We start from the raw sequence: 228,423 nt of genomic DNA on the forward strand, positions 1-228,423 counted from the left end.
GCCTCCGGTGCATCCTCCTGCACCAGGTGGCCGGCATTGGCGATGGGGTGAAACTGCGACCCGGCAATCATCTGATGCAACGCCCGCCCGCGCTCAATGGGAATCCACTGATCGTCTTCTCCCCAAAGAATCTGCACCGGGCAGCGAACCGTCGGGTACAGCGTTTCGACCTCGCGGGTATAACGCTCATCCATCTGCGCGATCTGCCGATAGAACGCCGTTTGCCCCGAATCACCCAGCCAGGGCTGCACGTAAGGCGCCAGCTCCTGATCGGAAATCTCGCGCTTGATCGCGCCACGAATATAGGTCGGCACAATCGCCCGTTGAATGTAATCAGGCAGCCCGCTGAACGCCGCTTCATGCTGACGCACATGCTGCACGAACGGCGAGCCCCAGGGCGACAGCGCCACCGGGTCGATCAGTGTCAGGCTGCGGTAATCCTTGCCATTGAGCAGGTGTGCACGCAACGCCGTGGCACCGCCGAAATCGTGGGCCACCACGTCTGGTCGTTCCAGGCCCCAGTGCTCCAGCAATTGCGCCAACAGTTGGTTTTGCACGCCCAGCGACACATCGCCGTCCGGCTGTGCGGATTGCCCGTAACCCAGCAAATCGAAGTAGTACACCCGGTGCGTGGTGATGAAGTGCGGGGCAATCCGGCGCCACACATAAGAGGAGAAGGGCGTGCCATGCACAAACACTAGCGGCGGGCCGTCACCCCGTACGGCGTAGCGGACGGAGTGCCCGTTGAAACGATAGGTTTGAGCCAGCGGCCAGTCAGTCATGGGGGTGTCCTTTTGGCGTGTGCGAGGCCAAAAGCATAGGCATAAAAAAACAGCCATTGAAGGCTGTTTTTCATATCACTGACGAAACGCATTCTCCCTGTGGGAGCTGGCTTGTGAGGGAGCGGGCTTGCCCCGGGCGGCGATCCGACGATGCAGACGGCCCGGTTTAACGTCGAACCGAGTTGATGCCATCGCAGGCAAGCCAGCTCCCACAGGGATTTCTGTTGTGCCTGGGATTGGTTTACTCGCCGCGATAGATGCAACCGCTGGTGCAGGTCTCGTGGATGCGGATTGCGCTGAGTTCCGGCAACAACGGCTTCAACTCATTCCAGATCCACTTGGCCAGCACTTCGCTGGTCGGGTTTTCCAGGCCGGGAATGTCGTTCAGGTAGTTGTGGTCCAGGCGCTCGTAGAGCGGCTTGAAGATCTCTTTGATTTCCGAGAAATCGCGGATCCAGCCGGTGTGCGGATCAAGGTCGCCACTCAGGTGAATCGCCACTTTGAACGAGTGACCGTGCAGGCGGCCGCACTTGTGGCCGTCCGGTACGTGGGGCAGGCGATGGGCGGATTCGAAGGTAAACTCTTTGAATATTTCCACAGGGATGTTCAGCTCTTTCAGGTGGCGATCGCCGCGGCGATATGGGCAGGTGGCGAGTTTACCAGAGCTCCGGGCAAAACACTGACTAAAGGGTCAGCAAGCGCTCGCCGAGGCGACCGTTGGCGGTCAGTTCGAGGAACTCATCGCCCAGGCGACGGCTTTCATCCATCGTCGTGCGCCAGTACTTCTGCCGGCTCGGGGCATCCCCCATGAAGCGCTTGAAGTCGTTGCGGTCCGGCAGTTTGCCGTAGGGCAGGCGTGCCAGGTATTCCTTCGACGGGGCCAGCAGCAGAACATCCTGCAAGCGCTCAGGGCAGGCGCGGCGCCATGGCAGCGTCTTGTCGAACCAGCCGGGGATCACCCTGTCGGTGAAGTGCGGATACAGCACGATGTCGTTGCCGCTGTAGGGCAGGTCAAGGTGATAGTCCAGCAGACCGCCATCGCGGAACGTCCCCGCGCCAGCCCCCGGCAAGTCGCGCACGCCTTGCATGACCATCGGGATCGAGCCCGAAGCGAGCAGGGCCTGGCGCAGGTTGCCGGCATCCAGTGAGATGAAGCGCGACGGGAAGTCATTCAGCGCGTTGACCGGTGGTGCCAGGCGCGGGTCGTGGATGATCAGCCGCTCAAAATGCCGTGACAGCCGCGCACGACCACGCAGGTTGTCGGCGATCACCGACGACAGGCCCAGCCCCAGTCGGCCACGATGATCGTCTGCCAACAGACCGTGGCTTTTGACCACCATGATGTTCAGGCGGTAGTGGGTGTTATCCAGAATCGAGGCATCGCGGCCGTCGAGCAAGTCATCGAGCATGCGCCGGGAGCTCTGGCTGATCTGCGCCATGGTCACGCCCTTGGCGAAGTTCTGCCCGGTGTACAGATGGCCGAGGCGGCGGAGGCCTTCGGCGGCATCCGGCAGGCAGGCGCTGGCGAACCGCCAGGAACCCACCGAGGCGCCGATCAGCGAACGCTCCCGGGGCGCCGCCGGCAGCCATTCGCCAAACAGCGCCAGGTCCAGACCCTGAATCCCCAGCGCTTTCGGGCCACCGGCGGCACCCGGCAACGTGCCCACATCGGCGGCGCTCAAGCCGTTGGCACGGATGCGCGCCAGAGCACGCGGGCCGGCCTTGAGGGTCAGGGAAGGGAACTTGATGTGGATAGCAGTCATACCGGTCTCGATGGCTGGCGAGCGGGGATTATAAGTGAGTTCTGTAGGTACACGAATCCAATGTGGGAGCGAGCCTGCTCGCGATAGCGGACTGACTGTCACGCAGATAGTGAATGTGCCACCGTCATCGCGAGCAGGCTCGCTCCCACAGGTTTTGCGTTTGTCTGCGATGGCGCATGAGATCGTCAATGATGGCAATTCAGTTTCAGTTAAGTTCGAATCGCTAAGGTCGCTCCGTAGGCAACACATAAGAAAATACGGAGCCACCCCATGAAAATCCTGACTGCCCTGTTCTCCGCATCCCTCATCAGCCTGACTGCCAGCACCGCTCATGCCCGCGACCTGGGCCCCGACGAAGCCCTGAGACTGCGCGACGCTGGTACCATTGTGTCTTTCGAGCAGCTCAACGCCACCGTTCTGGCCAAACACCCCGGCTCGACCGTCACCGGAACCGAGCTCGAAGCAGAGTACGGCAAGTACAAATATCAGGTGGAACTACGCGACCCACAGGGCATTGAGTGGGACCTGGAGTTGGATGCGGTCAGCGGGCAGGTCCTCAAGGATCATCAGGATACGTAATGAAGGTGTTTTTTTTGAATCGGCGCGCCAGCAGTCGCATGGTGCTGGTGCTTCTGGTTTTTTGCTCGGTGGCTGCGGCCCGCGACCTGGATCAGGACGCAGCCCTGCGCCTGCGCCAACAGGGCGTGATCCTGCCGCTGGAGCAGCTCTTGCAGCAAGCGCTGGACCGCTATCCCGGGGCCAAGTTGCTGGAAGCCGAGCTTGAAGAAAAACACGACGTCTATGTTTATGAAGTCGAGCTGCTGACCACCGAAGGTGTGGTGCACGAACTGGACTTCGACGCCACCACCGGCGATTTATTGAAAGACAAGGAAGATTGACCGATGCGTTTGCTCCTGGTGGAAGACCACGTGCCGCTGGCCGATGAATTAATGGCCGGCCTTAACCGGCAGGGTTACGCCGTGGACTGGCTGGCCGACGGTCGCGATGCGGTGTACCAGGGCAGCAGTGAGCCTTATGACCTGATCATCCTTGATCTCGGCCTGCCGGGTTTGCCGGGGCTCGAGGTGCTGGCGCAGTGGCGGGCCGATGGCCTCGCGACGCCGGTGCTGATCCTGACGGCGCGCGGTTCCTGGGCCGAACGGATCGAAGGCCTCAAGGCCGGCGCCGACGATTACCTGAGCAAACCCTTCCACCCGGAAGAACTGCACCTGCGCATCCAGGCGTTGTTGCGCCGCTCCCACGGCCAGGTCAATCAACCGACGCTCAAGGCTGCCGGGCTGCATCTGGATGAAGGTCGTCAGTGCGTGACCCGCGATGGCGCCGACATCCAGCTCACCGCCGCGGAATTCCGCCTGCTGCGCTATTTCATGCTGCATCCCGAACAGATCCTTTCCAAAAGCCATCTCGCCGAACACCTCTACGACGGTGAAACCGAGCGCGACTCCAACGTGCTTGAAGTCCACGTCAACCATCTGCGACGCAAGCTCGGCCGCAGCGTGATCGAAACCCGTCGCGGCCAGGGTTACCTGTTCGGCGGGCAAGCCCAGTGAAGTCGATCCAGCGCCGTTTGAGTCTGGGCCTGATCAGCGTGATGGTGATCGTCGGCCTGGTGCTGGCGCAAACCAGCCTGTGGCTGTTCGAAATCGGTTTGCAGCGCTACCTCGAAGCCGGGTTGCGCAACGACAGCGAAAATCTGTTGGTGGCGCTGGTACGTGGCCCGCAGGGGTTGCAGCTGGATGAGCGGCATCTGTCGCCGGCCTATCAGCGACCGTTTTCCGGGCACTACTTTCGTATCGACTTTGCCGACAGCCATTGGCGCTCCCGCTCGCTATGGGATCAGGACCTGCCGCGGCTCGAACACCCGGGCCTGAACAGCAACCTGCAACTAGGGCCGGAAGGGCAACAATTGCTGGTGCTGCGCTCGGACTACCGGCGGCTGGGGCAGGCGATTTCTATCAGCGTCGCCCAGGACTACACCCCAGTGCGCGAGAGTTTCTGTCGCATGCAGCAGCTCGGTCTGGGGTTGGGGCTGGCGGGGTTGTTGCTGATTTTGCTGTTGCAACGGATCACCGTGCACCGTGCCTTGCGCCCGCTGGAAAAGGCCCGCGAGCAAATCGCCCAGTTGCAGCAGGGCCAGCGCTCGCAACTCGACGAAGCCGTGCCGGTGGAGCTGGAGCCGCTGGTGGCGCAGATCAACCATTTGCTGGCTCACACCGAAGACAGCCTCAAGCGCTCGCGCAATGCGTTGGGTAACTTGGGTCATGCGTTGAAAACACCGTTGGCGGTGTTGTTGAGCCTGGCTTCAAATGAAAAACTCGATGCTCACCCCGAACTGCGCAAAGTCATGCAGGCGCAACTGGAACAGGTCCAGCAACGACTCAATCGCGAACTCAACCGCGCCCGATTATCCGGCGATGCGTTGCCGGGGGCGCTGTTTGATTGCGATGCCGAGCTGCCGGGGTTGCTGGCCACGTTGAACATGATTCACGGCGAACACCTCGACCTGAGCTACCGCGCACCGACCGGTTTGCAACTGCCGTGGGATCGCGAAGATCTGCTGGAGTTGCTGGGCAACCTGCTGGACAACGCCTGCAAATGGGCGGATGCGGAGGTTCGGTTAAGCGTGGTTGAAACGGCTGAAGGTTTTCAGTTGAGCGTGGAAGACGATGGGCCGGGGATTCCCGAAGATCAGCGCGATCAGGTGTTCAGCCGCGGTACACGGCTCGATGAGCAGACCGATGGGCATGGGCTGGGATTGGGCATCGTGCGCGACATCGTCGACACATGGGGCGGTGTGTTGAGGCTGGAGGACAGCGAGTGGGGCGGGTTGAAAGTGATGATCGAACTGCCCAAACGCTGACATCTGTCTGAAAGCCCGTGCTTAACCTGTGGGAGCGGGCTTGCCCGCGAAGACGGCAGCACAGTCGACATCGATGCCGCCTGACACAACGCCATCGCGGGCAAGCCCACTCTCACAGTGGTTTTGTGTTGACTGCAAATGCTGCGGCCAACTGCTAACCCTGTGCACGCGTTCTTTCTGAAACACAGCAACCACGACTGCTACGCAGGCTTCGCCAACTGCTTCAAAGGGTGGTGTGCGCTTTGACAAGGGGGTGATGCTGCGGCAAAGTGCGCGCCCTCTAATAAGACCCTCTCTTTAATCCGCTGGCGGCGCTTATGCGCACTGCCGGCCGGACTCTTTCCGCTTGCCTTGAGGTAACGATGATTAATGCAGTAATTGCCGCGGTCGGCATCATGCTGATACTCAGCCTGTCCCGCGTGCATGTAGTGATTGCGCTGATTGTGGGCGCGCTGGTCGGTGGCTTGACCGGTGGTCTGGGGATCGATGCGACACTCAAAGCCTTCAACAGCGGCCTCGGCGGCGGGGCGACGGTGGCGTTGTCCTACGCCTTGCTCGGCGCGTTCGCCGTGGCCATCGCCAAGTCCGGCCTGGCCCATGCCCTGGCGGACAAAGCCCTGGCCCTGGTCGATCGCCAGCACGCCAACGGCGGCGGCCATGTCAAATGGCTGCTGATCGGCCTGCTATGGGTGGTGGCCATCGCCTCGCAAAACATTTTGCCGATTCATATCGCCTTTATCCCGTTGCTGGTGCCGCCTCTTTTATATGTGCTGACCAAACTGCAACTGGACCGCCGGTTAATCGCCTGCGTCATTACCTTCGGTCTGATCACCCCATACATGTTCCTGCCCGTGGGCTTCGGCAACATCTTCCTCAATGAAATCCTGCTGGCCAACGTCGCCCGTAGCGGCGTGGACATCAGCGGCATCAACGTCACCCATGCCATGGGCATTCCGGCGCTGGGCATGGTGTTTGGCCTCGCGGCAGCGTTCATCAGCTACCGTAAGAAGCGTGTCTACGACCTGGAAAAGATCGAGCAGGTCGAACAGGTCGCGGTGCAGTACAACCCCTTGAGCCTGATGGTCGCCGGCCTGGCGATTGCTGCCGCGTTCATTATTCAGATGCTGCTGGATTCGATGATTATCGGGGCACTGGCGGGCTTCCTGATCTTTTCGGCGTCGGGCATCGTCAAGTGGCGTGAAACCGATGACCTGTTCACCGAAGGCATGAAAATGATGGCGATGATCGGTTTCATCATGATCGCCGCGTCCGGGTTTGCCGAAGTGATGAAAGCCACCGGTCATGTGCAGACGCTGGTGGAATCCTCGGCCTCGTGGATCGACCACAGCAAAGGCATCGGTGCGCTGTTGATGTTGCTGGTGGGACTGTTGGTGACCATGGGCATCGGCTCGTCGTTTTCCACGGTACCGATTCTGGCGACGATTTTCGTGCCGTTGTGCGTGCAACTGGGCTTCAGCCCGATCGCCATCGTGTGCATCGTCGGCACGGCCGGCGCGTTGGGCGATGCTGGTTCACCGGCGTCGGACTCGACCCTGGGCCCGACCTCGGGTCTGAACATCGACGGCCAGCATCACCATATCTGGGACACCGTGGTCCCGACCTTCCTGCACTACAACCTGCCATTGCTGGCGTTCGGTTGGGTGGCCGCGATGGTTCTGTAACCATATTTACCCTGTGGGAGCGTGGCTTGCCCGCGATGAACGATTACGCGGTGTGCCTGATAAACCGCGGCGCCTGAATCGCGGGCAAGCCACGCTCCCACAAGGACCTTGTTCAACTTTTGATCTGGCCTGCCGTTATAGCCTTTAACCACGCCAACAAAATCAAAAGAGTGAACGTCATGCGCATGAGCCTGAAGGCCAAAGTCCTGTCCCTTGCCGTCCTCCCGGTGTTGCTCTTTGCGCTGGTCATCAGCCTGACCACGCTGTTCATCCTGCAGGAACAGGCCCGCAAGGAAGTCGAGGAAACCCGTCAGCGTCTGCTCAGCGACGCCAAAGCGACCCTGCAAAGCTACGTTGCCGTGGCCATGACCACGATCAAACCGCTCTACGACGCGGCCGCCCCCGGCGATGATGCGGCGCGGGCGCAGGTGATCAAGTTGCTGTCGAGCATCACCTACGGCAAGGACGGCTACTTCTTCGGCTACGACTCCAACACTGTGCGCCTGTTCAAGGCCAACAGCCCCGAAGGCGTGGGCCAGAGCTTCAAGGACAACCGCGACCCGAACGGCGTTTACGTCAACCGCGACCTGGTGAAAGTCGCCAAGGACGGGACCCACTACCTGCAATACAGCTCGCCACTGCCCGGTAACACCCAAGTGCAGGTGCCCAAGCTCGGCTACACCGAATACCTGCCGAAGTGGGACATGGCGTTCGGCACCTCGGTCAACCTCGACGGCATCGAAGCGCAAGTGGCGCTGGTCGAGATCAAGGTCCAGGAACGCATGCAAGGCGTGGTGCTGAGCATTGTCGGGGTTGCCGTGGTGGTGCTGCTGGTGATCGCCGCAGTCGGGATGCTGCTGGCCAATACCATTTTGCGTCCGCTGAACCTGATGAAAGCCAACCTCGACGACATCGCGGCGGGCGAGGGCGACCTGACCCGGCGCCTGACCATCACCAGTCAGGATGAACTCGGCGAACTGGCCGGCTCGTTCAACCGTTTCGTCGACAAGATCCACGGCCTGGTACGGCAGATTACTGAAATGACCTCGCAACTGACCGGTCTGGTGAATCAGGTCTCCGATCAGGCCCAACGCTCGGATCAGGCCATGGAGCGCCAGCGTCACGAGACCGATCAGGTGGCCACGGCGATCAACCAAATGTCGGCGGCGGCCCAGGAAGTGGCCAAGAGCGCGCAAAACGCCGCGGTCGCTGCCCAACAGACCGACGAAGAAGGCCAGGCCGCCAAGCGCGTGGTGGCCGGCAGCATCGTGAAGATTCATGCGTTGGTGACCGATATTCGCAGCAGCGGTGCGTCCCTCGATAGCTTGCAAAAAGACGTGTCGTCAATTGTCAGCGTCCTCGGGGTGATCCGTTCGATTGCCGAGCAGACCAACCTGCTGGCGCTCAACGCCGCGATTGAAGCGGCCCGCGCCGGTGAGGCCGGGCGTGGTTTTGCGGTGGTCGCCGACGAAGTGCGGGCGCTGGCCAGTCGTACGCAAATCAGCACTCAGGAAATCCAGGGCATGATCGACCGCTTGCAGGCCGGCACCCAATCGGCGGTCGAGTCCATGCGCCGCTCCAGCGAGGCCGGCGACGGCACCTCGGCCCAGGCCAACGAAGCCGGGGCGTCGCTGGACGCCATGGCCCAACTGATCGGCACCATCAACTCGATGAACGCGCAGATCGCCAGCGCCGCCGAAGAGCAAACTGCCGTGGCTGAAGAGATCAACCGCAGCGTGCACCAGATCGCCGTGGCGGTAGACAGCGTCGCCGACGAAACCCAGCGTGGCGCGCAAACCTCACGCAGCCTGGCCGATCTCGGTCAGCGCCTGGGGCAACTGGTCGGGCAATTCCGTATTTGATGGATGTTGCTTGTGGTGGGGGGCGTGGTTAGGGGGCTAATGTGGCGAGGGGGCTTGCCCCGTTGGGTTGCGAAGCGACCCTGGAACCAGTCTCCGCGACTCTTCAGATAGAACTCATGTACCGGTTTTACGACTGCTGCGCAGCCGAACGGGGCGATGCGGCGTTCCGACAAGCCCCCTCGCCACAGGGCGGTATTCGTCCATAAGTGGCAACATCGCGACTACCCTCAATAGTAAGCGAACACCGTCCAGGCATCTGTTTGAACCAGTTTCTGCAACGGGCGGTCATTTGCTTCAGGTGCCGCGCACCCGCGGTACCCGGACGACCATAACCATGGAGTCAGACTCATGAACGACGGTACCTGCGACTGCCCGAAATGCTCCTGCAAACTGGGTGAACACCCCATCGTGCGTCACGGTAAGCACTATTGCTGTGAAGGCTGCGCCAAACATCATGAACACGGCGAAGAATGCTCCACCAAAGGCTGCAAGTGTGCCAAGCACTGACTGTTTCAGGCAAAAAAGTGGAGCCTCAGCGGCTCCACTTTCAGTTTGAATAGTGACCCTCCCTTTCAAAGCTCATTTCGCCGGTCGCCAGGTCACGTTCTCGACGCCGAATTTCTCCGCCAGCGGTTTACTGGTCTTTTGCACCCGCTCACGGCCAAAACGCGGGATCCGGCCGACTCCGGCGTCGCAACTTGCCCAGTGCCAAGCCTCTGCATTGTCCATTTTGTCCAGGCGAATAATGAAAGACTTGGGCTTGCCGTGAAGGGTGTATTCAATGACGAAAAGTTTTGCATTGTTCATAAAGCCTGTATTCCTCCCTGTTGTAATAGAAGGATCGCAAGGCGCGCGAAAAATTCCGTCGGATTGTCAGTCGGTTACAGTGACTGGCGACATGCCACACGCCTCGTTACCATGGAGTTTTTCCGCCCCCCCAATGATCCTAGCTTATGGCCAAGGCCGCACCGCCTGATTTGAGCGATACCGACGTGCCCGTGCAACCGCTGGCACGTACTTACCCGCGTGGGTTGTATATCGAGCCTCATGAGCACGTCTGGGGCCAGTTGCTGTACGCGATGAGCGGCGTGATGTGGGTCGAGACACCCCATGAAGCGCTGGTGGTGCCGCCGCAACGGGCGGTCTGGCTGCCGCCGGGTGTGCCGCACGGGATTCGCGTGGTCTCTGACTTGCAGATGCGCAACATCTACCTGCGACCGTCATTGGCGGCGACGCTGGACGACAGTGTGCAAGTGATTGAAGTCGGCGGCTTGCTGCGCGAACTGATCGTCGGGCTGGTGGAACAAGGCGACGACGGTGCCCCGGATTATTACGACGCGCTGGTCGGCCTGGCCTTGCTGGAACTCAAGCGCGCCCGGCGTTCATTGCTGAAAATCCCGTTGCCGGACGATTCCGACCGGCGGCTGATGAACTTGTGTCAGGCGGTCATGGCGTCACCGTCGCTGGACATCTCCTTTGAGCAACACGCCGAAAATGCCGGTGCCAGCGTGCGTACCCTGGCGCGGCTGTTCAAGGACGGTTTGGGCATGGGTTTCGCCGAGTGGCGGCGGCAGGTGCAACTGGCGACTGCGGCGGCTGAATTGATTCAGGGCGTTCCGGTCAGCGCGATTGCCCGGGAACTGGGTTATTCGCCGAGCAGTTTCAGTGACATGTTCCGTCGGGAACTGGGCGTCGCGCCCTCGCAGTTTTGCGCGAGCCCGCGTGGGGGCTCAGGCGCGTAAAAACGTTTTGGCCGACATTCAGAAGTACTTGGCCGACGTCCGTGGCGACCTCTCTCTAGACTCTGCGCATACCCCCTTATGCCACGGAGTCTGTCATGAACTACGTTATCTCATTGGGTATCGGTCTGGGCGTCGGCCTGCTCTATGGCGCGCTGGATTTTCGTTCCCCCGCACCACCGGCCATCGCGCTGGTGGGCCTGCTGGGCATGCTCGCCGGTGAGCAGTTGTGGCCCTTGGGCCGGCAACTGGTGGCGGGCTGGATCTCCTGAAACCTCTTGTCCATTTGGTGAAAATGCCCATGAAAGCACTGCAATTCGACAAAACCGGCGACCTCTCGGCCCTGCGCTACGTTGAGGTGCCCACCCCCGTTCCCGGCACCGACGAAGTGCTGGTCCAGATCAAGGCGGCGGGCCTCAATCCCAGTGATGTGAAAAACGTACTGGGGCGCTTTCCCTACACCACGTTGCCACGGATCCCAGGCCGTGATTTCGCCGGCATCGTCGTCGAAGGCCCACAGACGCTGATCGGCCAGGAAGTCTGGGGCACCGGCCGGGAGCTGGGCTTCTTTGCCGACGGTTCCCACGCGCAATTCGTCAAACTGCCGGCCAATGGCGTGGCCTTGAAGCCGACACACTTGAGTTTTGCCCAGGCTGCCAGCCTTGGTGTGCCGTACACCACGGCGTGGGATGCGCTGGAACGCAGCCTTGTGACGGCCGGCACGCGATTGTTGGTCATCGGCGGTGGGGCGGTGGGCAGCGCGGCGTTGGCGCTGGCAAAAGTCCGGGGCGCCCAAGTGCTGGCGGCGGCGCGGCGGCCGGAGCAGGTCAAGGATTTGCAGGCTCAGGGTTATCAGACGCTGCAACTGGATAAACCTGAGGACTTGGGCGCACAGGTCGGCGCCGTGTATGCCGGCGGTGCCGACGTGATCTTCGACACCACCGGTTTCTGGCTACCGGCCTCGGTCCCGGCGTTGGCCGCGTTCGGCCGCATCGCCATCATCGCCGCGCCGGCGGATGGGCATGTGCAATTGCCGGCCCTGGCGCTGTATCGCAAGGGCGGTTCGGTGGTGGGGATCAATTCGTTGTTGTACGGGGTTCAGGCGTGTGCCGCGATGCTCGAACAGTTCGGCACGTTTTTCGATCAGGGCCTGTTGCCGTTGCCGGAAGGGTTAGTTGAATCGCCGTTGGCCGAGGGGGTGGAACGGTATGCCGAGGTGAATCAGGGCAGCGGCGACAAGGTGATTTTGTTGCCGTAAACAGTCGACATTCAGGTTGAATGTTCAGGCCCTATCGCGAGCCTGCTCGCGATGACGGCCTGAAGCCGAACTCAGGCTTCGGGAACACCTTTCTCCCAAGCCGACCAATTCTGCAAAATCTCCTGCACCAACGGATTCCCCGTGCGGTACAGGTTCTCCAGTGCTGGCACAAAGCCGCCCTGATCGGCGTATTTGAGCAGGTTATCCACCTCGCTCTGGCCCGGCGCCGGTCGGTCGAAATCGGAACCGGCGCGCACCACCGCCAAACGCCGGACATCCACCAGACCTTCGCGACTGGCCCGCAGCAGTGCCTCGTAGGTGGAGTTGTCTTCCTGTTGAGTGGTGCAGTAGACCCCTTCGTTGTTGGTCAGCAGTTTGGTCCAGACTTCCGCCCGCTCACTCAAGCGCGTCCCGGAAAACCAGGTATTACCCGCCAGCGTGTCGCACTGGGTCACCACCGGCGGCTGATTGGCCGGGGCCGACGGATACTTCAAGCGCCACGCCGCCGATTCCTTGCTTTCGCTCAGTTCGACGTTGTGGCTCAGGGCGAAGGCCTTGGCCTGCAGCTTTGGATTGAGTTCGAAGACTTCGGTCTTGTAATCCAGCGGCGGTTTTTCGTTCGGGCCCTTGGTATTGATGCCCAGGTAACCGGTCGGCCAGTCTTTCGGCGCGTCCCGGGAGTCCAGTTCCCACTGGGTGCCGAACTCCACCAGGTAGTGCGCCCACGCGGTGGTGCCGATGGTGCCGTGTTTCGGGCTGATGCCGGCAATCCCGGCAATCAGGAAGTAACTTTTGCGTAAGTCGAATTTCGGCGACAGCGCCAGGGCCAGGGTCGAGGCCGCCGCATTGGTCTGGCCCATGCCGGTGACCATCAGGCACACCTGTTGGGTGTTGCAGCGAATGTTCGGGTACTCGGCGGACAGCCCCGGTACGCGCACCTCTTGCTTGAGTTCCAGGCGATCGATCCAGTTCTGCGCCTCGGGAGCGAACATGGTGATCAGCATCACTTTCGGCTGGATCGGTGCTTCTACCGCCCAGGCAGAGGAAGAGAGCAGGGTGCTTACCGCAAAACCGACAGACAGGGAAAGACGCGTCATTGCTTTCATAAAATCTCCTGATTCAAATGAGCCTTAAAACTGATAGCCGACACCGGCGTAGTAACCCCAGCCGTTGGAACGGGCGCGGAAATCACCATCGCCGAAATTCAACTCGCTGCCGTCCTCCCAGTTGCCGCCGTTGTGGAAGTAACGGCCGACCAGGGTGAAACGCAAATGGGTGAAGGCGTAGAGCAACACGTTGGTGGCCACGGTGGCATTGGCGGTGCGGGCCGGGTTGTCCTTGTGCAGGTCGGAGCCGAAGTCGAAGTTGGTGAAACCGATGTAGGTCAACGAAGCACCGTTACTGAAACTGCTGATGGGCACGATGTATTTGAGCTGGGCGCGGTAGCCGTCCCACGAATACTCGTTGCTGGCGCCGTAGTTTTCCCACTGATAACGACCGTAGAAGTTGGCCGACAGGTTGACCCGCGAATGGGTGTCGATGTCGGTGCCGAGGCCGCTGTACAGCGTGTTGGCACGGTTGGCACTGTTGCTGCCGTGGTCGTAGATCCAGTCGAACGCCACGTACCATTCCTTGAACGGCCCGACGGCCAGGCTGCGGCCGGCCAGGTAGTCGATGGAAATCCGCGGTTCGTGCTCCATGAACACCGGAGAGCCGTGGTCCCACACGCCTTTGTCATGGCTGTTGCCGATGTCGAAGATCTTTGGAATGTCGATGTAGCCGTACAACTCGAACGGCCCCTTGCGGCCGAAGTACTCGTATTCCAGGTAGATATCGTCGGCCGGTTGCGGGCCGAAACTGATGTCCTTGCTGCCGATGACGGTCAGGTCCTGATTGAACCAGTCCGACAGATACGCGCCTTTTTTCGGCGGGTTGGCTTCAGGGCTGAGGGCTTCGCCCTGGGCGGATTCTTCTACGGTGGCCGGTTGGGCCAAAACGTGGCTGCTGAGTAGTCCTGTAACGCTGGCCAGCAGCAGGGAAACAGCAAAAGTACGTGAGCAATTCACGCGATTGGCGGTGCGATGCATTAAAAGTCCCTTTTCGTGCGGATCGAAGGCCCGGTGGTGCGGGCTTGCGCGGTTAAGTGGTGAACAGGCCGGTATCGGCGACTCGCAAACGTTTGCACAACCTATACCAATTTTCTCAAAGCGCTGAAAAGCCGGAGGAATTGGCGGATTTGCTGTAATTTGCTGTCCTTTCGGTCAAGGGGAGCAGAAGGAGTGGTATTCAGGGGAAGAGGGCTCGGGAGGGGATATGCACCAAAGTGGTGTCGACTGTCAGATCAGTAACTCGATCTGTGGCAATAGATCTTTTGTGGCGAGGGGGCTTGCCCCCGTTCGGCTGCGCAGCAGTCGTAAACCATTCAACACGGTCCTGCGGACAAACCGCATTGTCTGGTTTTGGGGCCGCTGCGCAGCCCAACGGGGGCAAGCCCCCTCGCCACAGGGTTGCTGTAGAATCCTGGGCATTGACTTCACAAGGTGCATTCCATGAGCGAGCCGATTCGTCTGACCCAGTACAGCCACGGCGCAGGTTGTGGCTGCAAGATTTCACCCCAGGTGCTGGAGGTGATTCTGGCCGGTAGCGGCGCGCAAAACCTGGACCCGAAACTCTGGGTCGGCAATGCCTCGCGCGATGACGCGGCGGTGTATGCCATCGATGAAGAGCGCGGCGTGGTGTCGACCACCGACTTCTTTATGCCGATCGTCGACGACCCGTTCGATTTCGGCCGGATCGCCGCTACCAACGCCATCAGTGACATTTACGCCATGGGCGGCGATCCGCTGATGGCGATTGCGATCCTCGGCTGGCCGGTCAATGTGCTGGCACCGGAGATCGCCCGGGAGGTGATTCGCGGCGGGCGTTCGGTCTGCGATGAAGCGGGAATTCCCTTGGCTGGCGGCCATTCCATCGACGCGCCGGAGCCGATCTTCGGCCTGGCCGTGACCGGGCTGGTGGAAAAACGCCATATGAAGCGCAACGACACCGCCACCGCCGGCTGCCTGCTCTATCTCACCAAACCCTTGGGCATCGGCATCCTCACCACCGCCGAGAAGAAGGGCAAGTTGCGCAATGCCGACATTGGCCTGGCCCGCGACTGGATGTGCACCCTGAACAAACCCGGCAGCCGTTTCGGCAAGCTCGACGGCGTGACCGCAATGACCGACGTCACCGGTTTCGGCCTGCTCGGGCATCTGGTGGAAATGGCCGATGGCAGCAACGTGACCGCCCGCATTGGCTATGACCGTGTGCCACGCCTGCCGGGCGTCGAGTATTACCTTGACCAGGGCTGCGTGCCTGGCGGCACGCTGCGCAATTTCGACAGCTACGCCAGCAAGGTCGGCCGGCTCCAGGAGTTGCATAAACGTGTGCTCTGCGACCCGCAGACCAGTGGTGGCCTGCTGATTGCAGTCACCCCTGAAGGCAACGCACAGTTCCTCAACGTTGCCGCCGAGCTTGGCCTGAACCTTGAGCCGATCGGCGAACTGGTTGAGCGACAGACCCACGCGGTTGAGGTGGTTTGATGTCCAGAGACTTCACCGATTACCGCGACATCTTCCTCAATGACCGGCCGATGATGGATGTCCGCGCGCCGGTCGAATTCCTCAAGGGCTCATTCCCCGGCGTGGTCAACCTGCCGCTGATGAATGACCACGAGCGGCAACGCGTCGGCACATGCTACAAGCAACACGGCCAGCAAGCGGCGATCACGCTGGGGCATCAGTTGGTGGCCGGCCAGACCAAGGCCGAGCGCATCCAGGCTTGGGCTGATTTTGCCCGGGCGCATCCGGATAGCTATTTGTATTGTTTTCGCGGCGGGCTGCGTTCGCAGATCACCCAGCAGTGGCTCAAGGACGAAGCAGGCATCGACTATCCGCGGGTCGGTGGCGGCTACAAGGCCATGCGCACCTTCCTGTTCGACACCATCGACCAGGCCGTTGCCCAGTGTGATTTCGTCTTGCTGGGCGGCATGACCGGCACCGGCAAGACCGAAGTGCTCACGCAATTGAGCAATGCGCTGGACCTTGAAGGGCACGCCCATCATCGCGGCTCCAGCTTCGGCAAACGCGCCACCGGCCAACCTTCCAACATCGACTTTGAAAACCGCCTGGCCGTGGATGTACTGAAAAAACGCGCCAACGGTATCGAGCAGTTTGTGCTCGAAGACGAGAGCCGCGCGATTGGCAGTTGCGCGCTGCCGTTGCCGCTGTATCAGGGCATGCAGCAGTTTCCGATGGTCTGGCTGGAAGACCGCCTGGAAGGGCGCGTCGAGCGGATCCTGCGCGATTACGTGGTGGATTTGTGCGCCGAGTTCACCGAGGTGTATGGCGATGAAGGCTTCACGCTGTTTTCCGAGCGGATGTTGGCGAGCCTGAATAATGTCCAGAAACGCCTGGGCGGCGAGCGCCATCGGCGGATGTTGGCCTTGATGGAAGACGCGCTGGCGGAACAGGCCAACAGCGGCGCGGTGGACTTGCACCGGGGCTGGATCGAAGGCTTGCTGCGCGAGTATTACGACCCGATGTATGTGTTTCAGCGGGAGAAGAAGGGGGCGCGGATCGAGTTTGTCGGGGATCGGGGGGCGGTTCTCGAATATTTGCGGGAGCGGGGTAAGTAGCGGAGGTGATGTTGTTTTTGCTGGCCTCATCGCGAGCGGTGCCCGACAGCTTACGTCGGACAAGTCTCTGGACCGTTATTCAGCCCTTGCTTGTAGCTGCGGCTCTGCAGGCTGGCCTTGCCGTTGTGCCAGGTCAGGGTGAGCACGTACAGCGAGTCGTAGTCGCTGGACGCCCAGTCATCGGTGATGCGCTGTTCTGAGCCGACGGCTTCCCCGGCGACCTTGTTGATCAGCTCGGGCAGGTAGCCATGGGACCAGGCGGTATAGATGATTGAGTTGTGATATTTGTCGCGAAGCAGTTCATCGGCCAGGTCACTGGTGTCGTTGGCCGCAAACTCGATGTTCACCGGCAAGCCGAGCTTGATCGCGCTGGGGTTGATGGTCATCAGGGGGCGAATGTAACTGTAGGAGTTATCCAGCTCGCCTTCCTCGACATTGCGCGTCGGGTTGGCGGCAAACACGTAATTGGCCTTGCCGAATTTTTCCGGCAGCAAGGTGGCCAGGTCGATGGCGCGGTTCAGTCCCTGACAATTGAGTTGACCCAGGCCGCCGGCCGGTTTTTCCGCGTGGCGCAAAAATACCAGTGTCTGTGTACCGTCCGCCGGTTGGGCGCGGCTTTCACTGGACTCCAGCGACAAAAACAACGCGCCGGCCGCCAACAGCGCAGGCAGGAAGATATAAGCACGATGCTTGAAGCGATTGGTGAGTTTCAAAGGATTCATCATCGAATTGGTGATCTTCAGCGCATTCGGTTAAGGAACCTTGACACCGCAAGTTCCGAGCATAGGGTGTTTCCATGTCGTTGACCCGGTCCATTTCTAACAGGGCAATGCTCAGAGTCCACTGAAGCCCTTTTGGTTCGATCCGAGCTTCGATCCGAGCAAGGTGCCTGGCACTTTAGCGGCAACCTTGAACGGATTGGGGGAAAGGTTATTGACAGGATGTTTCGGATTTATGGACACAGTACACATCGTATCCCCGTCCCCCTTATGATCTTCACTCTGATTTTCTCGTGGAAGCTCCCGATGACCGATTTGTCTGCATTCCCCATCACTCGAAAATGGCCGGCCCAGTACCCGGAGTGGATCCAGCTCTATTCCTTGCCCACGCCCAATGGCGTCAAGGTTTCGATCATGCTCGAAGAGATCGGGCTGCCCTACGAGCCGCATCGTGTGGGCTTCGACACCCAAGATCAGCTGTCCCCTGAGTTTCTGTCGCTGAACCCCAATAACAAGATCCCGGCGATCATCGACCCCCACGGTCCGGACGATCAACCGCTGGCGCTGTTCGAGTCCGGGGCGATTCTGATTTACCTCGCCGACAAGAGCGGGCAACTGCTGGCCCAGGATTCGGCGGCGCGTTACGAGACCCTTCAGTGGCTGATGTTTCAGATGGGCGGTATCGGGCCGATGTTCGGTCAGCTCGGTTTCTTCAACAAATTCGCCGGCAAGGACTACGAAGACAAGCGTCCCCGTGATCGTTACGTCGACGAAAGCAAGCGCTTGCTCAAGGTTCTTGATGACCGCTTGCAAGGGCGCGACTGGATCATGGGCGAGCGCTACACTATCGCCGATATCGCGACCTTTCCTTGGGTGCGCAACCTGATCGGCTTCTACGAGGCCGGTGATCTGGTCGGCATCCAGAATTTCCCTAACGTCACTCGCGTGCTGGAGCGTTTCCTCGCAAGGCCGGCGGTGATTCGTGGGCTGGAAATCCCCAAGCAATCCCTTTGAATCCCTCATCACCAAGGCAGGCAATGAGCTCATTCGATTTCAAGCAAGTAGATGTCTTCAGCCACGTCGTGCTCAAGGGCAACGCGCTGGCGGTGGTGTTCGGCGCAGACAAGCTCAGCGATGAACGCATGGCGGCGTTCGCGAACTGGACCAACCTCAGCGAAACCACTTTCGTGCTCGAACCTCGAGACCCCCGGGCCGACTATCGGGTGCGCATCTTCACCACTCTGCAAGAGTTGCCGTTCGCCGGTCATCCGACGCTGGGCACCTGCCATGCCTGGCTCGAGGCCGGTGGGGTGCCCAAAGGCGAGGAGATCATTCAGGAGTGCGGTGCCGGGTTGGTGCGAGTGCGTCGGCAGGGGGCGGAGCTGGCGTTTCTCGCGCCACCGTTGCTCAAGTCCGGCCCGGTGGACGCCGAGCTGGTCGAGCGCGTACGGCGGGGCCTCGGATTGGCGCCGGGCGCGATTGTGCGCGCGCAATGGGTCGACAACGGTGCCGGTTGGCTGGCGGTGATGGTCGAGGACCGCCAGCAGGTGCTGGATTTGCGACCGGATCATGCACAGATGCTCGGCCTCGCCGTCGGTGTCATCGCGCCGTGGCATCCCGAGCGCGATGGTGCTGACGCGCAGTTCGAAGTGCGTGCATTCATCTCCGGCGACGGCATGCCAGAAGACCCGGCCACCGGCAGCCTGAACGCCGGGATCGCGCAATGGTTGCTCAGCGAAGGGCTGGCCACGGCGTCTTATGTCGTCAGCCAGGGCCTGAGCATGGGCCGCGCCGGGCGGATTCGGGTGGAGCAGGTGGGGGATGAGATTTGGGTGGGTGGCTCGGTGGTGACCTGCATCAGTGGCACCCTGACGATCTAACCTGTAGGGACTGTATTCGATGCGGGCGATTGTTGCCGCCGCGGTAATGCTGTCTTGAGCGATCGAGGTTTGTGTCCTGCACCTTGCAGGACATAAGCTTCACTCCCTACGACTTTTGTCTCATTCGCCGTTTTTCAAGGAAGGCCCATGTCCAGTCAGTTCCCCGAAGCACGTCCACGCCGTTTGCGCCGCAATGCGAGCCTGCGCAGCCTGTTCCAGGAAACCGAATTCACCTTGAACGATCTGGTGCTGCCGATTTTCGTCGAGGAAGAGATCGATGAGTTCGTGCCGATCAAAAGCATGCCCGGGGTGATGCGTATTCCCGAGTCAAAACTGGCCGGTGAGATCGAGCGGTATGCCCGGGCCGGGATCAAGTCGGTGATGACCTTTGGCGTGTCTCATCATCTGGACAGCAGCGGCAGCGACACCTGGAACGACAACGGCCTGGTGTCGCGCATGTCGCGCATTGCCAAAGACGCCGTGCCGGAAATGATCGTGATGTCCGACACTTGTTTTTGTGAGTACACCGACCACGGCCATTGCGGCGTGTTGCACCAGCACGAAGTCGACAACGACCAGACCCTGATCAACCTCGGCAAGCAAGCCGTGGCCGCCGCTCGGGCCGGTGCCGATGTGATCGCGCCGTCGGCAGCCATGGACGGGCAGGTCCAGGCCATTCGCCGGGCGCTCGATGCCGCGGGGTTCAGCCAGACCGCGATCATGGCCTATTCGACCAAGTTTGCCTCGGCGCTCTATGGCCCGTTCCGCGAAGCCGGCGGCAGTGCACTCAAGGGCGACCGCAAAAGCTATCAGATGAACCCGATGAACCGCCGCGAAGCGGTGCGTGAATCGTTGCTGGATGAACAGGAAGGTGCCGATGCGCTGATGGTCAAGCCGGCCGGCGCGTACCTGGACATCATCCGCGACATCCGTGAAGCCTCGCGCCTGCCGTTGTCGGCGTATCAGGTGAGCGGCGAATACGCGATGATCAAATTCGCCGCCCAGGCCGGGGCGATCGATGAAGATCGTGTCGTGCGTGAGAGCCTTGGGGCGATCAAGCGGGCAGGGGCGGATTTGATCTTCACTTACTTCGCGATGGACCTGGCCCTGGCCGGGATCTAAAGATCATCCCATAACCCCTGTGGGAGCGGGCTTGCCCGCTCCCACATTTGATCTTCGCTGGCGGTTCAGCTGATGAAAGGCCGTATCCCATGATCGCGGAAATACCGCTCGATCACCTTCGGATCGGCGCTGTAGTCGGCGATTGCCACATAGGTATCCGGGCGCAGCAGGTAAAACCCGTTGCGCGCCAGCCCCACGGTTTCAAACACCGGTCGCCAGTCGAACACCTGCAACGGCAGGTGATGCGCGTTGCACCAGGCGATCATCTCGTCGCTGGTGTCGCCGTACACATGCACTTGCCAGGTCAGGTATTTCAACGATTCGAAATTGTCCCCTTCACCGTCGTGGGCCCAGGGCAAGCGATCACCGCCGTGAACATGGCCGGCAACGCCCTCACTCAACGGCATGCCGCGATAGTTGAGGGTGGTCTGTGACACCGTGCGAAACATGAACTCACGGACGGCCTCGAACGAGATCATTTTCGGGATCAAAAAGGGTGCCACGCGCATGCGCACCACGTCGGCAATTGGCCCATCGGCCGTGACGAAATTGAACACTCGGTCAGTGGTCGCCACCAGGCGCTGGGCAAAGGCGATGCGTTCGGTTTCATAACTGTCGAGCAGTTTGGCCGTAGCGCTGCCGCTTAACACCGCCGCGAGTTTCCAGGCCAGATTGATCGCATCACCGATCCCGGTGTTCATGCCCTGGCCACCCGCCGGGCTGTGGACATGGGCGGCGTCACCCAACAGAAGCGCGCGTCCGGTACGAAAGTGATCCGCTACCCGGTGATGCACGCGGTAGGTTGAGAACCAGTTCACCTGATCGATCTGCACCTTTAAATGCTCGATGGCCCGTCTGCTGACGTCTGCGAACTGGAGGGTTTCGGCGCGGTCGGCCCGCTCGTCGCGAACTGTGCCGATCAGCCGGGCGCGACCGTCGCTGGACAAAGGAAAAATGGCGAGAAAGTCGGCTTCGTCGAGGTCCACATGCAGTTCCCCGTTGAACGTCGGGCCGCGGGCCTGCACATCCGCCACGTAGAAAATCTGCTGGTAGGTGCCCCCCGGAAAATCGGTGTCCAGGGTCTTGCGTACAATCGAGCGGGCGCCGTCGCAGCCTGCGAGGTAACAGGCCTGACAGGTTTCCTGCTGGCCATCGGGCAAGCGCAGCTGGGCGCTGATGCCGTCGCCGGCCTCTTCGAAGCTTTGCAGTTCGGTGTTGCGCTCCACCGTAACTCCGAAGGTCTCCAGGCGTTCGATCAGCAGTTGTTCGTGCTCGTCTTGCGGATAGATTTCCAGAAATGCATAGGGCGTCAAACCCTCGCCGATGGTGCTCAACGGCAGGCGTGCGACCGGTTCGCCCTTGACCCAGAAATTCGCCGCGGCCACTTTATGGCCGTTTTGCACCACGGCGTCGCTGAGGTCGAGCTGGCGATACAGCTCCAGCGTTCTGGCCTGTACCGCCAACGCGCGCGAGGTGGTGCCGGGGGCCGAAGTCTTGTCGATAATCCGCACCCTGATCCCCAGTTTGCTCAGCCATAGCGCCAAGACCAGCCCGGTCGGGCCGGCACCGATGATCAGCACGTCGCTACGGTTCATGAGCCTGTCCTCCTCGGTCTGTGGATCAAGTATGGTTCAACCGAAGTGCACGCGCGGGCCGACTGCTCAACGGAAAAGCGCCGACGTTATAGTGCCGTAGCGCTACGGCGAACGAGCTGCTACGGAACAGGGAGAGGGCGGCATAGTCATAGCCTGCGCCATGCCATTGGTCGTATGGTTAACCCGGCTCAACGGATTTGATGGAGCACCATGCAAGCCAATCGATTGATCATGACGGTGGCCGCGTTGTCGATACTGGCCGGTTGCGGCACTCAGCGCACTCAGGAGCCGCCGGTCCGCAAGCCTGCCGAGGTCAAGGCCGAGATCGTGCGCCTGCTGCCGACCAAGACAGTCGACCCTCAGGGCTGGGCCACGGACATCTACGCGGCGTTTGCCGCGCAAAAGATTTCGCCAACCACGCAAAACCTGTGTTCGGTAGTCGCGGTCACTGAACAGGAATCGACGTTTCAGGCCGATCCGCCGGTGCCGGGCCTGGGCAAGATCGCCCGAGACGAAATCGACCGCCGCGCCGCCAAGGCTCACATCCCCAGCCTGTTGGTCAGCGGTGCCTTGCAGGTGCGTTCACCTAACGGCAAAAGCTACAGCGACCGGCTGAATGCCGCGCGCAGCGAGAAAGAGCTCAGCGCGATTTTCGATGACTTCATCGGCATGGTGCCCATGGGCCGGAACTTGTTCGGCGGTTTCAATCCGGTGCACACCGCCGGGCCGATGCAGGTCAGCATCGACTTTGCCGAGCAGCATCTGCGCGATTATCCTTACCCGGTGACCGGCTCGATTCGCCGCGAAGTGTTCACCCGTCGTGGCGGTATGTACTTCGGCATTGCCCACTTGCTCGGTTATCCGGTGAGCTATGAGCAGCCGCTGTATCGCTTCGCCGATTTCAACGCCGGTTGGTACGCCAGCCGCAATGCGGCGTTTCAGAATGCGGTCAGTCGTGCCACTGGTATCCCGCTGGCGCTGGATGGCGATCTGGTGCGCTACGACTCGATCATGCCCGGTACTACGGAATTGGCGGTGCGCACCCTCGGCAAGCAGTTGAACATGCGCAACCCGACCATTCGGGATCAACTGGAGGAGGGTAAAGGTCTTCAGTTCGAGGACACCACGCTCTATCAGCGCATCTTCGCTCTGGCCGAACAGGCCGAAGGCCGGCCATTACCCCGGGCGGTGTTGCCGGGGATCGTGCTGCAAAGCCCGAAAATTACCCGAAAACTCACCACGGCGTGGTTTGCCAAGCGAGTCGATGAGCGTTATCTGCGTTGCATGAAGCGCGCGGGGACGTAACGCACAAACCCGACTGGGGTGGCTAATACCGGTAAGTTAAGACGCAGAACCTGTGGCAGCGAGCCTGCTCGCGATGACGGCGGTATATTCAGCATCAATGTTGGCTGATCCGCCGCTATCCGAGCAGGCTCGCTCCCACAGGGGCGACGGTATTCAAGTCCTTGACTGACTGGTGCTGATCAGGCATTCGAGCACAATCTTCGGCAGCTGCTACAAAGAGAGAGTCGCAGAGGAGATTTAGTCATGTATCAGCTCTATGGGCATCAGAATTCGGGTGCGGCTGCCATCGAAGCCGCGCTGGAACTGTGCGAGGTTCCTTATCGCTTCATCGACGTTTCATCGTCCCCGGAGGCGGTGCAGGCGTTGGAGAAGCTCAACCCGCTCAAGCAGGTTCCCACTCTGCAAATGCCCGATGGCGGTGTGCTCACCGAGAGTGCGGCCATCCTGATTCATCTGGGCCTCACGTTCCCGGAGTCGAACCTGCTGCCGGAAAACCCGCTCAAGCGCGATCAGGTGATTCATGGCCTGGTGTACATCGTCAGCAATTGCTACGCCGCCATCGGCGTCATCGATTACCCGGAGCGTTGGCTGGACAAGGCGGACGAATCGTCTCGGCAAAACCTTATGGCCGGTGCCCGCCGACGCCTGCACTGGCATTGGGAGGTGTTTGCCGATCAGTTCGCCGGCAAGTTGTACCTGGACGACGGGAAGCCGGGCGCGCTGGATATTCTGGCGGCGGTGGTGACACGCTGGGCCGGTACGCGGGAGCACTTGCGTGTTGCGCGGCCGGGGTTCTTCGCCTGGCTCGAACGCTTCGACCGGCACCCTGCATTGGCGCCGGTCTTCTCACGGCATTGGCCATAGGAACACATCAATCCAATGCGGGAGCGGGCCTTTGTGGGAGCTGGCTTGCCTGCGATGGCATCAACTCGGTTCGACGCTAAACCGAGCCGTCTGCATCGCGGGCAAGCCCGGCTCCCACAGAGAGCATTGTGGTATGTCGGAATCACTCGCCGCGAATGTACTGCTCCAGCTGCCGAATCAGTTCAGCCTGTTCGGCAATGGCTTCCTTGACCAGGTCGCCGATCGACAACAAACCCAGCAGCTCGCCGTTTTCCACTACCGGCAAGTGCCGCAGGCGTTTGTCGGACATGATGCCCATACAGGTTTCGACGGTTTGATGGGTGTCCACGGTGATCACCGGCGACACCATGATGTCGCTGACCGGGGTGCCAACGGAGGAGCGCCCCTTGAGCACCAGTTTGCGCGCATAGTCCCGTTCGCTGATGATGCCGACGACTCTTCCCTCTTTCACGACCGGTAACGCGCCGACGTTTTTTGCGGCCATCACCATCAGCGCTTCCAGCACCATTTGATGAGGCGCAATGGTGTGGACTGCCTGATTCTGTTGGGCCTTTAACTTGAGCAGTTGGGCGACGGTTTTCATGACGGCTTCTCGGGTGTTGTCGTTGTTCTTGAAGAATCGTAGAGACAGGCTCACAGAGCAAGGCAGAAAGCGGCAGATACCGCGCAAAAAGCGTCATTCAGCGATTTTTCTTTGTAAAAGCCCGCCCCCTATGTCGGTAAGTAAAGAAATTTGAACGACGAAAGTCCTGTGGGAGCGTGCGGTGCGGCGATCCGACTTGCCCGCGAAGAATGCACTGCGGTTGTTCAGGTATTACGCGTCATCGTTCTTCGCGGGCAAGCCACGCTCCCACAGGTTCTGTGTCTTTACTTACCGGCATTAGGGAAAGCCCCCTCGCCACACCGGCGATCACGCGTAGAATTACCCCCTGAATCAAATCGTTGAGGTTGAAGTGGTGGATTTACAGCAGGGCTTCGTCCTGACCCGGCATTGGCGCGATACCCCGGCCGGCACCGAAGTCGAGTTCTGGCTGGCGACCGATGCCGGTCCCCGGCGCATCCGCCTGCCGCATCAACCGTCGGTCGCGTTCATTCCACAGGCCATGCGCGAGCATGCCGAAACGGTGTTGCGCGGCGAAAAGAACGTCGAGCTTCGACCGTTGGCCCTTCAAGATTTCGAGCACCGCCCGGTGCTCGGCCTGTATTGCCAGCAGCACGGCCAGTTGATGCGCCTGGACACCGCCCTGCGCAAATCAGGCGTCGAGGTGTTCGAAGCCGACATCCGTCCGCCGGAACGCTACATGATGGAGCGGTTCATCACCGCGCCGGTTTTGTTCGGCGGCACACCCGGTGCCGACGGCCTGCTGCTCGACGCGCAAATGAAACCCGCCCCCGGTTACCGACCGACACTCAGGCTGGTCTCGCTGGACATCGAAACCACCGCGCAGGGCGAGTTGTATTCCATCGCCCTGGAAGGCTGCGGCGAGCGTCAGGTGTACATGCTCGGGTCGCCCAATGGCGATGACAGCGGGGTGGATTTCCAGCTCGAATACTGCGACTCACGAACCCTGCTGCTGAAAAAACTCAACGAATGGTTCTCCCGGCACGATCCCGACGCGATCATCGGCTGGAATGTCGTGCAGTTCGATCTGCGGGTACTGCACGAACATGCTCGTCGCCTGGCGGTGCCGCTGAAACTGGGGCGTGGCGGTGAAGAAATGCAGTGGCGCGAGCACGGCAACGGCAAGCATTACTTTGCTTCGGCTGCCGGCCGGTTGATCATCGACGGCATCGAGGCGCTGCGTTCGGCGACCTGGAGCTTCCCCTCGTTCAGCCTGGAAAACGTCGCGCAAACCCTGTTGGGCGAGGGCAAGTCGATCGACAACCCGTACCAGCGCATGGACGAAATCAACCGCATGTTCGCCGAGGACAAGCCGGCCCTGGCCAAGTACAACCTCAAGGACTGCGAACTGGTGACGCGGATCTTCGCCAAGACCGAGTTGTTGACCTTCCTGCTCGAACGCGCCAGCGTCACCGGTTTACCGGCGGACCGCAGCGGCGGTTCGGTGGCGGCCTTCACCCATTTGTATATGCCGTTGATGCACCGTCAGGGCTTCGTCGCGCCGAACCTGGGCGGCAAACCGCCGCAGGCCAGCCCCGGCGGTTTTGTCATGGACTCGCAACCGGGGTTGTATGAATCGGTGCTGGTGCTCGACTACAAAAGCCTCTATCCGTCGATCATCCGCACTTTCCTGATCGACCCGGTGGGTTTGATCGAAGGGCTCAAGCACCCCGACGACAGCGAGTCGGTGCCGGGATTTCGCGGTGCCCGTTTCTCACGAACCCGGCATTGCCTGCCGACCATCGTCGCCCGGGTCGCCGAAGGCCGCGAAACCGCCAAGCGTGAACACAATGCGCCGCTGTCCCAGGCGCTGAAGATCATCATGAATGCGTTCTATGGTGTACTCGGCTCCAGCGGTTGCCGCTTCTTCGATACACGGCTGGCTTCGTCCATCACCTTGCGTGGGCACGAGATCATGCTGCGCACCCGCCAACTGATCGAAGCTCAGGGCCACGCGGTGATCTACGGTGATACCGACTCGACCTTCGTCTGGCTGCGCCGCCCTCATGGTCAGGCCGAAGCGGCGCAAATCGGCCACGCGCTGGTGGACCACGTCAACCAGTGGTGGCGCGAGCATGTGAAACAGGAATATGGGCTGGAAAGTGCCCTGGAGTTGCAGTTCGAAACCCACTACAAACGCTTTCTGATGCCGACCATTCGCGGCGCCGAGGAGGGCAGCAAGAAGCGCTATGCCGGGTTGGTCACCCGCGCCGACGGCACCGACGAGATGGTCTACAAAGGCCTGGAAACCGTGCGCACCGACTGGTCGCCGTTGGCCCGGCAGTTCCAGCAGGAACTGTACCTGCGCATTTTCAACCGCAAGCCCTATCAGGATTACGTGCGTGACTATGTGCGCAAGACCCTGGCCGGTGAGTTCGATGAGCGCCTGATTTACCGCAAACGCTTGCGTCGGCCCCTCGATGACTATCAACGCAACGTGCCGCCCCACGTGCGGGCCGCGCGGATCGCCGATGACTACAACGACCAACAGGGGCGCCCACGGCAGTATCACAACGGCGGCTGGATCAGCTACGTGATCACTGTCGCCGGCCCCGAGCCGCTGGAAATCCGCAGCGCGCCCATCGACTACGACCATTACGTCACCCGGCAACTGCAACCGGTGGCAGATGCGATCCTGCCGTTCGTGGATGACGATTTCTCAACGCTGATTGGGGGGCAGCTGGGCCTGTTTTGAGTCCAGCAGCGACAGCGTCCAGTCGTCCGGTATGCCGTGAAAATATTGATCCAGCGCCTGATGGAACAGGCTGCCTTTTGGCGAAACCTGGGCGAACAGTGTCATCGATGAGTGAAATTTGAGGTTGTCGGGGTGGCCGAAAATCCTGGTGATCGAGCTTTGAGGGACGTCCAGAACCAGTTGCGTGCACATGCGCAAGCGTGGACCCAGCAACGGATGCTCCAGGTACGCCGTGGCTTCTTCACTGGAGCGAATGGCAAAGTAGCGGGACATTTCGCTGTCACCCAATCCGGCAAACTGCGGAAAGATAAACCACATCCAGTGCCGGCGTTTCTGGCCGGCGCGCAGTTCTTCCTGAACCCACTCGAACACAGGATCCTGCGCCTGGACGAAGCGTGGCAAATTGAAAGCGTCGAGCTGATCGGTACTTCTCATGCCGATGCCCTCTGATAGAACCGCGATGGCTCAGACCATGGCCAACCGCTGCTTGCGTTGTGGCGCGCGAAACGCTTGGTCCAGCGCCTCCAGATCCCCAGCATCCAGACGCAATTGCGCCGCTTGTGCGTTGAGCCGCACATGCTCGGGGTGGACCGCTTTGGGGATGGCGATCACACCGTTCTGACGCAGGATCCATGCCAGCGCTACCTGCGCAGGTGTCGCCTCGTGACGGGCGGCAACCTGTTTGAGCAGCGGATTAGCCAGCATGTGCCCGCCCTGGCCGATCGGACAGTAGGCCATCACCGGCATCTTTTGCTGTTGGCTCCAGGGCAGCAGATCGAATTCGATGCCGCGCTCTTCCAGGTTATACAGCACCTGATTGGTGGCGCAGGCCGGTGAGGCCAGTTCATCCAGGTCGTCCAGGTCGAAGTTGGACACGCCCCAACGGCCGATCTTGCCGTCTTCACGCAGGCGTTCGAAGGCTTCGACGGTTTCCTCGAGGGGATACTCGCCGCGCCAGTGCAACAGGTAGAGATCGATGTAATCGGTATTCAGCCGTCGCAGGCTGCGTTCGCAGGCCTGGGGGATACCTCTGCGGCTGGCATTGTGGGGGTAGACCTTACTGACCAGAAAAACCTGGTCACGCAGGCCGGTGATGGCTTCACCCACCACCTCTTCGGCGCCCCCTTCTGCGTACATTTCAGCGGTGTCGATCAGGGTCATGCCCAACTCGATGCCCAGGCGCAGCGCTGCAACTTCCTTGGTGTGTCGGGAGCGCTCCTCCCCCATGTGCCAGGTTCCTTGGCCGATGACCGGCACAGGGCTGCCGGCCAGCTCAAGAGTGCGCATGAATCCTCCTTCCGAAGCCCGCTCGATACTACAGTGGGCAGCAAAATAACACGGTGGTTCCGTCGCCATCATGAAAGATCGCAGCCTGCCGGGGCGGGGTGTATCCACGATATCGGAGCTACCGCAGGCCGCGATCTCTTGACCTTACCGGACGGAAAACCTGAACACCGTGGTCTGGGCATAGGTCTTGCCCGGATCCAGCCGGGTGGACGGGAAGGCCGGCTGGTTCGGCGAGTCCGGATAATGCTGGGTCTCCAGAGTAAAGGCACCCCAGTGCGGGTAAATCTTGCCGGCCTTGCCCTTGACCGTGCCGTCGAGGAAGTTGCTGGTGTAGAACTGTACGCCAGGTTCGGTGGTGTAGAGCTGCAAGCGGCGGCCGGATTGAGGATCGCTGACGTCGGCGGCGAGTTTGCCCAGGTCGCCCTTGGCATCCAGCACCCAGTTGAAATCAAAACCGCCTTGTTTCGGCTCGGCGAATTTTAACTGTGGGTGATCGGCCTTGATGTGTTGACCAATGGCGGTCGGTTGAGTGAAGTCCATGGGCGTGCCGGCGACCGGGGCCAGTTCACCGGTGGGGATCAGTTTGCCGGTGACCGGTGTGTAACGGGCGGCGTGCAAGGTCGCCAGCTGCTTCAGCACATCGCCGTTACCCGCGCCGGCCAGGTTGAAATAGCTGTGATTGGTCAGGTTCAGCACGGTGGATTTATCGGTGCTGGCCTTGTAGTCGATGCGCAGCTCATTGTTCTCGGTGAGGCTGTAGGTGACCTCGGTTTTCAGGTTGCCAGGGAAACCCATTTCGCCATCTGACGACAGGTACGTCAGCGTCACGCCCACTGAATCCTTGCCCTTGCTCGGTTCGGCTTTCCACACCCGCTTGTCGAAACCTTGAGCCCCGCCGTGCAGCGAATTGCTGCCGTCGTTGAGCGGCACCTGAAAGCGCTGGCCATCCAGTTCGAAGGCACCGTTGGCCAGACGATTGCCAAAGCGCCCGATGGTCGCGCCGAAGAACGCCGTGCCGCTTTGATAACCCTGCACGTCGTCGAAACCGAGCACCACATCGTCGAGCTTGCCGTTTTTGTCCGGCACTTTCAGTGATTGAAGAATCCCGCCGTAGGTAATGACCGTGGCTTGCAGGCCATGGCTGTTGCGCAAAATGTATTGCTCGACGGGAGTGCCGTCATTGGTTTTGCCGAAGGCTTTTTGTTCGCTGGACAAGCCGGTGGCGTGAGCGGGGAGGGTGGCGATCATCAGGGACAGTCCGAGGCCGGAGAGCAGGTGTCGGGATTGAAGCATGGTTGACCTTCCTTTTTGTTGTTTTTAAGAAGTAGTCATACTAATGATCGTGTTTTAGCGCGATCAAGGAAGGATTTATAGCTTATGCCTCGAGCATTGCAATTAAAAAGTATGACTAGTGTGATGTCGCTTTCGCGGTAACCAGCGCTTACGGACCACCGGCACTGCACTTTTTCAGCTTTCACGGTTCTATCCTTGGCCAGCCTGCGGCGATCCCCACCGCCGGCCCATGCCCAAGTTCAAGAACCCATGGCTCGAGTTTTACCCCGTTTTACCCTGCACATTCGCCGTCATTGCTTGCTGCTGATCAGCCTGTCGACGCTCTTCGCCAGTGGGTGCAGCCATCAGCCGGGCAACGATGTCATCAGCCAGTTTCGCAATGGCAAACCTCAGGAATTCCTCCAGACCAGCGTCGACCGCATGGCGACCCTGACCATGCGCGATAACCTGGAAAGCCTCTACCTGCTGATGAACAAGCTCTACCTGCGCAACCCGCAGGAGCTGAAAAAATCCGGCTTCCTCGATGTCGGCACAGCAGAAAAACAAGTGCGCATGGCCATCGAACAGCAAGAGCCGCTGCCCACCCTCGGCGGCAAAAAAGACCTCGCCGCGCTGAGCTTCGCCATGAGTCCGGAATTTCTCGGCGACCGGGTCGGCGCGTTCATCTATGCCATCGGCAGCATGCTGGTGACGGCGCATGGCAACCGGCTGGAGTTCTACATGACGGACGATCTCAACCCGACCTTCGTCAGCAATGCCGCGCGCAACATCGAGAAAGCCACCTGGATCTTGAGCCAGCGGCAAAACAAGCAGGGCGAGCCCTTACTGTTCTCCAACGAAATCTCGGAGGAGGGCAGCAACCTGAGTTTTGCCGTGGAGTTCGGCAAGATCGTCGCGCGGCTGGACCTGCTGACCCAGATGCTCGACGAGCGGTACCGGCGGATCGGCCTCAACTACGCCCAGAGTTTGCTGTTTTTGAACTTTTTGCCGGTGCAGTAATTCGAGGCGTGAACCCAATCCCTGTGAGAGTGAGCTTTTGTGGGAGCTGGCTTGAGGGCGGATCGCTGTTCCAAATCGGTGAATTGGCATAACGATAGACCGCATCGATATATGTGGTTATAAGAAAAATCGCTATGCTGCTGACCGGTTTGTTTCCTGCGAATTTCTGGGCGTATTAATGGATTTCGGTAGTTTCGGGTTGGTCGTGGCAGGTCTGGTGGTCGGCTTTATCGTCGGCATGACCGGGGTTGGGGGCGGTTCGTTGATGACGCCGATCCTGCTGTGGTTCGGCGTTAATCCGGCCACGGCGGTGGGCACGGACTTGCTGTACGCGGCCATTACCAAATCCAGTGGTGTGCTGGTTCATCGCAAGAACAAGAACATCGACTGGGCGATTACCGGTTGGCTGACCCTCGGCAGTGTGCCGGCGGTGGCGCTGACACTGTGGTTTTTGAGCCGCTTGCAGACCTCACCCGAAGCGATGAACGCCGTCATCAAACAGGCGCTGGGCTTCGTATTGTTCGCCACGGCATTGGCGATCTTCTTCAAGAAGCGCTTGCTCGATTTCGCCCACAAACGGGCGGGCGGCCACTACAACCCCAGCGGCTCCCGGTTAAATGCACTGACCGTGATCACTGGTCTGGTCCTGGGCACCATGGTGGCCCTGACTTCCATCGGCGCCGGCGCTCTGGGCACCGTTGCGCTGTTCATCCTGTATCCGCTGCTGCCCACTCGTCGTCTGGTCGGCACCGAAATCGCTCACGCGGTGCCCCTGACCCTGGTCGCTGGCCTGGGCCACGCGAGCATGGGCAACATGGACTGGCATGTGTTGGGCTTCCTGCTGGTCGGTTCGTTGCCGGGGATCTACCTGGGCAGCCATCTGACCGGGCGTATCTCCGACGAACTGCTGCGTCCGTGCCTGGCCACCATGCTGGTGCTGATCGGCTACAAACTGGCGTTCTGATCCGATACCGCTTCCCGAGTAAAAATCTCCAGCAAGTGCCCGTCCGGGTCATCGAAATACACCCGCCGGCCATCGGCGTAATCATTGATCTCGTTCGGCCGCTGCTTGCCAGGATCGGCCCACCACGGCTGTTTGAGCGCCTGCAGGCGAGCGAAGGCCGCATCGAAGTCGTCGTCGCCAATCAAGAACGCATAGTGCTGGGACGCGATGGGCGGGTCGTTGTTGTAGAAATCCAGCGACACCCCGTTATCGAATTTGACGACCAGCATCGGCCCGAACGGCTCGGGATCGGGCAGGTCAAGCAGATCAGTCAGGTAGCGTGCCGAAACCTGTTTGTCACGGCACCAGACGATGGTGTGGTTCAACTGAGCGCTCATGGCGAAACCCTCACGGTGAATCAGCTATGAGATTAGCTCAGGCTGTTGCGCAATGACCGCCCTGACCTAAGCTTGGGCAAGGCGGAACACAATCGCGGTGCATCGCCCACAACGATCACCGCGATGCGCAATCATTAGAGCGTGGATATCAAAAGGAGATGCGCATGCTCATCAGGTCTTTGACCCTGGCTACTCTGCTGGCTTTCGTCGGTCCTTCATTCGCCGCCGATGACGATTCCCCTCTGGTTAAAGACGTGGGCCGGGCTCGCCCCCTGATTGTCATTGCACCCAGCACCGTTGACCCCGTCTGGGTGAACCTGAAAAAGTCACTGGAGGATCCTGCCAACAAGCCGGGCGTCGCCCAGCGCAACATCAAGGTGTATAGCGTGCTGAACATGTTCGGTCAGCTCGATGGCAAGGATCTGGGCCAGCAAGACACCATGGCGTTGATCCGCTCGCTGAACCTCGGTGCCGGGGCTTTGCCCAAAGTCATTCTGTTGGGCAAGGACGGCGAGAAGAAACTCGAGAGTTCAGGAGTTGAGTCGAAATCGGTCGATCTGAAGAAAATCTTTGACACCATCGACCAACTACCAGCCGCTGAGAAAGAAGCGACGGTACCTACCCCCGCGCCGGTGGCTGAAGTTGCACCGGTCAAAGGCACAAAAGGCAAACCGGCGAAGCCCGCAAAACCCGCCAAACCCCCTGAGATGCCGGATGATTGACTGAACTTTTGTGGTGAGGAAGGGGGCCCCCGTTGGCCCGCGGAGCAGGCCTCAAATTCCCGGTAAACGATGGGCGACCTCAACAGGTCGCCCATTTTGTTTGCCTCATGTATCCGTAGCAGCTGCCGAGCTCGCGAGCTCGGCAGCTGCTACGGGGCGTCACCCTCGGCTATCTGGTCAGCGCACTCAGAATCTCGTGGGCGATTTTGACTCGCTCCGGGTTCGGGTAGTTTTTGTTGGCCAGGATCACGATGCCGATGTCCTTGGCCGGGATAAAGGCGACGTAGGCACCAAAGCCGCCGGTTGAGCCGGTTTTGTTGATCAGCACATCGTCGCGTTGAGGTTGCGCCGGGGTCAGCCACTGAACTTCATGGGCCTCGAACGCCGTCTGCGACGAGTTGCCGGCCAGCAAAGCATCGAGCGTCACCGGGTAGTTGTAGAACTCCCATCCCAACCCTTGAGTCATCTCACCCACTCGGTAATAACCGGTGTGAGTGGTGGCGATGGCTTGCTGCAAAGGCTTTTCCAGCGCAGCGGGATTCATGTTCGCCTCAACATAGCGAAGCAGGTCTGCGGCGCTGGTTTTCACGCCATACGCTTCGGAATCCAGCGCACCCGGCCCGACCCGCACAGGTTTGTCGTCCTTGCTGTAACCCTGGGCGTAAAGCGCCATTTGATCTTGCGGCACCTTGAGGTAGCTGTGTTTCAGGCCGAGTTTCGGCAGCACGGTTTTTTCCATCAGCTCGTCGAACGGCGCCCCCATGCTCTGGGCCGCCAGATAGCCAAACAGCCCGAGGCTGGGATTTGAATACAGACGATGAGTGCCGGCGGCGTAGGTGGGTTTCCATTGCTTGAAATAGCCGAGCATTTTGTCCTGATGGTCTGCCTCGCTGGGGAATTGCAGGGGCAGGCCGCCGGCGGTGTAGGTGCCGAGTTGCAGCACGCTGATGCTGTCGAAGGCGCTGCCGCGCAGGGCCGGCAGAATCTGACTGGCGCTGTCCGACAGGGACAGTTTGCCGCTCGCCTGGGCATAGGCGGCGAGGGTGGCGGTGAAGGTTTTGCTCACCGAACCGATCTCGAACAGGGTGTTTTCGGTGACGGCTTTGCCGTTCTCTTTCGACGCCACGCCGTAGTTAAAGTAATGCGGCTGGCCGTTGACGGTGATCGCGACCGCGACACCGGGGATCTGCTGTTGCTGCATCACCGGTTCGACGGCGGCCTTCACGATGGTTTCGATGCGCTCGTCGGCGAAGCTGTGGCTGGCACCGAGGAGAAGTGCGAAGGCACTGTTGGATATGAGTTTCTTCTGATTTTTTTTAGGCATGATTGAGGTGCTGTCCATGATTGTTCGTGGTGTTAACCGCTACACTCCGAGCGGTTTTTCAAGCCGGTCCCTATTGGGCGAGCTCAATCTAGGCAGTTTGGCGAAGACCGGCAAACGACGATATTTCGGATGAGCCATTAGAAAATTTTTGGAGTTGGCATGATTCGACCTCATCTGCCGCTGAATGCGCTGCGTGCTTTCGAAGCTTCGGCGCGCCATTTGAGCTTCACCCGGGCGGCGGTGGAGTTATGTGTCACCCAGGCGGCGGTGAGTCATCAGGTCAAAAGCCTTGAAGCCCAGCTTAACGTGACCTTGTTCAAACGCCTGCCGCGCGGCCTGATGCTGACCAGCGAAGGTGAAACTCTGCTGCCGGTGTTGCGCGAGTGCTTTGACCGGATCGCCGAAACCTTGGGGCGTTTCGAGGGCGGGCATTTTCGTGAGGTGCTGACGGTGGGCGCCGTGGGGACTTTCGCGGTCGGTTGGCTGTTGCCACGATTGGCGGACTTTCAGAAGAAACATCCGTTCATAGATTTGCGCCTGTCGACCAACAACAACCGGGTGGACGTGGCAGCCGAAGGCCTGGATTACGCCATTCGCTTTGGCGCGGGGGCGTGGCACGGGATTGAAGCGGTGCGGTTGATCGAGGCGCCGCTGTCGGTGCTCTGCGTGCCAGAGATCGCCCGGCAATTGCATACGCCAGCCGATTTGTTGCAGCAAACGCTGTTGCGCTCCTATCGCACGGACGAGTGGCCTGAGTGGTTTCAGGCGGCCTGTCTTTCGGCCCATGCCGTGCTGCCCCGGAGTATCGTCTTCGACTCGTCGCTGGCGATGATGGAAGCGGCGTTGCAAGGTGCAGGCGTTGCCTTGGCGCCACCGTTGATGTTCTCCCGGCAACTGGCGGCGGACGCGATCCGGCAACCGTTCGCCATAGAGATCACCACCGGCAGCTACTGGCTGACCCGCCTGCAGTCGCGTCCTGAAACCTCAGCGATGGCGGCGTTCAAGGACTGGTTGCTGCACGCTTCGCTTTAATACAAAACCCTGTGGGAGCGGGCTTGTGTGGCGAGGGGGCTTGCCCCCGTTGGAGTGCGCAGCACTCCCAATGCCATCACCGGGTTTTGTCTGAAAGAACCGATTAGCCACTTTTGCGACTGCTTCGCAGTCGAACGGGGGCAAGCCCCCTCGCCACACAGGCTCTCCACAGGCTTGCGGTGCTTTCAGAAGCCTAGCGCACCAGGCACGGCCGCTTGTTATCGAACGTCCACCCCGGAATCAGAAACTGCATCGCCACGCTGTCATCCCGCGCGCCCAATCCCATGCCTTTGTACAGCTCATGGGCCTTGGCCAGTTGGTCCACATCCAGCTCAACCCCCAGGCCAGGTTTCTTCGGCACCTGCACGCAACCGTCGACGATTTGCAGCGGCGCCTTGGTCAGGCGCTGGCCGTCCTGCCAGATCCAGTGGGTGTCGATGGCGGTAATTTCGCCGGGTGCGGCGGCCGCGACGTGGGTGAACATGGCCAGGGAAATATCGAAGTGGTTGTTGGAATGCGAGCCCCAGGTCAGGCCCCATTCGTGGCACATCTGCGCCACCCGCACCGAACCCTGCATGGTCCAGAAGTGCGGGTCGGCCAACGGAATGTCCACCGACTGCAACTGGATCGCGTGGCCCATTTCCCGCCAGTCGGTGGCGATCATGTTGGTCGCGGTTTTCAGGCCCGTGGCCCGACGAAACTCCGCCATGACTTCACGGCCCGAGTAACCGTTTTCCGCTCCACACGGGTCTTCGGCGTAAGCCAGAACATGGTGCTGATCCCGGCACAGGCGGATCGCCTCCTTGAGCGACCAGGCGCCATTCGGGTCGAGGGTGATGCGTGCATGAGGGAAGCGCTCGGCGAGGGCGGTGACCGCTTCGATTTCCTCGTCGCCGCTCAACACGCCGCCCTTGAGTTTGAAGTCCTTGAAGCCATAGCGGGCGTGGGCGGCTTCTGCCAGGCGCACCACGGCGTCGGCGCTCATGGCTTTTTCGTGACGCACGCGGAACCAGTCATTGTCGGCGTCCGGTTCACCGCGATACGCCAGATCGGTTTCGTTGCGATCACCGACGTAAAACAGGTAGCCGAGCATCTTCACTTCGTCGCGCTGCTGGCCTTTGCCGAGCAACGCGGCGACCGGCACGTCCAAGTGCTGACCGAGCAAGTCGAGCAGGGCGGCTTCCAGGCCGGTGACCGCGTGAATGGTGATGCGCAGGTCGAACGTCTGCAAACCGCGACCGCCGGCATCGCGATCGGCGAAAGTCTGGCGCACCTGATTGAGAATCTTCTGGTAGGTGCCGATCGGGCTACCGACCACCAGTGAACGCGCGTCTTCCAGAGTCTGGCGAATGCGCTCGCCGCCGGGTACTTCGCCGACACCGGTGTGACCGGCGTTGTCCTTGAGGATTACGATGTTGCGGGTGAAAAACGGGCCGTGGGCGCCGCTCAGATTGAGCAGCATGCCATCGTGGCCGGCCACCGGCACTACTTGCATGCTGGTGATGATCGGGGCTTTTGCGGCTTCTTGTGGGTTCATGCTCTTGTCCTTTAAAACCAATGTTCAGGCGTGATTTGGCGCGGGTTTGCCCAGTGCAACGGCCGGTGCGGGTTTCGGTTTATTGCGTGCGGCGAAGACGATGATCGCGGCGATGATCGAGGTGGCGGCCAGACCGTACAGTCCACCCTGAATCGAGCCGGTGTGCTCTTCCAGCAAGCCGAAGGTGGTCGGCGCCACGAAGCCGCCGAGGTTGCCCACCGAGTTGATCAGCGCGATCACGCCGGCGGCGATCCGCGCATCCAGGTAGGCCTGGGGAATCGGCCAGAACAGCGACGAGGCGGACTTGAAGCCCAATGCGGCGAAGCAAATGGCGACGAAGGCGAAGATCGGCCCGCCGGTGGTGGACATGAACATCCCCGCCGCAGCGATCAGCAGGGCCGCGGCGACCCAGGCTTGCTGGTGTTTCCACTTGGCCGACAGCGAAGCGAAGGCGTACATGCCGACGATCGACAGCAACCATGGAATCGAGTTGAACAAGCCGACCTGAATGTCGCTCAGCTCGCCCATTTTCTTGATGATGCTCGGCAGCCAGAAGGTTGCGGCATAGATGGACAATTGAATGAAGAAGTAGATCAGGCAGAACAGGATGATCTGGCGGTCCTTAAGCAGCGTGCCCAGCGACGGTTTGATCGGTGTCGCGGCTTCGCGGGCCAGTTGTTCGTCATCAATGGTTTTGACCAGCGCGTCCTGTTCAGCAAGAGTCAGCCATTTGGCGTCGTGGGGTTTGGAGTCCAGCCAGAACCAGACGAACACGCACAGCCCGACCGAGAACAGGCCTTCAATGAAGTACATCCACTGCCAGCCGTGCATGCCCAGACCGTTGATTTGCAGCAGCAGCCCGGACAGCGGGCCGGAGATCAGCGACGCAATCGCCGAGCCGCTGAGGAAGATCGCAATCGCTTTGCCACGCTCCACGCCGGGCAGCCAGCGGGTGAAGTAATAGATCACCCCGGGAAAGAACCCGGCTTCCGCCACACCGAGCAGAAACCGCAGGATGTAGAAGTGGGTTTCGTTCTGGATGAACGCCATGCAGGCGGCCACCAAGCCCCAGGTCAGCATGATGCGGGTCAGCCAGATTCGTGCGCCGACTTTTTGCAGGAGGATGTTGGAGGGGACTTCGAACAGCGCGTAACCGATGAAGAACAGGCCGGCACCGAGGCCGTAGGCGGCAGCGCCAATCCCTAGGTCATGTTCCATGTGGGCGCGGACGAAGCCGATGTTCACACGGTCGATGTAGTTGACGATGAACATGATCACGAACAGCGGCAGGACGTGGCGTTTCACTTTCGAGATGGCGGACTTCAGGACTGAATCGGCGCCATCGCTCATCCCGGGTATGGATGTATTCACTTGTTTTTCTCCCACTCGTTATTGTTATGCGGGGTGTGGCTGGGTGTTGTGTTGTTGATAGACATCATACAACTTGATTTTTTGATTCGACAAGCGCCGCAGTCCAATAAAATGGCTATTTATTTGCAGGTTGCTATGCTTTTTCTAGTCGGGTGTGGAGGTGTGATAGCGCTTCAGGGGTCGAGTTGTTGAGTGTTGTCATACAAGTTTGCTGCTATTTTCTGAAGATTCCAGTCGATCCCGGTGCTAGGATCCGGATAGCCCCGCTTTACGGATAATCACCATGCAAGAAGACATCGACGCACCTGCCCGCAAGCGCTCCCACAACCTGGCCCATGACCTGGTGGCCAAGCTGACCCAGAGCATTCTGCTCGGCCAGATGCTGCCGGGGGAAAAGCTGCCGTCGGAGAACTCGATTGTTCAGGAGCATGGGGTCAGCCGCACGGTGGTGCGCGAGGCGATTTCGAAATTGCAGGCTTCAGGGCTGGTGGAAACCCGTCACGGCATCGGCACCTTTGTCATCGAGCGTGCGCCGGAGCAGGGGTTGCGGCTGAATGTCGATACCGCGCTGGGGGTGCGCAGTATTCTGGAGTTGCGCATGGGTCTGGAAACCCAGGCCGCCGCGCTGGCAGCGGTGCGTCGCACCGATCAGCACTTGGCGCAGATGCGTGAAGCGCTGGACGACTATCAAAGCTTGCTGGCCAACAACGACAGCTGCGTCGAGGCCGATAAACGCTTCCATCTGCTGATCGCCGAAGCTACCGGAAACGTGTGCTTCACCGAGATCATGCAGCACTTGGGCAATGCGATGATACCCCGCACCCGCGTCAATGCCGCCGAGCGCGGGTCAACGGATTTGAGCAAGCTGGGGCAACTCGCCAACCTCGAACACGAGGCGATTCTCAACGCCATCAGGCGCCAGGATCCGGATGCGGCGCGGGCGGCGATGTGGTTGCACCTGACCAACAGCCGCGACCGCTTTTCGGCGGGAGGCAGTTGATTTGTCAGTGACCTGTGGGAGCGGGCTCGATGATTTTTAGCTCACGGCAACATCGCGCATCAGCAATCCATAACGCAAATCCACCGCGTCCGGTATTGGCAAATACACTGTGTGCCCGTCCCCGGGTGCCACTTCAATCGCCTCGCCTCTGACGTTCTGCAGTTGATGCAGGTCGAAGTGGAAGTTGCCCTTGGGCGTCATCAGTTCTATGTGATCGCCCAGGCCAAAACGATTCTTCACCCGTACCTCGGCCAGCCGGTCACGGCGTTCGCCGGTCAACTCCCCAACGAACTGTTGGCGCTCTGAAACCGAGCTGCCGTTCTGGTAGTTCTGGTATTCGTCATGCACGTGCCGGCGCAGAAAACCCTCGGTGTAGCCGCGCTGAGCGAGGGACTCCAGGTCAGTCATCAAGCTGCGATCGAACACTCGGCCAGCTACCGCATCATCGATCGCGCGGCGGTAAACCTGGGTGGTGCGCGCGCAATAGAAATGCGATTTGGTCCGGCCTTCGATCTTCAGTGAGTGCACGCCCATCTGCGTCAGGCGCTCGACGTGCTGGACGGCGCGCAGGTCCTTGGCGTTCATGATGTAGGTGCCGTGCTCATCCTCGAAGGCCGGCATCAGTTCGCCGGGACGATTGGCCTCTTGCAACAGGAACACCTGATCGGTCGGCGTGCCGATGCCCAGGGTCGGTTCTGGCCCGAATTGCTGCACGATCTCGCCGAGTTGATTTTCGCTGGCCGGTGTCGCCGCGTATTTCCAGCGACAGGCATTGGTGCAGCTGCCCTGATTGGCGTCACGCTTGTTCATGTAACCCGACAACAGGCAGCGCCCGGAATAGGCCATGCACAACGCGCCGTGCACAAACACTTCCAGCTCCATCGCCGGGACGTGCTGGCGGATTTCGGCGATTTCTTCCAGCGACAGTTCGCGGGACAGGATGATCCGGCTCAAGCCCTGTTGCTGCCAGAACTCGACGCTGGCCCAGTTCACCGTATTGGCTTGCACCGACAGGTGGATCGGCATCTGCGGGAAGTGCCGACGCACCAGCATGATCAGGCCGGGATCGGACATGATCAGCGCGTCCGGCGCCATGCCGATCACCGGCTCCAGATCCTTGAGAAACGTTTTCAGCTTGGCGTTGTGCGGGGCGATGTTTACCACGACATAGAAGCGCTTGCCCTGAGCCTGGGCCTCGCTGATGCCAAGCGCGAGGTTGGCGTGATCGAATTCGTTGTTGCGCACTCGCAGGCTGTAGCGCGGCTGGCCGGCGTACACCGCGTCGGCGCCATAGGCGAAGGCATAACGCATGTTTTTCAGGGTGCCGGCAGGGGCGAGCAGTTCCGGGGGAATGAGTGGCATGGCGCAGGTCATGGCAGTGTCGATCGCAAAAGCCGGCAAGGGTAAGCGGCTTGCCCACGGAGGTTATTGATCTGGATCTATGCTTGAGCAATAAACAGATGGCACTCGCGCGAACCGTGGCGGACTAAACATAAGGACGCGAATTTACGCCCCCCTGTGCAATGGCATGGACCGGACATGAACGAAACGAAGCTCCAGAACACTTCGCTGATGGTCTTGCTGGCCGTGGTGACCGTTGCCTTCGTCTGGATTCTGCTGCCGTTCTATGGCGCGGTGTTCTGGGCGGCCATCCTCGGCATTCTGTTTGCGCCCTTGCAACGTCGGTTGCAACTGAAGTTCGGCTGGCAACGCAACCTGACGGCACTGTGCACGCTAAGTATCTGTCTGGTGATCGCGATCCTGCCAGTGACCATTGTCGGTGCCTTTCTGGTTCAAGAAGGCGCGTCGATATACAAAAGCATCGAAAGCGGCGAATTGGACATCACCGGTCATGTGGTGCAGTTCAAACACAGCTTGCCCCCGTACTTCCAGCATCTGCTCGATCGTTTCGGCATGGGCGAGTTGAGTGGTCTACGGGAGAAAATCATCAAGAGTGCGATGCAGGGCGGCCAGTTTTTTGCTACTCAGGCTTACAGTTTTGGCCAAGGCACTTTCGAATTCGTGGTGAGCTTTTTCATCATGCTCTATCTGTTGTTCTTCTTTCTGCGCGACGGGGCCGAACTGGCGCGCAAAATACGCGCCGCCATACCGCTGGAGGACAACCAGAAACGCCGTTTGCAACTCAAGTTCAATCACGTGGTGCGAGCGACGGTAAAAGGCAACTTGCTGGTAGCGATCACGCAAGGCGCATTGGGCGGTTTGATTTTCTGGTTTCTGGATATCCCGAGCGTATTGCTTTGGGCGGTGCTGATGGCGTTTCTGTCACTGTTGCCAGCGGTGGGGGCGGGAATTGTCTGGGCACCGGTGGCCGTGTATTTTCTGCTCAGCGGCGCGATCTGGCAGGGCACGGTACTCGCGTTGTTCGGGGTGTTCGTGATCGGGTTGGTGGACAATGTGCTGCGACCGATCCTGGTGGGTAAGGACACGAAGATTCCGGACTATTTGATTCTCATCTCAACCCTCGGCGGCCTGGCGATTTTCGGGCTCAATGGCTTTGTCATCGGGCCTTTGATCGCAGCGTTGTTCATGTCGAGCTGGGCAATCTTCATCGAAACCAAGCCGCATGTTCAGCTGCCTTAAGCGCTGAGCTGGCCTGAACCGATACGTTGCGACAGGGCCTGGGCGTCGGGAAGCGAGGTGAGCGGACCGCTGATCGGTTCGCCGTCCTGCACCAGATACCAGCAGGCGAGCAATCCCAGCGCTCTGAGCGGTGCGGGAACGGCGCTGCCGATAACGGACATAATCTGAACCTGAGCCATAAGTACCTCCATCAATCTATGGGGCTACCTTACGGATCGGGCACTTGAACGGACAATCAACACTTTCGATAGTCGTCATTGACGCCAGTGAGTGTTGGCGGTCAGTCCACGACTTGATCGAGCATATGCACGACTTCCTGCTCATTGAGCAGGCCTTTGCGCACCAGGGTTTGCGCCAGCAGCGAGAGAAACTTGGCGCTGCGATGGCCTTCCAGGTGCTTGAGTTCGGTCAGTGCGTTGTACACCTTGCTGGAAGTGCACAAGCCGACAATGCGGTGCGGGTTTTGTGTGGGCATGAGGTCGTCCTTGTTTTTATCAACCTGTTGTTTATGGACAGATCCAAGCTTGCGGACCGGACATGACATAAATATGACCAACTTTACCGGCAGGGACTGTCCCGACAGCGACCTTGGCGAGATTTATTCAGACCTCGCCCGATCTGTGGTCACAAAAAAGGCCCCGCTGTTGAGGCGGGGCCTGATGAGTCTGTTACCAACGGTCGCCACGGTAGTAACCATGGGGAGGGCCGTAGTAGCCGTGCGGTGGGCCATACCCGCGTGGCGGACCGTAATAGATCGGTGCCGGGCGGTAGTACATCGGTTGTTGCACGTACACCGGAGCGGGTTGGTAGTAGACCGGCGGCGGTTGCTGCACATACACCGGCTGTGGCTGAACGTAAACCGGTTGCTGCTCCACATACACCGGCCGGTCGCGGCCGATAATTGCCGAGCCGATGATTGCCGAGCCGACGATCGCACCAAACACAGCCGGACCTTCCCAGCCACGACCACCTGCTTCTGCCTGCCCTGCGATAGCGAGAGCACCAATCAGCAAGGCTACTGTGGGGATTTTACGGATCATGATAAGTCCTCGGTTCTTCGACCCGGCGCTTGCGTCTGCAATAGACACAAGTTGTTGCGGGGATACTTCTAAGACAGCGATTTTTTGAAAATCAGCACAGCCGTTGGGTAAATTTTGTGTAAGGTCTGTACCGGTTTCTTTACGGTGCTGTCTGGTACAGACATACCCTTATGATTGACCACAATCGGGTGGAGTTGTTATTTCCGTCCATCTGAAAGTGCTAATGAAGGAGATTCGGATGCAGATGAACCCCAACAAAGACACCCAGTTGTGCATGTCACTCTCGGGGCGGCCTGGCAATTTCGGCCTGCGGTTTCACAATCATCTGTACGAACAACTGGGGCTGAATTTTTACTACAAAGCCTTCAGCAGCCAGGACCTGACGGGGGCTGTCAGCGGTATTCGTGCGTTGGGCATCCGGGGTTGTGGCGTATCGATGCCGTTCAAGGAAGCCTGCATCGCGCTAGTCGATGAGCTGGATGCATCGGCTGAGGCTATTCAATCGATCAACACTATCGTCAACACCAACGGCCACCTCAAGGCCTACAACACTGATTACATCGCCATCGCCCAGTTGCTCGAAACCCACCAAGTGCCCAAGGATTCGACTTTTGCCCTGCGCGGCAGTGGTGGCATGGCCAAGGCCGTGGCCAGTGCTTTGCGCGATGGCGGCTACAAAAACGGCCTGATTGTGGCCCGCAACGAACGTGCCGGGCATGCCCTGGCCGAATCGCTGGGTTACCAATGGCAGGCGGAACTGGGCGTTCAACGCCCGCAGATGCTGATCAATGTCACGCCGATCGGCATGACCGGTGGTCCGGAAGCCGATCAACTGGCGTTCGCCCCTGAAGCCATCGCTGCCGCCGAAACTGTCTTCGATGTGGTGGCAATCCCCTCGGAAACACCGCTGATCGTGCGCGCTCGTGCCGAAGGCAAGCGGGTGATCACCGGGCTGGAAGTGATTGCCATCCAGGCGCTGGAACAGTTTGTGTTGTACACCGGCATGCGACCGACCGATGAGCAGTTCCAGAAAGCCGTGGCGTTTGCCCGGGGCTGAATTCCGACTGTTGGTTGGACCTGTGGCGAGAGAGCTTGCTCCCGTTCGGCTGCGAAGCAGTCGCAAGGCCGGCAAACTCGGTGTGCTGACTGCTTTGGGGCCGCTTCGCGACCCAACGGGAGCAAGCTCCCTCGCCACAGGGAGCTCGGCACATCGGGAAGGGTTATTCGAGGCGCGCCAGGCGCTCTTCCAGCGCCGCAATCCGCGCTTCAAGCTCTTCGATTCGCTCAACCGATACACCGCCACCGACGCCACGTTCCACCGGGTTGTGCCGGGCAGCGAGGATCGCTTCGATGTCCGCCGGATCGCCCAGCGCATGCATGTAACGGTCTTCGCGCTGGCCGGCCTGGCGCGGAATCAACAGTGCCAGGCCTCTGGCAATCAGGCGCTCCAGTTGATGCACCACTTGTTCGGCATCTTCGAAGTCATGCATGCGGCCGCTGCGGGTCAGCAGTTCGTTGACCGTCTGCGGACCGCGCAAGAACAGCAACCCCGTCAGAATCACCTGCGCCGGCACCAGTTCCAGCGCCTTGTCGACCCGATGTTCCCAGCGGTCGGCACGGCTGCCCATCACCAGTCGGGTGAACCCGCGACCTTCAAGGGCGCGCAGGCTCTGGCCGACCTGGCCCTGGGTGAGGTTCATCACCGGCTCGCGGCTGGTTTTCTGGTTGCAGGCAATCACCAGGGCATTGAGGGTCAGCGGATAGGTTTCCGGGCTGGTGGCCTGTTTCTCGATCAACGAGCCCAGAATGCGGATTTCCGTGCTGTTGAGCCGCGGTTCGTCGAAGGTCGTCTCTTGTTCAGTGCTCATCGCGCTTTTCCCTAGGCAGTCGAGCCGCCTAGCCTAATCCTTGCTGGATAAAAGACAAGTCGCAGGGCACGCCAGCATGGCTATAATCGCTGCACGTTTTTTACTCCTGTCACCACACGAGACTGCCATGACTATTTCTCTGTACGCCGCTTCCGTTCCGGTTTTCCAGCAAATGCTCAACGCCTTGAGCAACAACCTGAGCAAGGCCGAAGCCCACGCCACCGCGAAAAACATCGACCCGAACGCGTTCCTGCAGGCCCGTCTGTACCCGGACATGTTCCCGTTGGTGCGTCAGGTGCAGATCGCCGTTGATTTCGCCAAAGGCGTTTCGGCGCGTCTGGCTGAAGTCGAACTGCCGAAATACGACGACACCGAAACCACCTTTGCTGAACTGCAAGCGTTGATCGCCAAGGTCCTGGCCTTCATTGGCGAGATCAAGCCGGAGCAGATCAACGGCAAGGAAGGTATCGAGATCGTGACCCGTCCAGGCACCCCTAAAGAGAAGCGCTTCACTGGCCAGGCTTACCTGCTGAGCTACGGTCTGCCGCAGTTCTTCTTCCACGTCACCACTGCTTATGCGCTGCTGCGTCACAACGGTGTGGAAGTGGGCAAACGCGATTACATGGGCGCGTTCTAAACCCCCCAGGTACAAAAAAGCCCGCCAAGGTGTAAGCCTTGGCGGGCTTTTTCGTTTTCGTCGGTGCGTTTTACGCCAAACGCTGCGCCTTCAACTCTTCACCCTGGCACGCCGCCGCGGTGAACAGCACGTCGGTGGAGGAGTTCAGCGCGGTTTCCGCCGAGTCCTGCAATACACCGATAATGAAGCCGACCGCCACTACCTGCATGGCGATTTCGCTCGGGATGCCGAACAGGCTGCACGCCAGCGGAATCAGCAGTAACGAACCGCCAGCCACGCCCGAGGCGCCACAGGCACAGATCGCCGCGACGATGCTGAGCAGAATGGCCGTCGGAATATCCACGGCGATGCCCAGGGTATGCACGGCGGCCAGGGTCAGCACGGTGATGGTGATCGCGGCACCGGCCATGTTGATGGTCGCGCCGAGGGGAATCGACACCGAATAGGTGTCTTCGTGCAGGCCCAGGCGTTTGCTCAATTCCAGGTTGACCGGAATGTTCGCCGCCGAGCTGCGGGTGAAGAAGGCGGTGATGCCGCTCTCGCGCAAGCAGGTGAGCACCAGCGGATACGGGTTGCGGCGCAGCTTCCAGAACACGATGACCGGGTTCATCACCAACGCCACGAACAGCATGCAGCCCAGCAGCACCGCCAGCAGGTGCATGTAACCGATCAAGGCGCCGAAACCGGAAGTGGCCAGGGTCGAAGCCACCAGGCCGAAGATCCCCAGCGGCGCAAAACGAATCACCAGGCGCACGATCACGGTCACGCCATTGGACAGGTCGCCCAGCACTTCGCGCGTCGTCTCGCCAGCATGGCGGATCGCAATGCCCATGCCGATCGCCCACGCCAGAATGCCGATGAAGTTGGCGTTCATCAGCGCGCTGATCGGGTTATCAACCACGCTGAGCAGCAGGCTTTGCAGCACTTCGCTGATGCCGCCCGGCGCGGTGACCGCAACGTCCTGGGTCGACAGCACCAGGCTCGACGGAAACAACGTACTGGCGATCACTGCCACCACGGCCGCGGCGAAAGTGCCCAGCAGGTACAGAAACAGGATTGGCCGGATATGGGTTTCCTGGCCGTGCTTGTGGTTGGCAATCGAGGCCATGACCAGCACGAAGACCAGAATCGGCGCGACAGCCTTGAGCGCCGACACGAATACTTTGCCAATGAAAGCGGTGGATTTGGCCACCTCAGGCGCGAACAGGGCCAGGGCAATCCCGGCGATCAGGCCGATGATGATTTGCGTGACCAGGCTACTGCGTTTGAGGCGTTGCAAGAGAGAAGGGGATGAAGCGGTCATAACGGTATCTCTGATTTTATTAGGGTGCAGGGTTCCTTGGCTCATGCAGCAAAAAGCCGGGCAGGCCACATAGAGGGAACCGAAGAAGGTCGCCACATCAATGCCAATGGATAGCCGATGAGCAAGGTGTCAGTCTCGCGGGTCGCGGACTTTATCACAGCGTAGCCGCGATCCTTCAGACGTGTGACGATCTGCCACCCGATTGTTCAACGAGATTTGCAGGTTCGTGCAACCTCGTTTGGAAACACTCTGTTAAGCTTCGCCATCCTCATTTTCTAGTTCTGCCAGTGGGCCTTCGGGCTGTCGCTGGTGTCGTCGTTTTCCTGGAGTTCTGCATGCTGTTGCCCATTCTTCTGTTGTCCGCCGCCGGTTTCACGGTGCTGACCACGGAATTCATCATCGTCGGCCTGTTGCCGGCAATCGCCCGTGACCTGCACGTCAGCATCCCTCAGGCGGGATTGCTGGTGACCCTGTTCGCGTTCACCGTGGCCGCGTTCGGGCCGTTCTTGACGGCGTACTTCGCAAGGTTTGAGCGGCGCAAGTTGTTCATTAGCGTGCTGATCATGTTCGGCCTGGCCAACACGCTGGCAGCGCTGGCGCCGAACATTTGGGTGATGGCCATTGCCCGGTTGATTCCGGCGCTGGGGTTGCCGGTGTTCTGGGCGTTGGCCAGTGAAACCGCGGTGGACATCGTCGGACCGGACTATGCCGGGCGGGCGATTGCCAAGATCGGTTTCGGCATCGTCTGCGCCACGGTGTTCGGCATTCCGGTCGGCACGCTGATTTCCGACGCATTCGGCTGGCGCAGTGCTTTCGGCATTCTGGCGGTGATCGCGTTTGCCAAGGCGCTGCTGTTGTTTATCTACCTGCCGAAAACCAGTCTGCACCAGCATCAGGTGAGCTTCCGTTCACAGTTCAAGATCCTGCGCAGCCCACTGATGCTGGGGCACGTACTGCTGTCGATTCTGGTGTTCAGCGGCATGTTCACCGCCTACACCTACCTGGCCGACATTCTTGAGCGCCTCGCCGGTTTCAACGGCACCGTGGTCGGCTGGTGCCTGATGGGCTTCGGTGCGGTCGGGCTGATCGGCAACTCGCTGGGCGGCCGCGCGGTGGATCGTCACCCGCTGATTGCTTCTGTGACGTTTTGCGCGTTCATGATTGCCGGCATGGTGACGCTGGTGCCGAACATTCATTCGCCGCTGGGGCTGGCGGCGGCGATGGGGATTTGGGGCGTAACCCAGGCGGCGTTGTTCCTGGTCAGTCATGTGCGTTTGATGAAGGCTGCGCCTGAAGCGCCGGCCTTTGCTGCGTCGCTGAACATTGCCGGGGCCAACCTTGGGATCGGCCTGGGCGCGATGGTCGGCGGCCGGGTGATCGACAGTGTGGGCCTGGGCGGACTGGGTTTCGCCGCCGCCGGTTTTATCCTGATTTCGATTCTCCTGGCCATGGCGCTGATGACTTTCAAACCCCGAGAAATCTGCGCCTGAGGCTTCACGTTTCGGTGAACAGCTCGCGTCGGGCACCTTCGGTAATGGCGACAATGCCGGGGTGCTTGACCTTGCGTTCCACCGAGATGGCGTAGAACGACTCGCGCACCGCGTCGGTCTGGCCGATCAACTCCACGCCGCATTGGCGTTTCACCTCGTCGGCGATCACGCTCGGGCCGATGAAAATCCCGCTGCCGGATTGGCCGAAGGCCTGCATCAGGGCGCTGTCGTCGAACTCACCGACGATTCTCGGCTGAATTTGCTGTTCGGCAAACCAGCGTTGCAAGCGACTGCGCACCACGGTTTCCGGCCCGGGAATCAACAGCGGGGCGCCGTGCAGGCTGCGGGGGAAATCCTGGCCGTATCGCGCCGTCAGTTCGGCAGTGGCAAAGAAGCTGATGCCGCATTCGCCGAGCTTCTGGCTGTAGCCCTTGATGTCCAGATGCGAGGGCATCGGGCTGTCAGAAATCACCAGATCGAGGCGTTGAATCGCCAGGTCGGCGAGCAAGCGCTCCAGTTTGTCTTCGCGGCAGGTGATACGTAGCGGCTCGCTCAGCTCCATGGTCGGCGCGATCAGGCGATAAACGATGGATTTGGGCACTACATCGGCGACGCCTACCCGAAACAGTATCTGTTGCTCATTGGGCTGCGCTCGCAGCATCAATTCCAGCTCGCCCCCGAGCTGAAACATCTGCTCGGCGTAGGGCAGGGTCTGACGCCCGGCTTCGGTGAGTTCCAGTTGCCGGCCGACCCGGCGAAACAATTCGATGCCATAGGTTTGTTCGAGCAAGGAAATCTGCCCGCTGATGGTCTGTGGCGTCAAGTTCAACTGCTCGCAGGCGCGCACGATGCTGCCGGTCTTGGCCACCACCCAGAAATAATGCAGCTGTCGATAATTCAGCATTCGTGTTCCCCGTAGCGTGTATTTTGCTATGGATTCGTAAAAACCGAAGTATAACCGCTGAAAATACGAATTTTCCTGAAGTATTTGCCTCTTTAGACTGCCTCGCTATCGACGGATCGCCTTTTGGGTTCTGTCTGTTCTATCGAGGAAAGCATCATGAAACTTAAAACCACCGCGCTGCTGATCACGTCTTTACTGGTGTTGGCCGGTTGCGACCAGGCCGAGAAAAGTGCTCAGCAATTGATGGGCAAGGCCGCTGAAAGCGCCAAGCAGGCGATTGACGATACCCACAAAGCGGCCGAACAAGCGTTGAGCGAGGCCGCGAGTGGCCTGATCAGCAAGAAAGAGCAACCGGTCAAAGAGGCGGGCAAAACCGACTCTTCGTCCCAGGAAATCTAAACCGTCTGCAACGAGTCAGGACTGACCCATGGAATACCTTTTAGAACTTGCTGCAAGCCCCGCCGCCTGGGTCGCCCTGGCTACGTTGGTGGTGATGGAAATCGTGCTCGGCATCGATAACCTGATCTTCATCTCGATCCTGACCAATAAGCTGCCCGAACAGCATCGCCAGAAGGCGCGGCGCATCGGTATCGGCATGGCGTTGATCCTGCGTCTGGCGCTGTTGAGCACCATCGCGTTCATCGTCCAGTTGACTGAGCCCGTGATCGATATTTTCGGTCACGCGTTCTCCTGGAAGGACATGATCCTGATCGCCGGCGGCCTGTTCCTGTTGTGGAAGGCGACCACCGAGATTCATCACAGCATGGACCCATCGCCGGAAGATCCGACGTCGGCCACCTCGACCGTGACCCTGGGCTTTGCCGCCGCAATCGGTCAGATCCTGATGCTGGACATGGTGTTCTCCATCGACAGCATCATTACCGCTGTCGGCATGACCGAGCATTTGCCGATCATGATCATCGCGGTGGTGGTGTCGGTCCTGGTGATGTTGCTGGCTGCTGACCCGCTGGCCAAATTCATCAACGACAACCCGACGGTGGTGATGCTGGCGCTGGGCTTCCTGATCATGATCGGCATGACGCTGATCGCCGAAGGTTTCGGCGCTCACGTACCGAAAGGCTACGTCTACGCGGCCATGGCGTTCTCGGCGACGATCGAAGGCTTGAACATGTTGTCGCGGCGGGCCAAACAGAGGCGCGTAGCCGCAGAAGCTTAACCGTCGATAAACGAAACGGCCGCCTGAACTCGCAACAGTCCAGGCGGCCAATGAACCGCTTTTCTACATGTCCAGTCAGTGCGCGGTGGCGGGGTGTATAGCCGGTTTATCGGTGTTTGCCACGGGCGCCGATTGAACCGGGTGGTGATGGTGCCGGCGGGTAATGCGCAAAACGCCCCACAACATGGCGGCGGCCACCGCCAGCCAGCCGGAAATCAACATCATAAGGGTCATTGCCAGGCTCATCAGTGCCTCCTCTTTGCCCTGCAGCGGGCGCACACTCTTCCTTGGTAAATGACAGTCTAGCCGCTGCTGTGTTTCAGGCTATTGACCAAAGGTCGCCAGTCATCAACCTGTTCGCTCTATCGAATGCAAACAACTGCCGGTTAAGGCTATACCGCTGTCGCGTGGCATCCTATGATCGACGGCCAAGCCGGCTGCGTGATCGCCTGGCGTCTGAACAGAGAGTGATGATGGTGCGGGTATTTTCTCGAATTCGATCTTTGGCACTGATCGTTGGCTGCGTTGCCGGCCTGGCTGGCTGTGCGGGGAGTGTGGCGCCTGAGATCAAGCGTCTGCCGGAGCGTGTTGAACTCAGCGGTACGTTCTACCGCGGGCAAAGTTATCAAAGCGGGCCTCAAGTGCTGGCAAGCCTGTTGTCCCAACAGGGCATCGTGATAACCCCGGGGCTGCTCGAAAAGCCCCTGCATTTGCCGGGTGCCGAAGACCGGTTGCAGCAGAACATGCAAGACCTTGCCCGCGAGTACGGAATGGTGGTCTATCCCCTCGACAGTCAATTGCCGGCACTGCTGACCCAGGTCGCGGCCGGTTATCCGGTGATGGTGCGCTTTACCGAAGGCTCGGCATTCTGGGCGGGACCGCGATACGCGATTCTTGCCGGTTATAACCGGCAAAAGCAGACCGTGTTGCTGCGCACCGGGATGGATCGTCGGTTGCTGATGGGGTTCGGCGCTTTTGAGTCGGCGCTCGAGAATGCTGGCGGTTGGGCCGTTTTGATCCAGAAGCCGGATCAGATTCCGGCCAACGTCGATCAGCAGCGCTGGCTGAAAGCGGCGAACGATCTTGCCCAGTCAGGTCAGGAGCAAGCGGCAGCCAAGGCGAAGAAGGCGCTGACCGCGCAGTAGTTTCCGTTTGTCATCTGCCGGGCACTACTCGGCGTTGTTCGCCTCTGATGTAAAGGGCCCGGGTTTCTCGCCGGGCCGTGACCAGGAGGCGTCCATGGCTCAATCCAATACCCCCGTCGGCCCACACTCGTCCGAGCATTCGTCCGATCATGAGTTGGGGTTCGACCCCGATTCTCCGGACGTTGCCGATCCTCAGGTCGACCCCATCGGACCTGCCAGGGCACCCAAAGATATAAAACCGGGTGAAGAGGGTAAGAAGACACCGGCAAAGCCTTACGACCCGCTCGGTAATCTGAAACCCAAGTCTTAGTCAGAGGTGCATATGTCTACCGATTCGAGCTTCGACGACAAACATTCGGACCCTCCCGAAAGCGTTCCAACAACCCCCGAGGCGGACCTGGACCCGGTGATGGATCCGGACAGCCCCCTAAGGGATCCCTTGGCCAGGCCGACGGTGGTGCCGACGAAGCATCCACAGGGCTGGCGAGACCCGAGTGCCGGAGATGGCATTCCGGATGACGATCAGATGCCGTTGCCCAATGATTGAGCCAGACGAAAAAAGCCCCGACTATTCGGGGCTTTTCGTTTGCAGATATTCCAATCTTATTTTGATGCTTCAATCACACCGCTCTGGCGATGTTTGAGGTTCTTGTCGGACTTGTATTGCAGGGCGACGGACGGCACGTTGGTGCTCTTGCCGGTCTCGACCCAGCTGCGAATACGGGTCGCATCGGCGAAGTGCGTGTACTTGCCGAACGCATCGAGAATCACCAGCGCAACCGGGCGGTTGCTCATACTGGTCACCAGCACCAGGCAGTGACCGGCCTGGTTGGTAAATCCGGTTTTCGTCAACTTGATGTCCCAGTTCGGCTTGTTGATCAAGTGGTCGGTATTGTGGAACCCCAGGCTGTAGTTGGGTTTACGGAACGTAACGGTTTTTTCCTTGGTGGTGCTCAGCTCGGTCAAGAGTGGGGATTTGTGCGCGGCGATCAGCAATTTGCTCAGGTCGCGGGCGGTGGACACGTTGCGTGGCGAGAGGCCCGTCGGCTCGACGAAGTGGGTGCTGGTCATGCCCAGGGCCTTGGCTTTGGCGTTCATGGCGGCAATGAACGCGACATAACCGCCGGGATAATGATGGGCCAATGTCGCGGCGGCACGGTTTTCCGACGACATCAAGGCAATCAGCAGCATCTCGCGGCGCGATAACTCGCTATTGAGTTTGACTCGGGAAAACACACCTTTCATTTCCGGCGTGTCGTTGATGTTGACGGCAATGTATTCGTCCATGTTCTGCCGGGCTTCTACGATCACCAGACCGGTCATCAGTTTGCTGACGGACGCGATGGGTACGACGACGTCAGGATTGCTGGCATAAATGACCTTGTTGGTCTGCAGATCCATCAGCAAAGCGCTGCCGGAAGCGATTTTCAGTTGTGCAGTGTCTCGCGGCGCCGCAGTGGTTTCAGCAGCGTTGACCGTTGGCGTGATGAAAGTCCCTGTAACTGCAAAAATTAGGCTCAGGATGGAAAGACGGATTTTCACGCTGGCAGACTCATAAAGGGTGGATATGCCGTTCTGTAACGGGCTGTTTCTTAAAAACGACGCATTTTAGGAGTATGTGCCAGGAAAGCCATAGGCGCCTGTAAGACAGGGGGTAAAAGTGAAGAATATTTAATGCTGTAACTCTTTCTTTACTATTTTGCTTTGCAGTTGTCCGACCTCTGTGATCGAGCTGTTTGCTACAGGCAAAAAGAACCCCGCGATGGGCGGGGTTCTTTTGGGTTCAGCATGGTGAGAGTGAACTCAGCAGTGCAGCGTTTCGGCGGCGTACAGCGTGTTTTCCAGCAGGCAGGCGCGGGTCATCGGACCGACGCCGCCCGGTACCGGGGTGATCCAGCCGGCGCGGGCCAGGGCGGATTCGTAAGTCACGTCGCCGACCAGTTTGCCGTCTTCCTGACGGTTGATGCCGACGTCGATCACGATCGCGCCTTTCTTGATCCACTCACCTTTGACCAGGCCCGGCTTGCCGGCGGCAACCACTATCAGATCGGCGCGGCCGACGTGGCTGGCCAGATCCTTGGTGAAGCGGTGGGTGACAGTCACGGTGCAACCGGCCAACAGCAGTTCCATCGCCATCGGACGACCAACAATGTTGGAAGCCCCGACAATGACCGCGTCCATGCCGTAAAGATTGGCACCAGTGCTTTCCAGCAGCGTCATGATGCCCTTGGGCGTGCACGGACGCAGCAGCGGAATGCGCTGGGCCAGGCGGCCGACGTTATAAGGGTGGAAGCCGTCGACGTCCTTGTCGGGACGAATACGCTCCAGTAATTTGGAGGCGTCCAGGTGGGCAGGTAGAGGCAGTTGGAGCAGAACGCCGTCGATTGCCGGGTCGTCGTTCAGGCGATCGATCAGATCGGTCAGCGCTGCTTGAGTGGTGTCGGCAGGCAGGTCATAGGCTTGGGAAAGGAAGCCGACCTCTTCACAGTCTTTACGCTTGTGCGAGACATAAACCTGAGAGGCAGGATCGCTGCCGACCAGGATCACCGCGAGGCCGGGCGTGCGCAGGCCTTGCTGGCGACGCTCGGCGACTCGTTGGGCGATCTGCTGGCGCAGGCTGGCGGCGATCGATTTGCCGTCGATTAGTTGTGCAGTCATTGCGCGTGATTAACCATCGAGAGGGGAAAAAAAGAGAGCGCATTCTCGCATGTCATGAGGTGAGGGCAAAGGCGCTTGGTCTGCAAATTCCCCTAACTCCTTTAATTAAATGAATTTTTTTTAAAAAGGATTTGACGACCTCCGGGGGGCTCTATACTATTCGTCGCACTTGTCGGGCACAGCCTAGCACTGGTTAAGAAGGTCGAGCGGAGTTACGGTTCTGCAAGACTGAAAAGCACTTAGTTTGTAGTCCTTCAAGGGTACAGATTAACAAGGCGCCCGTAGCTCAGCTGGATAGAGCATCCGCCTTCTAAGCGGATGGTCGCAGGTTCGAGTCCTGCCGGGTGCGCCATTAGGCAGCATTGGCACAAGTAGCGCGATATGGTGGGCGTAGCTCAGTTGGTAGAGCACGGGATTGTGACTCCCGTTGTCGTGGGTTCGATCCCCATCGTCCACCCCATATTTCGAAAGGCGCCAGATTAACAGTCTGGCGCCTTTGCTTTAACAGCTTCAACCCGCGGATGTGGTGGAATTGGTAGACACACTGGATTTAGGTTCCAGCGCCGCGAGGCGTAAGAGTTCGAGTCTCTTCATCCGCACCAAATAAAGCTTCACTCATGCCGGTTGGCTTGATTGAGGTTCAACAAAGAAGTTGTTTGGCTTCTTTGTCACGCAATATGGTGGGCGTAGCTCAGTTGGTAGAGCACGGGATTGTGACTCCCGTTGTCGTGGGTTCGATCCCCATCGTCCACCCCATATTTCGAAAGGCGCCAGATTTAACAGTCTGGCGCCTTTTTTGTTTCAGTGGTTTGAGTGTCGGCGGCTGCCGGTTGTGGGCCGCAGGGGCAGGTCGCTTCGTCGTATTTATGTTTCTCGATGATGCTCGATTTGCCCGCCGATCCCTTCGTGGGGTTGGCTGTCAGGGATGGATTGCCGATTCCTTCTATATATAGGAAGGTGAGTGCAGGGCCCTGGCTTGATTGGCTGTATTTGCTAACAGGGCGAGGCACAACCGTTTGTCCCCGCCTATAAATTGCCTGCTGTTTTTTTACCCGTTTTCAGTAGGGTGACTTCTTGAGTTTGACCCACTAGAATGCATGCCCTTGATTCTGGGGTCGGAAACGGCCGGCTAACGTCTGTGCAACGAGGAATATCCATGCAAGTTTCTGTTGAAAATACTTCTGCTCTTGAGCGCCGCATGAGCATCACCGTGCCGGCGGAGCGCATCGAGACTCAGGTCAACAAGCGTCTGCAGCAGACTGCCCAAAAGGCCAAGATCGCAGGCTTCCGTCCAGGCAAAGTGCCAATGAGCGTGATCCGTCAGCGTTTCGGTGCTGATGCGCGTCAAGAAGCCGTGGGCGACGTCATTCAGTCCTCCTTCTATGAAGCAGTGGTTGAGCAGAAGCTGAACCCGGCTGGTTCGCCTTCGATCGAACCTAAATCCCTGGAAGCGGGCAAGGACCTGGAATACGTAGCTGTATTCGAAGTGTTTCCTGAGTTCACCGTTGCCGGTTTCGAAGGCATCACTGTCGAGCGCCTGAGCGCCGAAGTGGCTGACGCCGATCTGGACAAGATGCTGGAAGTCCTGCGCAAGCAGAACACCCGTTTTGAAGTGGCCGATCGCGCTGCCCAGAACGAAGACCAGCTGAACATCGACTTCGTCGGCAAGGTCGACGGTGAAGTGTTCGCAGGCGGCTCCGCCAAAGGTACTCAGCTGGTGCTGGGTTCCGGCCGCATGATCCCTGGTTTCGAAGACGGTCTGGTTGGTGCTAAAGCCGGCGAAGAGCGCGTTCTGAACCTGACCTTCCCAGAGGACTATCAGAACCTCGACCTGGCAGGCAAAACTGCTGAGTTCACCGTGACCGTGAACACCGTTTCCGAGCCTAAACTGCCAGAGCTGACCGAAGAGTTCTTCGCTCAATTCGGCATCAAGGAAACCGGTCTGGAAGGCTTCCGCACCGAAGTTCGCAAGAACATGGAGCGTGAGCTGCGTCAGGCGATCAAATCCAAGGTCAAGAATCAGGTAATGGACGGTCTGCTGGCCACCAACCCGATCGAAGTGCCTAAGGCTCTGTTGTCCAACGAAGTAGACCGTCTGCGCGTGCAGGCTGTTCAGCAATTCGGTGGCAACATCAAGCCTGACCAACTGCCGGCCGAGCTGTTCGAAGAACAAGCCAAGCGCCGCGTCGTGCTGGGTCTGATCGTGGCTGAAGTGGTCAAGCAATTCGACCTCAAGCCTGACGAAGCCCGCGTTCGCGAGATGATTCAGGAAATGGCTTCGGCCTACCAAGAGCCTGAGCAGGTTGTGTCCTGGTACTACAAGAACGACCAGCAACTGAACGAAGTCCGTTCGGTTGTGCTGGAAGAGCAAGTTGTGGATACTGTTCTGCAGAAAGCTAGCGTGACCGACAAATCGGTCTCTTACGAAGAAGCGGTCAAGCCGGTAGAAGCTCCAAAAGCCGACTGATTGGTTTTGCGGTAAGAAGTACACACCATAAGCCAGCCTTCGTGCTGGCTTATGCGTATTCAAGACATAACTATTTGGGAGTGACTGCGAGACATGTCCCGCAATTCTTATTATCAGAGCTCTGACATCCAGGCCGCAGGCGGTCTGGTCCCGATGGTTATCGAGCAGTCCGCCCGTGGCGAACGTGCCTATGACATCTACTCGCGCCTGTTGAAGGAGCGAGTGATCTTCCTGGTAGGTCCGGTAGAAGACTACATGGCCAACCTGGTTGCGGCGCAACTGCTGTTCCTTGAAGCGGAAAACCCGGACAAGGACATCCATCTTTACATCAACTCACCAGGCGGTTCGGTGACTGCGGGCATGTCGATCTACGACACCATGCAGTTCATCAAGCCAGACGTTTCCACCACCTGCATCGGTCAGGCCTGCAGCATGGGTGCCTTCCTGCTCGCCGGTGGTGCTGCCGGCAAGCGTTTCTGCCTGCCGAACTCGCGCATGATGATTCACCAGCCGTTGGGCGGCTTCCAGGGTCAGGCGTCGGATATCGACATCCATGCCAAGGAAATCCTCCACATTCGTTCGCGTCTGAACCAGCTGTTGGCTCATCACACCGGTCAGAGCCTCGAAACCATCGAGCGCGATACCGAGCGCGACAACTTCATGAGCGCTGAGCGTGCGGCTGAATATGGCCTGATCGACTCCGTGATCGACAAGCGTAAAATGCCCGCCTAAGCAGCCCAAATGTAGGTGGTCGGGGTAACTGACCGCCTGCGGGCTTGAAAAAGCCTGCAATTGCCTTCATCTTGTGTTGCAAGCCTATCGGATTTGGATCGATCGAATGACTGACACCCGCAACGGCGAGGACAACGGCAAACTGCTCTATTGCTCCTTCTGTGGCAAAAGCCAGCATGAAGTACGCAAATTGATTGCCGGCCCCTCGGTCTTTATCTGCGACGAGTGCGTCGACCTGTGCAATGACATCATCCGTGAGGAGGTGCAGGAAGCCCAGGCCGAAAGCAGCGCGCATAAATTGCCTTCGCCTAAAGAAATCAGCGGCATCCTTGATCAGTACGTGATTGGTCAGGAACGTGCGAAAAAGGTTCTGGCCGTAGCGGTGTACAACCACTACAAGCGTCTGAACCAGCGCGACAAAAAGAATGACGACGTCGAACTCGGCAAAAGCAACATCTTGCTGATCGGCCCGACAGGCTCGGGTAAAACCCTGCTTGCCGAAACTCTGGCCCGCTTGCTGAACGTTCCGTTCACCATCGCCGACGCAACCACCCTCACCGAGGCGGGTTATGTGGGTGAAGATGTCGAGAACATCATTCAGAAGCTGCTGCAGAAGTGCGATTACGACGTAGAAAAGGCCCAGATGGGCATTGTCTACATCGATGAGATCGACAAGATCTCGCGCAAGTCTGACAACCCGTCGATCACCCGGGACGTTTCCGGTGAGGGCGTGCAGCAGGCCCTGCTCAAGTTGATCGAAGGCACGGTCGCTTCCGTTCCGCCTCAAGGTGGTCGCAAGCATCCGCAGCAGGAATTCCTTCAGGTCGACACCCGTAACATCCTGTTCATCTGCGGTGGTGCGTTCTCCGGTCTGGAAAAGGTTATTCAAAACCGTTCCACCCGTGGCGGCATCGGTTTCAACGCAGAAGTGCGCAGCAAGGAAGAAGGCAAGAAAGTCGGTGAATCCCTGCGTGAAGTCGAACCTGACGATTTGGTCAAGTTTGGTCTGATCCCGGAATTTGTCGGTCGTCTGCCGGTACTTGCCACGCTGGACGAGCTTGATGAGGCTGCGCTGATGCAGATTCTCACCGAGCCGAAAAATGCTCTGACCAAGCAATATGCCAAGCTGTTCGAGATGGAAGGCGTGGACCTGGAATTCCGGGCTGACGCGCTGAAATCGGTCGCCAAACGTGCTCTGGAACGCAAAACCGGTGCCCGTGGCCTGCGCTCGATTCTCGAAGGTGTATTGCTCGACACTATGTATGAAATCCCCTCGCAGTCCGAGGTGAGTAAAGTAGTGATCGACGAAAGCGTTATAGAAGGCAAGTCCAAGCCGCTGTATCTCTATGAGAACAGTGAGCCGACTGCCAAGGCAGCGCCAGACGCTTAAGCGTCACACCGCTGGAATAAAGAAGGGGCCTTCGGGCCCCTTTGCTATTGTGGGAGACGGGGCCGCTAACCTGATTTTCTGGATGCGCCGGGATAAGCGCGGGCGCTACCGTAAGCTCTGATTTTTTAAGTGATTCTTTTATCCGCTTGTTTTTTTTGAAAACAGCCCCCATCTTGGTTTCAAGCTTACTTCCATCTGTTTACGGCCTTATGGCCGCCGTAGAGGCGAAATCATGAAGACGACCATCGAATTGCCTCTCCTGCCATTGCGTGATGTCGTGGTTTATCCGCACATGGTTATCCCGCTGTTCGTGGGGCGCGAGAAATCCATCGAAGCTCTCGAGGCAGCGATGACGGGTGACAAGCAGATCCTTCTGCTGGCTCAGCGGAATCCTGCTGATGACGATCCCGGTGAAGAAGCACTTTATCGCGTAGGCACCATTGCTACCGTTCTGCAGCTGCTCAAGCTGCCTGACGGCACCGTCAAGGTTCTTGTCGAAGGCGAGCAGCGGGGCGCCGTGGAGCGCTTCAGCGAAGTCGACGGCCACTGCCGTGCCGAAGTCTCGCTGATCGACGAAACCGAAGCGCCTGAGCGCGAATCGGAAGTGTTTGTCCGCAGCCTGCTGGCTCAGTTCGAACAATATGTGCAGCTGGGCAAGAAAGTCCCCGCTGAAGTCCTGTCGTCGCTCAATAGCATCGACGAGCCGGGCCGCCTAGTCGACACCATGGCCGCACACATGGCCCTGAAGATCGAGCAGAAGCAGGAAATTCTCGAAATCATCGATTTGTCGGCCCGGGTCGAGCACGTTCTGGCGTTGCTGGATGCCGAGATCGATCTGCTGCAAGTCGAAAAACGCATTCGCGGCCGCGTTAAAAAGCAAATGGAGCGCAGCCAGCGCGAGTACTACCTGAATGAGCAGATGAAGGCCATTCAGAAAGAGCTGGGTGACAGCGACGAAGGCCACAACGAAATCGAGGAGCTGAAAAAGCGTATCGATGCCGCCGGTCTGCCGAAAGATGCGTTGGCCAAGGCTCAGGCCGAACTGAACAAGCTGAAACAAATGTCGCCAATGTCCGCGGAAGCGACCGTGGTGCGTTCGTACATCGACTGGCTGGTTCAAGTGCCATGGAAAGCCCAGAGCAAAGTGCGCCTGGACCTGGCTCGTGCCGAAGACATTCTCGACGCCGACCACTACGGTCTGGAAGAAGTCAAAGAGCGGATCCTCGAATACCTCGCCGTGCAGAAGCGCGTGAAGAAGATTCGTGGTCCGGTGCTGTGCCTGGTCGGTCCTCCAGGGGTGGGTAAAACCTCTCTGGCGGAGTCGATTGCGCATGCCACCAACCGCAAGTTCGTCCGCATGGCCCTCGGTGGTGTGCGTGATGAGGCGGAAATTCGTGGTCATCGCCGGACATACATCGGTTCGATGCCAGGAAGATTGATTCAAAAGATGACAAAGGTGGGCGTCCGCAACCCGCTGTTCCTGCTCGATGAAATCGACAAAATGGGCAGCGACATGCGTGGCGATCCGGCGTCGGCGTTGCTGGAAGTGCTCGACCCCGAGCAAAACCACAACTTCAACGATCACTATCTGGAAGTCGACTACGACCTGTCCGATGTGATGTTCCTGTGCACCTCCAACTCGATGAATATTCCGCCGGCGCTGCTGGACCGGATGGAAGTGATTCGTCTGCCGGGTTACACCGAAGACGAGAAGATCAACATCGCCGTCAAATACCTTTCGCCCAAGCAGATTGCTGCCAACGGTCTGAAGAAAGGCGAGCTGGAATTCGACGCTGAAGCGATCCGCGACATCATTCGCTACTACACCCGCGAAGCCGGTGTGCGTGGGCTGGAGCGCCAGATTGCCAAGGTTTGCCGCAAGGCGGTCAAAGAGCATGCTCTGGAAAAACGCTTCTCGGTGAAGGTGACTGCCGAGATGCTGGAACACTTCCTGGGCGTGCGTAAATTCCGTTACGGCCTGGCTGAGCAGCAGGATCAGATCGGTCAGGTCACCGGCCTGGCGTGGACCCAGGTGGGCGGCGAATTGCTGACCATCGAAGCCGCAGTCGTGCCGGGTAAAGGTCAATTGATCAAGACAGGTTCTCTGGGTGACGTGATGGTCGAATCGATCACCGCAGCCCTGACCGTTGTCCGCAGCCGTGCGAAGAGTCTGGGGATTCCCCTGGACTTCCACGAGAAGCGCGACACGCATATCCACATGCCTGAAGGGGCGACCCCGAAAGACGGCCCTAGCGCCGGTGTAGGCATGTGCACGGCCCTGGTGTCGGCATTGACTGGCATTCCTGTAAGAGCGGACGTCGCCATGACCGGCGAAATCACCTTGCGTGGTCAGGTGCTGGCGATCGGTGGCTTGAAGGAAAAACTGCTGGCTGCTCACCGTGGCGGAATCAAGACGGTGATCATTCCTGAAGAGAACGTACGCGATCTGAAGGAAATTCCTGACAACATCAAGCAAGATCTGCAGATTAAACCAGTTAAATGGATTGACGAGGTCCTGCAAATTGCGCTGCAATACGCGCCGGAACCCTTACCGGATGTGGTTCCGGAGATCGTTGCAAAGGATGACAAACGCGAGTCTGACTCTAAGGAAAGAATTAGCACGCATTAGTACGCATTTGCCTGGGGGGCTTTCTTGACAGTTTTTTAGAGCCCTTGTTATAAAGCGGCTCTTAAGTGTCTGTAGGCCATTCAGCACTCGTTTTTTTGCTTTCACCAAAAAACTTAGAATCAAACTCAAATAGATATAAGGGGACTTAGAGTGAACAAGTCGGAACTGATTGATGCTATCGCTGCATCCGCTGATATCCCGAAAGCTGCTGCTGGCCGTGCGCTGGACGCTGTAATCGAATCCGTCACTGGCGCTCTCAAGGCTGGTGATTCTGTTGTTCTGGTTGGTTTCGGTACTTTCTCCGTGACCGATCGTCCAGCTCGCATCGGTCGTAACCCACAGACCGGCAAGACGCTGGAAATCGCAGCAGCCAAAAAGCCAGGTTTCAAAGCCGGTAAAGCACTGAAAGAAGCTGTCAACTAAGTTCGATTCAGTTTTTTGCCTATCCGGGTCGGGGTCATTCCTGACTTGGCAGCGGAGCGGTAGTTCAGTCGGTTAGAATACCGGCCTGTCACGCCGGGGGTCGCGGGTTCGAGTCCCGTCCGCTCCGCCAGTTACGAGAAGGCGCATCCTCGGATGCGCCTTTCTTCTATCCGGATTCTACCCACGCTCCACGGTTGCCTAATTTTGAAGTTCAACCGTTTCTGGGGGACGCATGCTGCAGAATATCAGGGACAATTCACAAGGCTGGATTGCCAAGACCATTATCGGAGTCATCGTTGCACTGATGGCTTTGACCGGTTTCGACGCCATTTTTCGGGCGACGACGCACAAGAATGAAGCGGCAAAGGTCAACGGCGAAGAAATCAGCCAGAACGAGCTGAGCCAGGCGGTCGATATGCAACGCCGTCAGCTCATGCAACAGCTGGGCAAGGATTTCGATGCTTCCTTGCTCGACGAAAAGATGCTGCGCGAATCGGCCCTCAAAGGCCTGATCGATCGCAAACTGCTGCTGCAAGGCGCAGAAAAATCGAAATTCGCTTTCTCCGAAGCCGCTTTGGATCAAGTGATCCTGCAAACGCCTGAATTCCAGGTGAACGGCAAGTTCAGCACCGAGCGCTTCGACCAGGTGATCCGTCAACTGGGCTACAGCCGTCTGCAATTCCGTCAGATGCTGGCTCAGGAAATGCTGATCGGTCAGCTGCGCGCTGGCCTGGCCGGTAGTGGCTTTGTCACCGATGCGCAGGTTCTGGCCTTCGCCCGTCTGGAAAAACAGACACGCGATTTCGCCACTGTGAACGTCAAGGCAGACCCGGCGGCAGTAAAACTGACCGACGATGAGGTCAAGTCCTACTACGACGAACACGCCAAGGAGTTCATGACGCCGGATCAGGTGGTCATCGATTACCTTGAATTGAAGAAGGCATCCTTCTTCGATCAAGTCAGCGTCAAGGACGAAGACTTGCAAGCGGCGTATCAGAAAGAAACCGCGAACCTGTCCGAGCAACGCCGGGCTGCGCACATTCTGATCGAAGTGAACGACAAGGTGACCGAGGCGCAAGCCAAGGCCAAAATCGAAGAAGTGCAGGCGCGTCTGGCCAAAGGCGAGAGTTTCGAGACCCTGGCCAAGGAGTTCTCCCAGGATCCAGGTTCGGCGAACAACGGCGGTGACCTCGGTTATGCAGGTCCGGGCGTCTACGATCCAGCGTTTGAAAAAGCCCTGTATTCGTTGGCCAAGGATCAGGTCTCGGAGCCGGTTCGCACTGACTTCGGTTTCCACCTGATCAAGCTGTTGGGTGTCCAAGCCCCTGAAGTGCCGACGTTCGCCAGCCTGAAAGACAAGCTGACCCGCGAACTGAAAACCCAGCAGGTCGAACAGCGTTTCGTCGAAGCGACCAAGCAGTTGGAAGACTCCTCGTTCGAGTCCTCTGATCTGGCCCAGCCGGCACAAGACCTGAAGCTGACCGTTCACACATCCGCGCCATTCGGCCGTGAAGGTGGCGAAGGCGTTACGGCCAATCGTGCCGTGGTGACCGCTGCATTCAGTCCTGAAGTGCTGGATGAGGGTGCCAACAGCACCGCCATCGAGTTGGACCCGGAAACCGTGATCGTGCTGCGCGCCAAGGAGCACCGCAAGCCTGAGCAACTGCCGCTGGAAAGCGTGGCTGCCAGCATCCGTGTGCAATTGACCAAGGAGCACGCCAGCGCTGCCGCCAAGACCAAGGCCGATCAACTGATCGCCAGCCTGCGCGATGGCAAGACTGCACTGGACAAGGCGATCGATGGTCAGAGCTGGAAAGTCACCGCCACCGCGACTCGAGCTCAGGAAGGGGTCGACCCAACTGTGCTGCAAGCGCTGTTCCGCATGCCCAAGCCAGCCTCCAAAGACAAGCCGACCTTCAGCAGCGTGACCCTGGCCGATGGTAGCCTGGTGATTGTGCGTCTGAACGGCGTGAATGAAGGCGCTGCACCGACTGACGAAGAGAAGGCTCAATACCGTCGCTTCCTCGCTTCGCGCATTGGCCAGCAAGACTTCGCGGCCTACCGCAAACTGCTGGAGCGCGACGCTGAGATCAAGCGTTTCTGATGCTTGACTGAGTTTGCGCGACACAAAGGACCCCAGCCGAAAGGCTGGGGTTTTTTGTGGGTGAAACGAAAAGATCGCAACCCAGCGGCAGCGCCTACGGGGGATCACGTTTAGCTATAGGAGCTGTCGCCGGCTGCGATCTTTTTGATTTTTGCTCCGGTGGGACTTTCTCCCGAGATGATGGTCAATGAAACTGTAGCCGTTTTAGACAATCGTTACTCCGCTAAGCATCGATCTGTTGCACAATACGCCCCGAACCGTTTTCCTCAGGATGTTCAATGTTTAAATCAATTCCCATGCGTGTTGTCGGGCTAGCCTTGGTGCTGGCCGCCGCTGCCGGTTGTTCGTCGAAGAAAGCCGCCGTCTATGAGCATGAGAACTTCGACGACTCCGGGACGTTTTCGCGCAGCTACCCGGTGACCGATGCACAAACCTGCGAAGCCGCCCGTCGGGCCTTGCTCAGCCAGGGGTACATCATCACCAGTAGCGATCCGAAACTGGTCAGTGGACACAAGAGTTTCCAGCAGACCGGCGAAACCCATATGGAGATCAGCTTCAGCGTGGTCTGCGCCGATGACGGCAGCGAGGGGCATCATGCGACCATGTTCGCCAACGCCCTGCAGGACCGCTATGCGCTGAAAAAGACCAACAACTCCGCCAGCCTCGGCGTCGGCGTGTTGGGCTCGGTATCGATGCCGATCGGCTCGTCTGATGACTCGATGGTCAAGGTCGCCAGTGAAACCGTGTCTTCGGCCAAGTTCTATGAGCGCTTCTTTACCTTGGTCGAACTGTTCCTGCCGCCGGAAGCGAAGAAGGCCGCGCACATCATCGAAAAGCCGAAGACCGAACTTGGGGTGCCTGAAGCCAAGGCTGCACCGGTCCAGTCGGCGCCGACTCCGGCCCCAGCGGCAGAACCTGTGCCTGCGCCGGCAGCTGCACCGGCTCCTGCCGAAACTGCTCCAGCCACTTCGGAGCCTGTTGTGCCGCCTGCTGAAACGGCGCCGATTACCCCGACCAAGAGCACCGAGCCGACGTCGTCCACGGAAACGGTCACTCCAGTAGCGGACTCGAGCACGCTGCCGCCGCCGACCGAGCCGATTTCGGCGATGCCTGTCTCCGGCCAGTAATGGGCTTGCTTGTTATGGGGGCGGGTCAGACGATACCGCTCCCGTAACGTCTTTCAAGACTGATCCACATCAAGTCGGGCTGTATTCCCACAGCCCGTATCGAAAAATCCAGTGATAAATTCCTGACCACCTGCTACGTTTTATTCAGTAGCGACGTAGTGTCGTGTCCGCGTCATTTTTCTTTCATGCGGGCACTTTATGCTCAAGGCGTTGGTCATTTATTCAAGCGATTCTTTCAACAAACGATGGGGGTTTAATAATGGACGATTATCAAGAAGAACTGCTCGAATATCAGGCGTTTGAACTGGACCCGCTGGAGCCGGCCGAAGACGCTACCGAGCTTTAAGGCGACAACGCGGCGGGGAAACTAATTGAGAACGCCCCCTTACGCGGATTGGCGATGACTGCGGCGAAACTCGCCGGGCGTCTGGCCGTTCCAGCGTTTGAAAGCCCGCTGAAAGGCTTCGGCTGAGGCAAACCCCAGCAGGTAGGCGATTTCGCCGAACGCCAGTTCAGTGTCGCGGATGTAGGTCATGGCCAAGTCGCGGCGCGTGTCGTTGAGAATGGCACGATATTGCGTGCCTTCCTCGGCGAGTTTGCGGCGCAAGGTCCAGGTTGGCAGCTTCAGGCGTGCCGCCACTTCTTCCAGGTCGGGTTCCCGACCACCATTGAGCAACGGGCCCAGCAACTGAGTGATGCGTTCACGCAGGCTGCGGGTGCGTGTCAGTTGTTCCAGTTCCCGTTCACACAGTTGCAGCAGGTGCCGCCAGGTGCTCGGGCAGTGCTCTGGGTTGCGCTGGGCGAGGCTGTCCAGGCTCAGGCGCAGTTGATTCTGTTCGGCGCCAAACTGGATTGGACAGTCGCCGAGTGCGGCGTAGGCATCACGGTAATCCGGCGCTTCAAATTCGATTTCGATTCGTTCGGCGCGCAGCGGGGCGGGGCTCAGGCTGGACAATTGCTGCAACCAGCCAGCGATGATCGAATCCACCACGAAGCGGTTGTAGGCATTGTAGGGGCTGATCGAATAGAACCGCAGCCAGGCGCCTTGAGCGTCTTCGTGAAAGCTCGACTGGCCGCGATAGTTGGAGCCGTACAGCGCTTCGAAACGAATCAGGCAGCGCGCCGCTTCGCGCACCGTGGGTGCCTGGGCGGCGGTGACACCGGCCAGGCCAGCCTGGCTCAGGCGACTGAGCTGGCCCATGCGCAAACCCAGCGCCGGGTCGTCGGTCAGTTGAATGGCGCTGTGGCCCAGGCGCATGTAGCGCGGGATCGACAGGCGGGCGCCGGCTTCGGCCAGTCGCGCGGTGTCGAGGCCGTACTGTTCGAGCAGCGGTTGTGGGTCCAGGCCATGGCTGCGCACGGTGTCGGCCAGGCTATGGACGAAGCCCACCGACAGATCCCCGAGGCGCATCGGCTGCGGTTTCATCGCTTACAACCAGAGGTTCAGCAATTGCGCGCCGCGGGCATCGCCGTCGGTGAAATGCTGCCCGTTGCTGCTGAGGAAGCTTTGACCGGCGCTGCCCTTGTCCCAGAATTGACCACGCAGGAACACGCTCACGCCGGCGATGGTCTGGCTGCTCGGTGGTTGGGTGATCAGCGTCAGCCGCTGCCAGGCCTCGCCCTCGCTGAGCTCACCGGCCTTGAGGCTGACAGAACTCGGTGTGGGCAGGCCTTTATAACCGCGCCACGGTTGATCCCAGGACCCACGCCCGCCGACGAACGCCGGGACCGCCACCAGTTGTGCACCTTGGTCGTCGAGTTTGCGGTAGTTGTCGGGGTACCAGCTGTCGCTGCCGATCAGCACGCCGAGGCGTCCGGCCGGGGTGTCAACGACGTTGACCGGACGATCGGCATTGCCTTGGCGCGTGCCGCGTCCAGCGAACGTCGGGTGCAGTTGTCGTTGGGGCTGGCCGATCGGCAGGCCGTCGTGACCGAACACCACGCTGCTGTTGTACAGCGCCCCGTGGCCGATGTGCAGGGTGCCGTCGCTGACGCTCGGCTCGGGCAGCACGATGGAACCGGCCACCAGGGTCACGTGGAACTCTTTTGCCAGCCCACCGAACAGCGCCTGGTAATCCTTGGCCATACGCTTGGCTTTCATCCGCAAGTGCGCGTCGTCGAGACGGCTGTTGCCCTCGGCACTGATCAGGGCGCGGATGAACTGCAACGGGTTACTCACCGCCAGCCAGTTCATGGCCTCCTTGAGGGTGCTGGCCTGGTACAGCTCGTCTTTCTCGCCGCTGACCATCAGCCAGGTGCCGACATGTTCGGGCAGCACAACAATGGTTTTTTCATTCAGCAGACCCTGGTCCTGGGCCTTCTGCAAATAGGCCGCGAGCTTGCGGTGCAGGCGCTCAGGGCTTTGATAGTCGGTGGGGAACAGCTCGGGCTGAATGCCCAGCAGATTGCCATGATCGGCGGGCGTGCCCTGATCGACCGCGAGATTGATGCGCAGGTCCGACAGGTAATGACCCACCGGACGGTCCGCGGCCCACATCGCGTAGGTCGTCAGAACGGCGATCAACGCCATGGAGAGGGTCAGGTACAGAAGTTTGCGCATGGAAAGCAGTCAACGGCCGTGTGCAGGGTTCGCGACTAGGGTAGGGCCCATGCCTGCGCTTGCCAAGGGGCGCTGCGCATTTGGATCAATAAGTTGTCAGTTACGGTCATTGAGTGACAGCGGTGCGACTCTTAGTCTGTCGAACATGACTGACGGGGCCGAAGAGCTCCTGCAATTTTTCCGTGATCGCTCGTTGTGGAGTTACCGATGGCCGCCGCTCATTACCCGCACTTGTTGGCCCCGCTGGATCTGGGTTTTACCACATTGCGCAACCGCACTCTGATGGGCTCGATGCACACCGGTCTTGAGGAAAAGCCCGGCGGTTTCGAGCGCATGGCCGCGTACTTCGCCGAACGTGCCCGTGGCGGGGTAGGCCTGATGGTCACCGGCGGTATCGGCCCGAACGAAGAGGGCGGGGTTTACTCCGGCGCCGCCAAGCTGACCACCGAGGAAGAAGCGCTCAAACACCGGATCGTCACCCGCGCGGTGCACGAGGCGGGCGGCAAGATCTGCATGCAGATCCTGCATGCCGGGCGTTATGCCTACAGCCCCAAGCAGGTGGCGCCGAGCGCGATCCAGGCGCCGATCAACCCGTTCAAGCCTAAAGAGTTGGACGAGGAAGGCATCGAGAAGCAGATCAGCGATTTCGTTACCTGCTCGACCCTGGCGCAAACAGCTGAGTACGACGGCGTCGAGATCATGGGTTCCGAAGGTTATTTCATTAACCAGTTCCTCGCGGCCCACACCAACCATCGCACTGACCGCTGGGGCGGCGCCTACGAAAACCGCATGCGCCTGCCAGTGGAAATTGTCCGTCGGGTACGCGAAGCGGTTGGCCCGAACTTCATCATCATCTTCCGCCTGTCGATGCTCGACCTGGTGGAAGGCGGCAGCAGCTGGGAAGAAATCGTGCAGTTGGCCAAGGCTATCGAGCAGGCGGGCGCGACCATCATCAACACCGGTATCGGCTGGCACGAAGCGCGGATTCCGACCATCGCCACCAAAGTGCCGCGTGCGGCGTTCAGCAAAGTCACGGCGAAACTGCGTGGCTCGGTGAGCATTCCGCTGATCACTACCAACCGTATCAACACCCCGGAAGTCGCCGAGCAGATCTTGGCCGAAGGCGATGCCGACATGGTGTCCATGGCGCGGCCGTTCCTCGCCGACCCGGACTTCGTCAACAAGGCGGCGGCCGGCCGTGCCGATGAAATCAATACCTGCATCGGTTGCAACCAGGCTTGCCTGGATCACACGTTCGGCGGCAAGTTGACCAGTTGCCTGGTGAACCCGCGGGCCTGCCATGAAACCGAACTCAATTACCTGCCGGTGCAGCAGATCAAGAAAATCGCCGTGGTTGGCGCCGGTCCTGCGGGGCTGTCCGCCGCCACCGTGGCCGCCGAACGTGGTCACCAGGTGACGCTGTTCGATTCGGCCAGCGAAATTGGCGGCCAGTTCAACATCGCCAAGCGCGTACCGGGCAAGGAAGAGTTCTTCGAAACCCTGCGCTACTTCAACCGCAAGTTGCAGACCAGCAACGTCGAGCTGTGCCTGAACACCCGTGTGGGCGTGGCGCAGCTGGTCGAGGGCGGTTACGACGAAATCATCCTGGCCACCGGCATCGCGCCACGGGTGCCGGCGATTCCGGGCGTCGAGCACGCCAAGGTGCTGAGTTACCTGGATGTGATCCTCGAGCGCAAACCGGTGGGCAAACGCGTCGCGGTGATCGGTGCCGGTGGTATTGGCTTCGATGTATCGGAATTCCTCGTGCACCAAGGCGTGGCCACCAGTCAGGACCGCGAAGCGTTCTGGAAGGAGTGGGGCATCGATACGCACCTTGAAGCGCGTGGCGGTGTCGCGGGCATCAAGGCTGCGCCGCATGCGCCGGCCCGCGAAGTGTTCCTGCTGCAACGCAAGACCTCCAAGGTCGGTGATGGCCTGGGCAAGACCACTGGCTGGATTCACCGCACCGGGCTGAAGAACAAACAGGTGCAGATGCTTAACAGCGTCGAGTACCTGAAGATCGACGACGAAGGCCTGCACATCCGCATCGGCGAAAGCGGCGAACCGCAGGTGCTGCCGGTGGACAACATCGTGATCTGCGCCGGGCAGGATCCGTTGCGCGAGTTGCACGATGGTCTGGTCGCGGCCGGGCAGAACGTGCACTTGATCGGCGGCGCGGACGTGGCGGCGGAGCTGGATGCCAAGCGTGCGATCAACCAGGGTTCGCGGTTGGCGGCTGAGTTGTAATCAACACAAAATCTGTGGCGAGGGAGCTTGCTTCCGCTGGAGGCCGAAGGACTCCCTCAATCAACGATGGTGTGGTGTCAGGTTAATCAACGTCGCTGATTCTGTGGCTGCTGTGCAGCCAAGCGGGAGCAAGCTCCCTCGCCACGAGTCTGCTGTTAACATACCGGCTCTTTACCCAGAGCCGGCATCAATGCTTTTTCCTCTCAACGACTGGCTCCCTCAAGCCCCCCTCGAACCCTTTCACCTCGACTGGCTCGCCACCGCTGGCGTCGACGTCGCCATCCTGCGTCTGGACCAGATCGACCCGCTGATCAGCGGTAACAAGTGGTTCAAACTCAGCGAACACCTGAAAGCCGCCGACCAGAACGTCGCCCAAGGCATCATCAGCCTGGGCGGTGCTCACTCCAACCATCTCCACGCATTGGCCGCTGCAGGCAAGCGCTTTGGTTTCACCACGGTCGGTTTACTGCGCGGGCATCCGCAAGACACCCCGACAGTAAAGGACTTGCAGGCGTTCGGCATGCAGTTGCACTGGTTGGGTTATGGCGGTTATCGAACGCGGCACCAACCGGGTTTCTGGCAGCCATGGCAGGAGCAGTATCCCGAGCTGCAACCGGTGCCCGAAGGTGGTGGCGGCTTGCGTGGAGCAAAGGGCTGTATGCAGTTGGTGGCACAGGCCCGCGAGCAATTGAGTGGTCTGGGCTGGAGCAACTACGACGGCTGGTGGCTGGCCTGCGGAACGGGCACGACCCTGGCCGGTCTGGTGCTGGCCGAGGCGGGTGAACACCCGGTGTATGGCGCGCTGGCGGTGCCCGACGATCATGGCGTGGCGCAGCAGGTCGAATCGATTGTTCGCGAGGCTGGTTTGCAGGACCCGGTTTATGAACTGTTTGATGCCAGCCGTGGCGGTTTTGCCAAAGTCGATTCGCTGTTACTCGAGTTCATCGAGCAGACCGAACAGGCCAGCGGCATTCTTTTCGAACCGCTGTACACCGGCAAAGCGCTATTGACGCTCAAGCAACACGTCGAAGCCGGGAAATTTGCCCCAGGCACGCGCCTGATCTTTATCCACACCGGCGGCTTGCAGGGCCGCCGGGGTTTCAATTCACGGCGAGGGGGCCAAGAAAGTTGAGCGACGAAAATCCTGTGGGAGCGAGCACCACTCGCTCCTACAGGTTTTGCGTCTTGATTTAGTCGCCGCTCAACCGCGCTTGGGCATCATCCGCAGCAGGGTGTTATCGCGCACCACATAGTGGTGATAAAGCCCGGCCACGGCATGCAACCCGATCAGCCAATAGCCGATGGTCGCGCCGAGCTCATGCCAGCCCTGGAACTGCTTGGCCAGTGTTTTGTTTTCTTCGATCAGCAACGGCAGGTCAACGCCATAGAACATCACCTTATGCCCCTCGGCACTAGTAGTCAGCCAGCCCAGAATCGGTGTGGTGATCATGAAAATATACAGCGCCCAGTGCATCAGCTTGGCCACCGTGGTTTGCCAGTGAGGCGAGGCGGGGAAGATCTGTGGCGCCGGCCCCAGGCTGCGGGCGAACAACCGTAGCCAGACCAGCACAAAAACCGTCAGCCCGAGCATGAAGTGCGCTTCCTTGATCAGCGTTCGGCCGCCACTGCCTTTGGGAAAGATCCCGCGCAATTCGATACAGGCGTAAACCGCTATTAACAGAACCAGCATTAACCAGTGCAGCGCGATCGATACGGTGCTGTAACGTGATTCGGAATTCTTCCAGGGCATACGGTGTTCCTCACAAATCTGGTCTGAAGTTACCGTTCTTGTTCGACGGTGTGTAGTCACTGTAATCCTATTTGGCCTATTTTGCCTGAGTTGAATCAAGCTTTTGGTGGCAATTTTTAGTAGTGCTGGACTTGAAACGTTGCAGAGAATACATCCCTAGGGTACGAAGCAAGAGCATCTGGAAAATATTGGCGTTGTGTTGTTTTTAATGTTTGTTGTGGCTGTGTATTTGTCATGTTAAGTATAAGGTTGGGTTTTGCGGATTTTTCAAACTTCGTTATTGTCGGGCTGTCGAGTTCATCAGGGTGATGAGCTAATAATACTTTGTGTCAGTTATATGATGCAGGGGAAGTGAAAAGGAATGACCTGTGAGTTCTAATGTTTTTACCTATAATAAAGACCGTTATGGTGCTGTTAAAAAAATGATGGCCAAGCCGCCGATCGTTAAACCGAAGCCGGCAGTAAAGCCACCGGCAACCAAACCCAAGCCACCGACGACAGCACCTGTCAAACCCCCGATTCCCGCGAAACCACCTGTGCCTGTAAAACCTCCGGTCAAGCCCGTAGGGATTAAACCTCCAGTCAAACCGGCCTTGCCCGCAGGCAAGCCGCCAATCAAACCCACCAAGCCTGTTGCCGGTGTGAGGCCGCCGATGCCGTGGCCGAGCCTTAACCTGAATGTTGATCCGGTCGCCCTATTTAATCTGCTGAACTCCATTGGACGTGTCGAGAATGGTGATGGATCGATTTCATTGCCGGATGGAACGCTGATCAGCGCAGACCAGACTATCGTCAAGCGCCCGGACGGAATTCTCCAGCACGTTGACGGCAGGGTAGAGCATCCCGACGGTCGCATTGTTTGGCCGGATGGCACCGTAGAGTTTCCTGATGGCCGTCTCGTCTGGAGCGATGGCACCGAACAGTACCCCGATGGCAGCGTTAAGTATGCAGATGGTTCGGTTTTTGATGCGCAAGGCAATCAGATTAATCAGTAATCGAGCGCGGTAAGGAGAGCGTTTGCAGGAGTCGATAGTTATTAGATTGAATTCTGTAGTGCTCTAATGGGCGTTTGTAAATAGCAAACGCCGTCATCTTGTTGTCAAGACTACGACGCTTTGTCAATAAGTTCTGACTTACGACGTTTGTGGCATTTCTGCGTTGGCCAGGCGCTTGTTGATGTCGGCGATCATTTCGGGCAAGTCGGTGATGGTATCGATCATGTAGTGCGGCCGCGAGCCTTCGAACATGGCGTGAATGCGTTTGCGTTCGCAGGCCAGGTTATCGCTGCTCAGCGCACGATAACCTTCGTAGTCCAGCCCCAGCGCGTTGCCGGAGCAGATCAACGCCACGGTCCACATGCCGGCGCGGCGACCTTCGAGAATGCCCGGCACGGCATCGTCGATCTTCACGCAAGCCGCGACGTCATCGATGCCCAGCGCAATGACGTTGACCAGGGCCTGAGCGGGCCATGGGCGGCCGTTGGGCACTTCGTCGGTGGCGACCACGTGATCGGCGATGTAGCCATGGGTGGCGGCCAGTTCCACCACTTTATCCATGACTTGTTTCGGGTAGCCGAAGCAGGAGCCGATCTTGATCCCTTGTTGGCGCAGGTTGGCGATGGTGTCCAGGGCCCCGGGAATCAGCGCTGAGTGTTCGACGATTTTTTCGATCTGCAGTGGCATGAAGCGTTCGTAGATCGCCGTGACGTCATCGTCGGTCGGCGTGCGACCGAACACCTGTCGATAACACTCGGCGACTTGCGGCTGATCGCATAGGGTGCGGATGTGGTCCCACTTGCCCATGCCCATCGGCCCGCGGGCTTCTTCGACGAAAATCTGCGTTGGGGCGAAGGAGCCGAAATCGACCACGGTGCCGGCCCAGTCGAGGATGGCGGCTTGCAGCTGGGTTGGGTTGCTGTAGTTCATGACGTCAATCCTGTAAAAATTGGCAATCGTTGAATGGCTTTTTGTGGGAGCGGGCTTGCCCGCGATGAGGCCTTGTCAGTCGACATCAATGGTGAATGTCAGACCGCTATCGCGGGCAAGCCTCGCTCCCACAGGTTTTGCGTCGTACGCAAGATATGTGGACAGCATAAATCCCTGTGGGAGCGGGCTTGCCCGCGATGGGGCCCGGTAAAGTCACGGCATGAGGTCCGAGCGGTTGATCAGCCAATCGAGCAGCAGACGGGTATCGCGGCGTGGCTCGGGAGCGGGTCGGGAAGGCTGGAGGTGGCCCATGCCAGCACACAACACCGGCCGGTCCGGGTCGCTGTCGAGAAAACTGACCAACACTTCGGTGCCGGCCATGGGCAGCCTCGACGGATCGATCCGGCCGTCCGGTGCTGCGAGGGCGACCGGTAGCCAGAGCCCAACGGACTCATCCGCCTCAAACGCCGGTTTCGGCCACAAGCAGACCTGTATTCGGCCTTGCTCATCGAGCGCCGCCGGCTGCCCGACGGGGCCCAGTACCCGGGCGGTCTGATAGCCCGGGATGCTCGGCCTGGCCTGTTTGAGCGCCGGCCTGAACACCGTCGACCAGGGAATGGCGCTGAACTGATTGCTGTAGCGCCGGGCAATGCCATTGCCGGGCTTGTTGTCGACGAGAATTGACGGCTGTTGCCCCTGGTGCTGGATGTCGGTGAGTAACCACTGATCGTTGAAACTCGAGAGCGGGTGCTGCGCCACTTGTACGATTCGTCCACTGCGTAGCTCACTCTGGGTGCTTTGGCCGTGGATCTGCCGATGCTGGCAACGCAGGCGTTCCAGCAAGCGGCGGCCGAGCTGCTCGCGATGAAGCTGTTCGGGCGCGGGCCTTGCCGTAATCGGGCCTGTTCTGGTGAGCGGGTGGTTGGCCGCGCCGTCGCCAATCACGTGCGCACCGCGGTTTCTGGCATCCCATTGTGCCGGGGCGGGGGCCGGGTCATGGCGCTGGAACAGTTCGCTGATCACCGGTAACAGCGGGTCGTTGAATGCGTCGGCATGGAACGGCATCAGCAGCGGTTCCTGCGGGAAACTCAGGCTGTCATCGGCCAGGACCAGCACGTGCCCGTCGTGCTGATGTTCGAAGTGGAAGTGGATGCCTTCTTCTTCACACAGCCGCTGCATGAAGGCCAGATCGCTCTCATCGTACTGAATGCAAAAGGGCCGCAGTGGGTAGTGCCCGCTGGCCAGGTCAAAGCGATAGCTGTGCTCGGGCAGCTGATGCTCCTCCAGCAACTGACGCACGATCGCCGGCACGCTGAGACGATGAAATACCCGACGCGAGCTGTGCAGATGAAGTCGTTGAAGATGGGGCGCCAGCACCAGCGAGTAGCCGACCCGATACGGGCCACGATGTTCGCGGCTGACGCTGTGGATCACGCCGTGAATGCCCTGATCAGCCGACAGCTGCAGGAACGCCGGTTGTTGCAGCAGCCGGTCCAGGTTCATCGCCGGTGCGAGGCCGATCACCTCGATGTCGAATCGATAGGGCTGGTTGAGGCCTTCGCGGCCATTGAACTGCAACACCTGCAAACTCAGACCGCTGTCGAGGAGTGTCAAGGTGTAGGGACTTTCCTTGTCGTTGTGCATCGAACGCGCTTCTGCCTTGGAGAACGGGCGCAGAGGGTACGAAACCACAGCCCTTAAGCGTCACCGCAAATCGACTTTTCAGAATCGCCCTACAAACACTGGCGAAGATGTCGACCCGTCGTGGGCTGAAGATGTTGGAATTTTTGGTCGATTGGCATCTTTAGGCCGTATAAACTTGCGCTACGCGTCGGCCAATAGATGTCTCGGCGCCACAGATCAAGAGAGTGAGTAATGGGCGCACAGTGGAAGGTTAAACACAAAGAAGCGGCAGCCAACGCCAAGGGCAAGATCTTCGGCAAACTGGTGAAGGAAATCACCATTGCTGCGCGCAACGGTGCCGATACCGCCACCAACGCACACCTGCGTCTGGTGGTCGAACAGGCGAAAAAAGCCTCGATGCCTCGCGAAACCCTGGAACGCGCGATCAAGAAAGGCTCCGGCCAGCTCGGCGAAACCGTGCAATACCATCGCGTGACGTATGAAGGGTTTGCACCGCATCAGGTGCCGCTGATCGTTGAATGCGTGACTGACAACATCAACCGCACCGTCGCTGAAATCCGCGTCGCATTCCGCAAGGGCCAGTTGGGCGCTTCCGGTTCGGTGGCCTGGGACTTCAACCACGTCGGCATGATCGAGGCGTCCCCGGACAGCCCTGACGCCGATCCGGAAATGGCCGCGATCGAAGCCGGCGCCCAGGATTTCGAGCCGGGCGAAGACGGCGCGACGCTGTTCCTGACCGACCCTGCGGACCTGGACGCGGTACAGAAAGCGCTGCCGGAGCAGGGCTTCACTGTGTTGTCGGCCAAGTTGGGTTACCAACCGAAGAACCCGGTGAGCGGCTTGAGCGACGAGCAGATGGCAGAAGTCGAAGCGTTCCTTGAAGGCCTCGATAACCACGATGACGTGCAGGACATGTTTGTCGGGTTGGCGGGTTAAGCGGTTCTGCAGTTTGTGATTTGACTTGTGGCGAGGGAGCTTGCTTGTGGCGAGGGGGCTTGCCCCCGTTGGGTTGCGAAGCGACCCCAAAAGCTACGGCTGCTGCGCAACCGAGCGGGGCGATGCGGCGTTCCGACAAGCCCCCTCGCCACAGGTTCTATATTTGCCGCTAGTTGAACGCGGCCAACTCCCGCACCACCTCACTGAACCCCGGCCGCGCCAGCACATCCGGCTGACAGCAGCGCTGCTGCAACGTCCCTAGCCGCGCACGATCTTCAGCGCTCAACCCCGAGTCGATCCGCTCCAGCAATTCGCCCAGCAAAATCCCGAACGCCCGCACCTCGATCCGTTGCAGCGCGCGGCTTTCAAGGTTATCCGAGGTGGCATGGAAAGATGCCGCGCCAAAATCCCCCAACAGACAATCGCCATGCTCGTTCCACAGAATGTTGTGGCCATAGAGGTCGCCGTGGGTGATGCCTTGGCGGTGCAGGTGTTCGGCCACCGAGGCGATGCCACTGGCGATGCGCATTGCCACGTCGGCGCTGAATCGGGTGTCGTCGGCGTAGACGTCGCGGGAGCAGGACGCCAGGCTCGGCAGGCTGGCCAGGTTGCGGTAGCTCGGGTCGATCAGCTGCATCACCAGCCCGGCTTGCGCCTGTGGGTGCCCGACAATCCGCCCTTCGACCCGGATCAGGTTAGGGTGGATGCCGGCGGTGATGCAGGCGTTCATTTCGTGCAACGGCGAGCCATCGCTGGTCATTTCGCCTTTGTAGAGTTTTACCGCGACCTGTTTTGTCTGCGCCCACAATGCCTGATGAATGACCCCCGACGCACCTTCGCCCAGTTTCTTCTCCAGGCTCAGCTCGGACCAGGGAATGCTCGCGGTGGCTTCAAGTGCCGCCGCATCGGCTTCGGTTTCCAGTGGGTTACCGGCATACGCCAGCCAGGTCAGGCCCGGCAGGGTCAACAGCCACTCGGGAAGCTCGGTGAGCTGATTGGCGGCGATGCGGATCAGCTCAAGTCGATGGCAGTGGCTCAGGCTCTCGGGCAAATGCTGTAACCGGTTGCCGGCGAGCATGAGTTTTTGCAGGTGCGGGCGCTCGCCCAGTTCGGTCGGCAGATCCGTGATGCGGTTGTCGGTCAGGATCAGCCAGCGCAACAGCGGCGGCAGGGCGGCGGCCGGCACGTGTTCGATGGCGTTGGCCTTGAAACCGATCATCGTCAGCGCTGCGCACTGGCCGAGGCAGGCGGGCAGTTCGGTGAACTGATTGTCCGAGCAGAACAGCACGCGCAAACGGGTCAGGCGGTGCAGATCGTCCGGCAGGCTGCGTAAGGCGTTGCCGCTGAGGTTGAGCACTTCCAGCGAGTCCGCCAGGTCGAAGATTTCCCGGGGGAATTCGGTCAGGCCGCAGACCAGGTCCAGGCGGGTGATGCCCGACAGTTGGCCGGCGCGCAGTTGTGCAAGGGTATGCATGGGCAGGTTCGCTATTGATCTGAAGGAGGGCGTGGGGGCCTGGAAATGGGCGACATGATAGCGGGAAAAGTGTGGTGGCTGTCAGGCCGCTATCGCGAGCAGCACCACAAACCCTTTGCTCAAGCCGGATCCCTGACCTCCACCAGCTGCCCCAACCGACTGCGCGTACGCGCCAGGTCGATGGCATCGCCACCCAGACTTTCGCGCAATGACTGATGGCCGAGCAGAATCAGGTGCTTGTCCTGGTCGTACAAGACGTCGATCAGATTGATGAAACGCTGCTGGGCGGCGATTGAACAGTCGGCGAGGCTGGGCAGTTTGTCGATGATCCAGCGGTCGAAACGCCGGCACAGTTCCAGGTAGTCCATGACGGCGGTGGGGTGTTCGCACAGGTCGGCGAAGGTGAAACCGATGGTTCGCCCTTCGCAGTATCGGGCTTGAAGGTGCCGTGTCCCGACGGGCAGTCGAATGGCCGGTGCGTCGTGTTTGAGCAGGTGCAGCGCCTGACGCTGGGCCACCGTGGCCGGCCAGACGTACTGGCCCTGGGTGAACAGCTGCTGCGCGTGGGTTCGTGCCTGGCTGCGGTAATCGTGGGGGCCGCCGACTTCCATCACCTGCATGCGCGTGTTGATCAGGTCGATCACCGGTTTGAACCGTGCATGGTAGAGCGGGTTGGGCAGTAAACCTTCTGGCGGATAATTGGAGGTCACCAGTAACAGGATCCCCCGGCGGAACAGCGCCTTGAACAGACGCGTGATGAGCATCGCGTCACCGATGTCATGCACGTGGAATTCATCGAAACACAGTACGCGGCAGTTTTTCAGCCGTTCGTCGAGGGTAGTCGCCAGCGGGTCGGGCTGATCGCGATGGCTGAACATGCCCTGGTGCAATTGCGCAAAAAATTCATGGAAGTGCAGGCGCTGTTTTTCCGCGACGGGGATGGCCTGGAAAAAACCGTCGAGCAACCAGCTCTTGCCGCGCCCGACCGCACCATGGAGGTAAAGCCCAGGGAGTGGCGCCGATGACCCCGGCAGCGCCGACGCATGCTGCGCCATGCAGTCGATCACGCGTAGTTGGCTGTGGCTTAGGGTGTAGCCCTGAACATGGGCCCTGTGGCGGAAGTAGTCGTGGATCACTTGACCTTGCGCGCTGCCACTGGTCGGTGCCGCAAATACCTTGCCGAAAAAACGGCGCAGCGTGGGCCAGCGTGGTGTGAGTCGCGCACGGTTGGGTGGTCGAACGGCCACTGTAATGTCCCCCGTAGTCTTCAGGCCGGCTCCCCCTGAGCCGCGGCGGTGTAGTGTAACCAAATGGGTAATTTTCCCTCTACTGCTGCCGACGAAGCTTTTGTGGCGAGAGGGCTTAGCCAAGGCGCAGAACTTGTGGGAGCGTGGCTTGCCCGCGAAGAACGATAACGCGTAATACCTGAAAACCGCGGTGCATTCTTCGCGGGCAAGCCACGCTCCCACAGGGTTTTCGTCGCTCATCACATGGGTTTTTGATCTTCGAGGTTAGCGCTCGATACTGCGATTCCACCGGTCATTCCACGCCGGGCGCTGTTCGTTGACCTGATCCCAATCGATGGCAATCGCCGTTTCCAGATAGTGTTTCATTGCCTCCACCTGACCGTGGGTCTTGTCGGTGGTTGGCGTATTCGGGTTCGACGGAATCTGATCGCCATCTTCAAGCGCGGCGGCCTGTGCTTCGGGCGTCAGCAAGAAGGCCGCGAGTTTCTGCGCCAGTTCCGGTTGGGTGTTGTTGGCGATGGCGCATTCGGCCACGTTGAGCACCACCGGGCCTTCCTTCGGCTGCGCATACTCCACCGGCATGCCCTTGAGTTTCAGCGCGGTGACTTGGGTCGGGGTCAACGGGAACAGCGCCGCTTCGTCGGTCTGGAGCATTTCGGAGATTTTCGCCGAGCTCGGAATGTACTCCAGCACGTTGCGCCCCACGGTGTTGGGCCAGGCCTTGAACCCCGGTTCGACGTTGGTTTCGCTGCCGCCCTGAATCCGGTTGAACATCAGGAATCCGTGCAGGCCGAAGGTCGAGGAGGCCATCGACTGGAACACCAGTTTGTCCTTGAAACGCGGGTCGGCCATGTCCATCCAGGAGGTCGGCGCATTCCAGCCTTTTTCCTTGAACAGCCGCGTGTTGTACGCCAATCCGGTAACGCCGAGGCTGACCGCCACCGCTTGATCCTTGATGCGGCCCTTGGCCGGAATCTGTGCCAGGGTCGGGTTGTCTTCGAGTTTGTCGCACAAGCCCATGGCAATGGCGCGGTACATGATGCCGTCGTCGAGGAACATCACGTGCAATTGCGGGTTGCCTTTGCTGGCCTGGACCTTGGCCAGAATATCGGCGGAAGTTCCCGGCACGATCACCACTTTGACGTTATTGGCTTTCTCGAAAGCCGGTAGCACCTTGTCGGCGTAGAGCCGCTCCATGGTCCCGCCGTTCATGCCCAGGTAAAGCGTCGGTTCGGCCTGGGCCTGGGTGACCGTGAGCAGGGCGCTCATGCAGGACAAACCGAGCAGTGCAGTGCGTTTGAGGTTATTCATTGGCGCGACCTTCCTCTATCAAGCTACGGAGATGGAGTGAAACCGGGTGATGGAAAACGCATCCAGCGGCGTCTTTGACGCACCGCTACAGATGATCTCGGTGAGCGCCTGGCCCACCGCAGGCCCGATCTGAAAGCCCGCGCCGGCAAAGCCGAACGCGTGCAACAGACCGGGTTGCGTGCTGCTGTGGCCGATCACCGGTTGACGATCGGGCAAATAACCTTCGGTGCCGCTCCAGGTGCGAATCGCCTGGGCGCCTTGAAGAAACGGGTAGAGCTCGACGGCCTGGCGCAGGATCTCGATCACCGCGCTCTGGCCGGGACGGGCGCGGGCACCATCAAGGGCAAAGCCCTGGCCGCCCCCCAACACACAATTGCCCCGCGCGACTTGACGGGCATAGATGCCGCCGCCTTCGACACCGGTGCTGGCATTCATCACCAGCGGCAAGGGCTCGGTGACCAGCATCGCCGGGTGCCCGGCATGCATCGGCACCGCTTCGCCGAATTGCGCGGCAAGGCTGCCGGCCCAGGCGCCGGCGCAGTTGAGCAGCCAGGGCGCGTGCAGTTCGAGGCCGGTTTGAGTGCTGACGCGAAAGCGCTGACCATCGTGCTCCACCGCCGTCACCGCGCATTGCTCATGCACCTGCGCGCCATGCCGACGTGCTGCTTGGGCAAACGCCGGAGACACCAGGCGCGGGTTGGCGTGGCCATCGTCCGGGCACAGCGAAGCACCGACCGCGACGTCTCCGACCCACGGAAAACGTGCGCGCAATTCACTGCGGTCGAACAGTTGCAAATCGAGGCCGAAGCCCTGGCTGCTCGCAGCGTAATCCTGCAACGCTCGTAGATCGTTGAGGCTGCGGGCCAGTTTCAGATGACCGCTGCGCCGGTACTCGCCGTCGATGCCGATCAACTGCGGCAGTTGTCCCCAGATCTCATGAGCCCGTTGCGACAACGGCAATTGCGACAATGGCCGACCCTGGCGACGCACGCCGCCATAGTTCACGCCACTGGAATGCGAACCGCAAAAATCCCGTTCCAGCAGCGCCACGCGTCGGCCGGCCTTGCTCAGAAACAGGGCGGTGGAAGCCCCGACAATGCCACCGCCAATGATGACTGCCTCGACTTCGATCATGGCTCGACCTCCAGACCGAACGGCAAGGGTTTGATCGGCGCCTGAGCTCGCAAACGGCCGATGTCGGACACCGAGCGCTGGCTTTCGCAGGCAATGATTTCCGCCGCGGCGGCCCCGCACATGCGGCCCTGACAGCGACCCATGCCGACCCGGCAATGGGCCTTGACCCGGTTGATCTCCCAGTGACCTTCGCGCACCACCTGGCGGATGTCGCCGGCGCGTACTTCTTCGCAGCGGCAGATCATCAGGTCATCCGCAGCATTGGCGGCCCAGTTTTCGGGGAAGGCAAAGGCACGCTCCAGGCCCTGGCGGAATCTGCCGATATCTTTCAGCGATTGTTCCAGCTGGGTGGCACGTTGCGGCGGGATCAGGTAACCGCTGTCTTCGAGCAAGGCGAGGGCTGCCCGTTCGCCGGCCATTTCCGCCGCGTCGGCGCCCATGATGCCGGCGCCGTCACCGGCCAGGTAGACCTCGGCGACACTGCTGCGCCCGGCACTGTCGCGCTGTGGCAGCCAGGCGCGGTTGAGCGGATTCCAGCTGAATTCGCAGCCCAGCAGGTCGGCGAGTTGGGTTTCGCTGCGCAGGCCATGGGCGAAGGCCACGGCGTCGCAGTCGAGTCGATGTTGGCCTTTTGCGTTGCACCAGTTCAGCGATTGCACGCGCTGTTGGCCATCGATGCGTGACAGGCTGGCGCCCTGATGCACCGGGATGCCGTGGGCGGTCAGCCAGGCGCGGTAATAGAGGCCTTTGGCGAGGGTAGCCGGTTGCGACAACAGGCCGGGCAGGGCGCGTGCCTGAGCACTGAACGGCGAGCTGTCGAGTACCGCGACCACATTGGCACCGGTCTTGGCGTATTGATAGGCCACCAAGTACAGCAACGGCCCGCTGCCGGCGAACACCACACGTTCACCAATGGCACAGCCCTGAAACTTCAAGGCGATCTGCGCCGCGCCGAGGCTGTACACCCCCGGCAACGTCCAGCCCGGCACCGGCAGAATCCGGTCGGTGGCACCCGTGGCGACAATCACTCGGGAGAATGCCACGCGGGCAGCGTGCCCCTCGTGCAAGGTGTCGAGCGCATTGGCTTCGGCGTTCCACACCAGCGTGTCGGGGCGGTAATCGAGTTGTTCGCGCAGTGCGTCGACGGTTTGATGCAGCGCGTTGGCCTTGGGGGCTTCGAAGCCATACAACTTGACGGGCGAGCGCTTGAAATTCATCGGTTGCCGCCGATAAATCTGCCCGCCAGCGCGTGCGGCTTCGTCCAGCAGAACCGGGCGCACGCCATGCGCCACCAGCGTCTGTGCCGCACGAATCCCGGCAGGGCCGGCGCCGATGATCACCACCGAATTCATACCCGAACTCCTGTGGGAGCGGGCTTGCCCGCGATGACGGCGGCACATCCAACGTCGGTGGTGGCTGACAGTCCGCTATCGCGGGCAAGCCCGCTCCCACAGAGGATTGGGTTTCTGCAGGGAAAGTGGGTGTTCATACCGATCGCCCCGGCTCGCGGCTGATGTGCTGTCCGGCTTCAAGCAGTGTTGAACAGGCTCGCACCCGGCGGCCATCGCCCAGGCGTACCCAGCAGTCCTGGCAGGCGCCCATCAGGCAGAAACCGGCGCGGGGTTCGGCGCTGAAGTCGCTGCCGCGCAGGTGTTCACTGTTGGTCAGCACGGCGGTCAGCAGGGTGTCGCCGAGCAAGCCACTGGCGGGCACGCCGTCGAGGGTAAAATCCAGGGCCGGGCGGTCGCCTTCGGCCAGTCGTTTCAGCAGCGCCATGGCGTCCTCATTGTTTACCCACCAGAACCCGATCCAGGCCATAGACCTGATCGAGCAGAATCATCGTCAGCGCAGTCAGCGCGATGACCAGGGCCGACACCGCCGCCATCATCGGATCGATGGATTCGGTGGCGTACACGTACATGCGCACCGGCAAGGTTTGCGTGGCCGGTGAAGTGACGAAAATCGACAACGTGACCTCATCGAAACTGTTGATGAACGCCAGCAGCCAGCCACCGGCGACCCCCGGCAAAATCATTGGCAAGGTGATTTGCCGGAACAGTGTGAAGCGCCCGGCGCCCAGGGATTGCGCGGCATGTTCGGCGCTGCGGTCCAGGCCAATGGCCGAAGCCAACACCAGTCGCAGCACGTACGGCGTGATCACCAGCACATGCGCGAAGATCAGCCAGGCGAAGCTGCCGTTGACACCCATCAGCGCAAACAAGCGCAGCAACGCCACCCCCAGCACCAGGTGCGGAATGATGATCGGCGACAGGAACAGGGCATTGAAAAAGTCCCGTCCGGGGAACTCGAAACGGGTGATCGCCAGCGCCGCCGGCACCGCAATCAGCGTCGCCAGGCTGGCTGCGCTGAACGCCAGAATCAGGCTGTTGTAGAACGCATCGACAAAATCTGCGCGTTCGAACACGGCGCGGAACCAGCGCAGGGAAAACTCCGTGGTCGGCAGGCTCAGGGTGTTTTCCGGGGTGAAGGCGACAAGGCACACCACCACCAGCGGCGCGAGCATGAACAGCACCACCAGGGCATGGAACAGCAGGGCGAAAGGACCGTTTCTGGACATGACGAATTATCCCAATGACTTCTTGTAGCGGCCTTCGATCATCCGGTTCCACGACAGCATGATCAGCAGGTTGAGCAACAGCAGCGCGACGGCGATGGCCGCGCCCATCGGCCAGTTGAGCTCCGACAGGTACTGGTCGTAGATCAGCGTGGCGACCATCTTCAGCCGGCGCCCGCCCAGCAGTCCGGGAATGGCGAAGGAACTGGCGGCGAGGCCGAACACGATCAAGGTGCCGGAGAGCACGCCGGGCATGACCTGCGGCAACACCACTTTGCGTATCACCGTGAAATGGCTGGCGCCCAGCGACAGCGCAGCCTGCTCGGCGGCCGGGTCGAGTTTTTGCAGCGAGGTCCAGACCGGAATGATCATGAACGGCAGCATCACGTGAACCAGCGCGATCACCACTGCGAACGGTGTGTAGAGCAGCTTCATTGGCGAGCCGCCGAACGCTTGCAAAGTCTGGTTGACCAGCCCGTCGGCGCCCAGTAACAGGCTCCAGCCGAACGCCCGCACCACAACCGAAATCAGCAGCGGCGTGAGGATCAGAATCAGGAAAATCGAACGCCACGGTGCGCCCATGCGGCTGAGGATGTAGGCCTCGGGCACGCCGATCAGCACGCAGAGCAGGGTGGTCAGGGCGCTGATCCACATCGTGCGTAAAAAGATTTCGTAGAAGTACGAATCGCCCAGCAGGCTGCTGTAGTGGTCGAAGGTGTAGGCGTCGCTGTTGATCCCCGAGCTGTAGTCGAAGACGTTCAACGACAGCACCAGCGTCAGCAGCAGCGGGATCGCCAACAGGCCGACGTACAACGCCAGGGCCGGTGCCGACAACACATACCCTTGGTGTCCCTGGCGGATGGCGGCGAGCGTATTCATGCCGACACCTCGTCGACACTCAATACCCGCAGCAGCGCTGCGTCCCAGTCGAGCCCGACCGCCGTGCCTTCGGCCAATGGCGCCGAGCCGTCGTTGCGACGCACCACGCAGAGTTCGCCCAGGGTCGTCGATACGCCGTACAACCATTGGCTGCCGAGGAAGAAGCGGCTGGCGATTTTGCCTTGCAGACGGCCATGGCCTTGTTCCCGCAGATCGATTTTTTCCGGGCGCAGGCTTAACGTCAGTTCGCCGTTGCCGGCGTTGCACACCTGAACCACACCGGCGCCGTCTCGCTCACCGGGCAGCAGATTGGCTTTGCCGACGAACCCGGAAATGAACTCGGTGCGCGGGTGCTCGTAGAGGGTGTAGGGCGCGTCGATCTGGGTGATGCGCCCGGCCTGCATCACCACCACTCGATCACTGATCGACAGCGCTTCGGATTGGTCGTGGGTGACCATCAGCGTGGTGATCCCGACTTCGCGCTGGATGCGGCGGATTTCGAACTGCATCTCTTCGCGCAAGTTGGCGTCGAGGTTGGACAGCGGTTCGTCGAGCAGCAACACCGGCGGCTCGATCACCAACGCCCGGGCCAGTGCAACACGCTGGCGCTGGCCGCCGGAAAGCTCTCGCGGGTAACGCTCGGCGTGCTGGTGCAGGCGAACCAGTTTCAGCACCCGGTCCACCCGTTGCTGCAACTCACCGTTGGGCACTTTGCGCATGCGCAGGCCGAAGGCGACGTTGTCTTGCACGGTCATGTGCGGGAACAGCGCGTAACTCTGGAACACCACGCCCAGACCACGGCTGGCGGGTTTGGCGTGGGTGATGTCGCGACCGTCCAGCACAATGCGTCCGCTGCTGACTTCGACGAAGCCGGCGATCATTTGCAGGGTGGTGGTTTTGCCGCAGCCGGAGGGGCCGAGCAGTGAGACGAACTCGCCTTTTTCCACCGACAGGTTGGTGGCGACGACTGCGTCGATCTCGCCATATCGTTTGCCGAGGTTTTCAAGCTGCACAAAAGCCATGACTGCGCTCCACCTGAGATTGTTATGCGTCGCCAACGGCGCGCTTTTTTATATGGGCAGATACGAAAGGATGTTGCGGGGGGTGTTGGCGCTCGACGTGTGTCGGCTGCCGTTGTTGTTCGAATCGCCCCTGTATGGACGCAGAGTAGGACGAAGAATAGGATGGGCTCAATAACCTATTTCACTGGATAGATGACTATTTTCAGTTTTATTCAGTGAGTAAATTTATTGATGGGAAATCACATGTCAGATTCCACTGATCGGAATGAAAACAAAAATGAAGTGGGTGTCGGTGCGGTCTCAAGACTGTTTGCGGTGCTGCGCAGCCTGGGTGACACCATCGAGGGTGGGGAGCGGGTGACGCAACTGGCGCAACGCATCGGTTTGTCGCAACCGACCACCCATCGCTTGCTGCGCAGCCTGATGGACGAGGGCATGGTCGAGCAGGACGCGCGTAGCAAACGCTATCGCCTGAGCCTGGAGTTTTTTGCCTTGGCGGCCCGCGCCGGCAATACCAACAACCTGCGCGAACTGGCGCGGCCGGCATTGCTGCGGTTATCGGCATCGTTGGGCGATTCGCTGTTTTTACTGGCGCGCAGTGGCTTTGATGCGATCTGTCTGGACCGTAGTGAAGGGCCGTTTCCGATCCGCACATTTACCGGTGACATCGGCGGGCGGGTGGCGCTCGGCGTGGGGCAGGGCAGTTTGGCGATTCTGGCTTTTCTGCCGCAAGAGGAGCGTGACACGGTGATTCACTACAACTTGCCGCGGCTCAAGGATTTCCATCTGTATGACGAGGTGTTCCTGCGCTCGGAAGTCGAGAATGTGCGCGCGCTCGGGTACGCCGGGCGCAACACCGGCGTGTTGCAAGGCATGGCCGGCGTGGCCGTGCCGATCCTCGACCGCGAAGGCCGGGCGGTGGCGGCGCTGAGTGTGGCCACAATCAGTGATCGTCTGGGGCCGGATCGTTTGCCGACGGTGGTCGAAATGCTCAAGCGTGAAGCCGCGCTGATCGGGCCGCGGATCAACCCGTTCGATCCGCTGCTGCGCCGGCCTTCGCAGGTGTTCGGGCAGGGTTGACCACAATCTCCAAATAATCGCTGATCCCTGTGGGAGCGGGCTTGCCCGCGATAGCATTGGATCAGCCACCATTAATGTTGGATGTGCAACCGCAATCGCGGGCAAGCCCGCTCCCACAGGGGTTGTGGTGATTAAAACTGCGCGGTCTGCTTGAGCATCTGCGCCGCCGGCGTGTCACTTGGGCTGACCATCGCGTAGTTGTACCCGGCCCCCGACCAATACTCGGCCTGCAACTCGCCATCACTGCGGCTCCCCCGGGGCAGGAGGAAGTTTTTCGGCCCGGGTGGACGGATGTAGAAGCTGACTTTGTGGCCGCCCTGATCTTCGTAAATCACCATCGCCGCCGGCCCTTGCTCGGTACTGAGCAAACGGCCGCTGACCGGTTTGTAGCCCGCTCCCGCCAAGTTCGGCAAACGATGGGCCTGGCTGAAATAGCGGTCGAGCCAGCCCTGCATATCGCCGTCATCGCTGACTTTGTAATCCGCCGGCAGAATGCCCTGCTGGGCAATCAGCCGGTAGGCCTGCATCGCATCGGTCATCGGCAGTGGGGCGCTGGCCAGGGTCATTTCCCGTGCCTGCCAACCGCCCAATCCGCCAACGCTGACCGTCATCAGCAGCACCGCGGCACTGGCCAGATGACGACGGGACTTTCGTTTGAGGCGCTGGCGAATCATTGCCGGGTCGAGTTCCGGGTTGGCCGGTTGCTGCAAGGCGCCGCTCAGGGCTGCGCGCAATTGTTGGGCGTCTTGCTGCCAGGCGCGTACTTGCGCGGCCACTTCGGCATTGCCGGCCAGATAAGTTTCCACTTGATGTCGGTCGGCATCGCTGAGTTGGTGATCGACGTAGGCGTGCAGGTCACGCTCGTTGGGAGGCAGGCTGATCATTTGAGTCTCCGCAGCGAAGGGCGGGTGATTTCGCCGTCGCTGAGCTGGCGCAAGGCCTGGCGCGCGCGGGACAGGCGTGACATTACGGTGCCGATGGGGACGTCGAGAATCTCGGCGACCTCCTTGTAACTCAAGCCTTCCACCGATACCCAGAGCAGCAGCGCGCGCTGTTCGGTGTTGAGTTGATCGAAGGCTTGCAGGGTCGACTGGGCGATCACTGTGCGTTCTACCGAAGGCTGCACATCGTCGCGCCCGGTAAAGAATTCGAGCATCCGCGCATACCGCCGGGAGCGGCGGTGGGCGTCGAGAAACTGCCGATAAAGAATCGAAAACAGCCAGGCCCGCAAGTCGCCCTCGGGACGTTTGCCACCCCAATTCGACAGCGCTCGTTCAAGGCAGGCCTGCACCAGATCGTCGGCGCTGCTGGAATTACGCGTCAGCGATACGGCGAAGCGCCGCAGCCTGGGAATGATGTCCCTGAGTTGTTCGTCGATATCGTTCATGAAATGTTGACTAGTCACTACGCTGTGGTGAGTGTCCAGGAAGACGCACGGCACTTGAGGTTATTCCACGGCTGAAAAAATAAATATCGGGCGATGGAATAAACCCGGGTGGGGTTCGTCTGCCTGATTCTTCTCACTTGTGGCCGATGGCCCTGGAGTCATTCATGGTAGATCGCTCATTACCGCCAACGGGGCCTGGCCGGCCACCGCTGAGTGCCGCGAGCCTGACGTTGCGCCTGACCGGCATTGCCGTGGTGGTCGCCGCGCTGGCCGGGGCTTTTGCCTACGTTAACGGCACCCTTGACCCACAGCGTCTGACGCCGAAAGCGTTGATCAATGTGCTGGAAACAAATAACGGCGTGCACCCGGGGTTTCGTCGTAACCACGCCAAAGGGGTGTGCGTGATCGGGCATTTCGAAAGCAGCGGCCAGGCGCGCGAGTATTCCAGTGCCCAAGTGTTCAGCGAAGCGCGGACCCCGGTGGTCGGGCGTTTCGCACTGCCTGCCGGCAACCCTTACGCGCCGGACAACAGCGTGCCGATCCGCAGCCTGGCCTTGCGTTTTACCCAGGCCAACGGGCAGCAGTGGCGTACCGGGATGAACAGCATGCCGGTGTTCCCGGTGGGCACGCCGGAGGCGTTCTATCAGTTGCAACAAGCGCAGTCGCCGGACCCGGCCACCGGCAAACCGAATCCTGCGGCGGTGCCGGCGTTCTTCGGTTCTCACCCCGAAGCCGCGCCGTTTCTGGCGTGGATCAAGACTGCCAAACCTTCTGCCAGTTATGCGACCGAGACGTATAACAGCGTCAATGCGTTTTACCTGGTGAACGCGGCCGGGCAACGGCAGGCGGTGCGCTGGAGCATGGCGCCGGTTGCTCAGGACGCGGCGGGCGCGACGGCACCGCAGGGCGCTGACTTTCTGGAGCAGGATCTGGTTCAGCGTTTGTCCGCCGGACCGCTGCGTTGGCAATTGAACATCACCCTGGCGAACCCCGGGGACCCGGTCAACGACGCGAGCAAGACTTGGCCCGACGACCGAAAAGTGCTGAACGCCGGTACTCTGGTGCTCGAAAGCACCCAGCCACAACTCAATGGCGAGTGCCGTGACATCAACTACGACCCACTGGTATTGCCCAGCGGTATCGAAGGCTCCGACGACCCGCTGCTCGCCGCTCGTTCAGCGGGCTATGCCAGTTCTTACCTGCGTCGCACCAGCGAAGTGAAACAGTTGCCCAACGCCAAACAGGAGGCTCAACAATGAGCGCTCAACCGAGTCATTTCGTTCCCCTGGCGCGACTGCTGCACTGGTTGATGGCGCTGATGGTCATCGCCATGCTGTTTATTGGAGCGGGCATGGTGGCCTCGGTGTCTGAGCGCCACGAGTGGCTGATCCATTTGCACAAACCCTTGGGCATCGCGATTCTGCTGCTGGTGGTCGTGCGTCTGGCCGTGCGTTTTTCGACCCGGCAACCACCTCTGCCGGCGGACCTGCCGGGTTGGCAGGTGCTGGCGGCCAAGGCCTCGCATGTCTTGTTGTACGCCTTGATGCTGATTTTGCCGCTGCTGGGCTGGGCGATGATTTCGGCGGCGGGCGATCCGGTGATGCTCAGCAGTTCGTTGCAGTTGCCGTCGATCCTGCCGGCCAATGCGCAAGTGTTTGCGTTGCTGCGCAAGGCACATAGGTATCTGGCGTATCTACTGTTCCTCACCGTGCTGCTGCACCTGGCGGCGGCGCTGTTTCACGGTTGGGTGCGCCGCGATGAGGTGCTGGACAGCATGTTGCGGGGCGGGGACCGTGGGTGAGTTGGGGGACTGCCGATGACTGTGGCGAGGGGGCTTGCCCCCGTTGGGCTGCAACGCAGCCCCAAATGCGGTTGGTCAGGCAGATAGCATTTAATCAGTTTACGGCTGCTGCGCAGCCGGACGGGGGCAAGCCCCCTCGCCACAGGATGCGCTCGGGGCTGGGGCCAACGTCAGCCACCAATAGATCAACGCCACGGCGTTGATGCCTGCACCCATCCAGCACACCGCGATCCAGCCGCCCCAGGCATACATCGCCGTCGAACCGATCGAGCCCAAGGCGCTGCCGATCGAATAGAACAACATGTAGCCGGCGGTGAGTCGGCTTTGCGCTTCGGGGCGCACGCTGTAGATCATGCTCTGACTGGTGACATGAACGGCTTGCAGCCCCAAGTCCAGCGTAATGACCCCCAGTAACAACGCCCACAGCGACGATTGAGTGAGGGCGATGGGCAGCCATGAGGCGAGCATCAGCAACAACGACAGTCCGCTGGTCCATTGACCCAGGCCACGATCGGCCAGATGCCCGGCGCGAGCAGCGGCCAGTGCGCCGGCGGCCCCGGCCAGCCCGAACAGTCCGATTTCGGTGTGGGACAGTGAAAGCGGTGGGGCACTCAGCGGTAATACCAGAGGGGTCCACAGCACCATGGCGCTGGCGAACGTCAGCAGGGCAAGGATGGCCCGTTGACGCAACACCGGTTCTTCCTTGAACAACGTGAAGACTGAGCCGATCAACGCGCCGTAAGCGCTATCCGGTCGCGCGTCTTCGTGCCTGGGCAGCACACGAAACAACAGCAACGCCATCACCAGGGTCAACCCGGCGGACAGCAGATAAATCGAACGCCAACCAGCCAGGTCGGCCATGCCGCCGGCCACCGTTCGTGCCAACAGAATGCCGACGACGATGCCGCTGGTGATCACCCCCACCACACGTCCACGTTGCGCCGGGATGGCCAGGGTCGCGGCGTAGGCCACCAGGACTTGCGTCACCACCGCCAGCAACCCGGTCAGCGCCATGCCGAGCAGCAACCAAGAGCTGTTCGGTGCTAACGCGATCATCAACAAGGCCAGTGCCGACAGCAGGGTTTGCAGGACGATCAATCGGCGACGGTTGAGCAGATCCCCCAGAGGGACCAGCAACAACAGGCCCACGCCATAGCCGATCTGGGTGAGGGTGACGACGATGCCGATGGTTGCCGGGTTCATGGCGAAGGCCTCGGCCATGGCATCGAGCAGCGGTTGTGCGTAATACACATTGCCGACGGCCAAGCCGCAGGCCACGGCAAATAGCAACACCACGGCGCCGCTTAACGGGTGATCAGGTTTCATCACAGGCTTCCTTGTGTGGTTTCAAAATAAAACCAGTTGTACGGTAGAGAATCTGGTTTTATATTGCAACCACATTGGTTGTCGGCGGACGCGGTCATGGTTAAACGTACAAGCATGGAAGGCGCCGAGTGCCCGGTCGCCCGTTCACTGGACGCGATAGGGGATTGGTGGTCGCTATTGATCGTGCGCGATGCGTTCGATGGTCTGCGGCGATTTGGTGAGTTCCAGCGCAATCTGGGCATGGCCAAGAACATTCTCTCGGCGCGCCTGCGCACATTGGTGGCCCACGGGATTTTCGATCTGGTGCCGGCCTCCGATGGCAGTGCGTATCAGGAGTACGTGCTGACGGAGAAGGGCAAGGGGCTGTTCCCATTGATCATTGGGTTGCGGCAGTGGGGCGAGGCGTTTTTCTATGAGGCAGGGGAGGCGCATTCGCAGGTTGTCGATCGTGAGAACGGTCGACCGGTGCGGCCGCTGGAATTGCGCGCCGAGGATGGGCGGTTGTTGGGGCCCCAGGATTGTGTGCGGATCCCGGCTTGGTAAAACATCAAAAAATCGCAGCCTTGCAGGAGCCGCAAAGGCTGCGATCTTTTGATCCAAGGGCAGTCAGCGCAAGGTATCGACCATATCCGCAATGGTCGTCAGCACATCCTTGCCCAACTGCTTCGAACGCTTGCCAGACCAGCCAGTCAGCGCATTCGGCGCGTCATCGTTGTCCTTGAAGGGCATTTCCAGGGTCAGGGACAGGCAGTCGAACTTCTGACCGACACTGTTACAGGCCAGGGTCATGTTGGCTTTACCGGGCTCGTCGCGGGTATAGCCGTGTTTGGTCTGGAAGTCTTTGGTCAGGTGCTTCAGATGGCTGCGGAAGTGCTCTTCGAGTTTTTCGATCCGCGGTGTATAGCCGGGGTTGCCCTCACAGCCGGCGGTGAACACGTAGGGGATTTCTTCATCGCCATGGATGTCGAGGAACAGGTCGACGCCATACTTTTCCATCTGTTGCTGAACGAACAGCACTTCCGGGCTGATTTCCTGGCTGGCGCTCTGCCAGGCACGGTTAAGGTCCTGGCCCATGGCGTTGGTGCGCAAATGACCGTGGAAGGCGCCGTCCGGGTTCATGTTGGGCACCAGGTACAGGTCGGCGCTGGCCAGGAGCTTTTTCAGTAGCGGATCGTCGTGTTTTTCCAGGCGTTCGATCACGCCTTCCATGAACCATTCGGCCATGTGTTCGCCAGGGTGTTGCTGGGCGATGATCCAGACCTTGCGCTGACCTTCGGCGCCGGTCCCTTTGCGCAATAACTGGATGTCGCGACCTTCAACGCTCTTGCCGGTGGCCAGCAGTTCGGTGCCAGCCTTGGTCAGTGCCTGTTCGATCAGCCAGTCGTGACGGCCACGGCTGTAGGGTTCGAAATAGGCGAACCAGGCATGGGTGGCAGTGGCTTCAAGGCTGAAACGCAGACAGTCGCCTTCGAAGATGGTCGGTACCCGGAACCAGTTGACGTGGTCGTAGGAGGCCAGCGCCTGATAACCATCCCAGGCCTTGTTGTATGAGGATTTGCTGGCGTTATTCAGGCGAAACCAATGCTCCTGGCCCACGTGCAGGCCGCTGGCCTTGAAGTGGAACCACTGGAAATGCTGGCTGCGGGTGTCTGGCCTTATGGCCAGCAACGCTTGCAGAGGATTGCTGATGTCCAGCACGTCAATGTTGCCGCTGTCGAAGTTTGCGCTGATGTCGAAAGAAGATTTAGCCCCGGCCATAATCAATTCCTGAATATGATTTTTATGGCTGCTACTTTACACGCAAGGGGAGGAGAAGCCGGGGGGAAATTACGGGGGTGAAAAAGGGGGGCGTCCTCCTTGACGCCGATGCAGCTTAGAGACTGCCTGATTGATTCTCAAGTGCTATTTTCGTTAGTTTGGCCCAATGCCGCCGGGCTTCTCTTCCTCACAAATATTCTATTGATATCGCCGGCGCCAATCGAATTTGTAACACCCATAGACTTCATTAGACTGAAGCCGAAGCCAGGCTGACTGGCAAAAAAAAGACCCGGCAAAAAGCCGGGTCAAAAACCGTGATTAGCCTGATGAGGAGATAGTCCAGGAGTCCGACCTAAGGTCTCTTGTTCTATCAACTGACCTCTCGATCAGTTGATGCAATAATAATCATTATCATTTACGAGTCAATTGTTTTTACCTGCTCGCTTGGAAATTTTTCCTGTCCTCCTCCAGTGCGCTCTCGCCTCAATTGCTCTGATTGCCCTCCAGGGCGCGGTCGACCATCGCCTTGGCCATGTCGATCATGTGCACGGTCGAATACGCCAGATCCCGGCTTGCGCCCTGCAGCTGGTTGGCTGACTCATGCGCGGTGGCGGTGGCACACCGCAGCAGATCCGAAGCATGAACCAGCGCTTCTTCGCTGCTGATGCTACGGTTCACAGCAAAGAAACGTTCTTCGCTGGCCTCTTCTGACACAGCTGGTTTCAAGTAATAGTCCAGTGCCCGCTGCGCCGCGGCAGAGCCTTTTGGCGAGGTGAGGCTGGTGTCGATTTGCATATCGGGCAAGGTATTGCTGGGGATGGTCATGTCGATGGCGAGCTCCGTGAAAGATTCAAATCCGTGAGCCCAGCTTAGTACGTACTGTATTTGTGTCTTTAATTTTAATACTACAATTTGTGTTTTGATGGTCGGAGTACCCCACGTATCGTGCCGCACATGGATAAATGGATTGAATTGGTCAAGGCCAAAATGAGTGAACTCAAAGTCACTCAAGAAATACTCGCCGAGCGCATCGGGATGTCCCAGGGGGGCGTCGGCCACTGGCTCAATAAACGTCGTCAGCCCGGCATCGGAGAGATGAATCGTGTCTTGCGGGCGCTCGGCATGGACTATCTGGAAGTGGCGATGGTCATCAGGGAGCCGCTGCCCTCAGAGGATGAGGAGGTTTCTCTGATGCAAAAGTACAACCCGTACTTTCGCTATCCGGTCAGTGACTGGCGGGAAACCGGGGAGGTGTGCGACGGAGAACTATCGACCTACGGCGCGTCATCGGCTGTCAGCAAACCGCGCTTCGAACTGTCCGATTACCATGCGCAGGGCGCGGCATTCTGGCTGGTGGTGGTCGGCGATGCGATGACGGCACCTTCGGGTGTGAGCATTGCCGAGGGCATGCTGATTCTGGTCGACCCGGCTATCGTGCCGGAGCCTGGCAAACTGGTGATCGCCCAATGGCCCGGTAGCGCCGAAGCGGTCTTTCGCAAACTGATCGAAGAGGGCGGGCAGCGTTATCTGGTCCCGCTCAATCCGACTTATCCGAAAGCTCTTTACACCGAGGAATGCCGAATCATCGGCGTGGTGGTTCAGGCAACTGCCAGATTCTAATCAGATCGGTCCTCACAACGCGTAGGACCGATCTTCATTTCACGCTTGTTCCAACTCCACCAACGCACTGCCTTCGCTGACCATCTCGCCTTCCTGGCAATACAGTGCCTTGATCACGCCGGCGTGGGGGGCGCGAATGCTGTGCTCCATTTTCATCGCTTCCAGCACCACCAGTTGCGCCCCGGCGTCGACTGTTTGCCCGGCCTCCACCAGCACCCGCACGATGCTGCCGTTCATGGGCGCGGTGAGCCCGCCCTGATGGCTGTGACTGGCTTCGACGGCGCCGATCGGGTCGTACGACTCGATGCGGCGCAGCTCGCCGTCCCATTGCAAATACAGCGCATCGCCACGGCGGATGGCCCGGTGCTGGCGGCGCAAGCCGTTGTGTTCGGTCAGCAGGTATTCACCTTGAAGCCGTGCGGTATGCGCGTCGACATCGCCCAGGGTCAGCGCCCGGTCTTGCCCTTCGCAACTCAAATGCAGGGTGATTTCCGTCGGCAACCCGGCACGGAAACCGTTGTTGAAGGCCCAAGGCGAACTCGGGTCATCGTCACGCAAAACAGACGGCTGACTTTGCGCAAACGCCTGGGCCGCCGCTTGCCAGAACTCATCACTGAGCGGCGAAGGTGCTGGCAGCAGTTGATCCTGATAACGCGGAATGAACCCGGTATCCAGTTCGGCGGCGGCAAACGCTGGGTGGCCGATGATCCGGTGCAGGAAGTTGATGTTGGTCTTCAGCCCGCCAATAGCAAACTCATCGAGCATGCTCAGCAACCGCAACCGCGCCTGTTCACGGTCTTCACCCCAGGCAATCAATTTGCCGAGCATGGGGTCGTAGAACGGCGAAATCTCGTCGCCTTCTTCGACGCCGCTGTCCACGCGACGCCCCGGCCCTTCGGCGGATTCGCGGTACAACGCCAGACGCCCGGTGGCCGGTAGAAAGTCGTTGCCCGGGTCTTCGGCATACAACCGCACTTCAATCGCATGGCCGATCAGCGGCACCTGGTCTTGAGTCATTGGCAGCGCTTCACCGCGGGCCACGCGAATCTGCCACGCGACCAGATCGAGGCCGGTAATGGCTTCGGTCACCGGGTGTTCGACTTGCAGGCGCGTGTTCATCTCCATGAAGAAAAACTCGCCGCGCGCATCCAGCAAAAACTCCACGGTACCGGCGCCGACATAGCCGATCGCTTGAGCCGAACGCACGGCGGCTTCGCCCATGGCCCGACGCAATTCCGGGCTCAGGCCTGGAGCAGGCGCCTCTTCGACGACTTTCTGGTGTCGACGCTGAATCGAGCAATCACGTTCATTGAGGTACAGACAGTTGCCATGCTGGTCGGCGAACACCTGGATTTCCACATGGCGGGGCTTGAGCAGGTACTTTTCCACCAACATCCGCGAGTCGCCGAAAGAGGATTGCGCCTCCCGTTGCGCCGAGGCCAGGGCTTCGGCCAGTTGGCTGACGTCCTCGACCACTTTCATGCCTTTACCGCCGCCGCCCGCCGTGGCCTTGAGCAACACCGGATAACCAATGCGTTCGCAGGCATCGCGGAAGGTATCGAGGTCTTGGGCTTCGCCGTGATAGCCGGGCACCAGCGGCACACCGGCGGTTTCCATCAAGGTTTTGGCCGCGGACTTGCTGCCCATGGCATCAATGGCCGAGGCGGGCGGGCCGAGGAAAATCAGGCCGGCCGCTTCGATTGCACGAGCGAACCCGGCGTTTTCCGAGAGAAAACCATAACCGGGATGAATCGCCTGAGCGCCGCTGGCTTTCGCAGCGGCGATCAGTTTGTCGATTTGCAGATAGCTGTCGGCGGCTTTACTGCCGCCCAGGTCGACGCGGATATCCGCTTCGCGGCTATGCCGGGCGTCACGGTCGGTGGCGCTGTGCACGGCCACAGTGGTCAGGCCGAGGGCTTTGGCGGTGCGCATCACCCGGCAAGCGATTTCGCCACGGTTGGCCACCAGCAGGGTGGTGAGGACGGGGGCGCTCATCAACGCGGCTCCTTGAGGATGGTTTCGGCTTGCCAGGTGGGCGAACGTTTTTGCAGGAAGGCGCGCAGGCCTTCCTGGCCTTCGGGGCTGACGCGGATTCGGGCGATGGCGTTCTCGGTGTAGCGCCGCAGCGCCGGAGTCAGCGCGCCGTTACCGACTTCGCGCAGCAGATCCTTACTGGCGCGCATGGCTGCCGGGCTGTTGAGCAGTAGATTGTCGATCCACTGATCGACTTTCTGCTCCAGCTCAGCCGTCGGATAGCTTTCCGACAACAGGCCGATTTCCCGCGCCCGTTGCCCGCCGAAACGCTCGGCGGTCAAGGCATAACGCCGCGCCGCACGCTCGCCAATGGCTTGCACCACGAACGGGCTGATCACTGCCGGTGCCAGACCAATGCGCACTTCCGACAGGCAGAACTGCGCGTCGTCGGCGCCAATCGCCATGTCGCAGCAACTGATCAGACCCAGCGCGCCGCCGAACGCCGCGCCCTGCACCACGGCCAGCGTCGGGACTTTCAATTTGGCGAGGTTGTACATCAACTCCGCCAGTTCCCGGGCGTCATCGAGGTTGGTGTGGTAATCGAGTTCGGCCGATTGCTGCATCCAGGCCAGATCGGCACCGGCGCTGAAATGCTTGCCGCGTCCACGGATCAGCAGAAAACGCAGGCTGGCATCGCTCGAGACTTTGTCCAGTGCGAGGATCAGTTCGCGGATCATTTCGGCGTTGAAGGCGTTGTTCTTTTCTTCTCGGCTGAGCCACAGGGTGGCGAAACCACGGGTGTCAGTCTGCAGCTCGAGGGTGTTGAAGTCGCTCATGGTTTTCTCCAGATCACATCCGGAACACGCCGAAGCGGCTCGGTTCGATAGGTGCGTTCAGCGACGCCGATAAGGCCAGGGCCAACACGTCGCGGGTCTGCGCCGGGTCGATGACACCGTCATCCCACAGCCGGGCGCTGGAGTAGTAGGGGTGACCCTGTTCTTCGTACTGATCGAGGATCGGTTGCTTGATCTCAGCCTCCTGCTCGGCGCTGAAACGATGCCCGCTGCGCTCGGTTTGCTCACGCTTGACCTGCACCAGCACGCCCGCCGCCTGTTCGGCGCCCATCACGCCGATCCGCGCGTTCGGCCACATCCACAGGAAGCGTGGATCATAAGCCCGCCCGCACATGCCGTAGTTACCGGCACCGAAACTGCCGCCGATGATCACGGTGAATTTCGGCACCTTGGCGCAGGCCACCGCAGTCACCAATTTCGCGCCGTGCTTGGCGATGCCGCCGGCCTCGTATTTCTGGCCGACCATGAAACCGGTGATGTTTTGCAGGAACAGCAATGGAATGCCGCGCTGGCAGGCCAGTTCGATGAAGTGCGCGCCTTTCTGCGCGGCCTCGGCGAAGAGGATGCCGTTGTTGGCGAGGATCGCGATCGGGTAGCCATGCAAGTGGGCAAAGCCGCACACCAATGTCGTCCCGAACAGTGCCTTGAACTCATCGAACACTGAGCCGTCCACCAGTCGCGCAATCACTTCACGCACGTCGAACGGTTGCTTGGCGTCGGCCGAGACCACGCCGTACAACTCGTCGCTGCTGTACAGCGGCGCGATCGGTGTGCGTTGTTGCAGTTCGCCGAGCTTGCGCCAGTTGAGGTTGGCGATACTGCGTCGGGCCAATGCCAGGGCATGTTCATCGCTTTCGGCGTAGTGGTCGGCGACCCCGGAAATCTTGCAGTGCACATCGGCCCCTCCAAGGTCTTCGGCGCTGACCACTTCACCGGTCGCGGCTTTCACCAGTGGCGGGCCGGCGAGGAAAATCGTTGCCTGCTGACGGACCATGATCGCTTCATCGGCCATCGCTGGCACGTAAGCGCCACCGGCGGTGCACGAGCCCATGACCACCGCAATCTGCGGAATGCCCATGGCGCTCATGTTGGCCTGGTTGAAGAAAATCCGCCCGAAGTGTTCGCGGTCTGGGAACACTTCGTCCTGACGCGGCAAGTTGGCGCCGCCGGAGTCCACCAGATAGATGCAGGGCAGGCGATTCTGCTGGGCGATGGTTTGCGCACGCAGGTGTTTTTTCACGGTCAGCGGGTAATACGAGCCGCCTTTCACGGTGGCATCGTTGGCGACGATCATGCATTCGACGCCTTCCACCCGGCCGATCCCGGCAATCACACCAGCGGCGGGAACGTCTTCGCCATAGACCGCATAGGCCGCCAGTTGGCTGATTTCGAGAAACGGCGAACCCGGATCGAGCAGGCGATTGATCCGCTCACGGGGCAGCAATTTGCCCCGCGAAGTGTGACGTTCTTGCGCCTTCGGGCCACCACCTTGCTGCACTTGCGCGAGCAGGGTGTGCAGGGCGTCGACCTGTTTGAGCATCGCCGCGCTGTTGGCGGCGAACTCTGCCGAACGGGGGTTGAGCTGGGTATGCAGGATAGCCATGGACAGCTCCGTTTAGCGGGTTTCGTTGAACAGTTCGCGACCGATCAGCATGCGACGGATCTCACTGGTGCCGGCGCCGATTTCATACAGCTTGGCGTCACGCAGCAAGCGACCGGCCGGGAATTCGTTGATGTAGCCGTTGCCGCCAAGAATCTGGATCGCGTCGAGGGCCATTTGCGTGGCGCGTTCGGCGCTGTAGAGGATCACCCCGGCGGCGTCCTTGCGGGTGGTTTCGCCGCGTTCGCAGGCTTGCGCTACCGCATAGAGGTAGGCGCGGCTGGCGTTGAGTTGGGTGTACATGTCGGCGACCTTGCCCTGGATCAACTGGAATTCGCCGATGCTCTGGCCGAACTGTTTGCGGTCGTGGATGTACGGCACGATCAGGTCCATGCACGCTTGCATGATCCCGGTCGGGCCGCCCGAAAGCACCACGCGCTCGTAGTCGAGGCCGCTCATCAGCACTTTCACGCCGCCGTTTAGCACGCCGAGGATGTTTTCTTCCGGCACTTCGACGTCATCGAAAAACAGCTCGCAGGTGTTCGAACCGCGCATGCCGAGCTTGTCGAACTTGTTGCTGCGGCTGAAGCCTTTCCAGTCACGTTCGACGATGAACGCGGTGATGCCGTGCGGGCCTTTTTCCAGGTCGGTCTTGGCGTAGATCACGTAGGTGTTGGCGTCCGGGCCGTTGGTGATCCAGGTTTTGCTGCCGTTGAGGACGTAGTGGTCACCGCGCTTATCGGCGCGCAGCTTCATCGAGACCACGTCGGAACCGGCGTTCGGCTCGCTCATGGCCAGCGCGCCGATGTGCTCGCCGCTGATCAGTTTCGGCAGGTATTTGCTTTTCTGTTCATGAGTGCCGTTGCGGTTGATCTGGTTGACGCAGAGGTTGGAGTGCGCACCGTAGGACAGGGCGACCGACGCCGAACCACGGCTGATTTCTTCCATGGCGACCACGTGCGCCAGATAACCCAGGCCGGCGCCGCCGTACTCTTCCGGCACGGTGATGCCCAGCAGGCCCATGTCGCCGAATTTGCGCCACAGGTCGGCCGGGAACAGGTTGTCGATGTCGATCTGAGCGGCGCGCGGGGCGATCTCTTTGGCGACGAAGGACTGAACCTGATCGCGCAGCATGTCGATGGTTTCACCGAGGGCAAAGTTCAGGGATGGGTAGCTCATGGGGCACCTTTTGGCTTTTTTGTAGGGTGGGGAGGGCAGTGGTTCGGCTCTCACCTTTACGTTAACGTAAGCCTGTGACGAATGGCTGTCAATCACCCTTTACGTTAACGTCAACTTGAGCGAGAGTAGAGCCAGTTCTGAAAGACTGTGGCGAGGGGGCTTGCCCCCGTTCGAGTGCGCAGCGCTCGCAGATCTTGGGTCCGCTGCTCGGCCCAACGGGGGCAAGCCCCCTCGCCACACAAGCCGGCTCCTACAGGTCGCCGGTACAGCCCAAAGACAATAGGGGTCGTCATGGATCAACCCAGTGCAAGCCCGCAGCGCAGCTATACCCGTGGTTCCCAGGACAAAGCCTTGCTGGCGATGACCATCTACCCGAACGGGGAGGCGCTGGTCGTGCGCCATCAACAGCTGCGCTACACCTGGCAGCAGTTGTCAGCGGTCGTTGAGCTGCGCGCCAGAGCATTCCTGGCGCTGGGTTTGCAAACCGGTGATCGGCTCGGCATCTGGGCTCCGAACTGTGCCCAGTGGTGCATCAGTCAGTTCGCCAGCGCGAAAATCGGCGTGATCCTGGTCAACATCAATCCGGCTTATCGCAGTTCCGAACTCGAATACGTGTTGAAGCAATCTGGCTGCCAATGGCTGGTCTGCGCCGGGGCCTTCAAGACTTCCGACTATCACGGGATGCTGCAAGGGTTGGTGCCGGAATTGGCGGAACAATCCATCGGCCGCTTGCAGAGCGAACGCCTGCCGGAACTGCGTGGGGTCATCAGCCTGGATGCGCAGCCACCCTCGGGTTTCCTGCCGTGGTCGCAACTGGCCGATCTGGCGGCCAGCGTATCAGTCGAGCAATTGCATGCGCGCCAGGACAGCCTGCATTTCGATCAGGCGGTGAACATTCAATACACCTCCGGCACCACGGGTTTCCCCAAGGGCGCGACCCTCAGCCACTACAACATTCTCAATAACGGTTACATGGTCGGTGAAAGCCTTGGGCTGACCGCCCGTGATCGGCTGGTGATTCCGGTGCCGCTGTATCACTGCTTCGGCATGGTCATGGGCAACCTCGGCTGTGTTACCCACGGCAGCACCATGATTTACCCCAACGATGCTTTCGATCCGCTGCTGACCCTGACCACCGTCGCCGAAGAAAAAGCCACCGCGCTTTATGGCGTGCCGACCATGTTCATCGCCATGCTCGATCAGCCCAAGCGCGCCGAATTTGATTTGTCGAGCCTGCGCACCGGGATCATGGCCGGGGCGACGTGTCCGATCGAGGTGATGCGTCGGGTTATCAACGAAATGCACATGAGCGAAGTGCAGATTGCCTACGGCATGACGGAAACCAGCCCCGTGTCTTTGCAGACGGGTCCGTCAGACGATCTGGAATTACGCGTCACCACCGTTGGTCGGACCCAGCCGCAGCTGGAAAGCAAGATCATCGACGAGGCGGGCAATCTGCTGCCACGCGGCACCATTGGCGAGTTGTGCACTCGGGGTTACAGCGTGATGCTCGACTACTGGAACAACCCGCAAGGCACCGCTGAGGCCATCGATCAGGCGGGCTGGATGCACACCGGCGACCTGGCGAGCATGAACGACGAAGGCTACGTGTGCATCGCCGGGCGTAACAAGGACATGATCATCCGCGGCGGTGAGAATATTTACCCAAGGGAACTGGAAGAGTTCTTCTTCACCCACCCGGCAGTTGCCGATGTGCAGGTGATCGGCATTCCTTGCTCTCGATACGGCGAAGAGATTGTTGCCTGGATCAAATTCCACCCCGGCCACAGCGCTACCGAGCAGGAGCTGCAAGCCTGGTGCAAGGAGCGCATTGCGCACTTCAAGACGCCGCGTTACTTCAAATTCGTCGAGGAGTTTCCGATGACCGTGACTGGCAAGATCCAGAAGTTTCGGATGCGTGAGATCAGCATCGAGGAGCTGCGAGGTAACCAGGCCTGACCACAATTTCCTGTGGGAGCGAGCCTGCTCGCGATGACGGCAGCACATCCAATAGAGATGTCGACTGATCCACCGCTATCGCAAGCAGGCTCGCTCCCACAAAGGGCGCAGTGGAAAAGGGGAAACGCAGAAAGCACAAAGGGGAGCCGAAGCTCCCCTTTAATTTTGTCGTACGTGCTCTTTTTTTATTATTGAGGGGCGGTCTGTTGTTGTTTTTGGCAACCGTGGCCCTTTATCGCTGTTTTTGTCGATCCCCATCCGGGATCAAGAGCAAACGTATTTTTTTGAGCGCTGATCTACTTTTTCGCCAAGCGATCCAACCAGTTCGGGAGCTACCTGAGGGTAGTTTTATTGTTCTCTGCCCGGTTGCGGGTTACTCCGAAAAGCACCCTGAAAAGCACACCTTCTCCAAAAAAATCTGTTAGCTGCGTCTCTGCCGTGTTGTTCTTGTTATGTCAGAGTCGTTACGTCTTATTTTTATTGGTTTGCAGCTTTTTATTCTTGTTATGCCATAGAGATAGCAGAAGCCGTGCCAACTTTAGAAAGTCCTTTAAAATCAATGATTTGATTTTTTGTGAGATTTTTCATCCGTGTCAAACCTGACAATTTGTTTCCGTGTTACTCGTTTCCGCCCCACGTGCCAGAGCACGCGGTAACACCCGGACACATCCACACTGTCACTGTGCGCTGCGGGCCTTGGCCACGCGAGAACCGGTAGGGCGCCCCAGCACCGCGCAAATCTGCTGGCCGGCGCGAATCAACGCGTCCAGGTCGATGCCGGTCTCGATACCCAGGCCGTTTAGCAGGTAAACCACGTCTTCGGTCGCGACGTTACCGCTGGCACCCTTGGCGTACGGGCAGCCGCCAAGGCCGGCGATGGAGCTGTCGAACACCGCAATGCCTTCCAGCAGGCTGGCATAGATATTGGCCATGGCCTGGCCATAGGTGTCGTGGAAGTGCCCGGCCAGTTTTTCCCGCGGCACGTCGGCCGAAACCACTTCGAACATCTTGCGGGTCGCGCCGGCGGTGCCGGTGCCGATGGTGTCTCCCAGCGACACTTCGTAGCAGCCCATGGCATAGAGCTCGCGAGCGACCCGGGCAACTTGCGCAGGCTTGACATCACCCTCGTAAGGGCAGCCAAGCACACAGGACACGTAACCGCGCACGCTGACGCCGTATTGTTTGGCCGCGTCCATGATCGGCACGAAGCGCTCCAGACTTTCGTTGATCGAGCAATTGATATTGCGCTGGGAAAACGCTTCGGACGCTGCGGCGAACACGGCGACTTCCTTGACCCCGGCGGCGATAGCGTCTTCAAAGCCCCGCAGGTTGGGGGCGAGGGCGCCATAGGTCACCCCCGGCTTGCGCTGGATCTGCGCGAAGACCTCGGCGGAACCGGCCATTTGCGGCACCCATTTGGGGGAGACGAAACTGCCGACTTCTATATAGCCGAGGCCAGCGGCGGTGAGCGTATCGACCAATTGCACCTTGTCCGCAACGCTGATGGGTTGGGCTTCGTTTTGCAGACCGTCGCGGGGGCCGACTTCGACCAGGCGTACGTGGGTGGGGAGGGACATGGGAATTGACCTGTGCTGATTGTCTGAATGCTGAGAGAGCCCTGTAGGAGTTGTGTAGATCTACTGGACTGATTCCTGGCTCTTGATCGTTTGCTCCAGCGCTTGGGTGCAGCGCTCTTCGGCCGTGTCGAGTTCCAGTTTCATCTGTTCGATGTCCAGCAATTGCTGTTCGAGTTGTTCCCGACGCTCGGCAATTTTCGCCAGCATGCTGTGCAGTTGCTTGGTGTTACCGCTGGAGGGGTCATAGAGCTCGATCAGTTCGCGGCATTCGGCCAGGGAAAAACCAATGCGCTTGCCCCGCAGGATCAGCTTCAGGCTGACCTTGTCACGGGGCGAATAAATGCGTTCCTGGCCGCGACGCTCGGGGCTGAGCAGGCCTTGCTCTTCATAGAAGCGAATGGCCCGGGTAGTGATGTCGAGCTCGCGGGCGAGGTCGGAAATGCTATAGGTCTGGCTGCTCATGGAAGCGCTCGAAAAAGGTCATGGCGCTAAGCTAATGGCAGGTTTACGTTTACGTCAAGGGGGCGGGGATGTTCAGTGTCATCACCGGCCTCTTCGAGGGCGAGCCCGCTCCCACAGGGATCACGCTATACCTGTGGGAGCGGGCTTGCCCGCGAAGAACGATAACGCGGTCAAACGGCCCTATACCTTATCCAGCTTCTTCTCATGCGCCGTAACCTGCTGGCACAACTCGATCATTTGTTCGCGCATCCAGCGGTTGGCCGGGTCCTGGTCGGTGCTTTCGTGCCAGTAAAGGTGGGTTTCCACCGGCGGAACATCGTTGACCGGCAGGTTCACCGAGTACAAATCATGGCGACGAGCGAAGCGTTCCGGCACGGTCATGACCATGTCGGTCTGCTGCAATACTTGGGACGCCATCAGGTAATGCTGGGAGCGCAGGGCGATCTTGCGTTGGATGCCCATTTTGCCCAGGGCCAGGTCGACATAGCCTAGGCCGCTGCGTCGGCTGGAAATATGGATGTGGGTCAGGGACAGGTAATCGTCGAGGGTGAATTTCTCTTTGCCCGCCAGCGGATGGCCCTTGCGCATGGCGCACACATAACGGTCCTCCATCAACTTGACGTGGCGCACCTGCGGGTCGGTGTTGAGCGGCGCATCCACCGCGAAATCGAGACGCCCGGCGGCCAGCTCCTTGGTGGTTTCGCGGCGTTTGGACAGGAAACTTTCAATGATCACCGTCGGCGCCAGGCGGCGCAGGCGTTGGAACAGCGGCGGCAGGATCACTGCTTCGGTGAGGTCGGTCATGCTGATGCGGTAGGTCTTGACCGCCTGCAACGGGTTGAAAATGCGGCTTTCCTGCACCGACACCCGCAGCAGGGAGAGGGCATTACGCACGGGGCCGATGATGTTCTGCGCCATCGGCGTCGGCACCATGCCTTGGGCGGTGCGCACGAAAAGCGGGTCGTTGAAGGTCTCGCGCAGGCGGGCCAGGGCGTTCGATACCGCCGGTTGAGTAATGCCGACAATCTGCCCGGCGCGGGTCAGGTTGGCTTCGGTGTAGATCGCGTCGAAGACGATGAAAAGGTTGAGATCGACCTTGCTCAGATTCATGCGCTGCACTCTTGTTTTTAGGGGCGTCTTGATCGGACCCGAGGGCCTTGGCAATCAGCCGATCATATATCGGTGATGAATGTTAATACACGCCGAGAATAGGCTAGGTAAATTTTCGTAGCTGTTCTAGCATCGATTGCATGACCTAAACAACCTCTTCCCAAGAAGGTAATTGCTCATGGATTTCGCTTATTCGCCCAAGGTCCAGGAACTGCGTGAGCGCGTGACTGCGTTCATGGACACCTACGTTTATCCCGCCGAAGCGGTGTTCGAGCGCCAGGTTGCCGAAGGCGACCGCTGGCAGCCGACCGCTATCATGGAAGAGCTCAAACTCAAGGCCAAGACTGAAGGTCTGTGGAATTTGTTTCTGCCTGAGTCTGAACTCGGTGCCGGCCTGACCAACCTCGAATACGCGCCATTGGCGGAAATCATGGGTCGTTCGTTGCTGGGCCCCGAGCCGTTCAACTGCTCGGCGCCGGACACCGGCAACATGGAAGTGCTAGTGCGTTACGCCAACGAAGAGCAGAAGCAGCGCTGGCTCGAACCGCTGTTGCGCGGTGAGATCCGCTCGGCGTTCGCCATGACCGAACCGGATGTGGCTTCATCCGACGCCACCAACATGGCCGCCCGCGCTGTGCGTGATGGCGATGAATGGGTGATCAATGGCAAGAAATGGTGGACTTCAGGGGCTTGCGATCCGCGCTGCAAGATCCTGATCTTCATGGGCCTGAGCAACCCGGATGCACCGCGTCATGCGCAGCACTCGATGATTCTGGTGCCGGTGGATACCCCTGGCGTGAAGATTGTGCGTCCGCTGCCGGTGTTCGGTTACGACGACGCGCCCCATGGTCACGCCGAAGTGCTGTTCGAAAACGTCCGGGTGCCGTACGAAAACGTCCTGTTGGGCGAAGGGCGCGGCTTCGAAATTGCCCAAGGTCGCCTCGGCCCGGGCCGGATTCACCACTGCATGCGTTCGATCGGCATGGCTGAACGTGCGCTGGAGCTGATGTGCAAACGGGCGGTCAACCGCACCGCGTTCGGCAAACCGCTGGCGCGTCTGGGCGGCAACATCGACAAAATCGCCGACTCGCGGATGGAGATCGACATGGCGCGACTGCTGACGTTGAAAGCGGCGTACATGATGGACACCGTTGGCAACAAAGTGGCAAAGAGCGAGATCGCGCAGATCAAAGTCGTCGCGCCGAACGTGGCGTTGCGGGTGATCGACCGGGCGATCCAGATCCATGGCGGGGCAGGGGTTTCCAATGACTTCCCGCTGGCCTACATGTATGCCATGCAACGCACCCTGCGCCTGGCTGACGGCCCGGACGAAGTGCACCGCGCGGCAATCGGCAAGTTCGAGATTGGCAAGTATGTGCCGAAAGAGATGATGCGCGGCGGGCACTGACAGACACCGCGTTATCGTTCATCGCGGGCTTGCCCGCGATGGCGTCGGCCCATTCAACACAGCGGCATCAGGTTTAATACACCCAAACCTCAACCCGCCGATTCTTGATCCGCCCTTCATCCCCGCTGTTGGTCGCCACCGGCATCTCGGCGCCGAAACCGCGAATCTCGCGAAACACCACGCCGCTTTTCACCAGTTCTCGCCGCACTGCCATGGCCCGCAGTTTTGACAGCAGATCGGCCCGTGCCGGATCGCCTTTGGCATCGCCAAACCCCACCAGTGTCACCTGCCGATTGGTTTTGTCGTGCTGCTTTATATAGTCGAGCACCCGCGACAGGTCCTGTCGGGCCTTGTTGTCCAGCGTCGCGCTGCCTTCTTCGAAGCGGAAATTCACCGTCAACCGCTGGGCATGCCGGCTGAGTGCCTGATACCCCTCGGGCATCAGCGCATTCGGTGTGACCGCCATGGCCTGAACGGTCTGCGCGATAAAACCGTTAGTCGCGACAATCGCCTGGCCTTTGCTGCTTTGGGCGAACCTGATCAAGGCCTTGGCCCAGGGATTTTTCCCGTTTGGCGGCAGGTAGAAGAACAGCCGACGGGACAGCGGGTAATCTTCCGTCGCGATCAGGCTATTGAGCGGCAGCATGGCCTGGGAGTCGCCATCGACAATAGCCACGGCCTTGGCCTGGCGGACATAAGGCAAACCGATGAAGCCGATGGCTTGCGGGTCCAGACTGACCGCGTCGGACAGTTGCTCGCTGGATTCGAAGCGTTTCGCGTTGCCGCTCAGCATTTTCCCACGGGGGCTGAGGACCAGTTCCTTGAATGTGTCGTAGGTGCCCGATTGGTCATCTCGCGTGTAGAGATGAATCGTCCCACCGCTGCCGCCGAGTTCTTCCCAGGTTTTCGCTTCGCCACTGAAGATTTGCGCCAGTTGCTTGGTGTTGAGCTGCTGCAGCGGATTGTGCGGATGAAGGATGATGGCCAACCCGTCGATGGCGATGACTTGCTCGGCAACCGGGCTTTTCAGATTGCCCAGCGGTTCGAGATCCAGCCGTTCGCTGTCCTTGATCGGCCGTGACGAGGCCGCGAGATCGGCGGAGGCGATTTTCAGGGCTTTGAACCCGGTGCTGGAGCCGTGGGCCGCGACCTCTACCTCGACTCGGCGGCCCTGAGCAGTTTCGCCGACGATGCGTTGTTCGTTGGCCTTGTCCGGGGCTTCGCGGTGCACCTTGAGCAGGCCCTGCTCATGCATCAACCCCTCGACCAACGCCGGCCCCAATGCCGCGCCAATGGTGTTGGAACCCTGGATGCGCAGCACCGGGCCGCGTTCGGGCGTCGGCAAGTCGCCGGCCGACACCGTCAACGGCAGCACGGCGCCGAGCAGCAACAGGAACAACACGCGCAGCGTCATGCCGGCACCTTATAAGGTAAAGAAAGTGCCGGGAGAATAAGTCAGTAAGGTTTCTGAACGATGACAGTGATTGTTCCCACGCTCTGCGTGGGAATGATCAGCATATGTAGAGTTTTGAAACTAGCTCAACTCAAGCCAGATCGGCGCATGATCGGAAGGCTTTTCCATCCCGCGCAGTTCGTAATCCACGCCCGCGTCCCTGACCCGCGGCAACAACCCCTGGGATGCCATGATCAGGTCAATCCGCAGCCCGCGCTTGGGCTCATCTTCAAAACCGCGGCTGCGGTAGTCGAACCAGCTGAAACGGTCGGCAACGTCCGGATTCAGGTGGCGGAAACTGTCCACCAGGCCCCAGTTTTTCAGGCGGGCCATCCATTCGCGTTCTTCGGGCAGGAAGCTGCATTTGCCGGTTTTCAGCCAACGTTTCATGTTGTCCGGGCCGATGCCGATGTCGCAGTCTTCCGGGGAAATGTTCACATCGCCCATCACCACAATCGGCTGGTCGTTGCTGAACTGGCTTTCCAGCAACTGCTGCAAATCGCTGTAGAAACGTTCCTTGGCCGGGAACTTGGTGGGATGATCGCGGCTTTCGCCCTGCGGGAAATAGCCGTTCATGATCGTGACCGGCACGCCATTGGCATCGGCGAACGTGCCCCAGATGAAGCGCCGCTGAGCGTCTTCTTCGTCAGTGGCGAAACCTTTGTGCAGCGCAATCGGCTCCTGACGCGACAGCAGGGCCACGCCGTAGTGACTCTTTTGCCCGTGGAAGTACACGTGATAACCCAGCGCCTGCAGCTCGGCCAGGGGGAACTGGTCGTCATGAACCTTGGTTTCCTGCAACCCGATCACGTCCGGTTGATGCTTTTCGATCAGCGCCGCCAGCTGATGCGGGCGAGCGCGCAGCCCGTTGATGTTGAAGGAGACGATCTTCATGGTCGGCAGTCCTGGCAAAAGTGCGATGCTAGCTGACATGTAGGAATGGGGCCAGCTTGGGGTGAGGGGATTCGTTGTGTCCTGTCAGAGATGTGTTGGCAGATCCGGCCTCTTCACGGGCAAGCCCGCTCCCACAGTATCCGCGGTGTACACAAAATCTGTGAACGCCACGGATACTGTGGGAGCTTGGCTTGCCCGCGAAGGCGTCAGCCCAGTCGATGAAGATGCTGGCTTGGTCTATACCTGTCTGGGGAACTGTGAAGCCACCCGAAGGTTCGTACCAAACAAGAGCGCAGCCATCTGAGCCGTGCCCAGGGAGATCCGCCGTTATGCCCGAAACCTCGACCGCCATCGCCGATATCCACATGCTCGACAGCGGCTATTCCCGCGAAGCACGCTCCCTGTTGTACCAGGCGTACCGGCACGAGCCGACGTTCGGCTACCTGTTCGAAGCCGAACGCCCCGGTTATGAACAGCGGGTTCGGGCGACGGTGCGCGAACTGGTCAAACAACATTTTCTGCAGGATTTGCCGGCCATCGGCCTGCTGGTGAATGACCGCTTGATCGGCATCGCCCTGATTGCGCCGCCGCAACGTCGCTTGGGCATCACCGAAAGCTGGGCCTGGCGCCTGCGGATGGTGCTCAGCACCGGGTTTCGTTGCACCCGACGCTACCTCGATTACCACGCCGCCGTGATGGCGTGCGTGCCGTCCGACTCGGTGCATGTGCTGCCGTTGCTGGGTGTTCACCCGCAATTCCAGGGCAAGCACTTTGGCGAACAATTGCTGCAAGCGGTGCACAACTGGTGTGCGGTCGATGAGCACTCCCAGGGCGTGATCCTCGACACCGGGAATCCTCGCTATCTGGAGTTCTATAAACGCCAGGGTTACGAGGAAATCGGCGAGGTGGCCGTAGGACCGATTCGTGAGCACGTGTTTTTCCACGCCAACCCGCAGGTGTTACAAACAGCAACAGCGTAATTGTCGAACTTTTTGGGACAAGTCCGGCTCTATCGCGCTCCCAGGCTCGTGATAGCATCCGCGCTATGAAGTTTTCCGGAAGATTTACCAGTGGCGTGCTGATGCTGATCTCCAGCTGCGCGGCGCTGGCGCAAAGTGAATTGGATGTGCGGATCAAACCGTCCAACGATGAACTGAAGGCCAATATAGAGGGCTATATCGGTAGCCTCGGCGATCGCGATGAAGAAGCCTTGCTGCGCTTCAGTCGCGGCGCCGAAGAGCAGGCGCGCAAGGCTGCCCAGGCCTTGGGTTATTATCAGCCGCAAATCGACAGTGACGTGAAGGGCGGCAAGACGCCGCGCCTGGTGCTGAACATCGATCCCGGCGAGCCGATCCATCTGCGCAACGTCACGGTGCGTGTCGACGGTCCTGCCGCCTCGCTCAAATCCTTTCGTGTGCCCAAAAGCGACCTGCTCAAGCCTGGCGCGGTGCTGAATCATGGTCATTATGAAGACGCCAAGCGGATGATCCAGAACCAGGCCTCGCGCTTCGGTTTTTTCAGTGGGCGCTTCACTCGTCAGACGTTGTTGGTAGACCCGCGTGCGGGCGTCGCCGACATCGAATTGATCTACGACAGCGGCCCGCGCTATGCGCTGGGCAAAGTCAGTTTTGAAGGTGATACACCGTTCGACGAAGACCTGCTGCAACGCATGGTGCCGTTCAAGGCCGGCACGCCCTATGACTCCGAACTGATCGCCGAACTCAATCAGGCGCTGCAATCGAGCGGTTATTTCGAAGGCGTGCGCGTCGACGCAGCGCCAACTGCCTCCAAGGACGACGTGATCCCGGTGGCGGTCAAACTCGACACCCGCAAGCCTCGGACCATGGGCTTGGGTCTGGGGTTTTCCACCGACGTCGGCCCGCGAATCAAGGCCAACTGGACCCGGCACTGGGTCAACCCGCAAGGCGACAGCTATGGCTGGGAAGCGGAACTGTCGGCACCGCGGCAAAACGTCGGGGTGTTTTACGACATTCCCCTGGACCCGCCGCTGACCGACAAACTGCGCTGGGCCGCCGGCTATCAATATGAAGAAATCGCTGGCACCGACTCCCTGAGCAAACTGCTGACCCTCGGCCCCGAATGGCACAGCAAGTTGCCCAGCGGCTGGCAGCGGGTGGTATCGCTCAAGTGGCAACGCGAGGAGTACACGCTCGGCGACGACTCGGGGCTCAGTACCTTACTGATGCCCGGCGTGAGCTATTCGTACCTGAAAAGCGACAACCGCATCGATCCGCACAATGGCTATCGCCTGCAATTCGAAACCAAGGTCGCCAAGGAAGGATTGGGTTCGGACACCAACCTGGTCTATGGCACGGCGTTGGTCAAAGGCCTGACCACGGTCTTCGACAAACACCGCTTCCTCGGTCGGGTGCAGGTTGGCGGCAGCGCCACCAACGGTTACAAATCGGTGCCGCCGTCTCTGCGCTTCTTCGCCGGTGGCGATCAGAGCGTCCGTGGTTACGACTACCAGAGCCTGTCCCCGGAGAACTCCGATGGCGACCGTATCGGTGGCCGTTACATGGTGGCCGGCAGCGTTGAGTATCAATACTCCATCGCCGAAAAGTGGCGGGTCGCAACCTTCATCGACCAGGGCAACTCCTTCAACACCCTCGAACTGCCGAACCTCAAGACGGGCGTCGGTATTGGCGTACGCTGGGTTTCGCCGGTGGGACCGATTCGCCTCGACCTGGCCCATGCGCTGGACGACGACGGCGGCATTCGACTGCACTTTTCCATGGGGCCTGAGCTGTGAAGCGTGGTTTGAAAATAACGCTGCTGGCGATTCCGGCGCTGCTTTTGCTGCTGGTGCTGGCCTTGACCACCGTGCTGGGCACGGCGACGGGCAGCCGCTGGGCGCTCGGGTTTGTGCCGGGTTTGACCGTAGAAAATTTCCAGGGCCGTTTGGGAGGGCAGTGGAGCGCCGACCATCTGCTGTGGCAACAGGACAGCAGCCGGGTTGAGCTGAACCAAGCGATTTTCGCCTGGTCGCCGCTGTGCCTGATGCGCATGACGCTGTGCATCGAGCAATTGCAGGCCGAGCAGGTCAGCCTGCAATTCCCACCGGGGTCAGAAGAGCAAAGCAGCGGGCCGATCAGCCTCCCTGACTTGAAATTGCCGCTGGCCATCGAGTTGGGTGACGTCAGGGTCGGCCGCCTGCTGTTCAACGGCAGCGAAGAACTCAAAGGCCTGCAACTGGCGGCGCACTGGACCGAACAGGGTTTGCAGATCGACTCGGTGCACTTGCAGCGTGATGAACTGAGCCTGAACCTGTCCGGCCTGTTGCAGCCGAGCGGCAACTGGCCTCTGACCGCCGAAGGCAAACTGACCTTGCCGGCACCCGGCACCGAACCCTGGGTCCTGGCGTTGAAGGTCGACGGCGATCTGCTGAAAACCCTGAAGCTCAAAGCCGACAGCAGCGGTTATCTGAACGGGCAGTTGACTGGCGAATTGCAGCCACTGGTGGAAAACCTGCCGGCAAAAGTGCGCATCACCGCTGACGGCTTCAAGGCCAGCGCCGATCTGCCGGACACCCTGCAACTCAATCAACTGGAACTCACCGGCGACGGCGATCTGAAAAACGGCTACCAGTTGCTCGGCAAAGCCACGTTGCCCGCAGAGCTTGGCCCGGTCGCCTTGTTGCTGCAAGGCAAGGTCGACGCCAAGGGCGCGCAGATCGCCGGGCTTGATCTGACGGCCAATGATAAACAAAGCCTCAAGCTCAGCGGGCAACTGGACTGGAGCAAAGGCTTGAGTGCCGAGGCGAAAATCGACTGGCTGGATTTCCCCTGGCATCGCCTCTATCCGCTGATCGACGAGCCGCAAGTGGCACTGCGCAGCTTCAACGGTGAAGTCTCCTACACCGACGGCAACTACATTGGTAATTTCAAAGCCGCACTGGATGGCCCGGCCGGGGCGTTCAGCCTGAACAGCCCGTTCAGCGGTGACCTGAGCCAAATCCATCTGCCGCAATTCAAACTCGAAGCCGGGCAGGGCAAGGCCGAAGGGCACTTGAACCTGCAGTTTGCCGACGGCATCGCCTGGGATACGGCGCTGGATCTCTCGGCGATCAACCCGGCGTACTGGCTCGCGGAGTTGCCGGGTACCTTGGCGGGTCCGTTGCGCAGCCAAGGCGAGATGAAGAATGAAAGGCTCAGCCTGACCGCCGACCTGGACCTGAAAGGCAAACTGCGCGGGCAACCGGCGGTGTTGCAAGCCAAGGCCGATGGCGGCGGCGAACAATGGAACCTCAGCGCGTTGCAGATTCGCCTGGGTGACAACAGCATCAATGGGCAAGGCAGCCTGCAACAGAAACTCGCCGGCCAGATCGACATCAAAATGCCGCGTCTGGCCCAACTCTGGCCGCAACTGCGCGGCCAGCTCAATGGTCGGGTCAATGTCGCCGGCACGCTCAAGGCACCGCAAGGCAAGCTCGCCCTGCAAGGCACGCAACTGGTTTTCGAAGACAACCGCCTGCAAAGCCTCAATCTGGACGCCACCCTCGACAGTGCCCAACGGGCGAAGATCGACCTCAAGGGCAGTGGCATCCAGACCGGCGACACGTCACTGGGCACCTTGACCGCCAGCGGCCAGGGCGACATCAAAAACCAGAAACTGACCCTCGACCTGCAAGGACCGAAACTGAAACTGGCGCTCGGTCTCGACGGCGCGCTGGACCAGGTCAACTGGCGCGGGCGCCTGGCCAGTGGCGACATCCAGGCCGGCGGTCAAGACTGGAAGCTGCAAAATCCGGCAAAGCTTGAACGACTGGCGGACGGCAAAATCAACTTTGGCGCCCATTGCTGGATGTCCGGTCCGGCCAGCCTGTGTGGCGAAGACCAACGCTTGATGCCCGAACCCAAGCTGCGTTACCACCTCAAGCAATTCCCCATCGACAGCCTGGCGCAATGGTTGCCGAAGGACTTTGCCTGGCAGGGCCGGCTCAACGCCGATCTGCAACTGGATTTGCCGGCCAGCGGCCCGAACGGCCAGATCAGCGTCGATGCCAGCGGCGGCACGCTGCGCATGAAGGAAAAGGATCAGTGGCTGGATTTCCCGTACCAGACCCTGAAACTCACCAGCAAACTCACGCCAAAACGCATCGACACCGACCTCAACTTCGTCGGTGGCAAACTTGGTGAGCTGATGCTCCAGGCGCAGATCAACCCGTTGCCGAAGAACAAACCGCTGACCGGCTCATTCCGTCTCAACGGCCTGGATTTGTCGGTGGTGCGGCCGTTTGTGCCGATGGTCGAGAAACTTACCGGGCGTTTGAACGGCAGCGGCACGCTGTCTGGCGGGTTACTGGCGCCGCTGGTCAACGGCAATCTTGAGCTGCGTGACGGTGAAATCTCCGGGCCGGAACTGCCGATGGCGCTCCAGGCCCTGCAACTGCAAGCGGTGATTGCCGGTGAAACCGTGCAACTGAACGGCGGCTGGAAAAGCGGCAAGAGCGGGCAGGGCAGCCTCAATGGCAACATCGCCTGGGGCCAGGCACTGGTGGTGGATCTGGCGCTCAAGGGCTCGCAGTTGCCGGTCACCGTCGAACCCTACGCCGCACTGGAAGTCGCGCCGGACCTGAAGATCTCCATGAAGGACGGCAAACTGGCGATCGTCGGCAAGGTGCAGGTGCCCAAGGGCGAAATCACTGTGCGCGAACTGCCGCCGTCCACGGTCAAGGTCTCCAATGACACGGTGATCGTCGGTCAGCAGACCGAAGAGGGCAAGCCGCCGATGGCCATGGCGATGGACATCGATGTGGTGGTGGGGGAGGACAAGCTGAGCTTTGCCGGCTTCGGCCTGACCGCCAACCTGCAAGGTCATGTGCACATCGGCGACAACATGGACACCCGCGGCGAGTTGTGGCTCAACGACGGGCGTTATCGCGCCTACGGCCAGCGGCTGACGGTGCGTCGGGCGCGGCTGTTGTTTGCCGGCCCCATCGATCAGCCATACCTGGACATCGAAGCGATTCGCCAGACCGACGACGTGATCGCCGGCATTCGCCTGAGCGGCAGCGCTGAGCAGCCGACCACGCAGATCTTTTCCGAACCGGCGATGAGTCAGGAGCAGGCATTGTCCTACCTGGTGCTGGGGCGCCCGTTGAGCACCACCGGTGAAGACAACAACATGCTCGCGCAAGCCGCCCTCGGCTTGGGTTTGATGGGCAGCTCCGGCGTGACCAGCGGGTTGGCCAAGGATTTGGGCATTCAGGACTTCCAGCTCGATACCCAAGGCAGTGGCAACACCACCAGCGTAGTCGCCAGCGGCAATATCTCCGAGAAGCTCAGCCTGCGTTATGGCGTCGGCGTATTCGAGCCGGCCAACACCATCGCCTTGCGTTACAAACTGAGTAAAAAGGTCTACCTCGAAGCCGCCAGCGGCGTGGCCAGTTCGCTGGACATCTTCTATAAACGGGATTTCTAAGCTCCTGCACGATCCCTGTGGCGAGGGGGCTTGCCCCCGTTGGGTCGCGCAGCGGCCCCAAGACTTGCAACTTCATTCCTTCTGAAACCCTGCAAATCGAAAAGCGACGACTGCTTCGCAGCCGAACGGGACGGTGCGGCGTTCCGACAAGCCCCCTCGCCACAGGGATTTGTGGTGGTCGTTCGACTGCCATTTATCAGTCAAATACAAAGCATCCTAACTATTGCGTTGACATTGGCTGCCTAAGCAGTAATATCTCGACATACACTCACTGCCTAGGCAGCTAATTGGTGGTCAGATGAAACATTTCTCCTCATACGATTTCCATAATTGCCATCTCGGCCTCTTGCTCGGCCGCGCCGCGCTGCTCAAGGACCGGATCATCGACACGCACATGGAACCCCACGGCATCACCGCCGCGCAGTTCAAAGTGCTGATCATCATGGCTCAGTTCGGCGTCGATACCCCGGCCGAGCTGTGCCGTCACTTGTCGCTGGACAGCGGTTCGATGACCCGCATGCTCGATCGTCTGGAACAGAAAGGTTTCCTCGCCCGCCAACGCTCCGAAGCAGACCGCCGTCAGGTGCAACTGGTGTTGACCGAACAAGGCCAACAATTGACTGACCAGCTGCCGCAGATCGGCGCCGATGCCATGAACGAACTGGCCGGCGCCATCACCCCGGAAGAATTGAAAACCCTGGAACACATCCTGAAGAAAATTCTGGTAGCGGCGGGCGACTCGATCACCTTGCTGCGGGTAGGTGGCCATGAACAGTAAACGCCTGCGTACCGGACTGAGCCTGGTGCTGTTGGCCATGAGCGTCGCCGGTTGCGCCAGTTACAGTGGCTTGAACACCGAAGGTGTCAGCCTCGATGCGAAGAACCTCAAGGCCGGGCAGTCGCTCAACGGTGTGACCCTGTCGCCTGCCGCATGGCCGAAAAGTGACTGGTGGCAAAGCCTCGGTGACCCGCAGCTCGACGGCCTGATCCGCGAAGCCCTGCACGACAGCCCCGACATGCAAATCGCCGACGCCCGTGCCCATCAGGCCAGTGCCGCTGCTTATGCCGCCGACGCTGCGCGGATGCCGACCCTCGATGCCAACGCCGGTGTCAGCCGTTCGCGTCTGGCTCGCGATAAAGACCCGAGCGGGCAGGGTGGAACGTATTCCACCGTGCGTAATCTCGGCGCCAGCTTCAATTACACCTTCGACCTCTGGGGCGGTCAGCGCGATGCCTGGGAAGCCGCATTGGGCCAGGCCCGCGCCGCCGAAGTCGATCAGCAGGCCGCGCAACTGACCTTGTCTGCCGACGTCGCCCGCGCCTACAGCGATCTGGGGCAGGCACACATCATCCATGACCTGGCCAGCGAAGACCTCAAACGTACCCAACAAATGCTCGACCTCAGCCAGCGTCGCCTGAGCTCGGGGATCGACAGTCAATACCAGTTCCAGCAGACCGAAAGCCTGGAAGCCAGCGCCGAAGCCAGCCTGATCGACGCCGAGAAACGTCTGCAAAGCGCGAAAATCGCCTTGGCGGTGCTGCTGGGCAAAGGCCCGGATCGCGGCAACGAAATCGCCCGGCCGAAAGTCCTTCAGGCCAGTGCCGTTGCATTGCCGTCGGTGTTGCCGGCCGAACTGCTCGGTCGTCGTCCCGACCTGGTGGCCGCGCGCTGGCGGGTCGAGGCCGCGAGCAAGAACATCGCCGCAGGCAAAACCCAGTTCTATCCCAACTTGAACTTGAGTGCCGCGGCGGGTGCCGAATCTTTACTGGGCGACGCGATGTTTGGTTCGGCGAGCCGTTTCTTCAACATCGCGCCGACCCTTTCCGTGCCGATTTTCGACGGCGGCCGCCTGCGTGCCGACCTCGACTCGCGCGACGCCGATTACGACCTCGCGGTGGCGCAGTACAACAAAAGCCTGGTGAAAGCGCTGGGCGATGTCAGCGACACCATCAACCAGTTGCACGATATCGGCCGGCAAATCGGCGCCCAGCAACACGCCACCGACATTGCCCAGGATTCTTACAACACCGTGGTCCAGCGCTACGGTTCCGGCATCGGTAACTACCTCGATGTGCTCAGCATCGAGCAGCAGTTGCTCCAGGCCCAGCGTCAGCTGGCCAGCCTGAATGCCGAGCAGATCGACCTGTCGATCCAACTGATGCAAGCGCTGGGTGGCGGTTTTCAGGGCGACACCCTGACCGCAGCCAACGCAACCCCAGCCACGCAGCACAACTAATTCAAGGTACTCGTCATGGCCACTGTCGATACAACTCAAGCCTCTGACAACGCTCAAGACACGAGCAACCCGCGCAAGCGCAAAGTGATGCTGTTTGTCCTGACCATCATGGTGATCCTCGCCGGAGCCGGTGTCTGGGGTTATCACCAATTCTTCGGTCGCTGGAGCGAAAGCACCGACGACGCCTACGTGAACGGCAACGTGGTGGAAATCACCCCGTTGGTCACCGGCACCGTAGTCAGCATCGGTGCTGATGATGGTGATCTGGTCCACGAAGGCCAGGTGCTGATCAACTTCGACCCGAACGACGCCGAAGTCGGTTTGCAAAGCGCCCAGGCCAACCTGGCCCGCACCGTGCGCCAGGTGCGCGGCTTGTACAGCAACGTCGACGGCATGAAAGCCCAGGTCAATGCGCAGCAGGCCGAAGTGCAAAAGGCTCAGGACAACTTCAATCGTCGGAAAAATCTCGCTGCCGGCGGGGCGATTTCCCAGGAAGAACTGTCCCACGCCCGCGATGACCTGACCTCAGCGCAGAACGCTCTGGCCAACGCCCAACAACAGCTCAAGACCACCAGCGCGCTGGTCGATGACACTGTGGTGTCGTCGCACCCGGACGTGATGGCCGCCGCTGCGCAAGTGCGTCAGGCGTACCTGAACAATGCCCGCAGCACCTTGATCGCGCCGGTCACCGGTTATGTCGCCAAACGTACCGTGCAACTCGGTCAGCGGGTTCAGCCAGGCACGGCGCTGATGGCAGTGATTCCGCTGGATCAGCTATGGATCGACGCCAACTTCAAGGAAACCCAACTGCGTGACATGCGCATTGGTCAGCCGGTGGACATCGAAGCCGATCTTTACGGTAGCAACGTCAAATACAGCGGCACCATCGACAGCCTCGGCGCCGGGACCGGCAGCGCGTTTGCCTTGCTGCCGGCGCAGAACGCCACCGGTAACTGGATCAAGATCGTGCAGCGGGTGCCGGTGCGGATTCACATCAATGCCGAAGAGCTGGCCAAACACCCATTGCGGGTCGGCCTGTCGACTCAGGTCGATGTGAACTTGCGCGACCAGAGCGGTCCGGTACTGGCGCAACAGCCACCGCAAAAGGCGTCGTTCAGCACCAACGTGTATGACCGTCAGTTGGTCGAGGCTGACGCGATGATTACCCAATTGATCCACGACAACAGCGCCGCGGTCAGCAAAACCGCGCACCGCTGATTCGCCATCACACCGACCCTGTGGGAGCGAGCTCCCTCTCCACAAAGCTCACTCCCACAAGGTCAGCTGCGTCAGTAACAGGCGCTGTGCCAATCCCGCTCCAAAAAATTCAGCTCCAAAGGATTCGCGATGAGCCATAACGCCTCTTTCTCGCCGCCCAGCCTGGTGCTCAGCACCATCGGCCTGTCGCTGGCGACCTTCATGCAAGTGCTCGACACCACCATCGCCAACGTGGCCTTGCCGACGATTTCCGGCAACCTGGGCGTGAGTTCGGAGCAGGGCACCTGGGTGATCACCTCGTTTGCCGTGAGCAACGCCATCGCGCTGCCGCTGACCGGTTGGCTCAGCCGGCGCTTTGGTGAGGTGAAACTGTTTTTGTGGGCGACGATGCTGTTCGTCCTGGCGTCGTTTCTGTGCGGTATCTCGACCTCGATGCCGGAGCTGATCGGCTTTCGGGTACTGCAAGGCTTGGTGGCCGGACCGTTGTACCCGATGACCCAGACGCTGTTGATCGCGGTCTATCCGCCCGCGAGGCGCGGCATGGCCCTGGCGTTGCTGGCGATGGTCACGGTGGTGGCGCCGATTGCCGGTCCCATCCTCGGTGGCTGGATCACCGACAGCTACAGTTGGCCGTGGATCTTCTTTATCAACGTTCCGATCGGGATCTTCGCGGTGATGGTGGTGCGCCAGCAACTCAAGGCGCGTCCGGTGGAGACCAGTTACCAGCCGATGGATTACGTGGGGCTGATCACCTTGATCATTGGCGTTGGCGCATTGCAGGTGATTCTCGACAAGGGCAATGACCTGGACTGGTTCGAGTCGAATTTCATTATCATCGGCGCGGCTATTTCAGTGATTGCGCTGGCGGTGTTTGTGATCTGGGAGATGACCGACAAACACCCGGTGGTCAACCTGCGGCTGTTCGCCTACCGCAACTTCCGCATCGGCACTATCGTGCTGGTGGGCGGTTACGCCGGGTTCTTCGGCATCAACCTGATCCTGCCGCAATGGCTGCAAACCCAGATGGGCTACACCGCCACTTGGGCCGGGTTGGCGGTGGCGCCGATCGGCATTCTGCCGGTGGTGCTGTCGCCGTTTGTCGGCAAGTATGCGCACAAATTCGACCTGCGATTGCTGGCCGGTGGCGCGTTCCTCTGCATCGGTTTGAGTTGCTTCATGCGCGCCGGGTTTACCAACGAAGTGGACTTCCAGCACATCGCCCTGGTGCAGTTGTTCATGGGCATTGGCGTGGCGCTGTTCTTCATGCCGACCCTGAGCATTTTGATGTCGGACCTGCCGCCGAGCCAGATTGCCGACGGCGCGGGGCTGGCGACCTTCCTGCGGACCTTGGGCGGTAGTTTTGCGGCGTCGTTGACCACCTGGATCTGGATTCGCCGCGCCGATCAGCACCATGCGTATCTGAGTGAAAGCATCACCACCTATGAGCCGGCGACCCGCGAGGCATTGAACACGCTGGGCGGGGCGGGCAACCCGGCCTACGCGCAGCTGGATCATCTGCTGACCAGTCAGGCATACATGCTCTCCACCGTGGATTACTTCACGTTGCTGGGGTGGGCGTTCATGGGCTTGATTCTGCTGGTGTGGCTGGCGAAACCGCCGTTTGCGGCGAAGGCGGGGCCGGCTTCTGCCGGTCATTGAGATAAACACAACCCCCTGTGGGAGCGGGCTTGCCCGCGATAGCGGAATCACATTCAACAACGTTGTCGACTGACCCACTGTCATCGCGGGCAAGCCCGCTCCCACAAGTTTTGTGTTTGGCCGTTAGTTTGCGGGTGCTGCCAGTTGCGGCGGCGGGGTGAAATCAAACGGCGCCAACGCAAACCCTTGCTCATCCACCTGCAACGCCCAGCCTTGACGATCCCAATCCCCCAGCACAATACGCTTGGCCGCCTGCTCGCCAATCTGCAACTTGTGGATGGCGGGGCGATGGGTGTGGCCGTGGATCAGGGTTTTTACGCCGTATTGCTGCATGATGCGCGGCACTTCTTGCGGCGTGACATCGACAATGTCATTGGCCTTCATCCGCGTCTGCGCACGACTTTCACTGCGCAGCTTGCGCGCCAGTTTATGGCGGGTGCCCAAGGGCAGATGGCGCAGGATGAACAGGGTGATCGGGTTGCGCAGGTAGCGCCGCAGCTTCATATACGCTTCGTCGCGGGTGCAGAGGCTGTCGCCGTGCATCAACAGCACCGGCTCGCCGTAAAACTGCACGACACTCGGATCTTTGAGCAAGGTACAGCCGGCTGCTTTGCAGAAGGCTTTACCCAGCATGAAGTCGCGATTGCCGTGCATCAGAAAAATCGCCGTGCCGCTGTCGCTCAAATTACGCAGGGCCTGGCAGATGGAACGCTGGAACGGCGTCATGGCATCGTCGCCAATCCACGCCTCGAAAAAGTCACCCAGAATGTACAACGCACTCGCCGAGCGGGCGCGTCCGGCGAGCAAATCCAGAAACGCCCGGGTAATGTCCGGGCGCTCCTCTTCCAGATGTAAATCTGAAATCAGCAGTATCACTCAATGATCTCGGCTTTCTCGATGATCACGTCGTCTGCGGGTACGTCCTGGTGGCCGGATTTCATGGTGGTGGCCACGCCTTTGATCTTGTCGACGACGTCGGTGCCTTCAACCACTTCGCCGAATACCGCGTAGCCCCAGCCCTGAACGGTCTTGGCGCTGTGGTTCAGGAAGCTGTTGTCAGCCACGTTGATGAAGAATTGCGCGGATGCCGAATGCGGCTCCATGGTGCGGGCCATGGCAACGCTGTACTTCTTGTTCGGGAGGCCGTTGTCGGCTTCGTTCTGGATGCTTGGGCGCTTGTCTTTCTTTTCTTTCATGCCTGGTTCGAAACCGCCGCCCTGGATCATGAAGTTACCGATGACGCGGTGGAAAACAGTGTTTTCGTAGTGACCGGCCTTGACGTATTCGATGAAGTTGGCAACGGTCAGCGGTGCCTTTTCAGCATTCAGTTGCAGGACGATGTCGCCGAAGTTGGTAGACAGTTTGACTTTGGTCATGATGGGTACTCATTCTAGGAATTCGTGGGTTTCGGGGCTCTACAGCCCTCAACCGGTCCGGCCAGTGGCGGCCAAGGTGCGCAGTTTAGCGTGCCGGGCGTGAATTTCGAGGCTGTTTTTCATCGCCGGCCGATTAAATGCAACCGATTGCCGGCCTGCTCTGTCAGCCACTTGACAGCATCGGCTATGATAAGCCCCTTTGATTTATAACAGCCGCTTTGATTTGGCCAACTGGCCGCGCACTTGTACGTTCAAGGATCCTATGAGCAAGCCCACTGTCGACCCTACCTCGAATTCCAAGACCGGCCCTGCCGTGCCGGTCAATTTCCTGCGCCCGATCATCCAGGCGGACCTGGACTCGGGTAAGCACACGCAGATCGTTACTCGTTTCCCGCCTGAGCCCAATGGCTACCTGCACATCGGTCACGCCAAGTCGATCTGTGTGAACTTCGGTCTGGCCCAGGAGTTCGGCGGCGTCACGCACCTGCGTTTCGACGACACCAACCCGGCCAAGGAAGACCAGGAATACATCGACGCGATCGAAAGCGACGTCAAATGGCTGGGCTTCGAATGGTCCGGTGAAGTGCGCTATGCCTCGCAATATTTCGACCAGTTGCACGACTGGGCGGTAGAGCTGATCAAGGCCGGCAAGGCCTACGTCGACGACCTGACCCCCGAACAAGCCAAGGAATACCGTGGCAGCCTGACCGAGCCGGGCAAGAACAGCCCGTTCCGCGACCGCTCGGTTGAAGAAAACCTCGACCTGTTCGCCCGCATGCGCGCCGGTGAGTTCCCGGACGGCGCACGTGTGCTGCGGGCCAAGATCGACATGGCCTCGCCGAACATGAACCTGCGCGACCCGATCATGTATCGCATCCGTCACGCGCATCACCACCAAACCGGTGACAAGTGGTGCATCTACCCCAACTATGACTTCACCCACGGTCAGTCGGACGCCATCGAAGGCATCACCCACTCGATCTGCACCCTGGAGTTCGAAAGCCATCGTCCACTGTACGACTGGTTCCTCGACAACCTGCCAGTGCCGGCGCACCCGCGTCAGTACGAGTTCAGCCGTCTGAACCTGAACTACACCATCACCAGCAAGCGCAAGCTCAAGCAACTGGTCGATGAAAAACACGTCAATGGCTGGGACGATCCGCGCATGTCCACGCTGTCGGGCTTCCGCCGCCGTGGCTACACGCCGAAATCGATCCGCAACTTCTGCGAAATGATCGGCACCAACCGTTCCGACGGCGTGGTGGATTTCGGCATGCTCGAATTCAGCATCCGTGACGACCTCGACCACAGCGCTCCACGCGCCATGTGCGTGCTGCGTCCGCTGAAAGTCGTGATCACCAACTACCCGGAAGGTCAGGTCGAGAACCTCGAACTGGCGTGCCACCCGAAAGAAGACATGGGCGTGCGCGTCCTGCCGTTCGCCCGTGAGCTCTACATCGACCGTGAAGACTTCATGGAAGAGCCACCAAAAGGCTACAAGCGCCTGGAGCCGAACGGCGAAGTGCGTCTGCGCGGCAGCTACGTGATTCGTGCCGACGAAGCGATCAAGGACGCCGATGGCAACATCGTCGAACTGCGTTGCTCCTACGATCCGGACACCCTGGGCAAGAACCCTGAAGGCCGCAAGGTCAAAGGCGTAGTGCACTGGGTGCCGGCAGCGGCCAGCGTCGAGTGCGAAGTGCGTCTGTACGATCGTCTGTTCCGTTCTCCGAACCCGGAGAAGGCCGAAGATAGCGCCAGTTTCCTGGACAACATCAACCCTGACTCACTGCAAGTCCTCACCGGTTGTCGTGCTGAACCCTCGTTGGGCAACGCACAGCCGGAAGACCGTTTCCAGTTCGAGCGCGAAGGTTACTTCGTCGCGGATATCAAGGACTCGAAACCGGGCGCTCCGGTATTCAACCGTACCGTGACCCTGCGTGATTCGTGGGGCCAGTGATCAAGTTTTAAGGAACTGTCGTGCTTACGATCTACAACACGCTCACCAAGAGCAAAGAAGTCTTCAAGCCGCTGGATGGCAACAAGGTGCGCATGTACGTCTGCGGAATGACCGTATATGACTACTGCCACCTGGGCCACGGCCGCAGCATGGTCGCATTCGACCTGGTGACCCGCTGGTTGCGGTTCAGCGGTTACGACCTGACTTACGTGCGCAACATCACCGATATCGACGACAAGATCATCAATCGGGCCAACGAGAACGGCGAGTCGTTCGAGGCCTTGACCGAGCGCATGATCGCGGCGATGCACGAAGATGAAGCGCGCCTGAACATCAAAAAGCCGGACATGGAGCCGCGTGCCACGGATCACATCCCGGGCATGCACGCGATGATCCAGACCCTGATCGACAAGGGCTACGCCTACGCACCGGGCAATGGCGACGTGTACTACCGCGTCGCCAAGTTCATGGGCTACGGCAAGCTGTCGCGCAAGAAGATCGAAGACCTGCGCATCGGCGCGCGGATCGAAGTCGACGAGTCCAAGCAGGACCCGCTGGACTTCGTGCTGTGGAAAGCCGCCAAGCCGGGCGAACCGAGCTGGGAGTCGCCGTGGGGCGCCGGGCGTCCGGGCTGGCACATCGAATGCTCGGTGATGTCCACCTGCTGCCTCGGTGAGACCTTCGACATTCATGGCGGCGGCAGCGACCTCGAGTTCCCGCACCACGAAAACGAAATCGCCCAGAGCGAAGCGGCCACCGGCAAGACCTACGCCAACGCGTGGATGCATTGCGGCATGATTCGCATCAATGGCGAGAAGATGTCCAAGTCCTTGAACAACTTCTTCACCATTCGCGACGTGCTCGACAAGTACCACCCGGAAGTCGTGCGTTACCTGCTGGTGTCGAGCCACTACCGCAGCGCGATCAACTATTCGGAAGACAACCTCAAGGACGCCAAGGGCGCACTCGAGCGTTTCTACCATGCGTTGAAAGGCCTGCCAAAGGTAGCGCCGGCGGGTGGCGAAGCCTTCGTCGAGCGTTTCACCCAGGTGATGAACGACGACTTCGGCACGCCGGAAGCCTGCGCAGTGCTGTTCGAGATGGTCCGCGAGATCAACCGTCTACGCGAGAGCGATCTTGATGCGGCGGCCGGTCTGGCGGCGCGCTTGAAAGAGCTGGCCAGCGTGCTGGGTGTGTTGCAGCTTGAGGCGGATGACTTCCTGCAGGCCGGTGCCGAAGGGCGGGTCGATGCGGCTGAAGTTGATGCACTGATCCAGGCGCGCCTGACCGCTCGTGCCAACAAGGACTGGGCCGAATCCGACCGCATCCGCGACCAGCTCACCGCTATGGGCGTGGTGCTGGAAGATGGGAAGGGTGGGACGACCTGGCGTCTGGCTGACTGATTGCTTGATTGGCTACAAACAAAACCCGCCTTGTGCGGGTTTTTGTTTGTGCGCAGGGCTCAAGTGCAGCGGTGCTTCGGCTGACGCTATCGCGGGCAAGCCCGCTCCCACAGTGATGGAGGTGGATTCCGATTTTGTGAACGACTCATAACCCTGTGGGAGCGGGCTTGCCCGCGATTGACTGCGCAGCAGTCAGCTTTCTGACTGGCGCAGCCGCTTATATAGGGTATTGCGGCTAACGCCCAACCTCCGGGCCAAGTGCGAAATATTCCCCCCAGCCGCCTGCAACTGCCGATTCAAATCCTCGGCATCATTCAAATCCACCGCCAACGGCTCCGGTAAGTCCACCGGCTCCATCTCCAAATCAACAAAGAAATCATCCGGCAAATGCTCCGGCCGCACCGGTTGTTCCTCGGCCATGGCCAGCGCTACCTGCATCACGCTACTGACCTGGCGCAAATTCCCCGGCCATGGATGGCGGCCGAAAAGCTCCAACACCTCGGGGCTTAACCCGGCCCACTGCGACGGTTCACGGTGTTGTTCCCACAAGCGCTTGAACAGCGCCTGCTTGTCACTGCGTTCCCTGAGCGGTGGCAGTTCCAGGGTCAAGCCGCCGATGCGGTAATACAAATCCTCACGAAACCGCCCCAACTGCACCTGCTCGCGCAATGAGCGGTTGGTCGCCGAGATGATCCGGATGTCCACCGGGAACAACTCGCTGCTGCCCACCGGTTGCACGCAACGCTCCTGCAACACCCTCAGCAATCGAGCCTGAGTCGGCAGCGGCATGTCGCCGATTTCATCGAGGAACAGCGTGCCTTTGTCGGCCTTGCGGATCAGCCCGATGCTGCCTTTCTGGTTGGCACCGGTGAACGCACCTTTCTCGTAGCCAAATAGCTCTGACTCCACCAGTTCGGCGGGGATCGCTGCACAGTTGACGGCAATGAGCGGTTGTTTGCTGCGTGAGCTGGCGTGGTGCAGGGCTTTGACGAAGACTTCCTTGCCGACCCCGGTTTCCCCGTGAATCAACAATGGAATGTCCTTTTCCAGCAAGCGCTCGGCCTGACGCACGGCTTTGTCCACGCGACTGTCGCCAAAGTGCAGGGTGTTGAGGTTGATTGCGGCAGGTACTGCCGGGTTGGGGTTAGCATTCTCTGTCTCAGCGCTCTTTGTTTCAGTGCTTTTCGTTTCAGTGCTCTTTATTTCCGAAAACAGCCGCGCCTGAATCGACGCCTGTTTCGGTCGTTTCAGCACGCACTGGAAACGGCCTCGTCCCAAGGCTTGCAGGGAAAACGGCAGGCCGTCCGGCTGGTTCAGCAGCTCCATCAACGATACTTTGAACAGGCTTTCGACGCTGACCCGCGACAGGCTGATGCCCAGCAGATTATCGGCCCGGCGATTGGCCGACAGTACCTGACCGGTCTCGTCGAAGATCAGCAACCCGGCCCACTGGCTGTCGAGGTTGTTCAACCCGCTGTTGAAGATCAACTGGAAATGCTGGCCGTGGAACAGGTTGAGGATCAGCCGGTTCTCCACGGTCTGGCTCATCATCTTGACCATGCCCAGCGTGTGGGAGGGCGGCAGGTAGCTGTCGCTGGACACATCCAGCACCGCGATTACCTTGCGCTCGGCATCGAAAATCGGCGCGGCGGAACCGGTCATGAAGCGGTTGGCCTTGAGGAAATGTTCATCGTGCTCGATGTGCACGGCCTGCTCGCAGGCCAGTGCGGTGCCGATTGCATTGGTCCCGCTGCAATGCTCCATCCAGCTGGCGCCGACACTGAAACCACGGGCCAGGCTCGGCTCGATGAAACGCTGGGTGCCCCACGACGTCAGCACCTGGCCGTGATTGTCGGCGAGCATGATCAGGCAATTGGAGTTACTGAGGATGTTTTCGTAATACGGCAGGACTTCCTGATGGGTGGTCTGCACCAGGGAATGCTGGCTCTCCAGCAATTGGGCGATGCCGTCTGCCGGCAGTTGGTCGAACGCCGGAGCGCTCTGATGATCGAGCCCGAACGCGCGGCAGCGGGACCAGGAGTCCTGGATGATGGCGTCGTGGGAGAGCTTTGATGCAGGTACGGCCATGGCGGTCGATCTCTGAGCAAGCTTTTATTGTTTTTATGGGTTTTGCATCACGTGAGGGCCACGCAAAAAACATCCGTAGAGTGTTGTTCACATTTGTTCATTGTCAATCGTTGAATTGTTCAGTTGTTCATTCGTGGTTGTTCATTTCTGTTCAGCAACGAACGCGTTTTCAATCTCCTCTGATGGAATTTCGAGCCGGATCAAACGCTTGAGATTTCTGGCACGGATGTCGCTATGTAGCTCCGGTCGCTTGACTCCAATAATAAAAAGGCCGAGCCATGTCACTAATCCTGGAGCACGTCAGCCGCACCATCGAAGGCCAGACCTGGATCGACGATGCGTGCCTTAATTTCGAACCCGGATCGTTCAACGTTTTGCTCGGTCGCACGTTGTCCGGCAAAACCAGCCTCATGCGCCTGATGGCCGGTCTGGACAAGCCCGACAGCGGCCGCATCCTGATGAACGGCGTCGATGTCACCCAACGTCCGGTGCGTTTGCGCAACGTGTCGATGGTCTATCAGCAGTTCATCAATTACCCGACCATGACGGTGTTCGAGAACATCGCCTCGCCGCTGCGTCAGGGCGGCGTTGCCAATGAGCTGATCCAGAGCAAAGTGCTGGAAACCGCAAAGATGCTGCGCATCGAGAAATTCCTTCAGCGCCATCCACTGGAACTTTCCGGCGGCCAGCAACAGCGCACAGCCATGGCTCGGGCGCTGGTCAAGGACGCCGAACTGATTCTGTTCGACGAGCCGCTGGTCAACCTCGACTACAAGCTGCGCGAAGAGCTGCGCCAGGAAATGCGCGAGCTGTTCAAGGCGCGCAATACCATCGCGATTTACGCCACCACCGAACCCAACGAAGCCCTGGCGCTGGGCGGCACTACCACGATTCTTCACGAAGGTCGGGTGATTCAGAGCGGCAAGTCCTCCGAGGTTTATCACCAGCCGCAAACGGTGCTGGCGGCGGAGCTGTTCTCCGAGCCGCCGATCAACCTGATGCCGGGGCGCATCGCCGGCAACGAAGTCAGTTTTGCCAATTTTGTGCATTTCCCGTTGAACGTCGATCTACGTCCGGTGGGCGAGGGCGAGTTCCGTTTCGGCGTGCGCCCCAGCCACATTTCGCTGGTGCCGAGCAACGACGACGATCTGGAACTGGCGGTGACCGTCGAGGTGGCCGAGATCAGCGGTTCGGAAACCTTCCTGCATGTGCGCAACGAGTATTTCCTGCTGGTGCTGCATTTGCCGGGTGTTCATGAATACGATGTCGACGCGCCGATTCGCATCTATATCCCGACCCATAAACTGTTTGTGTTCGATAGGCAGGGGCGGCTGGTTCAGGCGCCCGGTCGCCGCATTGCGAGGGTTGCCTGATGGCCGAAATCCGTTTGCAGAACCTTGCCCACAGCTACACCCCTACGCCGACCGGCCCTGAGGATTACGCGATTCGCGAAATGGACCACGTCTGGGAGCAGGGCGGCGCTTATGCGCTGCTCGGGCCTTCGGGGTGCGGCAAGTCGACCTTGCTCAACATCATTTCCGGGTTGCTCAGCCCGTCCCAGGGCCAAGTGCTGTTCGACAGCAAAGTGGTCAACGAACTGACCCCGGAAAAGCGCAACATCGCCCAGGTTTTCCAGTTTCCGGTGGTCTACGACACCATGACGGTGTTCGACAACCTGGCCTTTCCGCTGCGCAATCAGGGCATGGTCGAAGCGAAAATTTACAGCAAGGTGCATGAAATCGCTGAAGTCCTCGACCTTCAGGCATTGCTGCACAAGAAGGCGCGCAACCTTACTGCCGATGAAAAACAGAAAGTCTCCATGGGCCGTGGATTGGTGCGTGATGACGTGTCGGCGATCCTCTTCGATGAACCGCTGACGGTGATCGACCCGCACCTGAAGTGGAAGCTGCGACGCAAGCTCAAGCAGATCCACGAGCAGTTCAACATCACCATGGTCTACGTCACCCACGATCAGCTCGAAGCCTCGACCTTCGCCGACAAGATCGCGGTGATGTATGGCGGGCAGATCGTGCAGTTCGGTACGCCACGGGAATTGTTCGAGCGGCCGAGCCACACCTTTGTCGGTTATTTCATCGGCAGCCCGGGGATGAACCTGATCGAGGTTCAACCGCAACCCGGTGGTGTCGGTTTTGCCGGGACCCACTTGCCGTTGTCCGACGCGATGCAGAAACGAATCGCCGAGTCCGAATGGAAAACCCTGAAGGTCGGCATCCGTCCGGAGTTCGTTCATGTGTGGGAAGAATCCTTTGATGAAGCGATGCAGGCCCAGGTCGTACACGTCGAAGACCTGGGCACCTACAAAATCATGACCCTGAACCTCGACGGCGTGCCGCTGAAAGTACGCCTGGCCGAGGACAAACCGGTGCCCGACGGCACGGCGTACATCAGTTTCCCGGGGCAATGGCTGATGGTCTACGCCGACGATTACTTGCTGGAGGTGCTGCCATGAACAAGGTGCAGAACAACAAGGCCTGGTGGCTGGTGTTGCCGGTGTTCCTGCTGGTGGCGTTCAGTGCGGTGATCCCGATGATGACCGTGGTCAACTACTCGGTGCAGGACATTTTCGACCAGTCCAGCCGCTACTTCGTCGGTGCTGATTGGTACAAGCAGGTGCTGCTCGATCCACGGCTGCATGACTCGCTGCTGCGTCAGTTCATCTATTCCGGCTGTGTGTTGTTGATCGAAATCCCGTTGGGCATCGCCATCGCCCTGACCATGCCGATCAAGGGACGCTGGTCGTCGCTGGTGCTGATTATTCTGGCGATTCCACTGCTGATTCCATGGAACGTGGTCGGCACTATTTGGCAGATTTTCGGTCGGGCCGACATTGGCCTGCTCGGGTCCAGCCTCAACGGCATGGGCATCAGCTACAACTACGCGGCCAACACCATGGACGCCTGGGTCACGGTGTTGGTGATGGACGTCTGGCACTGGACGTCGCTGGTGGCGTTGTTGTGTTTCTCCGGACTGCGGGCGATTCCGGACGTGTATTACCAAGCGGCGCGGATCGATCGGGCGTCGGCCTGGGCGGTGTTCCGGCACATCCAATTGCCCAAGCTCAAGAGCGTGCTGCTGATCGCGGTGATGCTGCGGTTCATGGACAGTTTCATGATCTACACCGAGCCGTTCGTGTTGACCGGTGGCGGCCCGGGTAATGCCACGACCTTCTTGAGTCAGACCTTGACCCAAATGGCCGTAGGCCAATTCGACCTCGGCCCGGCGGCGGCTTTCTCGCTGGTGTACTTCCTGATCATCCTGTTGGTGTCGTGGCTGTTCTACACCGCCATGACTCACTCTGACGCCAATCGGTGAGGCCCGCCATGAGCAAGAGAAAGCTGATCCCGCTGCTGGTCTACATCCTGTTCCTGTTGGTGCCGATCTACTGGCTGCTGAACATGTCCTTCAAGAGCAACACCGAAATCCTCGGTGGCCTGACGCTTTTTCCCCGGGATTTCACCTTCGCCAACTACAAGGTGATCTTCACCGACCCGAGCTGGTACGCCGGCTACCTCAACTCGGCGTACTACGTCAGCATGAACACGATCATCTCCTTGACCGTGGCGTTACCGGCGGCCTATGCGTTTTCCCGTTACCGCTTTCTCGGTGACAAGCACCTGTTTTTCTGGCTGCTGACCAACCGCATGGCACCGCCGGCGGTGTTCCTGCTGCCGTTCTTCCAGCTGTATTCCTCGATCGGGTTGTTCGACACGCACATCGCGGTGGCGTTGGCTCACTGTCTGTTTAACGTGCCGCTGGCGGTGTGGATTCTTGAGGGCTTCATGTCTGGTGTTCCCAAGGAAATCGACGAAACGGCCTACATCGATGGCTACAGCTTTCCCAAGTTCTTCGTGAAGATTTTCGTTCCGCTGATTGGCTCCGGGATCGGTGTCACGGCGTTTTTCTGCTTCATGTTTTCCTGGGTCGAACTGTTGCTGGCGCGGACGCTGACTTCGGTGAACGCCAAACCTATCGCGGCGGTGATGACCCGCACGGTCTCGGCGTCGGGCATCGACTGGGGCGTGCTGGCGGCAGCGGGGGTGTTGACCATCCTGCCGGGCATGCTGGTGATCTGGTTCGTTCGCAATCATGTGGCCAAGGGCTTTGCCCTGGGCCGTGTCTGAGGAGCTGATGATGGAATGGATGAGTTGGACCGCCCCCACGGCGGCGTTCTTCGGCGTCATTGCCTTGATTCTGGTGGGCATGACCACCTGGGAATTGCGTTCACCAAGCATTCTTCGAAAAGGTCTTCTGCCGATTGCCACCACCCGTGGCGATCGCTTGTTTATCGGTCTTCTCGGCAGCGCCTACCTGCATTTGCTGGTAATCGGCGTCACCGACTGGAGCATCTGGATAGCGTTCGCGTTGTCTGTGGTGTGGCTGTTGGCTGTGATGCGTTGGGGCTAGTCGAATCGCTCGGCAATCGCGCTCCAAAACCTAAACAGGAGGTCTCTATGTTCGACAAAAACAATAAGCTGCGACATAGCATTTCATTGGCAGCCATGCTGGCACTCAGCGGTTTGAGCGCATCGGCCTGGGCTGATGCCTACGAAGACGCTGCGAAAAAGTGGATCGGCAGCGAATTCAAACCGTCCACCCTGACGGCCGATCAGCAACTCGCGGAATTGAAGTGGTTCATCAAGGCGGCCGAGCCGTTTCGCGGGATGGACATCAAGGTTGTCTCGGAAACCCTGACCACCCATGAATACGAGTCCAAGGTGCTGGCCAAGGCCTTCACCGAGATCACCGGGATCAAAGTCACCCACGACCTGCTGCAAGAAGGCGATGTGGTGGAAAAGCTGCAGACCGTGATGCAGTCGGACAAGAGCATCTATGACGGTTGGGTCAACGACTCGGACCTGATCGGTACGCACTTTCGCTATGGCAAGACCGAGTCGATCACCGACCTGATGGCCAACGAAGGCAAGAACTTCACCTCGCCGACCCTCGACATCAAGGACTTCATCGGCATTTCCTTCACCACCGCGCCGGACGGCAAGATCTATCAGCTGCCTGACCAGCAGTTCGCCAACCTGTATTGGTTCCGCGCCGACTGGTTCGAGCGGGCGGACCTGAAAGCAAAATTCAAAGAAAAGTACGGCTACGAATTGGGCGTGCCGGTGAACTGGTCGGCCTATGAAGACATCGCCAAATTCTTCAGCGAAGACGTCAAGGAAATCGACGGCAAACGCATTTATGGGCACATGGACTACGGCAAGAAGGATCCGTCCCTGGGCTGGCGGTTCACCGATGCCTGGTTCTCCATGGCCGGCGGCGGTGACAAGGGACTGCCCAACGGCTTGCCGGTGGACGAGTGGGGCATTCGCGTCGAGGACTGTCATCCGGTCGGTTCCAGCGTGACCCGCGGCGGCGACACCAACGGCCCGGCGGCGGTGTTCGCGACGCAGAAATATGTCGACTGGATGAAGGCCTACGCGCCGCCGGAAGCAGCGGGCATGACCTTTTCCGAGTCTGGTCCGGTACCGTCTCAAGGCAACATCGCCCAACAGATCTTCTGGTACTCCGCCTTTACCGCCGACATGACCAAACCGGGCCTGCCGGTGGTGAACGCCGACGGTACGCCGAAGTGGCGCATGGCGCCGTCGCCGAGGGGGCCGTACTGGGAGGAGGGCATGAAGTTGGGGTATCAGGACGTGGGTTCGTGGACGTTCATGAAGTCCACGCCTGAGAAACAGAAGCTCGCGGCCTGGCTGTACGCGCAGTTCGTGACCTCGAAAACCGTGTCGCTGAAGAAAACCATCGTCGGCCTGACACCGATCCGCGAGTCGGACATCAACTCGCAAGCCATGACTGATCTGGCGCCGAAGCTCGGTGGTCTGGTGGAGTTCTATCGCAGCCCGGCCCGGGTGCAATGGACACCGACCGGGACCAACGTGCCGGACTATCCGCGTCTGGCGCAGTTGTGGTGGAGCCACATCGCCGAAGCCGCCAGCGGCGAGAAAACCCCGCAACAAGCGCTGGATGGCCTGGCCAAGGATCAGGACGCAATCATGTCCCGCCTGGAACGTTCGAAAGCGCAAGCCGTGTGCGCGCCAAAAATGAACCCCGAGCGCGATGCGCAGTACTGGTTCGACCAACCGGGCGCACCGAAGCCGAAACTGGCGAACGAGAAACCTAAAGGTGAAACCGTGAGCTACAACGAACTGCTGAAGTCGTGGGCTGATGCACGGAAGTAAGAGGCTGTAATGTGAAACGCGAACGGCACCGGAAGGTGCCGTTTTTTTTTTGTGCTTGATAGTCCGCCATCGCGGGCAAGCCCGCTCCCACAGTATTGCGCAGTGCCGGCAAACGTTGTGTACACCGCTAAACCTGTGGGAGCCGGGCTTGCCCGCGATAGCGGTGGGACAGTCAATGAAGATGCTGGATGGGCGGGCTTTTTCGTGGGTAAGCCAGAACTGGCCTGATAATCCGTGCACCACAGTTCGTATTTCAATTCTGGATGTTTAAGCGTTTAGGTGGAGGAGCAGAACCTTCCCACAATGTTTTCAGGTTATCCGTCGGACGTCTGCTCTCTAGCCTGTGCACGTTGCTGCCAATTCAGCGACCGGGATTGGAACCCCGTGACTCCACTGAAAGCAAAAGCACCTTTCATGACGGATGCTCGCGCACCTTGATGGTGTGCACTCCGTTATGGCGGCTGTGCGTGGGAGACTTCGAGTCTGTCGGGTTTTTTGGTGGCCCGGATTCCAACCTGCGTACAGCTGCCACCCCACTACCTCAACAGCGGATATGTTCACGTTTCAACGACTGGCGCACGGTTTTCAGAATCGCCAGCTCGAAGGCATTGTGTCCGGCGTTGAGTAGCCGGCATCGCAGCGGCTGGCGCCGCCGAAGCCAGCGAACGCTGGCCATGCCGAAGGTATCGCTGATGCCTTGGATCACTTCAGTATGGGCATCAAGCGAAAGCGCTTCGTCCGCGCCTGTGAAGAAATACTGGTTTACGTGGTAATGCAATTCCAGGCGGATAGCGCGCACGGCTTCGTCGTCAACGAATTCTTCGAGTGCACTCGGCTGCATCGAGTGTCCGCTCAATTGCAATGTCGCCCGTAACCAGTGGAGGGCCGCCTGACGCCGCTGGATTGCGCAGCCATTGTTCAGGACCTGGTAGATCGCACCGGCACTGACGGCGCAAGGCTCATGGGTAATGGCCGACAGGCCGTCATTCAAGGTTTGATCGTAGGTACTTACGTTGGCTGCAAACGGCACGAATACTGAGACCAGTGTGGTTTTCAGAACGGCCTCTGGATAGCGTTGCTGGTATTGAATGGCCAGCCAGCTGCCCCATGAGACGCCGAGCATGCTGATCGTTTCGAACCCCAGATGCTGCCGCAGGGCTTCGATGTCTTCGACGCAAAGCCCGGTGTCGTTGTGTTGGAGTTCGCCGTGGGGAACGGAGCGGCCGCAGCCTCGCTGATCGAACAGAATAATGTCGAAACAGCGCTCATCGAAGAATTCGAGATGACGTCTGTCGCTGCAACCCCCCGGTCCGCCATGCAGGAAAAATATCGGTTCGCCACCTGGCGTGCCGTGCCGCTCCCAATAGAGTTGGTGACCGTCGCCGGTCGAGAAGTAGCCACTGTTCACCATTAGGCGGGAGTCCTCAGCCTGTAGAATTGAAACAGTTCCGTGTGGCCGGGACGGGCCGCTACGCTCGATATCAGTTCAAGCTTCAGCGCCTGCGCCATATAGGGCACGGCGATCAGCACCGGCGTATGGCCGAAAAGGAGAATCGTGCCTCCCGGTTTAACGCCGGCTGCCATATCGAGGAACGCTCGCTGCGCGTCCTTGCGCGTCATCACTTCGGCATTGAGGAAACGCAGGATCAGCACATCGCATTGAATACCTGTTGTCGCGATATGGCGGGCATCGGCCAGGTAGAACCGAGCGGCTGAAGTGCCATGATGCTTTTTGGCGTACTCGATCATCGACGCTGAGCGATCAGACCCCAGGCATTGGCGATCCGGGAGTTCGCCAGCGAGGTGCGCGATGAACTCGCCCGTCGAACACGCCGGGTCATGGATCACCGCGCCGGGAGATGACAGGGAATTGAGCAGGCTTGTGCAATGCTGGCGAAAATGCCGTTCGTCAGCATCCAGCTGTGTGGCGAGCGACTCATTACATTGCCAGTACTCGGGCGGGCAGACGCACTCTCGGCCGCTGTCATTCATGGCAGGAAACGGAAAACGCACTTCACTGCCAGGCTGCGTCAATGCGTTATGGAACGCGGTTTCTTTCTCCTGCGCAGATACAGCATGGAAATAGATCACGGCGCCTTGATTGCCCCAATGCCACTCCGCCAGCGATCCGAGCAGCATCCAGGGTTGGAGCACGCTGCTGATGTGCCAGCCGACCGTCTCGCGGTATTGCAGGACTTTGCGGCCGACCCATTCGTTGCCGCCGACACGCAAGACAAACAAGTGATGCAGGCCCGAGCCGAAGGGTTCGATGAAGCTATCGAGCTCGCCCGGCGATGCCTTGCGCCGGGGTAATGATTGAGCGAGGTGGTGTTCTCGACGAAGGGCAGGGGTCATGCCGGCACTCCCTGATTCCTTTGCAGGCGCCGTCCTCGTGCCTGCGGTATCACCACATTGCCACTGGACACCACAAAAAACCGCTCCAGCCCCGGAATGACGACGTTGACCAGCGTGGTCCCCAACGGCGTCTGATGTAGTTGGGTGACCCCCAGCACGCGCCCATGTTTTTGGAGATCTTCTGCCAGCAAGTTGATTTGCTCGGCCAACGGTCGCTCATTGATTGTTTCGGGTAATTCGACGGTGAATTGCTCGCACAGGATAAGCAGTGGAAGCAAATCGAATTGCAGGCAGCGGAGCAGGCGAGGAAATTTGCTCAAGTGCCGTTGCGCATTACTCAGGTAGTGTTGCAGTTCTGGCTCCGAGGCCCCGTGATGCAGTTGGACGAGTTCGGTCAGCGCCCGCCAGGCGCCATGTCGGGCGCTGATCGAGCTACCGCTGCCGAACACGCGAGGATGGGGACCCGGTTCGGTTGTGAACGCCAGAAAGGTGCGTGACAGGAATTCAGTGCTGATGTCGATCAGGATGATTTCCGCTCCGATTTCCGCTTCGGCGTCCGACCACAGTTGACCCAATTCTTCGTGATCTGCCACGCGACCGACCCGGCGCAGCACAGGCCGGTTCTGGTAGTAAAAATGCTCCAGCAGAAACAACGAAACCGCATCGCGCTCGATGCATTCATTTGCCGCATGCAAGACCGCTTCGTCGTAACTCGCGCCAATGGCCGTTCCACTGTTAGAGGCATAGCGCTGTAATACGCCGTAGTTCGTAGTGTCTTGTTTCAGTGGCTGGCGTGAGTAGTCGGGAGTGCATAACGCGACGGGGTAAGAGAATAAAGTTTTTTTGAAAATGTCCGTATAAGTTCTGCAGGCTGTCAAGGCGTCGGGTTGGTCGAGGAGAGTAGAAAGAACAGTGTCATCGACAAATAGCGGCGAGTCAGAAAAGTAGTGCGGGGCGATGCAGTGAATATCGCGGGAGCTGAAGTGGTCACTTAAATGATGTTCCAGTGTTTCGTAAAGTGCACCCACCTGGGCGTGGTGGAGGTAACCTTTTCCCGCTCCCCTGGCGATGCCCTTTTGATTGCCAACACTCGCCGAGACATGCACCGCGACAATCTGTTGTCCGAGTGTGCGGGGTTCTGCGCGAAGTCCCAGGTTTTCCAGTTCGGCGTGAATCCTCTTTTCGGCCTGCGCGAGGGTGAGTTCTCGTTCTGCACGTGTAAAGTTATCCATTGTTCCCTCCCTTGAAAAACGGGGGGGCATTCGCCCCCCCGCTTTCTTAAACGGCTTCCAGTTCTGCCTGTTCATCCTCGGTCAGTTGCAGTTGTTCAATTTGCTCTGCTGTGGGGGTGTCCTGTTGTTCCAGGTCGATAACTTTGTTTGCGTTCCAGCCGACAAGGTAACCCATAGGTAGACTCTCTTTTTTGTTGGATAGTGGAGTGCTTAATCAAGCACGGAGCAACTGTATAAGTTGGAAGTTGGTCGGTCAAAAATGACGGGAAGTTACAGTGTCGTTATTTTGGGTGTAAGGAAACACATACACATTAATCCGCGATTGACGACTTTGATTCGTAAACAGGGACGGACGCCGAGTAAACACCGCATTCGTTGCAGTGATGGGGGGAAATGAGATGTGGGAAAATTCAGATAGTTGGGTAGCCAAATCGCAATGATTAGTCTGTTTTCGTTCCTTTACAGGTGGTTGCGGAGACTTTTCCTACCGCGTTTGAAGTTTCTTCAGATGTCGGCGCGGATTTACCCCTAAAATTCAACCAGCAGAAGCCGTTGCTTTCTGCACAAATGAAAACGCCCCGAACAAGTCGGGGGCGTTTGCTGGAAACCACCTTCAGTGCCTTTTCACTCAGCCTTGAGAGGTGCCGTTTTTGTTTGTGCCAGTTCCAGCGCTTTAGCGAGCAGGTCCGTCACTGCGGGCGACGATCCAATGAAGGAGCAATTAAAAATGGTGCAGACAATTCAAGTCAGCTTCGCTAGTTGCCAGTAATAAATCACCTTCAGCCCGCCGCGCTTGCCTTTGTTTCTCCGCTCATCGACAAATATAGCCAGAGTTTTTGGACGGCAAAGGAGAGAGGACGATAGATCAAACTGTTTCTGTTGTGCGCCCAGTATGGGCGCAATCTTGCGGGTGGAAATGCGGTTACCCGGCTGATTCGGGCGCATCTGGAGGCGGGAACGCTGATCATGGCGTGGTCGAGAAAAGCCGCTGCGGGGCGCCGCAAGGCGGCCCGCTGTCGCCGTTGGCTGGCGAACGTGCTGCTGGACGAAGTGGATCGGGAGCTTGAACGTCGAGGTCATTGCTTCGTGCGCGATGCCGACGATGCGAATGTGTATGTTCGCAGTCGCCGGGCGGGGCAGCGGGTGGCCTATGTGGCGCGGGTGCAATTATCGTTATGGGGGAACGCGAGCCTGAACACCGTCATCGCACCGGGCAGGCTTTCAACCTCGGCCACCCCCTGATGCAAGCTCATGATCGAACGCACGATGGCCAGGCCCAGTCCGGTGCTGCCTTGTGAGCGGGAGCGGCTGCTGTCGACCCGGTAAAAGCGGTCGAACAGGTGCGGCAGATGCTGTGTTTCGATGCCCGCGCCGGGGTTGCTGACCCGCAGCGAAACCTGAGTCGCCTCTTGCTCAATGTGTAGCGAAACCAATTGCCCGGCCGGGCAGTGGCGCAGTGCGTTGGACAGCAGGTTCGAGATCGCCCGTTGAATCATCAAGCGGTCGCCCAGTACCTGCGCGCTGCCGGTTACGCTCAGGCTGATGCGCTTGTCTTGCGCCGACAAGGAAAACAGGTCGGCCACTTTCTCGGCTTCTTCTTCCAGGGCGACCGACTCGAAGGACGTGAGCGCTGCCGGGTTACTGGCCTGCGCCAGAAACAGCATATCCGAGACAATCCGCGCGACACGCTCCAGTTCTTCAGTGCAAGACACCAAAACGTTTTTGTAATCCTCGGCCGTGCGTTCCCGGGACAGCGTCACCTGTGCCTTGCCCATCAGATTGTTGATCGGCGTGCGCAGTTCATGGGCCAGGTCATCGGAGAACTGCGACAACTGCTGAACACCATTGTCGAGGCGATTCAGCATGAAGTTGATCCCCAGGGCCAGTTCACTAAGCTCCTGGGGCATGTCGAGCACCGACAGCCGATGGCCGAGGTCTTGTGTCGAGACCCTTGCCGCCACTTTGCGAAACTCGCGCAGCGGCATCAGCCCCCGCTGTACGGCGGCCCAGGCACTGAGGCCGATGAAGATCAGCAGCAACGGCAAAGCAATCAGCGTCGAGCGCAGATAGGCGCTGATCAACGCCTGATTGTGGGCATCGTCCATCGACAGCAGCACCGGGACGCGGGTGCCGTCCTTGATGCGGACCAACCGAGAGGCGGTCAGGTAGCGCTTGCCTTGATCGTCGGTGCTGCTGGAGAACGCCAGTTGTTCGTCGGCGGCCAGCACTGCCCTGCGTTCAAGACGGGAGTCGACCATGCCGGAGCCGGATTTCAACAGCGGCGTACGCAAGTTGGAGCGGTCATAAATCGTCAGGGTGAGGTTGTCATGACCCATGACCTGATCGAGCAGAATGTGTGGCGCCGAACGAATTTCTGCGGAGTCGGCGTACAGCGACAGGCTGTGTTCCACCTGTTCCATCTTCTGGGCCAGGCCATCCCTGGATAACGCGTTCAACTCATGGGTCAGGGCGAAATAAGCCAGGATCGCCAGAAACACGACCAGCAGCGCGCCGAGAATACTCACCGTCAGGCCCAGGCGCATCGACAGGCTGGCCGGCTTCATTCGCGCGCCTCCAGCACATAGCCGACACCACGCAGGGTATGGATCAGTTTGCTGTCGAACGGGTCGTCGATCTTGGCGCGCAAACGCCGGATAGAGACTTCGACCACGTTGGTGTCGCAGTCGAAATTCATGTCCCACACCAGCGAAATAATCTGGGTGCGGGTCAGTACTTCGCCGGACTGGCGCATCAACAAATGCAGCAGGGCGAACTCCTTGGTGGTCAGGTCGATGCGCTGTGCACCGCGAAACGCGCGGTGTCGTCCCGGATCGAGCTCCAGGTCGGCGACTTTGAGCACCTGCGGCACCGGGATGCTTTCGCTGCGGCGCATCAGCGTGCGCACCCGCGCCAGCAATTCCGGAAACTCGAACGGTTTGACCAGATAATCGTCGGCGCCCAGATCCAGGCCGCGAATCTTGTCGGCCAGACGCCCGCGCGCGGTGAGCATCATCACCCGGGTGGAATGGGTGCGACGCAATTGTTCCAGCACGCCCCAGCCGTCCAGTTCCGGCAGATTGACGTCCAGTATCACCAGGTCATAAACCTGTTGTCGGGCCAGATGCAGTCCATCGGCGCCCGTTGCCGCGTGGTCAACGATATAACCACTTTCCGTCAGTCCCTGATGCAAGTATTCGGCAGCTTTAAGCTCGTCCTCGACGACAAGGATTCGCATGATCTATCACCACTTTTATTGAATGGATATTTAATTAAGGTGGCCGGGAAAGTTATTGTTTTTGTAAGGGGGCCGGACGGGTTTGAATAACGACTAGAGGTTGTGAGTTGCTGGTTTCCTACAGAGGCTTCCCCATGTGATGGTGTGCAAGGTAAAGGCTGTAGTGGCTACAGGGTCAACTGAAATGCTGGGTCTTGAGCCCTGAAATGACGATCTGCGACAGCCTGTCGCAGTGGGCAAGCCCGAATGCCCATGTGCCGCACTCAGGCAAGTGCTGTTTAACAGATAATGACCGTGTATTTGTTTCCATATATTGCTATATCGCCTTTCGCACTTCGCATCCTAGATCAAAACAACTTCGATAAACCGTGGATAACGGATTTGTAATGTTCCAGTCACCTTGTCGATAAGTTCAAAACCCTACCGTGGCGGCATCAAAGATTCTTGAATAAAGGAAGTCTTCCATTGCCCGGTTTAAAAGAACTGACGGCGCGATCACGCCTGAAAAAAACAGCGAGGACAGTGACGGCCAGCCTTGTGTTGCTGGCCGGCACGGGGCTTGTGCAGGCATCGACCCTGACCCTCGATCAAGCCCTGCAAACGGCATTCGCCGGTAACCCGGATCTGGCGGCTGCACAGTGGGAAATCGGCATCGCCGAGGGTGAGCGCAAACAGGCCGGCCTGATCCCCAACCCCGAAGTGTCGTGGGAGGCCGAAGACACCCGACGCGACTCGCGAACCACCACGGTGATGCTCAGCCAACCGATCGAACTGGGCGGTAAACGCGGCGCACGGATTGACGTCGCCAGCCGCGCGCAGGACGCCGCCGGGATCGAATGGGAGCGCAAGCGCAATGCCTTGCGCGCCGATGTGATTCAGGCGTTCAACAGCGCCCAGACTGCACAACAACGCTTGCAGTTGTCGCGCCAGTCGCTGCAACTCGCCGAACACGGTTTGCGCGTTGCCCAAGGACGCATCGAGGCCGGTCAATCATCGCCCCTCGAAGGCACCCGTGCGCACGTGCAACTCTCCGAAGTGCGCCTGGAACTGAGCCGCGCCGAACGCGATCAGGCCAACGCCTATCAGCAATTGGCGCAGGTCATGGGCTCACCGTTGCCAACCTCGACCACCGTGCAAGCGGCCACGCAAAGCATACCCACCGTGCCACCGCCGAGCCGATTGCTTGAGCGTCTGAACGAGACCGCCGAACTGCGTCTGGCCAAATTGCAGATCGATCAGCGCGAAGCCTCATTGGGTCTGGAAAAGTCGCAACGCATTCCCGACCTGACCGTGAGCATTGGTAGCCAATACAGCGAAACCGAGCGCGAACGGGTCAACGTGGTCGGGCTGTCGATGCCGATTCCGCTGTTCAACCGCAATCAGGGCAACGTGCTGGCAGCTGCCCGGCGCAGCGATCAGGCACGGGATCTGCGCAACGCCACCGAACTGCGTTTACGCACGCAAATCCAGACCACCCTTGAGCAGTGGCAGACCGCCAACGGCGAAGTCGAAGCGTTCAACCAGACCATCCTGCCCGCCGCGCAAAGTGCGGTCGACAACGCCACGCGCGGCTTCGAAATGGGCAAGTTCGGCTTCCTCGACGTGCTCGACGCCCAACGCACCCTGATCAGCGCGCGCAGCCAATACATCCAGGCCGTCAGCGAGGCGACGGATGCGCGAGTACGCATCGAACGCATCTTCGGCGACCTCACCGTCAGCCCTTGAATTTCATCTTTCAGATCACTGCGCGATGGCATGGCGCAGAGGAGTTTCCATGGAAAAAAAACTGATCGTGGTGGCTGCGGCGACGTTGGCGCTGGGCATTGGTATTGGCTCGATGTGGCCGGGCAATGCGTCCATTGACGCTCACGCCGATGAAGCGGCGGAACACGCCGATCACGCTGAAGAAGGCGCAGCAGCCGACGGTGAACATACAGAAGAAGGGCACTTGGAGTTGAGTGCCGAACAGATCTTTGCGGCGGGCATTCAACTGGCCGAAGCGCGGGCGCAGAACATCAGCCTCGGCTTGCCGTTCCCCGGTGAAGTGCGCTTTGACGAAGACCGCACCGCGCACGTGGTGCCTCGGGTGCCCGGCGTGGTCGAGTCGGTGTCGGTCAATCTCGGGCAGTCGGTGAAGAAGGGCCAGTTGCTGGCGGTGATCGCCAGTCAGCAGATCTCCGATCAGCGCAGCGAACAGGCTGCCGCACAGCGTCGCCTGACCTTGGTGCGCACCACCTACGAACGCGAGAAAAAACTGTGGCAGGACAAGATCTCCGCCGAGCAGGATTTCCTTCAGGCACGCCAGGCATTGGAAGAAGCCGAAATTGCCCTGACCAATGCCCGGCAAAAAATCAGCGTGCTCAGTGGCAGCGTGGTCGCCACCGGCGGCAATCGCTATGAACTGCGCGCGCCGTTCGACGGCGTGGTGGTGGAAAAACACCTGACGCCGGGGGAGGTGGTCGATGAATCCACGGCGGCTTTTACGCTCTCCGATCTGTCGCGGGTGTGGGTGACGTTTGGCGTTTCGCCCAAGGATCTGAGCAAGGTGCAAGTGGGCAAACCGGTCACCGTCAGCGCCCCGGAACTCAATGCCGAAGTCGCCGGCGCCGTGGCCTACGTCGGCAGTTTGCTGGGTGAACAGACCCGCACTGCAACGGTCCGCGTGACCCTGGAAAACCCGCAAGGCTCGTGGCGCCCCGGCCTGTTCGTCACCGCGCTGGTGGCGACCGACAGTCGCCAAGCCAGGGTTGCCGTACCTGAAACCGCGATCCAGACCGTCGAGGATAAACCGACGGTGTTCGTGCGCACCGACGACGGCTTCAAGGCGCAACCGGTGGAGCTGGGCAGTCGCGCGGCCGGTTTGGTGGAAGTCACCCAAGGGCTGGAACCGGGTGTGCAAGTCGCCAGTGCCGGCAGCTTCGTCCTCAAATCGGAACTGGGCAAAGCCTCAGCTGAGCACTCTCACTAAAGACGCTCACTGAAGATTCCCACTGATCCGCCCCCTCGACGAGAAGGTTCTCATGTTCGAACGCCTGATCCAGTTTGCCATCGAGCAGCGCATCATCGTGCTGCTCGCCGTTCTTCTCATGGCCGGCCTCGGCATCGCCAGTTATCAAAAGCTGCCGATCGACGCCGTGCCGGACATCACCAACGTCCAGGTGCAAATCAACACCGGCGCGGCCGGGTTCTCGCCGCTGGAAACCGAGCAGCGCATCACCTTCCCGATTGAAACCGCCATGGCCGGTTTGCCGGCGCTGGAGCAGACCCGTTCGCTGTCGCGTTCGGGGCTGTCGCAGGTCACGGTGATCTTCAAGGACGGCACTGATCTGTTCTTCGCCCGGCAATTGGTCAACGAGCGTTTACAGATCGCCAAGGAGCAATTGCCCGAGGGCGCGGAAGCGCTGATGGGGCCGATTTCCACCGGGCTCGGGGAGATTTTCCTGTGGACGGTGGAGGCGCAGGAAGGTGCGCTGAAGGACGACGGCACCGCCTACACGCCGACCGACCTGCGGGTGATTCAAGACTGGATCATCAAGCCGCAATTGCGCAACGTGCCCGGTGTGGCCGAGATCAACACCATCGGCGGATTCGCCAAGGAATACCAGATCGCCCCTGATCCGAAACGGCTGGCGGCTTACAAACTGACCCTCACCGATCTGGTCACGGCGCTGGAGCGCAACAACGCCAACGTCGGCGCCGGTTACATCGAGCGCAGCGGCGAGCAACTGCTGATTCGTGCGCCCGGGCAAGTGGCAAGCACCGACGACATCGCCAATATCGTGATGGCCAATGTCGACGGTACGCCGATCCGCATCAAGAACGTCGCGACCGTGGACATCGGCCGCGAACTGCGTACCGGTGCCGCCACCGAAAACGGTCGCGAAGTGGTGCTGGGCACGGTGTTCATGCTGATCGGCGAAAACAGCCGGACCGTCTCCCAGGCAGTGGCGACCAGGCTTGAACAGATCAACCGTTCCCTGCCCAAAGGCGTGATCGCGGTGCCGGTGTATGACCGCACGCACCTGGTGGACAAGGCCATCACTACGGTGAAGAAGAACTTGGTCGAAGGCGCGATTCTGGTCATTGCGATTCTGTTCCTGTTTCTGGGCAACATCCGCGCGGCGTTGATCACCGCGATGGTCATTCCGCTGTCGATGCTGTTCACCTTCACCGGTATGTTTACCAACAAAGTCAGCGCCAACCTGATGAGCCTCGGCGCCCTCGACTTCGGCATCATCGTCGACGGCGCGGTGGTGATCGTCGAAAACACCCTGCGACGGCTGGCCCATGCGCAGCAACATCACGGGCGTTTGCTGAGCCGTTCCGAGCGCTTCCACGAAGTATTCGCGGCGGCCAAAGAGGCGCGGCGGCCGCTGATTTTCGGCCAGTTGATCATCATGGTGGTGTACCTGCCGATCTTCGCCCTGAGCGGTGTCGAAGGGAAAATGTTCCACCCGATGGCCTTCACGGTGGTCATCGCGCTATTGGGCGCAATGTTGTTGTCGGTGACCTTTGTGCCGGCGGCCATCGCGCTGTTTGTCACCGGCAAAGTCAAAGAAGAGGAAGGCGTGGTCATGCGCGGCGCGCGTCGCGTTTATGCGCCGGCTCTGGCGTGGGTGATGTCCCATCGCGCAGCGGCGGTGGGTGCGGCGTTGGCTGTGATTGTGCTCAGTGGCGTGCTCACCAGCCGCATGGGCAGTGAGTTTGTGCCGAGCCTCAGCGAGGGTGATTTCGCCCTGCAAGCGTTACGCGTGCCGGGCACCAGCCTCACGCAATCGGTGGATATGCAGCAGCGTCTGGAGACCTTGATCCTCAACAAGGTGCCCGAAGTCGAGCGCGTGTTCGCCCGTACCGGCACCGCCGAAATCGCCTCCGACCCGATGCCGCCGAACATCTCCGACAGCTATGTGATGCTCAAGCCGAAGGCGCAGTGGCCGGATCCGGGCAAGTCTCGTGAAACGCTGATGGCCGAACTGCAACAAGCCGCCGCGACGCTGCCGGGCAGCAACTATGAACTGTCGCAGCCGATCCAGTTGCGCTTCAATGAACTGATCTCCGGCGTGCGCAGTGATGTGGCGGTCAAGGTGTTCGGGGATGACATGGCCGTGCTCAACGCCACGGCAGCGAAGATCGCCGCCGCCATGCAGAGGGTCAACGGCGCATCCGAGGTCAAGGTCGAGCAAACCACTGGCCTGCCGGTGCTGACCATCAACATCGACCGCGACAAAGCGGCGCGTTACGGGCTCAACGTCGGCGACGTGCAAGACACCATTGCGGTGGCGGTCGGCGGGCGTCAGGCCGGGACACTGTATGAAGGCGATCGGCGTTTCGACATGGTGGTGCGTCTGTCCGATGCCATGCGCAAGGACATCGAAGGCTTGTCGGCGCTGTTGATTCCGGTGCCGGCGCCCCTCAATGGCGCGGCCGATCAGATTGGCTTCATCGCTCTCAAGGACGTCGCCAGCCTTGATCTGGTGCTCGGGCCGAATCAGGTCAGCCGCGAAAACGGCAAGCGGCTGGTGATCGTCAGCGCCAACGTACGTGGGCGCGATATTGGCTCCTTCGTTAAAGAGGCCAGTGAGGTGATCGAGCGCGATGTTCAGGTTCCGGCAGGTTACTGGACCGGCTGGGGCGGGCAGTTCGAGCAGTTGCAGTCGGCAGCCAAACGCTTGCAGATCGTGGTGCCGGTGGCCTTGCTGTTGGTGTTCGGGTTGCTGTTCATGATGTTCAACAACCTCAAGGACGGCTTGCTGGTGTTCACCGGGATTCCGTTTGCGTTGACGGGGGGCGTCATGGCGTTGTGGCTGCGGGACATTCCGCTGTCGATCTCGGCGGGCGTTGGTTTCATTGCGCTGTCGGGGGTGGCGGTGCTCAACGGGTTAGTGATGATCGCGTTTATCCGCAATTTACGGGAGGAGGGGCGCTCACTCAGTGATGCGATCAACGAAGGCGCGTTGACGCGTCTACGGCCGGTATTGATGACGGCGCTGGTGGCGTCCCTGGGCTTCATTCCGATGGCTTTGGCGACCGGCACGGGTGCCGAGGTGCAACGTCCGTTGGCGACGGTGGTGATCGGCGGGATTCTGTCTTCGACCATCCTGACGCTGCTGATACTGCCGGCGCTGTATCAGCTCGCGCATCGGCGCGACGAAGACGCAGCTTCAACCAAGTAGGAGATCCCACAGGTTTTTGCCACATAACGGATATGTAATTTGCGCGCCACCGTCACGAAAGGTTCGGATTGTTACCTTGATCCCGTTAGTTAATTAAACGAGGAATCAAGCATGAAATTTGTACAACTGAGTGCGTTTGCGGCGGCGTTGGTGATGTCTTCTGTTGTTTTGGCTGAAGGTGGCGGCGACAGAGCCTTTGAAAAAATGATGGTGGCCAATGACCGCTCGGTGGAGGCGTTTGTCGCCAAAGAACAGGCGCGTAACCCCGTCGTGTTGAATGAAAAGAAGGACGACAAGACCAAAGACTTGTAAGCGTGTCGCACTGGAACTAGCCCGTCATCGAATACCGATGGTGGGCTTTTTTTTTGAGCCTGGATTTGAAGGTATTGGAATGAAAGTTTTTAGGTTGATGGCGTTCATCGCTGTGATGGCGATGTCGTTGAATGCGCTGGCAGAAGGCGGCGGTGACCGGACGTTTGAGAGGGCGTTTAGTGCCAACGCCAAAGCCATGGAGCAATACGCGGCCAAGCAGGGCAAACCTGTGCCAGTGGTGAAAGACTACGAATACGGAATGAAGCTGGATGTGGTCAAAGTGGTGAGCGTTGTACGGCCGCAAGTTGCTTGCACCGTGGTGCCTACTGCCATGACCTATGAAGATTCAAAGGGCCAACTCAACACCATCAAGTACACCGTGGCAGGCGATTGCCGTCGCCAGGGCGGGTGAGGGCACAGAGGGCCTCCACCTACATTACGTATTTCAATTCGGAATGTTTAACGGATGCGGCGCAAGTACAGACGCTTCCCACAATGTTTTCAGGTTGTCCGTCGGACGTCCGCTCTCTAGCCTGTGTTCGTCGCTGCCAATTCAGCGACCGGGCCTGGAAACCCGAGGACTTGAGAGAGCAAAAAGCGCCTTTCATAACGTATGCTTGCGCACCTTCATGGTGTGCACTCTGTTATGGCGGCTGTGCGCGGGAGACATTCGTGTCTGCCGGGTTGCTCTCTCTCCCGGATTTCCAGCCTGCGTACAGCTGCCACCCATTCGCTTGGAAATCGAATGGGCCAGCTGCAACTAACAAAGAGAGAGAAACATCATGAAAAAACCAACACCCAACCCTCCCGAAGCAAACACAGCTACGGACACCGACACAACATCCCCCTACGCCTCCATCGACTCCAAAAAACTCCACGAAGCTGCCGAGCGTGCGCTCGATTACTACCTGAATCCTACCGCCCACATCATGGCCACGCCCTACACCCCCAACCAGATGTTTTTCGCCAATCCCAAAGCCGACACCGAATCCCTGCTGGCCAATGCCAGCGAATCATTGTCCTCGGCCACGGTCATGTTCGGTGACTTCGCCGCGCTGCTGGAAGGCACCCACCGCAAGACTTTGCTGGGCATTGCGCAAGTGGTCATGTTGGGCGAACTGGCGGTGAATCAGGCGTTGGATAATGTCGAGCCGGCTGGCTAATCAATGAGGCTGCGCGGGCACAAAAAAACGCGGCGTTGCAGGGCCGCGTTTTTTATTAAAAGACTGACAGCCTGTCTCGCTGCTGTTAGGCAAATACCCTAAAGATGATTCCGCCGAGATAGATCGCGGCAAAACCCAGGCAAGAATAGCCTGCCATTCGAGCGGGAATAATGACCCAACGTCGCAGGGACAACGGAAAGCGAGCAATCTCATCTATTGCGTCCGGATCACTTCCCCACAAAAAATCGTAGTCCAGTAAAAGCATGATCGAAATGTGGGACAAGCGCCAGGTGCGGCCATAAAAGCTGCTTCCCATCACCCGTCGATTGCGAGCGACGAAGTAGGACTCTTTCAGGAAAGATTCAATCTCAGCCAGTTTGAAAAAACTGACGTAGGTCCGTACGAGTACCGCCACCAATGCGATGACAAAACAGGCAATCAATCCGGCTATACAGAGCAATTTCAGATCGCTCGCCGGTTTGGAAACTGTCATCCACAACCACTCAAAACCAAGCCAAAGCAAAAGTAGACCGGCCCCGGTCAAACCGATCCGCATGAAGTAGCCTGGGAGCTTCACCGATTTTTTCAAGTGCTCCGGAAATATCTCGGCCTCCATGACCGCGTACCGATCCAGCATTTGGAAATAGGTGAAACGGCCTATTAATGCTCCTATCTGCCTTACTCTTTTCATTCGTCCGAATGGGCTATTTCCTAATGTTTTCCGATTAGTGCTCACAAGGTGAGAGGTCGTGAAATGGTCCTCCATCTGATCGAGCCGGAAATAGGCGGCAAACAACACGATTGCCTCGCTGAGGAAAATAAGTAGCAGTACACCCCCCCATGAGAAGAGGTAAATGAGGTCAAAATGAGGGCCAATCACAGGGAATATCTCGCCGTTATCCGGACCAGAATACCAAGCATCCACAAGATGAAAAGCGCATTAGCGTGGCCATGGAGTTCGCTTTGGGGGATGAGTCTGGTCACGTCCGTGAACCGTTCTGCAAAACGGGGGGCTTTGGCGAGCAGCCTCAAGTATGAATGCCGGGTGATTCCGGTTTAGGTGTAGGGCAAATCCGATTTGCCCGCGAGCCGCAGCGGAGGCCATAAAAAAGGCGCCCCCAGGGACGCCAAAAGATTCACCTCTTACCAAAGGAGCAAGGAGCTTCTAAAGGTGAATTTGCATAAACCGCGAAGTCAGAGAATCGCCAGCGGATACTCGACAATCACTCGCACTTCATCCAGGTCCGACTCGAACGCCGTGGCACGGGTTGTGGCCTGGCGCAGGCGCAGCGACATGTCTTTCAGCGAGCCGCTCTGCACCACGTATTTGACTTCGATGTCGCGCTCCCAGCGCTTCTGGTCGGTCAGCGGGTTGCCGTCGGCATCGCGGCGCATGTACACGGCGTTGGCGTTGGAATAGTCGGCGTCGGTGCCACGGGCGTAACGAGTCATGAACGACAAACCCGGCACGCCATAGCCGGTCATGTCGAGGTCGTAACGCACCATCCACGAACGTTCCTTGGGCGAGTTGAAGTCGCTGTACTGGATGGAGTTGTCGAGGAAGATCGAGTCGGACTGGCGCAGGTAATCGAAGTCGTCGTTGCCGTTGTTGCGCTGGTGCGATAACGCAACGGAGTGGGCGCCGAGTTTCACCCCGAGGCGGCCACTCCAGATGTTGTTGTCGAATTCGCCGAGCAGTTGTTTGCCTTCATCGACCGCCTTGTAATAGTTCAGGCCCCCGAACAGCGACAGATCATCCGACAGTGGGTAAGTCCACGTAGTGCCGGCGTAGTACTGATTCCAGGCATCCTTGAGGCGACTGGAGTACAGGCTGAAACTGAGGTTTTTGTTTAGCGTGTAGTCGCCACCGAAATAGCCGATCCACGGCGAATTGACTGGACCGGCGTAGAAGGTCGCGAAGTTTTCGCGCATGTCGCTGGACACCGGTTGGCTCATCGCATGCAGGCGACCGCCCTGTACCGACAGGCCTTCGATGCTGGTGTTGGTGGCCGTGACACCCCGGAAGCTTTCCGGCAGCAGTCGAGAGTCACCCGCCGCAACCACCGGGTTGGCGGGGAACACGTCGCCGACCTTGATCACGGTATCGAAGGCGCGCACCTTGGCGGCGCCACCAACCTTGGTGTACTCGTCCCGCGCCTGACCGTCACTGTCGACCGGCAGCACGTCGAACGAACTGCGGCCACCGTTGCGCCCGTCACCGGTATCGAGCTTCAAGCCGATCATCGCAAACGCATCCACACCGACCCCGACGGTGCCCTGTGTAAACCCTGATTCGAACTTGCTGATGACCGCGTGGGCCCAAGCCTCGGAATAGCCATTGCCGGTAGGACTGGACTGACCATTGCGGTGATCACGATTGAAGTAGAGGTTGCGGTTGAGCACCGTCAGGCTGCTGCCCTCGATAAACCCCTCAGCCTTGTCATCCGCCAGCACCATGCTCGGGCTTGATCCAACCACCACCGCTAAAGCGGCTATCGACATTTTTGAATTGTTAACCATCAATCACTCCTTGGGTTCGGCAGAACGGGAACGTGCTTCGGCGTGGGTTTTATTGTTCGGCGGGCAAGGGCCCGCCGGCATGGTCGCCGGGTGACATCGTTGCAAGCTGCGGATAACGCCAAGGTGATGGGGGAATTACAATTTCGTCATGTGCATCTGGTGTTGCCCGATCAGACCAAAATAGCCAGATCCGTGTATCGGGCAACCAATGGATCGGTGGTGAGGAGTTTCATGGGTTCTGTCATGGCCGTTGCAACAATGAGGCGATCGAACGGGTCCCGATGGTGATGTTCGAGGTCCTTCACGGCAATGGCGTGTTCTGAGGTCACAGGCAGCTCGATGAACCCGCTGTCGAGGCAGCACTGGCGGATTTCTTCCAGGTCAACGTTCAGCTTTCCCAGCCCGACCTTGATCGCCATCTCCCAGAATGTCGCAGCGCTGACGTAAATGTCGGCAGCACCCTCGATGAGCTTTCTGGCTTTGCCGGATAGCCTGGGGTCATCGCTGAGCGTCCAGAGCAAAATATGTGTGTCGAGCAGAAGCCTCATTCTTGAGTGCCTTCAAAAGCATCGAGCATGTCGTCAGGCAGTGAGGCATCAAAGTCTTCGGGGAGCACCAGTTTGTCTTTCATCGCTCCGATACGCTGGCCGCGGGGTTTTCCCACCGGAACCAGACGCGCAAGGGCCCGACCATGTTTGGTAATCGTGATGATCTGCCCGGCGGCTGCGTCATCGACGAGTTTGGACAGATTGTTTTTTGCTTCGGCCAACGGAACGACGATCATGGTTTCTCTCCCATATTCTGGACAAATATAGCCAGAATATTGGGAGACGGTAAATAGGCGCGACTCTTCAAGGGGGACGGGGGGCAATTTGGCGCGTTTCACTCGATGGGTCAGCAGCGTGACATTACCTTGGCGCTCAGCGGCCAAGGCGTCGAGGCCGTCTACCAGTTCGGAAAAGATGTCACGGTTCATTGTTATTTCTCGCGTTGATTTATCTATCCAGTCAGTCATTCAAGATAGAGCCAAGTGCGCAGTGCTGGATGTAGGACGATACGGACATTCCCGCGCGAGCTTTCGGGGATTGCAGAAGGAGGGGAGGGCGGCAGTAACAAATCCCACAAACGCAAAAACGGCACCCGAAGGTGCCGTTTCTGTTTTCTACCGAGTATCGACTAAACGATCAACCCGCCAACCCCGACTGTTGAACCAGGTTCAGCAGCGGTTGTGGGTACAGGCCGAGGAAGAACGCCAGTACGGCAATCGCCAGCAGCATCACGCCGCCTGCACGTTGTTCCCAGTGCAGCTGGGCATCGTGGCGACGCAGGTTCGGTTCGATCAGGTACAGGGTGACCATCACACGCAGGTAGTAGAAGACGCCGATGGCGCTGCCCAGTACCAGGGAACCGACCAGCCACCATTGGTGCGACTCGACGCCGGTGGCGATGATGTAGAACTTGCCGATGAAGCCCGCGGTCAGCGGGATACCGGCCAGGGACAACATCATCACGGTCAGGACGGCGGTCAGGTACGGACGGCGCCAGAACAGGCCGCGGTATTCGTACAGGGCATCCGCGTCACGGCCGCTGTACGGCGAGGACATCAGGGTGATCACACCGAACGCGCCGAGGCTGGTGATCACGTAGGTGACCAGGTACACGCCGATGGCTTCCACGGCCAGGCCCTTGCTCGCCACCAGGGCGATCAGCAGGTAACCGAAGTGCGCGATGGACGAGTAACCCAGCAGACGCTTGAGGTTGCTCTGGGTCAGTGCCAGCAGGTTACCGAACAGGATCGACGCGATGGCGATGATGGTCAGCACGTTGCTCAGCACGCCACTGCTTGCCGCTGGCGAGATCTGGAACAGACGCACCATCACCGCGAACACAGCCACTTTGGAGGCCGTGGCCAGGAACGCTGCCACCGGTGCCGGAGCCCCTTCGTAAACGTCCGGGGTCCAGAGGTGGAACGGTACCAGCGACAGTTTGAACGCCAGGCCGATTAGCATCATGCCCAGGCCCAGTTGCGCGATCGGGCTAGGCAGGCCGGTGGCCGCCAGGGCCTGACCGATGCCGTTGAAGCTCAGGCTGCCGGCTTCGGCGTAGAGCAGGGCCATGCCGAACAACAGGAACGCGGAACCGGCGGCCGACAGCACCATGTACTTGATGCCGGCTTCCAGCGAACGCTTGTTGAAGAAGGCGTAAGCCACCAGACCGTAGACCGGTACCGAGAGCAGTTCCAGACCGACGAACAAACCGGCCAGGTGCTGCGCGCTGACCAACACCAGGCCACCGGCGGCGGACATCAGGATCAGCAGGTAAAGTTCTTCACGGTTGCCCGGGTAGCCCGAACCGCCATCGCCAAGGTAGGCGTGGGCGAGGGTCACACAGGCGAGGGTGGCGACCAGGATCAGCGCCATGTACAAACAAGCGAACGTGTCGATCTGTAGCAACGGAGTCACGGCCAGTGGCGCGACTTTCAGGGCTGGCAGGATCGACAGCAACGCCAGGTTCAGACCCGCCACGGAAATCAGGAAGGTCTGCGAGTGGTTGCGGCGCCAGGCGATTGCCAGCATCACCACGATGATCGTGGCGCTGGTGATCAACAACGGCGCAAGCGCGATAAAGTGTTGAGTCGTGAATTCCATAGCGCTCTTACCGGGCCGAAGCGAGTTGAGTGAAGGCGGTGCCGAGCCACTGCTGCACGCCATGCATCGTCGCGGCAGAGGTATCGAGGAACGGTTGCGGGTACACGCCGATGTAAAGCAGCAGTGCCGCAAGCCCAACCACCATGATCAGTTCGCGACCGTCCATGCCATGCAGTACCGCGTCGGATTTCGACGGGCCGAAGTAGGCACGGTGGATCATGATCAGCGAGTAGACCGAACCGAATACCAGGCCGGACGTGGCGATCACGGTGACCCATGGCGCGCTGGCGAAGGTGCCGATCAGGATCAGGAACTCACCGACGAAGTTACCGGTCGCCGGCAGGCCCAGCGACGCAGCCGCGAAGAACAGGCTGAGGGCCGGCAGGTAGGCGATCTTCGACCACAGGCCACCCATCTCGCGCATATCGCGGGTGTGGGTGCGCTCGTACAACTGACCGGAGAGGATAAAGAGTGCCGCGGCCGACAGACCGTGAGCCAGCATCTGCATCACCGCGCCCTGCAGCGCCAGTTGGCTGCCGGAGTAGATGCCGATCAGCACGAAGCCCATGTGGGAAACGGACGAGAAGGCAATCAGACGCTTGATGTCGGTTTGCGCGAAGGCCAGGAACGCACCGTAGAAGATCCCGATCAGACCCAGGGTCATGGCGAACGGCGCGAACTCGGCCGAGGCATTCGGGAACAGCGGCAGGGCGAAACGCAACATGCCATACGCAGCGGTCTTCAACAGAATACCGGCCAGGTCGACGGAACCCGCAGTCGGTGCCTGGGCGTGAGCGTCAGGCAACCAGGAGTGGAACGGTACGACGGGCAGCTTGACCGCAAAGGCGATGAAGAAGCCGAGCATCAGGATGTACTCGGTGGTCTGCGACATCTTGGTTTTCAACAGATCGGCGTAGTTGAAGGTAATCACGCCGGTGTCGTTGAAGTTGACCAGTACCAGGCCCAGGATCGCCACCAACATGATCAGGCCGGAAGCCTGAGTGAAGATGAAGAACTTGGTCGCCGCGTAGATCCGGGTTTTCTTTCCGTCCGAAGAACTGTGACCCCAGAGCGCGATGAGGAAGTACATCGGCACCAGCATCATTTCCCAGAAGAAGAAGAACATGAACAGGTCGAGGGCCAGGAACACGCCGACGACACCGCCCAGGATCCACATCAGGTTCAGGTGGAAAAAGCCCACGTGACGCTGAATCTCTTTCCAGGAGCAGAGTACCGAGAGGACACCCAGCAGGCCGGTCAGCAGGATCATCAACAGCGACAGGCCGTCGAGGGCCAGATGCACGTTGATGCCGAAGCGCTGGATCCAGACGTGTTTGAACTCAATCGCCCAGGTCGGATCGGCGCCAGGCGCCGGTGCAAATGAATAGTCGCCGTGGGCCCACAGCCAGAGGCCGAGAGCGAGTTCCAGGGACATGGTCAACAGCGCAATCCAGCGGGGGAGGGTGGCGCCGAAGCGCTCACCCATCCAGCACAGCAGGCCGCCGATGAAGGGGATCAGGATTAGCCATGGCAGAATCATGACGGGCTCGTTTCCTTTCGCAAGTTCGCAAGGTTCATAGTCAGACCGCTACCAGCACGACGGCGCCGATTACCAGCACGGCACCAGCAGCCATCGAGGCGGCATACCAACGCAATTGACCGGTCTCGGTGCGGCTCAGGGCGGTGTGACCGCCTTTGGCCATACGCGGGATCAGACCGATGGTCTGGTCGAGCGGGTCTTTGCGCAGAATGTGGCTGATCGCAAGGTATGGCTTGACGAACAGTTTGTCGTAGATCCAGTCGAAGCCCCAGGCAGCGAACCACCAGGCCGAAAGGAAGCGGCCGACGCCGCTGTTGGCGATGGCCGTGACGAAGCGACGCTTGCCGAGGAACAGCAGCGCGGCCAGCAGGATACCGGACAGGGCGATGGCGCCCGAGGCGATTTCCAGGCTGTGCTTGGCTTCGCCGCCAGCATGGCCGACGCTTTCCGGCAACACACCGTGCAGCGGCGGAACGATCATCGCGCCGACGAACGTCGACAGTACGATCAGCACCGACAGCGGCAGCCAGTGAGCAATGCCGTGGCCGGCATGGGCTTCGGTCTTCGCTTCACCGTGGAACGTGATGAAGATCAGGCGGAAGGTGTACAGCGACGTCATGAAGGCACCGACCAGACCGGCATAAAGCAGGCCTTCGTTACCACTGGCGAACGCTTCCCAGAGGATTTCATCCTTGGAGTAGAAGCCCGCGGTCACCAGAGGCAAGGCCGCCAGGGCCGCGCCGCCGACGATGAAGCTGGCGTAGGCCAGTGGCAGTTTCTTCCACAGACCGCCCATCTTGAAGATGTTCTGCTCGTGGTGGCAGGCAACGATCACCGCACCGGATGCAAGGAACAACAGCGCCTTGAAGAAGGCGTGGGTCATCAGGTGGAAGATCGCGCCATCCCATGCACCCACGCCCAAGGCCAGGAACATGTAGCCGATCTGGCTCATGGTCGAGTAGGCGAGGATACGTTTGATGTCGGTCTGAACCAGTGCGGCAAAACCTGCCAGCACCAGCGTCACGCCACCCACAACACCTACCAGGTGGAGGATATCCGGCGCCAATGCGAACAGGCCGTGGGTACGGGCGATCAGGTAGACACCGGCGGTTACCATGGTCGCGGCGTGGATCAGTGCCGAAACCGGAGTAGGACCGGCCATCGCATCCGCCAGCCAGGTTTGCAGCGGCAGTTGCGCGGATTTACCGACAGCGCCGCCCAGCAGCATCAGGGTAGCCAGAACGATCCAGAAGTCACCGGCCTTGAAGTGCTCAGGCGCCTTGACCAGCAGTTCCTGGATATTCAGCGTGCCCAGCTGCTGGAACAGGATGAACAGGCCGATGGCCATGAACACGTCGCCGACCCGGGTCACGATGAAGGCTTTGAGTGCCGCGTTACCGTTGTTGCGGTTGCTGTAGTAGAAACCGATCAACAGGTACGAGCACAGGCCCACGCCTTCCCAGCCGAAGTACACGAACAGCAGGTTATCGGCCAGGACCAGGAACAGCATGCTGGCGATAAACAGGTTGGTGTAGGCGAAGAAGCGCGAATAACCGGCTTCACCGCGCATGTACCAGGACGCGAACAGGTGGATCAGGAAGCCCACGCCCACCACTACACCGAGCATGGTCACGGACAGACCATCCAGGTACAGGGCGAAGTTCGGCGTGAAGCCTTCCACCGCCATCCATTGCCACAGCACCAGGGTGTAATGACCACCCTCGGGCGGCGCAACGTTGAATTGCCAGATCACATAAGCCGCGACGATCGCCGACAGGCCAATGGAGCCGACGCCGATCAGCGCCGAGAGGTTTTCCGAGAGGCGTCCCCGGGAGAACGCCAGCAGCACAAAACCGATCAGGGGGAACAGGAAAGTCAGATAGAGAAGGTTCATCCGCGCATCTCGCTGGCAGCGTCGATATCGAGAGTGTGGAAGCGGCGATACAGCTGCAACAGAATCGCCAGGCCGATACTGGCCTCGGCGGCTGCCAGGCTGATCACCAGGATGAACATGATCTGTCCATCCGGCTGCGCCCAGCGGCTACCGGCAACGATGAACGCCAACGCGGAGGCATTCATCATGACCTCCAGGCTCATCAGCACGAAGAGAATGTTGCGCCGGACCATCAGGCCGACCAGACCGAGGCAGAACAGGATGCCGGCGACCGCCAGACCATGCTCCAAAGGGATAGCAGGCATCGTCATTGCTCCTTGGCTTCGTTGCGGCCCAAGTGGAACGCCGTGACGGCTGCGGCGAGCAGCAGCATCGAGGCGAGTTCGACCACCAGCAGATAAGGACCGAACAGGCTGATGCCCACGGCCTTGGCGTCTACGGTGGCGTGGCCGATGGCCTGACCGCTGGAGTGACTGAACAGCACATACAGCAGCTCAGCCAGCAGCAGGGCGCCGAGTACGACCGGGCCCAGCCAGATACCGGGCTTGAGCCAGACGCGCTCTTGCTGAACCGAGGCCGGGCCCAGGTTCAGCATCATCACCACGAACACGAACAGCACCATGATGGCGCCGGCGTAGGCGATCACTTCCAGTACACCGGCAAACGGTGCGCCAAGGGCGAAGAACGTCATGGCCACGGCGATCAGCGAAATGATCAGGTAGAGCAGGGCGTGCACGGGGTTGGTGTTGGTGATCACGCGAAGCGTGGACACAACCGCGATACCCGATGCGAAATAGAAAGCGAATTCCATCGTTCTTCCTTAAGGCAGCAAGCTCTTCACGTTGATCGGCTCGGCTTCATTCTGCGCGGCGCCTTTGGGCTTACCGGCAATCGCCATACCTGCAACACGATAGAAGTTGTAATCAGGGTTTTTGCCGGGGCCGGAGATCAGCAGATCTTCTTTCTCGTACACCAAGTCCTGACGTTTGAACTCGGCCATTTCGAAATCCGGTGTCAGCTGGATCGCGGTGGTCGGGCAGGCTTCCTCGCAGAGGCCGCAGAAAATGCAGCGCGAGAAGTTGATGCGGAAGAAGTCCGGGTACCAGCGACCGTCTTCGGTTTCAGCTTTCTGCAGCGAGATGCAACCCACCGGGCACGCCACGGCGCACAGGTTGCAGGCTACACAACGCTCTTCGCCGTCGGGGTCGCGGGTCAGGACGATACGGCCACGGAAACGCGGCGGCAGGTACACGGCTTCTTCCGGGTACTGCAGCGTGTCGCGCTTGCGGAAGGCGTGGCCGAAAATCATCACCAGGCTGCGAAGCTGGGTGAAGAAACCATGCACGATGTCAAAAATGTACTTCATGATTCTCTATCCTCACTGAGCCGCGACGGCGGGCGTGTTGAGCAACACGATCGCAGCGGTCACCAGCATGTTGACGAGGGTCAGCGGCAGGCAGAACTTCCAGCTGAAGTCCATCACTTGGTCATACCGTGGGCGCGGAATCGAGGCGCGCAGCAGGATGAAGAACATGATGAAGAACGCGGTTTTCAGTGCGAACCAGATGAACGGGATCTGCGGCAGAATGCCAAACGGACCGTGCCAGCCACCGAAGAACAAAGTCACCAGCAGTGCCGAAATCAACACGATGCCGATGTACTCACCCACGAAGAACATGCCCCATTTCATGCCGGCGTATTCAATGTGGTAACCGTCGGCCAGTTCCTGTTCCGCTTCCGGCTGGTCGAACGGGTGACGGTGAGTCACGGCGACGCCAGCGATGAAGAAGGTCAGGAAACCGAAGATCTGCGGAATGATGAACCACATGTTCTGCGCTTGGTATTCAACGATGTCGCGCATGTTGAACGAGCCAACCTGAATCACGATGCCCATCAGCGACAGGCCCATGAACACTTCGTACGACACGGTTTGTGCCGAGGCCCGCAAGCTGCCCAGCAGGGCGAACTTGTTGTTGCTCGACCAGCCGGCGAACAGCACCGCGTAGACCGACAGACCGGCCATGGCGAAGAAGAACAGGATGCCGATGTTGATATCCGCCACACCCCAGGTCGGGGTGATCGGGATGATCGCGAAGGCGATCAGCAAGGCGCTCATGGCCACGACCGGCGCCAAGGTGAAGATCACTTTGTCGGCGAACGGCGGGGTCCAGTCTTCCTTGAAGAACATCTTGATCATGTCGGCCGCAATCTGGAACGCACCGAACGGGCCGACGCGGTTCGGACCGTAACGGTCCTGCCAGAGGGCGAGCAAACGACGCTCGACCCAGCTCAGCAGCGCGCCGCAGACCACTACGGCGAGCAGAATCACGATGGCCTTCAAGACCGCGATGATTACGTCGATCACTTCAGGAGTGAACAAGGTCATAGCGCTGCCTCCTGCAGACCGTCAACGGATTTGCCGAAGATTGCCGGTGGAATGCCGGCAATACCTGCAGGCAATGCGACCAGGCCGGCGCCCAGCTCTTCGTTGATGCGCAGCGGCAGACGCAAAGTCTGACCAGCCACGTTCAAGCTCAGCAGGGCACCGTCATTGACACCCAGGCGATCGGCTTCGGACTTGGCCAGCGACACGTAGGCGGCCGGAATGCGCTCCTGCACCGGTGCGGCTTTGGAAGAGTTCTCTTCGCTGCCGAACAGGTGGAAGAACGGCACGACCTGCCAAGTGCCCGGAGCCGGGTTGAACGCACGCGGAACACTGGCGAACCAGTTCAGCGAGTCACCGGTGCTTTCGATCAGGCGCGTGCCTGGGTCGCCAGCGCGGATGTGACCACCGACTTCATCCTGGAACTTGTTCCAGGCTTGCGGCGAGTTCCAGCCCGGCGACCAGGCGAATGGCACTTGCTGACGCGGTTCAACCGAGCCCGAGTAACCTTCCATCGAGAACGAGAATGCAGTGTCGTTGTCCTGGGAGGTACGCGGTTCGTGCACGCTGATGTCAGCACGCATGGCGGTACGACCGGAATAACGCAACGGTTCGCGAGCCAGTTTCAGGCCTTTGATCCGGAACGCGGCGGACGGTGCGGCATCGACGATACGCGCCAGTTGCGGTGTGCTTGCAGCAACGGCAGCGGTGACGTGGTCCAGTTGGGTCCAGTCGATCGGCTGGTTCAGCAGGGTCGAGCGCAGGGCATGCAGCCAGCGCCAGCCTTCGTGAACCAGAATGCTCGCGTCGAGGTAAGTCGGGTCGAAGACCTGGAAGAAACGCTGGGCGCGGCCTTCCTGGCTGACCAGCGTACCGTCGCCTTCGGCGAAGCTGGCCGCTGGCAGCACCAGGTGCGCGCGATCACTGGTGGCGGTCTTTTGATGGTCCGCCACGATCACCACTTTCGCGGCGTTCAGGGCAGCATCGACCTTGGATTTATCGGTACGGGTGTACAGATCGTTTTCCAGCACGACGATGGCGTCGGCACGGCCGTCGATCACCGCTTGCAGCGCTTCGTCGACCGAGTTGCCGCCGAGCATGGCCAGGCCGAGGCTGTTGGCTTCTGGCACGATCAGGCTGATGGAGCCGTTCTTCTCGCGCAGCTTCAGGGCTTTGGCGATGTTTGCCGCCGCTTCGATCAGCGCCTTGGAGCCCAGCGAGGTACCGGCAATGATCAGCGGACGCTTGGCTGCGAGCAGGGCGTCGGCAATGCGCTTGGCCAGCGCCAGGGCTTCGGCGTCCAGACCTTCTACGGCCGGTGCGCTGGCGTCGAGGGCGTGAGCCACGGCGAAACCGATGCGGGCCAGGTCGTCTGGCGCGGCGTGAACACATTCTTCAGCGATGTCGTCGAGCTTGGTTTCAGCCAGGCTGGCGATGAACAGCGGGTTCAGCTCGTGCTGGCCGATGTTCTTCACCGCGGCATCGAGCCACGGCTGAACGCGCATGGCGTCGGCCATGTCTTCGGCCTTGCCCTTGACCGATTGGCGCAGGGCCAGGGCCATGCGCGCAGCCGTCTGGGTCAAGTCTTCGCCGAGGACGAAAATCGCATCGTGGTCTTCGATGTCGCGCATGTTCGGGATCGGCAGCGGGCTGTCTTTGAGCACCTGCATGACCAGACGAATGCGTTCCAGCTCCGAGGCTTCGATACCGGAGTAGAAATGCTCGGCGCCGACCAGTTCGAGCAGCGCGTAGTTGCTTTCGAGGCTGGCGCGCGGTGAACCGATACCGACGATGTTGCGACCGCGCAGCAGGTCGGCGGCTTTATCCAGGGCTTCGTCCAGGCTCAGTTTCGCGCCGTTGGCCAGCAGTGGCTGACGTGGACGATCCTTGCGGTTGACATAGCCATAGCCGAAACGGCCACGGTCGCACAGGAAGTACTGGTTCACCGAACCGTTGAAGCGGTTTTCGATGCGGCGCAGTTCGCCGTAACGCTCGCCCGGAGAGATGTTGCAACCGCTGGAGCAGCCATGGCAGATGCTCGGCGAGAACTGCATGTCCCATTTGCGGTTGTAGCGCTCGGAGTGAGTCTTGTCGGTGAACACACCGGTCGGGCAGACCTCGGTGAGGTTGCCGGAGAACTCGCTTTCCAGGGTGCCGTCTTCAACGCGACCGAAGTACACGTTGTCGTGGGCGCCAAACACACCGAGATCGGTGCCGCCAGCGTAGTCTTTATAGAAGCGCACGCAGCGATAGCAGGCGATGCAGCGGTTCATTTCGTGGGAAATGAACGGGCCCAGTTGCTGGTTCTGGTGAGTGCGCTTGGTGAAGCGATAACGGCGCTCGTTGTGGCCGGTCATCACGGTCATGTCTTGCAGGTGGCAGTGACCGCCTTCCTCACAGACCGGGCAGTCGTGAGGGTGGTTGGTCATCAGCCATTCGACGACGCTTGCGCGAAATACTTTCGCTTCTTCGTCATCGATGGAGATCCAGCTGCCGTCGGTGGCGGGGGTCATGCAGGACATGACGATCCGACCACGCTTGTCGTTCTCGTCGGTGTACTGCTTGACCGCGCACTGGCGGCAAGCGCCAACGCTGCCAAGGGCTGGGTGCCAGCAGAAATAAGGGATATCGAGGCCTAGCGACAGACATGCCTGTAACAGGTTGTCTGCCCCATCGACTTCGAGCTCTTTGCCGTCTACGTGGATAGTGGCCATGGTTCAAAGTTCTTCGTTGGCCCGGTGTCAGCGGGCGTGGCTAATGGAATCTTGTTATCCGTCCAAATCCAAACAGCCTCGAAAGGCGTCATCGGACGAAAGGCGAACGGCACGGACCGTTCGCCTTTTTTAAAGCGTTAAGCGCCGACTACGATCGGCTTTGCCAGAGGCGGGACGACGGCGCGGGTAGGCGCGATGCCGGCTTCGAACTCTGGACGGAAGTATTTGATGGCACTGCCCAACGGCTCCACGGCACCCGGTGCGTGAGCACAGAAGGTCTTGCCTGGGCCGAGGAAACCGACCAGACCCAGCAGGGTCTCGATATCGCCGGCTTGCCCTTCACCGTTCTCGATCGCGCGCAGCAGCTTGACGCTCCACGGCAGACCGTCACGGCACGGGGTGCAGAAGCCGCAGGATTCACGGGAGAAGAACTCTTCCATGTTGCGCAGCAAGGACACCATGTTGACGCTGTCGTCCACCGCCATGGCCAGGCCGGTACCCATACGGGTGCCCACTTTGGCGATGCCGCCGGCGTACATTTGTGCGTCCAGGTGTTCCGGCAACAGGAAGCCGGTACCGGCGCCGCCTGGCTGCCAGCACTTGAGCTTGTAACCGTCGCGCATGCCACCGGCGTAGTCTTCGAACAGCTCGCGACCGGTGACACCAAACGGCAATTCCCACAGGCCCGGGTTCTTGACCTTGCCGGAGAAGCCCATGAGCTTGGTGCCCATGTCTTCGCTGCCTTCGCGGGCCAACGATTTGTACCAGTCCACGCCGTCGGCAATGATCGCCGGCACGTTGCACAGGGTTTCAACGTTGTTCACGCAGGTCGGCTTGCCCCACACGCCTACGGCGGCAGGGAAGGGCGGCTTGGAGCGCGGGTTGGCGCGGCGGCCTTCGAGGGAGTTGATCAGCGCGGTTTCTTCACCGCAGATGTAACGCCCGGCACCGGTATGGACGAACAGCTCGAAATCGAAGCCGCTGCCCAAAATGTTTTTACCCAACAGCCCCGCTGCCTTGGCTTCTTCCACGGCACGGTTCAGGTGCTTGGCGGCGGTGGTGTATTCGCCACGCAGGAAGATGTAGCCACGGTAGGTTTTCAGCGCGCGAGCACTGATCAGCATGCCTTCGATCAGCAGATGGGGCAGTTGCTCCATCAGCATGCGGTCTTTCCAGGTGTTCGGCTCCATTTCATCCGCGTTGCACAGCAGGTAGCGGATGTTGATGGATTCGTCCTTGGGCATCAGGCCCCACTTCACGCCCGTGGGGAAGCCGGCACCGCCGCGACCCTTGAGGCCGGAGTCTTTCACGGTCTGGACGATGTCGTCCTGGGCCATGTCGGCGAAGGCCTTGCGCGCAGCGGCGTAACCGTTCTTGGCCTGGTACTCGTCGAGCCATACGGCTTCGCCGTCGTCACGCAGGCGCCAGGTGAGCGGGTGAGTCTCGGCCGAACGCTTGATGCGGTTGGCAGGACCGAAGGAAGTCAGGGTCATACGTAGCCCTCGAGCAATTTGGCAACGCCGGCAGGCTGCACGTCACCGAATGTGTCGTCGTCGATCATCAACGCCGGCGCCTTGTCACAGTTGCCGAGGCAGCAGACCGGCAGCAGGGTAAAACGACCGTCGGCGGTGGTCTGACCCAGGCCGATGCCCAGCTTGCTCTGGATTTCGCTGACCACCGATTCATGGCCGCCGATGTAGCAGACCATGCTGTCGCAGACGCGAATGATGTGACGGCCGACTGGCTGACGGAAGATCTGGCTATAGAACGTCGCCACCCCTTCAACGTCGCTGGCCGGGATGCCGAGGATTTCGCCGATGGCGTAGAGCGCGCCATCAGGCACCCAACCACGTTCCTTCTGGACGATCTTCAGGGCTTCGATCGACGCCGCGCGCGGGTCTTCGTAGTGATGCAGCTCGTGCTCGATGGCCGAGCGCTCGGTTTCGCTGAGGGCGAAACGGTCAGTCTGGATAAGCGTGCTATTCATGCTTAGCGGTCCACGTCGGCCATAACGAAATCGATACTACCCAGGTACGCAATCAAGTCCGCGACCATGCTGCCTTTGATCACCGAAGGGATCTGCTGCAGGTGCGGGAAGCTTGGAGTACGAATCCGGGTGCGGTAGCTCATGGTGCCGCCATCGCTCGTCAGGTAATAACTGTTGATGCCCTTGGTCGCTTCGATCATCTGGAAGGATTCGTTGGCCGGCATGACCGGGCCCCACGAAACTTGCAGGAAGTGCGTGATCAGGGTCTCGATGTGCTGCAGCGTGCGCTCTTTGGGCGGCGGCGTGGTCAGCGGGTGATCCGCCTTGTACGGGCCTTCCGGCATGTTGCGCAGGCACTGCTCGATGATCTTGATGCTCTGGCGCATTTCTTCGACGCGAACGATGCAACGGTCGTAGGCATCGCCATTGGCTGCCAGCGGGACTTCGAATTCGAAGTTCTCGTAGCCGGAGTAGGGGCGGGCTTTACGCAGGTCGAAATCGCAACCGGTCGAACGCAGGCCGGCACCGGTGACGCCCCATTCCAGAGCTTCCTTGGTGTTGTAGGCGGCGACGCCGATGGTCCGGCCACGCAGGATGCTGTTGTCCAGTGCGGCTTTCTGGTATTCGTCCAGACGCTTTGGCATCCACTCGACGAAATCCTTGACCAGTTTTTCCCAGCCGCGCGGCAGGTCGTGGGCGACGCCACCGATGCGGTACCAAGCCGGGTGCAGGCGGAAACCGGTAATGGCTTCGATCACCGTGTACGCCTTCTGGCGGTCGGTGAAGGTGAAGAACACCGGAGTCATCGCGCCGACGTCCTGGATGTAAGTCCCCAGGAACAGCAGGTGGCTGGTGATCCGGAAGAACTCGGCCATCATGATGCGGATGACGTCGACCTTCTCGGGCACCTTGATGCCGGCCAGCTTCTCGACCGAGAGCACGTACGGCAGGTTGTTCATCACGCCGCCGAGGTAGTCGATACGGTCGGTGTACGGAATGAAGCTGTGCCAGGACTGACGCTCGGCCATCTTCTCGGCACCACGGTGGTGGTAGCCGACGTCCGGTACGCAGTCGACGATCTCTTCACCGTCCAGCTGCAGGATGATACGGAACGCACCGTGCGCCGAAGGGTGGTTCGGACCCAGGTTGAGGAACATGTAGTCCTCGTTCGGGCCGGAACGCTTCATGCCCCAGTCTTCAGGCTTGAAGCGCGCGGCTTCTTCCTCAAGCTGTTGCTTGGCCAGGGTCAGGCTGAACGGGTCGAACTCGGTGGCACGGGCCGGGAAGTCCTTGCGCAGCGGGTGACCTTCCCAGGTCGGCGGCATCATGATCCGGCTCAGGTGCGGGTGGCCGGCAAAGTGGATGCCGTACATGTCCCACACTTCACGCTCGTACCAGTTGGCGTTCGGCCAGATGCTGGTGACGGTCGGCAGGTTGAGGTCGCTCTCGGACAAGGCGACCTTGATCATTACGTCACTATTACGTTCGATCGACATCAAGTGATAGAACACAGTGAAGTCGACGCCGTTTGGCAGCCCTTGACGCTTGGTGCGCAGACGCTCGTCCACGCCGTGCAGGTCATAGAGCATGACGTACGGCTTGGGCAGGTTGCGCAGGAAAGTCAGGACTTCGACGAGTTTGGCGCGGGCAACCCAAAGCACCGGCATGCCGGTGCGGGTAGGCTGGGCGGTGAACGCCTCTGGGCCAAAACGGTTGTTCAGTTCGACGACCACATCCTGGTCGTCTGCCTTATAAGGCGGGATGTACAGAGCACTGCCTGCAGTCATGGTTATTTATCGCTTTCGGTCAACGTAAAGAATGAAGCCAGTTTCTCGTTCTATAAAAGAAGCAGATCTGGATCAGACTTCGTCGGGGCTGCGCAGGTTGGTTACCTGAATACGCTGTTCGCGGCGCTGTTCCTTTTGCGAAGGCATCTCGGCGCGGTAAACGCCTTGATCACCAACGACCCAGGAAAGTGGGCGACGCTCCTGGCCAATCGACTCCTGCAACAGCATCAAGCCTTGCAGAAAAGCTTCAGGGCGGGGTGGGCAGCCAGGCACGTAGACGTCCACGGGCAGGAACTTGTCCACCCCTTGAACGACGGAGTAGATGTCGTACATGCCACCGGAGTTGGCGCACGAACCCATGGAGATAACCCATTTAGGTTCGAGCATCTGCTCGTAGAGACGCTGAATGATCGGCGCCATCTTGATGAAGCAGGTACCGGCGATAACCATGAAATCCGCCTGGCGCGGCGATGCCCGGATTACCTCGGCGCCAAAGCGCGCGATGTCGTGGGGCGCCGTGAAGGCGGTGGTCATTTCCACGTAGCAGCACGAAAGACCGAAGTTATACGGCCACAGGGAGTTCTTGCGCCCCCAGTTGATCGTGCCGTTGAGCACGTCTTCGAGCTTGCCCATGAAAATGTTTTTGTGGACTTGATCTTCTAACGGATCGGAAACGGTTTCCCGTTGGCCAATCGGATACTGCTCGTTAGGAGCATCGGGGTCGATCCTGGTGAGATTGTATTGCATTGCCAAAGCCTCATTGTTTCAGCTTCGCTTGCCGCTTACGACGAGCTTCCGGAGCCCAGTCAAGGGCGCCCACTCGGAATAGGTAGACAAGACCTGCCAACAGAATTGCTATGAAAACGAGAGCTTCGACGAATCCGGTCCAGCCGCTTTCGCGGACGGACACAGACCAGGCAAAGAGAAAGAGGGCTTCGATATCGAAGATCACGAAGAGCATCGCGACCAGATAGAATTTGGCTGAGAGCCGCAAGCGGGCGCCACCTGTAGGTAGCATGCCGGATTCGAACGGTTCGTTTTTGCTGCGGCCCCAGGCTTTTGACCCGAGGAGGCTGGAGACGCCGAGCATGAAGGCGCAAAGGCCGCCGACACCCAGAAGGAAAATGGCAAAGCCCCAGTTGTGGGCCATGAGTCCGGTCGCTTCGGGCATGCTGGTAATCCTTAACAGAGAGCAAAGGTCTCTGAGCTTGATAAAGAAATAAGGCAGTGACGATATGTCGCAGCAATCAATCGCGCTGATTTTATGGCTAAACACCCTGCAAGTAAAATTCCTATAGCGAAATTATTTATTGGAATAAGGACATGGCGCACCTCAAAAGCCCTGTAGCCCATGCGGTCCGGGCATTAGCGGGGGGTTTGTCAAATATGTTTTGTAGGAAATGTAACGAACATAGTTGCTGCTAAATGATAATCAATGTTATTTGGTGTGGTTTTCAAACTGTTTAGCGGGTAGCGGTTCGGGAACTTGTCTTATATGCACGTTACTGCAAGTAGCGCGCGGGGTGGTTTTACCTTGTTTTCCTGATCGCGAAACTGCTCTGGATCAACGTTTTGCCTTGGGGCGCCACCGACCACTGTGGGAGCGGGCAAGCCCGCTCCCACAGGGTGGGTGGCGTTCAAAAAATTGCAGGCAAAAAAACGCCCCGAACCAGTCGGGGCGTCAGATGAGCGGCTTTGCGGTTAGCTTTTTATTCGGTCCGCAAGGGCCGTTTGTTTAAGCGAAGCAGATCAGTGGAACTGCTCTTCTTCGGTCGAGCCGGTCAGCGCGGTTACCGAAGACGTGCCACCCTGGATCACGGTGGTCATGTCGTCGAAGTAGCCGGTGCCCACTTCCTGCTGGTGAGCCACGAAGGTGTAACCCTTGGCAGCGTCAGCGAACTCTTGCTCTTGCAGCTTCACGTAGGCAGTCATGTCGTTGCGGGCGTAGTCGTGCGCCAGGTTGAACATGCTGTGCCACATGTTGTGAATGCCGGCCAGGGTGATGAACTGATGCTTGTAACCCATGGCGGACAGTTCGCGCTGGAACTTGGCGATGGTCGCATCGTCCAGGTTTTTCTTCCAGTTGAAGGAAGGCGAGCAGTTGTACGACAGCAGTTGGTCCGGGTATTCCTTTTTGATCGCTTCGGCGAAACGACGTGCTTCTTCCAGATCCGGCTTGGCAGTTTCACACCAGATCAGGTCGGCGTACGGCGCGTAGGCCAGGCCGCGAGCGATGGCCTGGTCGAGGCCGGCGCGCACTTTGTAGAAGCCTTCCTGGGTACGTTCGCCAGTCACGAACGGCTGGTCGTACGGGTCGCAGTCGGAGGTCAGCAGGTCAGCCGCGTTAGCGTCGGTACGGGCCAGGATGATGGTCGGTGTACCGGCAACGTCAGCCGCCAGGCGAGCAGCGGTCAGCTTCTGCACGGCTTCCTGGGTCGGAACCAGTACCTTGCCGCCCATGTGGCCGCATTTTTTCACGGAGGCCAGTTGGTCTTCGAAGTGAACGCCGGCGGCGCCTGCTTCGATCATGCTCTTCATCAGTTCGTAGGCGTTCAGTACGCCGCCGAAACCGGCTTCAGCGTCCGCCACGATGGGGGCGAAGTAGTCGATGTAACCTTCGTCGCCCGGGTTCTTGCCGGCTTTCCACTGGATCTGGTCGGCACGACGGAACGAGTTGTTGATGCGCTTGACCACGGTTGGAACCGAATCCACCGGGTACAGCGACTGATCCGGGTACATCGATTCGGCAGAGTTGTTGTCCGCAGCCACTTGCCAGCCCGACAGGTAGATTGCCTGGATGCCGGCCTTGACTTGTTGCACTGCCTGGCCGCCGGTCAGGGCGCCCATGCAGTTGACGAAATCTTTCTCAGGACGGAAGGACGGCTTGGCACCCTGGGTCACCAGGTTCCAGAGCTTCTCGGCGCCCATTTTCGCAAAGGTGTGCTCAGGTTGAACCGAGCCACGCAGGCGGACGACGTCAGCAGCGGAGTAAGTGCGTGTCACGCCTTTCCAGCGCGGGTTTTCAGCCCAATCTTTTTCGAGGGCTGCAATTTGCTGTTCGCGTGTCAGTGCCATGGAGATAAACCTCGTCGCGTCTTTAATCGAAAGTGGTTCTGAGTGGACAGTTCCTGCGTGCCAAATACGCTCATTCAATTGGGGGCGTATATGGTTGCTCGCTGACCAGAAGCTTAGGCGGTCAAGTCGGGTTTGGCGGGGATGGCGACGGGATGAACGATGGGCTCGAGGGGAGGTGAGCAGGTAAGGGCGAACTGGCGAGCGCATTCGGGCGTCGTGGGCCTTGGTGCGAACTTCAGTGTGGAGCCGGGTTACCTAATTACGCTTCCGTCCCTCGGGACAACTTCGTTCCAGTCGGCAACCTCGTCAAACACACCTTGTGGGCGGTACAGACACGAATCGGTTCGCGGGGTAGGGTGCGAACAGCGACTCGAAAGCCCTTGCCAGGGCCTCTGATTAGCGGGAGCGAGGTCATCATGCCTTTGCTTTTTTGGCTCGTCAAACGTTTTGTAGTGCTTTTTTTCAAGCACTACATCTTTAGTCTAATACGACTAATCAGTCAGTTTTTGGTGCTTTAGTCCAAGGTGTCGACCTTCACCCGCAGAGTCATGTCGTCCCGGTCCTGAGTCGAGTAGCTGCGGGTCAGGCCCTGTTTGTCGGCCTGAGTCTGGCGATTCACGCCGGCCAGGGTGATCCACTCACCCAGTCGGCCGCTGACAGTTGTGTCGGTACTCTGCACGTTCACTACATCGGGACGTTCCTGGCTCATCCGGTCACGGTTGGTACTGATAGCCAGATGAACGATGTCGCCGGTGACGCTGGCGGTGACGTAGAAACCCTGGGTGACATTGCGGTATTCGGTCTGGCTGCGCAGGTCGCCGTAGCTGTCGGTCTGGGTGCTGGTGAGCGGCACGCTTTGGCCGACCTGGATCAGTGCCGGTGCGCCTTCGCTGGCCTGAACCTGCTGGATGCCGCCTTCACGGCTGTCGGTGCTGCGATTGATGATGCGGGTCTGATTCGGTGCGGCGCCATTCACCGAGTAGCCCTGATCGCCCTGAAAGTTGTTTTCGTTGGTGTCGACGGTGATCAGCAGGCGCTTGGGGGCGGTATCGAGTTGCGCGAGGAAAGCCTTGAGTTCGTCGATCTTGCCGGGCTCGGCATTGACGATCAGTTGGTTGCCATAGGCGCTGACCTTGCCATCGTTACCGATGAAATTCTGCGCCACTGGCAACAGATCAGCGCTGGTGCGGTAATTCAGGGGCACGATCTCGGTGGCGGCCATGACCGAAAAACTGCAGGTCAGTAGCAGCGTGGTGAGCAGGGTGCGTAGGGACATGTCCGTTTCTCCGCAAATCAAAGGTTTGATATTGCCAGTTTGTCGGCCCGGCGTGGTGCGAGTTGAATCACAGACAGCAAAACGCCCCGGCATCCGAGAATGGCGGGGCGTTTTTGGGGTGTTCATGATGTGCATTTGTGGCGAGGGGGCTTGCCCCCGTTGGTCGCATAGCGGCCCGAAGATTTTTAGGGCTGCTGCGCAGCCCAGCGGGGGCAAGCCCCCTCGCCACAGGGTATCAAGCCGAGTGACGCACCATGTCCACATGGGGAATCCCGGCTTCCAGGAATTCCTCACTGACCATGCTGAAACCCAAGCGCTCATAGAACGCCGTGGCCTGCACTTGCGCGCTCAGCATTTGCTGCTTCAGCCCGCGCTTCTCGGCTTCACCGATCACCGCTTGCATTAGCGCATCGCCAACCTTCAAGCCACGCCAGTCTTTGAGTACCGACACCCGGCCGATGTGGCCATCGGGCAACAGGCGGGCGGTGCCGATCGGAAAGTCGCCCTCGAAGGCCAGAAAATGCACCGCCGTGGCGTCATCGGCATCCCACTCCAGCTCAGGCGGAACGGATTGCTCGGCGACGAATACCGCTTCACGAATGCGCCGGATCTCGGCGTTGTCCTTTTGCCAGTCTGCGACACGTACGTGAATCTTATTCATCGGCAAACCCCAGGCTGCCCTGCTTGACCAGTTCGCACAGCAGGCCACGGCCGTCTTCGTCGTTCAGCCATGAGCCGAGGTTGTCGACATGCAGGGCATCGGCGGCACAGATCATTTTCAGCAGCTCGCGCAGTTTGCCTGGCAGGTAACGGCTCTGGCCGCTGGCGAACAGCAGCAGGTCATCGTCGACTTCCGACCAGGCCAGTCGTGCGCTCGGATTGCGGATCAGCACGGCGCCTTCTTCGAGCGCGCTGAGGAAGTCTTGCTCTTCGACTTCTTCCGGGCCGACCACCAGTTCCGGATAGCGCGGCTCGGTCATGAATTGGCCGAACCAAGTCAGCAGCAGGCGCTCGTCGCTCATGTGCTCGGCCAGCAGGCTTTTCAGGCGATCGAGGGCGTCGTGCTGGATCTGATGAGGATCGACCGCCGGCAGGGCGTCGGCGTCGGTGTAGCGCTCTTCGTCCGTCAGGAACTGGCTGAGGAAGTCGGTGAAGTGGGTCAACACTTCAGCGGCGCTCGGGGCGCGGAAGCCGACCGAGTAGGTCATGCAATCATCGACAGCCACACCAGAATGAGCCAGGCGCGGCGGCAGGTAGAGCATGTCGCCCGGTTCCAGCACCCACTCATCGGTGGCTTCGAAATCGGCGAGGATGCGCAGGTCGGCGTGTTGCAGCAGCGGGCTCTCGGAATCGCACATCTGGCCGATTTTCCAGTTGCGCTTGCCGTGGCCTTGCAGCAGGAACACGTCGTAGTTATCGAAGTGCGGACCGACGCTACCACCCGGGGCGGCGAAGCTGATCATCACGTCGTCGACGCGCCAGCTCGGCAGAAAACGGAAGTTTTCCAGCAGTTCGGCAACTTCCGGCACGAATTGGTCGACGGCTTGTACCAGCAGGGTCCATTCGCGTTCCGGCAGTTTGCTGAATTCGTCTTCGGCGAACGGGCCGCGGCGCAATTCCCAAGGTCGCTCGCCGTGCTCGATCACCAGGCGCGATTCGACTTCTTCTTCCAGCGCCAGGCCGGCCAGTTCGTCTGCGTCGATCGGACTTTCGAAATCAGGAATCGCCTGACGGATCAGCAGCGGTTTTTTCTGCCAGTAGTCGCGCAGGAATTCCCGTGCCGTGATGCCGCCCAGAAGTTGAAGAGGAATGTCAGGATTCATGTGTAACCTATTGAAAAAAAGCACTTTTCAGACGGGAATAAAAACGCCCGGCGCTGCCGGGCGTCTCAAACGGGTAGAGCGGTCGATCAGATGCGTTTGGCTTGTGCTACAGCGTTGCCGATGTAGTTGGCCGGGGTGAGCAGTTTCAGCTCAGCCTTGGCGGCAGCTGGCATGTCCAGGCCGTCGATGAAGGTTTGCAGCGCTTCAGGGCTGATGCCTTTGCCGCGAGTCAGCTCTTTGAGCTTCTCGTACGGGTTCTCGATGTTGTAGCGACGCATCACGGTCTGGATTGGCTCGGCCAATACTTCCCAGCACGCGTCCAGGTCAGCGGCAATCTTTTGCTCGTTGAGCTCCAGTTTGCTGATGCCCTTGAGGCTGGCTTCGTACGCGATCACGCTGTGGGCGAAGCCGACACCGAGGTTGCGCAGTACGGTGGAGTCGGTCAGGTCACGCTGCCAGCGGGAGATTGGCAGTTTGCTCGCCAGGTGCTGGAGCAGTGCGTTGGCGATGCCCAGGTTGCCTTCGGAGTTTTCGAAGTCGATCGGGTTGACCTTGTGCGGCATGGTCGAGGAACCGATTTCGCCAGCGATGGTGCGCTGTTTGAAATAACCCAGGGAGATGTAGCCCCAGATGTCGCGGTCGAAGTCGATCAGGATGGTGTTGAAGCGCGCGATCGCGTCGAACAGCTCGGCGATGTAGTCGTGCGGTTCGATCTGCGTGGTGTACGGGTTGAAGCCCAGGCCCAGCTCGTCTTCGATGAAGGCGCGGGCGTTGGCTTCCCAGTCGATCTCAGGGTAGGCCGACAGGTGAGCGTTGTAGTTGCCGACGGCGCCGTTGATCTTGCCCAGCAGCGGAACGGCGGCGACTTGAGCGATCTGACGCTCCAGGCGGTAAACCACGTTCGCCAGCTCTTTGCCCAAGGTAGTCGGCGATGCCGGTTGACCGTGGGTGCGCGACAGCATCGGCACATCAGCGAAGCGGATGGCCAGTTCGCGGATGGCGTTGGCGGTCTGGCGCATCAGCGGCAGCATTACGTCATCACGGCCTTCACGCAGCATCAGGGCGTGGGACAGGTTGTTGATGTCCTCGCTGGTGCAGGCAAAGTGGATGAACTCGCTGACCTTGGCCAGTTCCGGCAGCTTGGCCGCCTGCTCTTTGAGCAGGTATTCAATGGCTTTGACGTCGTGATTGGTGGTGCGCTCGATCTCTTTGACGCGCTCGGCGTGCTCCAGAGAGAAGTTTTCCGCCAGGGTGTTCAACACCGCGTTGGCTTCGGCGGAGAACGCCGGCACTTCGCTGATGGCAGGGTGAGCGGCCAGGCGCTGGAGCCAGCGCACTTCAACCAGAACGCGAGCACGGATCAAGCCGTATTCGCTGAAAATTGGGCGCAGGGCCTGGGTTTTGCCGGCGTAGCGGCCGTCAACAGGGGAAACCGCAGTGAGCGAAGAGAGCTGCATGGGGTGTTCTCGGACAGTCGGGCAACGAAATGGGGCGCGTATCATACATGAAAAAAATCCGCAGGTCCGTTGCCAACTGACCGGCGTATTACGCGTTACTGACTACAAAACGGTATTGCAGGCGCGGTTCAGCTGCTGCGCATCAGCGGGTAAAGCTCTTTAAGCAACTTGCGTCGGCTGATCACCAACTGCCAGCGATGACCGCCCAACTGCCGCCACAGGCGTGCCGAACGAATCCCGGCCAGCAACAGCGCGCGGATTTTCGAGGCATTGCTCGGTTGCTGCAGGTTACGCATGTCACCATGCACCTGAATCCGTTGGCGCAAGGTGCTCAGGGTGTCCTGGTACAGCGCACCGCAAGCGGCGATCACGTTTTCGTGAGCCGGGCCGAAGTGTTCGACCTGGGACTGAATCTGCGGCAGGCGCTTGCCGATTACGTCCAGCATGTCATTACGCTTGGCCAGTTGGCGCTCCAGCCCCAGCATCGCCAGGGCGTAGCGTAGCGGTTCGCGCTGAAGGGTGCTGGGGTCGCGTTCCAGGGCGCCGATCAAGGCGCGATAGCCTTCGCGCAAATTGATGTCGTCGCCGCCGTACACTTCCAGAGTGTCCTTAGGGTCGCGAATCAACAGGCTGCCAAGCATGCAAGTCAGGCCGGCTTCGTTGGTCTGGCCGGTTTTAGCGATCTTGTCGACCAGTACGGCGGCGAGAAACACGCCGCCCAGGGCCGTCAGTTGCTCCTGAGTCGGGCTCATGAACGCTGACCCTTGCTGGTCCAGGGCTCGGCGACTTCGATCACGCCGCCGCCGAGGCAGATTTCACCGTCGTAGAACACCACGGATTGACCTGGGGTGACCGCGCGTTGCGGGTCATCAAAGGTGGCGCGGTAGCCGGTGGCGGTCTTTTCCAGCGTGCAAGGCTGGTCGCTTTGGCGATAGCGCACTTTGGCGGTCAGCTTGCGCGGCTCGGTCAAATCGATCGGGTTGACCCAATAGATATCCGAGGCGAGCAGGGCGCGGGAGAACAGCCACGGGTGGTCATTGCCCTGGCCAACGATCAACTCGTTGTGTTCCAGGTCCTTGATCAGCACGTACCACGGCTCTTCACCGGCGTCTTTCAGGCCGCCGATGCCCAGGCCCTGGCGCTGGCCGATTGTGTGGTACATCAAGCCATGGTGGCGGCCGATGACTTCACCTTCGGTGGTTTTGATCTCGCCGGGCTGGGCTGGCAGGTATTGTTTGAGGAAATCGCTGAAGCGGCGCTCGCCGATAAAGCAAATCCCGGTGGAATCCTTTTTCTTCGCGGTGGCCAGGTCGTGTTTCTCGGCGATCGCGCGCACTTGCGGTTTTTCCAGCTCGCCGACCGGGAACAGCGTCTTGGCGATCTGTTCGCCGCCGACGGCGTGCAGGAAATAGCTCTGGTCCTTGTTCGGATCCAGGCCTTTGAGCAGTTCGGTGCGACCATCGATGTCGCGGCGACGCACGTAGTGGCCGGTGGCGATCAGGTCGGCGCCGAGCATCATGGCGTAGTCGAGGAACGCCTTGAACTTGATCTCTCGGTTGCACAGGATGTCCGGGTTCGGCGTGCGGCCGGCCTTGTATTCGGCCAGGAAGTGCTCGAACACGTTGTCCCAGTACTCGGCGGCGAAGTTGGCGGTGTGCAGCTTGATGCCAATCTTGTCGCAAACGGCCTGCGCGTCCGCCAGGTCATCCATGGCGGTGCAGTATTCCGTTCCATCGTCTTCTTCCCAGTTCTTCATGAACAGACCTTCCACCTCATAACCCTGCTCGATCAGCAGGAGAGCGGAAACGGAAGAGTCCACGCCGCCGGACATACCGACAATGACGCGCTTCTTTTGTGTGGCAGAAGGGGCTGGATCACGCATAGGGATTTAATGAGTGTCTTGAAAAAGGACGCGATTCTAGCAGGCTCAAGCCTGCAAGGCTAAAGAGAAGGGCGGATCAGCTCGAGGCTGAAGTGTTTACCGTCCAGATAATCATCAATGCAGCGGATGATCAGCTCACTGCGCCAGTTTGCGCGCTGTTGCAGCAGTTCGTCACGCGTTAGCCATTTCGCGCCGACAATACCGTCGTCCAATTGATAATCCGGGTGGTGCTGGACAGGTTTCGCGCTGAAGCAGACCCGCTGATAGGTCACGCCATTGCTCGGCGCAGTGTAGAGGTAAATACCTATGACACCGGTCGGCTCGACGTCCCAGCCAGTTTCTTCGAGGGTTTCGCGTACGGCGGCCTCGATCAGGGTTTCGTCCGGGTCCAGATGGCCGGCCGGCTGGTTGAGTACCGTTCGTCCGTGCTTGGATTCTTCGACCATCAGGAAGCGGCCGTTTTCTTCGACGATGGTGGCGACGGTGATGTGGGGTAACCAATCCATGAAGCTTCCTCGAGTTTTGAATATTGAAATAAGGTTCCTGTGGGAGCTGGCTTGTCGGATCGCCGCACCGCTGCGATTGCGGTGGGTCAGTCGAAATCAATGGTGAATGATAAACCGCTATCGCAGGCAAGCCAGCTCCCACAGGGTCGGGTTCTGACCGATAAGTATGTGTGAGCGCCAGAAACACAAACCCCGGCACATGGCCGGGGTTTGTGACGTTCCTTTACAACCTTAAACCAGCGCAGCGATCGCGGCGTTGAAGGTGTTGCTCGGGCGCATGGCCTTGCTGATCAGCTCGGCATTGGCGTGGTAGTAACCGCCGATGTCCACTGGCTTGCCCTGAACGGCATTGAGCTCGGCAACGATGGTTGCTTCGTTCGCGGTCAGGGTTTTGGCCAGCTCGCCGAACTGCGCTTGCAGTGCGGCGTCTTCGGTCTGGGCGGCCAGGGCCTGAGCCCAGTACAGCGCCAGGTAGAAGTGGCTGCCGCGGTTGTCGATGTTGCCGACTTTGCGCGATGGCGACTTGTTGTTGTCCAGGAACTGGCCAGTGGCCTGATCCAGGGTCTTGGCCAGCACCAGCGCTTTAGGGTTGTTGTAGGTAACACCCAAGTGCTCGAGGGAAGCAGCCAGGGCCAGGAACTCGCCCAGGGAATCCCAGCGCAGGAAGTTTTCTTCCAGCAGCTGTTGAACGTGCTTCGGTGCCGAACCGCCAGCGCCGGTTTCGAACAGACCGCCGCCGTTCATCAGCGGCACGATCGACAGCATCTTGGCGCTGGTGCCCAGTTCCATGATCGGGAACAGGTCGGTCAGGTAGTCGCGCAGTACGTTGCCGGTCACCGAAATGGTGTCCTTGCCTTCGCGAGTGCGTTGCAGGGTGAACTTCATCGCGTCGACTGGCGACATGATGCGGATGTCCAGACCGGAAGTGTCGTGATCCTTCAGGTAAGCCTGAACTTTCTCGATCACTACGCCATCGTGAGCGCGCATCGGGTCCAGCCAGAAAATCGCTGGAGTGCTGCTTGCGCGAGCGCGGTTGACGGCCAGTTTGACCCAGTCCTGGATCGGCGCGTCTTTGGTCTGACACATGCGGAAGATGTCGCCGGCTTCAACCGACTGCTCCAGCAGCAGGGTGCCTTTGCTGTCGGTGACACGAACAACGCCGTTGGCCTTGATCTGGAACGTCTTGTCGTGCGAGCCGTACTCTTCGGCTTTCTTCGCCATCAGGCCAACGTTTGGCACGCTGCCCATGGTGGTTGGATCGAAGGCGCCGTTTGCCTTGCAGTCTTCGATCACCGCCTGGTAGATGGTGGCGTAGCAGCGATCCGGGATCACGGCCTTGGTGTCGTGCAGCTGGCCGTCGGTGCCCCACATTTTGCCGGAGTCACGGATCATCGCCGGCATCGAGGCGTCGACGATGACGTCGCTCGGTACGTGCAGGTTGGTGATGCCTTTGTCGGAGTTGACCATGGCCAACGACGGACGAACGGCGTAGACCGCCTGGATGTCCGCTTCGATCTGCGCTTGTTGCTCTGCCGGAAGGGCTTTGATGCGAGCGTACAGGTCGCCGATGCCGTTGTTCAGGTTGAAGCCGATTTGCGCCAGCACGTCAGCGTGCTTGGCCAGTGCGTCTTTATAGAACTCGGCAACGATCTGACCGAACATGATCGGGTCGGAGACCTTCATCATGGTGGCTTTGAGGTGAACCGACAGCAGCACGCCTTTTGCTTTGGCGTCTTCGATCTCGGCTGCGATGAAGCTGCGCAGCGCGTTTTTGCTCATGACCGCGCAATCGAGGATCTCACCGGCTTGTACGGTGGTTTTTTCTTTCAGGACGGTGGCGGTGCCGTCTTGAGCGATCAGTTCGATTTTGACGGCGTCAGCGGCGTCGATCAGGGCAGCTTTTTCGCTGCCGTAGAAATCACCGGTGTTCATGTGAGCCACGTGGGACTTGGAGTCCTTGGCCCAGGCGCCCATTTTGTGCGGGTGCTTGCGTGCGTAGTTCTTGACCGACAGCGGTGCGCGACGATCGGAGTTGCCTTCGCGCAGAACCGGGTTTACGGCGCTGCCCTTGATTTTGTCGTAGCGGGCCTTGGCTTCTTTGTCGGCGTCGCTGGTGACGGTTTCCGGGTAGTCCGGCAGTGCATAGCCCTGGGCTTGCAGCTCTTTGATCGCGGCCTGCAGTTGCGGAACCGAAGCGCTGATGTTCGGCAGCTTGATGATGTTGGCTTCAGGTGTAACGGCCAGGTCGCCCAGTTCGGCGAGGTGGTCGGCTACCGCTTTGTCACCCAATTGCTCGGGGAAGCTGGCCAGAATGCGCCCTGCAAGAGAGATATCGCGGGTTTCAACGGCGATATCAGCGGAGGCGGTGAAGGCCTCTACGATAGGCAACAGTGAATAGGTGGCGAGGGCTGGGGCTTCGTCGGTGAAGGTATAGATGATCTTCGAGCGGGTGGGCATATTCGGATTAACTCTCTCTTCTTTGCTAAAGCGTGCACAGAAACTCGAGGGGCGCCGGGTAAGCGCGTTCGTTCAAAGTCATCCATGAGCCGAATGTCGAGGTTCTTTGCGGTGATGTTGGGTGCATCGGTCGAGCGTCAAGCGGGTGGACTGCGATAGCAATCCTGCTTTTTCGGGCCCAGAGTCTCGGCTACATTTCCAGTGGCAGAGAGGTCGGCCGTCGTGACTCTGTGGTCAGCGGCGGCATTATACATAGGTAGCTGGCAATCTGCCGATGGTTCATATGCAACGATTCTCGTCCATTGGTCTAAAGGTCGCAGGCGAGCTTGGGGCGTAGCCTCGTATGGTGTGCTTGAGTTTGGCGCTTTTCCCTTTGCTTTCAGGCTTGTACGTCACGAACTGCGCAGCTTTGCGGCAGATGGGCGGAACATAGGGTTTGCGCGCCGATTTAACTGGGGTACGCTCGGACGAAGCCAGATGTTCAATCCAAACAATGGAGTTCAGCATGGGATACAAGAAGATTCAGGTTCCAGCCGTCGGCGAAAAAATTACCGTCAACGCGGACCATTCTCTCAATGTTCCTAACAACCCGATCATTCCCTTCATCGAAGGCGATGGTATTGGCGTTGATATCAGCCCGGTCATGATCAAGGTTGTCGATGCTGCTGTTAAGAAGGCTTACGGCGGCGAGCGCAAAATTTCCTGGATGGAAGTCTACGCCGGGGAGAAAGCGACTCAGGTTTACGATCAGGACACCTGGCTGCCTCAGGAAACCCTGGACGCGGTCAAGGATTATGTGGTTTCCATCAAGGGGCCTCTGACTACCCCGGTTGGCGGTGGCATCCGCTCCCTGAACGTGGCGCTGCGCCAGCAACTCGACCTGTATGTGTGCCTGCGCCCGGTGCGCTGGTTCGAAGGCGTGCCGAGCCCGGTCAAGAAGCCAGGCGACGTCGACATGACCATCTTCCGCGAAAACTCGGAAGACATTTATGCCGGTATCGAATGGAAGGCCGGTTCGCCGGAAGCGACCAAGGTCATCAAGTTCCTTAAAGAAGAAATGGGCGTCACCAAGATCCGTTTCGACGAAAACTGCGGTATCGGCGTCAAGCCGGTCTCCCTGGAAGGCACCAAGCGTCTGGCGCGCAAGGCCCTGCAGTATGTGGTCGACAATGATCGCGATTCGCTGACCATCGTGCACAAAGGCAACATCATGAAGTTCACCGAAGGTGCCTTCAAGGAATGGGCCTACGAAGTGGCCGCCGAAGAGTTCGGCGCGACCCTGCTCGATGGCGGTCCGTGGATGCAGTTCAAGAACCCGAAAACCGGCAAGAATGTCATCGTCAAGGACGCCATCGCCGACGCCATGCTCCAGCAGGTCCTGCTGCGCCCGGCCGAGTACGATGTGATCGCGACCCTGAACCTCAACGGTGACTACCTCTCTGACGCCCTGGCGGCGGAAGTGGGCGGTATCGGTATCGCGCCGGGTGCGAACCTGTCCGACACCGTGGCCATGTTCGAAGCCACCCACGGCACCGCGCCAAAGTACGCCGGCAAGGATCAGGTCAACCCGGGCTCGTTGATCCTGTCCGCTGAAATGATGTTGCGTCACATGGGCTGGACCGAAGCGGCCGACTTGATCATCAAAGGCACCAATGGTGCGATTTCCGCTAAAACCGTGACTTATGACTTCGAACGCCTGATGGAGGGCGCGAAACTGCTGTCGTCTTCCGCGTTTGGTGATGCGCTCATCTCGCATATGTAAACCGATCGGCACAAAAAAACCGCCTTTTGGCGGTTTTTTATGACTGGATGACGGGTTGCGTCAGCTCGACACTGTTTCTTGCTGGATGGCAGCTGCGGTCTGTCCGATTGGGGAGGTGGCAGGCGCGATCTTTATCGCATGCAGCCCTTTGGGGCCCTGAATGATCTCGAATCTAACGATTTGCCCGGCCTTGAGGGTCTTGTAGCCATCCATCTCGATGGCCGAATAGTGGGCAAAGAAATCGATTTCTTTTCCGGTCTCGTCATGACCTTCTCTGGCGTCGGTATTAATGAAGCCGAACCCCTTGGCATTGTTGAACCATTTCACCTTACCAACTGACATACCCATATCCCTCTGCAACAGACTCCATCACTGGAGTATCATCCAGTTCATCCGCAGTCTAATCTTGCAAATAGGATTGACTCCGCGGACCTTTTTTACCCACTGTGGGCTCTATTGGTTGTAACACCGTTTTCCCGATAGTCAAGGTGACCGGGTAGTCGGAGTTGAAATCGTCGATGGGCGCCCCCACCACTGTATTTGCACAACTGACGAACCTTTCTTTCCATGCATGCAATCAGCCAGATTCGACTAACATTCAATCAGGATCGCCCTGATTTACACGACGACGATTCCGCAGGCATTGCTGTTCAGGAGGCTAAGCCTGCTTTACAGGCGCCGCCTATGTACAAGGTGGTTTTGTTCAACGATGACTACACACCGATGGATTTCGTCGTCGAAGTGCTCGAGGTGTTTTTTAACCTGAATCGCGAGCTGGCGACCAAGGTCATGCTGGCCGTTCATACAGAAGGACGGGCAGTATGTGGAGTGTTTACCCGCGACATTGCGGAGACCAAGGCCATGCAGGTCAACCAGTACGCCAGGGAAAGCCAGCATCCGCTACTCTGTGAAATCGAGAAGGACGGTTAATCGCCGACCACTTGGGTATGAGGTGAAGCTATGTTAAACCGCGAGCTCGAAGTCACCCTCAATCTAGCCTTCAAGGAGGCTCGTTCGAAGCGTCATGAATTCATGACCGTCGAACACCTGCTGCTGGCCCTATTGGATAATGAGGCTGCCGCCACCGTTTTGCGTGCCTGCGGCGCAAACCTCGACAAACTCAAGCATGATCTGCAGGAGTTCATCGACTCCACCACGCCATTGATCCCCTTGCATGACGAGGATCGTGAAACCCAGCCAACCCTGGGCTTCCAGCGTGTACTGCAACGTGCTGTCTTTCACGTACAGAGCTCGGGCAAACGCGAAGTGACTGGCGCCAACGTGCTGGTCGCGATCTTCAGTGAGCAAGAGAGTCAGGCCGTGTTTCTGCTGAAACAGCAGAGCGTTGCGCGTATCGATGTCGTCAACTACATCGCCCACGGCATCTCCAAGGTGCCAGGGCATGGCGATCACTCTGAAGGTGAACAAGATATGCAGGACGACGAGGGCGGTGAGTCTTCTTCTTCAGGCAATCCTCTGGATGCTTATGCCAGCAACCTCAACGAACTCGCGCGCCAGGGCCGTATCGATCCATTGGTCGGTCGTGAGCTCGAAGTCGAGCGCGTCGCGCAGATCCTGGCGCGTCGTCGCAAAAACAACCCATTGCTGGTGGGCGAGGCAGGCGTGGGTAAAACCGCGATTGCCGAAGGCCTGGCCAAGCGCATTGTCGACAACCAAGTCCCGGACCTGCTGGCCAACAGCGTGGTGTACTCCCTCGATCTGGGGGCCTTGCTGGCCGGAACCAAATACCGCGGCGATTTCGAGAAGCGCTTCAAGGCGTTGCTCAATGAGCTGAAAAAACGTCCGCAGGCGATCCTGTTCATCGACGAGATCCACACCATTATCGGGGCGGGTGCTGCGTCCGGTGGCGTCATGGATGCTTCGAACCTGCTCAAGCCACTGCTGTCGTCGGGCGATATCCGTTGCATCGGTTCGACCACGTTCCAGGAATTCCGCGGGATCTTCGAGAAGGACCGTGCTTTGGCCCGGCGCTTCCAGAAGGTCGATGTGTCGGAACCTTCGGTGGAAGACACCATCGGTATCCTGCGCGGTCTGAAAGGGCGTTTCGAGCTCCATCACAATATCGAATACAGTGATGAAGCCCTGCGCGCCGCTGCCGAACTGGCCTCGCGTTACATCAATGACCGGCACATGCCGGACAAGGCCATCGACGTCATCGACGAGGCGGGTGCCTACCAGCGTCTGCAGCCGATCGAGAAACGCGTGAAGCGCATCGAAGTGCCTCAGGTCGAGGATATCGTTGCGAAAATCGCGCGGATTCCGCCAAAACACGTCACCAGTTCCGACAAAGAGCTGCTGCGTAACCTTGAGCGTGACCTGAAGCTCACGGTGTTCGGCCAGGATGCGGCGATCGACTCACTGTCGACCGCGATCAAACTGTCCCGTGCCGGCCTCAAATCGCCTGACAAGCCCGTCGGTTCGTTCCTGTTCGCAGGCCCGACCGGCGTCGGTAAAACCGAAGCTGCACGGCAACTGGCCAAGGCGTTGGGGGTCGAGCTGGTTCGCTTCGACATGTCCGAGTACATGGAGCGCCACACCGTATCGCGTCTGATCGGTGCGCCTCCAGGCTATGTCGGGTTCGACCAGGGCGGTCTGCTGACCGAAGCCATCACTAAGCAACCTCACTGCGTGCTGTTGCTCGATGAGATCGAGAAGGCGCATCCGGAAGTCTTCAACCTGCTGTTGCAGGTCATGGATCACGGTACGCTGACCGATAACAACGGGCGCAAGGCGGACTTCCGTAACGTGATCGTCATCATGACGACCAACGCCGGTGCCGAAACCGCAGCGCGTGCTTCGATCGGTTTCACCTATCAGGACCACTCGTCCGATGCGATGGAAGTGATCAAGAAGAGCTTCACGCCAGAGTTCCGCAACCGTCTGGACACCATTATCCAGTTTGGTCGCCTCAGTCATGAGGTCATCAAAAGCGTGGTGGACAAGTTCCTTACCGAGCTTCAGGCGCAACTGGAAGACAAGCGAGTGCAGTTGGAAGTCACCGATGCTGCGCGTAGTTGGCTGGCAGAGAGTGGCTACGATACAGCGATGGGGGCTCGACCAATGGCGCGTTTGATTCAGGACAAGATCAAGCGTCCGCTGGCGGAAGAGATTCTCTTTGGCGAACTGGCCGACCATGGCGGTGTGGTTCACATCGATCTCAAGGATGGTGAACTGACCTTCGAGTTCGAGACCACGGCTGAAATGGCCTGACGTTAACCGCAACAAAGCAAAAGGCGCCGAAAGGCGCCTTTTTGCTGTCTGATCGATTTCAAGCGATAAACACCAAGCCCTGTGGGAGCTGGCTTGCCCGCGAAGGCGGCGGCACCATCGCTATCGCGGGCAAGCCTGCTCCCACAGGATCTGTGCAACGGCTCGAAATGTGGCAACTAATTCACGCGCAAACAAAAACGCCCGGCATAGCCGGGCGTTTTGTATTGACTTGATTAGCGAGCGCGGTAGGTGATGCGCCCTTTGCTCAAGTCATAGGGCGTCAGCTCGACGCGCACTTTGTCGCCGGTAAGAATACGAATGTAGTTCTTGCGCATCTTGCCGGAGATATGCGCGGTTACGACGTGCCCATTTTCCAACTCCACACGAAACATGGTGTTGGGCAGGGTGTCGACGACAGTGCCTTCCATTTCGAAGCTGTCTTCTTTCGACATGCAGTAAAGCCCTCGGTGTCCAATGAATGGCCCGGTGCAACTGCGCCAGGCAAAAGCGGCGTGCATTGTGCCCGAAAAGAGGGGTTTAAGCCAAGGGGTTCTAGTTCAGGATGACCCAACGTTGATTAATCAGCAGTTCGATGGGGCGATATTGGGTCTTGTAGCTCATTTTTTTGCAGTTCTTGATCCAGTAGCCGAGATAGACCGCTTCCAGCTCCAGGCGCCGGGCTTCGGCAATCTGCCAGAGAATCGCGTAACGACCCAGGCTGCGACGCTCCTCGTTGGGCTCGTAGAAGGTGTAGACCGCTGACAGACCGTTGGGCAGCAAGTCGGTGACGGCCACCGCCACCAGTCGGCCTTCGAGACGAAATTCGTAGAAGCGGGAGAACGGCAGGTCACGGACCAGGAAGGTCGAGAACTGGTCACGACTCGGCGGATACATATCGCCGTCGGCATGGCGTTGTTCGATGTAGCGCTGATAGAGGTCGAAATACTCTTCGCTGAACTTTGGCCGGGCCGGGCGTACCTGCAAGTCGGCATTGCGTTTGAGAATGCGTTTCTGCTGACGGTTGGGGGTAAATTGCGCCACAGGAATGCGCGCCGGTACGCAGGCATTGCAGTTCTGGCAATGCGGCCGGTAGAGATGATCGCCACTGCGACGAAAGCCCATTTCCGACAGATCTGCGTAGACATGCACATCCATGGGCTGACTAGGATCGAGGAACAGCGTAGTGGCCTGCTCCTCGGGCAGATAACTGCAAGAGTGGGGCTGAGTGGCATAGAACTTCAAACGCGCCAACTCGGTCATGATCAACCCTCGGGATAAACTTTTGATAAGGGGGCGTTCTCAATCAGTCTCCCCGCATTAAGTGTAAGCCACACGCGCCAATGTCGCTCAGCAAACCCAGGTGGCACGACTGGGTTGATCCAGGTGCCGCGCAAGGTAGCCGGCAAACTCGCTGCGGGGAATCGCTCGGGCGCCCAGGCTGTGCAGATGATCGGTAGGCATCTGGCAGTCAATCAGCGCAAAACCTGAGTCTTTCAGATGTCGCACCAGTGTGGAAAAGCCATATTTAGAGGCGTTGTCGGCGCGACTGAACATCGACTCGCCGAAAAACAGCTGCCCCATCGCCAGGCCGTAGAGCCCGCCGACCAGCACGCCATCGTCCCAGACTTCCACCGAATGGGCGTAGCCGCGTCGGTGCAGTTCGACGTAGGCGTCCTGCATCGCTTGGGTGATCCAGGTGCCGTCGGCGTACTCACGCGGCGCGGCACAGGCGCGGATGACCGAGACAAAATCCCGATCGAAGGTCACTTGATAGCGTTGTTGGCGCAGCAGTTTGTTCAGGCTGCGGGAGACATGCAGTTCGTCGGGAAACAGTACCGTGCGCGGATCCGGCGACCACCAGAGAATCGGTTGGCCTTCCGAGAACCACGGAAAACAGCCATGGCGATACGCCTGAATCAGGCGGTCGGCAGACAGATCGCCGCCCGCGGCCAGCAACCCGTTGGGGTCGCGCATGGCTTTTTCCAGTGGTGGAAAGGTCAGGGTGTTGCGTTGTAACCAAGTCAGCATGGCATCCGGGCTTGCAGAAGGGGAGGGCGGTGGCGGGTCGGTGAGCCCGCCTGATAGAAGGTTAACCGTCAAACACCGGGAATGTCATCGAGATACTTTTCGGCGTCCAGTGCGGCCATGCAACCGGCCCCGGCGGATGTCACCGCTTGGCGGTAAACGTGGTCGGCTACATCGCCTGCCGCGAACACGCCCTGGATAGCGGTGGCGGTGGCGTCGCCTTCGCTGCCGCCCTTGACCAGCAGGTAGCCGTTGCGCATCTGCAGCTGGCCCTGGAACAGGTCGGTGTTGGGTTTGTGGCCGATGGCGATGAACACGCCGGCCAGTGACAGTTCAGCGGTTTCGCCGGTATGGCTGTGACGCAGGCGGGCGCCGGTCACGCCGCTGGCGTCACCCAGTATTTCGTCCAGGTTCTGGTTCCAGTGCAGGCGGATATTGCCGTTGGCGGCTTTTTCGAAGAGCTTGTCCTGCAGGATCTTCTCCGAACGCAGTTTGTCGCGACGGTGAATTAGATGAACCTCCTTGGCGATATTCGACAAGTACAGGGCTTCTTCGACCGCGGTGTTGCCGCCGCCGACCACCGCGACCACCTGGTTGCGATAGAAGAAACCATCGCAGGTGGCGCAGGCCGAAACCCCTTTGCCGGCAAAGGCTTCTTCCGATGGCAGCCCCAGGTATTGGGCCGAAGCGCCGGTGGCGATAATCAGCGCATCGCAGGTGTAGGTGCCGCTGTCGCCGATGAGCTCGAACGGGCGCTGTTGCAACTTGGCGGTATGGATGTGGTCGTAAACGATCTCGGTGTCGAAGCGTTCGGCGTGTTTCTGCATGCGTTCCATCAGCACCGGCCCGGTCAGGCCTTCGACGTCGCCGGGCCAGTTGTCGACTTCGACGGTGGTGGTCAGCTGGCCACCGGCCTGTATGCCGGTAATGACAACGGGTTTGAGGTTGGCGCGAGCGGCATAAACGGCTGCGCTGTAACCGGCAGGGCCGGAACCCAGAATGATCAGGCGGGAATGCTTCGCTTCACTCATAAAAACACCTCATAAGCCTTTGTCACAAAAGAGAATGCATGCTCAAATTGGACGGCGCGTATTGTGCTGTTGGCTATGCTGGAGCCAAGGGTCTCAAGCATGGCATTGGGCGAACAAACCCGTACAATGCCCGCTTGTAACAGTGTTTGTATCAAAAAAGCGCTGCGTGCCGTATTTCGAAAAGCCGGGGCACAGTGTTAAAAGTAGTCCCGGTTGGGACTGTTAACTTTTTTACCTGCCTGGATTGGGCAGTTTTTATAGTCATTCAACAGATGGACGCGCCAAGGGCGCAGGAAAAGAAGCGTTTTGAAGAAATCCACCGCAGCACCTAAAACAGTCGTTCCGCTCTGGCGCCAGCAATTGCACTACCGGCTCAAGGAAGGTGCATTGATCGCCATCGGCGCCTTGTGCCTGTTCCTGATGATGGCCTTGTTGACCTATGGCAAGGACGATCCGGGCTGGAGCCATAACAGCAAGATCGACGATGTACAGAACTTCGGCGGGCCTGCCGGCTCTTACAGCGCTGACATCCTGTTCATGGTCCTGGGTTACTTCGCCTACATTTTCCCGCTATTGCTGGCGATCAAGGCCTATCAGATCTTCCGTCAACGCCATGAGCCATGGCAGTGGAGCGGCTGGCTGTTCTCCTGGCGCCTGATCGGCCTGGTGTTTCTGGTGCTGTCGGGCGCGGCGCTGGCCCATATCCATTTTCATGCGGCGACCGGTCTGCCGGCCGGCGCGGGCGGCGCTTTGGGTGAAAGCCTCGGCGATCTGGCGAAGAATGCACTGAACATTCAGGGCAGCACGCTGCTGTTCATTGCGCTGTTCCTGTTCGGCCTGACGGTATTCACCGACCTGTCGTGGTTCAAAGTGATGGACGTCACCGGCAAGATCACCCTCGATTTGTTCGAATTGTTTCAGGGCGCGGCCAATCGCTGGTGGGCGGCCCGTACCGAACGCAAGCAACTGGTCGCCCAGTTGCGTGAAGTCGACGATCGTGTACATGACGTAGTAGCGCCCACCGTTACCGACAAACGCGAGCAGGCCAAGGTCAAGGAGCGCCTGATCGAGCGCGAGCAGGCCCTGAGCAAGCACATGTCTGAACGCGAGAAACAGGTGCCGCCGGTGATTGCCCCGGCTCCGCCCAAACCCGCAGCGCCCAGCAAGCGCGTGGAAAAAGAGAAGCAGGCGCCGTTGTTCGTCGACAGCGCCGTGGAAGGCACTTTGCCGCCGATCTCGATTCTCGACCCTGCGGAAAAGAAACAACTCAATTATTCGCCTGAATCCCTGGCGGCCGTCGGCCACTTGCTGGAAATCAAGCTCAAGGAATTCGGCGTCGAAGTCTCGGTGGATTCGATTCACCCAGGCCCGGTCATTACCCGTTACGAAATCCAGCCAGCGGCCGGCGTCAAAGTCAGCCGTATCTCCAACCTGGCGAAAGACCTGGCCCGTTCCCTGGCCGTGACCAGCGTGCGCGTGGTGGAAGTGATTCCGGGCAAGACCACGGTCGGTATCGAGATCCCTAATGAAGACCGGCAGATCGTGCGGTTCTCCGAGGTGCTCTCGACCCCTGAGTACGACAACTTCAAGTCCCCGGTGACCCTGGCCCTGGGTCATGACATCGGCGGCAAACCGGTCATCACTGACCTTGCGAAAATGCCCCACTTGCTGGTGGCCGGTACGACCGGTTCCGGTAAGTCGGTGGGTGTGAACGCGATGATCCTGTCGATTCTGTTCAAGTCTGGCCCGGAAGACGCCAAGCTGATCATGATCGACCCGAAAATGCTCGAGCTGTCGATCTACGAAGGCATTCCGCACCTGCTGTGCCCGGTGGTCACCGACATGAAGGACGCCGCCAACGCCTTGCGCTGGAGCGTCGCCGAGATGGAACGGCGCTACAAACTGATGGCGAAGATGGGCGTGCGTAACCTGTCGGGCTTCAACGCCAAGGTCAAGGAAGCCCAGGACGCGGGCGAGCCGTTGAGCGATCCGCTGTACAAGCGCGAAAGCATCCATGACGAAGCGCCTCTGCTGCAAAAACTGCCGACCATCGTCGTGGTCGTGGACGAATTCGCCGACATGATGATGATCGTCGGCAAGAAGGTTGAAGAGCTGATCGCCCGTATCGCCCAGAAGGCACGTGCGGCGGGCATCCACTTGATTCTCGCGACCCAGCGTCCGTCGGTGGACGTGATCACCGGTCTGATCAAGGCGAACATCCCGACCCGTATGGCGTTCCAGGTGTCGAGCAAGATCGATTCGCGCACCATCATCGACCAGGGCGGCGCCGAGCAACTGCTTGGTCACGGTGATATGTTGTACATGCCGCCGGGCACCAGCCTGCCGATTCGTGTTCACGGCGCGTTCGTGTCCGATGACGAGGTGCACCGGGTGGTTGAAGCCTGGAAACTGCGCGGCGCGCCGGAATACAACGATGACATCCTCGCCGGTGTCGAAGAGGCCGGTAGCGGCTTTGAAAACGGCGGCGGTGGCGGTGAAGATGATGCCGAAACCGATGCGCTCTACGACGAAGCGGTGCAGTTCGTCCTGGAAAGCCGTCGTGCATCCATCTCTGCAGTTCAGCGCAAGCTGAAAATCGGCTACAACCGCGCGGCGCGCATGATCGAAGCCATGGAAATGGCCGGGGTCGTAACGTCCATGAACACCAACGGTTCGCGTGAAGTCCTGGCCCCTGGGCCGGTGCGCGACTGATCCGGCTTTGAAAGGGGCGGCGTCTTGAGGCGCCGCCCGCACTCCCACGAATGTTTATGAGGACTCCCATGCGTCTTATCCGCATGCTGTTGCTGCCGGTACTGGCTCTGACCACGCTCTCGGCCCACGCCGACGACAAGGACGTGGCGCGTCTGACTCAACTGCTGGAAAAATCCCAGACCCTGAGCGCGCGTTTTTCCCAGCTGACCCTCGATGGCAGCGGCACTCAGTTACAAGAGACAGCGGGGGAAATGTCCTTGCAGCGCCCGGGCCTGTTCTACTGGCACACCAACGCGCCGGCCGAGCTAACCATGGTATCGGACGGTAAGAAAGTGACCCTGTGGGACCCGGATCTGGAACAGGCCACCATCAAGAATCTCGATCAGCGTCTGACCCAGACCCCGGCGTTGTTGCTGTCCGGTGATGTATCGAAGATCAGCCAGAGCTTTGACATCAGCGCCAAGGAAGCTGGTGGCGTGATCGACTTCACCCTGAAGCCGAAAACCAAGGACACCCTGTTCGACAGCCTGCGCCTGTCGTTCCGCAATGGTCTGGTCAATGATATGCAGATGATCGACAGCGTCGGCCAGCGCACCAATATCCTGTTCACCGGTGTGAAGGCCAATGAGCCGATCCCGGCGTCCAAGTTCAAGTTCGACATCCCCAAGGGTGCCGACGTGATCCAGGAATAAAGAGCAGAACATAGAACCTGTGGGAGCGGGCTTGCCCGCGATGGGGGCATTGCATTCAATATCAATGTTGACTGACCCGACGCCATCGCGGGCAAGCCCGCTCCCACAGGAACCGCGCTGTTCAATCCTTAACTGATCGGCATCAGGACCCAGTGAGGTTTCATAAGTAGTGATGGACCTGTTTCGAAGTGCCCCGATCGCTCAACCTTTGGCAGCACGCCTGCGTGCGGCCAATCTGGACGAGTACGTCGGTCAGGAACACCTGCTCGCTCGCGGCAAGCCTTTGCGCGAAGCCCTGGAGCAGGGTGCCCTGCACTCGATGATCTTCTGGGGGCCGCCGGGCGTGGGTAAAACCACCCTGGCGCGGCTGCTGGCGGAAGTCTCGGATGCGCACTTCGAAACGGTTTCGGCGGTGCTGGCCGGGGTCAAAGAGATTCGTCAAGCGGTGGAAATCGCCAAGCAGCAGGCCGGGCAGTACGGTAAACGCACCATCCTGTTCGTCGACGAAGTGCATCGCTTCAACAAGTCCCAGCAGGATGCGTTCCTGCCGTACGTTGAAGACGGCACGCTGATTTTCATCGGTGCGACCACGGAAAACCCCTCGTTCGAACTCAATAACGCGCTGCTGTCCCGGGCACGCGTCTATGTGCTCAAAAGCCTCGACGAAGCCGCCCTGCGCAAACTGGTGCATCGCGCGCTGACCGAAGAGCGCGGGTTGGGCAAGCGGCAACTGACCCTCAGCGATGAAGGCTTTCAGATGCTGCTGTCGGCCGCCGATGGCGATGGCCGGCGTCTGCTCAATCTGCTGGAAAACGCCTCGGACCTGGCCGAAGACAACAGCGAAATCGGCGTCGACCTGCTGCAGAGCCTGCTCGGTGACACCCGTCGGCGTTTCGACAAAGGCGGCGAAGCCTTCTACGACCAGATCTCCGCGCTGCATAAATCGGTGCGCGGTTCCAACCCCGATGGCGCGCTGTACTGGTTCGCGCGAATGATTGACGGCGGCTGCGACCCGCTGTACCTGGCCCGGCGCGTGGTGCGCATGGCCAGCGAAGACATCGGTAACGCCGACCCTCGCGCCCTGAGCTTGTGCCTGGCCGCGTGGGAAGTGCAGGAGCGCCTCGGCAGCCCCGAAGGCGAATTGGCAGTGGCCCAGGCCATTACGTATCTGGCTTGCGCACCGAAAAGCAACGCGGTGTACATGGGCTTCAAGGCCGCGATGCGCAGCGCCACCGAACACGGTTCGCTGGAAGTGCCGCTGCACCTGCGCAACGCGCCGACCAAGTTGATGAAGCAATTGGGCTATGGCGACGAATACCGCTATGCCCACGATGAACCGGATGCCTACGCCGCGGGCGAAGATTACTTCCCGCAGGAGCTGGAGCCACAACGTTTCTATCAACCGGTGCCCCGTGGCCTGGAGTTGAAGATCGGCGAAAAGCTCAACCACCTCGCGCAGCTTGATCGTCTAAGCCCCCGACAGCGGAGAAAATAGTGATTCCCTTGATTGTTGCGGTTTCCGTCGGCGGTGTCGCCGGTACGCTGTTGCGCTTCGCCACCGGTAACTGGATCAACGCGAATTGGCCGCGGCACTTCTATACCGCGACGCTGGCCGTTAATATCGTGGGCTGTTTGCTGATCGGCGTTCTATACGGCCTGTTTTTGATTCGCCCGGAGGTATCGTTTGCGGTACGCGCGGGGCTGATCGTCGGCTTCCTCGGGGGGCTGACGACTTTTTCATCCTTTTCACTGGATACGGTGCGCCTGCTGGAAACCGGGCAAGTGCCGCTGGCCCTGGGCTATGCGGCCATCAGCGTATTCGGCGGGCTGCTCGCCACCTGGGCTGGCCTGTCCTTGACCAAACTTTGATAACGAGAAACCGACATGCTCGATTCCAAACTGTTACGTAGCAACCTTCAGGACGTAGCGGACCGCCTGGCATCCCGTGGCTTTGCCCTGGATGTCGTGCGCATCGAAGCGCTGGAAGAACAGCGCAAGACCGTCCAGACCCGCACCGAAGCTCTGCAGGCCGAACGTAACGCGCGCTCCAAATCCATTGGGCAGGCCAAGCAGCGCAGCGAAGACATCGCGCCGCTGATGGCGGACGTCGAGCGCATGGCGGGCGAGTTGAGTGCCGGTAAAGTCGAGCTGGACGCGATCCAGACCGAGCTGGATTCGATCCTGCTCGGCATCCCGAACCTGCCGCACGAATCGGTGCCGGTTGGCGATGACGAAGAAGGCAACGTTGAAGTGCGCCGTTGGGGCACACCGAAAACTTTCGACTTCCCGGTTCAGGACCACGTGGCTCTGGGCGAGAAGTTCGGCTGGCTGGACTTCGAAACCGCCGCCAAGCTGTCCGGCGCCCGTTTCGCCCTGCTGCGCGGCCCGATTGCTCGCCTGCACCGTGCGCTGGCGCAGTTCATGATCAACCTGCACGTCAACGAACACGGTTACGAAGAGGCTTACACGCCTTATCTGGTACAAGCGCCGGCCCTGCAAGGCACCGGTCAGTTGCCGAAATTCGAAGAAGACCTGTTCAAGATCAGCCGCGACGGCGAAGCCGATCTGTACCTGATCCCGACCGCTGAAGTGTCGCTGACCAACATTGTGTCCGGCGAAATCGTCGATCCGAAACTGCTGCCGATCAAGTTCGTGGCGCACACGCCGTGCTTCCGCAGCGAGGCTGGCGCGTCGGGTCGTGACACTCGCGGGATGATCCGTCAGCACCAGTTCGACAAGGTCGAGATGGTCCAGATCGTTGAGCCGTCGACCTCGATGCAAGCGCTGGAAAACCTGACCGCCAACGCCGAGAAAGTCCTGCAACTGCTGGAGCTGCCATACCGCACCCTGGCGCTGTGCACCGGCGACATGGGCTTCAGCGCGGTCAAGACCTACGACCTGGAAGTGTGGATTCCAAGCCAGGACAAGTACCGCGAGATTTCGTCGTGCTCCAACTGTGGCGACTTCCAGGCCCGCCGCATGCAAGCGCGTTTCCGCAACCCGGAAACCGGCAAGCCTGAGCTGGTGCACACCCTGAACGGTTCCGGCCTGGCGGTCGGTCGTACCCTGGTGGCGGTGCTTGAGAACTATCAGCAGGCCGACGGTTCGATCCGTGTGCCTGAGGTGCTCAAGCCGTACATGGGTGGCCTTGAGGTCATCGGCTAAATGGACTATCTGCCGCTGTTTCATAACCTTCGCGGCAGTCGTGTGTTGGTCGTCGGCGGGGGGGAGATTGCCTTGCGCAAATCCCGCCTGCTGGCCGAAGCCGGTGCGCTGCTGCGGGTGGTCGCACCTGAAATCGAACCGCAGTTGCGTGAGCTGGTGGCCAGCAGCGGTGGCGAGTGCCTAGTGCGGGGCTACGTCGAAGCGGATCTGGACGGTTGCGGGCTGATTATCGCCGCCACCGACGACGAACCGCTGAATGCGCAAGTTTCCGCCGATGCCCATCGGCGTTGCGTGCCGGTCAATGTGGTGGACGCGCCGGCGCTGTGCAGCGTGATCTTCCCGGCGATCGTCGACCGTTCGCCGCTGATCATCGCGGTGTCCAGTGGCGGTGATGCACCGGTGCTGGCGCGGTTGATTCGCGCCAAGCTGGAAACCTGGATTCCTTCCACTTACGGTCAACTGGCCGGTCTGGCGGCGCGGTTCCGCAACCAGGTCAAAGGCCTGTTTCCGGATGTGCAGCAGCGTCGGGCGTTCTGGGAGGATGTATTCCAGGGACCGATTGCCGACCGGCAACTGGCCGGGCAGGGCGCCGAAGCCGAGCGCTTGATGCTGGCGAAAATCAATGGCGAAGCACCTGTAGCCACCGGCGAGGTTTATCTGGTGGGCGCGGGGCCGGGTGATCCCGACCTGTTGACCTTCCGCGCCTTGCGCTTGATGCAGCAAGCCGACGTGGTGCTGTACGACCGTCTGGTGGCGCCGGCGATTCTGGATTTGTGCCGTCGCGATGCCGAGCGGGTCTACGTCGGCAAGCGCCGCGCCGATCACGCCGTGCCTCAGGAACAGATCAACCAGCATCTGGTGGATCTGGCCAAGGCCGGCAAGCGCGTGGTGCGCTTGAAGGGGGGCGATCCGTTCATATTCGGACGGGGTGGTGAAGAGATCGAAGAACTGGCGGCCCATGGCATCCCGTTCCAGGTCGTGCCGGGCATTACTGCCGCCAGCGGCTGCGCGGCGTATGCCGGGATTCCGCTGACTCACCGCGATTACGCGCAGTCAGTGCGGTTTGTCACCGGGCACCTCAAGGACGGTTCCACCGATTTGCCGTGGGCCGACCTGGTCGCGCCGGCGCAAACCCTGGTGTTTTACATGGGGCTGGTGGGCTTGCCGATCATTTGCGAGCAGTTGATCAAACACGGTCGCGCGGCCGATACGCCGGCGGCGTTGATTCAGCAGGGCACCACGGTCAACCAGCGGGTATTTACCGGCACCTTGGCCGACCTTCCACGGCTGGTGGCGGAGCATGAAGTGCATGCGCCGACGCTGGTGATCGTCGGGGAAGTGGTGCAACTGCGCGAGAAACTGGCGTGGTTTGAAGGGGCTCAGGCGCAGGTCTAGAGACCGAGTCGCTCCCATCGCGGGCAAGCCCGCTCCCACAGGTTATTTGGTGAAGCTGCAATCTTTGGCATCACACAAACCCCTGTGGGAGCGGGCTTGCCCGCGATGAGGCCCTCAAATCCTGCATGAACCTCAGGCCTTGCGCCAAACCCCTTTCCCGCTCAACCGCCCACGATCATGTGCCACAGTGAAATCCTGCGCCGGCCCTTTAGGCACAATCCCGGTCGGATTGATGGTCTTGTGGCTGCCATAGTAGTGATTCTTGATGTGTTCGAAATTCACCGTTTCGGCAATCCCCGGCCACTGATAGATCTCCCGTAGCCAGTTCGACAGGTTTGGATAATCAGCAATCCGCCGCAGATTGCATTTGAAGTGGCCGTAATACACCGCGTCAAAACGAATCAACGTGGTGAACAGGCGGATATCCGCTTCGGTCAGGTATTCGCCCGTCAGGTAACGATTGGCGCCCAGCAGCTGCTCCAGCCGATCCAGCTCAGCAAACAACTCATCGAACGCCTCTTCATAAGCCTGCTGCGAGGTGGCAAACCCGGCGCGATAGACGCCGTTGTTCACCGCGGGATAAATCCGCTCGTTCAGAGCGTCGATTTCGCTGCGTAGTGGTGCCGGGTAGAAATCCAGGTCATTGCCGGTCAAGGCATCGAACGCGCTGTTGAACATGCGGATGATCTCCGCCGATTCATTGTTGACGATACGTCCCAGCTGTTTGTCCCACAGCACCGGTACGGTGACGCGGCCGGTGTAGTCGGCGGTATCGGCGGTGTAGCGCTGATGCATGAAATTAAAGTGATCGAGCTTGTCGCCGGTCGATCCGAGGTTTTTATCGAAGGTCCAGCCGTTTTCCAGCATCAACCAGCTGACCACCGACACATCGATCAGGCTTTCCAGGCCTTTGAGCTTACGCAGGATCAGCGTGCGGTGGGCCCACGGGCAGGCAAGGGACACATAGAGATGATAGCGACCGGCCTCGGCGGCAAAACCACCGACGCCGCTCGGGCCTGGCTTGCCATCGGCAGTCAGCCAGTTGCGACGCTGCGCCTGTTCACGCTGGAATGCGCCGTCCTTGCTGCTTTGGTACCACTGATCCTGCCAGCGACCTTCGACTAACAAACCCATGTGCCTGACTCCTCAACCTGTAAGCGTTGGAGAGGAGTCTATGCGCATAGGTTCGAACAAAAAGCGCAAAGGTTGGGCAGTTATGATCGATTAAATCGATCGGTCCCGGGCGTCCCAATATTGCTGGGCGGTTTCGAAGGCTTGTTCGCGGGGCTGGCCGAGGCCGCGCAAGGCCAGGGCCATGGTCGAGATCAGCGCCATTTGCGGGTAGCTGTCGACCACCTCGCCACGCCACACGGCTTTCAAGTGCTCCGGGTCGAGGGTGGCCGGTTTGACATGGCGCTGGCTCGACAGCTGCGGCCATTCTTCATCCCAGCTTTCGCCGCCAGTGGTGCCGTACAGGTGACTGTCGGCGTCCGGATTGACCTCAATCTCGCCACCATCGCCCTTGATGACGATGGCGGTATCACCCAACAGACCGCTGGCATCGCGATGCACTGCCTGATAGCCGGGATGGAAAATGCTTTGCAGGCCACAGCGGGCACCCAGCGGGTTGAGAACCCGTGCCAGGGAGTGGATCGGCGAGCGCAGGCCGAGGGTGTTGCGCAGGTCGATCATCCGCTGAAGCTGGGGGGCCCAGTCCACCAGGGGCATGAACGCCAGACCGCCCTGATCAAGCGCCGCCCCGACCTGCTGCCAATTGCGGCACAGCGGTATGTTCAGCGTCTGGAGCAGTTGTTCACTGTAGAGCCGACCCGCCGTGTGTGCGCCGCCGCCATGCATGAAAATGCGCACGCCGTTCTGCCCCAGGCACTTGGCCGCCAGCAGATACCACGGCAAGTGACGCTTCTTGCCGGCGTACGTCGGCCAGTCCAGATCGACCGCCAGCGCCGGTGGATTCAGGCGTTCACGCAAGGCTTCGGTGAACCCGGCCATTTCCTCGGCGCTCTCTTCCTTGTGCCGCAATAGCATCAGGAACGCACCGAGCTGGGTGTCCTCGACCTTGTCGTCGAGCACCATGCCCATGGCTTCGCGGGCTTCGGCCCGGGTCAGATCGCGGGCGCCGCGTTTGCCTTTGCCCAGGATTCGCACGAACTGGGCGAACGGGTGCTCGGCGGGCGTTTCGAGGGTCAGCGCTGGATAGTCGGTCATAAGCAATTCGTCGGTTTGGGCAGGCCCGCCAGTTTCGCGGCGAGTTTGGCAGGGGTGCCTTTGAACAGTCGGTTCAGGTGCAGGCTGTTGCCCTTGTCGGGGCCGAGTTTCAACGCGGTGTATTTGATCAGCGGGCGGGTCGCCGGGGACAGCTGGAATTCGTCGTAGAAACTGCGCAGCAGTTCGAGGATCTCCCAATGTTCCGGGCTCAACTCGATGCCTTCGGCGGCGGCGAGGGCGGTGGCCACCTCAGCCGACCAGTCACTCAGTTCCACCAGGAAACCGTCCTTGTCCAGTTCAATGGCGCGGGCGCCAACGGTCAGGGATTTCATAGCCAACTGTTGACCTTGTCGTAGTGAATCGACAGCTCGACGAAGGCCGGGTAATCGATAGCCTTGGCCCAGTCCGGGACTTGCAGAGCCCGGGCCTGTACGTCTTCGGCCAGTACGAACAGTTTCAGTTGGCGGGCGTGCAGCGCGCTGAACGGCGTGGTGCCTGGCTGTAAGGCATAGGCCGCGTCGCCACTCAGCAACAGCGCATCGTTGGCGCCGATCACGCGCAGGCAACTGCTCAGGCGCTCGTCGCCGAAAGGGGAATGAGACAACACATGCAAAGTCGACATCAGAGGGTGATCACCTGGTCGTAACGGTCAATAAGGGCGGTGATGTCCTGGGCGCTCAGCACCCGGGCTTCTGCAAGTGACAGGCCTTCAGTGGCCAGGCCACGGGCCGCGGCGCTTTCAGCGCAGACGAACAGGTCGTCGACACCAAACATCGGCAAGGCTTGCAGGTTGGCGCTCAGGTCTTTTTGTTGCAGGGCTTTGGCGTCCTGTTTCGCGGCGAGCTGGAACACGCCGTCATCCAGAAACAGCAAGCCGATCGGCAAATCGAAGGCACCGCCGGCTAATACAATGTCCAGCGCTTCCCGCGCATTCGGCCCGGACCACGGCGCCTGACGGCTGATAATCAGCAAGGATTTAGCCATCTCACGCGCCTCCGAAACAGATCAGGCGGTCAGCGTCCTGCACGGCGTCATGCAACTGGCCAAGGCCGGACAATTCCCACGGCGCACCCACTGCGACCGCTTCACGCTGATAGCGCCGGGCTTCTTCCTCGTTCAGCACGCCGCGACGCAGGGCGGCGGCGATGCAGACCACGCCATCGAGTTGATGCTCGCTGACAAAGTTGCGCCATTGCTTAGGCAAATCCTGCTCATCCTGAGGCGTGACCACGCTGCCGGACGCGTTGTAGACGCCATCCTGATAGAAAAACAGTCGGACAATCTCATGCCCGCCGGCCAACGCGGCCTGGGCGAACAGCAAGGCGCGGCGCGAGGAGGGCGCATGGGCGGCGGAAAACAGCGCTATGGCGAACTTCATGACGGACTCGATCAGCAAAACTGCGGCCATGATAAAGCTTTATCAGCAGGGCGGCGAAGGGCGTTTACTCGTAGACCGAGTCGCGGCCATCGCGAGCAGGCTCGCTCCCACATTGAATTGTGTTAACCACAAGCTCATGGACAACACATCCCTGTGGGAGCGAGCCTGCTCGCGATATCAGTGGCGACGATTATTTGGTCAGCCCATACAACTCGCAATACTCTAGCCAGTCCATGCCGGCCATCTCTGCAACTTCCTTGTGCACTTCCATGCGTTGGGCCTGATATTCCTCGGGCGTGGCGGTGGTCAGTTGCAACGTCAGCTCCCAGGCAAATAAACCCAGACGCTCGGCCTCGGCTTCGAACGCTTCATGCAAGCGTTCGTCGCGGTACTGCGCCACCGTCTGGCCCTTGGCTTGGGCCAACAGTGGATTCAAGTTATCCAGTTCGACGCGCAGTTCGGGGCGCTGATCGAGAAACTTCCTCAGCGCCTGCTCGTGTTGCTGTTCGGTTGCCGCCATGGTCACTCCTTGAGGGGGATTACGAAGACTGCTTTTTGCTCGCCTTGGCAGCCGCGGCCAGACACTCGAGGGCAAACTGCTCGGTGTAGGTCATCTGGATCGGCGTGGTTTCGCCTTTGACGGTTCTTTCGCCGTCGAGAATGTAACGAATCCGCTTGTCGGTGACGCCAATTCGCTTGGCGATCCAGGCTGGCGTCTGACCGATCTGGCTGATCAGCTTGTCGGCATAGTCGGTGGAGGGTTTGTAGAACTCGGCGTTGGGTGTCATGACCTTTCCTGAAAATGGGCGATGCGACGATATCGGCGCGACAGGGTGCGCGAATCGTCGCGCGGTGTCGCGGTATAAATGAAGTAAAGCAGAACGATACGCCGCGCCGCGGTGGTACAGTCCGCTTTTTCCTGATGAGCGAACGCAATGCGAATTCTGATGGTGGCGCTGGCCGCAACTTTGCTGGTGGGCTGCGCCGGATCGGCGATGAACGACGCCCGCAGCAAAACCCCGTACAAAACCCTGACCTCGGACAAACCGGAAAAAGTCGTCGCCCAGTGCGTGCAGTTTGCCTGGCAGGACGAGGCGGTGTTTGGCGTCGACGCCGGCGCGTATTTGCAGCCGGGCAAGAAGGGCGGCTCGACGGTCTACACCCGTTCGGCCGAGTCTTTCGTGGACGTGACCAGCGATGCTTCAGGCACGGCCTTGAGCTACTACGCCCAGCATGATGATTTTGTCGCCAAGCGCCGTTTGGCGGCGTTGGCGACTTGTCTGTAAGAGGTTTATGAGGCCGTCGCCCTGTGGGAGCGAGCCTGCTCGCCATAGCGGTGGGGCAGTCGACAACATTGTTGAATGACAAACCGCTATGGCGAGCAGGCTCGCTCCCACAAGGTTCTGCGTTTTAATCAATCAAACGCTTCTGGAAAAAGAAGCGCTTGTGGCCTGGCGGATAATCGGCAATCTGCCCCAGTTCGCTATAGCCGTGTTTTTTGTAGAACGCCGGCGCCTGGAAGTCGAAGGTGTCCAGCCAGATCCCGATGCACTCTTTCTCCCGCGCCAGGTCTTCGGCCATCTGCATCAGCTTCGAGCCCAGCCCTTGTCCCCGTGCCTGGTCCGGTACCGACAACAATTCAATGAAAAACCACCGGTAAAACACTCGACCATAAAGCCCGCCGAGAATCTCGTCGTTGTCATCGCGTACCAGCAAGGCAATCTGCTCTGACACCGTGGGCCCGGCCTTTGAGGCGTTGTAGGCACGCAAGGGGGTAAGGATCGCCTCGCGTTCTTCCTGGGTGGCGTTTTCCGAACGTTCAATTCGCAGGGTCATGGGCTACATCCATATGGCAAAGAGGGAGCCTATCGCGATCGTAGTTTGTTTGGAACTCCCGGGCGCGCCGGAAGGTCTAGCCCTCAATAGCGTCATTACAGATTGCGCCCATGAGGACACGCCGTGGATATTTTTGAAGCCTTGCGAGAAAGCCATGATCGCCAGCGTAGTTATGCCGCCGCCCTGATCAAGACCCATGGCGACACCCCGGAACGGGTGGAGGCTTACAAACAGCTCAAAGCCGAACTGCAGGCCCACGCAACGGCCGAAGAACGCCATTTCTACGTCCCGCTGATGGCGTTCGACAATGGTGTCGACCTGAGTCGCCACGCCATTTCCGAACACCATGAAATGGACGAGATGATGGAGGAACTGGACGAGACTGAGATGTCCAGCTCCGCTTGGCTGATCACTGCAAAAAAACTCTCGGAAAAGGTCCATCACCACCTGAAAGAGGAAGAGCAGAAGTTCTTTCAAATGGCCGGCAAGCTGCTCGATGACAAGCAAAAGGAATCACTCGCCGGGCAATACCAGAAAGAATATAAGGCGCAGTTGCCCTGATCTGAGGCACGCAATCATTTATTGCTTTGGCGTTTAGGTCCATTGGATTTCAAGTAACGCCAACCCTCTGAATCCGTTCTGAAGGATTGGACAGAGCGTTAGAAAAAAAGATGCCCGGCAACCATGCCGGGCTTTTCTGTTTTCGCCTAACATGGGCACCTTCTGACGAAAATAGGGATGGATTGTCATGTCGAACACAGCCGAGCGGGTCAACATCATCGAGTCCCAGGTGCTGTCCCACGACTGGTACCTGCTGAAGAAAATCACGTTCGATTACTTGCGCAACAACGGCGTCTGGCAGCGCCAGACCCGCGAGGTTTATGACCGTGGCAACGGCGCGGCGATTCTGTTGTTCAACCGCGAGAAGAAAACCGTCGTGCTGACCCGCCAGTTCCGGTTGCCGGTGTTCGTCAACGGCCATGATGGCTTGTTGATTGAAGTCGCGGCGGGGCTGCTGGAAGGTGCCGCGCCTGAAGAGCGCATTCGCGCTGAAGCCGAAGAAGAAACCGGCTATCGCGTCCACCATGTGCAGAAGGTGTTCGAGTCCTACATGAGCCCCGGTTCGGTCACGGAGAAACTGCATTTCTTTATTGCCGAGTACGACGCGTCTTCGAAAGTCAGCGAGGGCGGTGGGCTGGAAGACGAAACCGAAGAACTGGAAGTGTTGGAGTGGAAATTCGACGACGCCCTTGAGGCGTTTTATCGCGGGGAAATCTGCGATGCCAAGACCATCATGCTGCTGCAGTATGCGGCGATGAAGAATATCTTCGCACCGGTTTGAGATCGCCTATGGCAGTGCCTGGATCGAGAGAGCGTTCAGGCACAATGGTCGAGCATTTCGGCACAGTAATCAGCCTTTGCTCTCTCTAGACTCGTGCTTCATGCCAAGACACCGATGAGGTCACGATGAACATCCGAATTATCCTATCCGCATTGTCCATGGGGGTTGTCCTCACTGGGCACGCTGCCGACTTCTCGCTGAGCAGCCAGGATATTGCTGAAAATCGCCCGCTGACCAGTCGAGAGGTGTTCAAGGGCTTCGGTTGCGAAGGGGGTAATACGTCTCCAGAATTGTCCTGGTCCAACGCCCCGGCCGGCACTAAAAGTTACGCGATCACGGTCTACGATCCTGATGCGCCGACCGGCAGCGGCTGGTGGCATTGGACCGTGGTCAACTTACCGGCTTCCACCCGCAGTTTGCCAAGAGGGGTCGGTTCGAACCTGCCTGCCGGTGCAATACAAGGGCGAACCGATTATGGCCAACCGGGATTTGGCGGCGCTTGCCCTCCTGTAGGGGATAAGCCCCATCGCTATCAATTCACTGTATGGGCGTTGAAAGTCGATAAGCTGCCACTCGACAACCAGGCCAGCGGAGCCTTGGTGGGCTATATGCTCAATGCCAACGCCTTGGCCAAAGCGACCATCACTTCAACTTACGGACGTTAAGAGCAATGCGCCCTTGTGACGGCATCCAGCACCGGGAAAACATTATCGATGCGTGTGTCATACGGGCGCGGCAGCCTCACACCTTGCAACGGGTGCCGATCTTCGCAACCACCCTGTGTCGAGTGCGACAGGGGGAAAAGCTGCTGCAATGGGATGACCGGGAGATGCGCGCAGGGCCGCAACATCTGATTCTGATGCCGGCCGGGCGCGAGCTTGGCATCTCGAACTTCCCTGGCCTTCATGGTCACTACATCGCTGATGTCGTGACCTTTCCCGGTTCGACACTGCGCAACTTCAGCAGCCGATATGGCCGGCAGATCATGAGTGGTCGCGGTGCCCCGAAGACAGATCTGTGTGTTCCTCTGGACAAGCACACGACGCAGGCATGGGATCAGCTATTGGCCGCCATCCATGCGAACGCGCCGGATGCATTACGCACCCACTATGGGGAAGCGGTTCTGCTCAGCCTGGGCCTCAACGGCCAGGCCGGACCGCTGCTGATGGATCGCAATGATCCACTGTGCGAACGTGTGGAGCAATTGCTGATGGGCAGCCCTGAGAGCGACTGGACCGTTGCGAGCGTCGCACAACACCTGCACTTGGGCGAGTCGACGTTGCGTCGCCAATTGGCCAATGAGGGCAGCAGTTTCAGGAGTATTCTGGAAAGTGTTCGACTGGCGACGGCGCTGCAATGGTTGCAAACCACTTCCCGGCCCATCGGTGAAATTGCCGGTGCCAGCGGCTACGCCTCGGCCTCACGTTTTGCCGTGCGCTTTCGCTCACACTATGGCCTGTCGCCACGGGAATTGCGGGCGGCGATTTAGGTATTCCTGTGCGCGGTGAAACTGTGCGTTCTTTGGCGAGCGTGCTCTGTGGCGAGGGGGCTTGTCGGAACGCCGCATCGCCCCGTTGGGTCGCGAAGCGGCCCCAAACCCCGCAATTGCTTGTTTTCAGGCACATCGCATGCACCGGTTTTACGACTGCTTCGCAGCCGAACGGGGGCAAGCCCCCTCGCCACAGGGTGGGCGCGCGCGATCAGATCCCCAAAAAAAACGGCCTTGATCAGGCCGTTTTTTTTGGGCGTTGAACAATGGGCTCACGGCATTTCCGGCAACTCCTGCGGCCGCAAATCAAACACCAGCACCTCGGCGTCCACGCCATTGCTCAAGGTCAGCACCTGTTCTTCGCGAACCCGTACGCCATCGCCTTCCTGCAACTGCATGCCGTTCAGCTCGACACTGCCCCGCGCCACATGCACATAAGCGTAGCGATCGGCAGCCAGTTCCAGCGTGGCGCTTTCCTTGCCGTCGATCAGTCCGGCATACACTCGCGCATCCTGCCGGACGTTCAGCGAACCGTTGGCCCCGTCAGGGGAAATGATCAGCTGCAAGCGGCCGCGTTTTTTCTGGGTGCTGTAATGCTCTTGCTGATAACGCGGTTTGGCGCCGCTGACGTCAGGCACGATCCAGATTTGCAGGAAGTGCACCGGGCGTGTCGATGAGTGATTGTATTCACTGTGTGCCACGCCACTGCCGGCGCTCATCAGTTGCACGTCACCGGGGCGGATCACCGAACCGGTGCCTAAAGTGTCCTTGTGTTCCAGCGCGCCTTCGAGCACGTAGGAGAAGATCTCCATGTCGCGGTGAGGGTGCTGGCCAAAGCCTTTGCCGGCGGCCACGCGGTCGTCGTTGATCACCAACAGGTCGGAAAAACCCTGTTCCCGTGGGTTGCGATAGTTGGCAAAAGAAAAGGTATGGAACGACTTCAACCAACCGTGATTGGCCGCGCCGCGATCCGAAGCTTTGCGAAGGGTCAGCATGATGAAATCTCCTGTCAGGACGTGAATTCGTCCGAGTGAGGAGAAGGTTAATGTTTACCTTGAGGCGCAATAAGTAGATGAAAATTGAAATACTGTCTCGTGCAGGTTGACAGTTGTGTGAGCGGGTTCATATATCCTTGTTGTTACACTCGGCCATAATGTCGAGAGTTGGCGCAGTGATATTAATCCGTACTCTTTTAGTGACCTTGAACCGATGAAAACCGTGGCAATGGTGTTGTTCCCAGACTTTCTCCTGCTCGACATGGCCGGGCCCATGGAAGTGTTTTCCATCGCCAATCGTTATCTGCAACCGGCAGACCGATACGAGCTGTTGACCATCGGCACCGAGCAGGGCGCATTGCGGGCCTCCAACGGCGTCAGTGTCCAGACCGATCTGCACATCGATCAGGCGAACGCGCACTACGACGTGTTGCTGGTGCCGGGCGGGCCGGGGGCCTACAACGAAAAGCATCCGCCGCTGCTCAACTGGCTTCAGGCTGCCGTCAGCCGTGCGAACCGATACGGGTCGATCTGCACCGGCGCGTTCGTGCTCGGGCATGCCGGATTGCTGGACGGCTTTCGCGTGACCACTCACTGGCATTACACCGAACGACTGATCAAAGGCTTCCCCAAGGCAACCGTCGAGACCGATCAGATTTTCGTGCAGGACCGCAACCTCATCACTTCCGGCGGTGTCACCGCCGGAATCGACCTGGCGCTGGCGGTGGTTGCCCAGGACCACGGCAAGAAAGTCGCCCAGGACGTCGCCAAAGTGCTGCTGGTGGTGATGAAACGCCAGGGCGGGCAGGCGCAGTTCAGTCCGTTGATGGCGGCGGTGGCGCCCCAGGAAACGCCGATTACCCGGGTGCAGAACCATGTGCTCGAACACCTCGACGAAGCGTTCAGCATCGAACGCATGGCCAGTCTGGTGAACATGAGTGCGCGGCACTTCGCCAGGGTTTTCGCCCGGGAAGTGAATATGACGCCGATGGAGTTTCTGCAAAGCGCGCGCATCGATCACGCCAGGAATCTGTTGGAAACCAGCGAGCTGCCGCTCAAGACCGTGGCCTATAAAAGTGGCTTCGGCAGCGTGCGCCATATGCGCTTTCTGTTTAGTGAAAAGCTCGGCCTGACCCCCACCCAGTACCGCGAGCAGTTCAGTTAGCGCGTTGTTGTCCGTCGTGCGCACCGCGATGGCGGTGATGCTCCTCCCGTGGCCGTTGTACGGTCATCCATGCCTGCCAAGATACCCGTGAACTCTTTTTCAAGGAGGTGCGGGAGCCTGGATAGGCGGTTGCGAGGGGCCTTGCAGTTCCTTAAACCGGGCCAGGTTTTCAGCGCATGAACGTGCATGAACAGCCTCAGAGATATAAACAGCGACACGGTGCTGCGGTTCGGGCCTTACGCGTTCCATCTGCATCAGCGGCTGATCCTGGACGGTGATCGGCCGCTACGCATGGGGGGGCGAGCCCTGGAAATTTTGCAGGTGCTGGTCGAGCACGCCGGTGCGGTGGTCAGCAAAGAGGCGCTGATTGCCCACGTCTGGCCGACCTCGGTGGTCGAGGAAATCAACCTGCGCGTACACATTGCCGCCCTGCGTCGAGCGCTCGGCGATGGGCCGAACGGGCAGCCCTACATCGTTAATATTCCCCAACGCGGTTATAGCTTCATCGCCCCGGTGCAGCACGACCGGACGGGCACTCCTGTGCTGGTCGAGACCTTGCACAAGCCTCAACACAACTTGCCTGCGCGGCTGACACCGGTGACCGGTCGCGACTCGATCGTCGGCAGCGTGGTCAGGCAGTTACCGGTTCGACGCTTCATGACCCTGGTCGGCCCTGCTGGCATTGGCAAGACCACCGTGGCGTTACGCGTGGCCGAATTGCTGTTGCAGCACTATCGGGAGGGTGTCTGGATGGTTGACCTGGCGGCCATCGATGACCCGTCACAGTTTGTCGATCATCTGTCGCGCACTCTGGAACTGGACGTCGGCGCAAAGGCGTTGGCGCAACGGCATGCCTTGGTGGTGCTCGACAACTGCGAACACCTGCTCGAACGTTGCAGGACAGTGGTGGACGATCTGTTGGCCTCGGCGCCTCGACTGTCGATCCTCGCCACCAGCCGCGAACCGCTGCGAGCAGCGGGGGAAACGCTGCTGCGGTTACCCGCCCTGACGGTGCCGCCAGCCTCGGCGATTTATAGCGTGGACGAGGCCATGGGGTATTCAGCGGTGCAGCTGTTGGTCAGCCGCGCCCGAGCCCGTCAGCAAGGGTTTGCCCTGCGCCAACAGGATCTCAATGCTGTGCGCGACATCTGTCGGCGGCTGGATGGCTTGCCCCTGGCCATTGAGCTGGCGGCGGCGCAAATCGATGCACTGGCACTGGTGGGGTTGCAAGCGCAACTGGGCAACTGTTTTCAGCTGTTGAGCCAAGGTCGACGCACCGCCGTGCCACGGCATCAGAATCTCAAAGCCGCCCTGGACTGGAGCTATGAACGGCTGAGCCCGTTGGAACAGATCGTGTTGCAGCGGCTGGCGGTGTTCAAGTTGGCGTTCACCCTGGACGCGGCGATTGGCGTGATCAGTGGCGCGATGTTGCTGCCCGCAAGCCTGGTCAACGTGGTGGAGAGTCTGGCGAATAAATCGCTGCTGTCGGTGGAGCAGGGCAACGGCGTGACGCGCTACCGTTTCCTCAATACCACGCGCACCTACGCCCTGGAGAAACTCGAACACAGCGGTTACTTGCACGCCTTCGAACTGCGTTATGAGCGCTACATCAGCCGGGCCCACTGGACATCAGGCGGGCAGGTCGCGCTGCAGCTCGTCGAGTAGCCGCCGGACTTTTATCAGGTCCGGTGTGGCGAAGCCTTCGGTGAAACGCTGGTAAATCGGCGCCAGCAGTTCATGGGCTTGTCGGAAGTGGCCTTGACGTTGCCACAGCTGAGCCAGTGATGTGGCGCTGCGCAGTTCCCAGGCCAGCGCTCCCTGGGTTTTCGCCACGGCTAAAGCCTTGAGCAGCACCGCCTCGGCCGCGTCGACGCTGTTCGGGCAATTCTCTGCCAGCAACGCGTCGGCCCTGGCCCGCAGAATCTCCGCCGTGCTCCAGCCCGCCGCGCCGTTTTCGGCCCGCTCCAGCAACGCATCATCGATGAAACGGCTGCCCAGAGTGACCATGATTTCCTTGACCAACCCGGTGTCCGGTCGCGGGGATGAAGGCGCATCAGTTCCGTCGATCACCTGCGCGTAATGTTTGGCCCAGGTGTAGAACAGCAACACCGAGTGTTTCTTCGCCTGCTCAAGCAGCAAGGCCAGGAGCTCGCGGGCGACCGGCGTGTTGCCGTTGTAGTGGGCGATCAGGCAACCGGACAGCGCCAAGGTGTAGCAGATGGACGTGCCATGATTGATTTGCATCGCGATGTCGAGCGCCTGTCGCGCGGTGCGCCAGGCTTTTTCCGGGAGCCCTTGTAACCAGAGAATGCGCGCCAGAATCGTCAGGGCCGCCACGCTCTGGTCGTATTGCACGCCAAAACCATGGGTGAAACGGTTGAGTTGGCCGCTCTGGGCCAGGCGTTGAATGACCTGTTCGGCATTCTCCCGCGCCAGTGCCTGATCTCCGGCAAAATGCAGGGCCAGGACCCGCAAGCGGTGAGTGCTCAGGGATAACACCGCGTCGCCGTGCAGCCCTAAACGGTCAAATTCCAGGCTCTGCTCCAGGGCCATTTGGTATTGGCCACAACTGAGGTTGACCGCCATGTGCCCCGAGATTGCCCTGAGCTGACCGGCCATATCGTTACAGTCTTCGGCCAGTCGTTTGGCGCTGACGAACGCTTCGATGGTTTCGGCGGTACCGCCCTGGGTGTGGTAGCAGGAGCTGCCGAGGGCGAGCTTCAAGGTCATTTTCAAACGCGGGCAGGGATGATCTGTCGCCTTGAGCAACGCCAAGGCCTTGCGCACATACACACCGTGCTCCTTGAGCAGCGACAGTTCCTGCCAGAGCGGTGTTGAGGTCGCGGCAAGGCGGATGGCCAACGTTTGCGACCCTTGAGTATTCAAGGCCCAATCGAGCGCCGCACGAATGTCTTCCAGGTTGCGGGCGTAACGCTCGGTCCAGCGCTCGCTCTGGGTGTGTTCCCATTCACTCTGCGCCTTCTGCATCAAGGCCAGGCAGCATTCGGCGTGGCGCTCTCGGGTGTCCGCCAGCTCTTGGGCTTGGTCGAGTTTTTCCAGCGCATAGCCACGCGTGGTGTCGAGCAGACGGTAGAACACTTCTTCGTCGCCGACTTCCACGTTCAGCAATGACTTGGCCACCAATTGGGTAATCGAGGCAAACACTACGTCGGGCTCGATGTACTGGCCGACAATCACGGCAGCCGCCGATTCCAGGGTAAAAGCGCCCCGGAATATCCCCAGTCGGCGCAGGCACGTCTGCTCGCAGGGATTGAGCAGTTCGAAGCTCCAGTCCAGCGTGGCGCGCAGGGTCTGATGGCGGCCCATGGTGGTCGGGCAGCCTTGGGCGAGCAGGCGAAAGCTGTCTTTCAGTTGCGACAGCAAGCCGCTCAAACCCAGGTTGCCGACCTGCGCCGCTGCCAGTTCGATCGCCAACGGGATGCCGTCCAGACGTCGGCAGATTTCAATCGCCAGCGGCAGGTCGGCTTCGCTCAGTTCGAAGCTGTCGTGGCTGGCCATCGCCCGCTCGACAAACAATTGCAGCGCCGAAAACGTCAGGGCCTGAGCACGGTCGAGCACGGCGATGGGCGGCGGGCAGTCCAGTGATTCCAGGCGCTGCACGTATTCGCCTTCGGCCCGCAGGCTTTCGCGACTGGTGGCCAGAATGTGCACTTGGGGCGCCGCGCGCAGGATGCTTTCGCTAAGCAACGCAATGGCATCGATCAGGTGTTCGCAGTTGTCGATGACCAGCAGCATCTGCCGTTCGCGCAAGCATGTGGCGAGCCCGTTCATGGGGTCGGCGTCATGCAACGACAAGCCCAGCGCTGTCGCCAAGTGCGCGCCGATCATCAAAGGGCAGTTGATCGGTGCCAGGTCCACCAGGCGAATGCCGTCTCGATAGCGACCGATCAGTTGCTCGGCGACGCGTAGCGCCACGGTCGTCTTGCCGATCCCGCCGGGGCCCACGAGGGTGATGAAACGTTGCTGTGAGAGTTGCGCCAACAGGCTGTCGACCAGGGCCTGACGGCCGATCATGCGGGTCCGGCGGATCGGCAGGTTATGGCCGCCTGGTTCATTGGCGTCGTTTTGCGGGCGTTGTTCAATGGGCTCCAGGGAAAACGGTGCGACAAAACTGTAGCCGCGCTGGGCGACGGTGACGATGTAACGCTGGCCGGCCTGACCGTCACCGAGGGCTTTGCGCAGTGCCGCCATGTGTACGCGCAGGTTGATGTCTTCCACCACGCTTTTCGGCCAGACCTGCGCGATCAGGTGCTGCTTGCTCACCACCTGGCCTGCGTGCTCCAGCAGGATCAACAGAATGTCCATGGCTCGCCTGCCCAGGCGCAGAGGCTGGTCGGCCTCCATCACCAGGCGTTGTCCGGGGTAGATCCGGTAGGGGCCGAAATGGATGGCCTGTTCGGGGGAAAGGGTCAACGGGTCACTCCTGCTTACATCCGTCTATCACGCGCTATCCAGGCATATTCCTCAGGTTTTTTCGGCAACGCAACGCAGCGTCAGGCGCGTTGTCGGCGTGTGCATCGGTTGTTGCCTTGCCGTCAGTACCCAGTGGTCCCGTATTTATTGGGCACAGTGCGGGTAGAGGGCGCGCCGGGGTCATGGGTGTACGGTGGAAAATTAACAACGTTTAACTCGTACCAAGTCCGGTCTACGCTCAAAAATCCATTTCTTCAAGTAGCCGAAGGTCTCGGCCTTCTTTGCAACAGAAAGTGCAACAAAAAGCGTGCCGCAAAAGGACGAACACTTCTGGAGGAGCCGGAATGAGCAACGTGGTGGTGGTCTATCACAGTGGCTACGGGCACACCCGGGTCATGGCCGAAGCCGTGGGCCAGGGTGTGGAACGGCACCTGGGCAGCACCTGCCGGCTGATTCCGGTGGAGGAAGTGGACGAGCACTGGGAACGCTTGCACCGTGCCGATGCAATCATCTTCGGTGCTCCCACCTATATGGGCAGCGCCTCGGCGGCGTTCAAGGGCTTCATGGAGGCCACCGCGTCGTTCTACCTGGCGCAACCCTGGCGCGACAAACTCGCTGCCGGGTTTACCAACTCCGGTTGCCTGTGCGGCGACAAGCTCAACACCTTGCTGCAGATGGCGGTGTTCGCGGCCCAGCACTCGATGATCTGGGTCGGCCTCGACCTGCTGCCGGCGCGCAGCAGCATCGGCGTGTTCGACGGGCAGTTGAATCGACTCGGCAGTTCGCTCGGAGCGATGGCCCAATCGAACGTCGAGCAATCCCCCGAATTTGCACCCCCCCTGGAAGACCGCCGTACCGCCGCACATTTGGGCGAGCGGGTGGCGCGCCTGGCCGAGCGAATGGCCCACACCTCTGATTAACCGTCGTAAACCCCATGCATCAGGAGAATCATAATGAGCACCTTTACCACCCGAGACGGCACCGAGATTTACTACAAGGACTGGGGCACCGGTCAGCCGATCGTCTTCAGCCACGGTTGGCCGTTGAATGCCGACAGTTGGGAGTCGCAGATGATCTTCCTGGCCTCCAAAGGCTACCGGGTCATCGCCCATGACCGTCGTGGTCACGGTCGTTCGAGTCAGCCATGGTTCGGCAACGACATGGACACCTACGCCGATGACCTGGCGCAGCTGATCGAGCATCTGGATTTGCAAAACGCCGTGCTGTTCGGCTTCTCCACCGGCGGTGGTGAAGTGGCGCGCTACATCGGTCGCTACGGCACTGGTCGCGTGGCCAAGGCCGGGCTGATTTCATCGGTGCCGCCGCAGATGCTCAAGACCGACACCAACCCCGGCGGCCTGCCAATGGAAGTGTTCGACGGTATTCGTCAGGCATCCTTGGTCGACCGTTCGCAGCTGTACAAGGATCTGGCCAGCGGTCCGTTCTTCGGTTTCAACCGGCCGGGCGCCAAACCGTCTCAGGGCATGATCGACTGGTTCTGGCTGCAGGGCATGGCGTCCGGCCACAAGAACGCGTACGACTGCATCAAGGCGTTCTCTGAAACCGACTTCACCGAAGACCTGAAGAAGTTCGACGTGCCGACCCTCGTGGTGCATGGCGACGACGACCAGGTGGTGCCGATCGAAGCGGCGGGCATCGCCTCGGCGAAACTGGTCAAGGGCTCCACGTTGAAGGTCTACCCGGGAGCCCCGCACGGCCTGACCGATACCCACAAGGATCAACTCAACGAAGATCTGCTGGCGTTCATCAAGGGCTGATCAAAATCAAAGGCGTCTACAGGGACATGTGAGCACCTGTAGGCGCTGGCGAAGGCTGCGATCTTTTGCTGTTGTGAGAGGGAAGAGTACGCATGGCACGGCAGCGCCAGGCAAACGGTGTGATGCCTTCGCTGCGGGTGAAGATATGGGAGAAATGCGCCTGGTCGCAGAAGCCACATTCCAGGCTGATTTGCGTCAGGGTCAGGTCGGTGTTCCGGATCAACTGTTTGGCCCGGGCAATGCGTTGCTGTCGGATCCAGTCCTGCGGTGAAACACCGGTGCTGCATTTGAACGCACGGGAAAAATGACTGCGCGACAGGGCACAGACCCGTGCCAGTTCGGTCACTTCCAGGGTTTCGTCGAGGTGATCGAGGATCAGCTGTTTAACCAGGTTTTCACGCCAGGGGCTAAGGCCTCCCGTGGTCTTTTTTTGCGTTTCAGTGGCGCACGCCCTGATCGCGTTTTGCTGAAAGTAAGCCATGGCCAATGTCCGTGTCGGTGGGCGCGCGCGGGTGCACTGCACGGTGGGCCAGCACGTTCCCTTGTTTTAGAAACAAGTCTGCGCAGAAGGCTTCATTCTTGGCCGCGAGGACTTTGGCTTGCGAGTTAAACGTTGTTAATTCCGCAGTCAGGCTTAAGGGTGAAAATGCGTCAACTGAGCACATCACTGCAATTCGCGCCGATGCACGGTCATGCAAGATGGGCGATGTGTAGCGGCCTGGGCAGGGCCGCTTTTTCTGGCTCGATCAAGGGTGATCTCATGAAGCATTCCCGCGTTTGCACGCTTGGCGGACTCGGCCTGGCATTGGCGCTGATGTCCGGCATCAGCCTGGCCCAGGCACCGGCTCAGGTGAACACTCAGGTGCCCGGTTATTACCGGCTCGCGGTGGGTGACTACGAGGTGACGGCGTTGTTCGATGGCTACAACGACCTGTCGCCTAAACTGCTCGAGGGGCTGACCCAAGACCAGATCCGCGCGTTGCTGGCTCGTCGTTCGATTGAAACACCGGGGGTGCAAACCGCGTTCAATGCGTTTCTGGTGAACACCGGCAAACAGTTGATTCTGGTGGATACCGGAGCAGGGCAGTGCATCGGTGCCACGGCGGGCCAGTTGTCGGCGAACATGAAAGCCGCCGGTTATCAGCCAGAACAGGTCGATACCATCCTGCTCACCCACTTGCATCTGGACCATGTGTGCGGGTTGGTGGACGGGCAGCACAAGCCCGTGTTCGCTAACGCCACGGTCTACGCGGCCAAGGCCGAAGCCGATTACTGGCTTGACCCGCAGGCGATGGCCAAGGCACCGGCCGGCGCCAGGGAATTCTTCAAGATCGCCCAGGACTCCACCGCGCCCTACATCGCGGCGGGTCGCTTCAAGACCTTTGCTGCCGGGCAATCGCCAGTGCCGGGCGTTGTCGATGCCGAGCTGGAGGCCGGGCACACACCGGGCAGCACCACCTATCGGTTCAACTCCCAGGGCCAGAGTATTCTGTTCATGGGGGATCTGGTGCATAACCTGGCGGTGCAGTTTGAGCATCCCGAGGTATCGATCCGTTTCGATGTCGATAATCAGCAAGCGATCAAGAGCCGCGCCAAGGTGTTCAGCGATGCGGCGGCCAGCAAGATCTGGGTCACGGCAGCGCATTTGCCGTTTCCGGGTGTCGGCCATATCACCGCAGTGGACAAGCATTTCCAGTGGGTGCCGATCGAGTACGGGCCTTACAAACGAGCGGCGAACGTGCCGATGATCGAGTAAAGTCCGACACATCTGCGCCTGGCTGAACACAAAAGGGAATCGTGCCCATGAACCGTAATGATCTGCGTCGCGTCGACATGAACCTGCTGGTGATTTTCGAAGCCCTGATGTTCGAAAAGAACCTGACCCGCGTCGCCGAAAAACTGTTCATGGGCCAACCGGCGGTGAGCGCGGCATTGGGCCGGTTGCGTGATTTGTTCGACGATCCGTTGTTGCTGCGCAACGGTCGTGGCATGGAGCCGACGGCGCGGGCGCTGGCGATTCTCAAGGAGCTGCAACCGGCGATGGACACCATCTCGGGGGCGGTCAGCCGCGCCAAGGAGTTTGACCCGACCAGCAGCTGCGATGTGTTCCGCATCGGGCTATCGGACGATGCCGAGTTCGGGCTGTTTCCGCCATTGCTGCGGCAATTGCAGGAAGAGGCACCGGGAATCGTGGTCGTGGTGCGCCGCGCCAACTATCTGTTGATGCCGGCCTTGCTGGCGTCGGGGGAAATCTCGGTGGGGGTGAGCTACACCACCGATCTGCCGGCCAATGCCAAGCGCAAGAAGCTGCGGGACATCCCCTGCAAAGTCCTGCGCGGCGATGACCGCCCGGGGCCGCTGACCCTCGACGAATACTGCGCCCGTCCGCATGCAATGGTGTCGTTCTCCGGCGACCTGAGCGGCAACATCGACCTCGACCTGGCCAAGGTCGGCCGCACCCGTCGCGTGGTGCTCGGCGTGCCGCAATTCAGTGGTTTGCGCGCGTTGCTCGCAGGCACGGAAATGATTGCCACTGTGCCGGATTACGCCGCGTGTGCGTTGGTGGAAGGTTGTGCGTTGCGGGCCGAAGATCCACCGTTTCCGATTGATGCCGCGCAACTGTCGATGGCCTGGAGCGGGGTGCATGACAACGATCCGGCAGAGCGCTGGTTGAGGTCGCGGATCAGTCAGTTCATGTCGGTGACGCTGGATATTCCGGCAGTTTAAGGGCTGTAGATACAGGTCTTCAAAACACCTCAAACCCAGTGGGAGCGGGCTTGCCCGCGATGAGGTCGGCACATCCTGCATTGATGTCGACTGGCAGACCGCTATCGCGGGCAAGCCCGCTCCCACAGGGGAATGTGTGTTGATTCGAGGGCTGTGTTTAGGGGTGTTTAACGTTACTTCCTGAAAGCTACAGATCCTTGCGCCGTTGCCTACGACTGCGCCAGAATCCGCCGGCTTGTGCGCTTTGGGCCTGGTCTTTATCGTTTCCGTGTCGCTGCCAATCAGTGATCGGGTTTAGCGACTCGGACTATTCAAAGTGCATCAGTGCCCCAGACTTAATTGCCGACTTTTGACGCCTGCAATTACGTTATGGTGGCTGTATGCGGGAGACCCTCGGGTCTACCGGGTGCCTTTGACCGGTTCGCTAACCTGCATACAGTCGCCACCCTTACTTGTTTAGCGACAGGTTCTGGTGGTGCTATTTTCCAAAGGAGATTCACCATGTTCAAAGCCACACCTAACCCACCAGAAACCGACGACGTTTCCCCCTACGATCCCCTCGATCCCAAAAAACTCCACGAAGCCGCCGAACGCGCCCTCGATCATTACCTCAAGCCCTCTGACCCCAAGACCCCACGCAAACCGAGCACGATTTACACTGTCGCCCCGGGCATCGACATCGAAGAGCTACTGACCAATGCCTGCGAGTCCTTTGCCTCGGCCAAGGTGATCGCCAGTGACTGCGCCGGGTTTCTGCAGGGGCCGCAGCGCAATACGATACTGGGCGTCGCGCAACTCATCATGTTCGGCGAACTGGCGGTGAGTCGGGCGCTGGATAGTCTGGAGCTGAAGGCCAACCCGGCCCTGTAACCTGATCCCCTGTGGCGAGGGGGCTTGCCCCCGTTCGGCTGCGCAGCAGTCGTAGAACCTGTGCATGCGGTTTGCCAGACAGACGGTGACTGCAGGTTTTGGGTCTGCTTCGCAGCCAACGGGGCGATGCGGCGTTCCGACAAGCCCCCTCGCCACAGAGGTTGCGTTGTCTGTGTATGGCGTTCCCGCCGTACAAAGAGAGCACGTACATCCAATTTTTCCCTACCCCTTGGCGGCACTATTCAATCCAATGATTGAACAGGGGAGAGCCATGAACGCTTCGCAACGGGATGAACAGGCGCGGGATGTCGGGCTGCTGTTTCTGCGGGTCAGCGGTGGTCTGTTTCTGCTGTGGGTTCACGGCTTGCCCAAGCTGCTGGACTTCAGTGCGCAGCTGCAACTGATTGAAGACCCGTTCCACCTCGGTGCCCACCTCACCCTGAGCCTGGCGATTTTCGCCGAAGTGCTGTGCCCGTTGCTGATCGTCGCCGGTGTGCTGGCGCGTCTGGCGTGCTTGCCTATTCTGTTTGTGTTGCTGGTGGCGCTGCTGGTCGTGCATCCGCAATGGAGCGTGGCCGAAGGGCAGTTCGGCTGGCTGCTGTTGATCCTCTTCACCTCTGTGTTCATCGCCGGGCCTGGACGGCTGGCGCTCAATGTCCGTTTGCCCGGAGTGCTCCGTTATGCCTGAAGCCCAAACTCAAAAAGCGCCGGGGTCCGATGAGATCGTGACGCTGATCGTCAAGCACCGGGTCAAGGCCGGTTTCGAAGCAGCCTATGAAGCCTGGCTGCGCAACATCGTCAGCGTAGCGGGGCGCACGGAAGGGCATCTGGGCGTGGACGTGATCCGCGGCAAGAACGGTGGCCTGGACATGTTCACCTGCGTGTTGCGCTTTTGCTCCACCGAGTCCATGCAGCACTGGCTCGATTCGCCGCAACGTCAGTCGTTGATCGATGAAGCCGCGCCGATGCTGGCCGACGGCGACCAGACCGAGGTCAACCCGGTCAACGAATTCTGGTTCGCGCCGCTGGCCGATGCCGCGTCGCCGCCACCGCGCTGGAAGCAGGCCGTGGTGTCGTTGCTGGTGATTCTGCCGCACACCTTGCTGGTGCCGCTGCTCTGGGGGCCGCTGCTCAAACTCAACGCTTTTCTCTCCAACTACTTGGTCGCCACGTTCCTGATCACCCTGACCATCGTGGTGTCGGTGGTGTACGTGTGCATGCCGGCTGCGACTCGCTTGTTTGCGCCGTGGCTGACGGCCAGTCAGCCACGGGAGCACCTCGAATCCAACGCAAATTCGCCACGCTGAGCCGGCGCTTTTTGCTTCATTTCAATGATGACGAAGGAACTGCGATGAACGCCGATCTGATTCTGTTCAATGGCCAATTTCATACCGTAGACCGCGAAAAACCCCTCGCCAGCGCCGTGGCGATCAAGGGCGGCCGCTTCGTCGCGGTCGGCACCGACGCCGAAGCCATGGCCCTGCGCGGCTCGGGCACCCAGGTGATCGACCTCAAGGGTCGCTGTGTCATCCCTGGCCTCAACGATTCGCACCTGCACCTGATCCGTGGCGGTTTGAACTACAACCTCGAACTGCGCTGGGAAGGCGTGCCGTCCCTGGCTGATGCGTTGCGCATGCTCAAGGAGCAAGCTGACCGCACACCGACGCCGCAATGGGTACGGGTGGTCGGTGGCTGGAACGAATTCCAGTTTGCCGAGAAGCGCATGCCGACCCTGGAAGAGCTCAACCAGGCGGCGCCAGACACCCCGGTGTTCGTGCTGCATTTGTACGACCGCGCCTTGCTCAACCGCGCTGCATTGCGGGTTGCCGGTTACACCCGCGACACGCCGAACCCGCCGGGCGGTGAAATCGTGCGTGATGCCAACGGCAACCCGACCGGCATGCTGGTCGCGCGGCCCAACGCGATGATCCTCTACTCGACCCTGGCCAAGGGGCCGAAGCTGCCGCTGGAATATCAGGTCAACTCGACCCGCCAGTTCATGCGTGAGCTCAACCGCCTCGGCCTGACCAGCGCGATTGATGCCGGCGGTGGTTTCCAGAATTACCCGGACGATTATCAGGTGATCGAGCAGTTGGCCAAGGACGAGCAACTGACCATCCGCATTGCCTACAACCTGTTCACCCAGAAGCCGAAAGAAGAGCTGACCGATTTCCAGAACTGGACCGGCAGCGTCAAGTTGCACCAGGGCGACGACTTCCTGCGGCACAACGGCGCTGGGGAAATGCTGGTGTTCTCGGCGGCGGACTTCGAGGACTTCCTCGAACCGCGTCCGGACCTGCCGCAGACCATGGAGCAGGAGCTGGAGCCGGTGGTCCGCCATCTGGTGGAACAGCGCTGGCCGTTCCGTTTGCACGCCACTTACAACGAATCCATCAGCCGCATGCTCGACGTGTTCGAGAAGGTCAACCGTGACATTCCGTTCAACGGTTTGCCGTGGTTCTTCGACCACGCCGAAACCATCACCCCACACAACATCGAGCGGGTGAGGGCGCTGGGCGGTGGCATTGCGATCCAGGACCGCATGGCGTTCCAGGGTGAATATTTTGTCGACCGCTATGGCAAGCAGGCCGCCGAATCTACCCCGCCGATCAAGCGCATGTTGGCCGAGGGCGTACCGGTCGGCGCCGGCACCGATGCCACGCGAGTGTCCAGCTACAATCCATGGACTTCGCTGTACTGGATGGTCAGCGGCCGCACTGTCGGTGGCCTGGCGCTGTACGAGGAAGGCTTGCCACGGCAGACCGCGCTGGAACTGTTCACCCATGGCAGTGCCTGGTTCTCGTCCGAGCAGGGCAAGAAGGGCCAGATCAAGGTCGGACAACTGGCGGACGTCGCGGCGCTGAGCGCGGACTTCTTCAGCGTCGAGGAAGAAGCGATCAAGTGGATCGAGTCGGTATTGACCGTGGTCGGCGGCAAGGTGGTGTACGCCGCCGGCGACTTCGAAAAACTCGGGCCTGTCAGCCTGCCGGTGCTGCCGGACTGGTCGCCGGTGGCGAAGGTTCCGGGACACTGGCGGCCGAACGCGCCGATGCAGGCGCAGGTACACCAGTGCAGCGGCCCGTGCGCCGTGCATACCCACAGCCATGAGAAGGCCCGTATGTCGAACGTGCCGGTGAGTGACTTCGCCGGTTTCTGGGGCGCCTTCGGCTGTTCCTGCTTCGCGTTCTGAGTCTTGCAACAAAAGCGTCGGCCATGTGTGGTCGACGCTTCACTCACCACCCTCCGAGGAGTTTCACATGAGCAACGTTCCTTACAAACGTCTGAACAAAGATGACGCCGTTGTGCTGCTGGTCGATCACCAGACCGGCCTGATCTCTCTGGTGCAGGATTTCTCGCCCAACGAATTCAAGAACAACGTGCTGGCCCTGGGCGACATCGCCAAGTTCTTCAACCTGCCGACCATCCTCACCACCAGTTTCGACGCAGGCCCGAACGGCCCGATCGTGCCTGAACTGCGCGAGCAATTCCCGGACGCGCCGTTCATTCAGCGTCCAGGCCAGATCAACGCCTGGGACAACGAAGACTTCGTCAAAGCCATCAAGGCTACCGGCCGCAAGCAACTGATCATCGCCGGCGTGGTGACTGACGTCTGCGTGGCGTTCCCGACCCTGTCGGCCATTGCCGAAGGCTTTGAAGTATTCGTGGTAACCGACTCTTCCGGCACCTTCAACACCACCGTGCAACAAGCGGCGTGGGCACGCATGTCGGCGGCGGGTGCACACCTGCTGAACTGGTTCGCCGTGGCCTGCGAGCTGCAAGGCGACTGGCGCAACGACATGGAAGGCCTGGCCAACCTGTTGTCCCAGCGTCTGCCGAACTACCGCAACCTGATCAACAGCTACACCAAGTTCACTGCCAAGTAAGAAGATCAAAAGATCGCAGCCTGCGGCAGCTCCTACAATTGGAATGCGTTCCTCCTGTAGGAGCTGCCGCAGGCTGCGATCTTTTGCTTTTAGCGTTTTTGCAACCATCCCAAAAAACCACCTTTCCTGATCGGCAGCGGTTTGGCCATCAACGCCAGCCGACTGTTCTGCTGGCGCACCGCCTGCAGCTTGTTCAACGCCCGGCCCACTTCACCGCGCTGTTCCATGCACTGGCGGGTGAGGTTCTTGTCGAGACGGTAGATGATCGAAGATGTCAGCGCGGTGAACGTCGCCTGCGACGGCGTATCGGCCAGGATGCTCTGTTCGCCCATGACTTCGCTCGGCCCCATGCGACCGGCCTCGGTGAAACCATTGCCGTCCGGCACGCTGGCGCTGACGACGCCGGTGGCGATCACGAACAGGCTGTCCGGCACGTCATACAGATCCAGCACCACTTCGCCCGCGGCGTATTGTTGCGCGACCATCGATTCGGCGAGGCGGTCGCGTTCCTCATGGCTCAGTGAGCGGAAAATCTTCACTTCGTCGAGCAGTGCGCGGGCGCGAGTCGAGGGTTCGATCACGCCGTCGGGGTGTCGCGAGATGCCAGCCGCTTCCAGATGGCGATGGGCGAGGTCGAACAGTTGATTGCGCACGTCGCTCTTTTTGCCCAGCTCGGCGATGAACCCGCTGGCCACGTATTCGGACATCTCTTCGCCGGCCTCTTTCAACACCGCTTTGGGTGCCGGGTTCAGCAACAGGTTGCTGCTGCCTTGCAGCGTGCGGTCGAGGGCGTCGAGCACCCGGCGTGGGCGGATGTGGTTCGCCACCTTGATGCTGATCGACACCCCGTGCAGGTTGTTCGGGCGGCTGAGGTTGACGATCTTGGCCTTGGCCGCCACCGAGTTCGGCACCACGGCCATCGTGCCGGCGCTGCTCAACAGGTGCGTGGCGCGCCAGTTAATGTCCAGCACTTTGCCTTCGACGCCATCGATCACCACAAAGTCGTCCACCTGATAGGGTTTGGTGGTGTTGAGCACAATGCCGGAGAACACGTCAGCCAACGTACTCTGCAACGCCAGACCGACCACGATGGCGAACACGCCGGAAGTTGCGAGCAGACCTTTGACCGGCAGATCCAGCACATAGCCGGCGGCCGCGACGATGGAGGCCAGAAACACCAGCGCACCGATAACGTCCTGCAACAAACGGCCGCTGTGACCTATGCGGCGCATCAACACCAGACCGAACACTTCCGTGAGCACCCGTGCGGCGTACAACCACCAGAGAATCCCCAACGCCGTAGCACCGAGTTGCGCCACCGGGTCATCGGCAAACAACGGCGTCTGCAACGGGCTGACACCGGCGTTGATGACCAGCGCACTGAACGCCAGAAACAACACCAGCCGCACACCGACCTTTGGCGCGCGATGCTTGAACGGGACGAGGTGCCAGAGCAGAGCGTCGAGCGCCAGCAGCAGGGCGCTCCAAGGCAACAGGTGGGCAGAGAAAAGGCTCATGGATTGCACTCCAGCGGGCACAAAAAACTCGCCACACCCTGGGGTGTGGCGAGCGCTTGGACTTAGTTCAGATGCGTCTTGAGCTCAGCCGCGGCCTGACGTACCGCCGCTTTGACTTCCGGAATCTGATTCAGCGGATTGAGCAGGCCAAAGTCATGAATCATCCCGTTGTAGCGCACCGAGGTCACCGGCACACCGGCCGCATCGAGGTGGCGGGCGTAGCCTTCGCCTTCGTCACGCAGCACGTCGAATTCGGCGGTCTGCACCAGTGCGGCAGGCAGGCCTTTGAGTTGTTCGGTGCTGGCGTTGAGCGGCGAGGCATGAATCTGCGCACGTTCGGCCGGGTTGGTGGTGTAGTTGTCCCAGAACCATTGCATCATCCCTTTGGTGAGGAAGTGCCCCTCGGCGAATTGCTGGTACGAGCCGTCGTCGAACTGCGCGTTGGTCACCGGCCACATCAACAGTTGGAAGCGCAGGGCAGGGGTTTTCTGTTCCTTGGCCATCAGCGCCACGACCGCCGCCATGTTGCCGCCGACGCTGTTGCCGGCCACCGCCAGTCGCTTGCCATCGACACCGATCTCTTTGCCATGCTCGGCCACCCATTTGGTCGCGGTGTAGGCCTGGTTGATAGCGGTCGGGTAGTGCGCTTCCGGCGACGGCGTGTAGTCGACGTATACCGCGACTGCGCCGGAGCCCACCACCAGGTCACGGATCAGGCGCTGGTGAGTCGGGAAGTCGCCCAATACCCAGCCGCCACCGTGGAAGAACATGAACACGGGCAACTCGCCCTTGACCTTGGCCGGACGCACCACTTTCAGGTTGATGGTCTGGCCATCGACCTTGATCGCCTTGTCGCTGATTTCAACACCCGACAGATCAACCTTCACCGAAGCCTGGGCGCCGGTCAGCACCGCGCGGGCGTCTTTCGGGCTCAGCTGTTCCAGCGGTTTGCCACCGCCGGCGGCGAGCGCATCGAGGAAGGCCTGGGTGTTGTGTTCGACACCGGGGCTGCCGGCGGCGAATGCGTTGCCGATGGACAGGGCGAGGACGGAAGCGGCGAGGGTGTTCTTGATGTTCATGTGCAAATCCTTTTTAAATCGTTTGAGTTTTTATGCCTTGGGATCGGGCTGCTGTGGCGCTGGGGTTCAGGCCTCAGCAACACCGTGAGCACAGATTAATGAGATGCCGGAAAGTGAAAAAGCGGCTATAAAGCGTTTTACTGTCAACCAGAGCGCGACAATGAACCCGTTCGAGGATATGCGTCTTTTTTGCCAGGTCATGGAATCTGGCAGCTTCACTGCGGCAGCCGATCAATTAGGGCTGTCCAAGCAATTCGTCAGCCGCCGCCTGATGCAACTGGAAGAGCGTCTCGGCGTGCGCTTGCTCAACCGTTCGACCCGGCGCTTGGACGTCACGCCGCTGGGGCAGAGTTATTACGAATCAGCCCTGCGCCTGCTCAGCGAAGTCGAGCAAGTGGAACAGGGCATCGCCGGCCAGACCACCGAACCTCGCGGCACTATTCGCCTGAGCGCGCCGTTGTCGTTTGCCGTGGCGCATCTGGGTAGCCTGTTACCGGAGTTTTTGCAGCGTTATCGCGATGTCACCGTGGAAGTCGACCTGAGTGATCGGCCAGTGGACTTGCTCGGTGAGGGTTACGATTTGGCCTTGCGCATCGGCGTGCTGGAAGACTCGACACTGATCGCCCGACGCCTCGCCTCCATCGAGCGAGTGTATTGCGCCAGCCCGGTGTATCTGGCCGATCGGGGCACGCCGCATAAACCCGAGGATTTGCATACTCACGATTGCCTGCCTTACGGCCACGGTCGTCAGGTGCAATGGCGTTTCGAGGGGCGGGGCAAACCGCTGAACGTCAACGTCACTGGGCGGATGCGGGTCAACAATGGTGAGTTGCTCAAGGACGCGGCCATCGCCGGCATGGGGATCACCTACCTGCCGACATTCATCGTCGGTTCGGCCCTGGAGGACGGCCGACTCGTGCCGGTGCTGGATGATTTTCGCCCCGAGCCGCTGACCTTGTCGGCTGTCTACCCGCAGCATCGCCAGAGTTCGCGACCGGTGCAGGCCCTGATTGAGTTTTTGCGTGAGCGGTTGAATCAACGCGAAGAGGGTTCGCACTGTCGGTGATTACAAGATCGCAACAAAGCTCGAATGGTGATTTTCCTGACGCTGATCCAGACTCATGCCGGCCAATCAAAGGCCCGAATTCTGGAGCGTGCAATGGAAATGCCGACAAAAGAAAAAGCCATCGCCAGCAATCGCGATGCCTGGAATGACTCTGCCCAACACCACAAAGACACCCCTGAGTGGCAGGCCTGTTCGAGTGCCGTGAGCCATGGCGATTTTTCCTGCCTGGATGACACTCTCACCGGGTTGCTTCAACAGGTCGGCGTCGACGGCAAGGATGTGGTGCAACTGGGCTGCAACAATGGCCGGGAAAGCCTTTCGCTGTTTGCGCTGGGTGCGCGCAGCGTAGTGGGCGTCGACCAGTCCGGGGCCTTTCTCGATCAGGCCCGGGAGCTGGCATCCCGTTCGCCTCATCAGCCCGAATTCATCGAGGCTGACATCCATCACCTGCCGATGGAACTTCACCAGCGCTTCGACGTGGCGCTGATCACCATCGGCGTATTGAACTGGATGCCGGACATCGGCGAGTTCTTGCGCCATGTCGCGCAAACCCTCAAACCCGGCGGCAGCCTGGTGATCTACGAAACCCACCCGTTCCTGGAAATGTTCGACCCCGAGTCAGCCGATCCCTATCGCCCGGACAGCTCGTATTTTCGCCGTGAGCCTTTCGTCCAGGACCAACCGATCGTCTACGAAGGCAAAGTCGAACAGCAGGCCTCGGCGTCCTACTGGTTCGTCCACACCCTGAGTGCCATCTTCACCGGTGCCGTGGAGGCGGGGTTGCAGATCAGTCATTTCAAGGAACACCCACATTCCAATCGCGAAGAACTCTACGACAAGTATCAGCAGCAAAAGGCGCAGTTGCCGTTGTGTTACACGTTGGTGGCGGTGAAGCGCTGAGCGTCAGATCTGAGGAATGAGTTGCACTGACTAACGCCATCGCGAGCCTGCTCGCGATGGCGGCGACACAGCCCTCAGTCAAGCAACGGCAATCGCTCCCGCACCGGCCACTCACGCCTGCGCCGCTGTCACTGGCTGCTGCTCCGGTTTACGCAGTGCGGTCAGCCGTGAGCCCGTGTAGTAGGTTTCGCGAAAGAAGCGCCAGCGGCCGAACAGGTCGTAGACATGGGTGATGCGCCCTTGCTCCTGGTAGTCCATGCGGATGTGCATTTTCATCGCCTGGATGTTGCGGGTATCGCAGACGTCAACGATCTTGTTGCACCCTTTGGCTCGCATCGCATCCCAGAGTTTGAACTGGGCGTCCATCGATAGGCTGGTGCCGAAGTATTGAGGGATCATTTCACCGCCGAACTCGAAAAACTCACCGGGATTGACCCGGAACCAGCAGCCGTAATAGTGCCGGTCGAAGTAGTCTCTGGCGCTGCCCCAGATGAATCCGATGGCATCACCTTCCTCGTTCACGTACATGTGCCCGGTGTGTCCCTCGGCGGCGATTTCGGCCATGGCCTTGACGCGGTTGCCGTAATACTTGGTGAATGCCGTGGCGTTTTCCGGGGTGATGATCACCAGGCGCAGGCCCGAATAGGGCCGCAGATTTTGCGGCGCCACCGGGGTCACCAGGTCGCGCCCCAGCCATAACAGCTCCCGATGGAAGTACACGTAGCGCTTCCAGAGCGACTGGAGTGTGTGGAGCAGGCCTTTTTGTTTGATGCGTTCGCGAAGCTTGTCGATGGCGCTCATGAAGTCCTCCGAGGCCGAAGCCAGGGTGTGGTGGGTAACGTTTTCGATGGCGAAAAATCAGGATTTCAACGGATGCAGTACGGTCGAGTATTGCAGCTCCTCTTTGGACGCCCTCGGCACAACGGCATAGGACACCCTCGGAACACCCCCAAGACGCTGATCCAGCACTTGGCTCAGCGACTCGCCGGGGTTCAGATAGGCATCGCCAAAATCGGTGCCGATATGGATCGGATGGACGACGATTTCCAGCAGGCCGTCGATAGGCATCGCCACGGTTCGCAGGTCGACCGGGGTGCATACGTTCTGGGCGGTCGCTCCGGACAAGCTGTTCAATCGATGGTTGAGCAACGTCTTGAACACTCGCTTGGGCACACTCAAGTTGCTGCCCAGATCGCGCGCCAGTCGCACGGGCACCCCTTGGCGGGCGGCAAACCGCGCGACGATTTCACCGATGGGCCAGATGTTGTGCACATGTTGATGGGAATCGAGGTGGCTGGGGTGCAGGCCGTTGTCCACGCAGCGTTGCCATTGGGCTTCGAGTTCCTCCAGCACCGCATCGCGATCCAGGCGATTGAGCCAGAGACTGTGGCGGGGCAGGCTGAGGTCGAACTCACCCTGGCTGTCGCAAAATGTCGAGCGCGCTAGAATCGACAGGCTCAACGGCCGGCCATACGTGAGGTTGAAGTGCAGCCCGATCCGCCCCTTGAGCAATGGCTGCCGGGCCAGGACGCAGGCCGCTTCGAAGGCCGGCATGTTGGCCATGGCGGTCGCGGAGCTGATGACCCCAGCGTGGAAGGCACCCAGGATCACCGCGTTTTCGCTCGGGCTGAGGCCGAAATCGTCAGCGTTGACTATGACTTGGCGAGGCATGGCTGCCCTCTCTTTCTTGTTCGGTGGGTGCAGCGTCTATAACGACAATAGGAGCCTGTATAGGTGTAAGCGTAGGAGCAACCAGCGTCGCTGCACGCCTGGCCTGCCAATTTTTTAACCAGGGTTTGATTCGGTGCCAGAGTCGCAGCGCCAGCCCCAAGGCGATGCCGCTGGGACGCCAGGAGTAGAAACTCCAACGCCAATGCTCCAGTTGGCCGGTCATGCGTTCCAGGAGTTGATGGCTGGAGTTTTCCAGGCTGATCCGCGAGGCATCGACCCAGTGCCAGTTGTCGTCCAGCCCCCAGCGGATCCACTCTTCGAGCAGCACGCGACCGCTGCCCAGGTCGGCGTATTGCGGCAAGAACGCCAGGTTGTAGTCGTACAACCGGCCCTGTTCCAGCAAGCCGATGCGGTAGCTGATGCAGCGCCCGTCCAGTTCCAGCACCACCACCCGCACCAGTCCCTGTTCGGCGAGGGCGGTGAAAGCGTGCTCGATCCATTGTCGGTAGCGGTCATTGGTGAAAATCCCCACGCCTTGAAGGCCTTTCCAGCTCAGCGCTTCGACTTTGCCGAGGGTTCGCAACAGCGGCCTGATGTTGGCGGCGTCGGGGGTTATCCGCCGGACCTCGGCACCGCAGGCGGCGATGCGTTTACGCGCCCGGCGCAGTTTGTAGCGCGGGTCGCCGGACACTTCCTGGCGGTCGGCGTCGCTGATCAGGTGCACCGGCACCCGACAACTGAGGCGGCGTTCTCCGGTCGAGCTGTGGGCCATCCAGGTGGTCAGTGCACTTTCCTCGCCGATGGGTTCGGACAATTCATTGAGTTGCAACAACGCATGGGGCACACGACGGCGGATGATCACCAGCGCCTTGCGCATGCTCTCGGCATGGAGGCAGCTGAGCAGGGCCAGGCGATCGGTGAGGGGGTAACCGAGGTGATGCAATACTCGAAACGGTAGCCCGCCAAAGCGCTTCACGGACATCACCAGCGGCAGGCACAAGGCCAATTCATCGCCGTGCCAGCCGAGCAGCACGTGCAAGCGTTCCCCAGCGGCCAGTGCCTGTTCCGATGCGCGCAGCCAGGCGAGGGTGTTGAACGGCGTATGGTCCGTCACGCGCCAGCGCAACCCCTCATAGGCGGCTGTCGGAAAGTCCGGCGCGCACAGCGACGTGCGCCATTCGAATCGAGCCATCATAGGTTCAGGCCGCCGCATAACTCATGGACGTTCATGAGGCGCTCCAGCTAAGGGCGAACAGGGTTTGCCCAGGCAGATCGAAGCTGACGCGACCGTCCTGACAGTTGAATTTGCCTTCGCGACTGCGGCTGTCGGCACCGAAATACACCAGCACTCCCTTGGTCAGCGGGCATCTCGCCCCGGCCAGATCGACACGCTGCAAGCGCGCCCCCTTATTGACGCCCAACAGGCTGCGTTGGCGCTCGGTGGCCATCGCCAGCACGTCGACTTCGAAGGCGTCGTTGTCCAGGCGCATGACGTTTTTCAGCCAGTGCTGCCGGATGAATTGTTGGGCCAGGCCCACCGGTTTGAGCTCGAAACGATCGCCACCCAGCACCCGCACCATGCCTTTGGGGTAGTTCGGTTCGTCGGCAGCCTGGAACCAGTTGAGCATGTCCAGCAACCCGTCCTGCGCCGAGTTGATGACCACCGAGGCCCACCACAGCGAAGTGAAATGGGTTTCCTGATCGTAGGGGCTCAGGCTTGAGCCACTGGACAGGTTGGTCTGGTCCAGCAGCAAGGCCTTGCGTGGCCGACCCTTGGCATCGAGGCCCACCAGTTCGGCGGCGCGGCGCACGCTGTCGCGGTAGACCCGGGTCGCCAGCAGGTCGCGAACCATCCATTCATGCCAGGCGAGGGCGTCGATCTGCTCGCCGGATTCGGCCAGCAGGCGCCGTGCCCAGTCGATACCGCGCTTGTCGGCAGCATCGTCGGTGAACGGGCCGTTGACTAAGCGCGAACTGGCGGGCATCGCAATACGTATGCCGGCCTTGGCGTTGGCCGGGTCATTACGCACTTGCTTGGCCATGCTGTTGAAGATCGCCTGGTAGTTGGCGTAGCTCGAATAGTTGAGATTCGGCTCGTCGGCGAACGCGATGTAGTGGGTGCCGGTGCCACCGAGTGCGCGAGTCGCGGCGAGCCAGGCGTCGAGGCCGGCATTGCTTATGGTGTCGACGCGCAGATCGGCCTGGCGCTGGCTGCCGGCCAACAGCGTGATGTCCTGCGTGATGCCGAAGCGGTTCTGATAGAGCTGGCGGAACGCATCTTCGTAGTGCGGATTTTGCGCGGTGACGTCGACGAAACTGTAATAGGAGCCCGCTTGGGGCTTGAGGGCGTCGAGCGCAGTGAAACTGGATTGAGGCGGCAGTACGTAGGGCAAGTAAATGCCCAGGCTCGGGGTCGGGCCGAGGGTCTCTTTATGTAGGGTCAGCCGGGTCTGGCCATCGTTCTCGCGCAGCGGTTTGAGTTGCTGCGGGTTCTGGGCGAACAGGTTCGCCGTGCCATCGAGCCAGAACGCGACTTTGCCACTGCCTTGCAGGCGCAGGCGCCAGACTTGCTCATCCCGGGAAACGGGCAGTTCCAGCTGATCGAATTGCCAATAGGCGCGATAGGGCTTGAGCATCAGCGACACTTGTTTGTTATCACCCACACGCTGCGCCTGCAGGGCGCCGACTCCACCATGAAACTTGCCGGCCAGTACCGCGTGCTCCCCCGGTGCGATTTTGAAATACAGCTCATCGCCGCCACGGGCTTCGGCGCTGAAATGCACCTTGGCCGGGGCGAATAACGCCACGGTGTGTTCGTCATGTTCGACGGTGTAGCGGCGGAAGCTGTAGCCCGGAATTTCCAGTCGATAACTGGCGGCACCCGGCGCCAGCGGCCAGCTCTGCTTGCCGCGGGTTTCACTGGCGGCGATCAGCCGTTCGCCCTTCAGGTTGCCATTGCCGTCGAGCAGGTACAGGTGTTCTTCATTGGCATCGGCCTGCCACGCCGGGACCCACTGGATGGTCAGTGTGTCGGGGCGATCCGCTTGCAGGTACAGGCTGCCGTCGCGGATGTCGGTCCAGCGCATGGGCGCCGCCTGAGCGCTCAATCCGAGGCCCAGGCTCAACAGCAGCATCAGGCGCTTCATGCCGATTTCCGTTGCAGCATCTGAAGCATCGGTGCCACATCGCTGGGCAGGATGATCAGGGTTTGCCAAACCGGCACGCCGCTCAACCGGCAGTACATCACCAGCAGCGCGACGGTCACCGCCAGGTAGGCGATGGACGATGCCGCCGCGGCGCCGACGATGCCATACATCGGGATCAGCAACAGGTTCAGCGCAAGATTCAGCAGCGCGCCGAGGCCCACCAGCAACGAAACCGTGCCGGGGCGATTTTTGCCCAGCAGGTCCAGGCGCAGGATGCTCGCATAGCAAAGACCAAGCAGCCCCGGCAGCAGCGCCAGCAAGGCCGGGTAGGCCGGTTGGTAGGCAATGCCGAACAGGGTGACGATCAGCCATTGCCCGATCACGGCCATGGTCAGGCAGGCACCGAGCATCACCGTGGCGGTCAGGCGCAGGGCCAACGGTGTCAGGCGTTCCATGCCTTCGTCTTGTTGCAGCAGGCGTTTCATCAGGGGTGTGGTCACCGCTTCCGGGACGATCAGCAGCAACTCGGCGGCAGCACTGGCCATGGCGTAATGACCCAACGCCGTGCTGCCGAGCAGGGCACCGATGAACAGGTAATCGGAGCGCAGAATCACTTGCTGGAACAGCAGGTCCGGATGGCTGCGGGCGCTGTAGCGCAACAGTTCCTTCTGGCTGGTGCGGTCCCATTGCAACG

210 protein-coding genes, 5 tRNA genes and 2 pseudogenes (2 of these 217 only partly in view) are annotated in these 228,423 nt (G+C 59.8%); 104 read left to right on the forward strand and 113 right to left on the reverse strand.

Annotated elements, in window-relative coordinates; all coding sequences use genetic code 11:
• The 3 genes from J3D54_RS18490 to J3D54_RS18500 form a co-directional block, all read right to left on the reverse strand.
• Positions 1-782 carry the 5' portion of an alpha/beta fold hydrolase gene (locus J3D54_RS18490; protein WP_253421147.1) on the reverse strand. It extends 49 nt beyond the left edge of the window, so 782 of the gene's 831 nt are visible here — the first part of the coding sequence; the start codon lies at positions 780-782; its stop codon lies beyond the left edge, outside the window.
• A gap of 241 nt (positions 783-1,023) precedes the next feature.
• Positions 1,024-1,380, reverse strand: a complete 357-nt coding sequence (gene queD / locus J3D54_RS18495) for a 6-carboxytetrahydropterin synthase QueD (protein WP_007933061.1) — start codon at positions 1,378-1,380, stop codon at positions 1,024-1,026.
• 85 nt (positions 1,381-1,465) lie between these two features.
• Positions 1,466-2,545, reverse strand: coding sequence for a patatin-like phospholipase family protein (locus J3D54_RS18500; protein ID WP_253421149.1), 1,080 nt, complete (start codon positions 2,543-2,545; stop codon positions 1,466-1,468).
• Between the two features lie 270 nt (positions 2,546-2,815).
• Here J3D54_RS18500 and J3D54_RS18505 point away from each other — a divergent pair, with 270 nt between their 5' ends.
• The 7 genes from J3D54_RS18505 to J3D54_RS18535 all read left to right on the forward strand — a co-directional run bounded on the left by J3D54_RS18505 (position 2,816) and on the right by J3D54_RS18535 (position 9,477).
• Positions 2,816-3,124, forward strand: coding sequence for a PepSY domain-containing protein (locus tag J3D54_RS18505; protein ID WP_253421152.1), 309 nt, complete (start codon positions 2,816-2,818; stop codon positions 3,122-3,124).
• On the forward strand, positions 3,124-3,444 hold the full coding sequence (locus J3D54_RS18510) for a PepSY domain-containing protein (RefSeq protein WP_253421155.1): 321 nt from the start codon (positions 3,124-3,126) through the stop codon (positions 3,442-3,444). Before J3D54_RS18505 ends, J3D54_RS18510 begins: the two co-directional genes overlap by 1 nt.
• A 3-nt stretch (positions 3,445-3,447) precedes the next feature.
• Positions 3,448-4,116 (forward strand): response regulator transcription factor, encoded by a 669-nt coding sequence (locus J3D54_RS18515; RefSeq protein WP_253421157.1) that lies wholly within the window; start codon positions 3,448-3,450, stop codon positions 4,114-4,116.
• Positions 4,113-5,426, forward strand: coding sequence for an ATP-binding protein (locus J3D54_RS18520; protein WP_253421159.1), 1,314 nt, complete (start codon positions 4,113-4,115; stop codon positions 5,424-5,426). The genes J3D54_RS18515 and J3D54_RS18520 overlap by 4 nt, the downstream gene beginning before the upstream one ends.
• Before the next feature lie 365 nt (positions 5,427-5,791).
• Entirely contained in the window at positions 5,792-7,108 is a 1,317-nt protein-coding gene (locus tag J3D54_RS18525; RefSeq protein ID WP_253426659.1) for a Na+/H+ antiporter NhaC family protein, read from the forward strand.
• A 179-nt stretch (positions 7,109-7,287) separates the two neighbouring features.
• The gene (locus J3D54_RS18530) at positions 7,288-8,970 is read left to right on the forward strand and encodes a methyl-accepting chemotaxis protein (RefSeq protein WP_253421161.1); all 1,683 of its coding nucleotides are present in this window, start codon (positions 7,288-7,290) and stop codon (positions 8,968-8,970) included.
• Between the two features lie 348 nt (positions 8,971-9,318).
• Positions 9,319-9,477 (forward strand): metallothionein, encoded by a 159-nt coding sequence (locus tag J3D54_RS18535; protein WP_223488708.1) that lies wholly within the window; start codon positions 9,319-9,321, stop codon positions 9,475-9,477.
• Positions 9,478-9,549: 72 nt separating this feature from the next.
• Here J3D54_RS18535 and J3D54_RS18540 read toward each other — a convergent pair whose 3' ends face one another.
• Complete coding sequence (locus J3D54_RS18540) at positions 9,550-9,777, reverse strand: DUF6555 family protein (RefSeq protein WP_253421163.1); 228 nt, start codon at positions 9,775-9,777, stop codon at positions 9,550-9,552.
• A gap of 146 nt (positions 9,778-9,923) precedes the next feature.
• Here J3D54_RS18540 and J3D54_RS18545 point away from each other — a divergent pair, with 146 nt between their 5' ends.
• The 3 genes from J3D54_RS18545 to J3D54_RS18555 all read left to right on the forward strand — a co-directional run bounded on the left by J3D54_RS18545 (position 9,924) and on the right by J3D54_RS18555 (position 11,967).
• Positions 9,924-10,712 (forward strand): helix-turn-helix transcriptional regulator, encoded by a 789-nt coding sequence (locus J3D54_RS18545; RefSeq protein WP_253421166.1) that lies wholly within the window; start codon positions 9,924-9,926, stop codon positions 10,710-10,712.
• Positions 10,713-10,807: 95 nt separating this feature from the next.
• On the forward strand, positions 10,808-10,981 hold the full coding sequence (locus J3D54_RS18550; RefSeq protein WP_253421170.1) for a DUF1427 family protein: 174 nt from the start codon (positions 10,808-10,810) through the stop codon (positions 10,979-10,981).
• Between the two features lie 29 nt (positions 10,982-11,010).
• A complete protein-coding gene (locus tag J3D54_RS18555; protein ID WP_253421173.1) occupies positions 11,011-11,967 on the forward strand; it encodes a zinc-binding alcohol dehydrogenase family protein in 957 nt (318 codons plus the stop codon).
• Positions 11,968-12,038: 71 nt separating this feature from the next.
• On the opposite strand, the gene J3D54_RS18560 is transcribed toward J3D54_RS18555, so the two are convergent.
• Both J3D54_RS18560 and J3D54_RS18565 read right to left on the reverse strand, forming a co-directional pair.
• On the reverse strand, positions 12,039-13,073 hold the full coding sequence (locus J3D54_RS18560) for a purine nucleoside permease (RefSeq protein ID WP_253421176.1): 1,035 nt from the start codon (positions 13,071-13,073) through the stop codon (positions 12,039-12,041).
• 24 nt (positions 13,074-13,097) lie between these two features.
• Positions 13,098-14,054, reverse strand: coding sequence for a nucleoside-specific channel-forming protein Tsx (locus J3D54_RS18565; RefSeq protein ID WP_253421179.1), 957 nt, complete (start codon positions 14,052-14,054; stop codon positions 13,098-13,100).
• A 462-nt stretch (positions 14,055-14,516) separates the two neighbouring features.
• On the opposite strand from J3D54_RS18565, the gene selD reads away from it, so the two are divergent.
• Positions 14,517-15,551, forward strand: coding sequence for a selenide, water dikinase SelD (selD, locus tag J3D54_RS18570; protein ID WP_253421182.1), 1,035 nt, complete (start codon positions 14,517-14,519; stop codon positions 15,549-15,551).
• Positions 15,551-16,645, forward strand: a complete 1,095-nt coding sequence (gene mnmH, locus J3D54_RS18575; protein ID WP_253421185.1) for a tRNA 2-selenouridine(34) synthase MnmH — start codon at positions 15,551-15,553, stop codon at positions 16,643-16,645. Before selD ends, mnmH begins: the two co-directional genes overlap by 1 nt.
• 50 nt (positions 16,646-16,695) lie before the next feature.
• On the opposite strand, the gene J3D54_RS18580 is transcribed toward mnmH, so the two are convergent.
• A complete protein-coding gene (locus J3D54_RS18580; RefSeq protein WP_253421188.1) occupies positions 16,696-17,370 on the reverse strand; it encodes a histidine phosphatase family protein in 675 nt (224 codons plus the stop codon).
• A 300-nt stretch (positions 17,371-17,670) separates the two neighbouring features.
• Here J3D54_RS18580 and J3D54_RS18585 point away from each other — a divergent pair, with 300 nt between their 5' ends.
• The 3 genes from J3D54_RS18585 (at position 17,671) to hemB (ending at position 20,366) form a co-directional block, all read left to right on the forward strand.
• Entirely contained in the window at positions 17,671-18,378 is a 708-nt protein-coding gene (locus tag J3D54_RS18585) for a glutathione S-transferase family protein (protein ID WP_253421191.1), read from the forward strand.
• A gap of 23 nt (positions 18,379-18,401) precedes the next feature.
• The gene (locus tag J3D54_RS18590; RefSeq protein WP_253421193.1) at positions 18,402-19,244 is read left to right on the forward strand and encodes a PhzF family phenazine biosynthesis protein; all 843 of its coding nucleotides are present in this window, start codon (positions 18,402-18,404) and stop codon (positions 19,242-19,244) included.
• A gap of 147 nt (positions 19,245-19,391) precedes the next feature.
• Positions 19,392-20,366, forward strand: a complete 975-nt coding sequence (hemB, locus tag J3D54_RS18595; RefSeq protein ID WP_253421196.1) for a porphobilinogen synthase — start codon at positions 19,392-19,394, stop codon at positions 20,364-20,366.
• Between the two features lie 65 nt (positions 20,367-20,431).
• Here the strand turns inward: hemB and J3D54_RS18600 are convergent, their stop codons facing one another.
• Positions 20,432-21,961, reverse strand: a complete 1,530-nt coding sequence (locus tag J3D54_RS18600; RefSeq protein ID WP_253421199.1) for an FAD-dependent oxidoreductase — start codon at positions 21,959-21,961, stop codon at positions 20,432-20,434.
• A gap of 210 nt (positions 21,962-22,171) precedes the next feature.
• On the opposite strand from J3D54_RS18600, the gene J3D54_RS18605 reads away from it, so the two are divergent.
• Both J3D54_RS18605 and J3D54_RS18610 read left to right on the forward strand, forming a co-directional pair.
• Complete coding sequence (locus J3D54_RS18605; RefSeq protein WP_253421203.1) at positions 22,172-23,266, forward strand: DUF1615 domain-containing protein; 1,095 nt, start codon at positions 22,172-22,174, stop codon at positions 23,264-23,266.
• A 243-nt stretch (positions 23,267-23,509) separates the two neighbouring features.
• Positions 23,510-24,130: a glutathione S-transferase N-terminal domain-containing protein gene (locus tag J3D54_RS18610; protein WP_253421206.1), complete on the forward strand. Its 621-nt coding sequence runs from the start codon at positions 23,510-23,512 to the stop codon at positions 24,128-24,130.
• 142 nt (positions 24,131-24,272) lie between these two features.
• Here the strand turns inward: J3D54_RS18610 and J3D54_RS18615 are convergent, their stop codons facing one another.
• Positions 24,273-24,713 (reverse strand): CBS domain-containing protein, encoded by a 441-nt coding sequence (locus tag J3D54_RS18615; protein ID WP_253421209.1) that lies wholly within the window; start codon positions 24,711-24,713, stop codon positions 24,273-24,275.
• Between the two features lie 373 nt (positions 24,714-25,086).
• Here J3D54_RS18615 and J3D54_RS18620 point away from each other — a divergent pair, with 373 nt between their 5' ends.
• Positions 25,087-27,447 (forward strand): DNA polymerase II, encoded by a 2,361-nt coding sequence (locus J3D54_RS18620; RefSeq protein WP_253421225.1) that lies wholly within the window; start codon positions 25,087-25,089, stop codon positions 27,445-27,447.
• On the opposite strand, the gene J3D54_RS18625 is transcribed toward J3D54_RS18620, so the two are convergent.
• From J3D54_RS18625 to J3D54_RS18635, 3 genes are all read right to left on the reverse strand, one after another.
• Positions 27,412-27,882 (reverse strand): DUF1810 domain-containing protein, encoded by a 471-nt coding sequence (locus tag J3D54_RS18625; protein WP_253421228.1) that lies wholly within the window; start codon positions 27,880-27,882, stop codon positions 27,412-27,414. The two genes, J3D54_RS18620 and J3D54_RS18625, sit on opposite strands and share 36 nt — an antisense overlap.
• Positions 27,883-27,912: 30 nt before the next feature.
• Positions 27,913-28,734: an aldo/keto reductase gene (locus tag J3D54_RS18630; RefSeq protein ID WP_253421231.1), complete on the reverse strand. Its 822-nt coding sequence runs from the start codon at positions 28,732-28,734 to the stop codon at positions 27,913-27,915.
• A 144-nt stretch (positions 28,735-28,878) separates the two neighbouring features.
• Positions 28,879-30,027 carry an aldose epimerase family protein gene (locus J3D54_RS18635; RefSeq protein ID WP_253421234.1) on the reverse strand — a complete coding sequence of 383 codons (1,149 nt, stop codon included), beginning with the start codon at positions 30,025-30,027 and terminating at the stop codon, positions 28,879-28,881.
• A 249-nt stretch (positions 30,028-30,276) separates the two neighbouring features.
• On the opposite strand from J3D54_RS18635, the gene J3D54_RS18640 reads away from it, so the two are divergent.
• Together J3D54_RS18640 and J3D54_RS18645 are read left to right on the forward strand one after the other, a co-directional pair.
• On the forward strand, positions 30,277-31,026 hold the full coding sequence (locus J3D54_RS18640) for a hypothetical protein (RefSeq protein ID WP_253421236.1): 750 nt from the start codon (positions 30,277-30,279) through the stop codon (positions 31,024-31,026).
• 178 nt (positions 31,027-31,204) lie between these two features.
• Positions 31,205-31,990 carry a sulfite exporter TauE/SafE family protein gene (locus tag J3D54_RS18645; RefSeq protein ID WP_253421238.1) on the forward strand — a complete coding sequence of 262 codons (786 nt, stop codon included), beginning with the start codon at positions 31,205-31,207 and terminating at the stop codon, positions 31,988-31,990.
• Here J3D54_RS18645 and J3D54_RS18650 read toward each other — a convergent pair.
• Positions 31,972-32,367 (reverse strand): VOC family protein, encoded by a 396-nt coding sequence (locus J3D54_RS18650; protein ID WP_253421240.1) that lies wholly within the window; start codon positions 32,365-32,367, stop codon positions 31,972-31,974. The genes J3D54_RS18645 and J3D54_RS18650 overlap by 19 nt on opposite strands.
• Before the next feature lie 164 nt (positions 32,368-32,531).
• Here J3D54_RS18650 and J3D54_RS18655 point away from each other — a divergent pair, with 164 nt between their 5' ends.
• Complete coding sequence (locus J3D54_RS18655) at positions 32,532-33,089, forward strand: DUF4174 domain-containing protein (protein ID WP_253421242.1); 558 nt, start codon at positions 32,532-32,534, stop codon at positions 33,087-33,089.
• Between the two features lie 169 nt (positions 33,090-33,258).
• Here J3D54_RS18655 and ampC read toward each other — a convergent pair whose 3' ends face one another.
• The gene (gene ampC / locus J3D54_RS18660; protein ID WP_301293402.1) at positions 33,259-34,413 is read right to left on the reverse strand and encodes a class C beta-lactamase; all 1,155 of its coding nucleotides are present in this window, start codon (positions 34,411-34,413) and stop codon (positions 33,259-33,261) included.
• Positions 34,414-34,572: 159 nt separating this feature from the next.
• Here ampC and J3D54_RS18665 point away from each other — a divergent pair, with 159 nt between their 5' ends.
• On the forward strand, positions 34,573-35,445 hold the full coding sequence (locus tag J3D54_RS18665; RefSeq protein WP_253421246.1) for a LysR family transcriptional regulator: 873 nt from the start codon (positions 34,573-34,575) through the stop codon (positions 35,443-35,445).
• 193 nt (positions 35,446-35,638) lie between these two features.
• On the opposite strand, the gene gudD is transcribed toward J3D54_RS18665, so the two are convergent.
• Both gudD and J3D54_RS18675 read right to left on the reverse strand, forming a co-directional pair.
• On the reverse strand, positions 35,639-36,982 hold the full coding sequence (gudD, locus tag J3D54_RS18670) for a glucarate dehydratase (protein WP_253421251.1): 1,344 nt from the start codon (positions 36,980-36,982) through the stop codon (positions 35,639-35,641).
• 24 nt (positions 36,983-37,006) lie between these two features.
• A complete protein-coding gene (locus J3D54_RS18675; protein WP_253421253.1) occupies positions 37,007-38,353 on the reverse strand; it encodes an MFS transporter in 1,347 nt (448 codons plus the stop codon).
• A gap of 283 nt (positions 38,354-38,636) precedes the next feature.
• Between J3D54_RS18675 and J3D54_RS18680 the strand changes: the two genes are divergently transcribed.
• Positions 38,637-39,353 (forward strand): FadR/GntR family transcriptional regulator, encoded by a 717-nt coding sequence (locus tag J3D54_RS18680; protein WP_253421255.1) that lies wholly within the window; start codon positions 38,637-38,639, stop codon positions 39,351-39,353.
• 36 nt (positions 39,354-39,389) lie between these two features.
• Here J3D54_RS18680 and yegQ read toward each other — a convergent pair whose 3' ends face one another.
• On the reverse strand, positions 39,390-40,715 hold the full coding sequence (gene yegQ / locus J3D54_RS18685) for a tRNA 5-hydroxyuridine modification protein YegQ (protein ID WP_253421257.1): 1,326 nt from the start codon (positions 40,713-40,715) through the stop codon (positions 39,390-39,392).
• A 177-nt stretch (positions 40,716-40,892) separates the two neighbouring features.
• Between yegQ and J3D54_RS18690 the strand changes: the two genes are divergently transcribed.
• A complete protein-coding gene (locus J3D54_RS18690; RefSeq protein WP_253421258.1) occupies positions 40,893-41,954 on the forward strand; it encodes an AI-2E family transporter in 1,062 nt (353 codons plus the stop codon).
• Here the strand turns inward: J3D54_RS18690 and J3D54_RS18695 are convergent.
• The 3 genes from J3D54_RS18695 to J3D54_RS18705 form a co-directional block, all read right to left on the reverse strand.
• Positions 41,951-42,133 carry a hypothetical protein gene (locus tag J3D54_RS18695; protein WP_007940423.1) on the reverse strand — a complete coding sequence of 61 codons (183 nt, stop codon included), beginning with the start codon at positions 42,131-42,133 and terminating at the stop codon, positions 41,951-41,953. The two genes, J3D54_RS18690 and J3D54_RS18695, sit on opposite strands and share 4 nt — an antisense overlap.
• A gap of 101 nt (positions 42,134-42,234) precedes the next feature.
• On the reverse strand, positions 42,235-42,429 hold the full coding sequence (locus J3D54_RS18700) for a hypothetical protein (RefSeq protein WP_253421260.1): 195 nt from the start codon (positions 42,427-42,429) through the stop codon (positions 42,235-42,237).
• Positions 42,430-42,622: 193 nt separating this feature from the next.
• The gene (locus J3D54_RS18705) at positions 42,623-42,994 is read right to left on the reverse strand and encodes a hypothetical protein (protein ID WP_253421261.1); all 372 of its coding nucleotides are present in this window, start codon (positions 42,992-42,994) and stop codon (positions 42,623-42,625) included.
• Between the two features lie 238 nt (positions 42,995-43,232).
• On the opposite strand from J3D54_RS18705, the gene J3D54_RS18710 reads away from it, so the two are divergent.
• Positions 43,233-44,051: a shikimate 5-dehydrogenase gene (locus J3D54_RS18710; RefSeq protein WP_253421262.1), complete on the forward strand. Its 819-nt coding sequence runs from the start codon at positions 43,233-43,235 to the stop codon at positions 44,049-44,051.
• Positions 44,052-44,214: 163 nt separating this feature from the next.
• Here J3D54_RS18710 and J3D54_RS18715 read toward each other — a convergent pair whose 3' ends face one another.
• Positions 44,215-44,862: a YceH family protein gene (locus J3D54_RS18715; RefSeq protein WP_253421263.1), complete on the reverse strand. Its 648-nt coding sequence runs from the start codon at positions 44,860-44,862 to the stop codon at positions 44,215-44,217.
• 127 nt (positions 44,863-44,989) lie between these two features.
• Between J3D54_RS18715 and J3D54_RS18720 the strand changes: the two genes are divergently transcribed.
• On the forward strand, positions 44,990-45,499 hold the full coding sequence (locus J3D54_RS18720; protein WP_095633963.1) for a DUF1993 family protein: 510 nt from the start codon (positions 44,990-44,992) through the stop codon (positions 45,497-45,499).
• A gap of 70 nt (positions 45,500-45,569) precedes the next feature.
• Here J3D54_RS18720 and sstT read toward each other — a convergent pair whose 3' ends face one another.
• The gene (gene sstT / locus J3D54_RS18725; protein ID WP_253421264.1) at positions 45,570-46,802 is read right to left on the reverse strand and encodes a serine/threonine transporter SstT; all 1,233 of its coding nucleotides are present in this window, start codon (positions 46,800-46,802) and stop codon (positions 45,570-45,572) included.
• Between the two features lie 335 nt (positions 46,803-47,137).
• Between sstT and J3D54_RS18730 the strand changes: the two genes are divergently transcribed.
• Positions 47,138-48,292: an MFS transporter gene (locus tag J3D54_RS18730; protein ID WP_253421265.1), complete on the forward strand. Its 1,155-nt coding sequence runs from the start codon at positions 47,138-47,140 to the stop codon at positions 48,290-48,292.
• 4 nt (positions 48,293-48,296) lie between these two features.
• On the opposite strand, the gene nhaR is transcribed toward J3D54_RS18730, so the two are convergent.
• Positions 48,297-49,196: a transcriptional activator NhaR gene (gene nhaR, locus J3D54_RS18735; protein ID WP_253421277.1), complete on the reverse strand. Its 900-nt coding sequence runs from the start codon at positions 49,194-49,196 to the stop codon at positions 48,297-48,299.
• A 156-nt stretch (positions 49,197-49,352) separates the two neighbouring features.
• Between nhaR and J3D54_RS18740 the strand changes: the two genes are divergently transcribed.
• Positions 49,353-49,595 (forward strand): hypothetical protein, encoded by a 243-nt coding sequence (locus tag J3D54_RS18740; protein WP_253421279.1) that lies wholly within the window; start codon positions 49,353-49,355, stop codon positions 49,593-49,595.
• A 28-nt stretch (positions 49,596-49,623) separates the two neighbouring features.
• Positions 49,624-50,373 (forward strand): TerC family protein, encoded by a 750-nt coding sequence (locus tag J3D54_RS18745; protein ID WP_253421281.1) that lies wholly within the window; start codon positions 49,624-49,626, stop codon positions 50,371-50,373.
• A 75-nt stretch (positions 50,374-50,448) separates the two neighbouring features.
• Here the strand turns inward: J3D54_RS18745 and J3D54_RS18750 are convergent, their stop codons facing one another.
• Positions 50,449-50,619, reverse strand: a complete 171-nt coding sequence (locus J3D54_RS18750; protein ID WP_253421284.1) for a hypothetical protein — start codon at positions 50,617-50,619, stop codon at positions 50,449-50,451.
• A gap of 171 nt (positions 50,620-50,790) precedes the next feature.
• On the opposite strand from J3D54_RS18750, the pseudogene J3D54_RS18755 reads away from it, so the two are divergent.
• The 3 genes and pseudogenes from J3D54_RS18755 to J3D54_RS18765 all read left to right on the forward strand — a co-directional run bounded on the left by J3D54_RS18755 (position 50,791) and on the right by J3D54_RS18765 (position 52,065).
• Positions 50,791-51,518: pseudogene (locus J3D54_RS18755) on the forward strand (peptidase C39 family protein).
• Between the two features lie 94 nt (positions 51,519-51,612).
• The gene (locus tag J3D54_RS18760) at positions 51,613-51,828 is read left to right on the forward strand and encodes a DUF6021 family protein (protein ID WP_253421286.1); all 216 of its coding nucleotides are present in this window, start codon (positions 51,613-51,615) and stop codon (positions 51,826-51,828) included.
• A 12-nt stretch (positions 51,829-51,840) separates the two neighbouring features.
• Entirely contained in the window at positions 51,841-52,065 is a 225-nt protein-coding gene (locus J3D54_RS18765) for a hypothetical protein (RefSeq protein WP_253421288.1), read from the forward strand.
• Between the two features lie 56 nt (positions 52,066-52,121).
• Here the strand turns inward: J3D54_RS18765 and pbpG are convergent, their stop codons facing one another.
• The gene (gene pbpG, locus J3D54_RS18770; protein WP_253421290.1) at positions 52,122-53,060 is read right to left on the reverse strand and encodes a D-alanyl-D-alanine endopeptidase; all 939 of its coding nucleotides are present in this window, start codon (positions 53,058-53,060) and stop codon (positions 52,122-52,124) included.
• Positions 53,061-53,321: 261 nt separating this feature from the next.
• On the reverse strand, positions 53,322-54,176 hold the full coding sequence (gene folD, locus J3D54_RS18775) for a bifunctional methylenetetrahydrofolate dehydrogenase/methenyltetrahydrofolate cyclohydrolase FolD (protein WP_253421293.1): 855 nt from the start codon (positions 54,174-54,176) through the stop codon (positions 53,322-53,324).
• Between the two features lie 275 nt (positions 54,177-54,451).
• On the opposite strand from folD, the gene J3D54_RS18780 reads away from it, so the two are divergent.
• The 12 genes from J3D54_RS18780 to J3D54_RS18835 all read left to right on the forward strand — a co-directional run bounded on the left by J3D54_RS18780 (position 54,452) and on the right by J3D54_RS18835 (position 65,048).
• Positions 54,452-54,528 (forward strand) — tRNA-Arg (locus J3D54_RS18780).
• 32 nt (positions 54,529-54,560) lie between these two features.
• A tRNA-His gene (locus tag J3D54_RS18785) sits at positions 54,561-54,636 on the forward strand.
• Positions 54,637-54,693: 57 nt separating this feature from the next.
• Positions 54,694-54,778 (forward strand) — tRNA-Leu (locus J3D54_RS18790).
• A gap of 78 nt (positions 54,779-54,856) precedes the next feature.
• Positions 54,857-54,932, forward strand: a tRNA-His gene (locus J3D54_RS18795).
• A 400-nt stretch (positions 54,933-55,332) separates the two neighbouring features.
• Positions 55,333-56,643, forward strand: coding sequence for a trigger factor (gene tig / locus J3D54_RS18800; protein WP_253421296.1), 1,311 nt, complete (start codon positions 55,333-55,335; stop codon positions 56,641-56,643).
• A gap of 93 nt (positions 56,644-56,736) precedes the next feature.
• Entirely contained in the window at positions 56,737-57,375 is a 639-nt protein-coding gene (clpP, locus tag J3D54_RS18805; RefSeq protein WP_018925423.1) for an ATP-dependent Clp endopeptidase proteolytic subunit ClpP, read from the forward strand.
• Positions 57,376-57,481: 106 nt separating this feature from the next.
• Positions 57,482-58,765 (forward strand): ATP-dependent Clp protease ATP-binding subunit ClpX, encoded by a 1,284-nt coding sequence (gene clpX / locus J3D54_RS18810; RefSeq protein ID WP_018925424.1) that lies wholly within the window; start codon positions 57,482-57,484, stop codon positions 58,763-58,765.
• 232 nt (positions 58,766-58,997) lie between these two features.
• Complete coding sequence (lon, locus tag J3D54_RS18815; protein WP_007940400.1) at positions 58,998-61,394, forward strand: endopeptidase La; 2,397 nt, start codon at positions 58,998-59,000, stop codon at positions 61,392-61,394.
• Positions 61,395-61,544: 150 nt separating this feature from the next.
• On the forward strand, positions 61,545-61,817 hold the full coding sequence (locus tag J3D54_RS18820; protein ID WP_002552737.1) for an HU family DNA-binding protein: 273 nt from the start codon (positions 61,545-61,547) through the stop codon (positions 61,815-61,817).
• 53 nt (positions 61,818-61,870) lie between these two features.
• Positions 61,871-61,947 (forward strand) — tRNA-Asp (locus J3D54_RS18825).
• A 102-nt stretch (positions 61,948-62,049) separates the two neighbouring features.
• Entirely contained in the window at positions 62,050-63,921 is a 1,872-nt protein-coding gene (locus J3D54_RS18830; protein WP_253421298.1) for a SurA N-terminal domain-containing protein, read from the forward strand.
• Positions 63,922-64,199: 278 nt separating this feature from the next.
• Positions 64,200-65,048, forward strand: coding sequence for a DUF2242 domain-containing protein (locus tag J3D54_RS18835; RefSeq protein WP_253421300.1), 849 nt, complete (start codon positions 64,200-64,202; stop codon positions 65,046-65,048).
• 385 nt (positions 65,049-65,433) lie between these two features.
• Here the strand turns inward: J3D54_RS18835 and J3D54_RS18840 are convergent, their stop codons facing one another.
• Together J3D54_RS18840 and J3D54_RS18845 are read right to left on the reverse strand one after the other, a co-directional pair.
• Positions 65,434-66,474, reverse strand: coding sequence for an AraC family transcriptional regulator (locus J3D54_RS18840; RefSeq protein ID WP_253421302.1), 1,041 nt, complete (start codon positions 66,472-66,474; stop codon positions 65,434-65,436).
• Between the two features lie 3 nt (positions 66,475-66,477).
• Positions 66,478-67,608 carry a carbon-nitrogen hydrolase family protein gene (locus J3D54_RS18845; RefSeq protein WP_253421312.1) on the reverse strand — a complete coding sequence of 377 codons (1,131 nt, stop codon included), beginning with the start codon at positions 67,606-67,608 and terminating at the stop codon, positions 66,478-66,480.
• Positions 67,609-67,815: 207 nt separating this feature from the next.
• Between J3D54_RS18845 and J3D54_RS18850 the strand changes: the two genes are divergently transcribed.
• A complete protein-coding gene (locus J3D54_RS18850; protein WP_253421313.1) occupies positions 67,816-69,855 on the forward strand; it encodes an NADPH-dependent 2,4-dienoyl-CoA reductase in 2,040 nt (679 codons plus the stop codon).
• A gap of 190 nt (positions 69,856-70,045) precedes the next feature.
• Positions 70,046-70,987, forward strand: coding sequence for a 1-aminocyclopropane-1-carboxylate deaminase/D-cysteine desulfhydrase (locus J3D54_RS18855; protein WP_253421315.1), 942 nt, complete (start codon positions 70,046-70,048; stop codon positions 70,985-70,987).
• A gap of 69 nt (positions 70,988-71,056) precedes the next feature.
• Here J3D54_RS18855 and J3D54_RS18860 read toward each other — a convergent pair whose 3' ends face one another.
• Positions 71,057-71,605 carry a cytochrome b gene (locus J3D54_RS18860; RefSeq protein WP_223488088.1) on the reverse strand — a complete coding sequence of 183 codons (549 nt, stop codon included), beginning with the start codon at positions 71,603-71,605 and terminating at the stop codon, positions 71,057-71,059.
• Positions 71,606-71,973: 368 nt separating this feature from the next.
• On the opposite strand from J3D54_RS18860, the gene J3D54_RS18865 reads away from it, so the two are divergent.
• Positions 71,974-72,600: a hypothetical protein gene (locus tag J3D54_RS18865; protein ID WP_253421317.1), complete on the forward strand. Its 627-nt coding sequence runs from the start codon at positions 71,974-71,976 to the stop codon at positions 72,598-72,600.
• 138 nt (positions 72,601-72,738) lie between these two features.
• Here J3D54_RS18865 and phnX read toward each other — a convergent pair whose 3' ends face one another.
• Together phnX and J3D54_RS18875 are read right to left on the reverse strand one after the other, a co-directional pair.
• Positions 72,739-73,530 carry a phosphonoacetaldehyde hydrolase gene (gene phnX, locus J3D54_RS18870; RefSeq protein ID WP_253421338.1) on the reverse strand — a complete coding sequence of 264 codons (792 nt, stop codon included), beginning with the start codon at positions 73,528-73,530 and terminating at the stop codon, positions 72,739-72,741.
• 213 nt (positions 73,531-73,743) lie between these two features.
• Positions 73,744-75,174: a type VI secretion system Vgr family protein gene (locus tag J3D54_RS18875; RefSeq protein WP_253421340.1), complete on the reverse strand. Its 1,431-nt coding sequence runs from the start codon at positions 75,172-75,174 to the stop codon at positions 73,744-73,746.
• 231 nt (positions 75,175-75,405) lie between these two features.
• Between J3D54_RS18875 and J3D54_RS18880 the strand changes: the two genes are divergently transcribed.
• Positions 75,406-76,110, forward strand: a complete 705-nt coding sequence (locus J3D54_RS18880; protein WP_007940960.1) for a YebC/PmpR family DNA-binding transcriptional regulator — start codon at positions 75,406-75,408, stop codon at positions 76,108-76,110.
• A 169-nt stretch (positions 76,111-76,279) separates the two neighbouring features.
• On the opposite strand, the gene J3D54_RS18885 is transcribed toward J3D54_RS18880, so the two are convergent.
• From J3D54_RS18885 to J3D54_RS18925, 9 genes are all read right to left on the reverse strand, one after another.
• Entirely contained in the window at positions 76,280-77,584 is a 1,305-nt protein-coding gene (locus J3D54_RS18885; protein ID WP_253421343.1) for a leucine-rich repeat-containing protein kinase family protein, read from the reverse strand.
• 119 nt (positions 77,585-77,703) lie between these two features.
• Complete coding sequence (gene zapE / locus J3D54_RS18890) at positions 77,704-78,831, reverse strand: cell division protein ZapE (protein WP_253421346.1); 1,128 nt, start codon at positions 78,829-78,831, stop codon at positions 77,704-77,706.
• A gap of 264 nt (positions 78,832-79,095) precedes the next feature.
• Complete coding sequence (locus J3D54_RS18895) at positions 79,096-80,142, reverse strand: ABC transporter substrate-binding protein (protein ID WP_253421349.1); 1,047 nt, start codon at positions 80,140-80,142, stop codon at positions 79,096-79,098.
• Positions 80,143-80,160: 18 nt separating this feature from the next.
• Positions 80,161-81,276 (reverse strand): FAD-binding oxidoreductase, encoded by a 1,116-nt coding sequence (locus J3D54_RS18900; protein ID WP_253421352.1) that lies wholly within the window; start codon positions 81,274-81,276, stop codon positions 80,161-80,163.
• Complete coding sequence (locus J3D54_RS18905; RefSeq protein WP_253421355.1) at positions 81,273-82,628, reverse strand: NAD(P)/FAD-dependent oxidoreductase; 1,356 nt, start codon at positions 82,626-82,628, stop codon at positions 81,273-81,275. Before J3D54_RS18905 ends, J3D54_RS18900 begins: the two co-directional genes overlap by 4 nt.
• A 133-nt stretch (positions 82,629-82,761) precedes the next feature.
• Positions 82,762-83,052: a (2Fe-2S)-binding protein gene (locus J3D54_RS18910; RefSeq protein ID WP_253421357.1), complete on the reverse strand. Its 291-nt coding sequence runs from the start codon at positions 83,050-83,052 to the stop codon at positions 82,762-82,764.
• Between the two features lie 7 nt (positions 83,053-83,059).
• Complete coding sequence (locus tag J3D54_RS18915; protein WP_253421360.1) at positions 83,060-83,854, reverse strand: ABC transporter permease; 795 nt, start codon at positions 83,852-83,854, stop codon at positions 83,060-83,062.
• 6 nt (positions 83,855-83,860) lie between these two features.
• The gene (locus tag J3D54_RS18920; RefSeq protein WP_253421363.1) at positions 83,861-84,730 is read right to left on the reverse strand and encodes an ABC transporter permease; all 870 of its coding nucleotides are present in this window, start codon (positions 84,728-84,730) and stop codon (positions 83,861-83,863) included.
• Positions 84,727-85,752: an ABC transporter ATP-binding protein gene (locus tag J3D54_RS18925; protein WP_253421366.1), complete on the reverse strand. Its 1,026-nt coding sequence runs from the start codon at positions 85,750-85,752 to the stop codon at positions 84,727-84,729. Before J3D54_RS18925 ends, J3D54_RS18920 begins: the two co-directional genes overlap by 4 nt.
• 243 nt (positions 85,753-85,995) lie before the next feature.
• On the opposite strand from J3D54_RS18925, the gene J3D54_RS18930 reads away from it, so the two are divergent.
• Entirely contained in the window at positions 85,996-86,832 is an 837-nt protein-coding gene (locus tag J3D54_RS18930; RefSeq protein WP_253421371.1) for an IclR family transcriptional regulator, read from the forward strand.
• 131 nt (positions 86,833-86,963) lie between these two features.
• Here J3D54_RS18930 and J3D54_RS18935 read toward each other — a convergent pair whose 3' ends face one another.
• On the reverse strand, positions 86,964-87,716 hold the full coding sequence (locus J3D54_RS18935) for an anti-sigma factor (RefSeq protein ID WP_253421375.1): 753 nt from the start codon (positions 87,714-87,716) through the stop codon (positions 86,964-86,966).
• Positions 87,713-88,219 (reverse strand): sigma-70 family RNA polymerase sigma factor, encoded by a 507-nt coding sequence (locus J3D54_RS18940; RefSeq protein ID WP_253421377.1) that lies wholly within the window; start codon positions 88,217-88,219, stop codon positions 87,713-87,715. The genes J3D54_RS18935 and J3D54_RS18940 overlap by 4 nt, the downstream gene beginning before the upstream one ends.
• A 164-nt stretch (positions 88,220-88,383) precedes the next feature.
• Here J3D54_RS18940 and J3D54_RS18945 point away from each other — a divergent pair, with 164 nt between their 5' ends.
• Together J3D54_RS18945 and J3D54_RS18950 are read left to right on the forward strand one after the other, a co-directional pair.
• Positions 88,384-89,478: a catalase family peroxidase gene (locus J3D54_RS18945; RefSeq protein WP_253421380.1), complete on the forward strand. Its 1,095-nt coding sequence runs from the start codon at positions 88,384-88,386 to the stop codon at positions 89,476-89,478.
• Positions 89,475-90,020 carry a cytochrome b gene (locus J3D54_RS18950; protein WP_253421383.1) on the forward strand — a complete coding sequence of 182 codons (546 nt, stop codon included), beginning with the start codon at positions 89,475-89,477 and terminating at the stop codon, positions 90,018-90,020. The genes J3D54_RS18945 and J3D54_RS18950 overlap by 4 nt, the downstream gene beginning before the upstream one ends.
• 99 nt (positions 90,021-90,119) lie before the next feature.
• Here J3D54_RS18950 and J3D54_RS18955 read toward each other — a convergent pair whose 3' ends face one another.
• Positions 90,120-91,346, reverse strand: a complete 1,227-nt coding sequence (locus J3D54_RS18955) for an MFS transporter (protein WP_253421386.1) — start codon at positions 91,344-91,346, stop codon at positions 90,120-90,122.
• A 96-nt stretch (positions 91,347-91,442) separates the two neighbouring features.
• Between J3D54_RS18955 and J3D54_RS18960 the strand changes: the two genes are divergently transcribed.
• The gene (locus J3D54_RS18960) at positions 91,443-91,889 is read left to right on the forward strand and encodes a helix-turn-helix domain-containing protein (protein ID WP_253421389.1); all 447 of its coding nucleotides are present in this window, start codon (positions 91,443-91,445) and stop codon (positions 91,887-91,889) included.
• 63 nt (positions 91,890-91,952) lie between these two features.
• Here the strand turns inward: J3D54_RS18960 and J3D54_RS18965 are convergent, their stop codons facing one another.
• Both J3D54_RS18965 and J3D54_RS18970 read right to left on the reverse strand, forming a co-directional pair.
• A complete protein-coding gene (locus J3D54_RS18965; protein ID WP_253421392.1) occupies positions 91,953-93,104 on the reverse strand; it encodes a M14-type cytosolic carboxypeptidase in 1,152 nt (383 codons plus the stop codon).
• A gap of 483 nt (positions 93,105-93,587) precedes the next feature.
• Complete coding sequence (locus J3D54_RS18970) at positions 93,588-93,929, reverse strand: DUF3077 domain-containing protein (RefSeq protein WP_253421395.1); 342 nt, start codon at positions 93,927-93,929, stop codon at positions 93,588-93,590.
• A 129-nt stretch (positions 93,930-94,058) separates the two neighbouring features.
• Here J3D54_RS18970 and J3D54_RS18975 point away from each other — a divergent pair, with 129 nt between their 5' ends.
• Positions 94,059-94,724, forward strand: a complete 666-nt coding sequence (locus J3D54_RS18975) for a LexA family transcriptional regulator (RefSeq protein ID WP_253421398.1) — start codon at positions 94,059-94,061, stop codon at positions 94,722-94,724.
• A gap of 39 nt (positions 94,725-94,763) precedes the next feature.
• Here the strand turns inward: J3D54_RS18975 and J3D54_RS18980 are convergent, their stop codons facing one another.
• Genes J3D54_RS18980 through J3D54_RS18995 form a run of 4 tightly spaced genes read right to left on the reverse strand, consistent with a single transcriptional unit; the run spans position 94,764 to position 100,331 of the window.
• Entirely contained in the window at positions 94,764-96,719 is a 1,956-nt protein-coding gene (locus J3D54_RS18980) for an acetyl/propionyl/methylcrotonyl-CoA carboxylase subunit alpha (protein ID WP_253421401.1), read from the reverse strand.
• The gene (locus tag J3D54_RS18985) at positions 96,719-97,534 is read right to left on the reverse strand and encodes a gamma-carboxygeranoyl-CoA hydratase (protein ID WP_253421404.1); all 816 of its coding nucleotides are present in this window, start codon (positions 97,532-97,534) and stop codon (positions 96,719-96,721) included. The genes J3D54_RS18980 and J3D54_RS18985 overlap by 1 nt, the downstream gene beginning before the upstream one ends.
• A 13-nt stretch (positions 97,535-97,547) precedes the next feature.
• Positions 97,548-99,155: a carboxyl transferase domain-containing protein gene (locus J3D54_RS18990; RefSeq protein ID WP_007940934.1), complete on the reverse strand. Its 1,608-nt coding sequence runs from the start codon at positions 99,153-99,155 to the stop codon at positions 97,548-97,550.
• A 12-nt stretch (positions 99,156-99,167) separates the two neighbouring features.
• Positions 99,168-100,331 (reverse strand): isovaleryl-CoA dehydrogenase, encoded by a 1,164-nt coding sequence (locus tag J3D54_RS18995; protein WP_007940933.1) that lies wholly within the window; start codon positions 100,329-100,331, stop codon positions 99,168-99,170.
• Positions 100,332-100,622: 291 nt separating this feature from the next.
• Between J3D54_RS18995 and J3D54_RS19000 the strand changes: the two genes are divergently transcribed.
• Entirely contained in the window at positions 100,623-102,290 is a 1,668-nt protein-coding gene (locus J3D54_RS19000) for an AMP-binding protein (RefSeq protein WP_253421407.1), read from the forward strand.
• Between the two features lie 677 nt (positions 102,291-102,967).
• Here the strand turns inward: J3D54_RS19000 and J3D54_RS19005 are convergent.
• The 3 genes from J3D54_RS19005 to J3D54_RS19015 form a co-directional block, all read right to left on the reverse strand.
• Positions 102,968-103,867 (reverse strand): hydroxymethylglutaryl-CoA lyase, encoded by a 900-nt coding sequence (locus J3D54_RS19005; RefSeq protein ID WP_253421411.1) that lies wholly within the window; start codon positions 103,865-103,867, stop codon positions 102,968-102,970.
• A gap of 60 nt (positions 103,868-103,927) precedes the next feature.
• Complete coding sequence (locus tag J3D54_RS19010; RefSeq protein ID WP_038982455.1) at positions 103,928-104,329, reverse strand: MerR family DNA-binding transcriptional regulator; 402 nt, start codon at positions 104,327-104,329, stop codon at positions 103,928-103,930.
• Positions 104,330-104,509: 180 nt separating this feature from the next.
• Positions 104,510-105,439, reverse strand: coding sequence for a LysR family transcriptional regulator (locus tag J3D54_RS19015; protein ID WP_223489839.1), 930 nt, complete (start codon positions 105,437-105,439; stop codon positions 104,510-104,512).
• Between the two features lie 178 nt (positions 105,440-105,617).
• On the opposite strand from J3D54_RS19015, the gene J3D54_RS19020 reads away from it, so the two are divergent.
• Positions 105,618-106,847 carry an acyl-CoA dehydrogenase gene (locus J3D54_RS19020; protein WP_253421414.1) on the forward strand — a complete coding sequence of 410 codons (1,230 nt, stop codon included), beginning with the start codon at positions 105,618-105,620 and terminating at the stop codon, positions 106,845-106,847.
• Between the two features lie 73 nt (positions 106,848-106,920).
• Here J3D54_RS19020 and J3D54_RS19025 read toward each other — a convergent pair whose 3' ends face one another.
• Both J3D54_RS19025 and xthA read right to left on the reverse strand, forming a co-directional pair.
• Entirely contained in the window at positions 106,921-108,261 is a 1,341-nt protein-coding gene (locus J3D54_RS19025) for a substrate-binding domain-containing protein (protein ID WP_253421416.1), read from the reverse strand.
• Positions 108,262-108,381: 120 nt separating this feature from the next.
• Positions 108,382-109,194 carry an exodeoxyribonuclease III gene (xthA, locus tag J3D54_RS19030; protein WP_253421433.1) on the reverse strand — a complete coding sequence of 271 codons (813 nt, stop codon included), beginning with the start codon at positions 109,192-109,194 and terminating at the stop codon, positions 108,382-108,384.
• 329 nt (positions 109,195-109,523) lie between these two features.
• On the opposite strand from xthA, the gene J3D54_RS19035 reads away from it, so the two are divergent.
• From J3D54_RS19035 to J3D54_RS19065, 7 genes are all read left to right on the forward strand, one after another.
• Positions 109,524-110,174, forward strand: coding sequence for an N-acetyltransferase (locus J3D54_RS19035; protein WP_253421435.1), 651 nt, complete (start codon positions 109,524-109,526; stop codon positions 110,172-110,174).
• Between the two features lie 65 nt (positions 110,175-110,239).
• On the forward strand, positions 110,240-111,967 hold the full coding sequence (locus J3D54_RS19040) for an autotransporter assembly complex family protein (RefSeq protein ID WP_253421436.1): 1,728 nt from the start codon (positions 110,240-110,242) through the stop codon (positions 111,965-111,967).
• Entirely contained in the window at positions 111,964-115,638 is a 3,675-nt protein-coding gene (locus J3D54_RS19045; RefSeq protein ID WP_253421438.1) for a translocation/assembly module TamB domain-containing protein, read from the forward strand. The genes J3D54_RS19040 and J3D54_RS19045 overlap by 4 nt, the downstream gene beginning before the upstream one ends.
• A gap of 298 nt (positions 115,639-115,936) precedes the next feature.
• Positions 115,937-116,416 carry a MarR family winged helix-turn-helix transcriptional regulator gene (locus J3D54_RS19050; RefSeq protein ID WP_007940922.1) on the forward strand — a complete coding sequence of 160 codons (480 nt, stop codon included), beginning with the start codon at positions 115,937-115,939 and terminating at the stop codon, positions 116,414-116,416.
• Positions 116,406-117,875, forward strand: coding sequence for an efflux transporter outer membrane subunit (locus J3D54_RS19055; RefSeq protein WP_253421440.1), 1,470 nt, complete (start codon positions 116,406-116,408; stop codon positions 117,873-117,875). Before J3D54_RS19050 ends, J3D54_RS19055 begins: the two co-directional genes overlap by 11 nt.
• Positions 117,876-117,890: 15 nt before the next feature.
• Positions 117,891-119,093, forward strand: coding sequence for an HlyD family efflux transporter periplasmic adaptor subunit (locus tag J3D54_RS19060; protein ID WP_253421442.1), 1,203 nt, complete (start codon positions 117,891-117,893; stop codon positions 119,091-119,093).
• 129 nt (positions 119,094-119,222) lie between these two features.
• Positions 119,223-120,752 (forward strand): DHA2 family efflux MFS transporter permease subunit, encoded by a 1,530-nt coding sequence (locus J3D54_RS19065; protein WP_253421444.1) that lies wholly within the window; start codon positions 119,223-119,225, stop codon positions 120,750-120,752.
• A gap of 123 nt (positions 120,753-120,875) precedes the next feature.
• Here the strand turns inward: J3D54_RS19065 and lpxH are convergent, their stop codons facing one another.
• Positions 120,876-121,628, reverse strand: coding sequence for a UDP-2,3-diacylglucosamine diphosphatase (lpxH, locus tag J3D54_RS19070; protein ID WP_253421454.1), 753 nt, complete (start codon positions 121,626-121,628; stop codon positions 120,876-120,878).
• Complete coding sequence (locus J3D54_RS19075; protein ID WP_253421457.1) at positions 121,625-122,128, reverse strand: peptidylprolyl isomerase; 504 nt, start codon at positions 122,126-122,128, stop codon at positions 121,625-121,627. Before J3D54_RS19075 ends, lpxH begins: the two co-directional genes overlap by 4 nt.
• Before the next feature lie 262 nt (positions 122,129-122,390).
• On the opposite strand from J3D54_RS19075, the gene J3D54_RS19080 reads away from it, so the two are divergent.
• Entirely contained in the window at positions 122,391-124,088 is a 1,698-nt protein-coding gene (locus tag J3D54_RS19080; RefSeq protein WP_253421460.1) for a glutamine--tRNA ligase/YqeY domain fusion protein, read from the forward strand.
• A gap of 20 nt (positions 124,089-124,108) precedes the next feature.
• The gene (cysS, locus tag J3D54_RS19085) at positions 124,109-125,491 is read left to right on the forward strand and encodes a cysteine--tRNA ligase (RefSeq protein ID WP_105343972.1); all 1,383 of its coding nucleotides are present in this window, start codon (positions 124,109-124,111) and stop codon (positions 125,489-125,491) included.
• Positions 125,492-125,683: 192 nt separating this feature from the next.
• On the opposite strand, the gene J3D54_RS19090 is transcribed toward cysS, so the two are convergent.
• Complete coding sequence (locus tag J3D54_RS19090) at positions 125,684-127,579, reverse strand: sigma-54-dependent Fis family transcriptional regulator (RefSeq protein ID WP_253421462.1); 1,896 nt, start codon at positions 127,577-127,579, stop codon at positions 125,684-125,686.
• A 278-nt stretch (positions 127,580-127,857) separates the two neighbouring features.
• Between J3D54_RS19090 and J3D54_RS19095 the strand changes: the two genes are divergently transcribed.
• From J3D54_RS19095 to J3D54_RS19120, 6 genes are read left to right on the forward strand one after another with little or no spacing between them, the layout of a single operon-like run.
• Positions 127,858-128,952, forward strand: coding sequence for an ABC transporter ATP-binding protein (locus tag J3D54_RS19095; RefSeq protein WP_253421464.1), 1,095 nt, complete (start codon positions 127,858-127,860; stop codon positions 128,950-128,952).
• Complete coding sequence (locus J3D54_RS19100) at positions 128,952-130,049, forward strand: ABC transporter ATP-binding protein (protein WP_253421466.1); 1,098 nt, start codon at positions 128,952-128,954, stop codon at positions 130,047-130,049. Before J3D54_RS19095 ends, J3D54_RS19100 begins: the two co-directional genes overlap by 1 nt.
• On the forward strand, positions 130,046-130,912 hold the full coding sequence (locus tag J3D54_RS19105) for a carbohydrate ABC transporter permease (protein WP_253421468.1): 867 nt from the start codon (positions 130,046-130,048) through the stop codon (positions 130,910-130,912). Before J3D54_RS19100 ends, J3D54_RS19105 begins: the two co-directional genes overlap by 4 nt.
• Positions 130,913-130,920: 8 nt before the next feature.
• Positions 130,921-131,721, forward strand: coding sequence for a carbohydrate ABC transporter permease (locus tag J3D54_RS19110; RefSeq protein ID WP_253421470.1), 801 nt, complete (start codon positions 130,921-130,923; stop codon positions 131,719-131,721).
• 10 nt (positions 131,722-131,731) lie between these two features.
• Complete coding sequence (locus J3D54_RS19115; protein WP_253421472.1) at positions 131,732-132,004, forward strand: DUF2160 domain-containing protein; 273 nt, start codon at positions 131,732-131,734, stop codon at positions 132,002-132,004.
• A 47-nt stretch (positions 132,005-132,051) separates the two neighbouring features.
• The gene (locus tag J3D54_RS19120; protein WP_253421475.1) at positions 132,052-133,794 is read left to right on the forward strand and encodes an ABC transporter substrate-binding protein; all 1,743 of its coding nucleotides are present in this window, start codon (positions 132,052-132,054) and stop codon (positions 133,792-133,794) included.
• Between the two features lie 541 nt (positions 133,795-134,335).
• Here the strand turns inward: J3D54_RS19120 and J3D54_RS19125 are convergent.
• Genes J3D54_RS19125 through J3D54_RS30350 form a run of 4 tightly spaced genes read right to left on the reverse strand, consistent with a single transcriptional unit; the run spans position 134,336 to position 137,556 of the window.
• Positions 134,336-135,205, reverse strand: a complete 870-nt coding sequence (locus J3D54_RS19125) for an alpha/beta fold hydrolase (protein ID WP_253421478.1) — start codon at positions 135,203-135,205, stop codon at positions 134,336-134,338.
• Entirely contained in the window at positions 135,205-136,149 is a 945-nt protein-coding gene (locus J3D54_RS19130) for a trans-aconitate 2-methyltransferase (RefSeq protein WP_253421481.1), read from the reverse strand. The genes J3D54_RS19125 and J3D54_RS19130 overlap by 1 nt, the downstream gene beginning before the upstream one ends.
• Positions 136,146-137,381: a YcaO-like family protein gene (locus J3D54_RS19135; protein ID WP_253421484.1), complete on the reverse strand. Its 1,236-nt coding sequence runs from the start codon at positions 137,379-137,381 to the stop codon at positions 136,146-136,148. Before J3D54_RS19135 ends, J3D54_RS19130 begins: the two co-directional genes overlap by 4 nt.
• A 46-nt stretch (positions 137,382-137,427) precedes the next feature.
• Entirely contained in the window at positions 137,428-137,556 is a 129-nt protein-coding gene (locus J3D54_RS30350) for a hypothetical protein (RefSeq protein ID WP_301293423.1), read from the reverse strand.
• A gap of 743 nt (positions 137,557-138,299) precedes the next feature.
• On the opposite strand from J3D54_RS30350, the pseudogene J3D54_RS19140 reads away from it, so the two are divergent.
• Positions 138,300-138,527 (forward strand): annotated as a pseudogene (locus J3D54_RS19140) (reverse transcriptase domain-containing protein); the annotation flags it as partial.
• A gap of 2 nt (positions 138,528-138,529) precedes the next feature.
• Here the strand turns inward: J3D54_RS19140 and J3D54_RS19145 are convergent.
• Both J3D54_RS19145 and J3D54_RS19150 read right to left on the reverse strand, forming a co-directional pair.
• Positions 138,530-139,945, reverse strand: coding sequence for a heavy metal sensor histidine kinase (locus J3D54_RS19145; RefSeq protein WP_253421487.1), 1,416 nt, complete (start codon positions 139,943-139,945; stop codon positions 138,530-138,532).
• Positions 139,942-140,616 carry a heavy metal response regulator transcription factor gene (locus J3D54_RS19150; protein ID WP_253421490.1) on the reverse strand — a complete coding sequence of 225 codons (675 nt, stop codon included), beginning with the start codon at positions 140,614-140,616 and terminating at the stop codon, positions 139,942-139,944. The genes J3D54_RS19145 and J3D54_RS19150 overlap by 4 nt, the downstream gene beginning before the upstream one ends.
• 465 nt (positions 140,617-141,081) lie before the next feature.
• Between J3D54_RS19150 and J3D54_RS19155 the strand changes: the two genes are divergently transcribed.
• The 6 genes from J3D54_RS19155 (at position 141,082) to J3D54_RS19180 (ending at position 148,264) form a co-directional block, all read left to right on the forward strand.
• Positions 141,082-142,341, forward strand: coding sequence for a TolC family protein (locus J3D54_RS19155; RefSeq protein WP_253421495.1), 1,260 nt, complete (start codon positions 141,082-141,084; stop codon positions 142,339-142,341).
• 49 nt (positions 142,342-142,390) lie between these two features.
• Positions 142,391-143,584, forward strand: a complete 1,194-nt coding sequence (locus J3D54_RS19160; protein WP_253421496.1) for an efflux RND transporter periplasmic adaptor subunit — start codon at positions 142,391-142,393, stop codon at positions 143,582-143,584.
• Positions 143,585-143,636: 52 nt separating this feature from the next.
• Positions 143,637-146,789, forward strand: coding sequence for a CusA/CzcA family heavy metal efflux RND transporter (locus J3D54_RS19165; protein WP_253421498.1), 3,153 nt, complete (start codon positions 143,637-143,639; stop codon positions 146,787-146,789).
• A gap of 111 nt (positions 146,790-146,900) precedes the next feature.
• Positions 146,901-147,101 carry a co-regulatory protein PtrA N-terminal domain-containing protein gene (locus tag J3D54_RS19170; protein ID WP_253421500.1) on the forward strand — a complete coding sequence of 67 codons (201 nt, stop codon included), beginning with the start codon at positions 146,901-146,903 and terminating at the stop codon, positions 147,099-147,101.
• Between the two features lie 79 nt (positions 147,102-147,180).
• Positions 147,181-147,513, forward strand: a complete 333-nt coding sequence (locus tag J3D54_RS19175; protein ID WP_253421502.1) for a DUF2790 domain-containing protein — start codon at positions 147,181-147,183, stop codon at positions 147,511-147,513.
• Positions 147,514-147,883: 370 nt separating this feature from the next.
• Entirely contained in the window at positions 147,884-148,264 is a 381-nt protein-coding gene (locus J3D54_RS19180) for a DUF6124 family protein (protein ID WP_253421504.1), read from the forward strand.
• A gap of 85 nt (positions 148,265-148,349) precedes the next feature.
• On the opposite strand, the gene J3D54_RS19185 is transcribed toward J3D54_RS19180, so the two are convergent.
• From J3D54_RS19185 to J3D54_RS19310, 26 genes are all read right to left on the reverse strand, one after another.
• Positions 148,350-149,189, reverse strand: coding sequence for a hypothetical protein (locus J3D54_RS19185; protein ID WP_253421506.1), 840 nt, complete (start codon positions 149,187-149,189; stop codon positions 148,350-148,352).
• A 269-nt stretch (positions 149,190-149,458) separates the two neighbouring features.
• The gene (locus J3D54_RS19190) at positions 149,459-150,784 is read right to left on the reverse strand and encodes an OprD family porin (RefSeq protein ID WP_253421508.1); all 1,326 of its coding nucleotides are present in this window, start codon (positions 150,782-150,784) and stop codon (positions 149,459-149,461) included.
• 170 nt (positions 150,785-150,954) lie between these two features.
• The gene (locus tag J3D54_RS19195; RefSeq protein WP_253421510.1) at positions 150,955-151,332 is read right to left on the reverse strand and encodes a type II toxin-antitoxin system VapC family toxin; all 378 of its coding nucleotides are present in this window, start codon (positions 151,330-151,332) and stop codon (positions 150,955-150,957) included.
• The gene (locus J3D54_RS19200; protein ID WP_253421512.1) at positions 151,329-151,760 is read right to left on the reverse strand and encodes a type II toxin-antitoxin system Phd/YefM family antitoxin; all 432 of its coding nucleotides are present in this window, start codon (positions 151,758-151,760) and stop codon (positions 151,329-151,331) included. Before J3D54_RS19200 ends, J3D54_RS19195 begins: the two co-directional genes overlap by 4 nt.
• Before the next feature lie 208 nt (positions 151,761-151,968).
• Positions 151,969-153,432 (reverse strand): NADH-quinone oxidoreductase subunit NuoN, encoded by a 1,464-nt coding sequence (gene nuoN, locus J3D54_RS19205; RefSeq protein ID WP_253421515.1) that lies wholly within the window; start codon positions 153,430-153,432, stop codon positions 151,969-151,971.
• A gap of 7 nt (positions 153,433-153,439) precedes the next feature.
• Complete coding sequence (nuoM, locus tag J3D54_RS19210) at positions 153,440-154,972, reverse strand: NADH-quinone oxidoreductase subunit M (RefSeq protein ID WP_253421517.1); 1,533 nt, start codon at positions 154,970-154,972, stop codon at positions 153,440-153,442.
• Positions 154,973-155,012: 40 nt separating this feature from the next.
• The gene (gene nuoL / locus J3D54_RS19215) at positions 155,013-156,866 is read right to left on the reverse strand and encodes an NADH-quinone oxidoreductase subunit L (protein WP_105343954.1); all 1,854 of its coding nucleotides are present in this window, start codon (positions 156,864-156,866) and stop codon (positions 155,013-155,015) included.
• Positions 156,863-157,171 carry an NADH-quinone oxidoreductase subunit NuoK gene (gene nuoK, locus J3D54_RS19220; RefSeq protein WP_007940879.1) on the reverse strand — a complete coding sequence of 103 codons (309 nt, stop codon included), beginning with the start codon at positions 157,169-157,171 and terminating at the stop codon, positions 156,863-156,865. The genes nuoL and nuoK overlap by 4 nt, the downstream gene beginning before the upstream one ends.
• Before the next feature lie 2 nt (positions 157,172-157,173).
• On the reverse strand, positions 157,174-157,677 hold the full coding sequence (gene nuoJ / locus J3D54_RS19225; protein ID WP_253421520.1) for an NADH-quinone oxidoreductase subunit J: 504 nt from the start codon (positions 157,675-157,677) through the stop codon (positions 157,174-157,176).
• A gap of 9 nt (positions 157,678-157,686) precedes the next feature.
• The gene (nuoI, locus tag J3D54_RS19230) at positions 157,687-158,235 is read right to left on the reverse strand and encodes an NADH-quinone oxidoreductase subunit NuoI (RefSeq protein ID WP_105343950.1); all 549 of its coding nucleotides are present in this window, start codon (positions 158,233-158,235) and stop codon (positions 157,687-157,689) included.
• 9 nt (positions 158,236-158,244) lie between these two features.
• Positions 158,245-159,252, reverse strand: coding sequence for an NADH-quinone oxidoreductase subunit NuoH (nuoH, locus tag J3D54_RS19235; RefSeq protein WP_253421523.1), 1,008 nt, complete (start codon positions 159,250-159,252; stop codon positions 158,245-158,247).
• Positions 159,249-161,963: an NADH-quinone oxidoreductase subunit NuoG gene (nuoG, locus tag J3D54_RS19240; RefSeq protein ID WP_253421537.1), complete on the reverse strand. Its 2,715-nt coding sequence runs from the start codon at positions 161,961-161,963 to the stop codon at positions 159,249-159,251. The genes nuoH and nuoG overlap by 4 nt, the downstream gene beginning before the upstream one ends.
• Positions 161,964-162,100: 137 nt before the next feature.
• A complete protein-coding gene (gene nuoF / locus J3D54_RS19245; RefSeq protein WP_105343946.1) occupies positions 162,101-163,456 on the reverse strand; it encodes an NADH-quinone oxidoreductase subunit NuoF in 1,356 nt (451 codons plus the stop codon).
• Positions 163,453-163,950 carry an NADH-quinone oxidoreductase subunit NuoE gene (gene nuoE, locus J3D54_RS19250; protein ID WP_007970445.1) on the reverse strand — a complete coding sequence of 166 codons (498 nt, stop codon included), beginning with the start codon at positions 163,948-163,950 and terminating at the stop codon, positions 163,453-163,455. Before nuoE ends, nuoF begins: the two co-directional genes overlap by 4 nt.
• A 2-nt stretch (positions 163,951-163,952) precedes the next feature.
• The gene (nuoC, locus tag J3D54_RS19255) at positions 163,953-165,737 is read right to left on the reverse strand and encodes an NADH-quinone oxidoreductase subunit C/D (protein WP_253421540.1); all 1,785 of its coding nucleotides are present in this window, start codon (positions 165,735-165,737) and stop codon (positions 163,953-163,955) included.
• A gap of 72 nt (positions 165,738-165,809) precedes the next feature.
• Positions 165,810-166,484 carry an NADH-quinone oxidoreductase subunit B family protein gene (locus J3D54_RS19260; RefSeq protein ID WP_007940869.1) on the reverse strand — a complete coding sequence of 225 codons (675 nt, stop codon included), beginning with the start codon at positions 166,482-166,484 and terminating at the stop codon, positions 165,810-165,812.
• 10 nt (positions 166,485-166,494) lie between these two features.
• Entirely contained in the window at positions 166,495-166,908 is a 414-nt protein-coding gene (locus J3D54_RS19265; protein ID WP_007905050.1) for an NADH-quinone oxidoreductase subunit A, read from the reverse strand.
• Between the two features lie 578 nt (positions 166,909-167,486).
• Positions 167,487-168,812 (reverse strand): isocitrate lyase, encoded by a 1,326-nt coding sequence (gene aceA / locus J3D54_RS19270; RefSeq protein ID WP_253421543.1) that lies wholly within the window; start codon positions 168,810-168,812, stop codon positions 167,487-167,489.
• A 514-nt stretch (positions 168,813-169,326) separates the two neighbouring features.
• Positions 169,327-170,088, reverse strand: a complete 762-nt coding sequence (locus J3D54_RS19275) for a secretin N-terminal domain-containing protein (RefSeq protein WP_253421546.1) — start codon at positions 170,086-170,088, stop codon at positions 169,327-169,329.
• Positions 170,089-170,323: 235 nt separating this feature from the next.
• On the reverse strand, positions 170,324-170,749 hold the full coding sequence (locus J3D54_RS19280; protein WP_253421549.1) for a GNAT family N-acetyltransferase: 426 nt from the start codon (positions 170,747-170,749) through the stop codon (positions 170,324-170,326).
• On the reverse strand, positions 170,742-171,911 hold the full coding sequence (locus J3D54_RS19285; RefSeq protein WP_253421552.1) for a cupin domain-containing protein: 1,170 nt from the start codon (positions 171,909-171,911) through the stop codon (positions 170,742-170,744). Before J3D54_RS19285 ends, J3D54_RS19280 begins: the two co-directional genes overlap by 8 nt.
• A gap of 86 nt (positions 171,912-171,997) precedes the next feature.
• Positions 171,998-173,368, reverse strand: coding sequence for an adenylosuccinate lyase (gene purB / locus J3D54_RS19290; protein WP_253421554.1), 1,371 nt, complete (start codon positions 173,366-173,368; stop codon positions 171,998-172,000).
• A 128-nt stretch (positions 173,369-173,496) separates the two neighbouring features.
• Positions 173,497-174,120, reverse strand: a complete 624-nt coding sequence (gene hflD / locus J3D54_RS19295) for a high frequency lysogenization protein HflD (protein ID WP_007940860.1) — start codon at positions 174,118-174,120, stop codon at positions 173,497-173,499.
• Positions 174,117-175,250, reverse strand: a complete 1,134-nt coding sequence (gene mnmA / locus J3D54_RS19300; RefSeq protein ID WP_253421557.1) for a tRNA 2-thiouridine(34) synthase MnmA — start codon at positions 175,248-175,250, stop codon at positions 174,117-174,119. Before mnmA ends, hflD begins: the two co-directional genes overlap by 4 nt.
• Positions 175,251-175,309: 59 nt before the next feature.
• Positions 175,310-175,756: an NUDIX hydrolase gene (locus J3D54_RS19305; protein WP_253421559.1), complete on the reverse strand. Its 447-nt coding sequence runs from the start codon at positions 175,754-175,756 to the stop codon at positions 175,310-175,312.
• A 231-nt stretch (positions 175,757-175,987) separates the two neighbouring features.
• Complete coding sequence (locus J3D54_RS19310; protein WP_253421562.1) at positions 175,988-178,213, reverse strand: NADP-dependent isocitrate dehydrogenase; 2,226 nt, start codon at positions 178,211-178,213, stop codon at positions 175,988-175,990.
• A gap of 505 nt (positions 178,214-178,718) precedes the next feature.
• On the opposite strand from J3D54_RS19310, the gene icd reads away from it, so the two are divergent.
• Entirely contained in the window at positions 178,719-179,975 is a 1,257-nt protein-coding gene (gene icd / locus J3D54_RS19315; protein ID WP_253421565.1) for an NADP-dependent isocitrate dehydrogenase, read from the forward strand.
• Between the two features lie 60 nt (positions 179,976-180,035).
• Here the strand turns inward: icd and J3D54_RS19320 are convergent, their stop codons facing one another.
• On the reverse strand, positions 180,036-180,317 hold the full coding sequence (locus J3D54_RS19320) for a cold shock domain-containing protein (RefSeq protein ID WP_253421568.1): 282 nt from the start codon (positions 180,315-180,317) through the stop codon (positions 180,036-180,038).
• A 225-nt stretch (positions 180,318-180,542) separates the two neighbouring features.
• Between J3D54_RS19320 and clpS the strand changes: the two genes are divergently transcribed.
• Together clpS and clpA are read left to right on the forward strand one after the other, a co-directional pair.
• Positions 180,543-180,905 (forward strand): ATP-dependent Clp protease adapter ClpS, encoded by a 363-nt coding sequence (gene clpS, locus J3D54_RS19325; RefSeq protein WP_015094394.1) that lies wholly within the window; start codon positions 180,543-180,545, stop codon positions 180,903-180,905.
• Positions 180,906-180,935: 30 nt separating this feature from the next.
• On the forward strand, positions 180,936-183,206 hold the full coding sequence (gene clpA / locus J3D54_RS19330) for an ATP-dependent Clp protease ATP-binding subunit ClpA (RefSeq protein ID WP_253421571.1): 2,271 nt from the start codon (positions 180,936-180,938) through the stop codon (positions 183,204-183,206).
• A 233-nt stretch (positions 183,207-183,439) separates the two neighbouring features.
• Here clpA and infA read toward each other — a convergent pair whose 3' ends face one another.
• From infA to trxB, 4 genes are all read right to left on the reverse strand, one after another.
• The gene (gene infA / locus J3D54_RS19335) at positions 183,440-183,658 is read right to left on the reverse strand and encodes a translation initiation factor IF-1 (RefSeq protein ID WP_002553999.1); all 219 of its coding nucleotides are present in this window, start codon (positions 183,656-183,658) and stop codon (positions 183,440-183,442) included.
• Between the two features lie 100 nt (positions 183,659-183,758).
• Complete coding sequence (locus tag J3D54_RS19340; protein ID WP_253421574.1) at positions 183,759-184,466, reverse strand: arginyltransferase; 708 nt, start codon at positions 184,464-184,466, stop codon at positions 183,759-183,761.
• A gap of 87 nt (positions 184,467-184,553) precedes the next feature.
• The gene (aat, locus tag J3D54_RS19345; RefSeq protein ID WP_253421583.1) at positions 184,554-185,234 is read right to left on the reverse strand and encodes a leucyl/phenylalanyl-tRNA--protein transferase; all 681 of its coding nucleotides are present in this window, start codon (positions 185,232-185,234) and stop codon (positions 184,554-184,556) included.
• 68 nt (positions 185,235-185,302) lie between these two features.
• Positions 185,303-186,262: a thioredoxin-disulfide reductase gene (gene trxB / locus J3D54_RS19350; RefSeq protein WP_018925527.1), complete on the reverse strand. Its 960-nt coding sequence runs from the start codon at positions 186,260-186,262 to the stop codon at positions 185,303-185,305.
• 306 nt (positions 186,263-186,568) lie between these two features.
• Here trxB and J3D54_RS19355 point away from each other — a divergent pair, with 306 nt between their 5' ends.
• From J3D54_RS19355 to cysG, 6 genes are all read left to right on the forward strand, one after another.
• Complete coding sequence (locus J3D54_RS19355; RefSeq protein ID WP_026345733.1) at positions 186,569-188,974, forward strand: DNA translocase FtsK; 2,406 nt, start codon at positions 186,569-186,571, stop codon at positions 188,972-188,974.
• A gap of 68 nt (positions 188,975-189,042) precedes the next feature.
• Positions 189,043-189,666 (forward strand): outer membrane lipoprotein chaperone LolA, encoded by a 624-nt coding sequence (gene lolA, locus J3D54_RS19360; protein ID WP_253421592.1) that lies wholly within the window; start codon positions 189,043-189,045, stop codon positions 189,664-189,666.
• A gap of 172 nt (positions 189,667-189,838) precedes the next feature.
• On the forward strand, positions 189,839-191,161 hold the full coding sequence (locus tag J3D54_RS19365) for a replication-associated recombination protein A (protein WP_253421595.1): 1,323 nt from the start codon (positions 189,839-189,841) through the stop codon (positions 191,159-191,161).
• On the forward strand, positions 191,161-191,535 hold the full coding sequence (gene crcB, locus J3D54_RS19370) for a fluoride efflux transporter CrcB (protein WP_007941127.1): 375 nt from the start codon (positions 191,161-191,163) through the stop codon (positions 191,533-191,535). The genes J3D54_RS19365 and crcB overlap by 1 nt, the downstream gene beginning before the upstream one ends.
• A 15-nt stretch (positions 191,536-191,550) precedes the next feature.
• On the forward strand, positions 191,551-192,831 hold the full coding sequence (serS, locus tag J3D54_RS19375) for a serine--tRNA ligase (protein WP_253421598.1): 1,281 nt from the start codon (positions 191,551-191,553) through the stop codon (positions 192,829-192,831).
• Positions 192,832-194,226, forward strand: a complete 1,395-nt coding sequence (gene cysG / locus J3D54_RS19380; protein WP_253421602.1) for a siroheme synthase CysG — start codon at positions 192,832-192,834, stop codon at positions 194,224-194,226.
• A gap of 132 nt (positions 194,227-194,358) precedes the next feature.
• On the opposite strand, the gene J3D54_RS19385 is transcribed toward cysG, so the two are convergent.
• The 8 genes from J3D54_RS19385 to J3D54_RS19420 all read right to left on the reverse strand — a co-directional run bounded on the left by J3D54_RS19385 (position 194,359) and on the right by J3D54_RS19420 (position 198,618).
• Positions 194,359-195,360 carry a glutathione S-transferase family protein gene (locus J3D54_RS19385; RefSeq protein ID WP_253421605.1) on the reverse strand — a complete coding sequence of 334 codons (1,002 nt, stop codon included), beginning with the start codon at positions 195,358-195,360 and terminating at the stop codon, positions 194,359-194,361.
• A 90-nt stretch (positions 195,361-195,450) separates the two neighbouring features.
• Positions 195,451-196,452, reverse strand: a complete 1,002-nt coding sequence (locus J3D54_RS19390) for a glycosyl transferase family protein (protein WP_253421607.1) — start codon at positions 196,450-196,452, stop codon at positions 195,451-195,453.
• Positions 196,449-196,784, reverse strand: a complete 336-nt coding sequence (locus tag J3D54_RS19395) for a TusE/DsrC/DsvC family sulfur relay protein (protein WP_253421609.1) — start codon at positions 196,782-196,784, stop codon at positions 196,449-196,451. Before J3D54_RS19395 ends, J3D54_RS19390 begins: the two co-directional genes overlap by 4 nt.
• Positions 196,781-197,074, reverse strand: coding sequence for a sulfurtransferase complex subunit TusB (gene tusB / locus J3D54_RS19400; protein WP_253421612.1), 294 nt, complete (start codon positions 197,072-197,074; stop codon positions 196,781-196,783). Before tusB ends, J3D54_RS19395 begins: the two co-directional genes overlap by 4 nt.
• A complete protein-coding gene (gene tusC, locus J3D54_RS19405; RefSeq protein WP_253421614.1) occupies positions 197,074-197,436 on the reverse strand; it encodes a sulfurtransferase complex subunit TusC in 363 nt (120 codons plus the stop codon). Before tusC ends, tusB begins: the two co-directional genes overlap by 1 nt.
• A 1-nt stretch (position 197,437) precedes the next feature.
• Positions 197,438-197,830 carry a sulfurtransferase complex subunit TusD gene (gene tusD / locus J3D54_RS19410; protein ID WP_253421615.1) on the reverse strand — a complete coding sequence of 131 codons (393 nt, stop codon included), beginning with the start codon at positions 197,828-197,830 and terminating at the stop codon, positions 197,438-197,440.
• 190 nt (positions 197,831-198,020) lie between these two features.
• Entirely contained in the window at positions 198,021-198,350 is a 330-nt protein-coding gene (locus J3D54_RS19415; RefSeq protein WP_253421616.1) for a DUF6388 family protein, read from the reverse strand.
• A gap of 19 nt (positions 198,351-198,369) precedes the next feature.
• Positions 198,370-198,618 (reverse strand): hypothetical protein, encoded by a 249-nt coding sequence (locus J3D54_RS19420; RefSeq protein WP_007941139.1) that lies wholly within the window; start codon positions 198,616-198,618, stop codon positions 198,370-198,372.
• Positions 198,619-198,765: 147 nt separating this feature from the next.
• Here J3D54_RS19420 and J3D54_RS19425 point away from each other — a divergent pair, with 147 nt between their 5' ends.
• Entirely contained in the window at positions 198,766-199,116 is a 351-nt protein-coding gene (locus J3D54_RS19425) for a hypothetical protein (protein ID WP_253421618.1), read from the forward strand.
• A gap of 124 nt (positions 199,117-199,240) precedes the next feature.
• On the opposite strand, the gene J3D54_RS19430 is transcribed toward J3D54_RS19425, so the two are convergent.
• On the reverse strand, positions 199,241-199,666 hold the full coding sequence (locus J3D54_RS19430) for a GNAT family N-acetyltransferase (RefSeq protein ID WP_253421621.1): 426 nt from the start codon (positions 199,664-199,666) through the stop codon (positions 199,241-199,243).
• Between the two features lie 123 nt (positions 199,667-199,789).
• Here J3D54_RS19430 and J3D54_RS19435 point away from each other — a divergent pair, with 123 nt between their 5' ends.
• From J3D54_RS19435 to J3D54_RS19450, 4 genes are all read left to right on the forward strand, one after another.
• Positions 199,790-200,227, forward strand: coding sequence for a hemerythrin domain-containing protein (locus J3D54_RS19435; RefSeq protein ID WP_253421624.1), 438 nt, complete (start codon positions 199,790-199,792; stop codon positions 200,225-200,227).
• A 187-nt stretch (positions 200,228-200,414) separates the two neighbouring features.
• The gene (locus J3D54_RS19440) at positions 200,415-201,008 is read left to right on the forward strand and encodes an NUDIX domain-containing protein (protein ID WP_253421627.1); all 594 of its coding nucleotides are present in this window, start codon (positions 200,415-200,417) and stop codon (positions 201,006-201,008) included.
• Positions 201,009-201,133: 125 nt separating this feature from the next.
• Positions 201,134-201,673, forward strand: a complete 540-nt coding sequence (locus tag J3D54_RS19445) for a kinase inhibitor (protein ID WP_253421632.1) — start codon at positions 201,134-201,136, stop codon at positions 201,671-201,673.
• 5 nt (positions 201,674-201,678) lie between these two features.
• Positions 201,679-202,497, forward strand: coding sequence for a helix-turn-helix transcriptional regulator (locus J3D54_RS19450; protein WP_253421635.1), 819 nt, complete (start codon positions 201,679-201,681; stop codon positions 202,495-202,497).
• 272 nt (positions 202,498-202,769) lie between these two features.
• On the opposite strand, the gene J3D54_RS19455 is transcribed toward J3D54_RS19450, so the two are convergent.
• Entirely contained in the window at positions 202,770-203,492 is a 723-nt protein-coding gene (locus J3D54_RS19455; RefSeq protein WP_253421638.1) for a pirin family protein, read from the reverse strand.
• Positions 203,493-203,706: 214 nt separating this feature from the next.
• On the opposite strand from J3D54_RS19455, the gene J3D54_RS19460 reads away from it, so the two are divergent.
• A complete protein-coding gene (locus J3D54_RS19460; RefSeq protein ID WP_253421641.1) occupies positions 203,707-204,657 on the forward strand; it encodes a GlxA family transcriptional regulator in 951 nt (316 codons plus the stop codon).
• Positions 204,658-204,843: 186 nt separating this feature from the next.
• The gene (locus J3D54_RS19465; protein ID WP_253421644.1) at positions 204,844-206,322 is read left to right on the forward strand and encodes a winged helix-turn-helix domain-containing protein; all 1,479 of its coding nucleotides are present in this window, start codon (positions 204,844-204,846) and stop codon (positions 206,320-206,322) included.
• Here J3D54_RS19465 and J3D54_RS19470 read toward each other — a convergent pair.
• Positions 206,287-209,091 carry a winged helix-turn-helix domain-containing protein gene (locus tag J3D54_RS19470; RefSeq protein WP_253421647.1) on the reverse strand — a complete coding sequence of 935 codons (2,805 nt, stop codon included), beginning with the start codon at positions 209,089-209,091 and terminating at the stop codon, positions 206,287-206,289. The two genes, J3D54_RS19465 and J3D54_RS19470, sit on opposite strands and share 36 nt — an antisense overlap.
• Before the next feature lie 344 nt (positions 209,092-209,435).
• On the opposite strand from J3D54_RS19470, the gene J3D54_RS19475 reads away from it, so the two are divergent.
• Positions 209,436-210,011, forward strand: a complete 576-nt coding sequence (locus tag J3D54_RS19475; RefSeq protein WP_253421650.1) for a flavodoxin family protein — start codon at positions 209,436-209,438, stop codon at positions 210,009-210,011.
• Between the two features lie 33 nt (positions 210,012-210,044).
• Complete coding sequence (locus J3D54_RS19480) at positions 210,045-210,869, forward strand: alpha/beta fold hydrolase (RefSeq protein ID WP_253421652.1); 825 nt, start codon at positions 210,045-210,047, stop codon at positions 210,867-210,869.
• A 16-nt stretch (positions 210,870-210,885) separates the two neighbouring features.
• Here J3D54_RS19480 and J3D54_RS19485 read toward each other — a convergent pair whose 3' ends face one another.
• Entirely contained in the window at positions 210,886-211,350 is a 465-nt protein-coding gene (locus J3D54_RS19485) for a helix-turn-helix domain-containing protein (RefSeq protein ID WP_253421656.1), read from the reverse strand.
• A gap of 279 nt (positions 211,351-211,629) precedes the next feature.
• Here J3D54_RS19485 and J3D54_RS19490 point away from each other — a divergent pair, with 279 nt between their 5' ends.
• From J3D54_RS19490 to ycaC, 7 genes are all read left to right on the forward strand, one after another.
• The gene (locus J3D54_RS19490; RefSeq protein WP_253421659.1) at positions 211,630-212,625 is read left to right on the forward strand and encodes an MBL fold metallo-hydrolase; all 996 of its coding nucleotides are present in this window, start codon (positions 211,630-211,632) and stop codon (positions 212,623-212,625) included.
• Between the two features lie 47 nt (positions 212,626-212,672).
• Positions 212,673-213,596, forward strand: coding sequence for a LysR family transcriptional regulator (locus tag J3D54_RS19495; protein WP_253421662.1), 924 nt, complete (start codon positions 212,673-212,675; stop codon positions 213,594-213,596).
• A 501-nt stretch (positions 213,597-214,097) separates the two neighbouring features.
• Positions 214,098-214,466, forward strand: a complete 369-nt coding sequence (locus tag J3D54_RS19500) for a DUF6124 family protein (protein ID WP_253421665.1) — start codon at positions 214,098-214,100, stop codon at positions 214,464-214,466.
• Positions 214,467-214,737: 271 nt separating this feature from the next.
• A complete protein-coding gene (locus J3D54_RS19505) occupies positions 214,738-215,154 on the forward strand; it encodes a DoxX family protein (RefSeq protein WP_123359327.1) in 417 nt (138 codons plus the stop codon).
• Entirely contained in the window at positions 215,147-215,773 is a 627-nt protein-coding gene (locus tag J3D54_RS19510; RefSeq protein ID WP_253421668.1) for an antibiotic biosynthesis monooxygenase, read from the forward strand. The genes J3D54_RS19505 and J3D54_RS19510 overlap by 8 nt, the downstream gene beginning before the upstream one ends.
• Before the next feature lie 44 nt (positions 215,774-215,817).
• Positions 215,818-217,656, forward strand: coding sequence for an amidohydrolase (locus J3D54_RS19515; protein ID WP_253421671.1), 1,839 nt, complete (start codon positions 215,818-215,820; stop codon positions 217,654-217,656).
• Positions 217,657-217,723: 67 nt separating this feature from the next.
• Entirely contained in the window at positions 217,724-218,350 is a 627-nt protein-coding gene (gene ycaC / locus J3D54_RS19520) for an isochorismate family cysteine hydrolase YcaC (protein WP_028941293.1), read from the forward strand.
• An 89-nt stretch (positions 218,351-218,439) separates the two neighbouring features.
• Here the strand turns inward: ycaC and J3D54_RS19525 are convergent, their stop codons facing one another.
• Both J3D54_RS19525 and J3D54_RS19530 read right to left on the reverse strand, forming a co-directional pair.
• Positions 218,440-219,867, reverse strand: coding sequence for a mechanosensitive ion channel family protein (locus J3D54_RS19525; protein WP_253421674.1), 1,428 nt, complete (start codon positions 219,865-219,867; stop codon positions 218,440-218,442).
• Positions 219,868-219,929: 62 nt separating this feature from the next.
• Positions 219,930-220,946 carry an alpha/beta hydrolase gene (locus J3D54_RS19530; protein ID WP_253421677.1) on the reverse strand — a complete coding sequence of 339 codons (1,017 nt, stop codon included), beginning with the start codon at positions 220,944-220,946 and terminating at the stop codon, positions 219,930-219,932.
• A 160-nt stretch (positions 220,947-221,106) separates the two neighbouring features.
• Between J3D54_RS19530 and J3D54_RS19535 the strand changes: the two genes are divergently transcribed.
• Together J3D54_RS19535 and J3D54_RS19540 are read left to right on the forward strand one after the other, a co-directional pair.
• A complete protein-coding gene (locus tag J3D54_RS19535) occupies positions 221,107-222,012 on the forward strand; it encodes a LysR family transcriptional regulator (protein WP_253421680.1) in 906 nt (301 codons plus the stop codon).
• Between the two features lie 93 nt (positions 222,013-222,105).
• On the forward strand, positions 222,106-222,912 hold the full coding sequence (locus tag J3D54_RS19540; protein ID WP_253421683.1) for a bifunctional 2-polyprenyl-6-hydroxyphenol methylase/3-demethylubiquinol 3-O-methyltransferase UbiG: 807 nt from the start codon (positions 222,106-222,108) through the stop codon (positions 222,910-222,912).
• A gap of 111 nt (positions 222,913-223,023) precedes the next feature.
• Here the strand turns inward: J3D54_RS19540 and J3D54_RS19545 are convergent, their stop codons facing one another.
• The 5 genes in view from J3D54_RS19545 to J3D54_RS19565 are tightly spaced (at most 57 nt apart) and all read right to left on the reverse strand, a layout consistent with a single transcriptional unit that may run on beyond the window.
• Positions 223,024-223,713, reverse strand: coding sequence for an N-acetyltransferase (locus J3D54_RS19545; RefSeq protein WP_253421685.1), 690 nt, complete (start codon positions 223,711-223,713; stop codon positions 223,024-223,026).
• Positions 223,714-223,770: 57 nt separating this feature from the next.
• Positions 223,771-224,583 carry a ChbG/HpnK family deacetylase gene (locus J3D54_RS19550; protein WP_253421688.1) on the reverse strand — a complete coding sequence of 271 codons (813 nt, stop codon included), beginning with the start codon at positions 224,581-224,583 and terminating at the stop codon, positions 223,771-223,773.
• A complete protein-coding gene (locus J3D54_RS19555) occupies positions 224,555-225,778 on the reverse strand; it encodes a GNAT family N-acetyltransferase (RefSeq protein WP_253421691.1) in 1,224 nt (407 codons plus the stop codon). The genes J3D54_RS19550 and J3D54_RS19555 overlap by 29 nt, the downstream gene beginning before the upstream one ends.
• Before the next feature lie 31 nt (positions 225,779-225,809).
• Positions 225,810-227,729 (reverse strand): hypothetical protein, encoded by a 1,920-nt coding sequence (locus J3D54_RS19560; RefSeq protein ID WP_253421694.1) that lies wholly within the window; start codon positions 227,727-227,729, stop codon positions 225,810-225,812.
• On the reverse strand, positions 227,726-228,423 hold the 3' portion of the coding sequence (locus J3D54_RS19565) for an oligosaccharide flippase family protein (RefSeq protein ID WP_253421697.1). It continues 607 nt past the right edge of the window; the window shows 698 of its 1,305 coding nt (coding positions 608-1,305); its start codon lies off the right edge, out of view; the stop codon is at positions 227,726-227,728. The genes J3D54_RS19560 and J3D54_RS19565 overlap by 4 nt, the downstream gene beginning before the upstream one ends.

The organism is Pseudomonas sp. GGS8 (genome assembly GCF_024168645.1).
Lineage (GTDB): Bacteria > Pseudomonadota > Gammaproteobacteria > Pseudomonadales > Pseudomonadaceae > Aquipseudomonas.

Coding starts and splice junctions, on each gene's coding strand:
- J3D54_RS18500 (WP_253421149.1), bottom strand. CDS start 2,545: ATGACTGCTATCCACATCAAGTTCCCTTCCCTGACCCTCAAGGCCGGC.
- J3D54_RS18505 (WP_253421152.1), top strand. CDS start 2,816: ATGAAAATCCTGACTGCCCTGTTCTCCGCATCCCTCATCAGCCTGACT.
- J3D54_RS18510 (WP_253421155.1), top strand. CDS start 3,124: ATGAAGGTGTTTTTTTTGAATCGGCGCGCCAGCAGTCGCATGGTGCTG.
- J3D54_RS18515 (WP_253421157.1), top strand. CDS start 3,448: ATGCGTTTGCTCCTGGTGGAAGACCACGTGCCGCTGGCCGATGAATTA.
- J3D54_RS18530 (WP_253421161.1), top strand. CDS start 7,288: ATGCGCATGAGCCTGAAGGCCAAAGTCCTGTCCCTTGCCGTCCTCCCG.
- J3D54_RS18535 (WP_223488708.1), top strand. CDS start 9,319: ATGAACGACGGTACCTGCGACTGCCCGAAATGCTCCTGCAAACTGGGT.
- J3D54_RS18540 (WP_253421163.1), bottom strand. CDS start 9,777: ATGAACAATGCAAAACTTTTCGTCATTGAATACACCCTTCACGGCAAG.
- J3D54_RS18545 (WP_253421166.1), top strand. CDS start 9,924: ATGGCCAAGGCCGCACCGCCTGATTTGAGCGATACCGACGTGCCCGTG.
- J3D54_RS18550 (WP_253421170.1), top strand. CDS start 10,808: ATGAACTACGTTATCTCATTGGGTATCGGTCTGGGCGTCGGCCTGCTC.
- J3D54_RS18555 (WP_253421173.1), top strand. CDS start 11,011: ATGAAAGCACTGCAATTCGACAAAACCGGCGACCTCTCGGCCCTGCGC.
- J3D54_RS18560 (WP_253421176.1), bottom strand. CDS start 13,073: ATGAAAGCAATGACGCGTCTTTCCCTGTCTGTCGGTTTTGCGGTAAGC.
- J3D54_RS18565 (WP_253421179.1), bottom strand. CDS start 14,054: ATGCATCGCACCGCCAATCGCGTGAATTGCTCACGTACTTTTGCTGTT.
- selD (WP_253421182.1), top strand. CDS start 14,517: ATGAGCGAGCCGATTCGTCTGACCCAGTACAGCCACGGCGCAGGTTGT.
- mnmH (WP_253421185.1), top strand. CDS start 15,551: ATGTCCAGAGACTTCACCGATTACCGCGACATCTTCCTCAATGACCGG.
- J3D54_RS18580 (WP_253421188.1), bottom strand. CDS start 17,370: ATGATGAATCCTTTGAAACTCACCAATCGCTTCAAGCATCGTGCTTAT.
- J3D54_RS18585 (WP_253421191.1), top strand. CDS start 17,671: ATGACCGATTTGTCTGCATTCCCCATCACTCGAAAATGGCCGGCCCAG.
- J3D54_RS18590 (WP_253421193.1), top strand. CDS start 18,402: ATGAGCTCATTCGATTTCAAGCAAGTAGATGTCTTCAGCCACGTCGTG.
- hemB (WP_253421196.1), top strand. CDS start 19,392: ATGTCCAGTCAGTTCCCCGAAGCACGTCCACGCCGTTTGCGCCGCAAT.
- J3D54_RS18600 (WP_253421199.1), bottom strand. CDS start 21,961: ATGAACCGTAGCGACGTGCTGATCATCGGTGCCGGCCCGACCGGGCTG.
- J3D54_RS18605 (WP_253421203.1), top strand. CDS start 22,172: ATGCAAGCCAATCGATTGATCATGACGGTGGCCGCGTTGTCGATACTG.
- J3D54_RS18610 (WP_253421206.1), top strand. CDS start 23,510: ATGTATCAGCTCTATGGGCATCAGAATTCGGGTGCGGCTGCCATCGAA.
- J3D54_RS18615 (WP_253421209.1), bottom strand. CDS start 24,713: ATGAAAACCGTCGCCCAACTGCTCAAGTTAAAGGCCCAACAGAATCAG.
- J3D54_RS18625 (WP_253421228.1), bottom strand. CDS start 27,882: ATGAGAAGTACCGATCAGCTCGACGCTTTCAATTTGCCACGCTTCGTC.
- J3D54_RS18630 (WP_253421231.1), bottom strand. CDS start 28,734: ATGCGCACTCTTGAGCTGGCCGGCAGCCCTGTGCCGGTCATCGGCCAA.
- J3D54_RS18635 (WP_253421234.1), bottom strand. CDS start 30,027: ATGCTTCAATCCCGACACCTGCTCTCCGGCCTCGGACTGTCCCTGATG.
- J3D54_RS18640 (WP_253421236.1), top strand. CDS start 30,277: ATGGCTCGAGTTTTACCCCGTTTTACCCTGCACATTCGCCGTCATTGC.
- J3D54_RS18645 (WP_253421238.1), top strand. CDS start 31,205: ATGGATTTCGGTAGTTTCGGGTTGGTCGTGGCAGGTCTGGTGGTCGGC.
- J3D54_RS18650 (WP_253421240.1), bottom strand. CDS start 32,367: ATGAGCGCTCAGTTGAACCACACCATCGTCTGGTGCCGTGACAAACAG.
- J3D54_RS18655 (WP_253421242.1), top strand. CDS start 32,532: ATGCTCATCAGGTCTTTGACCCTGGCTACTCTGCTGGCTTTCGTCGGT.
- ampC (WP_301293402.1), bottom strand. CDS start 34,413: ATGCCTAAAAAAAATCAGAAGAAACTCATATCCAACAGTGCCTTCGCA.
- J3D54_RS18665 (WP_253421246.1), top strand. CDS start 34,573: ATGATTCGACCTCATCTGCCGCTGAATGCGCTGCGTGCTTTCGAAGCT.
- gudD (WP_253421251.1), bottom strand. CDS start 36,982: ATGAACCCACAAGAAGCCGCAAAAGCCCCGATCATCACCAGCATGCAA.
- J3D54_RS18680 (WP_253421255.1), top strand. CDS start 38,637: ATGCAAGAAGACATCGACGCACCTGCCCGCAAGCGCTCCCACAACCTG.
- yegQ (WP_253421257.1), bottom strand. CDS start 40,715: ATGCCACTCATTCCCCCGGAACTGCTCGCCCCTGCCGGCACCCTGAAA.
- J3D54_RS18690 (WP_253421258.1), top strand. CDS start 40,893: ATGAACGAAACGAAGCTCCAGAACACTTCGCTGATGGTCTTGCTGGCC.
- J3D54_RS18695 (WP_007940423.1), bottom strand. CDS start 42,133: ATGGCTCAGGTTCAGATTATGTCCGTTATCGGCAGCGCCGTTCCCGCA.
- J3D54_RS18700 (WP_253421260.1), bottom strand. CDS start 42,429: ATGCCCACACAAAACCCGCACCGCATTGTCGGCTTGTGCACTTCCAGC.
- J3D54_RS18705 (WP_253421261.1), bottom strand. CDS start 42,994: ATGATCCGTAAAATCCCCACAGTAGCCTTGCTGATTGGTGCTCTCGCT.
- J3D54_RS18710 (WP_253421262.1), top strand. CDS start 43,233: ATGCAGATGAACCCCAACAAAGACACCCAGTTGTGCATGTCACTCTCG.
- J3D54_RS18715 (WP_253421263.1), bottom strand. CDS start 44,862: ATGAGCACTGAACAAGAGACGACCTTCGACGAACCGCGGCTCAACAGC.
- J3D54_RS18720 (WP_095633963.1), top strand. CDS start 44,990: ATGACTATTTCTCTGTACGCCGCTTCCGTTCCGGTTTTCCAGCAAATG.
- sstT (WP_253421264.1), bottom strand. CDS start 46,802: ATGACCGCTTCATCCCCTTCTCTCTTGCAACGCCTCAAACGCAGTAGC.
- J3D54_RS18730 (WP_253421265.1), top strand. CDS start 47,138: ATGCTGTTGCCCATTCTTCTGTTGTCCGCCGCCGGTTTCACGGTGCTG.
- nhaR (WP_253421277.1), bottom strand. CDS start 49,196: ATGCTGAATTATCGACAGCTGCATTATTTCTGGGTGGTGGCCAAGACC.
- J3D54_RS18740 (WP_253421279.1), top strand. CDS start 49,353: ATGAAACTTAAAACCACCGCGCTGCTGATCACGTCTTTACTGGTGTTG.
- J3D54_RS18745 (WP_253421281.1), top strand. CDS start 49,624: ATGGAATACCTTTTAGAACTTGCTGCAAGCCCCGCCGCCTGGGTCGCC.
- J3D54_RS18750 (WP_253421284.1), bottom strand. CDS start 50,619: ATGAGCCTGGCAATGACCCTTATGATGTTGATTTCCGGCTGGCTGGCG.
- J3D54_RS18760 (WP_253421286.1), top strand. CDS start 51,613: ATGGCTCAATCCAATACCCCCGTCGGCCCACACTCGTCCGAGCATTCG.
- J3D54_RS18765 (WP_253421288.1), top strand. CDS start 51,841: ATGTCTACCGATTCGAGCTTCGACGACAAACATTCGGACCCTCCCGAA.
- folD (WP_253421293.1), bottom strand. CDS start 54,176: ATGACTGCACAACTAATCGACGGCAAATCGATCGCCGCCAGCCTGCGC.
- tig (WP_253421296.1), top strand. CDS start 55,333: ATGCAAGTTTCTGTTGAAAATACTTCTGCTCTTGAGCGCCGCATGAGC.
- clpP (WP_018925423.1), top strand. CDS start 56,737: ATGTCCCGCAATTCTTATTATCAGAGCTCTGACATCCAGGCCGCAGGC.
- clpX (WP_018925424.1), top strand. CDS start 57,482: ATGACTGACACCCGCAACGGCGAGGACAACGGCAAACTGCTCTATTGC.
- lon (WP_007940400.1), top strand. CDS start 58,998: ATGAAGACGACCATCGAATTGCCTCTCCTGCCATTGCGTGATGTCGTG.
- J3D54_RS18830 (WP_253421298.1), top strand. CDS start 62,050: ATGCTGCAGAATATCAGGGACAATTCACAAGGCTGGATTGCCAAGACC.
- J3D54_RS18835 (WP_253421300.1), top strand. CDS start 64,200: ATGTTTAAATCAATTCCCATGCGTGTTGTCGGGCTAGCCTTGGTGCTG.
- J3D54_RS18840 (WP_253421302.1), bottom strand. CDS start 66,474: ATGAAACCGCAGCCGATGCGCCTCGGGGATCTGTCGGTGGGCTTCGTC.
- J3D54_RS18845 (WP_253421312.1), bottom strand. CDS start 67,608: ATGCGCAAACTTCTGTACCTGACCCTCTCCATGGCGTTGATCGCCGTT.
- J3D54_RS18850 (WP_253421313.1), top strand. CDS start 67,816: ATGGCCGCCGCTCATTACCCGCACTTGTTGGCCCCGCTGGATCTGGGT.
- J3D54_RS18855 (WP_253421315.1), top strand. CDS start 70,046: ATGCTTTTTCCTCTCAACGACTGGCTCCCTCAAGCCCCCCTCGAACCC.
- J3D54_RS18860 (WP_223488088.1), bottom strand. CDS start 71,605: ATGCCCTGGAAGAATTCCGAATCACGTTACAGCACCGTATCGATCGCG.
- phnX (WP_253421338.1), bottom strand. CDS start 73,530: ATGAACTACAGCAACCCAACCCAGCTGCAAGCCGCCATCCTCGACTGG.
- J3D54_RS18875 (WP_253421340.1), bottom strand. CDS start 75,174: ATGCACAACGACAAGGAAAGTCCCTACACCTTGACACTCCTCGACAGC.
- J3D54_RS18880 (WP_007940960.1), top strand. CDS start 75,406: ATGGGCGCACAGTGGAAGGTTAAACACAAAGAAGCGGCAGCCAACGCC.
- J3D54_RS18885 (WP_253421343.1), bottom strand. CDS start 77,584: ATGCATACCCTTGCACAACTGCGCGCCGGCCAACTGTCGGGCATCACC.
- J3D54_RS18895 (WP_253421349.1), bottom strand. CDS start 80,142: ATGAATAACCTCAAACGCACTGCACTGCTCGGTTTGTCCTGCATGAGC.
- J3D54_RS18900 (WP_253421352.1), bottom strand. CDS start 81,276: ATGATCGAAGTCGAGGCAGTCATCATTGGCGGTGGCATTGTCGGGGCT.
- J3D54_RS18905 (WP_253421355.1), bottom strand. CDS start 82,628: ATGAATTCGGTGGTGATCATCGGCGCCGGCCCTGCCGGGATTCGTGCG.
- J3D54_RS18910 (WP_253421357.1), bottom strand. CDS start 83,052: ATGGCGCTGCTGAAACGACTGGCCGAAGGCGACCGCCCGGCCCTGGAT.
- J3D54_RS18915 (WP_253421360.1), bottom strand. CDS start 83,854: ATGTCCAGAAACGGTCCTTTCGCCCTGCTGTTCCATGCCCTGGTGGTG.
- J3D54_RS18920 (WP_253421363.1), bottom strand. CDS start 84,730: ATGAATACGCTCGCCGCCATCCGCCAGGGACACCAAGGGTATGTGTTG.
- J3D54_RS18925 (WP_253421366.1), bottom strand. CDS start 85,752: ATGGCTTTTGTGCAGCTTGAAAACCTCGGCAAACGATATGGCGAGATC.
- J3D54_RS18930 (WP_253421371.1), top strand. CDS start 85,996: ATGTCAGATTCCACTGATCGGAATGAAAACAAAAATGAAGTGGGTGTC.
- J3D54_RS18935 (WP_253421375.1), bottom strand. CDS start 87,716: ATGATCAGCCTGCCTCCCAACGAGCGTGACCTGCACGCCTACGTCGAT.
- J3D54_RS18940 (WP_253421377.1), bottom strand. CDS start 88,219: ATGAACGATATCGACGAACAACTCAGGGACATCATTCCCAGGCTGCGG.
- J3D54_RS18945 (WP_253421380.1), top strand. CDS start 88,384: ATGGTAGATCGCTCATTACCGCCAACGGGGCCTGGCCGGCCACCGCTG.
- J3D54_RS18950 (WP_253421383.1), top strand. CDS start 89,475: ATGAGCGCTCAACCGAGTCATTTCGTTCCCCTGGCGCGACTGCTGCAC.
- J3D54_RS18955 (WP_253421386.1), bottom strand. CDS start 91,346: ATGAAACCTGATCACCCGTTAAGCGGCGCCGTGGTGTTGCTATTTGCC.
- J3D54_RS18960 (WP_253421389.1), top strand. CDS start 91,443: ATGGTTAAACGTACAAGCATGGAAGGCGCCGAGTGCCCGGTCGCCCGT.
- J3D54_RS18965 (WP_253421392.1), bottom strand. CDS start 93,104: ATGGCCGGGGCTAAATCTTCTTTCGACATCAGCGCAAACTTCGACAGC.
- J3D54_RS18970 (WP_253421395.1), bottom strand. CDS start 93,929: ATGACCATCCCCAGCAATACCTTGCCCGATATGCAAATCGACACCAGC.
- J3D54_RS18975 (WP_253421398.1), top strand. CDS start 94,059: ATGGATAAATGGATTGAATTGGTCAAGGCCAAAATGAGTGAACTCAAA.
- J3D54_RS18980 (WP_253421401.1), bottom strand. CDS start 96,719: ATGAGCGCCCCCGTCCTCACCACCCTGCTGGTGGCCAACCGTGGCGAA.
- J3D54_RS18985 (WP_253421404.1), bottom strand. CDS start 97,534: ATGAGCGACTTCAACACCCTCGAGCTGCAGACTGACACCCGTGGTTTC.
- J3D54_RS18990 (WP_007940934.1), bottom strand. CDS start 99,155: ATGGCTATCCTGCATACCCAGCTCAACCCCCGTTCGGCAGAGTTCGCC.
- J3D54_RS18995 (WP_007940933.1), bottom strand. CDS start 100,331: ATGAGCTACCCATCCCTGAACTTTGCCCTCGGTGAAACCATCGACATG.
- J3D54_RS19000 (WP_253421407.1), top strand. CDS start 100,623: ATGGATCAACCCAGTGCAAGCCCGCAGCGCAGCTATACCCGTGGTTCC.
- J3D54_RS19005 (WP_253421411.1), bottom strand. CDS start 103,867: ATGTCCCTCCCCACCCACGTACGCCTGGTCGAAGTCGGCCCCCGCGAC.
- J3D54_RS19010 (WP_038982455.1), bottom strand. CDS start 104,329: ATGAGCAGCCAGACCTATAGCATTTCCGACCTCGCCCGCGAGCTCGAC.
- J3D54_RS19015 (WP_223489839.1), bottom strand. CDS start 105,439: ATGAATCTGAGCAAGGTCGATCTCAACCTTTTCATCGTCTTCGACGCG.
- J3D54_RS19020 (WP_253421414.1), top strand. CDS start 105,618: ATGGATTTCGCTTATTCGCCCAAGGTCCAGGAACTGCGTGAGCGCGTG.
- J3D54_RS19025 (WP_253421416.1), bottom strand. CDS start 108,261: ATGACGCTGCGCGTGTTGTTCCTGTTGCTGCTCGGCGCCGTGCTGCCG.
- xthA (WP_253421433.1), bottom strand. CDS start 109,194: ATGAAGATCGTCTCCTTCAACATCAACGGGCTGCGCGCTCGCCCGCAT.
- J3D54_RS19035 (WP_253421435.1), top strand. CDS start 109,524: ATGCCCGAAACCTCGACCGCCATCGCCGATATCCACATGCTCGACAGC.
- J3D54_RS19040 (WP_253421436.1), top strand. CDS start 110,240: ATGAAGTTTTCCGGAAGATTTACCAGTGGCGTGCTGATGCTGATCTCC.
- J3D54_RS19050 (WP_007940922.1), top strand. CDS start 115,937: ATGAAACATTTCTCCTCATACGATTTCCATAATTGCCATCTCGGCCTC.
- J3D54_RS19055 (WP_253421440.1), top strand. CDS start 116,406: ATGAACAGTAAACGCCTGCGTACCGGACTGAGCCTGGTGCTGTTGGCC.
- J3D54_RS19060 (WP_253421442.1), top strand. CDS start 117,891: ATGGCCACTGTCGATACAACTCAAGCCTCTGACAACGCTCAAGACACG.
- J3D54_RS19065 (WP_253421444.1), top strand. CDS start 119,223: ATGAGCCATAACGCCTCTTTCTCGCCGCCCAGCCTGGTGCTCAGCACC.
- J3D54_RS19075 (WP_253421457.1), bottom strand. CDS start 122,128: ATGACCAAAGTCAAACTGTCTACCAACTTCGGCGACATCGTCCTGCAA.
- J3D54_RS19080 (WP_253421460.1), top strand. CDS start 122,391: ATGAGCAAGCCCACTGTCGACCCTACCTCGAATTCCAAGACCGGCCCT.
- J3D54_RS19090 (WP_253421462.1), bottom strand. CDS start 127,579: ATGGCCGTACCTGCATCAAAGCTCTCCCACGACGCCATCATCCAGGAC.
- J3D54_RS19095 (WP_253421464.1), top strand. CDS start 127,858: ATGTCACTAATCCTGGAGCACGTCAGCCGCACCATCGAAGGCCAGACC.
- J3D54_RS19100 (WP_253421466.1), top strand. CDS start 128,952: ATGGCCGAAATCCGTTTGCAGAACCTTGCCCACAGCTACACCCCTACG.
- J3D54_RS19105 (WP_253421468.1), top strand. CDS start 130,046: ATGAACAAGGTGCAGAACAACAAGGCCTGGTGGCTGGTGTTGCCGGTG.
- J3D54_RS19110 (WP_253421470.1), top strand. CDS start 130,921: ATGAGCAAGAGAAAGCTGATCCCGCTGCTGGTCTACATCCTGTTCCTG.
- J3D54_RS19115 (WP_253421472.1), top strand. CDS start 131,732: ATGGAATGGATGAGTTGGACCGCCCCCACGGCGGCGTTCTTCGGCGTC.
- J3D54_RS19120 (WP_253421475.1), top strand. CDS start 132,052: ATGTTCGACAAAAACAATAAGCTGCGACATAGCATTTCATTGGCAGCC.
- J3D54_RS19125 (WP_253421478.1), bottom strand. CDS start 135,205: ATGGTGAACAGTGGCTACTTCTCGACCGGCGACGGTCACCAACTCTAT.
- J3D54_RS19130 (WP_253421481.1), bottom strand. CDS start 136,149: ATGACCCCTGCCCTTCGTCGAGAACACCACCTCGCTCAATCATTACCC.
- J3D54_RS19135 (WP_253421484.1), bottom strand. CDS start 137,381: ATGGATAACTTTACACGTGCAGAACGAGAACTCACCCTCGCGCAGGCC.
- J3D54_RS30350 (WP_301293423.1), bottom strand. CDS start 137,556: ATGGGTTACCTTGTCGGCTGGAACGCAAACAAAGTTATCGACCTGGAA.
- J3D54_RS19145 (WP_253421487.1), bottom strand. CDS start 139,945: ATGAAGCCGGCCAGCCTGTCGATGCGCCTGGGCCTGACGGTGAGTATT.
- J3D54_RS19150 (WP_253421490.1), bottom strand. CDS start 140,616: ATGCGAATCCTTGTCGTCGAGGACGAGCTTAAAGCTGCCGAATACTTG.
- J3D54_RS19160 (WP_253421496.1), top strand. CDS start 142,391: ATGGAAAAAAAACTGATCGTGGTGGCTGCGGCGACGTTGGCGCTGGGC.
- J3D54_RS19165 (WP_253421498.1), top strand. CDS start 143,637: ATGTTCGAACGCCTGATCCAGTTTGCCATCGAGCAGCGCATCATCGTG.
- J3D54_RS19170 (WP_253421500.1), top strand. CDS start 146,901: ATGAAATTTGTACAACTGAGTGCGTTTGCGGCGGCGTTGGTGATGTCT.
- J3D54_RS19175 (WP_253421502.1), top strand. CDS start 147,181: ATGAAAGTTTTTAGGTTGATGGCGTTCATCGCTGTGATGGCGATGTCG.
- J3D54_RS19180 (WP_253421504.1), top strand. CDS start 147,884: ATGAAAAAACCAACACCCAACCCTCCCGAAGCAAACACAGCTACGGAC.
- J3D54_RS19190 (WP_253421508.1), bottom strand. CDS start 150,784: ATGGTTAACAATTCAAAAATGTCGATAGCCGCTTTAGCGGTGGTGGTT.
- J3D54_RS19195 (WP_253421510.1), bottom strand. CDS start 151,332: ATGAGGCTTCTGCTCGACACACATATTTTGCTCTGGACGCTCAGCGAT.
- J3D54_RS19200 (WP_253421512.1), bottom strand. CDS start 151,760: ATGAACCGTGACATCTTTTCCGAACTGGTAGACGGCCTCGACGCCTTG.
- nuoN (WP_253421515.1), bottom strand. CDS start 153,432: ATGGAATTCACGACTCAACACTTTATCGCGCTTGCGCCGTTGTTGATC.
- nuoM (WP_253421517.1), bottom strand. CDS start 154,972: ATGATTCTGCCATGGCTAATCCTGATCCCCTTCATCGGCGGCCTGCTG.
- nuoL (WP_105343954.1), bottom strand. CDS start 156,866: ATGAACCTTCTCTATCTGACTTTCCTGTTCCCCCTGATCGGTTTTGTG.
- nuoK (WP_007940879.1), bottom strand. CDS start 157,171: ATGCCTGCTATCCCTTTGGAGCATGGTCTGGCGGTCGCCGGCATCCTG.
- nuoJ (WP_253421520.1), bottom strand. CDS start 157,677: ATGGAATTCGCTTTCTATTTCGCATCGGGTATCGCGGTTGTGTCCACG.
- nuoH (WP_253421523.1), bottom strand. CDS start 159,252: ATGACCTTGTTCACTCCTGAAGTGATCGACGTAATCATCGCGGTCTTG.
- nuoG (WP_253421537.1), bottom strand. CDS start 161,963: ATGGCCACTATCCACGTAGACGGCAAAGAGCTCGAAGTCGATGGGGCA.
- nuoF (WP_105343946.1), bottom strand. CDS start 163,456: ATGACCCTGACTTCCTTCGGTCCTGCCAACCGCATCAAGCGTTCGGCC.
- nuoE (WP_007970445.1), bottom strand. CDS start 163,950: ATGAATAGCACGCTTATCCAGACTGACCGTTTCGCCCTCAGCGAAACC.
- nuoC (WP_253421540.1), bottom strand. CDS start 165,737: ATGACTGCAGGCAGTGCTCTGTACATCCCGCCTTATAAGGCAGACGAC.
- J3D54_RS19260 (WP_007940869.1), bottom strand. CDS start 166,484: ATGCAATACAATCTCACCAGGATCGACCCCGATGCTCCTAACGAGCAG.
- J3D54_RS19265 (WP_007905050.1), bottom strand. CDS start 166,908: ATGCCCGAAGCGACCGGACTCATGGCCCACAACTGGGGCTTTGCCATT.
- aceA (WP_253421543.1), bottom strand. CDS start 168,812: ATGGCACTGACACGCGAACAGCAAATTGCAGCCCTCGAAAAAGATTGG.
- J3D54_RS19275 (WP_253421546.1), bottom strand. CDS start 170,088: ATGTCCCTACGCACCCTGCTCACCACGCTGCTACTGACCTGCAGTTTT.
- J3D54_RS19280 (WP_253421549.1), bottom strand. CDS start 170,749: ATGAATAAGATTCACGTACGTGTCGCAGACTGGCAAAAGGACAACGCC.
- J3D54_RS19285 (WP_253421552.1), bottom strand. CDS start 171,911: ATGAATCCTGACATTCCTCTTCAACTTCTGGGCGGCATCACGGCACGG.
- purB (WP_253421554.1), bottom strand. CDS start 173,368: ATGCAGCTCTCTTCGCTCACTGCGGTTTCCCCTGTTGACGGCCGCTAC.
- hflD (WP_007940860.1), bottom strand. CDS start 174,120: ATGAGCCCGACTCAGGAGCAACTGACGGCCCTGGGCGGCGTGTTTCTC.
- mnmA (WP_253421557.1), bottom strand. CDS start 175,250: ATGCGTGATCCAGCCCCTTCTGCCACACAAAAGAAGCGCGTCATTGTC.
- J3D54_RS19305 (WP_253421559.1), bottom strand. CDS start 175,756: ATGGATTGGTTACCCCACATCACCGTCGCCACCATCGTCGAAGAAAAC.
- J3D54_RS19310 (WP_253421562.1), bottom strand. CDS start 178,213: ATGCCCACCCGCTCGAAGATCATCTATACCTTCACCGACGAAGCCCCA.
- icd (WP_253421565.1), top strand. CDS start 178,719: ATGGGATACAAGAAGATTCAGGTTCCAGCCGTCGGCGAAAAAATTACC.
- J3D54_RS19320 (WP_253421568.1), bottom strand. CDS start 180,317: ATGTCAGTTGGTAAGGTGAAATGGTTCAACAATGCCAAGGGGTTCGGC.
- clpS (WP_015094394.1), top strand. CDS start 180,543: ATGCATGCAATCAGCCAGATTCGACTAACATTCAATCAGGATCGCCCT.
- clpA (WP_253421571.1), top strand. CDS start 180,936: ATGTTAAACCGCGAGCTCGAAGTCACCCTCAATCTAGCCTTCAAGGAG.
- infA (WP_002553999.1), bottom strand. CDS start 183,658: ATGTCGAAAGAAGACAGCTTCGAAATGGAAGGCACTGTCGTCGACACC.
- J3D54_RS19340 (WP_253421574.1), bottom strand. CDS start 184,466: ATGACCGAGTTGGCGCGTTTGAAGTTCTATGCCACTCAGCCCCACTCT.
- aat (WP_253421583.1), bottom strand. CDS start 185,234: ATGCTGACTTGGTTACAACGCAACACCCTGACCTTTCCACCACTGGAA.
- trxB (WP_018925527.1), bottom strand. CDS start 186,262: ATGAGTGAAGCGAAGCATTCCCGCCTGATCATTCTGGGTTCCGGCCCT.
- lolA (WP_253421592.1), top strand. CDS start 189,043: ATGCGTCTTATCCGCATGCTGTTGCTGCCGGTACTGGCTCTGACCACG.
- J3D54_RS19365 (WP_253421595.1), top strand. CDS start 189,839: ATGGACCTGTTTCGAAGTGCCCCGATCGCTCAACCTTTGGCAGCACGC.
- serS (WP_253421598.1), top strand. CDS start 191,551: ATGCTCGATTCCAAACTGTTACGTAGCAACCTTCAGGACGTAGCGGAC.
- cysG (WP_253421602.1), top strand. CDS start 192,832: ATGGACTATCTGCCGCTGTTTCATAACCTTCGCGGCAGTCGTGTGTTG.
- J3D54_RS19385 (WP_253421605.1), bottom strand. CDS start 195,360: ATGGGTTTGTTAGTCGAAGGTCGCTGGCAGGATCAGTGGTACCAAAGC.
- J3D54_RS19390 (WP_253421607.1), bottom strand. CDS start 196,452: ATGACCGACTATCCAGCGCTGACCCTCGAAACGCCCGCCGAGCACCCG.
- J3D54_RS19395 (WP_253421609.1), bottom strand. CDS start 196,784: ATGAAATCCCTGACCGTTGGCGCCCGCGCCATTGAACTGGACAAGGAC.
- tusB (WP_253421612.1), bottom strand. CDS start 197,074: ATGTCGACTTTGCATGTGTTGTCTCATTCCCCTTTCGGCGACGAGCGC.
- tusC (WP_253421614.1), bottom strand. CDS start 197,436: ATGGCTAAATCCTTGCTGATTATCAGCCGTCAGGCGCCGTGGTCCGGG.
- tusD (WP_253421615.1), bottom strand. CDS start 197,830: ATGAAGTTCGCCATAGCGCTGTTTTCCGCCGCCCATGCGCCCTCCTCG.
- J3D54_RS19415 (WP_253421616.1), bottom strand. CDS start 198,350: ATGGCGGCAACCGAACAGCAACACGAGCAGGCGCTGAGGAAGTTTCTC.
- J3D54_RS19420 (WP_007941139.1), bottom strand. CDS start 198,618: ATGACACCCAACGCCGAGTTCTACAAACCCTCCACCGACTATGCCGAC.
- J3D54_RS19425 (WP_253421618.1), top strand. CDS start 198,766: ATGCGAATTCTGATGGTGGCGCTGGCCGCAACTTTGCTGGTGGGCTGC.
- J3D54_RS19430 (WP_253421621.1), bottom strand. CDS start 199,666: ATGACCCTGCGAATTGAACGTTCGGAAAACGCCACCCAGGAAGAACGC.
- J3D54_RS19440 (WP_253421627.1), top strand. CDS start 200,415: ATGTCGAACACAGCCGAGCGGGTCAACATCATCGAGTCCCAGGTGCTG.
- J3D54_RS19445 (WP_253421632.1), top strand. CDS start 201,134: ATGAACATCCGAATTATCCTATCCGCATTGTCCATGGGGGTTGTCCTC.
- J3D54_RS19450 (WP_253421635.1), top strand. CDS start 201,679: ATGCGCCCTTGTGACGGCATCCAGCACCGGGAAAACATTATCGATGCG.
- J3D54_RS19455 (WP_253421638.1), bottom strand. CDS start 203,492: ATGCTGACCCTTCGCAAAGCTTCGGATCGCGGCGCGGCCAATCACGGT.
- J3D54_RS19460 (WP_253421641.1), top strand. CDS start 203,707: ATGAAAACCGTGGCAATGGTGTTGTTCCCAGACTTTCTCCTGCTCGAC.
- J3D54_RS19465 (WP_253421644.1), top strand. CDS start 204,844: ATGAACAGCCTCAGAGATATAAACAGCGACACGGTGCTGCGGTTCGGG.
- J3D54_RS19475 (WP_253421650.1), top strand. CDS start 209,436: ATGAGCAACGTGGTGGTGGTCTATCACAGTGGCTACGGGCACACCCGG.
- J3D54_RS19480 (WP_253421652.1), top strand. CDS start 210,045: ATGAGCACCTTTACCACCCGAGACGGCACCGAGATTTACTACAAGGAC.
- J3D54_RS19485 (WP_253421656.1), bottom strand. CDS start 211,350: ATGGCTTACTTTCAGCAAAACGCGATCAGGGCGTGCGCCACTGAAACG.
- J3D54_RS19490 (WP_253421659.1), top strand. CDS start 211,630: ATGAAGCATTCCCGCGTTTGCACGCTTGGCGGACTCGGCCTGGCATTG.
- J3D54_RS19495 (WP_253421662.1), top strand. CDS start 212,673: ATGAACCGTAATGATCTGCGTCGCGTCGACATGAACCTGCTGGTGATT.
- J3D54_RS19500 (WP_253421665.1), top strand. CDS start 214,098: ATGTTCAAAGCCACACCTAACCCACCAGAAACCGACGACGTTTCCCCC.
- J3D54_RS19505 (WP_123359327.1), top strand. CDS start 214,738: ATGAACGCTTCGCAACGGGATGAACAGGCGCGGGATGTCGGGCTGCTG.
- J3D54_RS19510 (WP_253421668.1), top strand. CDS start 215,147: ATGCCTGAAGCCCAAACTCAAAAAGCGCCGGGGTCCGATGAGATCGTG.
- J3D54_RS19515 (WP_253421671.1), top strand. CDS start 215,818: ATGAACGCCGATCTGATTCTGTTCAATGGCCAATTTCATACCGTAGAC.
- ycaC (WP_028941293.1), top strand. CDS start 217,724: ATGAGCAACGTTCCTTACAAACGTCTGAACAAAGATGACGCCGTTGTG.
- J3D54_RS19525 (WP_253421674.1), bottom strand. CDS start 219,867: ATGAGCCTTTTCTCTGCCCACCTGTTGCCTTGGAGCGCCCTGCTGCTG.
- J3D54_RS19530 (WP_253421677.1), bottom strand. CDS start 220,946: ATGAACATCAAGAACACCCTCGCCGCTTCCGTCCTCGCCCTGTCCATC.
- J3D54_RS19535 (WP_253421680.1), top strand. CDS start 221,107: ATGAACCCGTTCGAGGATATGCGTCTTTTTTGCCAGGTCATGGAATCT.
- J3D54_RS19540 (WP_253421683.1), top strand. CDS start 222,106: ATGGAAATGCCGACAAAAGAAAAAGCCATCGCCAGCAATCGCGATGCC.
- J3D54_RS19545 (WP_253421685.1), bottom strand. CDS start 223,713: ATGAGCGCCATCGACAAGCTTCGCGAACGCATCAAACAAAAAGGCCTG.
- J3D54_RS19550 (WP_253421688.1), bottom strand. CDS start 224,583: ATGCCTCGCCAAGTCATAGTCAACGCTGACGATTTCGGCCTCAGCCCG.
- J3D54_RS19555 (WP_253421691.1), bottom strand. CDS start 225,778: ATGATGGCTCGATTCGAATGGCGCACGTCGCTGTGCGCGCCGGACTTT.
- J3D54_RS19560 (WP_253421694.1), bottom strand. CDS start 227,729: ATGAAGCGCCTGATGCTGCTGTTGAGCCTGGGCCTCGGATTGAGCGCT.